Consider the following 224977-nt stretch of genomic DNA (forward strand, 5'->3'; position numbering starts at 1 on the left):
CATGCGGTGACGACTGACACATCCGAAGGCTGGGATGCCGTTGCGAAGACGTTCATGGCGGTTCGTTCGGAGGTCGGTGCGAACATCGTTCGCCGCTGGGCGATGGACGCCTTCCCGCCATCGACGGCGATCCTCGACCTGGGTTGCGGCTCCGGAATGCCGATCGCGCGGGCGTTGGTCGACGAGGGCTTTTCGGTATGGGGGATCGATGCGTCATCCTCACTCCTTGCCGCCTATCGCGCCCATTTTCCCGAAATGCCCGCCCTTTGCGAGCCGGTGCAGGGCAGCGAGCTATTCGGGCGACGCTTTGCCGGCGTCGTGGCGATCGGCTTGATCTTCCTGTTGGCGGAGCCCGATCAAGGCAGGCTGCTGGAGAAGGTGGCGAAGGTGCTGGAACCGGGTGGACGCTTCCTGTTCAGTGCCCCGCATCAGCGATGCGAATGGCGCGACAGCCTGACCGGGCGCGTTTCCCGTTCGCTGGGGGCGTCGGCCTATGCGGAACGGTTGCAGGCGTGCGGGCTGCTTCTGGCCGATCGCCTGATCGATGAAGGACAGAATCATTATTACGACGCGGTGAAACCCGGCTGACCTTGGAAGTCGGAAGGGCAACCATGAGGCGGCCGCCGGGTTTTCCCGGTTTCCCTCTCCGTCCATCTCCCCTATGTGGCAGCCATCATGTCCGAATCCCGTTCCGTTGATCCGGTGACGCCCGTCACCGCCGAGCCCCCCGGTGCGCCCATCGGCTTTGTCGAGTTCGTTCTGCTGATCGCCGCGCTGATGGCGCTGACCGCGTTGGGAATCGATTCGATGCTGCCCGCGCTGCCTGCCATCGGGGAAGCGCTGGGGGCGTCGCCTGCTGCGCGGCCGTTCGTCGTCACGGCGTTTCTGATCGGTTTCGGCGTAGCGCAGCTGGTGCATGGGCCGCTGGCCGATCGCTATGGACGGCGGCGGGTGCTGATCGTCGCGCTCGTCATCTACATCATCGCCAACGGGGCGTCGGCGGTCGCGGGCAGCTTTACCCTGTTGCTGGTTGCGCGGGTCTGTGCGGGGGCGGCGATCGCGGCGACACGGGTGGCGACGGTGGCGCTGGTCCGCGACTGCTATCACGGGCGCGCCATGGCGCAGGTCATGTCGATCGCCTTCATGGTGTTCATGATCGTGCCGATCCTGGCGCCTGCCTTCGGCGAGCTGGTGCTGCTGTTCGGCAATTGGCGGCTGATCTTCTGGACGATCGCGGGGCTCGCGACGCTGGTCCTGGCCTGGTTCTCGCTGCGCATGCCCGAGACGCTGGCGGCGGAGGCGCAACTGCCCATCTCCGCCTCGCGGATCGTCGGCGGCTGGCGCGAGACGCTCGGCGACCGGCTGTCGCTCGGCTATACGCTGGCGGCGACCGCCTTGATGGCGGCGCTCTATGGCTATCTCAATTCGGTGCAACCGATCATGGCGCAGACCTTCGGACGCGAAAAGCTGCTGGCGCTGATCTTCGCCACCACTTCGGTCACGATGGCGGCGGCGAACCTGCTCAATTCGCGGATCGTCATGCGGCTGGGCACGCGCCTCATCAGCCACAGCTCGGTCACGATCCTGATCGTCGTGTCGGCGATCCACCTTGCGATCGCGCATTTCGGCGGCGAGTCGCTGATCGTCTTCGCGGTGCTCCAGGCGATCACGATGGCGTGCTTCGGTCTGGCGACCTCCAATTTCTCGTCGATGGCGATGGAGAATATGGGGCGGATCGCCGGTACCGCATCGAGCGTCCAGGGCTTTACCAGCGTCACCATCGGCTCGGTGATCGGTGCCGGGATCGGCCAGGCCTATGACGGGACGACGCAGCCGCTGACCCTGGGCTTCCTGATCGCCGGATGCGCGGCCTTTGCCTTCGTCTTTGCGACCGAGCGCGGGCGGATGTTCCGCCCCGCCTGACGTCTGCCGATCGAGGCCGGGGGAACCGCCCGGCCCGCCCCCGTGTTCCCCCTCCACAGTTCAAGAGGAGGCAGTGATGGGCGGACATCAGGTTCCAAGCCAGGGACCCGGCGACGATGGCTGGGACGAAGAAGGCTATGACGAAAGCCAGCGCGCCGAAATCCTGGAGGTGACGCGCGACGGCCCCAGCGACGGCGTGCTGCTGACCGATATCGAACCCGATTTGGGCGACGACAGCGTCGAGGACGAGCCGATCGGCGAACTCGACATGGACTCCGAAGCGGTGGGGACCAGCGATGCCTCGGTCGACATGGATGCCGAGGATATCGACGAGGACGATCTCCAGGAAGATTTCGAGGACGACACGGTGGCCGACGGCGATATCGACGACGCCGACGACACCGCCCTGCGGCCATGAACGGCCTGCCGATCGCCCTGGCGGCGGGCGGGATCGTGTTGGTCGGTTGTTCGACCATGCCCGATCCGCGTGCCGCCTCGACCCTGCCGCCGATGGTCTCGACGACCTTCCAGTGCGAGAATGGCAGCAGCTTCTGGGTGCGCTTCGACAATCGCGACGACAGCGCGCTGGTGCGCTTCGGAGACGATCTGGAGATGCGGCTGGAGGGGCAGCGTGTCGCATCCGGCATCCACTATGCCGGTTTTGGTCACGACCTGCGCGGCAAGGGGGGTGAGGTTGTTTTGACACGCCCCACGGGTGATTCCGTACGTTGTACCGCCGCGAGGTAAGGACGGGGTACGGAAACGAGGCTGAAAAGTGGCGGAAATCCGCCATTGCCGCATTCCGCCCCCAATTGGTTCATCTTGATGACAGGAAGTGTGGCTCTGGCGCCACAGGTTCCGGCAAGGCGACCAAAAATCTCAAATCGTGTGCAACCCCTGCGCGTCTAGCCGGTTAAGCGGGCCTGGGCTGAGCGGTTCGATCCGCCGCCCCACATAGAATAAGAGAAGGGTATCTCACATGCGTAAGCTTTCCCTCGTCGCCGCTGCGGCGGCTGCGTTCGTTGCCGTGCCTGCCATGGCCCAGGACATGAACACCACCGACACGGCGGCGGCTCCGGCCCCGGCCGCTGACACCGCGACCGCTCCCGACGGCACCCGCGCCTTCGGTATCGAGCCGTACGTGGCGATCATGGGTGGTTGGGAGCAGTTCGACCGCCAGACCGTCGCTGGCATCCCCGCGCAGCCCAAGGGCTACAACCTGGACGGCGCGCTGGTCGAGGGCATCGTCGGCTTCAACGTTCCGCTGGGCCCGGTGTTCGTCGGTGCCGAGGGCGCGGTCGCCAAGGGCGTGTCGGGTGACATCGACTGGCAGTATGGCGCCTATGGCCGCGCGGGCTTCCGCGCCGGTGAGAGCGGCCTGTTCTACGGCAAGGTCGGCTATCGCTGGAACAACTTCCACAACTTCGCTCCGGGCGTCCAGGGCGACCTGAAGCGTGACTATCACGCGACCGTCTACGGCGTCGGCGCCGAAGTCGGCCCTAAGGACATCGGTCTGGGCGGCCTGACCGGCAATTCGGGTCTGCGTCTGCGTATGGAAGTCTCGACCTTCGACAACGCGCACTCCTTCCGTCCGATGGCGGGTGTTGTCGCACACTTCTGATCCCTTACGGATCCAGTTGGCGTAAAGGAGCGGGGTTCGGCAGCGATGCCGGACCCCGTTTTCTTATGGGGCTGCGCTTCCCATATCGGCCGCATGGTCGGACGGGTGAAGCGAAAGGCGGGGCTGGTGGCCGCCGCCGAGCGGGTTGAGCGGGCTGTGCCGCTGACGTGCGCGCTGTGCGCTCGGCCGCTGGGGGTGAAGGTGGAGTGGCACCACCCGGTCCCCAAGAGCGAAGGCGGGCGCGAGACGGTGCCGGTCCACCCGATTTGCCACCGGACGATCCATGCGACGTTGAGCAACGTAGAATTGGCGCGAGGCTATGCGGACTTTGCGGTGCTGCGCGCGCAGCCGGAGATCGCGCGGTTCCTGCGATGGATCGCGGGAAAGCCAGCGGACTTTCATGCGCCGACGCGGGCGGCGCGGTAGGTTGGGTTCGCGCGAAGCCGCGATGGCGCGAAGAAGGTTGGTTCGCGCGGAGGCGCGCGGGGCGCAGAAAACAAGGGCAGAAGACGATCCATCCCTATCTCCGTTCAGCCTGAGCGTAGTCGAAGGCCACGGGATAACGTCCGCCACTTCAGCCGGTCTTTTGGTTTGTCCTGTGGTCAGGGGTATGGGGCGCTGATGTCCCTTGGCCTTCGACTACGCTCAGGCTGAACGGAGCGGGGGAGCGGGCGGCGTTCCCTGCCTTCTCTACGCCCTCCGCGCCTTCACGCGAACCAACCTTCTTCGCGCCCTCGCGTCATCGCGCGAAACAAAAAAGGGCGGGCCGAAGCCCGCCCTTTCCGAAGCTCACTCCGCCGCGACGCCTGCGGCCGAGAACATGTCGCCGGTCTCGCTCGCCTCTTCGTTGGCGGCCTTGCCGGTCTTGGCCTTCTGGCGCTTGTCGAACGAGTCCCACACATCGTTCCACTGGCCGCGCGTCGCCGCCTTGGAATATTCCGTCGCGCGCGTTTCGAAGAAATTGGCATGCTCGACGCCGTTCAGCAGCGGGGTCAGCCAGGGCAGGGGATGCTCGTCGATCATGTAGATCGGCTTCAGGCCCAGCTGGCCGAGACGCCAGTCGGCGATGTAGCGGATATACTTCTTGATCTCCTTGGGCTTCATCCCCTCGACCGGGCCCATTTCGAAGGCGAGGTCGATGAAATTGTCCTCCAGGCGGATCGTCGTCTGGCACACATCGGCAATGTCGTCCTTGACCGCCTTGGTCAGGCACTGGCGCTCCTGGCAGAAGGCGTGGAACATGCGGATGATGCCCTCGCAGTGCAGGCTCTCGTCGCGCACCGACCAGCTGACGATCTGGCCCATGCCCTTCATCTTGTTGAAGCGCGGGAAGTTCATCAGCATCGCGAACGACGCGAACAGCTGGACGCCCTCGGTGAAGCCGCCGAACATTGCCAGCGTGCGCGCGATGTCCTCGTCGCTGTCGACGCCGAAATTCTGCATGTAATCATGCTTGTCCTTCATCTCGGCATATTCGAGGAAGGCGCCGTACTCGCTCTCGGGCATGCCGATCGTGTCGAGCAGATGGCTGTAGGCGGCGATATGCACCGTCTCCATGTTGCTGAACGCGGTCAGCATCATCTTGATCTCGGTCGGCTTGAACACCCGGCCGTATTTCTCGTGATAGCAGTCCTGCACCTCGACGTCCGCCTGGGTGAAGAAGCGGAAAATCTGGGTCAGCAGGTTACGCTCGTGATCGGTCAGCTTCTGCGCCCAGTCGCGGCAGTCCTCGCCCAGCGGCACCTCTTCGGGCAGCCAGTGGAGCTGTTGCTGGCGCTTCCAGAACTCGAACGCCCAGGGGTATTCGAAGGGCTTATACTGCTTGGAGGCTTGGAGGAGAGGCATCGGGGTTACTCCGGATACAAATCAGATGAGGTGATAGGGTGAAGGCCGGTTCAGCCGCTGCTCGCCCAGGAGTGCAGAGCGGTGGCGAAACCGGCGAGAATGATCCCGCCCATGGCGAACATGGTGCCCGCGATCAGACGCGCATAGCGGCCCTGCTCCGACCGGGTTGTGCGGAGTTGCAGCAGCAGCGTTGCGCCGATGCCGGTTAAGATGGCCGCAACGGCGTACATGATCGTGGCCCCCGTCATGCGACCATTTCCGGCGTTGCGCGTTCCGAACCCGAACCCAACACAGGAGACGTAAAATGGTCGATGCCAGCCAGATCAAGGAACATGCGGAAGTCATCGGTGCGGACGGCGTCCATGTCGGCACCGTCGACCACGTCCAGGGCGACCGCATCAAGCTGACCAAGAACGACAGCCCCCAGACCCAGGACGGGCAGGGCGCCAAGCATCATTACCTGCCGATCGGCCTGGTCGCCGAGGTCGAGGGCGACAAGGTCCGCCTGTCGGCGACCGCACAGAACGCCGTCGACCAGTTCGAAGAGGCTGAGTGATGTCCCGGTCCCTCTCCCCTTGTGGGAGAGGGAGGGGCCCGCGACCGAAGGTCGTGGGAGGGTGAGGGGGCCGTCCATCACGGGCGGCCCTTTTGCTTATGCGCGATCCGCGCGCCGATCGCCGTCACGACGCCGTCGAGGTTGGTCATCACATCGGCATTGGCGAAGCGGATCACGTCATAGCCTTCGTGTTCAAGAAAGCGGGTGCGCGCGGCATCGCACTTCAGCTTCATTGCATGGTCGTCGCCGTCGACCTCGACGATCAACCGTGCAGCGTGTGAGCAGAAATCGGCGTGGTACGAGCCTATCGGAACCTGACGGCGAAACTTCATGTCCGGCAGGGCTTCGCGTAAGGCACGCCATAGCCGACGCTCTGATTCGCCAGCATTTTTCCGCAGTTCACGCGACCGGGTGACTGTTGTAGCGGGAAGCAACTGACGCTTGGTCAGGCCTTGGGCGTTGCCCCTCACCCTTCCCACGGCCTGCAGCCGCGGGCCCCTTCCCTCTCCCACAAGGGGAGAGGGAGGTTTAGGTGAGTAAGGGGCCATGGCTCTGCCTTCCCGCTGGGCAGCCGTTACCTCACTGGCACGCCAGGCATTCGTCGTAATCGGTCGTCTCACCGATCTCAAACTTCGGCGCGCTGATCGTGTTGTCCGCCTCGACGCCGCCCGACCCTGCGAACCCGGCGCGCTGCACCGACTTCGACCGCAGATAATAGAGCGACTTGATGCCCAGCTCCCAGGCGCGGAAGTGGAGCATCAGCAGATCCCACTTCTCGACGTCCGCCGGGATGAACAGGTTCAGCGACTGCGCCTGGTCGATATAAGGCGTCCGGTCCCCCGCCAATTCGAGCAGCCAGCGCTGGTCGATCTCAAACGAGGTCTTGAACGTGTCCTTCTCTTCCTGGCTGAGGAAGTCGAGATGCTGGACCGAGCCGCCATGTTCCAGGATCGAGTTCCAGACCGCATCCGAGTTCTTCGACTTCGCGATCAGGATCTTTTCGAGATAGGGGTTCTTGACCGAGAACGATCCCGACAGCGTCTTGTGAGTATAGATGTTCGCCGGGATCGGCTCGATGCAGGCGCTGGTGCCGCCGCAGATGATGCTGATCGACGCGGTCGGCGCGATCGCCATCTTGCAGCTGAAACGCTCCATCACACCGACGTCAGCGGCATCGGGGCACGGGCCCCGCTCGACCGCCAGCGTCATCGACGCCTGGTTCACCTGCGCGTTGATATGCTTGAACATCCGCAGGTTCCACGACTTGGCCATCGCGCCCTCGAAGGGAAGCCCTCGCGCCTGGAGGAAGCTGTGGAAGCCCATCACGCCGAGGCCGACCGACCGCTCGCGGCTGGCGGAATAGGCGGCACGCTCCATGCCCGGCTCGTGACGGTCGATATAGTCCTGCAGCACATTGTCGAGGAAGCGCATCACGTCCTCGATGAACTGCTTGTCGTCCTTCCACTCGTCCCAGGTTTCCAGATTCAGCGACGACAGGCAGCAGACCGCCGTACGGTCATTGCCCTTATGGTCGATGCCGGTCGGCAGGGTGATTTCCGAACACAGGTTCGAGGTCGATACCTTCAGCCCCAGCTCGCGGTGATGCTTGGGCATGTTCTTGTTCACATGGTCGGCAAAGACGATGTACGGCTCGCCGGTCGCCAGACGGGTCTCGACCAGCTTCTGGAACAGCGCGCGCGCATCGACGGTGCTGCGGACCTCGCCGGTCTTCGGGCTCTTGAGATGCCATTCGGCACCGTCGCGCACCGCCTCCATGAAGGCGTCGGGGATCAGCACCCCGTGATGGAGGTTCAGCGCCTTGCGGTTGAAGTCGCCGCTGGGCTTGCGGATTTCGAGGAACTCCTCGATCTCGGGGTGCGAGATGTCGAGATAGCAGGCGGCCGAACCGCGCCGCAGCGAACCCTGGCTGATCGCCAGCGTCAGCGAGTCCATCACGCGGACGAAGGGGATGATGCCGCTGGTCTTGCCGTTCAGGCCGACCGGCTCGCCGATGCCGCGCACCTGGCCCCAATAGGTGCCGATGCCGCCGCCGCGTGAGGCCAGCCACACATTCTCGTTCCAGGTGGTGACGATGCCGTCCAGGCTATCGGGCACCGAGTTCAGATAGCAGCTGATCGGCAGGCCGCGCCCCGTGCCGCCGTTCGACAGGACGGGCGTGGCGGGCATGAACCACAGCTTCGAGATATAGTCGTACAGCCGCTGCGCATGCTCGGCATTGTCGGCATAGGCCGACGCCACGCGCACGAACAGGTCCTGATAGCTTTCGCCGGGCAGGAGATAGCGGTCGTTCAGCGTTTCCTTGCCGAAATCGGTCAGCCGCGCGTCGCGGGCATGGTCGACCTCGACCGGATAGGGTTGCGGGTGCACCGACTTGGTGTCCGCCGGGGTCGGCGCGGGGGCGCTCGTCTGAGCCGTGTCCGCCGCCATCTTTTCGAGCATATCAGTCGTCATGTCGCTATCCCGGCTATCCCTGAAATCCATCACCGATGCCGCTCCTTTGTTCTTGTTCCGTTCGAGTCGGCATCCTGCCCTTGGCACCACGCGCCACACGCGTCGCGATCGGGACGAGGGGGAGTGGGAAATCCCCGATTCCGGGGCTCTCCGCGTATCCGATCATGCATGGGAGCATGACCTCGTCCTACCAGTGCTTGGGGGCGTCCCCGGCCTCTTCCACAATCCTTAGTGGAAAATCCCGAGCGGCACCGCAAGAGGGTAAAGCGTGGCGAGGGGGTTGGTTGCGACGAATGGCGGGCGCGTTCGGGCCGCCCAAAAGCCGCGACGCATGGATGTCTGCGGGGTTCGGGAAGCGCAAGTCCCTAAAAATATTTTTTGGTCGGTCGGATCAGCGCGGGGCAAGCAGGAACAGCGCGATCAGCCCCACAATCGCGACCACCATCTGTGGGGGGCGCAACCGCGCGAAATGGCCCGGCGCCCCGCCCCAGCTCGCCAGCCAGGGATCGGTCAGCGCGATCGAGGCATAGCCCAGAATCAGCAGGCCGAAGCCGGTCGAAGGCCCCGCGATCAAGGCCAGCAGACCCAGCGAGAAGCGCAGGGCCATGGTCGCCATCTGCGAAACATGGGTGCCGCCCGGCGTGAAGAAGCTCAGGCCGCGCGCGACCCCGGCCAGGAAGATGAGGATGGCCGCCCCCCATATCTGCCCGATCAGCAGCGCGAGCGGCATGCCCGTCCAGGCGGCCAGCGCCGCGATCGGCAGGACCAGCACCGGACCATAGCCGAAGATCAGGCTGAGCGCGGGAATCCGGGGCGACGCGCCTTCCGGCGTGGGGGCCGGAGTCGGAGTGGGGGAGGTCATGACGGCGCGAACGTCCGGCGCGGCGTTCCTATCCCGCCCCGATTCTGCGGGAGGCCGATCATGCCGATCGGCGCTGCACCTCTCCGGCATCCTGGCCATGGTCCAGCCAGGGATGATTCTCGGGCAGCGGGGTCGCAAAGGCCAGGCCGACCCGCCCTTCGCGCTCCCAGCGGATATAGCAGCGGATGGGGGTGTCGCCGCCGATACTGATGCCCACGGCGGCCCCGCCTATGACATAGGCGGGTGGCAGCCCCTCGATCATGACGCCCGCGGTCGACAGGTCGCGGATGCGCACGTCGATCGTCGCATTGTTCGACAGGATCTGGGCGGCGCGCAGGATTTTCACGCGCGGGGGACGAATGGATTTCAGGCCGACCGGCGTGGCATGGCCGTCATGCTCGCGCATCGATTGGGGCACGTCGGCCGCCTCCATCGGCTTGCCATAGACGAAGCCCTGGATATGGCTGCACCCCAGACTGCGGATCAGGTCGATCTCGTCCTGGATTTCGACGCCCTCGGCGGTGGTTTCCATGCCCAGCGTGTCGGCCATGGTCACGATCGCGCGGATGATCGCGGCATTGCGGCTGCCCGCATTGCCCGCACCGCGCACGAACGACTGGTCGATCTTGATCTTGTCGAACGGCGCGTGGCGCAGATAGCCGAGCGAGGAATAGCCGGTGCCGAAATCGTCGAGCGCCAGCCGGACGCCCAGCGCCTTCAGCGCGGCGAACTGGCGGTGCGACTCCTGATCGTCGTTCAGGAAGACGCTCTCGGTGATCTCCAGCTCCAGCCGAGCTGCCGCGAGGCCCGATTGCGCCAGCGCCTGCGCGACCAGCGAGGTCAGATGCGGCTTGGCGAACTGGATGGACGAGACGTTGACCGCGACGCGCACGTCCTGCGGCCAGCCCGCCGCCTCGATACAGGCGGTGCGCATCACCCATTCGCCGATCTGTTCGATCAGGCCGCAATCCTCGGCGACCGGAATGAATTGCGACGGCGGGATCGCGCCCTGGACAGGGTGGTTCCAGCGCAGCAGCGCCTCATAGCCGACGATCATCGCATCGCGCGTCGACACGATCGGCTGATAGACGAGGCGCAGCTGATCCTGCGCCAGGGCGAGGCGGAGGTCCTCCTCCATCCGCTTGCGGCTGCGCGCGCCCTCCAGCATCGCCTCAGCATAGAAACGATGGACGCCGCGCCCGTCGCCCTTGGCGGCGTACAGCCCGAGGTCGGCATTGCGGATCAGCGTGTGCGAATCCTCGCCGTCATGCGGCGCGATGGCGATGCCGATCGAACAGCCGATCGTCACCTCGTTGCCCTGAATGTCATAGGGCCGCGACAGCGCGGCGATGATCCGATCCGCCAGCATGGCCAGCCGGTCGCGTGCATCGATGCCGGGCAGCAGGATTTGGAACTCGTCGCCCCCGAGCCGCCCGACCAGGCCGATGTCGCCGACCACCCGCTCCAGCCGCCGGGCGACCTGTTGCAACAGCAGGTCGCCCGCCTGATGGCCGAGCGTGTCGTTGACCGCCTTGAATCGGTCGAGGTCCATCAGGAACAGGGCGTTGGGGCGCCAGGGATGGACCGACTGTTTCAGCGTCTTGTCGAGCGACAGCGTCATGCGCTGGCGATTGGCCAGCCCGGTCAGGCTGTCGAATAGCGCCAGGCGGGTGATCTCCGCCTCGGATCGACGCTTCTCGGTCAGGTCGGAGCCCGAGCCGATAAAGCCACGAAACCGGCCGACACTGTCCAGGATCGGCCGGCCCGAGATCGACCACCAGCGCTCGGGCGTCAGGTCATTCTCGCCCACCGCGCAGACGGTATAGTCGGAAAAGCTGGTGCGCGAGGCCATGTGGAAGGACAGGGTGCGCTCGGTGCCGGGCGCGGAGGGGTCCATCTGGAACAGCTCGGTCAGCAATTGCCCCCGGCTGTCGATTCCCGACGCGGCCAGCTCGTGCGCCACCTTTTCGGACAGATAGGTCAGCCGCCCATGCCGGTCGGTTTCCCAGAACCAGCCGGTGCCATGCTCCTCGAACTCGGCGATCATCTTCACCGCCTGCTGCCCCTGGCCGAAGGCGCGGGCGCGGGCGCGGGCACCGGCATAATCGATCCGGCCCACCACCCGGGCCTTGAGCACCAGGAAGAACAGCGGCGGGACGACCGCCGCCAGTATCGGCAGGACCGGCACGCCCCAGGCGAGCGCGGTGACGGGCGCCAGGAACGCAAAGCCGAAGGAATAGCCGAGCAGCGCGCCGCGCACCGCGTTCAGCATGTATGCGGTCGTCCACATCGTACAGGCCAGCGTCAGGGTCGCCGCCCATCCGCCATGGCCGTGATGCGCGTTCGCCACGATCAGCAGCATCGGCCCGGTGGCGAGCGCGACCAGCAGCCCCAGGCCGCTCAGCCATTGCTTCAGCCGGTAGAAGGGCCATTGCCCCGACACGCCGCGCCACAGCACCACTCCGAAAGCCAGCGTGGACCCGACCATCAGCCCCCCCGCCACGGCCTTGTCGACCAACCGGGGAGCAGGCGCGGCGAAGGCGTCGAGCGCCAATATGATCGCCACCGCCACGATATTCTGCAGGATGGCCAGCGGCCAGGTGCGGCACAGCGTCTTCAACCGTGTCAGATGCAGCGAAACCAGCAGCTCGTCATTGTCCTCGACCAGGCCCATCAGGGCCAGGAAGGACAGGTTGGAGGAGGAAGCGGACGACATGCGGGGTTACGGATTTCCAATATTGCCGGATGATCCTGCGCTAACTCCGGTTAAGATTGCTTGAAGTCGGTCGCATCCATTGCGTCGGTCGCGCCGCTTTCGCTAAGGACGGGGCATGACGACCCTGATCCGCGACACCGACCTGATCGAGAGCGTGGCCGACGCGCTCCAGTTCATCAGCTACTATCACCCGATGGATTATATCCGTGCGCTGGGTAAGGCCTATGAGGCCGAGAAGAGCCCGGCGGCCAAGGATGCCATCGCGCAGATCCTGACCAACAGCCGCATGTGCGCCGAGGGGCATCGCCCGATCTGCCAGGACACCGGCATCGTCACGGTCTTCGTGAAATGGGGCCAGGACTGCCGCCTGTCGGGCGACCGGTCGTTGCAGGAGGTCGTCGACGAGGGCGTGCGCCGAGCCTATCTCCATCCCGAGAACAAGCTGCGCGCCTCGATCCTGGCCGACCCCGCCTTCACCCGCCGCAACACCAAGGACAACACGCCCTCGGTCCTCCATGTCGAGATGGTGCCGGGCAACAAGGTGACGGTCGACGTCGCGGCCAAGGGCGGCGGGTCGGAGAACAAGTCGAAGTTCAAGATGATGAACCCGTCCGACTCGATCGTCGACTGGGTGCTGGAGATGGTGCCGCAAATGGGCGCAGGCTGGTGCCCGCCGGGCATGCTGGGCATCGGCATCGGCGGCACCGCCGAGAAGGCGGTCCTGCTCGCCAAGGAATCGCTGATGGGCGCGATCGACATGGGCCAGCTCAAGGAGCGCGGCCCCCGCAACGATATCGAGGCGCTGCGCATCGAGCTGTTCGACAAGGTCAACGCGCTGGGCATCGGTGCGCAGGGGCTGGGCGGCTTGTCCACCATCCTCGACGTCAAGATCCTCGACTGGCCGACCCATGCCGCGTCCAAGCCGGTGGCGATGATCCCCAACTGCGCCGCGACCCGCCATGCGCACTTCACGCTGGACGGCTCCGGCCCGGTCTATCTGGAGGCCCCCAAGCTTGAGGAATGGCCCAAGGTCGACTGGAAGCCCGACCTCCAGGCCGCTCGCCGTGTCGACCTGAACACGCTCACGCCGGAAGAGGTGAAGAGCTGGAAGCATGGCGACCGGCTGCTGCTCAACGGCAAGATGCTGACGGGCCGCGACGCCGCGCACAAGCGGATCAAGGACATGCTCGACCGCGGCGAGGAACTGCCGGTCGAGTTCAAGGGCCGCGTGATCTATTATGTCGGCCCCGTCGATCCGGTCGGCGAGGAAGTGGTCGGCCCCGCTGGCCCGACCACCGCGACGCGCATGGACAAGTTCACCCGCATGATGCTCGACCAGGGCCTGCTGGCGATGGTCGGCAAGGCCGAGCGCGGGCCCGCCGCCACCGACGCGATCCGCGAATACCAGTCCGCCTATCTGATGGCGGTCGGCGGCGCGGCCTATCTCGTCGCCCGCGCGATCAAGGGATCGAAGGTTGTCGGCTTCGAGGATCTGGGCATGGAGGCGATCTACGAGTTCGACGTGGAGAATTTCCCCGTCACCGTCGCGGTCGATTCCGAAGGCCAGAACGTCCACACGCTGGCCCCGCTGGTGTGGCGCGACAAGATCGCCAAGGAAGGGCTGCTGACCCCGGCGTGAAGCCGGGGCAGGGACCTCAAACTTCGTCCTCCCACCGCACCGTCCAGCTCGCATGGGCGGTGGGCAGGGCCGAAAAGATGGTCATCATCAGGAACCCGCTGGCCAGGACTGCCCGGGACAGCTGGGCCATGTCCCAGCCCGCCAGCGGCGCAAAAGCGACGAGCAGGCAGAGGCCGGCGGGAACCGTTACGGATACGGTCATATAGGTAAAGGCGATCGAGCGAGCCCGTGTCGCGCGATCCCATTCGTCGGTCGGCTCCATCGCGCCGAACGGCTTCAGGGGGCCCCACACCCTCATGACGTTGCCCAGGGACACCCCTGCGATCAGGCCCAGCCAGCCTAGGAAGGTCGGACCTCGCACCGCCAACACCAGTATATAGCCCGCGACGGCGAAGATCAGGGCAAATGTCGCGGGCCAGCGCAGCGGCCGCCGCTTTGGCTTGCCCTCAGCCAGCGCCGGGATGCCGGTCCAGCGGACCATGGCGTCCAGCCGCTCGAAAAAGCTCTGGTTCGTCACAGCGTGTCGTCCTCGGCATCGGGCATCGGGACCATGAACTCGGCAAAGGTCGGGGGTAGGCTGATGCCGATGACGAGCAGGGTCACCAGCCATCCCGTCCACTGCATGGGGCGGACGGGCACCGGCCAACCGAAGGCGGGCGCCGATACCATATAGCCGACGAGCAGCGCTATCAGACCGATATAGCTGCCAAAGGCGCGTGCGGTGGCGCGCAGCAGCGCGGCCTGCTCGAATTCGTCATACACGCTCAGGTCCTTGTCGGCAGCCCAGCTGTCTCTGGCAAAGGGCGAAAAGCCGATGAAGAAGCCGGGCAGGCACGACAGGAACAGGGGAGGATGGTCGTTTGCCCCGGACAACGCCGTTGCCGTGAGCGCGACGATGCTCCCCCCGGCCAGCCCCCAGCGGACCCAGTACCGACGCGGCCGTTCCTTGAAGCTGGCGGCATACCATTTGCGGAAATCATAGCCGTCGCGATAGCTGGTCATGCGGCGTCCTCCGGGTCGGGGAAGGGGATGGCGAATTCGGCGAACAGGGCGGTGCGCTCGAGCTCGTCATACTCGCCGCGCGACCAGCTTTTCTTTGCGAAGGACGCGCGGCCCGCTGGAAGATCCAAGGCCGCGGTCGCGACGAACCAGCCGATGGGCAGGCTGCCAGTGACCGCGACGAGTGGCCACCATATCCAGCGGCGGCTGTCATAACCCATCAGGCGTCTCCGTCCCGGCGCAGCGCGTCGGTCAGCGAGGGGAAGGGGGAGAGGGAGAAGACCAGCTCGACCGGCGCGTCGAAATAGGCGGCGATCTTCAGGCCGAGTTCGAGACTGGGCTTATAGTCGCCGCGTTCGAGATAACCGATCGTCTGCGGATTGATGCCCACCGCCTCCGCCAGTTCGCGACGCGACACGTTGCGGTCGTTGCGGAACAGGGCGATCCGGTTGTGCATATCGTCGAGGCTATACCGAATGTTGTGTTTACACAACGATTCGTTTTCGAGGAGCGAGGGCGTACAGCTACAGTCCTCCCCTGTGAGGGGAGGGGGACCATGCGCAGCATGGTGGAGGGAAGTGGCAGGTCAAACCCGCCCCGCGGGTTTGAGGATTGCTGGGGGCAATCCAGCCTGCCACTCGCTATCGAGAGGGCGACACCTCTCCGTCAGGGCTGTCGCCCTGTCACCTCCTTTTGCAGGGGAGGAATGGGGAGTATCTTCAATTCTTGTAGAGCGCATCCAGCCGCTCGCCATAGACCTCGCGCAGGACGTGGCGGCGGATCTTCAGCGACGGGGTCAGCTGCTGGTTCTCGATCGCGAAGGGTTCGTCGGCGATGATGAAGCGGCGGATGCGCTCGGTTACCGACAGGTCGCGGTTCACCCGGTCGATCGCGGCCGAAATCGCGCCCCGGAAATCCAGGTCATCGTCCAGTGCGGCGCGGTTGCAGCCGGTGCCCGACTTCGCACACCATTCGGCGGTCCATTCCGCGTCGGGCACGATCAGCGCGACCATATAGGGCCGCCGGTCGCCCGCGATCATCGCCTGGCCGATCTCGGGCTGCAGGGTCAGCATGCCCTCGACCTTCTGGGGGGCGACATTCTCGCCCTTGTCGTTGATGATGAGGTCCTTCTTGCGGTCGGTGATGCGCAGGCGGCCTGCCGCATCGATCTCGCCGATGTCGCCGGTGTGGAGCCAGCCGTCCTTCAGCACCCGCTCGGTTTCGGTCGGGTTGCGCCAATAGCCGTGCATGACCAACTCGCCGCGCACCAGGATCTCGCCATCCCCGGCGATGCGCACCTCGGTATTGTCGAGCGGCGGGCCGACCGTGTCCATACGCACGCCGGCCTTGGGCCGGTTGCAGGCGATGACCGGCGCCGCCTCGGTCTGGCCATAGCCTTGCAGGAGGGTGAGGCCGATCGAGTGGAAGAACAGGCCGATCTCGGGGTTGAGCGGCGCGCCGCCCGATACCATTGCCTTCAACCGGCCACCGAACTTCTTGGCGATCTTAGGCTTGAACAGCGTATTGACCGCCAGTTGCGCAGGCCGGTCGATCAGCCGCAAGCGGCCGTCATAGCTCTTCGCCCCAAGTGCCAGCGCCTGGTCGAGCAGCCGTGCGCCCAGCCCGCCCTTCTTCTCAATCGCCTTGGCGATGCGGGTGTGCAGCACCTCGAACAGGCGGGGCACGACGAACATGATCGTCGGGCGCACCTCCTCGATATTGGCGGCCAGCTTGTCGAGGCCCTCGGCATAATAGATCTGCCCGCCCAGCGAGATGGGGAAGTGCTGGCCCCCGGTATGCTCATAGGCGTGGGAGAGCGGGAGGAAGGACAGGAACACCTCGTCCTCCCAACCGAAATCCTCGGCGATCACCGCGCTGCACCCGGCGCAATTGTGCAGGATCGCGCCGTGATGCTGCATCACCCCGCGCGGCGCGCCGCCGGTGCCCGAGGTGTAGATGATGCAGGCCAGATCCTCGCGGGTGAAATCGGCCTGCGCGGCGACCACCACCGGATCGGCGGGATGCGCGGCGATCATCGCGTCATATTGGCGGCATTCGATCTGGCTCTGGCCCAGCTTCAGCGGCTCGATCCCGATCACCGTCTGGACATGGTTGGAGCGCAGCGCGGCGGGCATCAGCGTCGTCGCCAGCTTCTGGGTCGAGACGATGATCGCGCGCGCGCCAGAATTCTCGATGATGTGCGCATGGTCGCGTTCGGTATTGGTGGTGTAGGTCGGCACGGTGACGCCGCCCGCCGCCATGATGGCGAGGTCGGCGATGCACCATTCGGGGCGGTTCTCCGACACCAGCATCACCCGGTCGCCGCGTTGCAGGCCCGTCGCCTTCAGTCCGGCGGACAGGCTGGCGACCTGCTGCGCGGCCTGCGCCCAGCTGATCGAGCGCCAAGCCCCACCTCCCTTGCGCCAGAGGAACGGCGCGTCACCCTTCTCGCGAGCGCGCGTGAAGAACATGGTGACGAGATTGGGGAAATATTCGAGCGTACGCATGGTGCCTCTCCCACCGGCCCGTATCACGCTACGCAACGCATGATCGGGCTCTTTGTATTCTTATTCCGCCGGACGGTTCGGTTTGTCGCCGACCCGCTGGATCGCGGTCGTCCGGCCGGTCACGTCGATCGCCACGCCCTCGCTGCGCGGATCGGCGGCACCGACCCAGCGGCCGCCGACCTGCTCGATGGCGTTGGCCTTCAGCCCCATCGGCGCCACGACCACCGTCTCGCCCAGCGCCTGCAGGCCGGGGACGAGCGATTCCAGCGCGGTGCCCTGTTCGACCGTCGCGACCTTGTACGGCGCGAAGAGCAGGCCTTGCGCGATCGCGTCCTGCGCGCTCAGCTTCCAGTCGATGACGCCGATGATCGCCTTGGCGACCTGCGCGATGATGGTCGATCCGCCCGCAGCACCCACTGCCAGGCGCACCTTGCCGTCGGGGCCATAGACGATGGTCGGCGACATCGAACTGCGCGGACGCTTGCCGCCCTCGACCCGATTGGCGACCAGATTGCCGTCCTTGACCGGCACGATGTCGAAATCGGTCAGCTCGTTGTTCAGCATCGTCCCGTCGACCGACAGGCCCGATCCGAACGAGCCCTCGACGGTGGTCGTGACCTCGGCGACATTGCCCGCGCTGTCCACGGTGACGAGGTCGGTGGTGCCCGGCACCTCGCTGACCGGCGCGCGGACGCGCGGCGGTGCGCCCGGCGGCGTACCCGGCGAAACCGATGCCATGGTGCGGTCGGGCGAGATCAGCGCCGAACGGCTGGCGATATAGGCCGGGTCGAACAGCCCCTTGATCGGCACCCGGATATAATCGGGATCGCCCAGATACATGTCGCGGTCGGCATAGGCGAGGCGCGAGGCCTCGGCGAACAGATGCCAGGCGACCGGCGAATCCTTGCCCAGCCTGGCCATGTCGAAGCGTTCGAGCAGCTTCAGGATCGACAGCATCGTCGATCCGCCGCCCGAGGACGGCCCCATGCTGCAAATCCGGTAGCCGCGATAGGTGGCGCAGAGCGGCGGGCGTGGCTTGGCGGCGTAGCTGGCGAGGTCGCCGGTCGTCATCTTCGACGGATTGCGCTGGGCGGTGTTGACGGTCGTCACCAGCTTCTGCGCCTGAGGGCCGACATAGAAAGTATCGGGGCCGAGCTTGGCGATCCGCTCGAGGAGGGCGGCCTGTTCGGGATTGCGGATGACGCTGCCGAGCGGGAGCACCTGTCCATCGGGGCCGGTCAGCCGGGCGCGGGTGGCGGCGTCGACATGGCCGCCATAACGAGTCAGCGCGGTCTGGAGGCGCGGGGTCAGCTTGAATCCGTCGCGTGCCAGCCGGATCGCGGGCTGGAACAGCCGCGCCCAGGGCAGCTTGCCGCCTTGGCGGTGGGCCAGCGCCATGCCGCGCAGCGCGCCGGGCACGCCGACGCTGCGCCCGCCGGGCACGGCATCGGCATGGCTGAGCGGGCGGCCGTCGGGGCCGTAGAACCAGTCGGGGGTGGCGGCCATCGGCGCGGTTTCGCGCGCGTCGATAGTGTTGGTACCGCGCGCGTCATGGCGCACCCAATAGCTGCCGCCGCCGATGCCCGAACTTTGCGGCTCGACCACGTTCAGCGCCAGCATGGTCGCGATGGCGGCATCGGTCGCGCTGCCCCCTGCGCGCAGAATTTCCACCCCGGCGGCGGCGGCGCGCGGATCGGCGGCGCTGACCATCCCGGTGGCGGGAGCCTTGGCGGTGGGCTGGCGCGCTTCGACGGGCGCGGCGAGCGGCAGCGCGAGCGCCGCGACGGACAAGAGCCAGTGCTTCATGGCCGCGACCCTAGCGGCAAGCCTCGCCCCACGCCAAGCCGTAACGTCAGGCGCCGACGGCCTCCGCCACGCTCGCGAACCCGTCCCGCGCGAGCAGCGCGTCGAGATCGGCGAGGATGCGGGCGGCGAGGCCCGGTCCTTCGTAGACCAGCGCCGAATAGAGCTGGACCAAGCTGGCCCCGGCCCGGATGCGGGCATAGGCCTCTGTGCCGGAGTCGATCCCACCCGCCGCGATCAGCGTCATCGCGGCTCCGGTGGCCTTGCGGAAATCGGCGAGCCGCGCGCGGGCGAGGGGAGCCAGCGGACGGCCCGACAGTCCGCCGGTCTCGGCCGCGTTGGCGCTCGTCACGTTCGGCCGGGTGATGGTGGTGTTGCCGATGATGATCGCGTCCAGCCGGTTGTCGATCGCGGCGCGCGCGATCTCGTCGATCTGGGCGGGGTCGAGGTCGGGCGCGACCTTCAGGAACAGCGGCACACGGCCCGCCGCCTCGCGCGACGCGGCCAGCAACTCGGCCAGGGCTGCTCCATGTTGCAGGTCGCGCAGGCCCGGCGTGTTGGGGCTGGAGATGTTGATCGTGACGTAATTGGCGATCGGGGCGGCTTGCGTAACGCCGTGGCGATAGTCGGCGATACGGTCGGCGGCGTCCTTGTTCGCGCCGACATTGATGCCCAGCACGCCCTTGCGCTTCGCGGCTTTCGCCCGCGCCAGTCCCGCGTCCAGCCCGCCATTGTTGAAGCCGTAGCGGTTGACCACGCCCTGATCCTCGACCAGCCGGAACAGGCGGGGCTTGGGGTTGCCGGGCTGGGGCTTGGGGGTCAGGGTGCCAATCTCGACCATGCCGAAGCCCAGGCCGAAAAAGCCGTCGATCGCCTCGCCATTCTTGTCGACCCCTGCCGCCAGCCCCAGCGGATTGGCGAAGTCGATCCCCGCGACCCGCGTCGCCAGCCGGGGATAACGCGCCGGATCGGCTCCCAGCGGGGCCCCTAGCGCGCCCCAGCGCGACAGCATCGCGACCGTCAGACCATGGGCGCGTTCGGCATCGAGGGCGAAGAGGAGCGGGTGATAAAAGGCCATGTCGGCCCGGTTAGCGGATTGCGGGGGGAGGGGGAAGCAGGGCTCTATCTTCTCCCCTCCCGTTGTCATTGCTCCCCCTCCCGCAGGCGGGAGGGGGTCGGGGGGAGGGCAGGGTGTCTCACCGAGACTGTCGCCCTTGGTCTTTCCCTCCCCCATCCCCTCCCGCCTGCGGGAGGGGAGCGGCAAGACCGGCGCGCATGAGCGATCTTGAGGAACGCTATTACCCAACATGGGTTGGTGGGGATCCACAGGGAGAGCCCCGATGAAGACCCCCGTCGCATTCACCCACCAGGTCGAAGACGTGAAGCCCCAAGAGGGTGAAACCGTCGACCAGATGAAGCAGTCGTTCGAGCATATCCTCGACACCACGTCCAAGGATTATGGTCACGGCGTCCGCGCCGTCCATGCCAAGGCGCATGGCATCATCCGAGGCAAGCTGAAGGTCCACGACAACCTCCCGCCCGAACTGGCGCAGGGGCTCTTCGCCAAGCCGGGCGAATATGATGCGGTGGCGCGTATCTCGACCAATCCGGGCGACATCTTGGACGATGCCATCGGCCTGCCGCGCGGTCTCGCGCTGAAGGTCATCGGGGTCGAGGGCGAGCGGCTGCCGGGTTCGGAGGGCGATGCGACGCAGGACTTCGTCATGGCCAACGCCCCGGTCTTCACCGCGCCGACCGCCGACGCCTTTGCCAAGAATCTGAAGATGCTGGCCTCCACCACCGACAAGTTCGAGGGCGGCAAGAAACTGCTCTCCGGCATCCTGCGCGGGATTGAGGCGACGCTGGAGACGGTCGGGGTGCAGAGCGCGACGCTCCAGACGCTGGGCGGGGCCAAGCAGGTGCACCCGCTGGGCGAGACCTATTACAGCCAGACGCCGTTCCGCTACGGCGACCATATCGCCAAGTTCGGCCTGTTCCCGGTCAGCCCGGCGCTGACCCAGCTGACCGGCGATACGGTCAACACGCACGATCGCCCCGACGCGCTTCGCGAGGTGGTGTGCGAGGTGATGATCGAGCAGGGCGGCACTTGGGAGCTGCGCGTTCAGCTCAACCGCGATCTGGAGTCCATGCCGATCGAGGATGCGACCGCCGAATGGAGCGAGGAGGACAGCCCCTATATCACCGTCGCGACCTTCACCGCCGAACCGCAGATCAGCTGGCAGGACGGGCAGACCAATGCGATCGACGATGCGCTGTCCTACAGCATCTGGCACGGCTTGGCCGCGCATCAGCCGCTGGGCAATATCAACCGGGCGCGCAAGGACACCTATCGTTTCTCGGCCGACTATCGCGGCCGGGTGAATGGCTGCCCGATGCACGAACCACGCGCCATGGCCGAGTTGCCGTGACGCGGCAGCAGCGGCTAGGACGGGCGGCATGATCCGTCTGTTTCATGTCAGCGACGTGCATTTCGGTGCCGAGGACCCCGCCGCGCTCGCCTGGTTCGCCGAGCGGGTCGCGGCGGAAAAGCCCCATGCGGTCATCATGACCGGCGACCTGACCATGCGCGCGACCAAGCGTGAATTCCAGGCGGGCGGCGCATGGCTGCAATCGCTGGGCGTTCCGGTGACGGTCGAGGTCGGCAACCACGACATCCCCTATTATTGGGACCCGTTCCGGCGGCTGTTCGCGCCGTACCAGCGCTATGCCGCGATCGAGCGGATGATCGAAAAGCCGCTCGACCTGCCCGGCGTGACCGTCGTGCCGCTCAAGACCACGGCGCGTGCGCAGTGGCGCTGGAACTGGTCCAAGGGGCGGGTGAGTTCCGGTTCGCTCCGCCGCGCGCTGGCGCTGATCGAGGAGGCGCCGAAGGACCACCTGATCCTGGTCGCGGCCCACCACCCGTTGATCGAGGGGCCGACCAAGGGCACCGCCAAGACCCGCAACGGCGACGCCGCCCTGACCCAATTGGCGGCGGCGGGGGCGCATGCGGTGCTGTCGGGCCATGTTCACGACCCGTTCGACGTGCCGATCGATCGCGATGGCCGGATCATCCGCATGATTGGGGCGGGCACCCTGTCCAAGCGGACGCGCAAGACGCCGCCCGCGTTCAACGAGCTTCGGGTGGAGGGCAAGGGATTCGAGACGCTGGTCCGCAGCTTCGGCGAAACCGCCCCGCATGTGATTACCGAGGATATGCGGGCGGGGTAGTGGCAGGTGTGGGGCGTGGCCTTCGACTACGCTCAGGCTGAACGGAGTTCTGGCATTTTCGGCTTCATCACCAACAGCCGTTCAGCCTGAGCGAATTCGAAGGCTACACTCAGGCTCCTGGATCACCCCCGCATCACATGCGGCCGCGCGGCCACCTGATCGTACATCCGCCCAGGCTGATCGAGCCAGATCGGTGACAGCTTACTCGAATCGACCCGTTCCAGCCCGACCGCATAGGCGCAGCGGGCGACGCCCCAGTCGGTATGCGCGGCGGCGGCCAGGATCGGCACGAACATCGGGCGGCCCGCCGCATCGATCACATGGATCGCCTCTCGCGGGAGGGCGGTGACGCCGCGCACGGTGCGGCTCTCGCCCGGCGCCAGCGCGAAGGCCGGGACGATCGGGCGGCCCTGCGGCTGATGGGCCAGTTCGATCAGCTGCGTATCCAGCCCCGCATGGGCGCTGAGTAGCCGCAGGTCGACCGCGACCCGGCCGATCGGCGTCGCGCCGCTATTGTGGACCGTGACCTCGGCCTCGATCGTCGCGGTCAGCATGTTGAGGCCGACGCGCAGCGGCCTTGCCTCGACCGCCAGGAAGCTGGGCTCGGGCGGCATAGCCAGCGCCGGGGCTGGTGGCGGGGCGGCCTGGGCGCGGGGTGCCGCATCGGGAACCGGCGCAGGCGGGGGCGGCGGCTCGACGGGGTCGGCGGCGGCACGCGGGGTGGGGGCCGGGAGCGCCGGAACCTTGCGGCTGCGGCGACCCAGCCAGATGCCGATGGCCAGCGCAGCAAGGCCGGTGCCGATCAGCAACGGCCAGAAGGGCAGGCCGCGTTCCGTCTCGCCCTGTTCGGGGGCGGCCGTGCCCGGTGCGGCGATGGCAGGCGCCTGATTGTTGGCGATGGTCACGCCGTCCACGCCGGGCGCGGTGTCGCTGCCCGCCTCTGCGGTACGGTCGGGCAGGCGGGTGGCGGGCGGCTCCGGCGAGGGCGCCGGTGCGGGCGTCTCGACCGGGGTCGGGCTGGGCGTCGGGGTCGGCGTGGGCCGTGGGGCCGGGCGGGGCGTCGGCGTGGCGCGTGGTGTCGGGGTCGCCGCTGGCGTGGCCTGGGCGGCGGACTGGCCGGGCAGCACGATGCGTGGCGGCGGCGGGGTCGGCACCGTGGTCGGGTTGGTCTGAGGAGTCGAGAGGCGCGGGCTCAGGCTGAAGCTCTCCAATCCGCCGGTGCCCGGGCGCGCAGCGTCATTGTCCTGCGACGTGCTCTGGAACGGGACGGCAGCGGCGGGCAGCGGGGCAAGCACCGGCACCAGCGTCAGGGCAAGAAGGCGCGCGGCGCGGCGCGGCCCGGACGATGTCATGAAATGCATTCCTCGTGGTAACTACAATCTTCAACCGCCGTCCGGGTCGAGGACCCGGCCGCATCAGCCGTGCCCGCTGGGCCCGGCCGATGCAACCCCATATAGTAAGCCGATATGCGGCCAATATGTGGCAGGCGGCTTGCTGGCGGGAACTTTGGACCCGCCCGCGCGTGGCGCCGGTTTGACACCGACGGGCGCCGCGCCTATATCGCGATCACTCACCACGATCTTCGGGAAATGACGCGCCTTCGCGCAGCGTGTCGGTCGAATGGAGGATCGCTGGTTCAACGGACGCCGGATGCCGCCGCAGAGACTTGCGCGCGGCCTTTCGGCGTCTGTCGTTGCGTCTGGTCCGGAGGCATCCGGGCAGTGATTTACGGCTGACGAGGCAGACAGACCCATGGCAACCAAGGCGATCGACAGCGGCTCCGCCCCGCGCAAGGGCGATGGCGGCACCGCCAAGCGGCGTATCCGCAAGGTGTTCGGCGACATCCACGAAGTGGTGCAGATGCCGAACCTGATCGAGGTTCAGCGCGAAAGCTACGAACAGTTCCTGCGTTCGGACAAGTCCACGGGCCATGTCTCGGGGCTGGAAAAGACGCTGCGCAGCGTGTTCCCGATCCAGGATTTCGCCGGCACCGCCTATCTCGACTTCGACGATTACGTCCTCGAGGATCCGAAGTTCGACGTCGAGGAATGCCGCCAGCGGGGCATCACCTATGCCGCGCCGATGCGCGTCACGCTGCGCCTGACCGCGTTCGAGGTCGATCCCGATACCGAAGCCAAGTCGGTCATCGATATCAAGGAGCAGGACGTCTACATGGGCGACATGCCCCTGATGACGGAGAACGGCACCTTCTTCATCAACGGCACCGAGCGCGTCATCGTCAGCCAGATGCACCGTTCGCCGGGTGTGCTGTTCGACCATGACCGCGGCAAGACCCACGCCTCGGGCAAGTATCTGTTCGCCGCGCGCGTGATCCCGTATCGCGGCTCGTGGCTGGACTTCGAGTTCGACGCCAAGGACATCGTCAACGTCCGTATCGACCGTAAGCGCAAGCTGCCGGTGACGGCGCTGCTCTATGCGCTGGGCATGAACTCGGAAGAGATCCTCAACTATTTCTACAACCGCCTGACCTTCGTTCGTGGCGACGGCGGCTGGAAGATCCCGTTCCAGGCCGAGAACTGGCGCGGTGCCAAGCCGATGTTCGACATCGTCGATGCGAACTCGGGCGAGGTCGTGTTCCCGGCGGGCCAGAAGATTTCGCCCCGCGCGGCGAACAAGGCGGCCAAGGACGGCCTGTCGCAGCTGCTGATCCCGACCGAGGAAATTTTCGGTCGCTACTCGGCCTATGACCTCATCAACGAGCAGACCGGCGAAATCTACGTCGAAGCCGGTGACGAGATCAGCGCCGAGAACCTCGAAGCGCTGGACAAGGCGGGCGTCGACACGATCGAGCTGCTCGACATCGACCATGTCGCCACGGGTCCGTGGATCCGCAACACGCTGAAGGCCGACAAGGCCGAAGAGCGTGAGCAGGCGCTGTCGGACATCTACCGCGTGATGCGCCCTGGCGAGCCGCCGACGCTGGAAACGGCCGAAGCGCTGTTCGCGGGTCTGTTCTTCGATCCCGATCGCTACGACCTGTCGGCCGTGGGTCGCGTCAAGCTGAACATGCGCCTCGACCTCGACTGCCCGGATACGGTGACGACGCTGCGCACCGAGGACATTCTGGCGGTCGTCAAGACCCTGGTCGACCTGAAGGACGGCAAGGGCGAGATCGACGACATCGACAATCTCGGCAACCGCCGCGTGCGTTCGGTGGGCGAGTTGCTGGAGAACCAGTATCGCGTCGGCCTGCTGCGCATGGAGCGTGCGGTCAAGGAGCGTATGTCGTCGGTCGACGTGTCGACCGTCATGCCGAACGACCTCATCAACGCCAAGCCTGCGGTTGCCGCGGTGCGTGAGTTCTTCGGTTCGTCGCAGCTGTCGCAGTTCATGGACCAGACCAACCCGCTGTCCGAAGTGACGCACAAGCGTCGCGTCTCGGCGCTCGGGCCGGGCGGTCTGACGCGTGAGCGCGCGGGCTTCGAAGTCCGCGACGTTCACCCGACGCACTATGGCCGTATCTGCCCGATCGAAACGCCGGAAGGCCCGAACATCGGCCTCATCAACTCGCTGTCGACCTTCGCTCGCGTCAACAAGTATGGCTTCATCGAGACGCCGTACCGCAAGGTGATCGACGGCCGCGTCACCGACGAGGTCGTGTACCTGTCGGCAATGGAGGAGCAGAAGCACACCGTCGCCCAGGCTTCGGCCGCGACGGATGCGAACAACCGCTTCACCGAGGATCTGGTCTCGGCGCGTCAGGCGGGTGAATTCCTGATGGCGCTGCCCGATCAGATCACGTTGATGGACGTGTCGCCGAAGCAGCTCGTCTCGGTCGCCGCGTCGCTTATTCCGTTCCTGGAAAACGACGACGCCAACCGCGCGCTCATGGGCTCGAACATGCAGCGTCAGGCCGTGCCGCTGGTGAAGGCGGAAGCGCCCTTCGTCGGCACCGGCATGGAAGAGACCGTGGCCCGCGACTCGGGCGCGGCGATCGCGGCGAAGCGTGCGGGTATCGTCGACCAGGTCGATGCGGCGCGTATCGTGGTTCGCGCGACCGGTGAGGTCGATGCGGGCAAGTCGGGCGTCGACATCTACACGCTGATGAAGTTCCAGCGTTCGAACCAGTCGACCTGCATCAACCAGCGTCCGCTGGTGAAGGTGGGCGATGTCGTGAAGGCGGGCGACGTGATCGCCGACGGCCCCTCGACCGAGTTCGGCGAGCTGGCGCTGGGCCGCAACGCGCTCGTCGCGTTCATGCCCTGGAACGGCTATAACTATGAGGACTCGATCCTCATCTCCGAGCGGATCGTGAAGGACGACGTGTTCACGTCGATCCATATCGACGAGTTCGAAGTCATGGCGCGCGACACCAAGCTCGGGCCGGAAGACATCACCCGCGACATCCCGAACGTCGGCGAGGAAGCGCTGCGCAACCTCGACGAGGCGGGCATCGTCTATGTCGGGGCCGAGGTGGAGCCGGGCGACATCCTGGTCGGCAAGATCACGCCGAAGGGCGAGTCGCCGATGACGCCGGAAGAAAAGCTCCTCCGCGCCATCTTCGGTGAAAAGGCCAGCGACGTGCGCGACACCTCGCTGCGCCTGCCGCCGGGCGTGGCCGGTACGATCGTCGACGTGCGCGTCTTCAATCGTCACGGCATCGACAAGGACGAGCGCGCGATGGCGATCGAGCGCGAGGAGATCGAGCGTCTGAAGAAGGACGCCGACGACGAGCGTACGATCCTCAACCGGGCGACCTGGAGCCGCCTGCGCGAGATGCTGCTCGACCAGACCGCCACCGCCGCGCCCAAGGGCGTGAAGAAGGGCATCGTCATCGACGCCGAGGTGCTGGAATCGGTCGATCGTCACGAATGGTGGAAGTTCGCTGTTGCTGACGACGCGCGCCAGAGCGATCTGGAAGCGGTCAAGGCGCAGTATGACGAAGCCGCCAAGCGGATCACGGACAAGTTCCATGACCGTCGCGACAAGCTGGAGCGTGGCGACGAGCTGCCGCCGGGCGTGCTGAAGATGGTCAAGGTCTTCGTGGCGGTGAAGCGCAAGCTGCAGCCGGGCGACAAGATGGCCGGCCGTCACGGCAACAAGGGCGTCATCAGCCGCATCCTGCCGCAGGAGGATATGCCCTTCCTCGCGGACGGTACGCCGGTCGATCTGGTGCTGAACCCGCTGGGCGTGCCGTCGCGTATGAACGTCGGTCAGATCTTCGAGACCCATCTGGGCTGGGCGGCGCGCAACCTGGGTATGCAGGTCGCGGCGCAGCTCGAGGATTGGCGTGAAGCCAACCCCGACGCCAAGCCGGGTGCGGTGCCGGAAGCGGTCAAGGCGCGGCTCGTGGAAATCTACGGCGATCACTATGCCGAAGACATCCAGAACCGCGACGACGAGGAAGTGGCCGAGCTGGTCCAGAACATCCGCACCGGCGTGCCGATGGGGACCCCGGTGTTCGACGGCGCGCGCGAGAGCGACGTGTCGGAGATGCTGGAGCTGGCAGGCCTTCATACCTCGGGCCAGTCGGACCTGTTCGACGGGCGCACCGGCGATCAGTTCGACCGTAAGGTGACCGTGGGCATCATCTACATGCTGAAGCTGCACCACCTGGTCGACGACAAGATCCACGCGCGTTCGATCGGGCCGTACAGCCTCGTCACCCAGCAGCCGCTGGGCGGTAAGGCGCAGTTCGGTGGCCAGCGCTTCGGGGAAATGGAAGTGTGGGCGCTGCAGGCTTATGGCGCGGCGTACACGCTCCAGGAAATGCTGACGGTGAAGTCGGACGACGTGGTCGGCCGCACCAAGGTCTACGAAGCGATCGTCAAGGGCGACGATACCTTCGAGGCGGGCATCCCGGAGAGCTTCAACGTGCTGGTCAAGGAAATGCGCTCGCTGGGTCTCAACGTCGACCTCAAGTCGATGGAAGACGCCCAGGACGACGGTCTGGCCGAGGCGGCGGAGTAAAGAACAGAAGCCGGTGTGACGGAATAGGTAGACGTACCACCTCAGTGGTCCCCGAAAGGGGTGCGGGTTCGATCCCCAGCCACCGGCAACTGCTCAGAACTTCGCCCGATGAATTTTCCCTCCCTGTGAGGAAAGCAAAATGAACGAACTGACCAACTTCGCCAATCCGGTGGCCAAGCCGGAAACCTTCGACCAGATTCAGATCGGCATCGCGTCGCCCGACAAGATCCGTTCCTGGTCGTTCGGCGAGATCAAGAAGCCCGAGACGATCAACTACCGCACGTTCAAGCCGGAACGTGACGGCCTGTTCTGCGCGCGCATCTTCGGCCCGATCAAGGATTACGAATGCTTGTGCGGCAAGTACAAGCGTATGAAGTACAAGGGCATCGTCTGCGAAAAGTGCGGTGTCGAAGTCACGGTGTCGAAGGTCCGCCGCGAGCGGATGGGCCATATCGAGCTGGCCGCGCCGGTCGCGCACATCTGGTTCCTGAAGTCGCTGCCGTCGCGCATCGGCCTGCTGCTCGACATGCAGCTCAAGCAGCTCGAGCGCGTGCTGTACTTCGAAGCCTATATCGTCATCGAGCCGGGCCTGACCCCGCTGGAGAAGTATCAGCTTCTCACCGAGGACGAACTGCTCGACGCGCAGGATGAATATGGCGAGGACGCCTTCTCGGCCGGCATCGGCGCCGAGGCGGTTCGCATCATGCTCGAGAATCTCGACCTGGAAGGCGAGAAGGTCGCGTTGCTCGAAGAGCTGGCGACGACCAAGTCGGAGCTGAAGCCCAAGAAGATCATCAAGCGCCTGAAGGTCGTCGAGAGCTTCCTGGAATCGGGCAACCGGCCCGAGTGGATGATCCTGGAAGTCATTCCGGTCATCCCGCCCGAGCTGCGCCCGCTGGTGCCGCTGGACGGCGGTCGTTTCGCGACCTCGGACCTGAACGACCTGTATCGCCGCGTCATCAACCGCAACAACCGCCTGAAGCGCCTGATGGAGCTGCGTGCGCCGGACATCATCGTCCGCAACGAAAAGCGCATGTTGCAGGAAGCGGTCGACGCGCTGTTCGATAACGGCCGTCGCGGCCGCACGATCACGGGCGCCAACAAGCGTCCGCTCAAGTCACTATCCGACATGCTGAAGGGCAAGCAGGGCCGCTTCCGTCAGAACCTGCTCGGCAAGCGCGTCGACTATTCGGGCCGTTCGGTCATCGTGACCGGCCCGGAGCTGAAGCTGCACCAGTGCGGCCTGCCGAAGAAGATGGCGCTCGAGCTGTTCAAGCCGTTCATCTACGCCCGTCTGGACGCCAAGGGTCTGTCGATGACCCTGAAGCAGGCCAAGAAGTGGGTCGAGAAGGAGCGCAAGGAAGTCTGGGACATCCTGGACGAGGTGATCCGCGAGCACCCGGTCATGCTGAACCGCGCGCCGACGCTTCACCGTCTGGGCATCCAGGCGTTCGAGCCGGTGCTGATCGAGGGCAAGGCGATCCAGCTTCACCCGCTGGTCTGCTCGGCGTTCAACGCCGACTTCGACGGCGACCAGATGGCCGTGCACGTTCCGCTGTCGCTCGAAGCGCAGCTGGAAGCGCGCGTCCTGATGATGTCGACCAACAACATCCTGTCGCCCGCCAACGGCAAGCCGATCATCGTGCCGTCGCAGGACATGGTGCTGGGCCTGTATTACCTCTCGCTCGAGAAGCAGAAGGAACCGGGCGAGGGCATGATGCTGGCGGACATGGAGGAGGTCCATCAGGCCCTCTTCGCCGGTGCCGTCACGCTCCACACCAAGATCATCAGCCGCGTTCCGCAGACCGATGAGCAGGGCAACCAGTATCTCAAGCGCTATGAGACCACGCCGGGTCGCATGCTGCTGGGCGAGTGCCTGCCGAAGAGCCACAAGGTGCCCTTCGACATCGTCAACCGCGTCCTGACCAAGAAGGACGTCGGCGAGGTGATCGACGAGGTGTATCGTCACACCGGCCAGAAGGAGACCGTGCTGTTCGCCGACGCGATCATGGCGCTGGGCTTCCGTCACGCGTTCCGCGCCGGCATCTCGTTCGGCAAGGACGACATGATCATCGCGCCGGACAAGGATCGTCTGGTCGACGAGACGCGCGAGCAGGTGAAGGACTTCGAGCAGCAGTATCAGGACGGCCTGATCACGCAGCAGGAGAAGTACAACAAGGTGATCGACGCCTGGAGCCGTTGCGGCGACCAGGTCGCGAACTCGATGATGAACGAGATCAAGGCGGTCCGTCATTACGAGGACGGCCCGATGGAAGGCCGTGAGAAGCCGATCAACTCGATCTACATGATGGCCCACTCGGGCGCGCGTGGTAGCCCCGCGCAGATCAAGCAGCTGGCGGGTATGCGCGGCCTGATGGCCAAGCCGTCGGGCGAGATCATCGAGACGCCGATCATCTCGAACTTCAAGGAAGGTCTGACCGTTCTTGAATACTTCAACTCGACCCACGGCGCGCGTAAGGGCCTGGCCGACACGGCACTGAAGACGGCGAACTCGGGTTACCTGACCCGCCGTCTGGTCGACGTCAGCCAGGACTGCGTCATCATCGAAGAGGATTGCGGCACGACCCGCGCCCTCGAGATGAAGGCGATCGTGCAGGGCGGTTCGACCATCGCCTCGCTCGGCGAGCGTATCCTGGGCCGCACCACGGCCGAGGACATCGTCAACGCCAAGACCGGCGAAGTCATCATCGCATCGGGCGTCCTGCTCGACGAGCCGATGGTGGCGAAGATCGAGGCGGCGAACACCCAGTCGGTCAAGATCCGCAGCCCGCTGGTCTGCGAATCGAAGGTCGGTGTCTGCGGCAAATGCTATGGCCGTGACCTCGCCCGCGGTACGCCGGTGAACATCGGCGAAGCGGTCGGCGTCATCGCGGCGCAGTCGATCGGTGAGCCGGGTACGCAGCTGACCATGCGTACCTTCCACATTGGTGGTGCGGCGCAGCTGAACGAGCAGTCGAACCTGGAAGCGGCGGCCGACGGTACGGTCGAGTTCCGCGACCTGCGCCTGATTACCGATCAGCGTGGCCGTCGCGTGGTTCTCAGCCGTTCGGGTGAGATCGCGATCGTCGACATGGACGGCCGCGAGCTCTCGGTCGACCGTATCCCCTATGGTGCGTACGTTCTGTTCGACGATGGTCACATCGTGTCGAAGGGCGACCGCATGGCCGAGTGGGACCCGTTCACCATGCCGGTGATTACGGAAAACCCCGGTACGGTGAAGTTCCAGGACCTCATCGAGGGCAAGACCCTGACCGAGCAGGTCGACGAAGCCACGGGTATCGCCCAGCGCGTCGTCACCGAATATCGCGCCTCGACCAAGTCGAAGGAGGATCTGCGTCCGCGCATGACCCTGCTCGACGACAATTCGGGCGAGGCCGGTCGCTACATGCTGGCGCCGGGTGCGACGCTTTCGGTCGAGGACGGGGCGCAGGTGCAGGGCGGTGACGTTCTGGCGCGTGTCGCCCGTGAATCGGCCAAGACCCGCGACATCACCGGCGGTCTGCCGCGCGTCGCCGAGCTGTTCGAGGCCCGCGTACCGAAGGACTCGGCGATCATCGCCAAGGTCTCGGGCCGTGTCGTATTTGGCAAGGATTACAAGGCGAAGCGCAAGATCGGCATCCAGCCCGAGGATGGCGGTGAGGTCGTCGAGTATCTGGTGCCGAAGTCGAAGGTGATCGACGTTCAGGAAGGCGACTACGTCAAGCGTGGCGACAACCTGATCGGCGGTTCGCCCGATCCGCACGACATTCTGGAAACGATGGGCGTGGAGCCGCTGGCCGAATATCTGGTCAGCGAAATCCAGGAAGTCTATCGACTCCAGGGCGTGAAGATCAACGACAAGCACATCGAAACGATCGTTCGTCAGATGCTGCAGAAGGTCGAGATCACCGACGGCGGCGACACCACGCTGCTGAAGGGCGAGCAGGTCGATCGCGAGGAAATGGACGCGATCAACGACAAGCTCGACGCGAACCAGGCACGTGCGCAGGGCAAGCCCGTCCTGCTCGGCATCACCAAGGCGAGCTTGCAGACCCGCAGCTTCATCTCGGCGGCGTCGTTCCAGGAGACCACCCGCGTCCTCACCGAGGCGGCGGTCCAGGGCAAGCAGGACACGCTGATGGGCCTGAAGGAGAATGTCATCGTCGGCCGCCTGATCCCGGCGGGCACCGGCGCGGGCATGAACCGCCTGCGCGTGGCGGCCTCCAGCCGCGACGCCGCGCTCCGTGCGCAGCAGCGCAAGCTGGCCGAAGCGATCGTCGCGCCGGTCAGCGCCGCCGAAGAGCGGGCCGCCGAACAGGCGCGTTCGGCGCGTGACGCGGGCGGCACCGGCAACGATCCGCTGGCCGAGGTCGCACCCTCGGGCCACGGCACGGACGCCGATGCCGGTGAGTATCTGAACGACTGATCCGTCTAACGGATCGGAAGCAAAAGGGCCGCCGTCCGGGCAACCGGGCGGCGGCTTTTTAACGGCCCTTCGTGGCCACGCTTGATGCAAGGCAAGGCCGTCGTTTCCGGCCATAATTTGTAACAGGAAAAACGACGGTTTTGCGCCGAATGGAGGGCGCGCAAGGCCGGTCGCAGGAACCGAACCGCCCTCCCAACCATATACAGATATTGGAGAAGATCCCGGAAATGCGCGGGTTATTGGCGCATCTTCGGGGCCCTGGAGACCTGAAATGACGTCGCCTGAGATTGACGAAGACTATTTCTACCAACGTGCCGAAACCGAACTCGAACTGGCCCAAAAGGCGACCCACCCTGCCGCGGTGCGAGCGCATTACATCATCGCCAACCACTATCTCGACCGCGTGTACAGCCAGCCGGAAAACGGCGCGGTGATCGAGGCGGCGGAGTAAACCACCATCCTGATAGGAGGGGCGGCTCCCGCGACGCGGCGGCCCCCTCCGCTACAATAGCGCTCCCGGTGACATCGCTATGTCCGGTCACCGACATGCCGCGCCCCTAGACCGTGATGACATTGCGTTGAACCAAGGAGAGTCCCTCCCCTTCAGGGGAGGGGTTGGGGTGGGGCCTCGCCACGGGCAGTACGCTTACGGAGGCGCCCCACCCCCGGCCCCTCCCCTGAAGGGGAGGGGTGAGTTCATCTCATATCATCTTGCTCTAAAAAGTGCGTCTCACAAATTCGCGAACGACCTCCGCGTCTCATGCGGCGTCTTGCCGGGTCTGGTCATCGGAAATGGCAGCAGCGCGCGCGATCGACCGACAAGCACCATGCGATAATCTTCGGGCGCAAGTTTCTGTAGTAAGGTGATAATGATTTCGCTGTCCGGATGCGCAACTGCCCGGTGCTCGACAGTCCTTCTGCCCCGGCCTAGGGCGCGGTCATGGAACGCCCCCATACCCGCTCGACGGCTTTTTCGGTTCGCTCCCCGCGGAGTTGGGCCTCTATCGCGTTGTTCGTGCTTACCTGGGGGATCGCCATGGCGATCTTCTTTCGCGTGCCGATCGCCAGCGGCTTCGATCTGGGCTTTGGCGAGCGCGGCGATGCGCTGATCGAGATGACGATCCTCGAACATTGGCGCAACGTCTGGTCGGGGGTGTCGTCGTGGAACAGGGGGTTCTACTTCCATCCCTATGGCGGGACGCTGGGCTATAATGACGGCTATTTCCTCTATGGCATCGTCTACAGCCTGTGGCGGCTGATCGCCGATCCCTTTCATGCCGACACGCTGAATATCCTGACCTTCAAGACGATCGGCTTCGTCGCGGCCTATGCGCTGGTGGCGCGAAGTCTGTCCTGGGGGCGGGGCGCGGCGCTGCTGGTCGCGCTCCTCTGGACGATCGCCAGCAACATCCATCTGCAAGCCGTCCATGCACAGTTGCAAAGCGTCGCGCTGTTGCCCGTCGCGATGATGCTCGCGATCGGCTGCGTCCGTGCAGAAGGGAAGGGGCGGCACGGTGCGGCAAGGGTGCGGGCGGTGGGGCTCGCCGCGCTGATGGCGGCGTGGCTGATGACCTCTTATTACATGGCCTGGTTCACGATCTTTTCGGCCTGCCTGTTCCTGTTATGCTGGGGCGTGATGACCGGGCAGGCGCGACCGGCCGTCGCCTTCGGATTGGTTCGCCGTCATGCCGGGACGATCGCGATCGGCTTTGCGGCCTTTGCCGTGCTGATCCTGCCTTTCCTGATCGTCTATCTCCCCAAGATGCGCGAGACGGGGGGCGAGGGGCTGGAGGACATGCTCGGCTATCTTGTCACGCCGGTCATCGACATGGTGAATGTGGGCCCGGGCAATTATGTCTGGGGCTGGCTGTTCGTGCCGCTCCACGCGCTGGTCCATCATTGGCTGCCGGGTGATCCCGACCTGCCGCGCCGGGTGCTTGGGGGCGAACATGAGGTGGGTTTCCCGCTGGTGATGGCTGCGCTGCTCCTGGTCGCGGCGTGGCGGATCGTCGTGCGGCGGCGGGCGAGCGAAGGGGAGGCGCCGGTGACGCTCCGCGCCTTCACGCTGGCCATGATGATCGCCTGGCTGCTGACGCTGCAATTCTGGTATGCCTCGCCCTGGCTGCTGGTGTTCGAACTGGTGCCGGGCGCCAAGGGACTGCGCACCGTCTCGCGCTATCAGCTATGGCTGACCCTGCCATTCCTGCTCATCCTCGTCGCAGGCTGGCGGGCGCAGGCGGCGCGCCTGTGGGGGAAACGGCCAGGCTGGTTGGTGGCGATCATCGCATTGCTGGTCGCCGAGAATCTGAGCGCCGAGACGCCCGCCCAGCTCAGCCGCGCCGAGCAACGCGCTGCCCTGTCCGCCATCCCCCGGCCGCCGCGCGACTGCCATGTCTTTTATGTTACCGCATCGCGGGTGACCGAGCCGCTCTACATCAGCGCGGAACTGCACAAGCTTTATCCCCACAATGTCGACGGCATGTTCCTGGCCGAGCTGTGGCGGGTGCCGACGATCAACGGCTTCTCGACGTTCAACCCGCCCGACTGGAATTTCGGCGACCCGCGGGCGGCGAGCTATGACGCGCGGGTGCGGGGCTATGTCCGGCGGCATGGGCTCCACGGTGTTTGCGGGCTCGACATGCGGCGGGCGCAGCCTTGGAGTCGGTTGTAACGAAGGCCTATCGTAGGATGGGCCCAAGATCGACGAGCGTCACGTCGCGCATCTGGTTCAGATAAGCTTCGTAATAGGGTTTGTGCGACGCGCCGACGATCGCGATCATCCGCGTGCCGGGCGCACGACCCAGGACCTCGCGGATATTGGCCACCATGCGCAGGTTGCGGGTTTCCCAATAGGCGACGTAACGCCGCCCATAGCCCTGTGGCGACGGCTCGGCGAGCGCGGCGCCCCAATCGGAGCGATAAGCCAGGTCGGCGGCTTTCGGCGCGTTCAGGGCGCGATAGAGGGTCAGCAGCCCATCGGGCCGGGCAAGCCCGGCATAAAGTCGCTCGCCCTCGGCCTTACGCGCCTTGGTGGCGGGGTTGTCCCAGGCACGCGCGATCGCCTCGCCATACGCCTTGTCATCGATCTTCGCGCCGACGAAGGACTGGTCGTCGACGCTCCAGACCCGCTCCAGTCCCGACCGCGCGGCGAGTTGCGCGGCGACCAGTTCCGTTTCGTTTTTCATCGTGAGTCGGGCCTGCAGATCCTTCACCAGCGCCGGCGTCAGCCCGTCCTCCGCGCGTCGCTCATCGGCGGGCAGGCGGAACCACTGGACCATCGCCGAGGCCGGTTCCCCGGCGGCAAGGAAGAGTAGCGCCAGGCGGCGGCGCTGGGCGGGTGTCGGCGCGGCGGGCCAGGCGGCGAGCAGCTCTTCGGCCCTGGCATTGGCGGCAACGACGTCGAGCCCCGCTGCCTGTCCGGCGGCGCTCGGATCGAAGCAATAGACTTCGACTTCCTCGGCATGACGTTCGCGCTGGTGGCGCATGGCATCGCATTGCAGCCCGGCGATGCTCTCGCTGGCCACCGCAGTCGGCTTCCAGCGGATCAGGCGTTCGAGCAGTGGTTCGATCATTTCAGGCCGGAAGCTGGCGGGGAGGCTCGACAGGTGTGGCGAGCCCAGTACGAGCACCTCGTTCGGGCGTCCGGCAGGCCGGTCGGTCAGCGCGTCTGGGTGAAAAACAGGGCGATAGCGCTGGGCCTCGGCCATGCCCGCCAACCCTGCCATGGCCGCCAAAAAGACAAAGCTGATTCGTCGCATCGGTTGCCCCCCATATCTCCTGACACAGCCGCCATGCAGTCCGATCAGCGGCTGTATTGTTTGTATAGTACGGTGTGGTGATAGCCGGGGTCAATGGCATGGCGGATCCACGTCCGACCCCAAAAGAAAAGGGCGACCCCCGCGAAGGGGCCGCCCTTGACTTTAGCTCGCCAAGCGAACGGGTGCGGGGGTTGCCCCCGCAGTCCGATTACTTGAGCTCGACGGTCGCGCCGGCTTCTTCGAGCTGCTTCTTGATCTTCTCGGCCTCGTCCTTGGCAATGCCTTCCTTGACGGGCTTCGGAGCGCCTTCGACCAGCGCCTTGGCTTCGGTCAGGCCCAGGCCGGTGATCGCGCGGACTTCCTTGATGACGTTGATCTTCTTGCCACCGTCGCCGGTGAGGATCACGTCGAATTCGGTCTTCTCTTCAGCGGCCGGAGCAGCAGCGCCGCCAGCAGCAGGAGCCGCGGCAACAGCAGCGGCGGCCGAGACGCCCCACTTCTCTTCGAGCATCTTCGAGAGCTCGGCGGCTTCGAGGACGGTCAGCTCGCTCAGCTGGTCAACCAGCGCGTTCAGGTCTGCCATGTTCTTATCTCCAATACGGGCCGGATGAAGTGGCCCGAGTGTGTCAGTTCAATCGTGTTCGCCCGAAGATCAGGCGGCTTCCTTGTCCTTGTCGGCATAAGCCGCGAGGACGCGGGCGATCTGCGCCGCGGGAGCCTGGGTGATGGTGGCCAGCTTCGTGGCGGGCGCCACGATGAGACCGACCAGCTTCGCCCGGAGCTCGTCCAGCGAGGGCAGAGTCGCCAGCGCCTGCACGCCTGCGACATCAAGGACGTTCGCACCCATCGATCCGCCGACGATCTCGAACTTGTCGGTCGTCTTGGCGAAGTCCACGGCCACCTTGGCGGCGGCCACGGGATCGATCGAGCTGGCAATGCCGACGGGACCCGTCAGCATGTCAGCGACACCGGCATAGTCGGTGCCCTGGGCTGCGATCTTGGCAAGCCGGTTCTTCGAGACCTTGTAGGTCGCGCCGGCTTCCCGCATCTTCGTGCGCAGGGCCGTCGACTGGGCGACGGTCATGCCGTGGTTGCGGGTGATGACCACCACGCCAACCTCGTTGAAGTTGCGGTTCAGTTCGGCGACGGCCTGGCTCTTTTGATCGCGATCCATGCCATTCTCCATGGTTGGAACGACCGCGAACGGCCATCCCGGTTGCTTGACCGGGGGGTGAAACCACCCCTCGGGGTGTCCAGCGATGGGGAATGGGCAACCGACGCGTATGGAAACGCGGGGCAGACCGGGCGGGACCAGCGAGGGGCACGACCGGCAAAATCCTTTTCCCCGTCTCGGCAGGAGATTAAGCCAGGGCATATTCCCCGGCACCTGCTGTCTTGGACGGAATCCGAACGGGCAAGCCCATCCGGATGCGGGGGTGCCGTTAAGCCAGGTGCGTTGCGGAGTCAAGCCGCATGGCGAGATGGCGATGATGTCATGATATGGTCATCCCAAAGTCACCGACATGACGCCGAAATGAAGCCTGCGTGACTTGCGGGCGCGGCAAAGGGCGCGGTGAGGCCGCGTTCGATCCCAGCGGCGCCGGGGGATTTTCCATGTCGGATATCAATAGCATGGTCGCCTATGACGATGGCGACGTCGATACCAACCGTTCCGCCAACACGCACATGAGCGAGTTGATCGCCACCCGCCTGTCGCGCCGCCAGACGCTGCGCCACGGGGTATCGGCGATGACCACCGCGCTGTTCGGCGGCGCGCTGCTGGCCGGTTGCGACGACGAGAATCCGCAGGCGGTCACCGCGACGGCGGCGGGCAGCACCGCCAGCGTCGCGGCGGGGCGTCCCGTCACGCTGACCGGCACGGTGGGCAGCGGGCAGGTGGCCAATGTGAACTGGAGCCAGACGGCGGGTCCGTCGGTCACGCTGACGGGCGCCAACCAGCTGGTCGCTTCGTTCCGCGCGCCCGCCGTGGCGACCGCGACGCAGTTGGGCTTCAACTTGGAGATCACCAGCCGCGACGGCCTGGTCACCAACAACAGCGTGACCGTCACCGTCACGCCGATCACGCTCGACTTCACCGCTGTGCCGCATAGCCTGGCCGACATCGTAACGGTCCCGGCGGGTTACAGCGTCAGCGTGCTCTATCGCCTGGGCGATCCGATCGCGGCGGGCGTGCCCGCTTATGCGAACAACGGCACCGACACCAACTTCGCGCAGCGTGCGGGCGACCATCATGACGGCATGAGCTATTTCGGCCTCGCCGCGTCGGGCACCAACCCGGACCCGAACAACAGCACGCGCGGCCTGCTGGTTCTCAACCACGAGAATATCAGCGAGCAATATCTCCATGTAAACGGCCAGACGCCCGCCCCGCGCCCCGAAAGCGAGGCGATCAAGGAGATCGAGTGCCACGGCGTCTCGGTGGTCGAGGTGACTCGGACCAATGGCGTGTGGAGCTATGTGCAAGGCTCGGCGCTGAACCGCCGCATCACGCCGAACACACCCATGGCGTTCAGCGGCCCGGTCAAGGGCAGTGCCTGGCTGAAGACCGCCTATTCGACCGACGGCACCGCCGGTCGGGGTACGATCAACAACTGCGCCAACGGCACGATGGCGTGGAACACCTATCTGACCAACGAAGAGAATTGGGCGGGCTATTTCCGCCGTGCCTCGGGCGACGCGGCGGTGCGGACGGCGACGACGCCGAAACAGAATGTCTCGCTCGCCCGCTATGGCATCGGCGAAGGGCGTGGCGGCAATTACAACTGGACCACGGTGACGCCGTCCAACCCGTCGAGCACCGTCTTCCGTCGCTGGAACGCGACCGCTACCGCCGCGCTGGCCGCCGACGGGACGGCGGACTTCCGCAACGAGCCGTTCCAGTTCGGCTGGGTGGTCGAGATCGATCCGTTCAATCCCGCCTCCACGCCGCGCAAGCGCACCGCGCTGGGCCGCATGAACCATGAAGGCTGCCAGAGCGGCCGGATGATCGCGGGGGTTCGTCCGGCCTTCTACATGGGCGACGACGCGCAGAACGAATATATCTACAAATTCGTGTCGGCGACCCCGTGGAGCGCCTCGGACGCCAATGCCTCGGATCGTCTGGCAGTGGGCGACAAGTATCTGGACACCGGCACCCTCTATGTCGCCAGATTCAACGCGGACGGCACCGGCCAGTGGCTGCCTTTGGTGTTCGGGCAGAACGGGCTGACCGCGTCGAACAGCATCTATCCGTTTGCCGACCAGGCCGATGTGCTCATCAACACCCGTCTGGCGGGCGATGCGCTGGGCGCGACGAAGATGGACCGGCCCGAATGGACCGCGGTCAATCCGGCGACCGGCGAGATGTATTGCACGCTGACCAACAACGCCTCGCGCAAGCCGGTCGCGTCGGGCAGCAACACCGCCGTCGATGCCGCCAACCCGCGCGCCTATGTCGATCCGCCGTCGACCTCGGTCGGCAACCGCAACGGCCATATCATCCGCATCCGCGAGGCGAACGACACGACCGAGGCGACCAGCTTCACCTGGGACGTCTATGCCTTCGGAGCGGGCGCGGACCTCGACCCGACCAACGTGAACCTGTCTGGTCTGGATGCGACGAACGATTTCTCGTCGCCCGACGGCCTCTGGTTCAGCCTGCCGAGCAATGTCGCGGGCCAGGCGACGCCGGTCATGTGGATCCAGACCGATGACGGCGCTTTCACCGACGTCACGAACTGCATGATGCTGGCCGCGATCCCCGGCCGGGTCGGCGATGGTGGCACCCGTTCGGTGACCAGCAGCGCGGGCGGCGCTTCGGCCACCGTCACCACCCGCATCGGCAAGGCGCCGGGCGTCACGCTGAAGCGCTTCCTGGTGGGGCCGAAACAGTGCGAGATCACCGGCATCCACTCGACGCCGGACGGCACCTCGGTCTTCGTCAATATCCAGCATCCGGGCGAGGGGGCGACCACGCCGTCGGCCCCGACCAGCAACTGGCCCGACAGCCAGTCGGGCAATGCGGCGGCGACCGTGCGTCCGCGCTCGGCCACCATCGTCATCACCAAGAATGACGGCGGCGTGGTCGCGATCTAAACCGCTCGCCGCATCGGGCACGCCGGGGGGCGGGAAGGTGATTGCCTTCCCGCCCCCTTTGGCGTTCAAGAGCCGCCGAAGAGGAGGGGCGGCATGACGACGACACGGCGCGAGGTGATGGCGGGCGCGATCGCGGCCACGGGGCTGGGCATCGCGGGCGAACCGCTATTCGCGCGGGCACCGGCGGATCGGCTGATCGCGGGCACCTATGTCAATGAGGGCGGCAAGGGGCTGTACCCGGTCGTCGACGGACGGGTGGGCGCGCCGATGACGGGAATCGTCAACGCTTCCTATGGCGTCGGGGGCGGGCCGAACGGCACTTATTATCTGCTCCGCGAACAGGCCGAGGGGCGGGTGACCGGCTATGGCCCCGAATGGCGGCCACGGGGCGGGGCGTCGACCGGCGGCGCGGATCCGTGCCATGTCGCGATCGACCGCGCCTCTGCCTGCCTGGCGGTGGCCAATTATTCCAGCGGCTCGGTCGCTTTCTACCGGCTCGACCGGCGGACGGGCGCGCCGGGTGAGCCGCAGCTCTTCCAGCATCGCGGCACCGGCCCCAATACCGAGCGCCAGGCCGGGGCGCATGCGCATTGGGTGGGGTTCAGCCCCGACCGGCGCTGGCTGCATTCGGTCGATCTGGGGGCGGATGCGATCTTTTCCTATCGCTTCGATCCGGTGGCGCGCACGCTCTCCGACCAACGGGTTGCGTGGCAGGCCCCGGCGGGCGCCGGGCCGCGTCACATGGTCCGCCACCCGACCCTGGCGCGTGCCTATCTCGCCTGCGAGTTGCAGCCCCGGCTGTTCGTGCTCGACGCGCTGCCCGATGGTCGTTTCCGTGACGTGGGCGAGCATGCGCTGCTGCCCGAGGGGACGAAGGGGCCGTCCTATGCCGCGCATATCGCGATCGATCGGGCAGGGCGGACGCTCTATGTCTCCAATCGCGGGGCGAACAGCATCACCGTCTTCGCCCTCGACGCCAAGGGCGAGCCGCGCGTGGTGCAGCATGTCCCGACCGGCGGCGACTGGCCGCGCTTCTTCCTGCTGCGCGAGGAGCGCGGCGAGATGCTGGTGGCGAACGAGCGTTCGGGCACGGTCAACGCCTTCCGTATCGGCAAGGACGGCCGCCTGACCGCGACCGGGAGAAACATCGCGATCCCCGGCATAGTATTTTTGGCCGAGGTCTAAGGCGCGCCGACCGCCGCCAAACCGCACGCCCCTCCCCCAACCTCCCCCTGCCGGGAGGAGGGGCTTACACATTCCAACCTCGAAGGCGGCTATGCGCTTCTTCCAACCCCTGCTTGCCGGAGCCACTTTGTCTGGCCGTCTGCTCGCCTGTGTCGGGGCGGTCATCGGGATCGCGCTGACGATCATCGTGTGCGGCGGGCTGCCCATATTCGGGCCGGACCTGCCGATCATCGTCGCACCGCTGGGGGCCTCGGCCGTGCTGGTTTTCGCTGTGCCCGCCAGTCCGCTCGCCCAGCCCTGGTCGGTGGTCGGCGGCAATGTCCTGTCGACGCTGGTCGGAGTGGCGATGTTCCAGGCCATCCCCTCGCTGCCGCTGGCGGCGGGGTGCGCGGTCGGCGGGGCGATCCTGGTCATGTCGCTGACACGCTGCCTGCATCCGCCGGGCGGCGCGGCGGCGCTGACCGCCGTCATCGGCAGCCAGGGAATCCATGCGGCGGGCTTTTCCTTCGCCTTCGCGCCGGTCGCGATCAACTCGATCGCGCTGGTGGCGCTGGGCATGTTCTTCCACCGCGCGACGGGGCGCAGCTATCCGCACGAACCCGCGCTGGCACCGCCGGTGAGCGACGCCTCGCGCATCCGGGCCGAGGATGTAGATGCCGCACTCGAGGACATGCACGAGAGCTTCGACATCGCGCGCGAGGATCTGGACATGCTGCTCGCCCATGCGGAGCGCCATGCACGGGCGAGGGCGGCGCCGGTTCGGGCGAAGCGCTTCTTGAGGGGCGGTTAAGGACCGACCCTCCGTTCGCGCTGAGCGAATTCGAAGCGCACGGGCGAACCGGGCGGCTTGGCGAATGTTGGCCTGTGGCCTTCGACTTCGCTCAGGCTGAACGGAGGGTGGAATCAGGGCCCGTCCGTTCACGCTGAGCGAAGTCGAAGCGCACGGGCGAACCTTGGCCACGCGACAAAAAAAGCCCGCCCCCCACGAAGAGGGACGGGCCTTTCCATCACACCGTCAATCCGATCAGCGATACTTGCCGCTGAACGACACGCCGATGATGCGCGGTTCGTTGAACACGGCCGCCATATAGTTTTCAATCACGCCCTTCAGGTTCTTCTCGTTCGTGATGTTGCGGGCGAAGACCGACAGGCTCCAGTCGTCGTTCGGTGCGGAATAGCCGATGCTCAGGCCGCCCTCGAAATTGCCGTTCGAGGTGAACTCCTTGGTCCGGTACAGGACGAAGTTGGTATAGCCCTGCAGGTTCCAGTCGGTCGAGATGAACGCCTTGCCGCCATCGGCCAGCGGCATGTCGTACTTGGCCGCCAGGTTGACGTTATATTCCGGCGCGTTGGGCAGCGGGTTGCCGTTGATCGGCACGAAGAACGCGTTCGCCCCGAAGATGCGCCGCGTCGTCACCGGGCCGTTCAGCACGGTGCAGACCATCACGCCGTTCAGGCCGCAGGTCTGGACCTGCACGTTACGGTCGCGGATTTCCGAGTGCAGCAGGCTGACGCCCGCCGACAGCGCCAGGTTGCGCACCGGCAACCACTGTGCATCGGCTTCCAGGCCATAGGCGACCGCCTTGTCGGCATTGAGCAGCACGCCGTTGCCGTCCGAATCGTTGCCGTTCAGCTGGATGTTCTTCACCCGGTACGCAAAGGCCGCCGCGTTCAGGCGCAGGGTGTTGTCGAACAGCTTCGACTTGAAGCCGGTCTCGAACGACAGGTTCGTTTCCGAGCCCGCGGTCGAGAAGTCCGAGTTGAACACCGCCGAGCGACCCTGGATCGTCGGCCCGCGGAAGCCCTGGGCTGCGCGGACATAGACGTTGACGTTCGGGTTCACCTCATAGAGCGCTGACAGGTCCCAGCTGGGCTGGGTATCCGACAGGCGCACGTCGCGGCGGCCGCGATAGGTGGAGACACCAGTCGCGCTGTCGGCGGTGCGCAGCAGCTGGGTACGCTTGGTATCCTCGCTGATCCGGCCCCCGGCGGTCAGGGTCAGGCGGTCGGTCGCGCGGTAGCTGACCTGACCGAACACGCCCCAGGACGTATTCACGTCGTGCAGGCGCACCCAGTTGTTCGGGTTGGCGCCGATCAGATAGGCACGCTGATAGAAGTCGGTGATGTCGCGGCTGTCGAAATAGATGCCGCCCAGCTGCCACTTGAAGGCATTGTTGCCGGTCGAGGCCAGGCGGACTTCCTGCGTCCACTGGTCGAGACCCCGGATCTGACCCTGGCTCAGGCCATAGCCATTGGGCACACCGTTGACCGGGAAGTTGGTCGCGGCCCCGCCATCGGTGTCGCCCCGGCTGAAGCCGGCCGTGGTTTCATAGGCGGTGATCGAGGTCAGCTCGGCGGGCCCCAAGTCCCAGGCGGCGCGCAGCGAGGTGCCTTGCGTGTCATAGGACTGTGGGTTGTCGCGGCCTTCGTCATAGGCGACGCGGTCGCGCGGCTCGGCCGACACGTCGCGCGAACCCTTCTTGAGCGCGCCGCGATGGAACAGCGTCGAGGTGCCGTCATACCAGCGGGCATGGCCCGACAGGTTGAACGACAGTGTGTCGGTCGGCGTCAGCAGCAGCTGAAGGCGCACGTCACGCTCGGTGAAGCCGCCCATGGCGTCCTTCTTCGGGGTCAGCGTGCCATCGGCGCTGGGGCCCGAATAGGTATTGTCGACCCAATTGTCGCGATGCTGGACCAGCGCCGACAGGCGGAAGGCCAGCACGTCGCGGATCAGCGGGCCGCCGACACCGGCGTCCATGCTGATCGTGTTGTAGCTGCCGATCGAGGCGGTGGCGCGGCTCTGGAAGGTCTGGGTCGGCTTGATCGTGTCGAACTTGATGATGCCTGCGGTCGTGTTGCGACCGAACAGGGACCCTTGCGGCCCGCGCAGCACTTCGACCTGATCGACGTCGAAGATCGGGTTCGACTTCAGTACGACATGTTCCAGGACGACATCGTCCTGGATGATCGAGACGGGCTGCGACGCGCCCAGATAGAAGTCGATATTGCCGAGGCCGCGAATGTAGAAGCGCGGGAAGATGCGGCCGGTGGTCGTCTCGGCGTACAGGCCAGGTACGCGGCCCGACAGCGCCAGAATGTCCTCACCGCCCTGCTGGAAGGTGCGCAGGTTCGACCCGCTGACCACGCCGACCGACACCGGCACGCGGTTCAGGCTTTCCGAACGGCGCTCGGCGGTGACGACGACGTCGCCCAGGCCCTGCTGCTCGTCCGTCGCGGCGGTGCCCTGCGCCGCGCCCTGGTCGGCGGCTTGCGCCATGGCCGGTACGGTCGCCAGCGTTCCCCACGCAGCGCCCAGCAGCGCCGCGGTCTTGATAACCGATTTCATATATTCCCCACGCTCCGGCGGGCGGTTCACGCCGCCCGACTGATTCAATTCTCCCGGTAAGGCGGGCCGTTAGAGGCGCATTATGGCGCTCGCGTGACAGAGGTGATGCGCCAAAACCACAATCCGGAATGAAATCGATATGGTTGTCGGGTCCTGGCGATCGGCGGCATCGAGGGCCCCTGCGTCAACGCTCGCATGGCCTTCGGTGGTGGCGTGTGTCACATCGTTGTAACCCAGTTTTGCTTGACGTGATGCCTGCGTCTGGTCAGGGGGGCGACATTCGTGCCATCCTCGGTTCATGACCTTTTCACGGTCCGGCGTTTCGCCGTGGCCCGATCGGCCATGGCCTGAAGACGTACACGTTATCGGATCACTATCGGGGTTTACCGACTGATGTTCGCCTGGTTCCAACGCCTCCTGCCGAAGACGGGAAATTTCTTCGAGCTGTTCGAGGCGCAAGCCGCCACCATCCTTGCGGGGGCCGAAGCCACCGTCCGCATTTTCGACGCGCAGGGCCGCACCGCCGACGAGATCGCCGTCGTCGCCGCGCGGGAGCATGACGCCGACGAGATCACGCGCCAGGTCCTGACCTCGGTTCGCTCGACCTTTCTGACGCCGTTCGATCGCGCCGCGATCACCTCGCTGATCGGCTCGATGGACGACACTATCGACGAGATGCACGCGGCGGCCACCGCGATCGGCCTGTACCGGCTGACCAACTTCGCGCCGGAAATGCGCGAAATGGCGGCGGTCGCGGTCGACGCGGCCAAGCTGACCGTCGAGGCGATGCCGCTGATGCGCGACGTCGCGCGCAATGGCGACCGCCTCCACGCGCTGACCGAGGAGCTGGTCCGGCTGGAAGGCCGCGCAGATGAGATGCATGCGGCGGGCCTGAAGCGCACGCTGGACGAATGCGGCGAGCGCGACACGCTGCGCTTCGTCATCGAAAAGGAAGTGTACAAGCATCTGGAGCGCATCCTCGACGCGTTCGAGGATGTCGCCGACGAGATCGACGGCATCGTCATCGACCACGCCTGAGGCGAGGGACATGCACGAACTCGCCTTTCCGCTGCTGGCCGGCCTGATCCTGGTCGCGCTGGCGTTCGATTATCTCAACGGCCTGCACGATGCGGCCAATTCGATCGCGACCGTGGTGGCGACGCGCCTTCTGTCGCCGGTCGCGGCGGTAGTGTTCGCGGCGTTCTTCAACTTCGCGGCTTATTTCCTGACCGTCGCCTTCCCCAGCCTGCACAAGGTGGCGGAGACGGTCGGCAAGGGCCTGATCGCGCAGGACGTGGTGACGCCCGCCGTCATCTTCGGCGCGCTGGGCGGGGCGATGGCGTGGAACGTCATCACCTGGCTGCGCGGCATTCCTTCCTCCTCCAGCCATGCACTGGTCGGCGGGCTGGTCGGCGCAGGGGTCGCCCATGCGGGCATGGGCGCGGTCCAGTGGGCGGGCCTGAACAAGACGCTGCTCGCCATCGTCCTGTCGCCGCTGCTCGGCATGATGCTGGCGATGCTGGTCATGCTGCTGAGCAGCTGGGCGCTGCGCCGCTCGACGGCGGGCGGGGCGGAGCGCAGCTTTCGTGCCCTGCATCTCGTCTCGTCGGCGGCCTATTCGCTTAGCCACGGCTTGAACGATGCGCAGAAGACGATGGGGATCATCACCGTCCTTCTCTATTCGACCGGCCGCCTGACCGGCCCGTTCGAGGTGCCGCACTGGGTCGCCATCTCGTGCTACGTCGCCATGGCGCTGGGCACGATGACCGGCGGCTGGAAGATCATCGAGACGATGGGCAGCCGCATCACCAAGCTGTCGCAGCACCAGGGGTTCAGCGCCTCGACCGCCGGGTCCATCGTGATCTTCTGCGCTTCGGCGCTGGGTATTCCGGTGTCGACCACTCACACCATCACCGGCTCGATCATCGGCGCGGGCGTCGCGCGGCGCGCCTCGGCGGTGCGCTGGGGGGTGGCGGGCAATGTGGTGATCGCCTGGATCATCACCATCCCGGCCTCTGCCGTGATGGGGGCGGGCTTCTACCTGCTGACCCGGTTGTTCTGATTGGGGGGAGGGCTGAGGCTCTCCCCTTTTTTATTCCTCCCCTGGAAGGGGAGGTGGCATGCCGAAGGCATGACGGAGGGGTGTCCCGCTTTGCGAGGGCAGCCCGATCTCGTCGCCGGTGACACCCCTCCACCAGCTTCGCTGGTCCCCCTCCCCTTACAGGGGAGGAACAGATTTGCCTTCGGCCTTCGACTTCGCTCAGGCTGAACGGAGGTGGGGATGAGCGATTGAGCCCATCCCCCCTCAAGCCTCACGACCCCGTAACCGGCCCCCCGGCGGCCTGAAACAGCGCGACCGTGTCGGTCATCCGCGCCGCCTTGGCCTGGATCAGCTGCGAGCGGGCCTGCGCGTCCGTGGCGGTGGCGTTGAGCAGTTGCAGCGTCCCCACGTCACCCAGCGCCAGCTGCCGCCGCGCGAAGGTCAGCGCCTGGCCTGCCGCGTTACTCGCCCGCTGCGCCGCATCCAGCGCCTGGGCGTCGGTCGACAGGCCGGTCAGCGAGTCCGCCACATTGCCGAACGCCTGGAGCACCGCCTGACGATATTGCGCCTTGGCCCCCTCCAGCGCGGCCTCCGCCGCCTTTTGCTGGTGGCGCAGTGCGTTCGCATGGAACAGCGGCTGGGTGATGCCGCCGAGCAGCGCCCAGAAGGGATTGCCGCTCTTGAACATGTCGCCGAAGTTCTGCGCGGAGCCACCGGCATTGGCCGATAGCTGAATGCTGGGCAGCCGTGCCGCGATGGCGGCACCGACATCGGCACCTGCCCCTTGCAACTGGGCGGCGGCGGCCAACACGTCGGGGCGGCGATGGACCAGCTCGGACGGCACGATCGCGGGCAGTTCCTTCGGCAGGGTCAGCTGCGCCAGTTCGGGAAGCGGCGGCAGCGCCGAGCCCGCCGGGCGGCCGATCAGCGTTGCGATGACGGTTCGCTGTGCGGCTTCGGCGCGGACCAGCGGGGGCAGGGCACCCTCGGCGGTGGCGAGCGCGGCCTGTTGCGTCGCCACGTCGGACGCGCCCACTGCGCCCAGCCGCTGCCGCTGTTGCAGCGCGGACAGGATGTCGCGGTTGACCTTCACGGCCGTCTGCGCGGCGGCGACCTGTTCGGCCAGGCTCGCCCGCTCGATCAGCGCGGTGACGAGGTTTGCCGCCACCGTCATCCGCGCGGCATCCAGCTGATGCCGCTGCACCTCGGCGCGTGCGGCGGCGGAGCGGACCTGCGCCCGGTTCCCGCCGAACGCATCGACGTCATAGGAGACGCTGACCTGCGCGGTGTGGAGCGTATAGAGCTGCTGGTTCTGATCGGCGACCGCCGGGGACAGTGCATTGGACACGCGGGTCCGCTGCACATTGTAGTTCAGCCCGCCCTGCGGAAACAGCAACGTGCCGCGCGTGGCGCGTGCCTGCTCCTGCGCCTGCCGCAGCGATGCCTCCGCCACCGCGACATCGTTGTTGTGGGCCAGCGCCTCGGCGACCAGCGCGTCGAGCTGGGCATTGCCGAAGGCGTGCCACCATTCCGGCGCGATCGTGGCCGATACCGTCTGCGCCGGGCCGCTGGTCGGTGCGATCACCGGGGCAGGGGCGAGCGGCGGCAGGCTGGCATGCGCGTCCAGATCATGCGGGCCCACGGCGCAGGCCGAAACGCACGCCAGAAGCGGCAGGGTCAGGAAACGCTTCATGCCGGAACCCCGGATCCAGGAGTGGTGGTATCGTCCTGGTCATCGACCATCGGATCATGCTTCTTCTTGCGCTGCGCCAGCGGCAGGCGGGTCGAATAGCGGCTGATGAGCACCGGCAGGACCAAGAGGATCAGTACCGGGGCCAGCGTCATGCCGCCGACCACGACCAGCGCGAGAGGCTTCTGCACCTGGCTGCCGATCCCGTGCGACAGCGCGGCGGGCAGCAGGCCGATCGCGGCGACCAGACAGGTCATGACCACCGGGCGCAGGCTGTTCTTGACGGTGGTGGCCAGCGCATTCTCGCGCGGGGCGCCCTCGTCGATCGCGTTGTTGAAGGTGGTGACGACCAGGATGCCGTCCATCACCGCGATGCCGAACAGCGCCACGAAGCCGATCGCCGCCGAGATGCTGAACGCCGTGCCCGTCAGCGCCAGCGCCAGCACGCCGCCCACGATCGCCATCGGGATCGCGGAGAAGGCGAGCAGGCTGTCGCGCATCGAGCCGAAATTGGCATAGAGCAGCAGCAGGATGAGCACGAGGCTGATCGGCACCACGATCTCCAGTCGGGCGATCGCGTTCTTCAGGTTGTCCAGCTCGCCCGCCCATTCCAGGTGATAGCCCGGCGGCAGGTGCACATTCTGGTTGATCCGCGCGCGCGCTTCCTCGACCGCCCCGCCCAGATCGCGGCCACGCACCGAGAATTTGATCGGCACATAGCGCTCCTGATGCTCGCGATAGATGAACGAGGCGCCGGTGGTCAGGCGGACGTTCGCCACCTCGGACAGCGGCACCTGGATCGTCCCGTTGCCGTCGGGCGACGGCGCGCCGATGGTGATGTTGCGCACCGACTCGAGCGAGTCGCGCTGCTTGGGCTGCAACCGCACGATGATCGGGAAGTGGCGATCGGTGCCCGGTTCATACAGGTCGGCCGTCGACTGGCCACCGATGGCGGCCGCCACCGTCTGGTTGATGTCGTCGGGCGTCAGGCCATAGCGCGCGGCCTTGGCGCGATCGACGTCGATCCGCACGGTCGGCTGGCCCAGAATCTCGAACACGCCTAGATCCTCGATGCCCTTCACCTTGGCCATCTGCGCCTTAATCTGGTTGGCGAGCTTTTCGAGCGTGACGAGGTCGGGGCCGAACAGCTTGATCGAATTGGCGCCCTTCACGCCCGAGGCGGCTTCCTCGACGTTATCCTCGATGATCTGCGAGAAGGAGAAGTCGACGCCGGGATATTTCTTGGCGAGGCGGGTCGACAGTTCATCGATCAGCTTCTCCTTGGTCATGCCCGACGGCCAGGTGTCGAACGGCTTCAGCGGCACGAAGAACTCGACGTTGAAGAAGCCGGTCGCATCGGTACCATCGTCAGGGCGGCCATGGGCGGACAGGACCGCCGTGGTCTCCGGATAGGACGCGATGATCTTGCGCACCTCGTTGGTCACCTTCTCGCCCGCCTCCAGGCTGATCGAGGAGGGGAGGGTGGCGCGGATGTACATATTGCCTTCTTCGAGGTGCGGCAGGAACTCGATGCCCAGCGAGCGCACGCCGACCACGGCCAGCACCATCATCAGCGCCGCGCCGCCGATCGTCACCACCTTGTTGCGCAGCGCGAAGGACGCGGCGGGTTCATAGACGCGGCGCAGCTTGCCGACGATGAAGGTCTCGGTCTCGGCCAGCTTGTCCGGCAGCAGCAGCGTCGAGAGCACCGGCGCGACGGTGAAGGTCGCGAGCAGGCCGCCGCTGATCGCATAGGCATAGGTCTTGGCCATCGGGCCGAAGATGTGCCCCTCGACGCCGGTCAGGGTGAACAGCGGCAGGAAGCTGGCGATGATGATCGCAGCGGCGAAGAAGATGCCGCGGCTGACCTCCGACGAGGCGCCCAGCACCGCGCCGAAGCGGCTGGCCATGGTGTAATGGCCCTTGCCGCTTTCCACGGCGGCGGAGCGTTCGACCATGTGGCGGAAGATATTCTCCACCATGATGACGCAGGCATCGACCACGAGGCCGAAGTCGAGCGCGCCGACCGACAACAGGTTCGCACTCTCGCCCTGCAACACCAGGATCAGGATGGCGAAAGCCAGCGCGAAGGGGATGGTCGCCGCCACGATGATCGCCGAGCGCAGATTGCCGAGGAACAGCCATTGCAGCGCGAAGATCAGGAGGATGCCGACCACCATGTTTTCCATGACGGTGTGGATGGTCAGATTGATCAGGTCGGAGCGGTCGTAGATGCGTTCCAGATGGACGCCGGGGGGCAGCACGCCGCTGTCGTTGATGTTCGCGACCTCGGCCTGCACGGCCTTGATCGTCGGCATCGACTGGGCGCCGCGCTGCATCAGGACGATGCCCTGCACGATGTCGTCGTCGTTATTGTACCCGGCGATGCCCATGCGCGGCGCGTTGCCGACCTTGACGGTCGCCACGTCCTTGATGAGCACGGGCGCGCCGCCCGCCTGGCCGACCAGCACGTTCTGGATCGCGTCGGGCGACTGGATCAGGCCGATGCCGCGCACGATCGCGGCCTGTTCGCCGAAGTTGATCGTCTGGCCGCCGACATTGCCGTCGCTCTTGGACAGCGCCGCCAGCACCTGCGCGACGGTGACGCCGTGCGCGTTCAGGCGGTTCTGGTCGATCACCACGTCATAGGCGCGCAGCTTGCCGCCCCAGCCGGTCACGTCGATGACGCCCGGAATTCGCTTGAACCGGCGCTGGAGTACCCAGTCCTGCAGCGTCTTCAGGTCCATCACCGAATAGCCCTTGGGCGCGACGATGCGGTAGCGATAGATTTCACCCACCGGCGAGGTCGGCGACAGCGTCGGCTGCGCGCCACCGGCCAGCGGCGGCAGTTGCGACAGGCGGTTGATGACCTGCTGGCGCGCCTGTTCGTTGGTATAGTCGTAGGTGAACTGGATCTTGATGTCCGACAGGCCGAACAGGCTGATCGCGCGGATCGCGGTCAGATGCGGGATGCCCGCCATCTGGACCTCGATCGGGATGGTGACGTTGCGCTCCATCTCCTCGGCCGACAGGCCCTGGGTCTGGGTGATGACCTCGACCATCGGCGGGACCGGGTCGGGATAGGCTTCGATGTTGAGGTTGATGAAGCCGATGACGCCAGCGACGATCATCGCGAAGAACAGGCCGACGATCAGCAGTCGCTGACGCAGCGCGAAGTCGACGATGCGGTTCATTATTCGCCGATCCCCGCTTCGTTGACGAACAGCGCGCCCGAGGTGACGATCTTCTCGCCCGGCTTCAGTCCGGCGGTGATGGTGACCAGGCCATTGGCGGAGTCGCCGGTCGTCACGTCGCGCGCGACCAGCAGGCCGTCGGGACGCATGATCCAGACGCGCGCATTGTCGCCTTCATGGATGACGGCGGCGGCGGGGACGCGGATCGCCTCGCCCGCGTTCAGATGCTTGATCGCGAAGCTGGCGAACATCTGCGGCTTGAGCAGCTTGTCCGGGTTGGGGATCGACGCGCGAACCGGCAGGCGGTGGGTTTCGGGATCGAGCGCGGCGCCGACCAGATCGATGGTCGCGTGGAAGACGCGGCCCGGCACGGCGGGCGTCGTCACCTCGACCGGATCGCCGACGCGGACATTCTCGGCATCGCTCTCGGCCACCTGCGCGACCAGCCAGACGCGCGAGGGGTCGGTGATGGTCATCACCGGCTTGTCGCCGCCCTGCGAAACGTACTGGCCCGGCGCGACATCGCGCGACGCGACAACGCCGCTGATCGGCGCGACCAGCGTCGTGATGTCGTGGATGCCCGAACCCTGACCGGAATTTTCCAGCCGGTTGATCTCGCCCTGCGACTTGCCGAGCACGGCCAGCTTGTCGCGCGCGGCGCCCAGCGCGGCGGCGGCGGTGCGCGCGGTCGCCTGCGCGGCGGCGAGGTCGGCCTTGGCCTGCTGGTAATCCTTCAGCGCGCCGCCAGCGGTCTCATAGATCTGCTGCTGGCGGTCGGCGTTGCGCTGTGCCGCGACCAGTTGCGCCTGCGCGTTCTGGTATGCCGCGCGCGCCGAGAACAAGCCGGATCGGGCATCGACAAAATCGCTGGTCTTGATGAGCAGCAGCGGCTGGCCCTGGCGCACCACCTGGCCGGCATCGGCCAGCACGCGTACCACCTGCCCGGCATAGGGCATCAGCACCGGGGTCGAGCGCGTACCGTCGGCGGTGATCGCACCCGTCGCCATCGTCTGCGCGCCCGACGCGCCCAACCCGACGCGCATGGTCGGCATCGCGTCCAGCTGATCCTTGGACAGGCGCAACGTGCCCGGCGGAGGCGGCGGGGGCGGCGTTTCCTCCTTGTGCGTCAGCTTGCCGATGACCGTGAACAGCACCAGCGCGCCGATCACGACGGCGGCGGCGATGCCGACCCAGCGCCATTGCTGCGCGGAGGAGAGGCTGCGGGTTTCGGGTAGCGTTGCGTCGGCGGGATTGACGTGCATCGGTGTCTTTCGGCGCAAGAAGGCGGATATTGCCACGGCCGATAGGGGCAAATCCCTGACGCACCCCTTACGGGTTCCTTACGAGACGTTCATCATCGCGCGCGGCGGACCCGCCCCAAATCCCATCGAAAATGCGCGAACGACCGTATTTCAAGACTTTGTTGGATGGCTTGCCGATATGAACGCCCTGTCACCCGGCAGGAACAAAAGTCTCGGTTCGTCGTTAAAAACCAACGGCTCGACACAAGGGAGGGAATAAGATGGCCAGTCACATGCCGCCGCCACGGATTTCCGACATGCCGCGTGAACAGCGCTTGGATGCGCTTTATCGCCGCGCTGCCGAGGATCGTGCCCGGTACATGGCGATGCGTAAACGCAAACCCGGCCTGTTCGACCGGCTGCTCCACCTGTTCTGACAGGATTGCCCGCTGCGTGCCCAGAGCGTCAGCGCGCCGCCCGTCGTGCGCGCCGCCGCGGAATGGATCGCGGGCGAAGCCGTTTTTCGCGCCGCATATCGCTGTTTCCGATGGCGATCATGACGATGACGAGTGAAGACAGCGCCGATACCGTCAACCAGATTTCCACCAGCGCACCCGCCATGCCGCTCCCCCTGTTTTGAACCGCGCCAACGCGCTGGGCGCCGATCCGATCCCCGGCCGCCCGCCAATATCGCTTGGTCGCGTCTCGCCCGCCGGGATATAGCGTCCGGCCATGATCCGATCCGACCGTCGATCCTGGCCGCTGGCCATCTGGCTGGCCCTGCTTTGCGGTTATGTCGATGCGGTCGGATTCCAGCAGCTCGGTGGCTATTTCGTTTCGTTCATGAGCGGCAACGGCACGATGCTGGCGGTTCGGCTGGCCGCGCCGAAAGAGGCCGTTTCAGGCGCCGTTACGGTGCTGGCGATATTGCTGGGCCTGTTCGTCGCGGGCGTGATGGCGGGCACGCTGATCCGGCTGGCGCTGCCCCGGTTCGGGCAGGTGGCGGTGCTGCTGCTGGTCGCGCTGTTGCTGGGCGGGGTTGCCCTGCTCGGCGGATGGGCCGCGCCTGCCATGGTGCTGGCGATGGGCGCCGCCAATGCCACGTTCGAGCGCGACGGCGAGGTGAGCATCGGTGTCACCTATATGACCGGCACGCTGGTCAAGATCGGCCAGCATCTGGCGCACACCGTCGCGGGGCGCGAGCGCTGGGCGTGGTTGCCCTATCTGTTGCTCTGGGCCGGGTTTCTGGTCGGTGCGGGGCTGGGCGCGCTGGCCTTTCCGCTTTGGGGGCTGGAGTCGTTATTCCTGGCCGTGGCGGGCGTGCTGGGCGCGGCGGTCGCGGCATGGCGGCTTCGCCCGACGGCCTGACGCAAGCGGAAGCAGCCTCGCCGCCTTTTTGGCGGACCCGGCTTGGATTTCACGGCCGAGCAATATAATTACAAGCCGGAGAGTCGGGCATCAGACCCGGAACAGGAGAGTTTATGCGCGTGATCGACCATCTGGTTGCCGGTGGACAGACCGCAACCGACACCGCTTCGGCCCGGCCCGAAGAGCGCTGGGGCGATATCTTCGACCCCAATAGCGGCCAGGTTCAGGCCCGGGTGATGCTGGGCGACGCCGCGCTGCTGGAACGTGCCGTCGCCGCCGCGCAAGCCGCGCAGCCCGGCTGGGCCGCGACCAATCCGCAGCGCCGGGCGCGCGTGATGTTCCGGTTCAAGGAACTGGTCGAGCAGAATATGGACGCGCTGGCGCATCTGCTCTCCTCCGAACATGGCAAGGTGATCGCGGACGCGCGAGGAGACATCCAGCGCGGGCTGGAGGTGATCGAGTTCGCCTGCGGCATCCCCCACGTGCTGAAGGGCGAATATACGCAAGGGGCAGGGCCGGGCATCGACGTCTATTCGATGCGCATGCCGCTGGGCATAGGCGCGGGGATCACCCCGTTCAACTTCCCCGCGATGATCCCGATGTGGATGTTCGGCGTCGCCATCGCCTGCGGCAACGCCTTCATCCTGAAGCCGTCCGAGCGCGATCCGTCGGTTCCCGTCCGCCTCGCCGAACTGATGCGCGAAGCGGGCGCCCCCGAGGGCATTTTGCAGGTCGTCCACGGCGACAAGGCGATGGTCGACGCGATCCTCGACCATCCGGCGATCAGCGCGGTCAGCTTCGTCGGCTCGTCCGACATCGCGCATTACGTCTATCGACGCGGCGTCGAGGCGGGAAAGCGGGTCCAGGCGATGGGCGGTGCGAAGAACCACGGTATCGTCATGCCCGACGCCGACCTCGACCAGGTGGTCGCCGACCTGTCGGGCGCAGCCTTCGGCTCGGCGGGCGAGCGCTGCATGGCGCTGCCCGTCGTCGTGCCGGTCGGCGACAAGACGGCGGATGCCTTGCGCGAAAAGCTGATCCCGGCGATCGATGCGCTGCGGGTCGGCGTGTCCACGGACGCGCAGGCACATTACGGCCCGGTCGTGAACGCGGCGCACAAGAAGCGCGTGGAGGACTGGATTCAGACCGGTGTCGATGAGGGGGCCGAGCTGGTCGTCGACGGGCGCGGCTTCCAGTTGCAGGGCTATGAGGAAGGCTTCTTCATAGGCCCGTCGCTGTTCGACCGGGTGACGCCTGCGATGCAGAGCTATAAGGAGGAAATCTTCGGCCCCGTCCTCCAGATCGTCCGCGCCCCCGATTTCGAGACGGCGGTGCGCCTGCCGAGCGAGCACCAATATGGCAACGGCGTTGCGATCTTCACCCGCAACGGCCATGCGGCGCGGGAGTTCGCGGCGCGCGTCGAGGTGGGGATGGTCGGCATCAACGTGCCGATCCCGGTGCCGGTGGCGTATCACAGCTTTGGCGGCTGGAAGCGTTCGGCCTTTGGTGACGTGAACCAGCATGGCATGGAGGGCGTCCGCTTCTGGACCAAGGTGAAGACGGTGACGCAGCGCTGGCCGGATGGCTCCGCCACGGGCGAGAATGCCTTTGTAATTCCTACCATGGCCTAAAAGCACGCCCCTCCCGCAGGCGAGTTTCAGGTCGGTCATGCCCCCGGCATGACCTAAACGATGCGGGGCATCGTTTACCTGAAACTGGGATGGGGGAGGGCAGGCCAGAAGCGACGGTCTCTGTGAGACTCCCTGCCCTCCCCAAACCCCTCCCGCCTGCGGGAGGGGCTTAACAGGACTAGACCGACCGATGACCCAATTCGACCTCACCGACGAGCAGCGCGAGATCCAGGAGCTGGCGCGCCGTTTCACCGCCGACCGCATCACGCCCTTCGCGGCGGAGTGGGACGAGAAGCACATCTTCCCGCGCGACACGATCAAAGAGGCGGCCGAACTCGGTTTCGCCGCCATCTATGTGTCCGAAGAGTCCGGCGGCATCGCGCTCGGGCGGCTGGAGGCGGCGCTCATCATGGAGGCGATGGCCTATGGCTGTCCCTCGACCTCAGCCTTCATCTCGATCCACAACATGGCGTCGTGGATGATCGATCGCTTCGGCGATACGGATGTGAAGAGCCGTTACCTCCCCGACCTCGTCACGATGGAGCGCATGGCGAGCTATTGCCTGACCGAGCCGGGATCGGGCTCCGACGCCGCCGCGCTCAAGACGCGCGCGGTCCTCGACGGCGACCATTATGTCGTGTCGGGATCGAAGCAGTTCATCTCGGGCGGCGGCGAGAATGAGGTCTATGTCACCATGGTCCGCACTGGTGAGGAGGGGCCCAAGGGCATTTCCTGCCTGGTGATCGACAAGGACACGCCCGGCGTCTCCTTCGGCGCGAACGAGCGCAAGCTGGGCTGGCATTCGCAGCCGACCCGGCAGGTGATGTTCGATCAGGTTCGCGTGCCGGTCGCCAACCGGCTGGGCGCGGAGGGCGAGGGGTTCCGCATCGCGATGATGGGGCTCGACGGCGGACGGCTGAACATCGGCGCCTGCTCGCTGGGCGGGGCGCAACGCTGCCTCGACGAGTCCGTCGCGTACGTGAAGGACCGGCGCCAGTTCGGCAAGGCGATCGCCGAGTTCCAGAACACGCAGTTCACCCTCGCCGACATGGCGACCGAGCTGGAGGCAGCGCGCGCGCTGCTCTACCTCGCCGCTGCCAAGGTGACTGACAATGCGCCCGACAAGACCCGCTTCGCCGCCATGGCCAAGCGGCTGGCGACCGACACCGGATCGTCGGTGGTCGACCGCGCGCTCCAGCTGCATGGCGGCTATGGCTATCTGATGGACTATCCGATCGAGCGCTTCTGGCGCGACCTGCGCGTCCATTCGATCCTGGAGGGCACGAACCAGGTGATGCGGATGATCGTCGGGCGGGATTTGCTGAAGGATTAATCAACACAGGGGCACCACCCCGGCGAAGGCCGGGGTCCAGTTGCCGCTCACTTGATGGCGCGCCATGAATGGCGTCCCATCTGGACCCCGGCCTCCGCCGGGGTGAAAGAAGAAGGTAGGATCGCCGAATGACCCAAGACCTGATCGTCACCCGCGAAGGCCCGGTCGGGCGGTTGCGGCTCAACCGGCCCAAGGCGATCCATGCTTTGACCCGCGACATGTGCGAGGGCGTGCTCGCCGCGCTGGAGGACTGGCGCGGCGACCTGTCGGTTGAGGCGGTCATCATTGACCATGCCGAGGGACGCGGATTCTGCGCGGGCGGCGACATCCGGTTGCTGGCCGAGAGTGGCGCGGGCGATGGCGAGGCGGCGCGGGGCTTCTTCCATGCCGAATACCGGATGAACCACCGGCTGTTCACCTATGCCAAGCCGATCGTCGCGGTCATGGACGGCATCACCATGGGCGGCGGCGTCGGCATTTCCGCGCCCGCCCGCTTCCGCATCGCGACCGAGAATACCCGCTTCGCCATGCCGGAGACGGGCATCGGCCTGTTCCCCGATGTCGGCGGCGGCTGGTATCTCTCGCGCCTGCCCGGCCGCATGGGCGAGTTCCTTGCGCTGACCGGCCACCGGCTCGATGGGGCTGAGGCCTATGCTTTGGGCCTGGCCACCCATTATCTGCCATCGTCCGCGCTGGACGAGGCGAAGGCCGCGATCATCGCCGCCCCGCAGGAGATCGCCGCGACGCTCGACCGGCTGTCGACGCCCGCGCCCAAAGCGAAGATTATGGCGCATGCCGCCGAAATCGACCGGCTGTTCGCCGCCGACACGCTGGAAGAGATCATCGCCGCGCTGGAGGCGGATGGCGGCGAATGGGCGGCGCAGCAGCTCGCCGTGTTGCGCACCAAATCACCGCAGGCTTGCAAGGTCTCGCTGCGCCTGCTCCGCGAAGGCAGGCGGACCACCGACTTCGCCGACGAGATGCGCCGCGAGTACGGCATCGCCTCCCATGTGGTCCAGCGCCCCGATTTCATCGAGGGCGTCCGCGCGCTGATCGTCGACAAGGACAATACGCCGCGCTGGAATCCGCCCGAGCCGGAGGGCGTGACCGATACGATGATCGACCATATCTTCGCGCCGCTGCCCGAGGGGCAGGCCTGGACCCCCGACGACCGTTGAGAAGGACGCCCGCATGACCGATTACAACACCCTGATCGTCGAGCGCCGCGAGGCGGTGACGCTCGTCACGCTCAACCGGCCCCAGGCGCTCAACGCGCTGAATGCCGAGCTGCTGGCCGAACTGCTGGACGTGATGCGCGCCTATGACGCCGATCCGGAACAGCGCTGCGCCGTCATCACCGGCAGCCCCAAGGCGTTCGCGGCAGGCGCCGACATCAAGGAGATGCAGGAGATGGACTTCGCCGCCATGTATGGCGGCAACCATTTCACCGGCTGGGACGCGTTCACCCGCACGCGCAAACCCATCATTGCGGCGGTCGCGGGCTATGCGCTGGGCGGCGGATGCGAGCTGGCGATGATGTGCGACTTCATCCTCGCCGCCGACACCGCCAAGTTCGGCCAGCCCGAGATCAAGCTGGGCGTGACGCCGGGCATGGGCGGCTCGCAGCGTCTGGCCCATGCGGTCGGCAAGGCCAAGGCGATGGAGATGTGCCTGACCGGCCGGATGATGGACGCCGAGGAAGCCGAGCGATCGGGCCTCGTCGCGCGCATCATACCCGGCGCCGATCTGATTGAGGAGGCGCTCAAGACCGCCGCGACCATCGCAGGCATGGCCCCGATCGCGGTCAAGGCCAACAAGGAAATGGTCAACGCCGCCTTCGACATGGGGCTGGCGCAGGGCGTGCAGTTCGAGCGGCGCCTGTTCCACGGCCTGTTCGGCTCGGCCGACCAGAAGGAAGGCATGGCCGCGTTCGTCGAGAAGCGCAGCCCCAACTGGACCAACCGCTGATGAGACCCACGCCCCTCCCGCAGGCGGGAGGGGATGGGGGAGGGTAGGGATTCTCACCGAGATTATCGCCTGTGGCCTTTCCCTCCCCCGGCCCCTCCCGCCTGCGGGAGGGGAGCAGAAGAAAAAATAGCAAGTTAGGAGAGAGCATCATGGCACGGATCGCCTTTATCGGCCTGGGCAATATGGGCGGCGGCATGGCCGCGAACCTCGCGAAGGCGGGGCATGACGTCCGCGCCTTCGACCTGTCGGCAGACGCGCTGGCGGCGGCGAAGGCGGCCGGGTGCCTGCCCGTCGACAGCGCCGTCGCGGCGATGGACGGGGTGGAGGCGGTGGTGACCATGTTGCCCGCCGGAACCCATGTCGAGCGCGTCTATGCCGATGCGGTATTCGCCGCCGCGCCGCCGTCCGCGATCCTGATCGACTGCTCGACCATCGACGTCGCCACCGCGCGCCGTGTGGCCGAAGCCGCGCAGGCCAAGGGCATGATGGCGGTCGACGCCCCCGTCTCGGGCGGGATCGCCGCGGCCAAGGCGGGGACGCTGACCTTCATGGTCGGCGGTACGCAGGAAGCGTTCGACCGGGCCGAGCCTTTCCTGTCCGCCATGGGCCAGGCGGTGATCCATGCCGGCGGCAATGGCGCGGGCCAGGCGGCCAAGATCTGCAACAACATGCTGCTCGGTGCGACGATGATCGCGACCTGCGAGGCGTTCGCGCTGGCCGAGAAGCTGGGGCTGGAGGCGCAGACCTTCTACGACATCGCCTCGGTCTCGTCTGGGCAGAGCTGGTCGATGACCAAATATTGCCCCGTGCCCGGCGTCGGGCCGGAGACGCCCGCCGACCACGACTATCAGGGCGGCTTCGCGGCGGCGCTGATGCTCAAGGACCTGAAGCTGGCGATGCAGGCCGCGCATGATGCGGGCGCGACCACCCCGATGGGGGAGCGGGCGGCGGACCTCTATGCGGCGTTCGTCGGCGAAGGCCAGCCGCCGGTGGACTTTTCCGGGATCATCCGCACCCTGCGATGAACTCCATTCCCACCCTCCGTTCCGCCTGAGCGCAGTCGAAGGCCAAGGGATGCTCGATCCACCAAGGATCGCTTGTCGACGGCGCATGACGTGGCCTTGACCCCGTTCAGGCGAAAGGTGGCCGGGGGCAAAGAGGGGGAAGCGGTGAAAAACCCGTCGCGCCTTTTCCCCCTGACCAATGCGGCCTAAAGCCCACCGGGTGATCGAAATACCCGCCCCGCTCCGCCTGCGCGTCGACCGCGATGCGCTTGTGTCCAACTGGCAGGCGCTCGACCGGCTGAGCGGCGCGGCGGCGTGCGGCGCGGCGGTCAAGGCGAACGGCTATGGCCTGGGCGCGACCCTGGTCGCCGGGACGCTGGCCCGCGCGGGATGCCGCGATTTCTTCGTCGCCAACTGGGCCGAGGCGCAGGCGCTGGCGCCGCTCGGGCTGACGGTGTCCGTCCTGCACGGCCTGCGCGTCGAGGACCTGCCCGCCGCCAAGGCCGGTTTCGCCCGCCCGGTGCTGAGCACGCCCGAACAGATCGCGCGCTGGCGGGACAGCGGGGGCGGCCGTTGCGACGTTATGGTCGACACCGGCATGAATCGGCTGGGCGTATCGGTGCAGGCGGTGCGGGACGGCCTGCTCGACGGACTGGCGATCGAGACACTCATCAGCCACCTCGCCTGCGCCGACGAGGATGTCGGGATGAACGCGCGTCAGCGAGCGGCCTTTGCCAGCCTGACCGGCCGTACGGCGGCGCGGCGGATGAGCCTCGCCAATTCGGCCGGGATCGGGCTGGGCGCGGATTATCATTTCGACCTGACCCGACCGGGCCTGGCCCTCTATGGCGGTATACCGCGTCGCGACATGGCGGGACACCTCCGCCAGGTCGCCATTCCCGAGGCGCAGATCCTCCAGCGCCGCCAAGTGCCCGCAGGCGAGACGGTCGGCTACAACGCCACCTGGACCGCGCCCGCCGATACCGAGGTGGCGATCCTGAACCTGGGCTATGCCGACGGCTATCGCCGCGCGCTTTCGGGTTTGGGCGCGGCGGTGGCGGATGGGGTGCGATTGCCGGTGCTGGGTCGCGTATCGATGGACCTGATCGCCGTCGATGTCACCGCCCGTCCCGACCTGGCCGAGGGCGACTGGCTGGCCATGGACTATGACCTCGCGGCTGCCTCCGCCGCATCAGGCGTGTCGCAATATGAACTGTTGACCGGCCTCGCTCAGCGCTTCGCGCGGGACTGATCCCGCTGGCTCGGAACATCACGTCCAACGCCATTTCAAAGGACAAAAAAAGGGCCGCCTCTGATCGAGGCGGCCCCACAGTCGGGCTATTTTAATCCGCGATCAGAAGCGGGCCTCGACGCCTGCATACAGGAAGCGGCCGATGTTCGGATAGATTGCGTCGCTGCCGGTGCCGGTCAAATCGTACGGCGGCAGCTGGTTGGTGATGTTGTCGACGCCGAAATACAGGCGGAACTTGTCCGTCGCGTTCACCCCGATGCGCGCGTCGTGATACACGATCGGGCTGTAATAGACGAATGGGCGGGCATCCGGGTTGAGCGCCGGACGACCCTGCGAGGCGAAGAATGTCTCGTAGGACAGGCTCGAGACGATCTGCTTGCCGACGTAACGCGCGGTGTAGCCGAAATCGATCAGCCCGACCTTGCCGTTGATGTTGAAACGTGCCTGCCAGTTGGGATCGCCCAGCGTGCTGTTCAGACGGTCGTAACGATCCGGCTCCGCGATGTAGGCGTAGTTCAGACGGTTGATGACATAGCTGGCCGTGAAGCTGGCATTGAGCGAAGCGTTCTCGCTGAACCGCTTTGCATATTGCACGTCGAAGTCGATGCCGTTTGTCTTCAGGGCCGCGAAGTTGAACGGCTGGTTGATGAAGCTGATGCCGTTGCCAGCGCGATCGAACTGGAACTGCGACTGGTCGATGGTGCGGCCGTTCTGGCCCAGGAACGTGTAGTTCTGGACGGGGTCGGCCGACTGGCGACGGAAGACCGCAGCGCAGAACGGGTTGTTGATGCCGTTGGTGTCGTCATAGCAACGGTTGACGATCTGCTGGCCGGTCAGGCCCGAGATCACGTTCTTCACCCGCACGTTGTAGTAATCGACCTTGATGGTCAGGCCACGCACCTGTTGCGGCTGATACATCAGGCCCAGCGTGAAGCTGTTGCCGACTTCTGGGGTCAGACCGATATTGCCCTGGTTGACGCCCGGGATGTTCGAGGGTGACTGGTTGGTCCATGGCCGCACCAGCTGCGCGCCGGTCGTCGGATCAGTGAAGGTGATGGTCGTCGGGATACCGGCCGCGGCGCAGTTGCGGGCGCGGTTCGGGTTGGACGTGATATTGTTGCCGGCATTGGTGCCGCCGGGCTGGTCGCAGGGATCGGCGATGGTGGCGAAGGTCTGCGACTGCGAGGCATACAGGTTGCTCAGGTTCGGTGCGCGAACCGAACGCGACAGGCTGGCGCGGAAGCGCAGGTCGCTGACCGGGGCCCAGATGACGCCCGCATTCCATGCCCAGACGGAGCCGGTGCTGCCGCCATAGTCGGACAGGCGGCCCGCACCCTCAACGCTCAGTTCCTTGATGAACGGAATGTTGGCAAGCAGCGGCAGACGAAGTTCGCCATAAGCTTCCTTGATGTTGACCGCAGGCGGATCGAAGGTCGCCGCCGGGTTCAGGAAGGTCGCACCCGACGCGGTGACCGGATCCTGGCCCGAGAAGGCGTCTTCACGACGATATTCGCCGCCCAGCACGAAGTAGATCGGGCCGCCCGGCAAGTTGAAGAACGAACGGGTATTGCCCGAGATGAACGCGGTCGCATTGATCTCTTCGGCCCACTGGTTCCGGGTCGAGGTATAGGTGATGTAGTTGGTAGCCCGCGGATCCGCCGCGTTCTGGCCGAACAGGTTCAACGGTACGCAGTTGGGATCGGCGGTGGCGGGATTGGCGTTGACCGCACAGATCACCCGCTGTCCGCGCGAGTTCAGCACGAAGTTCGTGCCGGTATAGCCAGCCGGTGCCACCACCGCATTGACCGCCCGCGCATAGTTGGCGAGCAGGACGTTACCGCCCGTGCGGTAGAAATTCTCGGTGCGGCCGTAATTGCCCGCGACTTCATAATACAGGTCGCCCGACGGCACGATGTCGCCGCGAACGCCGATCACGCCGCGATAGGTCTTACGGTCATGGAATTCGGCGCGCGTACCGAGGTCGTTGTTGAAGCGGTTGAGCTGGAACGACGTCGCGGTCGGCCCCAGGATGGTGGTCAGCGTCGAGCGCGCATCGTTCGTCAGGAACGGATTGTTGACACTGAACACGTTGGTCAGCGTGCCGCCGGTGAAGCTGGGCTGGGTCGACTGCTGCGTTGCCTTGATCTTGGCGAAGCTGAATTCAACGAACGGCTTGAACGCGGGCGAAATGTCGCCGTTGAGCAGGATGTTCGCCAGGAAGCGGTCGAGGCCCGGCATCAGCATGGCGCCTTCGACGCCGCTGGCACCCCCACCGAAGAGCACGCCGCCGCCGATCGCGCGGTTGTCGACCAGACCCGTCGTGCTCGGCGAGTCCTTCAGCAGCGAACCGTTGGGCTGGAAGATATAGGTATACGCGATCGGGCTGCCGGTCGGCGAGTTCTGACCGGTGCAAACCGCCGCACGCTGCGCCGCATTGGCGGCGGTCGCCGTGGCCGGGCAGGTCGTGATGACCGAGCCGCCGATCGAGCGGTTGCTGAACACGCTACCGCGCGGCACGAACACGGTGTTTGGAATACCGTCGAAGTTGCGGTTCGGCGCGGTCGTGATCTGCGACGTGATGAAGCCCGGAGTGCCGCCATACGCACCCAGATAGTCACGCTGGTCGTAGAAGACCGGGTTGCTCTTGGAATATTCGGCCGAGACGGTCAGGTTGAACCGGCCCTCCGCGAAGTTCGCGCCGGTAACGCCGCTGACCAGATAGGTGCCGCGATCGCCATAGCTGGTGACGCCGCTCTGCGCGCGCAGGCGGGTGCCCTCGAAATCGCGCTTCAGCTTGAAGTTGACGACGCCCGCAATGGCGTCCGAGCCATAGACCGCAGACTGACCGCCGGTGACGATCTCGATACCATCAACCAAATCGAACGGGATGGTGTTGACGTCCGGGGTGTAGTTGCCCGGGACGGCGGTGACGATGCGGCGACCGTTGACCAGCGTCAGCGTGCGCGCCGTACCCAAGCCGCGAAGGTCGAGCAAGTTGATGCCCGCCGTACCGATCGAGCCGGTCGAGTTCGCCTGGGTGAAGGTGTTACGCAGCTGCGGCAGCTGGCTGACCGCATCGCCCAGCGCAATGTCGCCCCGCGTGCCGAGCAGTTCGGCGGCGTTGATCGATTCAACCGGGATTGCCGCATCGAACTTGTTGGTCAGACGGATACGCGAGCCGGTGACGACGACATCGCCGTCGCCGCTACGGTTGCCCGGCTGTGCAGCCTGGGACGTTGTGTCAGCATCCTCTTCCTGAACTGCCGGTGCTGTGGTCGACGTGGCGGTCTGCGGGTTGGTCTGCGCGAAGGTCGTGGTCGGCAGGAGGACCAGGGTGCTGGCCAGAGCGGAGGCTCCCAGCAGGGTACGCATATTCATTCTTTACCCCCAATATGACGGATCATTCACGTCCGTTAATCGCAGGGAAAGAAATTTCAGGTGGGAAAACAAGCGCTCGTCGCAGCGTGTTTAAAAATTACGTCACCATAGTTGCAGGGATGTGACAGGTTCGACACATCCCTGCAATGTAACCGTTAATCGCGAAATTTTCGAAAAGTGGCGTGTTTATCGCTCAACACACGTTTAGCGCTCGACGCACATGGCGATGCCCATGCCGCCGCCGATGCACAGCGTGGCGAGACCCTTCTTCGCGTCGCGCTTCTGCATCTCGTAGATCAGAGTCGTCAGGACGCGCGCGCCGCTGGCGCCGATCGGGTGGCCCAGCGCGATCGCGCCGCCGTTGACGTTGACCTTTTCGGGGTCGAGGCCCAGTTCCTTGCCGACCGACAGCGCCTGTGCGGCAAAGGCCTCGTTGGCCTCGATCAGGTCGAGGTCGCCGATGGTCCAGCCCGCCTTTTCCAGCGCGCGCTTGGTGGCGGGGACGGGGCCGATGCCCATCACCGACGGGTCGACGCCCGCCGAGGCCCAGCTCTTGATCGTGGCGAGCACGGGGGCGCCGCGCTTTTCGGCTTCCTCGCGGCTCATCAACACGATGGCGGCGGCGCCGTCGTTCAAGCCTGAAGCGTTGGCGGCAGTCACCGTGCCGTCCTTCTTGAAGGCGGGGCGGACGCCCGAGACACTTTCGATGGTGGCCCCGGCGCGGATATATTCGTCGTCGGCGACGACCGTCTCGCCCTTGCGGGTCTTGATGGTGACGGGCGCGATCTCGTCCTTGAAGCGGCCCTCGCCGCGCGCCTTTTCGGCCAGGTTCTGCGAGCGGACGGCGAACTGGTCCTGCTCGTCGCGGGTGACCTGATATTGCTCGGCCAGGTTCTCGGCGGTGATGCCCATGTGATAACCGGCAAAGGCGTCGGTCAGGCCGTCATGCACCATGGTGTCGACCATGGTCAGCGGACCCATCTTGGTGCCGCCGCGCATCGTCTGGGCATGGGGCGAGAGCGACATGGACTCCTGGCCGCCCGCGACGACGATGGTCGCGTCGCCATTGGCGATCGCCTGCATGCCCAGCGCCACCGCGCGCAGGCCCGATCCGCAGACCTGGTTGACGCCGTAGGCAGGCACTTCCTTGGGAATGCCCGCGGCCATCGACGCCTGGCGCGCCGGGTTCTGGCCTTGCGCGGCGGTCAGCACCTGGCCGAGGATGACCTCGGACACGTCCTCGCCCTTGATGCCCGCCTGTTCGAGCGCGGCGGTGATCGCCACCCGGCCCAGCTCGTGCGCGGGCGTGGCGGCGAAAGCGCCCAGGAAGCTGCCCACGGGGGTGCGCTTGGCGGCGGTAATGACGATCTCGGTCATGAAGGCTCCTTTAAGGTAGGATCTATCTAGGTGTTGGGAGGGCGGTGATCCAGTCGGCGAGCGGCTGCCAGAGCTGTTGCTCCGCACGGCCGCCGACGACCATGCCGACATGGCCGGTCCCGCCGCTGCGCCGGTCGGACAGGCCGATGGCGGTGGCGGCGGGGACGATCCGGTCGGCGGTGGCGACGAACTCGACGCTAGGGGCGTCGCATTGCGATGGTGTGACGGTGGCGCCGCCGACGCGCCACTGTCCCTGGCCGGGGCGATCCTGGGCGATCAGCTCTTCGAACAGCTCGCGGCCGAAGGCATGGGGCAGGGGAGCGCCCTGGTTGGCCCAGTCCTCCAATCGGATGAAGCGGTGCGCGGCCTCGCTGCGCGGATCGAGTTCGGCAAAGGCCGCATATTTGGCGATCGTCCGCGCCGGATCGAGCCGCCAGAAGCCCGCCTGCAACGCCTCCATGGGGACGAGGCCCAGCGCTTCGGAAGTCGGCTTGATTGCGGCCCATTGCGCGGCCATTGCGGCCCGGGCTTCGTCGCCATAGCCGGTGAAGTGCCACGGCGCGGCGATCGCGGCCAGCCCGGCGACCTTGCTGCGCGCTGCCGCCGCCATGGCGAGCGTGCCGCCCAGGCAGTATCCGACCAGCACCGGCGGCTGTGGAAAGCTGGAGATCAGGGGGAGCAGGAAACGCTCGACATGCCCCGCCATGTCGATGTCGCGGTCCTTCACCCCCGGCGTACCCCAGTCGATCAGCCAGGGATGGAAACCCCGCCCCCGTAGCCAGCGGATCAGCGAGCGGTCGCGCGAAATATCGAGGATCGAAGGCGGATTGATGAGCGAGGGAATGAACAGCACCGGCCGACCTTCTCCGCCGCCGTCGCGCAGACGCACCCGGCCGCGCCGCCGCCGGACGGGCAGGGCACGCATCGGACGCTCGCGCTTCGCCTCCTGAAAGCGGCGGAGGCCGGTCAGCGCCGCTTGCGCCAGTTCGGGATTTTCCGCAGCCTCGCTGCGCAACATCGCCAGGAACAGCGGCAACGGACGCGGACCATGTTGCGATGCGAAATCCAAGGCGTTAGGCTGCGGCAAAACCATGAAAGGCGGGGGTCCATGAAGAAGCAGGCATCGGACGGCGTCGTGATCGTCAAGAAATACGCGAACCGGCGGCTCTACAACACCGAAACCTCCTCCTACATCACGCTCGATCATCTGGCGGGCATGATTCGCGCGGGCCGCGACTTCAAGGTGGTCGACGCCAAGACCGACGAGGACATCACTCATAATGTCCTGACCCAGATCATCATGGAAGAGGAAAGCCGGGGCGAGACGATGCTGCCGGTGAATTTCCTGCGCCAGCTGATCTCGATGTATGGCGATTCGATGCAGGCGGTGGTGCCGGGCTATCTGGAGGCGTCGATGGACAGCTTCCGCCGCAATCAGGAACAGTTCAAGTCGGCGGTCGAGGGTGCGTTCGCCAACACGCCCTTTGCCGACATGGCCAAGCGCAACCTGGCGATGTTCGAGGCCGCGACGCAAGGGTTCCAGGCCGCCGCCCCGGCGCCGGCACCCACCCCCGCGCCGACGGCCACGGCCGCGAGCAAGGATGCCGAAATGGCCGCGCTGAAGGCCGAACTCGCGGCGCTGAAGGACAAAATCGAGAAGTTGGGGGAGTAATCCTTCTCCTCCGTTCAGCCTGAGCGAAGTCGAAGGCCACGCTGAGACGGTAAACGCGAGGCCTTCTCTATTCCTCCCCTGCAAGGGGAGGGGGACCAGCGAAGCTGGTGGAGGGGTGTCACCGCCTGCGACGACGGTCCTTCACCTCAACTCGGGACACCCCTCCGTCAGGGCTGCGCCCTGCCACCTCCCCTGCAAGGGGAGGAATAGGTACGCCCAGCCGCAATGGCCGCGCGTGGCCTTCGACTTGCTCAGGCTGAACGGCGGCGGGGAGTGATCTCCTCCATTGAACCCGCGCACCGCTGCATCCATATCGCCGCGCATGAGCGGTAACGAACACGCCATGCCGACCTGGCATGGCACGACGATTTGCTCGGTGCGCCGTGGCGGCCGAGTGGTGGTGGCCGGGGACGGTCAGGTTTCGATGGGCCAGACGGTCATGAAGCCCAATGCGCGGAAAGTCCGGCGTCTGGGCGACGGCTCCGTCATCGGCGGCTTTGCGGGCGCGACGGCGGATGCCTTTACCCTGTTCGAGCGGCTGGAGGCCAAGCTGGAGCGGCATAACGGCCAGCTGCTGCGCGCGGCGGTCGAGCTGGCCAAGGACTGGCGAACCGACAAGTTCCTGCGCAATCTGGAGGCGATGATGATCGTCGCCGACAAGGACGTGACGCTGATCCTGACCGGAAACGGCGACGTGCTGGAGCCCGAGAACGGCATCTGCGCGATCGGCTCGGGCGGCAATTACGCCCTCGCGGCGGCACGCGCGCTTGTCGACTATGAACAGGATGCCGAGACGATCGCGCGCAAGGCGATGGCGATCGCCGCCGATGTCTGTGTCTACACCAATGACCGCGTCACGCTCGAAGCCATCGACGGCGCGCAGTAAGTCAGGGCTCCCATGAACGACCAGTTGACCCCCAAGGCGATCGTCGCCGCACTCGACGCGCATATCATCGGCCAGGCCGATGCCAAGCGCGCCGTCGCCGTCGCGATGCGCAACCGCTGGCGTCGCCAGCGCCTCGGCGCGGACCTGCGCGACGAGGTGACGCCCAAGAACATCTTGATGATCGGCCCCACCGGCTGCGGCAAGACCGAGATCAGCCGCCGTCTGGCCAAGCTGGCCGACGCGCCCTTCGTGAAGGTCGAGGCGACCAAGTTCACCGAGGTCGGCTATGTCGGCCGCGACGTCGAGCAGATCGCCCGCGATTTGGTCGAAGAGGCGATCCGGCTGGAGAAGGAACGCCGCCGCGTTGCGGTGAAGGACAAGGCCGAAGAGGCGGCGATGAACCGCCTGCTCGACGCGCTGGTCGGCAAGGACTCCAGCCAAGCGACGCGCGAGGCCTTTCGTCAGCGCTTCCGCGACGGCCATCTCGACCAGACCGAGATCGAGATCGAACTGGAGCAGGCCCAGGGCACGCCGTTCGAAATCCCCGGTGCCGCGCCGCAGATGATTAATCTGTCCGAGATGATGGGCAAGGCGTTCGGCGGCGGCCAGCCGCTCAAGCGTCGCAAGCTGACCGTCTCCGCCGCTTGGACCAAGCTGGTCGAGGAAGAAGCCGACAAGCGGCTCGACCAGGACGAGGTCAGCCGCGCCGCGCTCGCCGATGCCGAGGCGAACGGGATCGTCTTCCTCGACGAGATCGACAAGATCGCGGTCAGCGACGTACGCGGCGGCTCGGTCAGCCGCGAGGGCGTGCAGCGCGACCTGTTGCCGCTGATCGAGGGGACGACGGTCGCGACCAAATATGGTCCGATGAAGACGGACCATATCCTGTTCATCGCGTCCGGCGCGTTCCATGTCGCCAAGCCGTCCGACCTGTTGCCCGAGCTGCAGGGGCGCCTGCCGATCCGGGTCGAGCTGAAGGCACTGACCGAAAGCGATTTCGTCGCGATCCTGTCGGACACCAAGGCGTCACTGCCCGCGCAATACAAGGCGCTGATCGGCACCGAGGGTGTCGAGATCACCTTTACCGAGGACGGCATCGCCGCCATCGCGCGCATCGCCGCCGAAGTGAACGGCCAGGTCGAGAATATCGGCGCGCGGCGGCTCCAGACGGTAATGGAGAAGCTGCTCGAGGAGGTCAGCTTCGAAGCGGAGGATCGCCAAGGTTCGACCCTGACCGTGGATGGCGCTTATGTCGACAAGCAACTGTCGGCGGTGGCGCGGAATACGGATTTGAGTCGGTTCGTTTTGTGATCGGGGTGGGGGCTCGGTGAGACACCGGGGACCTTCCCCATCCCCTCCCGCCTGCGGGAGGGGCGTGCCCAGTGCGAAACGCAGGGACAGAAGCGAAACCGTCGATCTTGCCGCTCCCCTCCCGCAAGCGAGTTTCAGGTCGGTCATGCCCCCGGCATGACCTAAACGATGCGGGGCATCGTCTACCTAAAACTGGGATGGGGGAGGGCGGGAGTTCCAGGCTGTCAGCCCTATTTCTTCACCCGATCATACGGCACGAACCCGTCGAAGAAACACCACGCGCCGGGGATCGACATCCCCTGCTGCAGCACCCGGAACCGATCGTTGCGACACACCTGCGAGCCCCAGCGGTCGATCAGCAGCGTGTTGAACGGCTGAATCCCTGCGCACTGGCCGCGCACCTTGGCACGCCAGAGGCGGGGGCCGGCCCGGACGATAATCATATCCTTATCGGCGATGACCGGCCCCGACATGGTCGTGCTGGTGTCGACGCATTGTGCCGGTGGCCCCGCGACGCGTCCGGCAAAGGGGTCGGACCTGGCCGCCGACAGGGTCAGGGCCAAGCCCAGAGCGGCGGCGATCGTGATCCTGCTACGCATCAGCCTTGCTTCCGATAGGGGATGAACTCGCCGAAGCCGCAGCTGCCGGTAAAGAAGCCGGAGGTGCGGTCGACCGTCTGGGCGATGTCGCCCGAACAGAGCTGGCCCGTGGTGGTGCGGGTCACGAAGATGTTGTTGCCCGACCCGCCGACATCGCTGCATCCGCCCGCCGTGTGGCTGACATATTTCAGGCGCGGCGACACGGTGTAGACCAGGGTGGGGCCATAGGATCGCACCTGCTGGGTCCGATACTGGCTGATGCACTGGGTCGGCGTGCCCGGCGTCAGGCCGCGCAACGCCTTGTCGAGGTCGGCGCGCTCGGTCTGGGCGCGCTGTTCGACCTGCGCCCTTTCTGCCGGGGTCAGCGTACAGCCGCCCAACGCGGCCATGGGGATCAGAACAGATAAAAACGTCACGATACGCATCATTCCGTCTCCGTCAAAATACCCCTGTAGCGATCGTTCAACCCTTGAACGCGTCCTTGGCTGCACGATGCCGGGCCAATTCCTCGGCATCGACCGAGCGGAGGAACGGGTTGGTCGCCCGCTCCAGCGCGATGGTCGTCGGGATGGTCGGCTCGCCCTGTTCGCGCATCGCCACGACATCGGCCAGGCGTTCGGCGACGGCGGCATTGTCCGGCTCGGCGGCGGCGGCGAAGCGCGCGTTGGACAGGGTATATTCGTGCCCGCAATAGACGCGGGTGTCGCCGGGAAGCCCCGCGAACCGGCGCATATTGGCATGCATCTGCGCCGCCGTCCCCTCAAACAGCCGCCCGCATCCCATGGCGAACAGCGTGTCGCCGGTGAAGATCGTCGCGCGGTCGGGGATATGAAAGGCGATATGCCCCGCCGTATGGCCGGGTACCGACCAGATGGTCGCGATAGCATCGCCGACCGCGATCGTGTCGCCCTCGGCCAGCAGCGTGTCGAGTCCGTCGATCTTGGCCGCCTCCGCCGCCGGACCCGCAATGCGCGCACCTTGCGCCTTCAGCGCGGCGGCGCCGCCGACATGATCGGGATGCCAATGGGTCAGCCAGACCTGATCGATCGTCCAGCCGCGCGCGGCCGCCGCCGCCGCGACGGGCGCCGCCTCGCCAGGGTCGAGCGCGACGGTCTGGCCCGCATCGTGGATCAGCCAGGCATAATTGTCGGAAAGGACGGGGACTCGGACGATTTCCATGGGAAGCCTCTTACCAGCTTCCGACATTGGGCATCGAGACCCAGGGTTCGGCGGGCGGCAGCGCACCGTCCTGCAACAGTTCGATCGAGATGCCGTCCGGCGTCTTGACGAAGGCCATGTGCCCGTCGCGCGGCGGGCGGTTGATCGTGATCCCGGCGTCCATCAGCCGCTGGCACGTCTCGTAGATATCGTCGACGCGGTAGGCGAGGTGGCCGAAATTGCGGCCGCCGGTATAGATTTCCGGGTCCCAATTGTGCGTCAGCTCGACCTCGGCCCGGCCTTCGTCGCCGGGTGCCGCCAGGAAGATCAGCGAGAAGCGGCCGCGCTCATTGTCCACGCGCCGGACTTCCTTCAGGCCCAGCAGCGCGAAAAAGCGGATGCTGGCGTCCAGGTCGCTGACTCGGATCATGGTATGGAGATAGCGCATCGGTGGTTCTGCCTGTTCAACGGGGCCGCTGGTGCGGTGGGGGCCATCCTATCCCTAACGGGAACGCACGACCTTTACGTGCGATAAGGGATTAACGGGACGGAAATTGCGAGAGCGCCTTGGCGGCCTCGGCGCGGATCGGGCTGTCGGGCGGGGAAAGGCGGGCGGCCTCGCTCCACGCCTTGCGCGCGCCCGCTTCGTCGCCCGCCACGGCGGCGATGTTGCCGGCCTCCAGCTGGACGCTGGCATCATCGGCGGAGCGGGCCAGCGCCTGGGCGATGTCCTTCTGCGCGCGGGGCAGGTCCTTCATCCGCCGTGCCAGCGTCGCCGACAGCAGCCAGGCGAGCGGATCGGCAGGCGCGTTGGTCAATGCGGCGTCCAGGTCGACCCGCGCGGCGACCATCTGTCCGCCAGCGACCGAGGCGCGCGCCCGGTCGAGCTGCGCCTCACCCAGCGCAAAGCCGCTCAGCTCGCCTGCCGCCAGTGCGGCATCCAGCGCGGCGCGGGCATGGGTGGCGTCGCCGGCGGCCAGAAAGGCATTGCCCGCCTGCGCCCAATAATTGGCGGCGCGCACGTCATGCGCGGTCTCGGCGGCGCGGGCGGCCTGTTCGAAGGCGCTGGCGGCGGCGCTCCAGCTCCGCTCGGTCGCAAAGGCCAGCCCCAGGCATTGCTGCGCAAAATAGTCGCCGCCCGCCAGTCGCCACTTGCCCGCCTCGTTCTTGGCGGCCGCGGGATCGCGCTCGGCCAACGTCACGCAGCGCTGATAGCGTGCCTCGCGCGGGTCAATGGGCAGCGGTGGCGTCTTGGCGGGGGCGGACTGGACGGCGGCGGCGAGCGCCATGGAGAACAGGATCATAGGCGGTGCAACACGTCCTCGACGGCCCGGATCAGCAACGCGATATCGGCATCGCGCGACAGCCGGTGGTCCCCGTCCTTGATCAAAACAGTCTGCACATCGGCTGAACGAAAAAGCTGCGCCAGATGGGGCGTCCGCTGCCAGGGCACGTCGGGGTCCGCCATGCCCTGCAGCAGCCGCACCGGCCCGTCGAAGGCTATGGGTCCGAAGGTCAGCCGGTTGGCCTCGCCCGACGACCAGAAGCGGCGCGTATAGACGGTGGGGGCGGGGCCGTACGGATTGGCCCGCTCCAGCCGCCCGGACTGGAGGATCGTCATCTTCTCCCCTTCGGAAAAGCCCCAGTCGGTGAAGTCCGGCGCGGGCGCGATGCCGACCAGCGCCCGTACCTGATCCGGCCGCGCGGCGGCGGCCAGCAGCATCAGCCAGCCGCCCATCGACGATCCGACTAGCACCGCCGGTCCCCCCACCGCATCGTCGAGCATCGCGACAACATCGTCGCGCCAGTCGGCCAGCGCCTGATCCTCGAACGCGCCCTCCGACTCGCCGCAGCCGCCATAGTCGAAGCGCAGGAAGGCGCGGCCGTTGGCCTTGGCCCATTCCTCCAGCGCCAGCGCCTTCGACCCCTGCATGTCCGAGGCATAGCCGGGCAGGAAGACGATCGCGGGGCCGGTCCCCGGCGTCCAGTGATAGGCGAGCTTGGGGCGGGGCGCGCGGGTGTCGGTCATGCCACCGGATTTAGGGGGCGGGGCAGGAATTGAAAACCCGCCGCCTCTTTCTCCCCCACCTCCGTTCAGCCTGAGCGAAGTCGAAGGTCACGCCATGGCATCGCCAAGCAACCCCGTGGACAGGTTATCCCTTAGCCTTCGACTTCGCTCAGGCTGAACGGAGGTGGGGCAAGAATGCGGCAACGGACGTCTACACTATTCCTCCCCTCGCAGGGGAGGTGGCAGGGCGAAGCCCTGACGGAGGGGTATCCCGCTCTCGACAGGGCCCCCCTCAGATCACATACTCAACACTCTTCATCTGCGCCTGTGCGGCCTGCTTCTTGCGCCGCTTGGCGACCATCTCGGCGTGCAGCTTGGCCACCGTGTCGCTGCCCGTCGTGGTGCACAGCCCCGGCACCACCGCATGGACGATCGCGCCCAGGCCGCCCAGGATCATGATCCCCCCGAACCGCGCCGCGACTCCGAAATGCTCGACATAGCTTTCGCCGACACTCTCGGGATGCTCGGTAAACAGGCGGCGGAACATGGCGGGCATTCTCCTATGGCCGTTTTGCCGATCCTATCATGCCGCTGGGAATTGGCCAATCAGGCTTTGGAGGGGCTGACGAAGATGTCCTCGATCGCGCAATCGAACAGCTCGGCGATCTTGAAGGCGAGGGGGAGCGACGGATCGTAGCGCCCCGTCTCGATCGCGTTGACGCTCTGGCGGCTGACCTCCAGCTGCTGGGCCAGGTCCTGCTGGCTCCAGCCACGCTCGGCACGCAGGGCGCGCAGGTGGTTGTTCACGCCCGCGCCCGGCGTTCGAGGATGGCGTTGACGCATCCGCCGACGCCAAGGCCCGCGAACCAGATGGTGGCGGCATAATAGCCCTGGGCATGGGGCGCGAGGTGAAAGCCCTCCAGAAAGCCCCAGGCGGTCGTGATCGAAAGGGTTAGGCCGGTTGCAACGAGCGACTGGCGAACCAGCAGCATCCTCACATACTCGTCGCGCATTTCGAGCAGCAGTCGGCCTATGATGACGAACACCCCCATGATCGGCAACGCGGGGAGGATCGCGACGAAATATGCGAGCAGGCCAGAGGGCGGCGCATAGCGGAACCACATATTCGCGCCGACCAGCGCGACGCCATACAGCGCCATCGTCGCGATCAGGCGGCGGGTATAGCGCTTCATTTCGGGTGGGACAGCCATGACGAACCTCCTTCGGGTGTGAGGGAGGCTTTACATGGAAAGTCTACTTTACGTCAAGCGTCCTTTACGTGGCCGCCAGTTGCGCCACCATATCCTGCGCCAACAGGCTGAGCGTGTCGTCACGCGCGCCCATCACGACGATGCGGTCGCCCGTCCGCGCCTCCGCCACCAGCGCCGCCGTCGCCTCGGCGCGGTCGGCGATGTGGCGGGCGTCGACGCCGCGCGCGCGCAAATCGGCGACGATGTCGGCGCTCGTCACGTCGCGCGCGACGGTGCCGCCGAAATAGGCCGGGTCGGGCAGTGCCAGCACGTCGCCGGGCTGCATCCGCGCGGCGATGCTGTCGACCAGTTCGGTTCGCATCACCTTCAGCGGGCCGTAGCCGTGCGGCTGGAACAGGATCAGCAAGCGTCCGGCGAAGGCGTGGAGCGTGTCGAGCGTCGCGGCGATCTTGTCCGGGTTGTGGCCGAAATCGTCGATGACGGTGACGCCGTTCGCCTCGCCGACCTTCTCGAACCGGCGCTTCAGGCCGCTGAAGCGCTCGACCGCGCGGATCGCGTCGACCAGTGGCACGCCTGCCGCGACGCTGGCACCGATCGCGGCCAGCGCGTTGGAGACATTGTGGCGGCCCGGCACCGACAGACGAACGTGATAGCCAGCGCCCCCCGTAATCAGGTCGAAGGAAATCGCGAAGGGCTCGGGCTTCAGCGCCTCGGCAACCAGATCGGCCGCGCCCTCCACCGCAAAGGTGGTGAGGTTGGGGATGTCCGCCAGCAGCGCCGCCGTCTCGGCATCGCCCGCATTGGCGACGACGTGCCGCGCACGGGCGGCAAACCCGCCGAACAGGTCGCGCAATTCCTCCAGCGACTTGTGGTCCAAGCTGACATTATTGAGCACCGCGATCGCCGGGTTATAGAGCGCGATCGAGCCGTCGCTTTCGTCCACCTCGCTGACAAACGCGTCGCCACCGCCCACCAGCGCGCTGGCAAAGGGGCTGTCGGGCGAGACGAAGTCCTTCATCACCGCGCCGTTCATCGCGGTCGGATCACGCCCCGTTTCATGCAGGATGAAGGCGATCATGCCGGTGACGGTCGACTTGCCGCTGGTCCCCGCCACGCCGATCGGCAGTGCGCTCTCGTTGAACAGGCTGGCGAGCATCTGCGCACGGGTCGCGCGGGTGCAGCCCAGCCGGTTGGCGGCGACGATATCGGGCACCGTCTCCTCGACCGCGGCGGAGGCGATGACGAGCTGGTCGGCCGAGGTCACGCCCGACCCATCCTGCGGGAACAGCGCGATCCCGGCGGCGCGCAGGGCGTCGAACTTGGCGGCGATGCGTCCCTGGTCCAGCCCCCGGTCGGAACCGGCGACGGTCCAGCCCCGCGCGCGCAGGATCATCGCCAGCGGCATCATGCCCGATCCGCCGATACCCACCAGAAAACAGGAATTGCCGTTGGTCATGGGCCCACGCTATCGGCGAGTTGGCGGCACAGGGCAATGCCCGGCCGACCCGCCAGCCAGGGGGATACGCCAGAATGAAGATCGGAATCCTCGCCCCCGCCAGCATCGGCAACCCCGCCGCCGAAGCCCCGGTCAGCGCCTTCGCCGCCATCGCCTATCCGGATGTCGACCTGATCTTCCATCCGCAATGCTATGAGCAGGACGGGCATTTCGCAGGCTCCGACGAACGCCGCGCCTCGGCCTTTCTGGAATTCGCCAACGATCCCGGCATCGACGCCATCTGGTTCCTGCGCGGCGGCTATGGCTCGAACCGCATATTGTCGCGGGTCATGCCGAACCTGAACGCGGCGGCGGGGCACAAGACCTATATCGGCTATTCCGATCTCGGCTTCGTGCTGGCCGCGCTCTATGCCCGGCGGATCGGGCGGCCGGTGCACGGGCCGATGGCGAGCGACATTCGCCGCCAGCATGGCGACGTGACCGTGGCGCGCGCGCTCGGCTGGCTGGCGAGCGGCGACCGTCAGGGGCTGGAGCCCGGCCTCGACGGGCGCCCGGCGGCGGCGTTCAACCTGTCGATCCTGGCCGCGCTGATCGGCACGCCCTGGCTCCCCGACCTGACCGACCATGTCCTGATCGTCGAGGAGGTGTCCGAGCATCTCTATGCCGTCGACCGGATGCTGTTCACCATGGCCAACGCCACCCAGCTGAAGGGCGTCGCGGGCGTCCGGCTGGGTGCGGTCAGCAATGTCCAGCCCAACGAACCCGAATGGGGCGAGACGCTGGAATATATGATTCAGCGCTGGTGTGCCGAGATGGGCGTGCCCTATCTGGGGCGGGCGCGCATCGGGCACACGCAGGACAATCATCTGGTGCCGTTCGGGATCGTGTGAGCAAAGGGAGGGGAGTAATGAGGGGACTGGTTTTCCGAGTGCTGGTCGGGATGGCCGCGTCTGCTGGCGCGCAAACGCCATCGCGGCCGCAGATCATGGTGTCAGGCACCGGCGTTGTTCAAACGCTGCCCGACCGTGTTGAGGTCGGCTTCACGATTGTGGGCGAAGGCAAGACATCCGATCAGGCCGCCGCCAAGGTGCGCGACCTTGCCAAAGACATCGGCTCGGGTGTGTCGGGCTATCTCGGCGGGAAATTGCAATGGCACGCGTCGCAATTTTCCATCCGTCCGGTGCGACCCGCCAAGTGCCAGAAGGATGAGTCCGATATGGTCGTCCCCACACCGCCGGTCGGCTCCTGCGCGATTCAGGGCTATGCCGCGACCATGCCTGTCTCGATCGAGACATCGGAAATCGACAAGGCCGGGACGATGGTAAGTCTGATCGGTCGGCTAGGTGGTCAGGATATCAATGTGGGGGCGTTTGGGCTCCGTGATCCCGCCGCCGCGCGTCGCAAAGCGATGCAGGCCGCGCTGGTCAATGCGCGTGATCAGGCCCGATTGATCGCCGAAGGCTCGGGCGCGAAACTAGGTGCGCTGCTGCGCGTCCAGGATGCCGATTATGTGGGCGACGACAGGGCTACCGCTTGGGACCGAAACAGCGCGAGTATGGCCCCGCCCGCCATGGTTGTGACGCCTCCGCCAATAGCCGTTACGCTGACTCCTGAGCCGGTCGAGACGTCGGTTCGGCTGATGGTGGCCTACGCCATCGACCAGTAAGTCGTATGACGGCCTGGGGTTTTACGTAGGAGGCTGATATCCGCCGCCATCGGTTCTGGGCAGAAGGGCCGTAACACAAGGCGTTAACCATTGCCCCCTACATCCGCGCCGATGGAAATGCGCAAGATCTGCCCCGGATGCCGCGACGGTATCGATTTCGACATCCCGTTCGCGATGGCATTCCAGCCGATCGTGGACACGGCGACCGGCCGCCCCTTCGCCTATGAGGCGCTGGTCCGGGGCATCGATGGCGAGGGTGCGTATAGCGTGTTGTCGCAGGTGACCGAGGCCAACCGCTATTCCTTCGACCAGGCGTGCAGGGTCAAGGCGATCGAAACCGCGATGGCCGCCGGGATCATGGCGGGCGACGCCAAGCTGTCGATCAACTTCCTGCCCAACGCCGTCTATTCGCCTATGGCCTGCATCCAGCTTACCCTGCGCACCGCACGGGCCGAGGGGTTGCCGATCGACCGGCTGATCTTCGAGTTCACCGAGAACGAACAGATGGGCTCGCCCGAGCATGTCGCAACCATCATCGACAACTACAAGCAGATCGGCTTTTCGGTCGCGATCGACGATTTCGGCGCAGGCCATTCGGGGCTGGACCGCTTCGTTCGCTTCGCCCCCGACGAGGTCAAGTTGGACATGGAATTGGTCCGCGACATCGACACCGATCCCAGGCGGCGCGCCATCGTGCGCGCCATGGTCGGCATGTGCGCCGAACTCGACACGCTGCTGATCGCCGAGGGGATCGAGACGGCGGCCGAGGCCGCGACGCTGAACGATCTGGGCGTCCGTTATCATCAGGGTTACTGGTACGCGCGCCCCGCGCTGGGGGTGTTGCCGGAGATCCGGGCATACGCCTGACCGCCACCCCATATACCTGCCGGGGATTCTTCCCTATAGAGCCCCTCGCGCCGGGCCATGCTGGCGTATTACCCGTAATTATCGAAGAGAGTATCCATGTCCGCGATGTTCCGTATCACGCTGCCCGACGGTTCCGTCCGTGAGGTCGCGCCCGGAACTACCCCCGCGGACATTGCCGCCGCGATCGGGCCGGGGCTGGCCAAGGCGGCGATCGCCGCGCGCGTCGATGGCGAGCTGCGCGACATCATGCGGCCGTTCGAGGGCGACTCCGCCCTCGCCCTGGTGACCGCCAAGGACGAGGCCGACGCGCTCGAACTCGCGCGCCACGATTATGCGCATGTGCTGGCCGAGGCGGTGCAGGCACTGTTCCCCGGCACGCAGATCACCTTCGGCCCCGCCACCGATGACGGTTTCTATTACGACTTCGCGCCCAAGGACCGGCCGTTCACCGAGGAGGACCTGCCCGCGATTGAAGCCGAGATGCGCAAGATCATCGCGAAGGACGAGCCGCTGATCCGCGAGGTCTGGACCCGCGAGCAGCTGATCGAGCGCTGGAAGGCGCAGGGCGAGAGCTTCAAGGCCGAATGGGCTGCCGAGCTGCCCGATACCGAGGAACTGACCGTGTACCGCGCGGGCAAGGGCGAGGACGCCTGGCTCGACATGTGCCGCGGCCCGCACCTCGCCTCGACCGGCAAGCTCGATCCCAACGCCTTCAAGCTGACCCGCGTGTCGGGCGCGTACTGGCGCGGTGACCAGAAGAACGCGATGCTCAGCCGCATCTACGGCACCGGCTGGCTCAACAAGAAGCAGCTGGCCGAGCATCTGACGCGTCTGGAGGAAGCCGCCAAGCGCGACCATCGCAAGCTGGGCAACGAGATGGACCTGTTCCACCTCCAGCAGGAGGCGCATGGCTCGGTCTTCTGGCATCCCAAGGGCTATCGCATCTGGCGCGAGCTGGAGGCCTATATGCGCCGCGCGATCGACGCGGGCGGTTACCGCGAGGTGAAGACCCCGCAGGTGATGGACGCGCGCCAGTGGGAACAGTCGGGCCATTGGGGCAAATATCGCGAGAATATGTTCGTGATCCCCGACGAGGTGCCCAATGTCGAGGACGAAGGCCCGCTGGTGTCGGACGATGCGCAGTGGATGGCGCTGAAGCCGATGAACTGCCCGGCGCACGTCCTGATCTTCCGCCAAGGGATCAAGTCGTATCGCGACCTGCCGCTGCGTTTCTATGAGAATGGCTGCTGCCACCGCAACGAACCGCATGGCGCGCTGCACGGCCTGATGCGCGTGCGCCAGTTCACCCAGGACGACGCGCATATCTTCTGTCGCGAGGACCAAATCGTCGAGGAGGTTCGCGCCTTTTGCGAGCTGGCGGATCGGATCTACAAGGATTTCGGCTTCACCTATTCGATCAAGCTGGCGCTGCGCCCCGAAAAGCGCTTCGGCACCGAAGAGATGTGGGACATGGCCGAAACCGAGCTGCGCGACGCAGTCGTGCGCGCGGGGCTGGCGACCGAGCAATATGGCTGGGAAGAGCTGCCGGGCGAGGGGGCTTTCTATGCGCCCAAGCTGGAATGGCACCTGACCGACGCGATCGGCCGCACCTGGCAGGTCGGCACCATTCAGTCCGACCGCGTCCTGCCCGAACGACTCGACGCGTCGTACATCGGCGAGGATGGCGAGCGGCACCGCCCGATCATGCTCCACCGTGCGATCTTCGGTTCCTATGAGCGGTTCATCGGCATCCTGATCGAACATTATGCGGGCCGCTTCCCCGTCTGGCTGGCACCCGTACAGGCGGTGGTCGCGACGATCGTGTCGGATGCGGACGGTTACGCGGAAGAGGCGGCGGCCAAGCTGGCGGCCGCGGGTATCCGGGTCGAGACCGATCTGCGCAACGAAAAGATCAACTACAAGGTGCGCGAGCACTCGGTCGCCAAGGTCCCCGTGCTGCTGGTCGTCGGCAAGCGCGAGGCCGAGGAAGGCAAGGTCGCCGTCCGCCGTCTGGGCAGCCAGGCGCAGGAGATCATGACGCTGGACGAGGCGATCGCGATGCTGCGCGAGGAAGCGACTCCGCCCGATCTGCGCGGTTGAATCAGCGGCAGATAGAGGAAAGGGCGGGGCGTTTGTCTCGCCCTTTCAAATTCGGGCCCGATCGCTTATATTAGACTTGTAATTGCCACAGGAGAAATACCCATACGTCCTCCCATGATGCGCCGTCCGATGCAGGCGCCGCCGATGAACGGTCCTCGGTTCAACGAGTGGATTCAAAGCCCCAAGGTTCGCGTGATCGACCATGAGGGCGAGAACCTTGGCGTGATGTACACGCGCGAGGCGATGGCGCAGGCCCAGGAGCTGGGACTCGACCTGGTCGAGGTGTCGCCCAACGCCGATCCGCCCGTCGCCAAGTTCCTCGACGTCGGCAAGTATAAGTACGAGGCGCAGAAGAAGGCGAACCTCGCCCGCAAGTCGCAGAAGACGCAGGAGATCAAGGAGATCAAGATGCGTCCGAACATCGACGACCATGATTACGACACCAAGATGAAGAAGGTGGTCGAATTCATCGGCGAGGGCGACAAGGTGAAGGTCACCATGCGCTTCCGCGGCCGCGAGCTGAGCCACGGCCAGCTCGGCATGAACGTGCTCCAGCGCGTCGCCGAGCAGGTGGCCGAGGTCGCCAAGGTCGAAGCCTATCCGCGCATGGAAGGCCGCCAGATGCTGATGGTGCTGGCGCCCAAGTGATGCACGGCGACTCGGGGGCGTGAGCCCGCCGGGTAGTGCGATGTCTGCAAAACCCCCGGTGGCCCGATGGGCCGCCGGGGGTTTTTGTTTTTGGTTCGTGCGGAGGTGTTTGGGATGTTGTCCGGCGGCGCAACCCGACTGCACGGTTTCCCCAATCTCCGTTCAGCCTGAGCGAAGTCGAAGGCCAAGGGAATCCGGCCGGCCCCACCCTGTCATCGGGACGTGGGCATTGCCGGGACGTGCACTTCGACTTCGCTCAGTGCGAACGGGGGTTGGGAAGCTTTGCCTGCTCCAAAACCATTCCTCCCCTGCAAGGGGAGGGGGACCAGCGAAGCTGGTGGAGGGGTGTCCCCCATCGCGTGGTCGGATTACCTCTCCAGCCGGGACACCCCTCCGTCTGGCCTGCGGCCAGCTACCTCCCCTTCCAGAGGAGGAAAGCATGATGCCTGCTAGAGCATGATGACGTTGCGTTGAGCTAAGGCAAGCCCCTCCCCTTTAGGGGAGGGGTTGGGGTGGGGCCTCGCCACGGGCTGCACGCTTGCGGAGGCGCCCCACCCCCGGCCCCTCCCCTGAAGGGGAGGGGTGAGTTCATCTCATGTCATCATGCTTTAAGCGCGACCTATGTGTCCTCTGCGCGAACCGCCGTTCGCACTGAGCGAAGTCGAAGTGCATGGGATGTCCTTGCGACTGCGCTCCGGGGGCGTGGCCTTCGACTTCGAGCAGACTTACGCCGCAATCTCCATCGCTTCCCCCGCCGCAGCCCCCAGCAACCTTTTCTCCAGCGTCTTCAGCCGCCCGCCATTGGTGATCTGGTCCCCGGTCAGATCGGTCAGGTAGAACACGTCGACCGCGCGCTCGCCATAGGTTGCGACATGCGCCGAATGGATCGTCACCTTCGACTGGAACAGCGCATGCGCCAGCTGGTTGAGCAGCGCCGGGCGGTCGCGGGCATGGACTTCGACCACAGTGAAGCGGTTGGACGCGCGGTTGTCGATCAGGACGTTGGGCGCGATGGGGAAGGCATCGGCGCGGGGGCGGACATTGGGCTTGGCGACCAGCCGGTCGGCCAGCTTGCTGCGATTGGCGAGCGCATCCTCGATCGCGCGGCTCAGGCGGGACAGCTGGCCGGGATCGTCGAAGGGCCGCCCCAGCGGGTCCTGGACCAGGAAATTGTCGATCGCCATGCCGTCGCGCGTCGTGTGGATGCGCGCATCGATGATGTTGCCGCCCGCGACATGGATCGCGCCCGCGATGCGGTAGAACAGCCCCGGATGGTCGGCGGCGTAGATCGACACCAATGTCGCGCCGCGCTCGCCGTAAACCTGCGCGTCGATCGACAGCTGGGCATCGCCCGCCGCCGCCATCTGGCGCGCATTATGGGCGAGGACATCCTCGGGCTCGGCGATCCAATAGGCCTCGGGCAGGCGGCGGACATGCGCGGCGACCTGCGCCTCCGGCCAGCCGAGCATTTCGCCCAGCCGCGCCTGCTTAGCGGCGATGCGTTCGGTTCGGCCGCGCTGCTTGTGACCCAGGCGCAGCACCTCCTCGGCGGCGTCGTAGAGATCGGCGAGCAACTGGCGCTTCCACCCGTTCCACGTCCCCGGACCCACCGCGCGAATGTCGACGATGGTCAGCAGCAGAAGCAGGCGAAGCCGCTCCGGGCTCTGCACCGTGTCGCAGAAATCGAGAATCGTCTTGAAGTCCGACAGGTCGCGCTTGAACGCGGTGGCGGACATCAGCAGGTGCCAGCGGACCAGCCAGGCGACCGTTTCGGTCTCGGCATCGCTCAGGCCCAGGCGGGGGCAGAGCCGTTCGGCCACCTCCGCACCCAGGATCGAATGGTCGCCGCCGCGCCCCTTGGCGATGTCGTGCAGCAGCACTGCGACATAGAGGACGCGCCGCGACACGATCTGGTCGATGATCGCCGAGGCGACCGGATGCTCCTCGACCAGCTCCTGCCGCTCGATACGCGCGAGCAGGCCCAGCGCGCGGATGGTATGCTCGTCGACCGTATAGTGATGGTACATGTCGAACTGCATCTGTGCGACGACACGGCCGAAATCGGGCACGAAGCGGCCGAAGACGCCCGCCTCGTTCATCCAGCGCAGGACGAGCTCGGGATCGTGGCGGCTGGTCAGCACGTCGAGGAACAGGGCGTTGGCGCGCGGATCATTGCGGATGTCGTCGGCCAGCTTGGCATCGCGCGACGCCGCGCGCATCGCCAGCGGATGCACCTCCAGCTCGTAACGGTCGGCGAGCTGGAAGATCTCGATCAGGCGTACCGGGTCTTCCTGAAAGAAGTCGTCGCGGGGCAAGGCGAGCCGACCGCGATCCAGCACGAAGCCGTTCAACCGGCGCGGGCGGCGGCGGATGGTGGGAAGGCCGAAGCGATGCCCGCGCGCCGCGAATCGCTCGTCCAGATGCGCCAGGAACGCGCCGGTCAGCGCGCCGACGGTCTTCACCTGCAGGAAATAGAGCTGCATGAACCGCTCGACCTTGGCCTTGCCCGGCCGGTCGGAGAAGCGCATCCGCTCGGCGATCTGGCGCTGCACGTCGAAGGTCAGCCGATCCTCGGCGCGGCCCGTGATGGTGTGCAGGTGACAGCGTACCGCCCAGAGGAAATTGTCGGCACGGTGGAACTGGCGATATTCCTCGCGGGTGAACAGGCCCCGGTCGATCAGGTCGGCGGCGCGGTCGACGTCATAGACATATTTGCCGATCCAGAAGAGCGCGTGAAGGTCGCGCAGCCCGCCCTTGCCCTCCTTCACATTGGGTTCGACGACATAGCGGGTGTCGCCCATCTTGCGATGGCGCAGGTCGCGCTCGGCCAGTTTGTCGGCGATGAACTGGCGGTGGGTATCGGTCTGGATCTCCGCCTTGAAACGGCGCGACGCCTCGTCATACAGCGCCTGGTCGCCGCACAGGAAGCGCCCCTCCAGCAGGGCGGTACGCACCGTCACGTCGCCCCTGGCCTGGCGGATCATTTCATCGACCGAGCGGCTGGAATGACCGACCTTCAACCCCAGGTCCCAGATCGAATACAGCATCGATTCGATGACCTGCTCGGCATGGGGCGTCTGTTTGAACGGCGTGAGGAAGCCGATGTCGACGTCCGAATAGGGCGCCATCTCGCCCCGGCCGTATCCCCCGACCGCGATCAGGGTCAGCCGCTCGCCCGCCGTGGGGTTGCTCAACGGGTAGAGCGTGTCGGTGGTGAAGTCGAACAGCACCTTCAGCACCTGATCGGTCAGATAGGCCTGCGCCGCCGCCGCCTCCAGCCCGCGCGAAGGGTGGAGGGACAGCCGCCGCGCCACTTCCCGCCGCCCGGCGTCGAGCGCGGCGCGCAAGACCGGCGTGACGAGCGTGCGGCCCTCCGGCCCGGTGATCCCCAGCGCCGCGACCTGTTCGGCAAGCGCCCGGCGGTCGACGATGGCGCGGCGGTTGGGGAGGGATTCGAAACGGCTGTGCATGGGGCCACCATAGGGGGTGCAGGTGAACAAATGGAGAGGGGGGTTAGATTTGTGAGCGTAATGCCCCTCCACCACCCGGCTCTGCCGGGCGGTCCCCCTCCCCAAGCAGAACTTGGGGAGGAATGACGTTCTCTCTAATCCTCCCCAAGCTGTGCTTGGGGAGGGGGACCATGCGCAGCATGGTGGAGGGGCTTGGTCCCGCCCTTTCCACCAGCCAAGATTCCCATGCTTGGGCCCGTCGCCCGACCATGATACCGACCCCGCATGGCCGACCATCACGACATCCCCGCCCTGATCGCCGACATGGGGCAGCGCGCCCGCAGCGCCGCCGCCACGCTGGCGCAGATGCCGACCGAGGCCAAGGCGAAAGCCCTGCGCGCCGCCGCCGAGGCGATCCGCGCGGCGACCCCGGCGGTGCTGGAGGCCAATGCGCGCGACGTGGCGGCGGGCGCGGCGAACGGCCTGTCCCCGGCGATGCTCGACCGGCTGAAGCTGGACGAGGCCCGGATCGCGGGCATCGTTGCGGGTGTCGAGGCGGTGGCGGCGCTGCCCGATCCGGTCGGCGAGCGGATCGACGAGCGGACCCGGCCCAATGGCCTGAACCTCTCGCGCGTCCGCGTGCCGGTGGGGGTGATCGGCATCGTCTATGAAAGCCGCCCCAACGTCACCGTCGACGCCGCCGCGCTATGCGCGATGGCGGGCAATGCCGCGATCCTGCGTGGGGGCACGGAGGCGGTGCATAGCAACCGCGCGCTGCACGCCGCCTTCGTCCGGGGCTGGACGGTGGCGGGCGGCCCCGGCGATGCGGTGCAGCTGGTGCCGACGACCGACCGTGCGGCGGTGGGAGCGATGCTGGCGGCGGACGGGCTGATCGACCTGCTGATCCCGCGCGGCGGCAAGAGCCTGGTCGCGCGCGTGCAGGCCGAGGCGAAGGTGCCCGTCCTCGCGCATCTCGACGGCATCAATCACGTCTATGTCGATGGGTCGGCGGATACCGCCATGGCGGCCCGGATCGTGCGCGACGCCAAGATGCGCCGCACCGGCATTTGCGGGGCGATGGAGACACTGTTGATCGACCGTGCCTATTGCCGCCCGGCCGAACTGGTCGCTGCGTTGATCGACGCAGGGTGCGCGGTGCGCGGCGACGCCGACATCCGCGAGATCGTACCCGGACTTGAAGCGGCCACGTCCGAGGACTGGGACACCGAATATCTCGATGCCATCGCCAGCGTCGCCGTGGTCGACGGGGTGGATGGCGCGATGGCGCATATCGCCGCGCATGGATCGCACCATACCGATGCGATCGTTGCCGAGGACGCCGCCGTCGCCGAGCGTTTCCTGGCACAGGTCGACAGCGCGATCGTGCTGTGGAACGCCTCCACCCAGTTTGCGGATGGCGGCGAGTTCGGGCTGGGCGCGGAGATCGGCATCGCCACCGGGCGACTGCACGCGCGGGGGCCGGTCGCGCTGGAAGGGCTGACGACGTACAAGTGGATCGGGCGCGGCACGGGCCAAATCCGAGGATGAGGATCGGGCTGCTCGGCGGGTCTTTCAATCCCGCCCACCGGGGGCATCGCCGCATCACGCTGGACGCGATCCGGGCGCTGGATCTGGACGAGGTGTGGTGGCTGGTTTCGCCCGGCAATCCGCTAAAGGACGGCGCCACTGACATGGCGCCCTTCGCCGCGCGCTTCGCCTCGGCGCAGAGAATGGCCCGGCGTGCACCGATCCGGGCGAGTGCGATCGAGCGGGAATTGCATACCCGCTACACGCTCGACACGGTGCGAAAAGTCCAGCGCCGCTACCCCGGCCATCAGTTCATCTGGCTGATGGGCGAGGACAATCTGGAGCAATTTCATCGCTGGCGCAGGTGGCGTGATATTGCGCGCGCGATCCCGATTGCGGTTATCGGCCGTCCGGGGTACAATGCCGCCGCCCACGCGACACCCGCGCTGGGCTGGTTCAGGCGTTTCCAGAGGCGTCCGGGCCAGGCGAAGAACTGGACGATGTGGAGTTTGCCGGCCTTCGTGCTGTTGCGCTTCCGCCCCGACCCGACTTCCGCCACGGGCCTTCGGGCCCGCGATCCGGACTGGTTTCGGCACATGGGCCGAAACGTCCCCTGAACAGGAGCTCACTTGGCCACTTCCCCGCAATCGCCGCGTCCGTCCGATCCCGCCGAGGTGGAGGCGCTGCATCGCCTGATCCTCGCGTCGCTGGATGACGACCAGGCGGTGGAGACTATCTCGATCCCGCTCGCGGGCAAATCGTCGATTGCCGATTTCATGGTGATCGCCAGCGGTCGCTCGACCCGGCAGGTCGCCTCGATGGCGATGAAACTCGCCGAGAAGATCAAGGCCGAGTTCGGCCGTTCGGTTCGGATCGAGGGTCTGCCGACCGCCGACTGGGTGTTGATCGACGCGAACGACGTCATCGTCCACCTGTTCCGGCCAGAGGTTCGCAGCTTCTACAATCTGGAACGCATGTGGGCGTTCGGCGACGCACCGACCCCACCCGCGAGTCCCGTCGACCGCAGCCTCTGACGCCGGCAAGGTCCGCCCGTGCTGCTGCATATCGTCGCGCGCGGGCGGATCGGCCGTTCGCCCGAGGCCGAGCTGGTCGACCGCTACATCAAGCGGATCGGCTGGCCGACCAAGGTCACCGAGCTCCCCGACACCGGCGGCAAGGTCCCGCCGCTGGAGGGGCAGGTGCGCCTCGTCCTGATGGACGAGAAGGGCGAGAACCTGTCCTCGATGGATTTCGCGCGTCGGCTGGAGCGCTGGCGCGATGACGGCGTGCGCGAGTGCCGCTTCATGATCGGCGCGGCGGACGGGTTCGAGGATACCGATCGGGCGCGCGCCGACCTGCTCATCTCCTATGGCCGGGCGACCTGGCCGCACATGATGGCGCGCGCGATGCTGGCCGAACAGCTGTTCCGCGCGACCAGTATCCTCGCCAACCACCCCTATCACCGCGAAGGCTGACCGCGTGGTGTTGCGTCACGGGGCGCGGCGGCATGGCGTGTTGGCGCTGGCGGCCCTGGCGCTGCTGGGCGCGACCGACATCGCCGCCGATCAGCGACGTCTGGCCGATGCCCGTGCGGGGGCGGCGGCCGCGCAGGCGCGCGCCCAGGCGCTGGAGCAGCAGGCAGGCGCCGAGCGCAACGCCGCCGCCATTGCCCAGGCGAAAGAACGCGCCATGGCCGCCCGCGTCGCGGCGGCGGAGGCCGAGGTGACGGCGGCCCGCGCCCGCGTCGATCTGGTCGCCGGGCTGCTGGAGCGGCAACAGGCGAAGCTGGCCAGGGCGCAGGCGCCGCTCGCGCATCTGCTGGCCGCGATGCAGAGCATGGCCGCGCGTCCCCCCGTGGCGGCGGTGGCGCAACCCGGCTCGGTCGCCGATCTGGCGCATGTCCGCGCGGTCTTCGCCACCGTCGCCCCCGTCATCGCCCAGCGTTCGGCGACCGTCCGCGCCGAACTGGCCGCCACCCGCCGCGTCCGGGCGCAGGTGACGGTGGCGGCGCGCGCGCTCGCGACGACCACCACCAAGCTGGAGGGCGAACGTCAGGCGCTTGCCAGGCTGGAGGCCAGCCATCGCGGCCGGGCCGAGGCGCTGGGGCAGGTGGCGATCGACGAATCTAACCGCGCGCTGGCGCTGGGCGAGGCGGCGCGCGACATCGTCGACCGCATGGCCGAACGGGGGGAAGCGCGGGCGACCGCGGGCGAGCTCCTGACGCTGCCCGGCCCCGTCTCGCGCCCGCTTGGGGCGGGCGTCATGGGACCGGCCATCGCACCGGGCACCTATCGCCTGCCGGTGCAGGGCAAGGTGGCGGGGGGCTTCGGCGAGATTTCGGATTCGGGCGTGCGGGCGCGCGGCATCACCCTGTCGACGGTACCCTATGCCCCCGTCGTGGCGCCGGCGGGCGGCGAGGTCCGCTATGCGGGGGCGTTCCGCGGCTATGGCGGGATCGTCATCGTCAACCACGGCGCGGGCTGGACCAGCCTGGTGACGGGCCTCGGCGGCATCGCGGTCAAGCCCGGCCAGCGGGTGGCGGCGGGCGCAGTCTTGGGCCGTGCGGGGCAGGGGCGCGGCGGTGTAGAGCCGCGCGTCACGGTGGAGTTGCGCCGCGACGGGCGGCCAATGGATATCGCCGCGATTTTGGGGTGAGGGGGGCTTTCGCCTTATCCCCTTCCCGCAAAAGATTTCGCGAGGCCAGATGACAAGAGGCTCTCAGGGCGTAAGCATTGGGCGCGGATATAGCGGAGCTACATAATGCCGGGACGAACTTCAGCCTATTGCTTGATGGCTATCCTGGCCACCCTCACGGCCATGCCGGTTCCCGCTCAAAAGCGACCGAGCACCCCGGTGCTCCCATCGGGACGTGGCGTGGCTTCGATCGATCCCGAAGCACAGAACAAGTGGATCGATATGGAGGGCGATGACGATGGCCTCGTCATCATCCCGATCGTGCTGAACGGTCACCGGCTTATGGCTGTGCTCGACACCGGGGCCCCGGAGACAACGCTGGACGCGAGTTGGGCAACGCGCCACGGCATGAAATATCAGTCCTATGGTCACGTTACTGCGATGGCAGGCAAGTCGGTGCAGACCGGGATCGCCCCCGTGGAAACCTTGCAGATAGGGGGCTTCCATCAGGTCGGGGGCGCGATCGAGATCGCCGATTTGGAGCCGCTGTCATCCGCATTACACACACCGATCGATGCCGCGATCGGTGCGGATTTTCTGGCGTCGTATGCCGTTACGATGGACTTTGACCACCGTCGCGTCCGCTTTCAGTCGAGCGGATCGCCTCGCCCATCGGGCAGCGTCATGCCGGTGGAACCGCGCGGCAAAGGTGAAGGCTTTTCCACGAGGATTCAGATCGGCAAGCGCATGCTGTCGCCCGTCATGATCGATACGGGAGACGACTCCAGCCTGGCGATCACCAAGACTGCTTGGGACAGGTCAGATGGGCCTCTTCACATGACGGACATCGCCTCAGTTGGATTGAGCGGTGATATTCTCCTGTCGGATATCGGCCGCGTCGACGGTGTCCAGTTTGGCGGGCAGGTGCTCGACAAAGTGCCGGTGATGTTCGAGCCCGCTCCATTGGTTCCCGGCGATGAAGCGCGGCTAGGGATGAAGTTGCTGGATCGTTTCAACGTCTTCTTGGATCTGGGACGCAGAGCGATGGTGCTGTCGCCCCGTGCGACCGCCCCGACGCCAGACCCCGTGACGATGTCAGGCATTCAGGGCTCGTGGTCGGATGCCGGGATGCAGATCGTCCATGTGATGAAAGGTTCACCCGCCGAGGCGCTCGGCCTGCGTCCCGGAGAGCGCATCTGCGCGATCGATGGGACGAGGGTCACGGAAAATGCACCAGCGTCGTTGAAACAATGGAGCTGGGGGCCGGTTGGCAAAACAGTCCTGCTAACGATGTGTGATGGTCGCGCGATCCCGATAACGTTGAAGGAGTTCTACTGACATCACGCCTTCGCCAAGCGCGTACGCGGGACAATCAGCGTAGGCGAATGAGGCGCGGCTTCCCGGCTTGCCAGTGTTTTGGGAGCGCCGCATCGTAAGCCATCGCCGTAAACCCTCTCCCATCGTGGTTCCCACTCAGCCCCCGTTCAGCACGGTTGCGCTTTGATTGCGTCCGGCTTCCCGCTACACAGGCGGTTCGCTTATCTGGTCCAGGACCCTCGATGCCCAGCCCGTTCTCAAGACTCTTGCTGCCGAAACGTCCGCTTCTGACTGCTACTGCCCTTGTCGGCGCGCTGGCCATGGTGCCGATCACGACCTCCGCGATGGCGGCGGTGGACAGCTCGACCGTGCGGCAGTTCGATCGGTTCCTCGACGTCTATAACCGGATCAAGGCCGATTATGTCGACAAGGTCGATGACGACACGCTCATCAAGGGTGCGATCCAGGGGATGCTGGCGGCGCTCGACCCGCATAGCAGCTATGTCGACGCGCTCGACTTCGACAATCTGAAGATCCAGACCGAGGGCAATTATGGCGGCCTGGGCCTGACCGTCTCGATGGAGGACGGCGCGATCAAGGTCATCGCGCCGCAGGAGGATACGCCTGCGGGCCGCGCGGGTGTGAAGTCGGGCGATTACATCACCCATATCGACGGCAAGCTGATCTACGGCCAGTCGCTGGACGAGGCGATCGGCCAGATGCGCGGCAAGCCCGGCACCAAGATCAAGCTGACCATCGTCCGCCCCGGCCGCGACAAGCCGATCGAGCTGACCCTGACCCGCGAGGTCATCGTCCAGCGCCCGGTGAAGTGGGAGGTGCGCGGCGATGTCGGCTATATCAACATCAACACCTTCTCCGAGAATACCGGCGCCGACACGCGCGCGGCGATCATGGCGATCGACAAGGCGCTGGGCCACCGGCCGCTGGGGTACGTGGTCGACCTGCGCGACAATGGCGGCGGCCTGCTGACCCAGGCGATTGCCGTGTCGGACGCTTTCCTCGACCATGGCGAGATCGTGTCGCAGCGCGGCCGCGAGAAATCGGATATCGAGCGCTATTACGCCAAGCCCGGCGACGACGCGCATGGCCTGCCGGTGATCGTGCTGACCAACTCGGGCACCGCCTCGGCATCGGAGATCGTCGCGGGGGCGCTCCAGGATCATCACCGCGCGCTCATCATGGGCGAGCGCAGCTTCGGCAAGGGCTCGGTCCAGACGCTGCTGCCGCTGGGGCCGGAGACGGCGCTGCGCCTGACCACCGCGCGCTACTACACCCCGTCTGGCCGGTCGGTGCAGGAGGGCGGGATCGAGCCCGACATCAAGGTGCCCGAAATCTCCGATCCCGATTACAAGACGCGCCCCGTCTTCCGCGAGGCCGATCTGCGCCGCCACCTCATCAACGAGGTGAAGGCCGATAACGCGATCCTGGAAGAGGATACCAAGACCGATCCGCGCTTCGCGATGACGCCCGAGCAGCTGAAGAAGCAGGGGATCGAGGACTTCCAGCTCTATTATGCGCTGAAGACCATCGCGCGCCTGGGCGGTCCGGCCCAGATCGCCGCCGCCACCAAGCCGCCGGTGAAGTGACCATGGCCGTCACGCGCACCCGCAACGAATGCCTGGCGAACTGGATCGCCTTTGGCCTGCCCGCCGCCCTGCTGGCCGGGGCGTGGGGCAGCCAGCTCTTCGGCGGCCTATATCCCTGCGAGATATGCCATTGGCAGCGCTGGCCGCATTATGCCGCGCTGGTGCCCGCGCTGATCGCCTTCTTCGTGCTCCAGCGCAGCATCCGGGGATCGCTTGTCATCCTTGCGGCGTTGTTGATCGCGGTGTCGGGAGCGATCGGTGTCGCCCATGCCGGGGTCGAATATGGCTGGTGGCAGGGCTTTACCGCGTGCACCTCGACGGTGAATTTTACGGGCGGGAGCGCCGCCGACCGGCTGAACGCGATTTTGAAGGCGCCGGTCATCCGTTGCGATGTGGCGCAATGGACCCTGGGCGGAATTTCGCTGGCCGGGTTCAATGCGATCTTCTCGCTGGGCGGTGCGGTGGTGATCCTGCTGTTGATGAGGAAGGCGCGATGAGCCAGCTTCGCTGGATGCCGGGCGACCGGCGCGAACCGATGAAGGCGATGGTCCGAGTGGATCAGGCCGGGGAATATGGCGCGACCCGCATTTATGCCGGGCAGCTGGCGGTGCTGGGCGATCGGCATCCCTTTTCGCGCGCGATCCACCACATGGCCCAGCAGGAAGAGCGTCACCGCGCCTTTTTCGACCGGATGATCGCCGAGCGGCGCGTGCGCCCGACGCTGTTCCAGCCCTTCTGGGACAAGGCCGGTTTCGCGCTGGGCGCGATCACGGCGGCGATCGGGCCGAAGGCGGCGATGGCCTGCACCGCAGCGGTGGAAACCGAGATCGACAAGCATTACCAGGAACAGCGCGACCAGTTGGGCGACAGCGACCCCGAATTGTCGGAGGCTATCGCCGATTTCCAGGCCGAGGAGTTGGAGCATCGTGACCATGCGTTGGGCGCGGGTGCGGAGGAAGCGATCGCCTATCCGGTGATGTACGGATTGATCCGGGCAGGCTGCAAGGTCGCGATCGCCGCGGCCAAGCGCATCTGAACGGCACGAGCGGGAGAGAGAGGATGATAAACCGCCCCTGGGCCGCCGTCGCATTGGCGGCCTTCGCGATGACTGCGCCTGCGGCTGCGCAGCAGGTCGCCGCCCCCGGCGCGATTCCGCCCAAAAAGATCGAAGCGCCGGGCGAGGTCTCGCGCAACGCGCCCGTCAACGGCGTGCTGACGCTGTTCGGCAACGAACGCTGCCCAACCGACAATCAGGGCAATGAGATCGTCGTCTGCGTCCGGCGCGGCGCGGAGGAGCAGTTCCGGGTTCCCAAGGAACTGCGCGATCTTCAGGTCACGCCCGAGAATGAAAGCTGGGCCGCGCGCGCGACCGGCACGTTGAACGAAGGCACCGGCGTCAACAGCATCGGCAGCTGCTCGGCGGTGGGCGCGGGCGGTGCGACGGGGTGCTTCGCGCAACGCGTGCGCGAGAACCGCGCCGCCAATGCCCAGCGCCAGCGCGACGAGGAACCGCGCAATCCTTGATCCTTGTGACCGAACGCTGGCCCGCCGGGGTGGCGCGGGATTCGTTCGATGGTGCTGGGCGCGTCTATAGCATGATGCCATGAGATGAACTCACCCCTCCCCTTCAGGGGAGGGGCCGGGGGTGGGGCGCCTCCGCAAGCGTGCAGCCCGTGGCGAGGCCCCACCCCAACCCCTCCCCTGAAGGGGAGGGGCTCTCCTTGGTTCAATGCAACGTCATCACGGTCTAAGGTGATCGCCGTGGAGGGGGGCTTGGCCGGAGGTTTTGCCCGTGGCCTTCGACTTTGCTCAGGCTGAACGGTGTAGGGGGCATTTGGCGGGCAGATCGCGAGGACGGGGCCGCCCTCCGCACCTCGTCGCCCATCTCATCTCCCTCCTGCCGAACAAAGGGAGGCGATAAGCCTCCCTCCGCCTACTACGCCGCCACCGCCTGCACGCGCGGAACCTGGGCAATCCGTTCCAGCGCCATCGCGCGGGCGGCTTCGTCGGGGGTGATGCCGTTCCGGTCGGCCAGCGTCAGGGCATCAGTCATCGTCCGCCCGACCGCCAGGACCCGCCGCCGGACCTCCGCGCCGCGCCAGCCCAGATATTCGCCCGCGACATTGATGATCCCGCCCGCATTGACCAGGAAGTCGGGGGCATAGAGGATGTCGCGTTCGGCCAGTCGCTCGGCCATGTCCTCGCTGGCCAGCTGGTTGTTGGCCGCGCCGCACACCACGCTGGCGCGCAGCTGGGCGACCGTCTCGGCGTCCAGCACCCCGCCCAATGCGCATGGGGCCAGCACGTCGACACGGGCAGACAGCAGCGCCCGGCTGCTCATCACCATCGCGCCGAAACGATCGGCGGCGCGCGCGGCGACCTCGCTGCGCGGTTCCGCGACGATCAGCCTGGCGCCCTGTTCGTGGAGCAGCTCGCACAGCGCGTAACCGACATGGCCCAGCCCCTGTACGCCCACCGTCACGTCGGACAGTTCCGCGCCCAGCCGCTGGCGAACCGCGACCCGCATCGCCTGCACCACGCCCAGCGCGGTCCAGGGTGAGGGATCGCCGCCGGGCTTCTGGCCCGACACGGGCAGCCCCGCGACATGGCGGGTGCGAGTCGCGACCACCGCCATGTCCGTCACGCTGGTCCCGACATCCTCTGCGGTGACATAGCGGCCCTTCAATTCGGCGACCTGACGGCCAAAGGCGCGGAACAGCGCGGCGCGGTCGAACGACCCCTGGGGCAGGCGAATGACGGCCTTGCCGCCGCCAAAGGGCAGGTCGGCCAGCGCGTTCTTGAGCGCCATGCCCTCGGCCAGCCGCAGCGCATCGACCGTCGCGGCGCGATCGTCGGCATAGTGCCACAACCGGCACCCGCCCGCCGCCGGACCCAGCGCGGTCGAATGGAGTACGATGACACCGTTCGCGCCGCTGTCCTTGTCATGGAACGTCACCACCTCTTCGGGGGCAGGCTCTGGTGGTCTTGGGCTTGGCGAAGCATCGGTCGTGTCCCTGAAATTCTGTCTGACGCAGACATAGCCCGGTACGAGAGGCGAAACTGATCCCATTCAGGTGGTGAAGAGTGATTCTTGGGTTAAGATGACCGCTATATCGCTATTTCGGGAATAAAATGTCGCAAGAGCTGGACATCTGGGAACGTCGCATCCTCGCATTGCTGCAGGAAGATGCCAGCCTGTCCACGGCCGCCATCGCGGAGGCCGTGGGGCTGTCGGCCTCGCCCTGCTGGCGGCGGATCGACCGGCTGGAGCGGGAGGGCATCATCAAGCGCCGGGTCGCGCTGGTCGACCGGGCCAAGGTGGGGTTGAAGGCGCAGATTTTCGCGCAGGTGAAGCTGAACGCGCATGGCCGCGCCAATCTGGACGAGTTCACCGCCGCGATCCGCGAGGTTCCCGAGGTGATGGAATGCCACGTCCTGATGGGCTCGGTCGACTTCATGCTGCGCATCGTCGCGGCCGATATCGAATCCTATGAACGGCTGTTCTTCGAACGGCTGTCGAACCTGCCGGGGGTGCAGGAAATCAACTCCACCGTGGCGCTGTCGGAAATCAAGTCGACCACCTCGCTGCCGATTAGAGCATGATGACATGAGATTAACCCACCCCTCCCCTTCAGGGGAGGGGCCGGGGGTGGGGCGCCTCCGCAAGCGTGCAGCCCGTGGCGAGGCCCCACCCCAACCCCTCCCCTGAAGGGGAGGGGCTCGCCTTGGTTCAACGCAACGTCATCATGGTCTAGGGCCTAGCCAATTCCTCCCCTGTAAGGGGAGGAATTTGGTCGTCGCGCGCTTGTCGCTTGCGATGCGGGCGAGTAGCGCCAACGCCACGAACCAGGGGGATCCGATGACGAAGCGGCAGGGCTTGGGCGGCATTCGGGCGGGGCTGTTCCTGCTGGTCTGGTTATCCTGCGCGTGGTTCGGATCGTGGGAGTTCAATCCCAACAACGCGACCCGCCTGTTCGCCGCGATCCGCCTGGTCGAGAACGGCACCGCGACCATCGATCCGTTAGCGCCGCTGACCATCGACAAGGCGCAGTTCGGCGCGCATGCGTATCTGGACAAGGCGCCGGGCATGACGCTGATGGCGCTGCCCGCCGTGGTGCTGACGGACTTCGTCACCGGCGACCGGGCCGAGCATCATGTCCTGTCCTCGGTCGATCCGGGGTTCGTCGACTATCTCAAGCTGCGAACGCGGGTGGCCGCCGCCACCGGATCGGCGCTGCTGACCGCGATCGCCGCCGTGCTGCTGTTCGATCTGGCGCTGGGGCTGACGGGGAGCGCGGGGGCGGCGTTGTTCGCAGCGCTGGGCTATGCGCTGGGCACGCCGATCTGGGGCTATTCCACCACGCTGCTCGGTCATGCGAGCGTCGCGGCGCTGTTCGTCATCGCGTTGGCGGCGGTGGCGCGGGGAGGCGGGCGATGGCTGGCGGTTGCGGGATTGGCGCTCGGCGGGGCGGTGGTGATCGAGTATCAGGCGGTACTGGCCGGAGCGGCCATCGGGCTCTGGGCGCTCTGGCGACATCGTGTCGATCCGAAGGCGCTGGTGCCGTTCCTGGCGGGCGGGCTGGTGGGCCTGTCACCGCTGTTCGCCTATAATCTCTTCGCCTTCGGGACGCCGTTCCGCATCGGCTATTCGGGCGTGGTCGGGTTCGAGGGGATGAACCAGGGGTTGTTCGGCCTGACCATGCCCGGATCGCGGTGCTGCGCGAAATTCTGGTCGGGCCGATGCGCGGGATCGTCTGGGTCGCGCCGGTGCTGGTGCTGGCGCCGATCGGGCTCTGGAGCCTGGCGGAGAACAGGACGACGCGCGAGCTGGCGCTGACCGCCGCCGGGGTGGTTACCGTCGCGCTGCTGGTCAACGCGGCCTATGTCTATTGGGACGGCGGAAACGCCACCGGGCCGCGTCACGCCATGCCGATGGCGGGGGTGCTGGCGCTGGGGCTGGCGCCGGTCTGGGCTATGGCGCGGGCGCTGTGGCAGAGGGCGGCGCTGGCGCTGCTCTTGGCGGCATCGATCGCGATCAATCTGACCATCGCCTCGGCCGAGATCTTCGCGCCGCCGACCTTCCGCTGGGCCTGGTGGCAGGCGGTGATGCAGCAGCGCTTCCTGGTCGGCGACCTGCGCACCATCCCCTCCGACTGGTGGGGATGGACGACATGGAACGGCCTGTACCTCTGGGCGGCGGTGGCGATCCCGCTCGCTGTGTGGCTGGTTCAGCGTGCCGCGCGCTTTAACCCGCGCACCCGGTGCCAGATATAAAGGCCGATCAGCACGACCAGCACGACCCCGATCGCCAGATCGGCGCGGTGAAAGAACGCCTTCACGCGGGGATCGGAATCCCACTTCTCGCCCAGCTCGCGCCCGACAATGGCCAGCACCAGGCAGAAGGGCCAGCTGCCAAGGAAGGTATAGAGGTGGAAGGGGACGAGCTTCATCCGCGCCACCCCGGCCGGAAAGGCGATGAAGGTGCGGATGACCGGCAGCAACCGCCCGATCAGCACCGCGATCGAGCCATAGCGCGCGAAGAAACGATCGGCGGCGTCCAGCTCGCCGGGGCCGATCAGCAGATATTTGCCCCAGCGCTCGGCGACCGGCCGCCCGCCGCGCTTGCCGATCTCATAGGCGACGATCGAGCCCAAATTGCATCCCAGCGCCCCCGCTGTCGCGGCGAGGTAGAGATTGAATTGCCCGGTCGACACCAGATAGCCCGCGAACGGCATGATGATCTCGGAAGGCAGCGGAATGCACGCGCTCTCGATCGCCATCAACAGCATGATGCCCAGATAGCCGCCGGTGGAAATGACCCAGATGGCGAAGCTCGCCAGCGCGGAAAGAATATGCTCGACCATGGGACCAGCGACTTGCGCGATCGGGGGCGGGGGTCAATCGGAACCGGACGGCCGCCACAGCCTGCTTCGGGACAGCGGGCGGGGACTTGCCGGGGCATTTTCTCCTGCGATAGACGGGGTGCATGATGGTTCAGGCCCTGTTTGCGTTGTGGCTGGCGGCCGCGCCGCTTCCCGCCGCACCGCTTCCCACTGCCTCGGATGCCGAGGTCGATCCCGCGACGATCAATGTCGTCGATGCGATCGACTGTCGGCTGAATACCGACACCTATGGGGCGCTGACCATGGCGCTGGACGAAGAGGCGAAGCGGCGCGGCTGGCGGCCGGTCGAGGGCAAGAATGCCTTCCTGCAGGAATATGAACTGCCCCAACCGATCCGCGTCGGTGAGGGCTGGACCACGCGCCGCATCGCCTTCAGCGCCAATGCACTGCTCGCGATCCTGGACATTGCCGATCCGAAGACGGTGGCCGACCGTATCGGTGTCACCAACACCATGCCCGACCTGTCGGGACAGGGTGTCGCGGCCAAGTTTCTGGGCCAGCATGTCGTCAGCGACGAGACCGTCCTGCCCAAGGGCGAGGAAAAATTCGGCACGCGCAGCATCATCGCGCGCTCCGTGTCGACCGTCACCAGCCATCCGGGCAAGACGCTCTATGGCTGTTCCTATGCCACCGACGTGATCGGCCGGGACGGCAAGCCGATCTGATCGCGGGACGGGCGCAGGCAGCACCGGGAACCGGGAGGTGGGCCTGCCGGTTGGACGGCCCATGACGATGCTGACCCTGAATGACGGCCGCAGCCTGCCCCGACTGGGGCTGGGCACCTATCAAGTCCCGGATTCGCAGGTGGCCGCCGTGGTCCGGCGCGGGCTCGACACGGGATACCGGCTGGTCGACACCGCCGCCATCTATGGCAATGAGCGCGGTGTAGGCGATGGTCTTCGCGACGCGGATGTCTTCCTGACCACCAAGCTGTGGAACGACCGCCACCGCGATGCCGAAGCGGCGCTGGACGAGAGCCTGGCGCTGCTGGGTGTCGAGGCGGTGGACCTGTATCTCATCCACTGGCCGGTCCCGGCCGAGGACGCCTATGTCGAGGCATGGCAGAGCCTGATCGCGCTGCGCGAGGCGGGCAAGGCGAAGTCGATCGGCGTGTCCAACTTCCTGCCCGAGCATCTCGACCGGATCATCGAGGCGACCGGCGTGGTGCCCGCCGTCAACCAGATCGAACTCCATCCCCGATTCCAGCAGCGCGAGGCGCGCGCGTATCACGAGGCCAAGGGCATCGTGACCCAGAGCTGGAGCCCGCTGGGGCAGGGCGGCGAATTGCTGAAGACGCCGGAGATCGTCGCGATCGCCGACAAGCACGGCCGCTCGGCGGCGCAGGCGGTGCTGGCCTGGCATCTGGCGCATGGCCTGTCGGTCATCCCCAAGGCGGCGGATGCGGCGCATTCAGCGGACAATTTCGCTGCGACCGAACTGACACTGGATCATGACGACATGGCCGTCATCGACGCGCTGGATGAAGCGGACGGGCGGATCGGGCCTGATCCCAGGACGATGTGACGAAGGCCGCTAGTGGCTGATATCTTTCGCCTTCTGACAAGCGCGATGTCGTGAAAGGACGAATGGTCCTATTATGCGCTCCAATCAGTCCATTAGAGCAAGATGACATGAGATGAACTCACCCCCCTGTCTGATGCGACGGTGGTATGAAGATGTTGCGGAAGGGAGCCCGTCCCCCCGAGGGTCTGGAGCCCGATAGGGAGCAAGGGTCCCTTCCGCGTTGGTCACAACCCTGAACAGTTGCTTGGGACTGCTGATCCCGCACGACATGGACAGGAGCCTATACCATGCCACAAGCCGTTATCGGCTGCGACCTTTCGCGTGCCGTCATCGACATCTGCGAGCTGCCATCGGGCCGGATCGGGCGGATCGCCAATACACCGGATGCCATCGCCGTCTGGCTCGACACGCTCGACCACGACATCCGCCTTGTCTTCGAGGCGACCAGTGGTTGCGACGGTGACCTGATCGCCGCGCTGGCGACACGCGGCCATCCCTCGCGCGTCAATCCGCGTCAGGCCCGCGAGTTCGCCAGAGCCACCGGCACGCTGGCCAAGACTGACCGCGTCGATGCCCGCGTGCTCGCGCAGATGGCGCAGCGCTGAACCTGCCCGCTACCATCCCGCTCAGCCCTGCCCGTTCACGCCTGGCCGATTTCCTGCGTCGCCGCAGACAGTTGGTCGACATGCGCAAAGCCGAAAAGCTGCATCGCCACAGCGCAGGCCAACCCGAAATCGCACAAGCCATCGAAGCCATGATCGACCTGCTCAGCCAGCAGATCGCCCAGCTCGACCGCCAGATCGCAGGCTTCATCGCCCAGGATCGGGCCCTGTCCGAACAGGCCCAGCTGCTGACGGCTGTTCCCGGCATCGGGCCCACCGTCCTGGCAACCCTGCTCGGTGAACTTCCCGAACTCGGCACGCTGTGCCGTCGAAAGATCGCCTCGCTCGCCGGCCTCGCTCCCCACGCCCGCGAAAGTGGCACATGGCGCGGCGCCAGGCGCATTTGGGGCGGGCGGCGCAAGGTCCGCGAAGCCCTCTACATCGCCGCCCTCAATGCCTCACGGCGCATCCCCGTCCTCACCGCTATGCGCGACAGGATGCGAGCCAAAGGCAAGGCGCCAAAGACCATCCTTATCGCCGTCGCACGCCAACTCCTCGTCATCCTCAACGCCATGATCCGAAAGCGACAGCCTATCGCTCTCTCATGAGCATCACAGTTGCCCCCTTCAGGGGAGGGGCCGGGGGAGGGGCGTTTCCGCAAACGTGCGGTCTGTGGCGAGGCCCCACCCCAACCCCTCCCCTGAAGGGGAGGGGCTTACATTGGTTCAAGGCAATGTCATCACCGTCTAGCGTCGATATATGCCGATTGCGCTCGATCTTTGATTGGAAAACCTAGCGGATGTTAGGATTCCAGAATGCGTGCGCGTGGAACCGCGCCGGGCTCATGGGTTCGGTGCCGTGCTGGTGGCAGCCGTCGATCATACCCGTCACGTCGGCCTCCTGGGCAGGCGTCAGGTCTCGACGAAAGGCGATCGCGCAGGTCCGTTCCGGGATGGCGACTTGATAATCGGGGCCAAGTACATCGTCGAACAGGTTCGGCACCAATAGTCGGGACGGCCCCAGCGCATCCTGATGCAGCATGATCTTGACGAACGGACATCCATGCTCGTCATCCTTCACGCCAGATGCGGGTTGGCGCATGGTCAAACGCGTTAGATTGCCAAGGGCGACCGCCTGCCAGTCTATACCCGCATCGTCCCACGCCTTTGCTTCTTCAAAAGTAACATAAAAGAATTGGTTGCCCTCAACGCAGTCCGCCCACGCCATGGCAAAGGGTAGCGTGCCGATGCGGACGATCGGGCCCGGCCATGCCATGTCGAGACATTCCAGCGGCAGGACGACGGGCATGACACGGACCAGATCAGGGGCTTCCGGCCTGGTCAGCAAGCCTGTTTCGTCCAGCTTCTCCGGAGAATGGGTATGGGCCTTTCGACGGAGTCGGCGGAGTAGTCGAGACAGCATCGCCACGACATATCGGGGGGACTAAAGGACGACAACAGTCAGGACGGCAACGCCTCCGCCGCCAGTTTCAGATCCTCGACGAACCGCGCATATTCGACCTCTTTCGCCGCCGGGTCGGGCAGGCGCAGCAGATAGCTCGGATGGACGGTGATGAAGGCGGTGCCGCCATCGGGCAGGGTCAGCGCCTTGCCCCGTTCACGGCCGATCGTCATGACCTTGCCGAACAGGGAACGTGCCGCCGTTGCGCCCAGGGCCACCGTCACCTGGGGTTGGATCAGCAGGCGTTCCTGCTCGACCCACCATCGGCACGCCTGAATCTCCCCGGCATTGGGCGAGCTGTGGATACGGCGCTTGCCGCGCGGTTCGAATTTGAAATGCTTGACGGCGTTGGTGACGTACGCGGTGGCGCGATCGATCCCCGCTTCCGCCACGGCGCGGTCGAAGACCTGACCGGCGGGGCCGACAAAGGGATGGCCCGCCAGATCCTCCTGGTCGCCGGGCTGTTCGCCGACGAACATCAGGGCGGCATCGACCGGCCCCTCGCCGAACACGGTCTGGGTCGCCGGCGCATGGAGCGGGCAGCGGGTGCAGGTTATCGCCTCGTCGCGCAGCGCGGCCCAGGCCGCCTGCGCATTGCCGCCGCGCCCGGTTCGCACATCCGTCTTGGCGGTGTCGATCATGCCCGTCTCCCGCGCTTGCGCGCCTGCGATCAATTCCGAGACCAACGCCGTTTCCGGCATGTTTTTCCAGTATTTGCGCGGCATCTCCTTCAGCATCGCGCCGATCTTCACGCGGGCGGGATTGAAGATGCTGGCATAATAGGTCTTCCACACCGCCTCGGTCGGATCGCCCTCGGGCGCGTCCGTCTTGGTCGCGCCGGGACCTTCGGTGAGTGTCTTTCCGTCCCAGTGGAGCGAGACCTCGGGCGTCAGGATCGACCAGCGCATCGTGGTAAAGCGATTGACGAAGAAGGCGGCATTGGCCCGCACGATGTGATGCTCGGGCTCGAACCAGGCGACATAGCGTGGGCCGTCGTCATCCTCAGTCTCGCGGAAGCGTAAAAAGGCGCGCATCTTGTGGATGTCGCGCCGCACCGCCTTGGCCAGCCGGTCCAGGCGGCGGATCAGCGGATCGGCCTGATCCTCGATCAGCCGGGGCTGGCGGCGCAATCGGTCGAGCGCGGTGTGGAGCAGCGCGAACCGCTCGGGATCGTTGGACAGGATGACACTGCGCGCGAGGTCGATGAAGGCGCGGGACACGGCGAAGCGGGGCACGCTGGTCGCCGGGGTGTCATCGGCGATCGCGCCGAACAGATCGGCGGACTGCTCGCCGACCTGCCACACGACCTGGTCGGGCGGTACGCTGTCAGCGACCAATCCGCGCGCGGCGTCGCGCCACGCGTCGAAGTCGTCGGGGGCGGGAAGGGTTATGATGCGCATGGCGTCTCAATCCTCCCCGGCACGGGGAGGGGGACCATGCGAAGCATGGTGGAGGGGGCGTACGGCCAGATAGGACCTGCGCGGAAGCCCCCCTCCGTCAGACCTTCGGCCTGCCACCTCCCCGTGCCGGGGAGGATCAGATATGTTCCGATCAATCGCGCTCGTCGCCGCCGGGCGGGTTGGCCTTGGCGTCCTTCGCTTCGATCGGTTTGCGCTCTTCATAGATGTCGGCGAGCTTCTGCTCGGTTGCGTCGTCGAGTTCCTTCTCGGCGGCGGGGAACATCTCTTCCTCTTCCTCGTCGATATGATGCTCGTAGCGATGGCGCATGTGGAAGAATTTGGATTCCCACTCGTCCGACGCGAAGTCGAGGTCCATCATCTCGCCGAGCAGATCGTCGATCTCCTTATGCTCGGACACCGAGTGGCGCGCATCGTCGCGCAGTTCGGGTTCGCCCAGCATGGTGGCATAGAGCGACTCTTCCTCGGCGGCGGCGTGGCTCTGGACCTCGATCCGGAACGCCTCGAACAGCTTCTTGCGCTTGGCACCGTCGCCCTTCAGTTCGGCGAGTTCCTTCAGCATCTCGCGCTGCTTGTCGTGATCGCGCTTCAGATCGGCATAGATGTCGGCGGTGGCCATGATCGTCTCCTTCGCGATGTCCAACGGCGCAAGATGACGGCCGTTTCACCCGCGAATCACTCTCATCCAAAGAGTTCGAGCTGCTCAGTCTTCGGCTTGACCAGCGGCCTCAGGTCCGCCCGCTCGGCCAGCGCCACCGGGCGCCAGTCCTCGGCGATCAGGAAGGGGCGCAGCTTGGCGATCGAGACGGTCAGCCGTCCGACATCCTCCAGTCGCAGCTTGCGCCATTTGCGCGTGGCGATGATCCGGTCGACGGCCTTCACGCCCAGCCCGGGCACGCGCAACAGCATCTCGCGCGGCGCGCGGTTCACATCGACCGGGAAGTTCTGGCGGAATTTCAGCGCCCAGGCGAGCTTGGGATCGATGTCGAGCGGCAGCATCCCCGTCGCCTCGTCCGCCGCCGCCGCGACCTCGTTCGGCTGATAGTCGTAGAAGCGCATCAGCCAGTCGGACTGGTACAGCCGATGCTCGCGCATCAGCGGCGGGCGTTGCAGCGGCAGCACGGCGGAGGCGTCAGGGATCGGGCTGAACGCCGAATAATAGACGCGGCGCAAGCGGAAGCGGTCGTACAAGGTCGCCGCCCGCCCCACGATATCGCGGTCGGTCGCCGCATCCGCCCCGACGATCATCTGGGTCGACTGGCCCGCAGGCGCAAAGCCGGGAGCGGACTTGTATTTCTTGGCCGCGTCGGTTCGGTCCTCGATCGCGGTCTTCACATCGGCCATCGCGCCTTCGATCCGGCCCGCATCCTTTTCGGGGGCAAGGCGACGGAGCCCGCCGACCGTGGGCAGCTCGACATTGATCGACACACGATCGGCATGGACACCCGCCAGGCGCACCAGTTCGGGATCGGCATCGGGAATGGTCTTCAGATGGATATAGCCGCGAAAGCCATGATCCTCGCGCAGGGACCGCGCGACCTCGACGATCTGCTCCATCGTGTAGTTGGAGGACTTGATGATGCCCGAGGAGAGGAACAGTCCCTCGATATAATTGCGCCGGTAGAAGGCCAGGGTCAGGTTCACCACCTCCTGCGCGGTGAAGCGCGCGCGGCGGACGTTCGACGATTTGCGGTTGATGCAATAATGGCAGTCGAAGATGCAGCTGTTCGTCAGCAAAATCTTCAGCAGCGAGATACAGCGGCCATCGGGCGCATAGGCGTGACAGATGCCCATGCCCTCGGTCGAGCCGATCCCCTTCCCGTCACGGCTGTTGCGTTTCGACGTGCCCGACGACGCGCAGGAGGCGTCATATTTGGCGGCATCCGCCAGGATCGCCAGCTTCTCACGGGTGTCGAGTTGCGCCATCTGTTCGATATATGTTCGCATCGATGGCGGGGCAAGCGGAACTCCGCCAGTCATCGGCCGTACAGCCCGTCTGATCCAGATTGACGACATCGAGGGGAGACGGATGATGCGCAAGATGATGTTCGCACTGGCTTTAGTCGGAGGCACGGCCCCCGCCATGGCTCAGGCGGCCGAGACCAAAGCCAAGACCGCCGACTATGAATTTAGCTATGCCTATCCGGCGGCCGCAGCCCGGATCGCGGGTCTCAAGGCGTGGCTCGACGCCGATCGTTCGCGCATCCAGGCGAAGGCGGCTCGCGACAGGGCCGCCGGTCGTCGCGACGCGAAGCAATCGGGCTTTCCTTATAACCGCTATTCCTTCGACAAGACGTGGAAGGTCGTGACCGACACACCGCGTTTCCTGAGCCTGTCGGCGGACAGCTATAGTTTCACCGGCGGCGCGCATGGCTCGCCCGCCTCCCATGGCTTGGTCTGGGACAAGTCGGCGGGGCGGCGGCTGGACCCCAAGGCGGTGTTCACGTCGCTGCCCGCGCTTCAGTCGGCGATCCGCACCGACTATTGCGCCAGGCTCAAGGCCGAGCAGGTGAAGCGCAATCAGGGCGATCTGTCGTCGATGAACGCCTGCCCGCCGGTCAAGGATCTGACCGTGCTGCTCGGGTCTACCAACGGGCGTGCGATCGACCGGATCGGGCTGATCGCCGATCCTTATGTCGCGGGTTCTTATGCTGAAGGGGCGTATGAGGTGACGCTGCCGGTGACGCGGGCGGTTTTGGGAGTGGTGAAACCGGAATATCGTCGGGCGTTTGCCGTGCGGCGATAAGAAAGTTCGACCGAAACTATTGGCGCCCGGGCCCCGCTCTTTCCTATAATCCTCGCATAACATCAGGCGCTAGGAGGGCCTTCGATGGCGGACGCGAAGAATTGCTGGATGGGCCAGTGCCATTGCGGCGCGGTTCGTTTTGAGGTGAGTCTCAGCGACGGTTTCAACACGGTACGCCGCTGTAACTGTTCCTATTGCCGGATGCGTGGCGCGGTGGCTGTTTCTGCCGAGATGGGAGGCGTGACGATTGTTCAGGGACAGGACCAGCTGACAAGTTACCGTTTCAACACCGGGAAGGCCGAGCACTTCTTCTGCTCGGTATGTGGCATCTATACGCACCACCAGCGGCGCTCCAACCAAAACCAGTATGGCGTGAACGTCGCCTGTCTAGACGGCGTGTCGCCGTTCGATTTTACGGAGGTGCCCGTTCATGACGGAGTCCATCACCCCAGCGATACCCTTAAACCGGCAAGGCGTGTTGGCGTACTTCGGTTCATTTCAGAGGGGCATCAGAACGCTGATCAACCCTGACGCCGCCCGCGCCCTTTGGTCATCGGGTCGGGCTTTTTCGGCGGCACCCAGCCTTCGGGGCGTTCGGGGCGAGACTGGCTGGTGCCCAGGCCCATCGCGCCGGGGCGCTGGCGGGCCAGGCCGCTGGTGTCGACGTCCGAATCCTCAGCACCGCCGCGCAGCAGGTTGATCCGGTCGCGTAAGGCCCGCGCCTCCTCGAAGTCGAGGCGTTCGGCGGCCGCTTCCATCTGGCGACGCAGTTCTTCGAGGGTGGGGGCGGTCATGCCCCGATCAACGCCTCAGGCCGCGATGCGTGCCGCCTCGGTCTCGGCGATCCAGCCGCCGCCCAGCACCCGGTCACCGTCATAGAGTACCGCCGCCTGGCCCGGCGACACGCCATATTCGGGCGCCTCGAAGACCAGCCGGTCACCGACCATGCGGGCGGGCACCGGCTTGGCCATGGAGCGGACCTTGGCGAAGAGCGGCCCGTCGAGCGGACCCAGCACGTTCATGGCTGTCAGCCGCGCCGCCTCCACCGCCAGCGCGACGCGCGGGCCGACGACGACGCGCTTGGTGTCGGGTTCCAGCCGGACGACATAGAGCGGTTCGGGGCTGCCGCCGATCTCCAGCCCGCGCCGCTGGCCGACCGTATAGTGGATCAGCCCGCGATGCTCGCCGAGCTTGGCACCAGATAGATCGACGATATCGCCGCGCGTATCCGCTTCCGGACGCAATTTTTTGACGAGGCCTGCATAGTCGCCATCGGGGACGAAGCAGATATCCTGGCTGTCCGGCTTGGTCGCGACGCCCAGGCCCAGTTCGGCGGCGATCTCACGCACTCGCGACTTCGGGAGAGCGCCGAGCGGGAAGCGCAGGAAGTCCAACTGCTCCTGCGTGGTGGCGAACAGGAAATAGCTCTGGTCGCGTGCGGGATCGGCGCCGCGATGCAGCTCCGCGCCGTTCACGCCTTCGACCCTGCGTACATAATGGCCGGTCGCCAGACAGTCCGCGCCCAGGTCGCGGGCCAGCTTCAGCAGGTCGGTGAATTTGGGGCCCATGTTGCACTGGACGCAGGGGATCGGCGTGCGCCCGGCCAGATATTCGTCGGCGAAGCGATCGACCACCTGGGTGCGGAAACTGTCTTCATGGTCAAAGACATAGTGGGCGATGCCCAGGCGATCGCACACCGCGCGCGCGTCGCGGATGTCGCGCCCCGCGCAGCAGGCGCCCGCGCGGCCCACCGCCTCGCCATGGTCGTAGAGTTGCAGGGTGACGCCGATCGTCTCGGCCCCCGTGGCATGGGCGAGCGCGGCCACCACCGAGCTGTCGACGCCGCCCGACATCGCGACCACGATCCGCTTGGCCCGGGGGGAGCCCCCAAGCTGAAAATCCACCATCTGCTCCATGCGCGATCCCATACGCCTTTCGCGCGCGTCATGCAAAAAACTGGAATCTTCCTGTTTCGGCAGGGCCGTGATGGGTCGAGCCCGGTAAAAAAGGTGGAATGCTTTCGGGCCTTTACCCGGCTTTCATATCCCGTCGATAAAAGGGGCGCTCACCCACCGGGATTGGACCGCGCTTTTGGATCTGAGTTTCAACCGTTTCGATCGGGATACCGAACTGACGGTGCTGCCGCCGGACCTGGCCGTGCTGATGGTCGGTGCGACCGCGCGACAGGCGGCCAGCCCAACCGCGGCGGTTCAGGCGGGTTTCGCCCGCGTCTCGCCCGATCCGATGCTGTTCGCCCCGCTGGACGGTGCATTCAACGGCCCCATGGCCAAGGCGCTGATGGGGTGGAGCAGGAATGAATGATCCGTTAACCTTTCGATTTTAGGCGATGTTCAAGGGCACATGGTAGAGCGGCCCTACAGACGACATGGGGTAGGGAGCCCCGACGAGGTTTGATGATGATCGAGAACCAGAAGATCCGCCCTGCCAAGGTAATCGGGCCGCTCGGCGAACCGCTGACGCTCGAAACCCTGCCGCCGCCCAGCACGACGCGCTGGGTCGTCCGTCGCAAGGCGGAGGTGGTGGCGGCCGTCAATGGCGGCCTGCTCTCGGTCGACGAGGTGTGCGACCGCTATGGCCTGACCGTCGAGGAATTCGCCGGGTGGCAGCGGGCGATCGACCGCTCGGGCATGCCGGGCCTGCGCGTTACCCGCATTCAGCATTACCGCTCGCTCTACGAACGCCAGCAGAAATACTGATCCCCGGATGGGCGCCGAATAAAAACGATCGCATTGTTGACATCCTGAAAACGCTTCGTCGAATTGCCGGTACGGGCACGGAACAATAGCCACATTCGCACGTCTTTTCCCCGTGTCCCGCTCGCGGGCCCAACGGAGGGAAAGACAATGGGTATTATCCTGTGGCTTATCGTCGGTGGTGTCATTGGCTGGCTGGCCAGCATCATCATGCGTACCGATGCCCAGCAGGGCATCTTCCTGAACATCGTCGTCGGTGTCGTCGGCGCATTCATCGGCGGCCTGATCTTCGCAGGCGGTTCGATCAACAATGCCGGTCTGACGCTGACCTCGTTCCTCGTTTCGCTGCTGGGCGCCGTCGTCCTGCTGGCGATCGTGAACCTGGTTCGTCGCGGTCGGGTGCGTTAAACAACGCACTTGCTCGTTGAGCGAGAAAGGGCCGCTCGGGAAACCGGGCGGCCCTTTTCGTGTGTCGGGTATGGCGGAGCCGCAGCGTTGCTGCGGCAAGGGACGCCCCCATGCCGTATCAGCGATGGGGGCGTCGTCGCTCAGTTCAGCAAAAAGCGAACCGAGACATTGACGGTCACGTCGCGCTCGCCCGGTGCGATACTGGTCTTTTCCATCGCGTCCGAACGCATGGCCGAGGCGCGGAACATGATCGGCGGCTGGGGGCCACCGGCGTCCGCGCCATTCTCGGAGATCGACACGATCCGCGCGACGCGTAGGCCCGCCGCCTTGGCATAGAGTTCGGCGCGGGCGCGGGCGCGCTGAATCGCGTCGGTTCGTGCTTCGTCCAGCGCGGCGTCGGGCTTGTCGATCGACAGATTGGGGCCATCGATCTGGTTCGCTCCCTGCGCGACCAGCGCGTCGAGCACGCTGCCCGACTTGGCGACATCGCGGAACCGGACGCTGATCGTATTGGTCGCCTGATAGCCGGTGATGGCGGGCGGGACATTGTCGCCATAACGGTATTGCGGCTGGAGCTGCACCGTCGCGGTCTGGATATCGCGATCGGCGATCCCGGCGCGCTTCACGGCGGCGAGCACCCGCGCCATGCGCTGGGCATTGTCCGACAGCGCGGCGGCGGCGGTCGCGCCCTGGCTGACCACACCCGCGCGAATCGTCGCCACGTCGGGCACGCGCGTCGTGCGTCCCTCGGCCGAAACGTCCAGTATCGCCCCGGCGGCAGGGATCAGCGGCTCGACCGTGGCGGCGCCGGTCTGGGCAAGGGCCGTCACGGGCGCGAGCGCGACGGGGGCCAAGGCGGCCATCAACAGTATCTTGTTCATCGACATCTCCCTTTGTGATGATGGATCAAGGCTTTGACGCCTTCCGGCAAAACAGGTGATGAACGCATTGCGCCGACCTTGGAGCCGCCGCAATTCCGGCTTAACAAAAGACACTTGAGCGGTGTGCTATATTTCTATAACACAGCGGGGATATAGGCACTCGTCATGGCAAGATGCGCATGATGGATGCGGTTCGGGGATCGATGACGAACATGAATTACGAGACGGGGGCGATCGGTGGCAGCCAGCATCTGGGGCTGGAGGGGCCGGTGTCCGCACCGCGCAGGCGCTGGATCTGGATCGTTGCGGCGGTGATCGTGCTGGCGCTGGCGGGCTGGCTCCTGTTCGCGCCCAAGAAGCATGAGCCGGCGCAGGGAGCAGGCGCGGGGTCGCAGGTGCCCAACATCACCGTCGTCGTGCCCGGCCAGCAGACGGTCAGCCGCGTGATCTCCGCCACCGGCACGCTGGCCGCGCGCCGCGAGATGCCGGTCGGCGTCGCGGGGGAGGGGGGCATGATTACCCGCGTCCTGGTCGAGCCGGGCCAGTGGGTCCGCGCCGGGCAGGTGCTGGCCACCGTCGACCGCTCGGTCCAGACCCAGACCGCGTCGGCGCTCGATGCGCAGGTCGCGGTCGCCCGGTCTGACCAGCAGATCGCGCAGGCCGAACTCGACCGCGCCCAGCAGCTGGTCGATCGCGGCTTCATCTCCAAGGCCGATCTCCAGCGCCGCACCGCGACGCGCGATGCCGCCGCCGCCCGCGTCCGCGCGGCCCAGGCGTCCTACAAGGAAGCGCAGGCGCGCAACGGCCGCCTCGACATCCGTGCGCCTGCCGAGGGCCTGATCCTGACCCGCGCCGCCGAGCCGGGCCAGATCGTCAGCTCGGGTTCGGGCGTGTTGTTCCGTATGGCGATGGGCGGCCAGATGGAGCTGCGCGCGCAGCTGGCCGAGTCGGACCTGGTCGGCCTGACCGTCGGCGCGCCCGCGACCGTGACCCCGGTCGGCGGCGACAAGAGCTTCAAGGGCGAGGTATGGCAGGTGTCGCCCGTGATCGATCCTCAGACGCGCCAGGGTATTGCGCGCATCGCCCTGTCCTACGACCCGGCATTGCGTCCCGGCGGTTTCGCCGCGGCGACGATCCGCGGCGGCGCGGGACGTGCGCCGATCCTGCCGGACTCCGCGATCCAGAGCGATGACAAGGGCAGCTTCGTCTATATCGTCGGCGCCGACGACAAGGTGGCGCGTCGCGACGTGAAGATCGGTCAGGTGTCGGACGACGGCGTGACCATCGCCTCGGGCCTGAATGGGACGGAACGGGTGGTGCGGTCGGCCGGTGGCTTCCTGGCGGCCGGGCAGCTGGTCCATCCCATCCTTGCAGGCCAGGAGGCCAAGTAAGATGAGTTTCCGCAACATCTCTGCCTGGGCGATCCGGAACCCCGTTCCGCCGATCGTCCTGTTCGTCGCGCTGACGCTGGCGGGGATCGTCAGCTTCATGCGGATGGACGTCAACAACGACCCCGATATCGATTTCCCGATCGTCGTGGTCGTCGTGAACCAGCCGGGTGCGGCGCCGACCGAACTGGAGACCCAGGTCACCCAGCGGGTCGAGGCGGCGTTGCGGAACTTGCAGGGCGTCGACCAGATCACCTCGACCGTGACCGAGGGTCAGTCGCAGACGCTGGTCCAGCTCGACATCGGCACGCCGATCGACCGCGCGGTCAGCGATGCGCGCGATGCGATCACCCAGATCCGCTCGATGTTGCCCGACGGCATCCTCGAGCCGCAGGTGATCCGCGTCGATTCGACCGACAACGACCTCGCCAGCTATTCGGCGGTGGCGTCCAACATGACGCCCGAACAGCTCAGCTGGTATATCGACAATAACGTCACCAAGGAATTGCTGGGCGTCCCCGGCCTGTCCAAGGTCATCCGCAACGGCGGCGTGACGCGGGAGATCCGCGTCATCCTCGATCCGCTGAAGCTCCAGGCGCAAGGGCTGACCGCCAGCGAGGTCAACGCGCAGCTGCGCCTGACCAATCTGAACGCCGCCGGTGGCCGCGCCGAGATCGCAGGCACCGAACAGGCGGTTCGCGTGCTGGGCAATGCACGCAACGCCTATGACCTGGGCCAGACCCAGATCAACGTGCGTGGCGGCCGCACCGTGCGCCTCGCCGATATCGCCACCGTGCGCGACCTTTACGCCGAACAGCGTTCGCAGGCGGCGGTCGACGGGCGACAGGTCATCAGCTTCGACTTCCAGCGGGCCAAGGGCGCCTCGGACGTCAGCGTCTTCAACGGCGCCGTCCAGAAGCTGAAGGATTTGGAAAAGCGCAACCCGGAGGTGAAGTTCGTCCTCCGCTCGAACAGCGTGAAGTACACCGAGGCGCAATATGAAAGCGCCATCCATGCGATGATCGAAGGCGCAGTGCTGGCCGTCATCGTCGTCTTCATCTTCCTGCGCGACTGGCGTGCGACGGTGATCTCGGCACTGGCCATCCCGCTGTCGGCGATTCCGGCCTTCTGGTTCATGGACCTGCTGGGCTTCACGCTGAACCAGATGACGCTGCTTGCGCTCAGCCTGGTGGCGGGCGTGCTGGTCGACGATGCGATCGTGGAGATCGAGAATATCGTCCGGCACATGCGCATGGGCAAATCCGCCTATCAGGCGTCGATCGACGCGGCGGACGAAATCGGTCTCGCCGTGCTGGCGACCACCATGGCGATCGTCGCGGTGTTCCTGCCGGTCGCGCTGATGCCGGGCGTTCCGGGGCAGTATTTCAAGAATTTCGGCCTGACCGTCGTCGTCTCGGTGCTGATGAGCTTGGCCGTCGCGCGTCTCATCACGCCGATGATCGCGGCCTATTTCCTGAAGTCCGCCGGCCATGCCAGCCATGGCGAGGGCAAGCTGATGGACGCCTATATGGCGACGCTGCGCTGGTCGTTGCGCTATGACCGGCCGACCGACGGCGTGCGGCGCGGGATCGTCCGGCGCTTCTTCGGGCGGTTCCGCGACCACCGCCTGTGGGTGATCGGTATCGGCGTGGGCGCCTTCATGCTGACCATCGCGATGTTCGCGATCATCCCCAAGACGTTCCAGCCGCCGCAGGACAATGACCGGGCGGTCGCCAAGATCGAAATGGTGCCCGGCACGACGCTGGCCCAGACCGATCTGGTGGTGAAGCGGGTCGCGGCGTTCCTCAGCAAGCAGCCGGACGTCGAGTCCGTCTATGCGCGCACCGGGGTCGGCAATGGCCGTGTCGTCGCGACGCTGAAGGAGGATCGCTCGATGAAGAGCACCGACTTCGAACGGTCGCTGGCGCCCGAACTGGCGGCGATTCCCGATGCGCGCGTGTCGTTCCAGTCGCAATTCGGCTGGGGATCGAGCGGGCGCGACCTGACCATCACGTTGGGTGGTGACGATCCCGCCGTGTTGCGCGACACCGCCAATAAGATCGTCGAGCAGATGGGCACGTTGCCCGGCCTGGTCGCGCCGCGCATCGTCGGCAATCTCGACCGGCCGGAAATCATCATCCGTCCGCGCCTCGACCTCGCGGCCAATCTGGGCGTGACGACGCAGGCGCTGTCCAGCGCGATCCGCATCGCGACGCTGGGCGACATCGACCAGAATTCGGCCCGCTTCTCGCTGTCCGATCGCCAGGTGCCGATCCGCGTCGCGCTGGACCAGAATGCGCGCGCCCGCCTGTCGACGATCCAGAACCTGCCGGTGCAGACCCAGACCGGCGGCTCGGTGCCCCTGAGCGTCGTCGCCGATATCGGGCTGGGCGCGGGGCCGACGCAGATCGACCGCGTGAACCAGCGGCGTCAGGTGACGGTCGGTGCCGACCTCGCCAAAGGCGTCATCAGCGGCGACGCGATGAAGAAGGTCCATGACCTGCCGATCATGAAGAACCTGCCCATGGGGGTCAGCGAAATGGTGCTGGGCCAGGCCAAGATGCAGGCGGAGATGATGAAGAACTTCTTCACCGCCATCATCTCTGCGGTGTTCCTGGTCTTCGCGGTGCTGGTGCTGCTCTATCGCCGCTTCCTGCCGCCCTTCGTTAACATGGCCTCGCTGTTGCTCGCGCCGCTGGGCGGATTGCTGGCGCTGTATTTCAGTGGCAATCCGCTCTCGCTGCCGGTCTATATCGGCCTGCTGATGCTGCTCGGCATCGTCGCGAAGAACTCGATCCTGCTGATCGACTTCGCGCTGGAGGAGATCGCCAAGGGCGTGCCGATCCGCGAGGCGGTGCTGGACGCCGGGCACAAGCGCGCCCAGCCGATCGTGATGACCACGGTCGCGATGGTGGCGGGCATGATCCCCACCGCGCTGTCGCTGGGCGGCGACGGATCGTGGCGCAGCCCGATGGGCGTGACGGTGATCGGCGGGCTTGCCCTGTCGACGGTCCTGACCCTGTTGATCGTGCCTGCCGCGTTCAGCCTGTCGGTCGGGGTCGAACGCTGGATCGGGCCGCGCCTGGGCCGACGGCTGCTGACGTACAAGCCCGGCGACGAACTGGGCAGCGGCCCGGTGATCGAAGGGCCAGCGGGCGGTCCCGCACTGCCGCCCGCGACCGGCAAGCTGGGCTACGATCCGGCGGAGTGAGTCATCCTCCCCGGCACGGGGAGGGGGACCGCCGCGAAGCGGTGGTGGAGGGGGAGCGCCACAGAGGGCCCCCTATGTGGAAGCCCCCCTCCGTCAGGCCTGTCGGCCTGCCACCTCCCCTTGTAGGGGAGGATCATCCGCCCTCTTTCGTTACGCTCGGGAAAGATTCCGCTTGAACAAAGCCGCCGCTCGCGAATTGTCGTAGGTGATGGAACTCGCAATGCGATCGGGGGGTAGCCAGACCGTTCCACCCGCCCTGCGGAAGATGCGGGTCGTGGCAACGGGGCTGCTGGTCGGTATGGCGGCGCTGTATCTGGTGTCGCGGGGGCTGCAGCCCGTGCATCCCGCCTGGGGCTATGTCCGCGCCTTTGCCGAGGCGGCGATGGTCGGCGGACTGGCCGACTGGTTCGCGGTTACCGCGCTGTTCCGCCATCCGCTTGGCCTGCCCATCCCGCACACCGCGATCGTGCCGCGCAACAAGGACCGGATCGGCGATACGCTCGCCAATTTTCTGCGCACCAATTTCCTGATCCCGCGCGTCGTCGCGCGGCGCATGGTCCGACTGGACGTGGCGGGCGCGGCCGGGCGTTGGCTGGCGCAACCGCCGCAAGAGGGCGGGCGTATCCGCCGCGGTGCCTCACGCCTGTTCGCCGAGATGCTGACCGCCTTCGACCCGCAGCGCCTAGGCGGCATGGTGAAGGCCGGGATCGGGTCGCGCCTGCGCGCCACCGAGGTCGCGCCGATCCTGGGCCAGTTGCTGAAGGCTAGCATCGCCGAGGGGCGTCACCTGCCGCTGCTCGACTCCGTGCTCCGCTGGGCGGCGTCTGCGCTGGACGCCAATGAAGCGATCGTCCGCGCGATGGTCCATGAGCGGGCCGGGGCGATCCTTCGCTGGACCGGGCTGGACGAGACGCTGGCGGACAAGCTGATCGACGGGCTGCACAAGCTGCTCCACGATGTCGCCGAGGATCGCGAGCATCCGCTGCGCCAGAAGATCGAAGAGGGGCTCGATCGCCTCGCCTGGGACCTGCAATATGATCCCGACACCCGCGCCAGGGTGGAGGCGATGAAGGCCGATCTGATCGCCAATCCGGCGATGCAGCGCTGGCTGGACGGCCTGTGGGAGCAGGCGCGCGAGGCGCTGCTGCGCATGGCGCGCGATCCGCAGGCGGTGACGGCCGGGCGCCTGGGCGATGCGATGCGGCAACTGGGCCAGACGCTGCAGGACAATCCGCGGCTGGCGGCGACGATCAACCGCTTCGTCCGCCGCGCGACGGTGGGCATCGCCGCCGATTATGGCGACGGCATCGTCCGGCTGGTGTCGGAGACGGTGCGTGGCTGGGATGCTGATACCGTCACCTCGCGTCTGGAAAATGCGGTGGGCCGCGACCTGCAATATATCCGCATCAACGGGACGTTGGTGGGCGGCAGCGTCGGCCTGATCCTGCATCTGCTGGATCGCCTGCTATGAAAACGTCACCTAGTCGTGTAATTAACGCCGCCAGTCGATTCGTCGTGGGAACGAAGCGCCTTGTCGACGCACCCGCTTTCCCGCAAAGAGGCAGTTGATGAACGCCAAGGCCGATTATCAACATGACCCGGCCGACGGAGGAGCCCTGCGCTTCACCGGCAGCCTGTCGCTGGCCACCTTGGGCAATCTGCCCGATCGGCTGGAACGCGAGGATGCGGCGGTTCGCCGGATCGACCTGTCGCAGGTCGACCGGATCGACACGGTCGGCGCCTGGCTGATCCACCGTTTCGCCGCACGCAACGACGCCGTGATCGACGGTCTGGACGACGACCAGCGCCACCTGTTCGCCAAGGTGACCGAGGCGGATCAGCCGGTCGCGATGCGCCCCAAGCCGGTCAGCCCCTTCGCGCGCGTGGCGGGCGAGGTCGGCGATGCGGTGGTCGCCGCCTTCCAGACGCTGTACGGCCTGCTCGGCTTCATGGGCGCGACCGTGCTCGCCGGACTGGCGGTGATCCGCCATCCGCGCCGCTTTCGCTTCAACGCGGTGGTGCATGAGTTCGAGACGGTCGGTGTCTCGGCACTGGCCATCGTCGGCCTGATGAGCTTCCTGATCGGCATCGTCATCGCGCAACAGGGCGCGGTGCAGCTGCGCCAGTTCGGTGCCGAGGTGTTCACGATCAACCTGGTCGGCCGGCTGACCCTGCGCGAACTGGGCGTGCTGATGACCGCGATCATGGTCGCGGGTCGCTCGGGATCGGCCTTCGCGGCGCAGCTCGGCACGATGAAGCTGACCGAAGAGATCGACGCGATGCGTGTCATCGGCGTCTCGCCGATGGAGGCGCTGGTCGTGCCGCGTACCATCGCGGCGATCACGCTGATGCCGCTCCTGGGCTTCTATTCCTCGCTGATCGCGATGATCGGCGGCTGTTTCCTCGCGGCGGTGTCGCTGGGCATCCCGCCCGTCACCTTCATCGCGCGCATCCGCGAAGTGGTGCCGATCACTGACCTCTATGTCGGCCTCATCAAGGCGCCCGTATTCGGCGCGATCATCGCGATCGCGGGCTGTTTCCAGGGGATGCAGGTCAAGTCGGATGCCGAGCAGGTCGGCCTGCGCACCACGGCGGCGGTGGTGCAGGCGATCTTCTTGGTGATCGTGCTCGACGCCTTTTTCGCGGTCTTCTTCACCTGGATCGGATGGGATTGATGGCCGGGCAGGACGAACATCTCATCCAGGTCCGGGGGCTGCGCAACAGCTTCGGGGAGCAGGTCATCCATGACGGGCTCGACCTGGACGTGCGCAAGGGCGAGATCCTGGGCGTCGTCGGCGGGTCGGGCACCGGCAAGTCGGTCCTGATGCGCACGATCATCGGCCTGCAGACCCCCGATGCGGGCGAGATCACCGTGTTCGGTGAGCCGACCATCGGGCGCGAGGCGACCGAGGCGGTCGATGTCCGCAAGCGCTGGGGCGTGCTGTTCCAGGGCGGCGCGCTGTTCTCGACGCTGACAGTCGCGGAGAATGTCGCGGTGCCGTTGCGCGAATTCTACCGCGATCTGCCGCAGGCGCTGATGGACGAGATCGCGTCCTACAAGGTCGTGATGACCGGCCTTCCCGCCGATGCCGGGCCGAAATATCCGGCCGAGCTGTCGGGCGGCATGAAGAAGCGGGCAGGGCTGGCGCGTGCGCTGGCGCTCGACCCCGAACTCCTCTTCCTCGATGAGCCGACCGCAGGTCTCGACCCGATCGGCGCGGCCGCGTTCGACCAGCTGATCGCCTCGCTCCAGAAGACGCTGGGGCTCACCGTGTTCCTCATCACCCATGATCTGGATACGCTCTACGCGATCTGCGACCGGGTGGCGGTGCTGGCCGACAAGAAGGTGATCGCGGTCGGTACGATCGACGAGCTGATCGCGCTCGACCATCCGTGGATCGAGGAATATTTCAAGGGGCCGCGCGGCCGTGCCGCCGTCGCCGCCAAGGACGAGGTGGCGGATATCCGCCCTCGTTCGGCGGACGCGGACGCCGCGCGCCACCCCACCGAAGTCGACGCCCATGCCACGGGACAGCGGTCCCAGGGCAATGCGGCCGATGCCCATGCGAGAGGCGAAGCAGGGACACGCTGATGGAAACCCGTTCGAACCACGTCCTTGTCGGCTCTGTCGTGCTGATCCTGCTCGCAGTGCTGGCGATCTTCACCGTCTGGATCGCCCGTCTGGGCGGCACGTCGGAGAAGGAATATGACATCTTCTTCCGCCAGTCGGTGGACGGCCTGGCCAAGGGCTCGGCGGTCACTTACTCGGGTGTGCCCTCGGGGCAGGTGAAGGAAATCGCGCTGTGGCGCCCCGATCCGCAATTCGTGCGGGTGCGCGTGGCGGTCAACGAGCAGACGCCGATCCTGCAGGGAACGACCGCGTCGATCTCGGCCAGCTTCACCGGCACCAGCACCATCTCGCTGGACGGCGCCCGCAAGGGCGCGCCGCCGATCACCTGCCCGCAGCCGGACAACAAGACGGTCTGCCCGTATGGTGTGCCGGTCATCCCGACCAAGCAGGGCGGCATCGGCGCGATCCTGAACTCCGCGCCGCAGCTGCTCGAGCGGCTGTCGACGCTGACCGAGCGACTGACCGGGCTTTTGTCGGATCGCAACCAGGCGTCGATCGCCGGGATTTTGGACAATACCAACCGCCTGACCGATGCGCTCGCCGATCGCGGGCCGGAGATCGCCGCAACGCTGGCTCAGACGCGCGTGGCGATCCAGCAGGCGGGTGACGCGGCGCAGTCGATCGGCCAGCTGGCGGCGACCACCAACGGCATTCTTGCCGAGGACGTGAAGCCGACCATGGTCAATCTGAACAAGGCGATCGCCTCGGCGCAGAAGAGTGCGGACACGCTGAACTCGGCGATCGGCGACGCGCGGCCGGGCCTCCAGACCTTCTCGAAGCAGACCGTGCCCGAGGTGGATCGTCTGGTGAAGGATCTGCGCGTGATGACCCAGTCGCTGTCGGCGGTCGCCGAAAAGGTCGACCAGCAGGGCGCAGGGTCGCTGATCGGGCAGCAGAAGCTGCCGGACTATAAGGGCAAGTGAGGATGCCGATGAGGACCGTCATGAAGACTCCGCTGATCGTGATGCTCGCATCGCTTCCACTCGCCGGGTGCATCAGCTTCGGCGCCAAGCCGCCGCCCTCGCTGTTGACGCTCCGGGCGCAGTCCGCGCCCCCCGTGGGTCAGACGCAGGACTCCGGGCCGGGCCGGTCGATCACCATCCAGGTGCCGTCCTCGCCGCAGGAACTGGCGACGGCGCGCGTGCCGGTGCAGGAGAATCCGACCAGCATCGCCTATGTGAAGGACGCGCAATGGGCCGAGCCGCCCGCCCGGCTGTTCGCGCGGCTGATGGCCGACACGCTGACCGCGCGGGTCGGCCGTGTCGTCCTGTCCTCGCGGGACTCGATCGGTGATCCCGGCGCCCGGCTGGGCGGCGAGCTGCGCCAGTTCGGCATGGACGCGACCCGGCGTGAGGCGGTGGTGATGTATGATGCTACGCTGCAACGCGACGGCCAGAATATGATCGAGAAGCGCCGCTTCGAGGCGCGCGTGCCGATCGGCAAGATCGACGCGACGAGCGTCGGCCCGGCGCTGAACCAGGCGGCGAATCAGGTTGCGCAGCAGGTGTCCGACTGGGTGGGGCGGTAAGAGCTGATCCTCCCCTGCAAGGGGAGGGGGACCATGCGAAGCATGGTGGAGGGGGATCGCCCCTAGGGGTGACTTTTATTGAAGCCCCCCTCCGTCAGGGCTTGCGCCCTGCCACCTCCCCGCATCGGGGGAGGATTTTTGATTGAAGTGGAACTTTCGCTCCTTTGAAACGTGCGTCGTCAAATGACGGAAATATGCCGCATCCGTCATACTTTGCGACAGAAATACACTGGACGGGGCCGTAACGGCACGGCACCTTCCTGCTCCATGAAGCCTCGCGCCCGCGTCCTTCTTCTGGCCCCGGCGGCCCTGTCCGCCTGTACGGTCGGTCCCGATTATCGTCCAGCCGCTCCGCAAGCGCTGGGGGTGCCCGACGTCTGGTCGGTGCCCGCCGCCAATGCGCAGGCGCAGGACCTGAGCCATTGGTGGCGGTCGTTTGACGATCCGCTGCTCGCCGAACTGGTCGAGCAGGCGGTGGTCGCCAACACCGATGTGGTCCAGGCGATCGCGCGGTTGCGCCAGGCGCGCGAAAGCCTGGTGCAGAGCCGCGCCTCGCTGCTGCCCAATGTCTCCGGCTCGACCGGCTATCAACGCAACGAGAATCTGCGCGGCGGCGGACGCAGCTTCACGCTGCCCGACGGCACGGTGGTCGACACCGGCGGCGGCGGGAGCAACAGCTTCACCGTCGGGCTTTCGGCCAGCTATCAAGTCGGCCTGTTCGGCGAGGTCCGCCGGACGGTCGAGGCGACCCGCGCGACCTATGAGGGCGCCGGGTTCAGCTATGCCGCCACGCTGCTGACCGTTGAGAGCGAATTGGCGCGCAATTATATGCTCGCGCGGGCCTATCAGGCGCAGCTGGCCAATGCGCGGGCCAGCCTTTCGCTACAGGACGACAATCTGGAGATTGCCGGTTTCCGGGTGCAGGCGGGGCTCGTTTCCTCGCTCGATGCCGAACAGGCGCGGGGCCAGCGGGCGCAGACCGCGGCGACCATCCCCTCGATCGAGCAGCAATATAACGCCGCCGTCTCGCGGCTGGGCGTGCTGACCGGGCAAGCCCCCGGTGCGGTCAAGACGCGGCTGGCGGCGGTCAGGCCGATCCCGACCGGCCCCGCCGTCATCGGCACCGGCATTCCCGCCGATATCCTGCGCCGCCGCCCCGATGTCCGCGCGGCCGAGCGCAATCTGGCCGCCGCTACCGCGCGGATCGGGGTGGCCCAGGCCGCGCTCTATCCCGCGCTCGCCATCTCCGGGAACATCAACACGGCGGCGACCAGCATCGGGTCGCTGGGCGATGCGATCACCGGCAGCCTGTTCGCCGGGCTGACCCAGGCGATCTTCAACGGCGGGCGGCTGCGCAGCCAAGTGCGTAACGCCCGGGCGCTCGCCGACCAGTCCTACGCCGCCTATCAGGGCACCGTCCTCCTCGCATTGGAGGATGTGGAAAACGCGATCGTCGCGCTCAACACGGCCCGCGCGCGCGAGCGGCAATTCGCCATCCAGCTCGACGCCGCGCGCAACTCGGCGATTTTGGCGCGCAGCCAGTATCGCTCGGGCCTCACCGACTTCACCACCCTGTCGCAACAGGAGGCGGCGTTCCTGAACGCACAGAACGGGCTGGTTCAGGCCCGCTCCGACGCCGCGACCGCGCAGGTCGCGCTGTTCGCCGCGCTGGGCGGCGGCTGGGACGACACGACCACCCCCGAAGCGCCGCCGCGCCTCGCCACAACCCCGGACAACCGCTGATGGCCGACCAGACTCTCGACGATTTCCTGGGCGTGAAGCCGCAGCCGCGCTGGCGCAAATGGGTGCAGTGGGGCGTGGTGATCGTCGGCGTCGTCCTGCTGGCGCTGCTGTTGAAGAGCTGCTTCGGCGGATCGAAGGAGGCGGGCTATGCGACCGCGCCGGTCACGCGCGGCAACCTGACCGTCACCGTCTCGGCGACTGGCAAGCTGGCCCCGACCAACCAGGTGACGGTGGGCTCTCAGCTGTCGGGCCTCGTCACCAAGGTCGTGGTCGATGTGAACGACCGGGTGAAGGCGGGCGAGGCGCTGGCGCTGATCGATCCCGAACAGATCGACGATCAGATCCGCGCGGCGCAGGCGACGCTGGCCGCCAATGTCGCGCAGGTGGCGCAGGCGCGCGCGACCGTCTCGGAATCGCAGGCGCAGCTTGCACGGCTGGAACAGGTCTATAAGCTGTCGAACGGCCGCGTGCCCTCCGCCACCGAACTCCAGGCGGGGCGTGCCGATGCCCAGCGTGCGGTCGCCGCGCTTCGCGTGGCGGAGGCCAATGTGACGGCCGCCCGCGCGCAGCTCGCCCAGTCGCAGACCCAGCGCCAGCGTGCGATCATCCGCTCGCCGGTGTCGGGTGTGGTGCTGGCGCGGCAGGTCGATCCGGGCCAGACGGTCGCGGCGTCGTTCAACACGCCGACCCTGTTCGTCATCGCCGAAGACCTGACCAAGATGAAGCTGGAGGTGGCGATCGACGAGGCCGATGTCGGCGAGGTGAAGGTCGGGCAAAAGGCCGATTTCACCGTCGACGCCTTTCCGGGGCGGACTTTCCCGGCGACGATCACCCGTGTCGATCTGGGATCGAACCTGACGGTGAGCGCGGCGACCTCGTCCGCGTCATCGACCAGCAGCGCCGCGTCGACCACGGGGCAGGTGGTCAGCTATGCCGCCGATCTGACGGTGGCGAATCCCGACCTGCAACTGCGCCCCGGCATGACCGCGACCGCCGATATCGTGACGTCGGACAAGAAGAACGTCCTGCTGATCCCCAACGCCGCGCTGCGCTTCAAGCCGTCGGACGGCGCGCAAGCGGGCGGCGGTGGCATCGCCGGATCGCTGACCTTCCGTCCGCGCCGCGACCGGGCCGCGCGCACCGCGACCGTTCAGCGCGGCGCGACGCAGACCGTCTATGTCCGTGGGCAAGACGGCAAGCCGCAGCCGATCCAGATCGTCACCGGCGACACCAACGGATCGATGACCGAAGTGCTGTCGGGCGGCCTGAAGCCCGATATGCAGGTCATCACCGGCCAACTGTCGGGCGGCGAGACTTCGGCTCCGCGTAGTGGCGGCCAGCGGCGTCAGGGCGGCGGCCAGCAGGGCGGGGGTGGCGGTGGCCGCTGACGCCGCGCTCATCCAGCTTCGCGGCGTCACCAAGACCTATGGCAGTGGCGCGACCCAGTTCCAGGCGCTGAAGGGCGTCGACCTGGACATCGCGGCGGGCGATTTCGTCGCGGTGATGGGGCCTTCGGGGTCGGGCAAGTCGACCACGATGAACATATTGGGCTGTCTCGACGTGCCGAGCGGCGGCAATTTCCTGTTCCGCGGCCATCCTGTCGAGACGCTCGACCGGGACCAGCGCGCGATGCTGCGGCGGCGCTATCTGGGCTTCGTGTTCCAGGGCTTCAACCTGTTGTCGCGCACGACCGCGCTGGAGAATGTCGAGCTGCCCCTGCTCTATCGCGGCGAGGACAAACGGACGCGGCGCGAGCTGGGCATGGCGGCGTTGGAGAAGGTCGGCCTCGACAAATGGTGGGACCATACCCCCGCCGAACTGTCGGGCGGGCAGCAGCAACGCGTGGCGATCGCCCGCGCCATCGTCACCAGCCCCGACGTCCTTCTGGCCGACGAGCCGACCGGCAATCTCGATTCCGAACGCTCGGTGGAGATCATGGAACTGCTGACCGGGCTCAACCGGGACAGCGGCATCACCGTGCTGATGGTCACGCATGAGCCCGACATGGCGGCGTTCGCGCGCACCGTGATCCATTTCAAGGACGGGCTGGTCGACCGGATCGAGGCGCAGCACCGGCCGGGCGAAATACCGCAGATGGATGGGCACTGATGTTCGGCACCACGCTCCTCCTCGCGATCCGCTCAATCCGGCGGCACATGCTGCGCTCGTTCCTGACGACGCTGGGCATCATCATCGGCGTCGGCGCGGTCGTGACCATGGTGACGCTGGGCAAGGCGACGACGGCGGCCGTGCAGCAGTCGATTTCGTCGCTGGGCACCAACATCCTCCAGGTCCGCCCCGGTCAGGGCTTCGGCCGCGGCGGCGGCGGCCCGCGTCCGCCCGACTTCAAGCCCGAGGATGTCGACGCGATCGCCGACCAGATCGCGGGCGTTACGGCGGTGGCACCCCAGGCACAGACGACCGCGACCGCCATCTATGAAGGCGCCAACTGGTCGACGACCGTCACCGGCACCACGCTCGCCTATTTCACCGTCCAGCCCTGGCCGCTGGCCTCCGGGCGATACTGGACCGGGGCGGAGCAGGCGGCGGGCAAGGCGGTGTGCGTCATCGGCAATACCGTGCGCCAGAACCTGTTCCGCAATACCGAGGCGGTCGGCAAGCGCTTCCGCATCGGGGCGATCAGCTGCGACGTGATCGGCGTGCTGACGACGCGCGGGCAGGGGGGCTTTGGCGACCAGGACGACGTCGTGCTGATGCCGATCAAGGCGGTGCAGCGCCGCTTCACGGGCAGCCGCGACATCCGCCTGATGCTGGTCGGCGTCGACCAGGCCTATTCGACCAGCGCGGTCCAATCGGCGCTCACCGACCTCCTGCGCGAACGGCGCAACATCACCGGCGGCAAGGACGATGACTTCAACATCTTCGACACCAAGCAGATCAGCGATACGCTGACCAGCACGACGACCATGCTGACCCGCATCGTCGCGGCGGTGGCGGCGATCAGCCTGGTGGTCGGCGGCATCGGCATCATGAACATCATGCTTGTGTCCGTGACCGAACGGACGCGCGAGATCGGCATCCGCTTGGCGATCGGCGCGGTCGCGCGCGAGGTGCTGATGCAGTTCCTGGTCGAGGCGGTGGTGCTGTCCTGCCTGGGCGGGATCATCGGGCTGATCCTGGCGCAGGCGATCATCGCCCTTCTCGTGCCCCTGATGCAGGTGCCATGGACCTTCGACCCGCAGATCAACGTGATCGCCTTTGCGATCTCGGCGGTGATCGGCGTGGTCTTCGGCTATTTTCCCGCACGGCGGGCGGCGGCCCTCAATCCGATTGACGCGCTACGGCACGAGTGATCGTCCGCTCGGGCGCATGGACGAGCTGGCGCAGGCGTTCCAGATCCTCGGGCGTATCGATGTCGATCAACTCGGCGGGCGCGGTGACGACATGGCGCCCGCCCGCCACCAGCTTGCGGCCGCCCTCGTCGCCTTCCAGCTTGAGCAGCGCCTCGAACTGGCCGGCACCGAACACGCCCGGCGGGGTGGGGTGTTCGCCGTTGCTCGACACCACGATCGAATCCGGCCCGTCAAAAGCGTCGAACAGGCGATAGATGTGCGCCGCGGTGACACGCGGCATATCGGCCAGCGCGATCAGGATCGCCTGGGGCGACGCCTTCATCGCCTCGCGCACGCCAAGATGCAGCGAGTGGGACATGCCCTGACCGATATCGTCATTATGGATGACCCGGTAACCGCGTGAGCCGAAGTCGAGCTGGCACCCGTCGGTCACCACGATTCGGTCGGCGAAGGGAATGCTTTCCAGCGCGGTGGTGACGTGGAACCCGACCGGCTTGCCGAGAAATTCGGCCTCCAGCTTGTTTCCGGTCCCGAAGCGGCTCGACTGTCCGGCGGCCAGCAGGACCAGGGCCACATCCTTAGGGTCGATCATGAAAGGCTCCTATCATCGCCGCCGCGATCGACAGCGCGATCTCGGAGGGGCCGATCGCACCGATATCGAGGCCGACAGGGCCATCGATCCGGTCGATCGCCTGGGGAGAAACGCCCATCGTGGCCAGACGCTCCCGCCGCGCGGCATGGCTGCGCCGACTGCCCAGCGCGCCGACATAAGCGGTATCGCTGGCGAGCGCGGCTACCAGTGCGGGATCGTCGATCTTGGTGTCATGGCTCAGCGTCACAACGGCGGTCGCCGGACCTGGCGTATAGGCCGCCACCGCCTCGTCGGGCCAGCGATCGTCCAGCGTGACGCCGGGGAAGCGTTCCTCGGTCAGGAAACGCGCGCGCGGGTCGATGACGACGGTCGCGATGCCCAAGGTCTGTGCCAGTTGCGCCAGGCTCTGCGCGATCTGCACCGCGCCGACGATCAGCAGGCGGCGCGGCGGGTCGTAGCGGTTGGCGAAGACCTCGCCGGTCTCGACGGGGCGCAGGTCCGAGCGGCCGGTGGTCAGGTCGGTGGTGACGGTCAGCGCACAGCCTTGTTCGCGGGCTTCGGCGATGCGGTCGAACAGCTCGGGGTCGAAACCCTCCGCCGATACCGGCTGCACCATGACCGCGATCTCGCCGCCACAGGGCAGTCCGACTTCCCATGCCGAGGCGTCCGCCACGCCGTAGCGCTTTACCTGAAAGGGAGCACCCGCGATGACCTCGGCGGCCGTGTGGAGGATGTCGTTCTCGACACAGCCGCCCGACACCGATCCCTCGAACCGGCCATCGGCATGAACCAGCATGTGGCTGCCGCGCGGGCGTGGTGCCGACCCCCAGGTCGACACCACCGTCGCAATCGCCATGGGCTCGCCGCGCCATGTCCGGGCCGCGGCGAGGATACTGTCATGGTCGCTCATCAAAGCGCCGGGAGATGGTCGAGCAGCTTGTCGAGCGTCACCGGCATCTCGCGCACCCGCACGCCGGTGGCGTTGTAGATGGCGTTGACCACGGCGGGCGCCGCGCCGGAAATGCCCAGCTCGCCGATCCCCTTGGCATGGATCGGGTTGGCATGGATGTCGCGCTCGTCGAGGAAGTGGACTTCCAGCTGGGGCACGTCGGCGTTCACCGGCACATGATATTCGGCCAGGTCGTGGTTGACCAGCTTGCCGGTGCGCGGATCGTGGATCAGATCCTCGGTCAGCGCGGTGCCGATACCGAAGGTCATGCCGCCCAGGCACTGCGAGCGCGCCGTCTTGGCGTTGAGCACGCGCCCGGCCGCGAACACGCCCAGCATCCGCCGCACGCGTACCTCGCCGGTGACGACATTGACGCCGACTTCGGCGAAATGCGCGCCATAGCCCGCCTGGTTATACTGTTTTTCCTGCGCGCCGGGCTTGATCTCCCCGATGGCGGACAGGCTCTTCTCGCCGACCAGTTCGCCGATCGGCACCGAGCGGTTGTCGCCGATCGCCATGCCGTCCTTCAGCGTCAGCGAGTCGGCATCGACGCCCATCGCCTTGGCGAGTTTTTCGCGCACGCGTTCCGCGGCCAGATAGACCGCCGAACCAGCCGAGCCCGCGCCCCAGGAGCCGCCCGACCCGGCGGCGGGGGGATCGTTGGTATCGCCCAGCGCCATCGTCACCCGCTCGACCGGCAGGCCCAGGATCTCGGCGGCGATCTGCGCCATGATCGTGTAGCTGCCCGTGCCGATATCGGTCATCGCGGACGAGACGGTGGCGGTGCCGTCGGGATGCAGCTCGACCTTGGCCGAGGACTGCTGGAGCATGTTGGAGCGCGTCGCTGAAGCGACGCCCATGCCGATCAGCCAGTCGCCCTCGCGCCGCTGGCCCGCCGCCTGGCGCTGGTCCCAGCCGAACTGCCTGGCGCCTTCCTCCAGCGCGCGGGTCAGTTGCCGCGACGAATAGGGGACCTTCAACTCGGGGTCCTGCTCGGGTTCGTTGATCTTGCGCAATTCGATCGGATCGATGCCGACCGCCTCGGCAAGCTCGTCCATCGCGCATTCCAGGCCGACCATGCCGACCGCCTCGCCCGGCGCACGCATCGAGCCCGACAGGGTCCAGTTCAGCCGGACGACGTCGTGATTGATCCGCCGGTTCTCACCGCCATAAAGGAAGTGCGTGCCGATCCCGACGGGCTCGAAGAAATCCTCGTCGGGCAGGTTGGAGGTGATCGCCTCATGGCCCAGCGCCACGATCTTGCCGCCCGCCTCGGCACCCAGCCGCATCCGCTGTTCGGTGTTGGAGCGGCGGACGGTGGCGTCGAACACCTGCTGGCGCAGCATCACCGCCTTGACCGGGCGGCCCAGCTGCTTGGCGGCGATGGCGGCGGCCACGCTCTCGGGCGCGATGCCCAGCTTCGAGCCGAACCCGCCACCGATATAGCGCGCAATGATCCGAACCTTGGACTGGGAGATACCCAGCGCCTTGGCGAGCTGCTGCGCGTCCGAGGTCGGCATCTGGTATGCGCCGTACAGCGTCAGCGCGCCGTCTTCCCAAACCGCGATGGAGGCATGGGGCTCCATCGCCGCCGAGTTCTGGCTGGGGGTGGTGTAGGTCACGTCGACCTTCACCGCCGCGCCGTCGAACGCCTTGTCGAAATCGCCCTGGTCGTAATGGCCCTTGATTAGACCGTCCGGGGCGGGCTCGGCCTTGTCCTTGTTGGCCTCATAGTCGAACGCACCGTCATCGAGCGGTTCGTAATCGACCTTAAGCTGCTTGGCCGCGTCACGCGCGACCTCGAAGCTCTCGGCGACGACGATCGCAATGATCTCGCCGAAATAGTCGACCGTCCGCACGCCCTGCGTCGGCGCACTCGTCTCGCCGCCCTGCTGCGAATTGCGGATGAAGGTGTCGTAATCCGTAATGACGTCGATGACGCCGGGGATCGCCTTGACCGCATCGGCATCGATCGCCTTGATCTTGGCGTGACCCTTGGTCGCACCGACCAGCACGCCGTGCGCAATATTCTCGATGGCGTATTCGGCGGCGTAGGTCGCGGTGCCCGTCACCTTTTTCGGGCCGTCGACGCGGTCGAGCGGTTTGGAAATCACCCCCTGCGCGCCCGTATCGAGCAGGCTGTCGGGATGCGGCTGATTCATGGTCAGCGAATGTGTGTCGTCCTTGCCGAATCCGAACATGGGATCAGCCCTCCTGCGTCAGTTCACGGAGCGTCGCGATCAACGTGCGGCGCGTCAGCGGAATCTTGAAATCGTTCGAGCCATGGCCCCTGGCATCCGCCAGCAGCGCATCGGCCGCGGCGTTGAAGGCGGCGTCGGTCGGTTCCTGCCCGACCAGCGCGGCCTCCACCGCCTCGTTCCGCCACGGCATCGGGCCGAGGCCCCCGAAGGCGAGCCGCGCCGAGCTGATCCGGCCACCCTTTACCGCGACGATCCCGGCGACCGAGACCAGCGCGAAGGCATAGGACGCGCGGTCGCGCACCTTGCGATAGGTCTGGCGGCCCGCAGGCGCGGGGGGCAGCTCGACATGGGTGATAAGCTCACCTGGCTCCAGCACATTCTCGATCTCGGGCGTCGACCCCGGCAAGCGATAGAAGTCGCCGATCGCGATGCGGCGGCGGTCGCCGTCCGGCTTCTGCGTGACGATCACCGCCTCCAGCGCGCGCATGGCGACCGCCATGTCGCTGGGATGGGTGGCGATGCACTGGTCCGAGGTGCCGAGGACCGCGAGGATGCGGTTCTCTCCACCGATCGCCGAACAGCCGCTGCCCGGCTCACGCTTGTTGCAGGGGGTGGCGGGGTCATAGAAATAATAGCAGCGCGTCCGCTGGAGCAGATTGCCGCCAGTCGATGCCTTGTTGCGCAACTGCCCCGAGGCCCCGGCCAGCAATGCGCGCGACAGCACCGGATAGCGCTCGATCACGCGCGGGTCGGCGGCCAGGTCGCTGTTGGGCACCAGCGCGCCGATGGTCAGGCCGCCATCCTCGCGCTCCTCGATCTCGGTCAGCGGCAGGCGGCTGATGTCGATCAGCGTCTCGGGCGTCTCGACCTGCAATTTCATCAGGTCGAGCAGGTTGGTGCCCCCGGCGATGAAGCGCGCGCCGGGTACGGCTCCGTCTTTCGTGGCGGTCGCGACCGAGTCGGCGCGGGCATAGTCGAACAGTTTCATGCCGCGACCTCCCGGCCCACATCCTCATTGGGATTGCGGTCGCCCAGACCGGCCACGTCGCGGATCGCATCGACGATATTGGGATAGGCGGCGCAGCGACACAGATTGCCGCTCATCCGCTCGGAGATTTCCTCGACCGTCAGCTCGGCCGCGCCCAGGTCCTCGGTGACATGGCTGGGCCAGCCCTTCTTGACCTCGTCCATCATGCCGACCGCCGAGCAGATCTGGCCTGGCGTGCAATAGCCGCACTGGAAGCCGTCATGGCGAACGAAGGCGTCCTGAAGCGGATGGAGATTGCCCGGCTGGCCCAGCCCCTCGATCGTGGTGATCTCGTCATCCTGATGCATCACCGCCAGCGTCAGGCAGCTGTTCACCCGGCGGCCGTTGACCAGCATCGTGCACGCCCCGCACTGGCCGTGGTCGCATCCCTTCTTGGAGCCGGTCAGCCCCAGATGCTCGCGACACAGGTCGAGCAGCGACGTTCGGACATCGACTTCGATGTCATGCGATTGACCATTGATTGTGAAATGCATGGGCGCATCCCCTTTGGGATTAGAATTGGATGAAACAACGCCATGATTTCCGCACGTTTCCCGTTGCGAACCACTCTCATTGCCGCCGTGCTGATCTTCGGGCAGTCTGAGGCCATGTCCGCCGACCTCGCCAAGCCGCTATCGTCGCCCATCGTCATCGCGCACCGCGGGGCGAGCGGGCAGCGTCCCGAACACACGCTGGCCGCCTATGACCTGGCGATCCGCGAGGGCGCGGACGTGATCGAGCCCGATCTGGTGCCGACAAAGGACGGCCACCTCGTCGCCCGGCACGAGAACGAGATTTCGGGCACCACCGATGTCGCCGCGCACCCCGAATTCGCCGATCGCAAGAGGACGAAGACGATCGACGGCCAGACCGAAACCGGCTGGTTCACCGAGGATTTCACTCTGGCCGAGCTGAAGACGCTTCGTGCCCGTGAACGCCTGCCGCAGCTGCGCTCGACCGCCTATGACGGCCAGTTCCAGATCCCGACGCTGGAAGAGATCATCGCACTGGCCAAGCAACGGTCGAAGGAACTGGGGCGGACCATCGCCATCTATCCCGAAACCAAGCACCCGACCTATTTCGCGTCGATCGGCATGGGGACCGATGCCCCGCTGGTCGCGGCGCTTAACAAGGCCGGGTGGAAGACGGCGGATGCGCCGGTGTTCATCCAGTCGTTCGAGGTGAACAACCTCAAGCACATCAAAACGATGACCGGCATCCGCCTGATCCAGCTGGTCGCGGGCGAGGGTGGCCCCGCCGACGATGCCGCGCCGAGCTATGCCGCGATGATGACGCCGGAAGGATTGAAGCAGGTCGCGACCTATGCCTGGGGGATCGGGCCGGACAAGGCGATGTTGTGGAAGGGCGATGCGCCCACGACGCTGGTCGCGGATGCGCACGGCTCGGGCCTGCGTGTCCATCCCTGGACGTATCGGGCGGAAAATGTCTTCGTGCGGCCCGCCTTTCGTCGGGGCGAGGATCCCAAGGCGCATGGCGATGTCGCGGGGGAAATTCGCGCCGCGCTGGGCCAGGGCATCGACGGTTTCTTCACCGATTTCCCGCAAATCGGGGTAGACACGCGCAACGCCTATTTGCGCACCCGCTGAAAGACCCCGTGACCATGCGTAACCTTGTCCTGAAACTCGCCGTCCTGACCCTGCCGCTGGCGACCGGAGGCTGCGTCAAGACGGTGGCCAGCGTGGTGAAGGCGCCGTTCCAGGCGGCGGGGCAGGTGGTCGACTGGACGACGACCAGCCAGGACGAGGCGGATCGCAATTACGGCCGCAAGATGCGCAAGCAAGAGGCCAAGGAAGGCCGTGCTCGCCGCGACTATGAGAAGCAGTGCCGCAAGCACCCCGACCAATGCCGGCAGAACCCGCAGGGCCAGCCCAGCCAACAGGGCTATGACGGCTATCGCGCCGGCTACTGACCCCGGCTAGCGCCCCCCCGGCTATCGACCGCTGGCGGGCGGCGGCCATCCCGCGAGGATGGTCGCCACCGCCGCCAGCACCTGCGGCCGGTTCTGCACCCATAGATGGCTGGAGCGGACCTCGACCGCCGGGGTCGTGTCGTCGCGGCAGATCGTGCCTGCGACCAGCCCGTCGCTCCGGCTCCAGATCGCGGCGGAGGGGCAGGGCAGAGGACCGGCGATCGCCGCCGAGCGGGCGATCACGGCCGGATCATCCACCCGCTCGCCGGTCAGCCGCTCGAACGCCCGCCAGACATTGGTCGCGCGCGGCGAGCCCGCATAAGGCGAGGCGACGGTGATGACCCCTGCAACGATATCGGGGCGGGCCTGCGCCACCATGCGCGCCATGATGCCGCCCAGGCTGATGCCGATCAGCGTCACCGAGCCTCGGGATGCGCGTGCTTCGACGCGGGCGATCAGTCGCCCGGCATCCGGCCCGACGCTGCGGATACCCAGGTTGCGCCCCAGTCCCCAGTCGTGCACGCGGTAGCCCTTGGCCGTCAGATATCGGCGCAAAAGGATTGTCGCACGGTCGGTATTGACCAGGCCGGGCAGCACCATGACCGTTCGTCCGTCTCCCTTCGGCGCGGCGGCGAGCACGTCGCGGTGCCGCCACCAGGTCGCACCCATCCAGAGCGCGCGCGGCAGCTCGGCGGCCCAGAGCGCTTTCGAGGGCGGCGGGATCACAGCCACCACGTCACCGTCCATGGAAAGGGCGTCCACCACCCCATCCGCACCCCCGCCGCCGCCAGTGCATCGCCGGTCCAGCTGTTGCAGGTGTGCGTGGCGCTGTACCGTCCATTCGCTTCGTAGAAGGCGTCATACACGTCATAGCCCGGATCATGCCGCCCGCCCCGCCGCCAGCTCGCCTGGATGAACGCGACGAGCTTGTGATAGGCCTGCGGCGACAGGCGGATCATGCGGATATCGCCGCCATTGGCGCGGGGTAGCGGCAGGTGGTCGACATGGATCAGCGTCCGGTCGCTGCCCAGCGCGGCGTGCAGGATCGTGCCCGGCTTCACGTCGCGCCAGTGCGGCGTTTCGCGAAAGAAGCCCGCCTCGCCCCAGCCGATGGCGAGGAAGGGAAAGCCCGCATAGCGCGGATCGCGCAGGTCCTGCCCCGGCGCCCAGTCGCGCCAGTCCATCCCCGCCGCCTGTTTGGGCACGATGATCGCGGTGTGGACCGCGCTCGACTCGACGAAGAGGGTGACGGCATCCGCACCCGCGGCCGGTGCGGGTATGGTCGTCCGGGGAATCGCACCCAGCGCCAGCCCCAGGCCGAAATAGCCGAACAGGATCAGGCCGATCGCGACCGCAGCCCCCCTTGCAACGTGCCCCAGCCGTCGCCACGATATGGTTTCATTTGTCACCATCATCATGATAGGCTCCGCGAATGGCACAGGATACCCATGTTCTCGCCGCCCCGCCCGAAGGCGCCGGAGCCGACTGGACCATCCCGCAGGGGTGGGAGCATTACACGGCGGAAGAGCACGCAACCTGGGATACGCTGTTCGCCCGCCAGTCCAAGCTGCTGCCCGGTCGCGCGTCGGAGGCGTATCTGCGTGGGCTGGACGTGCTCAAGCTGTCGCGACCGGGCATTCCCGATTTCGAGGAACTGTCCGAACGGCTGATGAAGCTGACCGGCTGGCAGGTGGTGGCGGTGCCGGGACTGGTGCCCGACGACGTGTTCTTCGACCACATGGCCAATCGCCGCTTCGTCGCAGGCAATTTCATCCGGCGGCCCGACCAGCTCGATTATCTTCAGGAACCGGACGTGTTTCACGACGTGTTCGGCCATGTGCCGATGCTCGCCGATCCGGTCTTCGCCGACTATCTCGCCGCCTATGGGCGCGGCGGGCAGCGGGCGCTGGGCATGGATGCGCTGAAATATCTCGGGCGGCTCTACTGGTACACGGTCGAGTTCGGGCTGGTGCGCGAAGGCGGTGACCTGCGAATCTACGGCGCGGGGATCGTGTCGAGCTATTCGGAAAGCCGTTTCGCGCTGGAGGACCCGAGCCCCAACCGGATCGGCTTCGACCTCGCGCGTGTGATGCGGACCGAATACCGGATCGACGATTTCCAGCAGAATTACTTCGTGATCCCGAGCTACGAGGCGTTGCTCAAGACCACGCTGGAGACGGACTTCGCGCCGCTTTACGAGGAGATCAAGGCGTTGCCGGATATTCCCGTAGCGGAGATCGTGGAAGGGGATGACGTGCTGACGCGGGGCACGCAGGAATATGCGCAGGGGAAACGGGGATAGGGTTTCCCTTGGGCTTCGAATTCGCTCAGCCTCAACGGCGTTCGGGGACAAGGCTCCGTTCAGCCTGAGCGAAGTCGAAGGCCACGCCTCAACCCCGCCCCGAACCCTCGAACCGGAACCTTATCCCGCACCCCCGGTTCGCCCATCATGCATGACGAACCCAACAGAGCGGTGAAATACCCGCTGCTCGCCCAGCCCCATGTCCAGCTCTACGGCACGGTGGACGAGGTGATGTATGCCGGTTTCAAGGACCAGCTTGCCGCAGCCCCGACCGAGGGGCCGCTGGTCGTGTCGATCACCACTTTGGGCGGCGACCCGGAAATGGCGCGGGCCATGGGCGACTCGATCCGTCTGCTGCGCGACTATACCGGGCGGGAGACGCTGTTCCTGGGCAAGGTCGCGGTCTATTCGGCGGGGGCGACTTTCATGTCGGCCTTTCCGGTCGAGACGCGCTTCCTGACGCGTGGCACCCGCCTGATGCTGCATGAGCGGCAGATGTCGGGTTCGATCGACCTGACCGGCCCGCTGACCAGCCTGCCCGCGATCCTGAAGGCCAAGCTGCACGAGATCGAGCAGTCGGTCCTGATCCAGGAGGAGGGCTTCCGCGCCATCGTCAACGGTTCGCAGGTATCGTTCGAGACCTTACGCGAAAAGGCGACGAGCAACTGGTATATCGACGCCGAGGAAGCGCGCGACCTGGGTCTGGTCCTTGATGTGATCTGAGCCAGCGCCTAAATCGCGCGAAGACATTTGCGACAACCGGCCCTGTCATGTATCGGCTCTGCTAATCCTTTGCCGGTCCCGGGACCGGCCCATCCAGCGGGTTTGTGACCATGGCCGAATTTGCCCTGCCGAAGAACAGCGTCATCAAGAAGGGCGAAACGCATCAGGCGACCAGCGGCGGCCGCCTGAAAAAGTTCAAGGTCTATCGCTACGACCCCGATTCGGGTCAGAACCCGCGCTATGATACGTTCGAGGTCGACTTGGACGAGTGCGGCCCGATGGTGCTCGATGCGCTCATCAAGATGAAGGCCGAGCAGGACAGCTCGCTGACCTTCCGCCGTTCGTGCCGCGAGGGTATTTGCGGGTCGTGTGCGATGAACATCGACGGCCGCAACGGCCTGGCCTGCACCACCGCGATCGAGGATGTGAAGGGCACCGTCCAGATCACCCCGCTGCCGCACATGGACGTGGTCAAGGACCTGGTCCCCGACTTCACGCACTTCTATGCGCAGTACGCGTCGATCAAGCCGTGGCTGCAGACCGTGTCGCCCGCCCCCTCGGGCAAGGAGCGGCTCCAGTCCCCGGACGACCGCGCCAAGCTCGACGGCCTGTACGAGTGCATCCTGTGCGCCTGCTGCTCGACTTCGTGCCCCAGCTATTGGTGGAACAGCGACAAGTTCCTGGGGCCAGCGATCCTGCTCCAGGCGTACCGCTGGCTGGCCGACAGCCGCGACGAGATGACCGGCGAGCGTCTCGACGAGCTGGAGGATCCCTTCCGCCTGTACCGTTGCCACACGATCATGAACTGCGCGAATGTCTGCCCCAAGGGTCTGAACCCGGCCAAGGCGATCGCGGAAATCAAGAAGATGGAAGCCGAGCGGGTCATCTGATCCCTCCGTCATTGCGAGGAGCGCAGCGACGCGGCAATCCAATGACGGATCGCACGACGCTTTGGATTGCTTCGCTTCGCTCGCAATGACGGCGGAGGTGTAGAAGGGGGTCGGAAACGGCCCCCTTTTTTTGTTTCGGCCCTGGTTCCCAAGCGACCTTCACCCTTCCGGCGCTAACGCGCCTCCCTCCCTCTCCCGATGGGAGAGGGAAGGGGCCCGCCCGCGTTAGCGGGTGGGAAGGGTGAGGGTGGAGAGGGGTTGACGCGCGGCAGGTCAGGGCAGACATCGCCGCTACATGCCCGACATCCTCAACGCCTATCGCCGCCTGATCGAGGCCGACGAACTCCGCCCCGATCCCGAACAGGCCGCCGCCGCCGCCCGGCTCGAGCAACTCGCGACCGAACTGGAAACCCCGCGCAAGACCGGGCTTTTCGCCCGGCTGACCGGGAAGGGCGCGCCCGCCCCCAAGGGCGTCTATCTCTGGGGCGATGTCGGGCGCGGCAAGTCGATGCTGATGGACCTGTTTTTCGATCACGTCGCGGTCGAGGCCAAGCGCCGCGTCCACTTCGCCGAGTTCATGCTGGAGGTCCACGCCCGCATCGCCACCGAGCGCGCCAAGCAGGCGGGCGACCCGATCGCCCCGGTCGCCGCCGCACTGGCCGGGGAAGTGCGGCTGCTGGCGTTCGATGAGATGATGGTGACCAACAGTCCCGACGCGATGATCCTGTCGCGACTGTTCACCGCGCTGATCGAGGCGGGGGTGACGATCGTCACCACCTCCAACCGGCCGCCCAAGGACCTCTACAAGAACGGGCTCAACCGCGAGCATTTCCTGCCCTTCATCGCGCTGATCGAGGACCGGCTGGACGTGCTGGCGCTCAATGGCCCGACCGATTACCGCCGCGATCGGCTGGGGCGGTTGGACACCTGGCTGGTCCCCAATGGACCGAAGGCGACGATGACGCTGTCGGCGGCGTTCTTCCGCCTGACCGACTATCCGGTCGAGGATGCCGCGCATGTACCCTCGGAGGATTTGAAGGTCGGCGGTCGCGTGCTGCATGTCCCCAAGGCGCTGAAGGGCGTCGCGGTCTTCTCGTTCAAACGGCTGTGCGGCGAGGCGCGCGGGGCGGCGGACTATCTGGCGGTGGCGCGGCGTTTCCACACCGTCATCCTGGTCGGCATCCCCAAGCTGGGGCCCGAGAATCGCAACGAGGCGGCGCGCTTCGTCCAGCTCATCGATGCGCTCTATGAACACAAGGTCAAGCTGCTCGCCGCAGCCGACGCCCAGCCCGCCTTACTCTACGAAACCGGCGATGGTCGGTTCGAGTTCGAGCGTACGATCAGCCGGTTGGAAGAGATGCGTTCCGACGAGTATCTGGCCCAGGGCCATGGTTCGCTGGAGGCTTAATCGCACCTTAATGCACTTGCGAACTATTATCGTTTAAAATCTTAAACTCTGTGGAATAACGGTTGCCCCGACGCTGCAATAGGCGTAGGCCGCGTGACCAATCACGTACGTCCACTACGGAGTAGGATTGGAATGGCTCGCAAGAAGATCGCGCTGATCGGCGCCGGTAACATCGGCGGTACGCTGGCGCACCTCGCCGCGCTCAAGGGGCTGGGCGATATCGTCCTGTTCGACGTCGTCGAGGGCGTGCCCCAGGGCAAGGCGCTCGACCTGTCGCAGTGCGGCCCGGTCGAGGGCTTCGACGCGAATATCAAGGGCTCCAACGACTACGCCGACATTGCGGGCGCGGACGTCATCATCGTCACCGCCGGTGTCGCGCGCAAGCCCGGCATGAGCCGCGACGACCTGCTCGGCATCAACCTGAAGGTGATGAAGGCGGTCGGTGAGGGCATCCGCGACAACGCCCCCGACGCCTTCGTGATCTGCATCACCAACCCGCTCGACGCGATGGTCTGGGCGCTGCGCGAATTCTCCGGGCTCCCGGCGAACAAGGTCGTCGGCATGGCGGGCGTGCTCGACTCGGCGCGCTTCTCGCACTTCCTCGCCGAGGAGTTCGGCGTGTCGGTGAAGGACGTGAACACCTTCGTGCTCGGCGGCCACGGCGACACCATGGTCCCGGTCCTGGAATATTCGACCGTCAGCGGCATCCCGGTCAGCGACCTGATCGAGATGGGCTTCTCGACCAAGGAAAAGGTCGACGAGATCATCAAGCGCACCCGCGGCGGTGGCGGCGAGATCGTCGCGCTGCTGAAGACCGGCTCGGCTTACTATGCCCCCGCCACCAGCGGCATCGCGATGGCCGAGGCGTATCTCTACGACCAGAAGCGCATCCTGCCGGCCGCGGCGCATCTGTCGGGTGAGTATGGCATCGACAACCTCTATGTCGGCGTGCCCGTCGTGATCGGCGCTGGCGGCGTCGAGAAGGTCGTCGAGGTCAAGCTGTCGGACGAGGCGAAGGCCAACCTTCAGGTCTCGGTCGATGCGGTCAAGGAACTGCTCGTGGCCTGCAAGGGCATCGACGAGAGCCTGGCGTAATTTGGTCGCGGCTCTCCCATGTGCTCCCGCGAAGGCGGGAGCCCAGTACTGTGTCCCCGCCTTCGCGGGGACACATGGAGTGGTAGGATGACCAAAGTCGGCTACGTCTACATCATGGCGAGCCGATTGAATGGAACGATCTATATCGGTGTCACAAGCGATCTGGCGAAGCGGGCCTATCAACACCGCAACGCCCTGATCGACGGGTTTACCAGGAAATATGGTTGCAGGTTTTTGGTCTGGTATGAGGCTCATGACGAACTGGACAGTGCGCGGCTTCGCGAACGCCAGCTCAAGAAGTGGAACCGGGACTGGAAGCTGCGGCTGATCGAAGAGAAGAATCCGGATTGGCTCGACCTGTACGAGTCATTGTTTTGAGCGATCGTGCTCCCGCGCAGGCGGGAGCCCAGGACTGGGTCCCCGCCTTCGCGGGGAAACAAGGGAATTGGGAGCTAAGATGAGCATCCTCGTCAACAAGAACACCAAGGTCATCACCCAGGGCATGACGGGTGAAACCGGCACGTTCCATACCCAGCAGGCGCTGGCGTACGGCACGCAGATGGTCGGCGGCGTGACGCCGGGCAAGGGCGGCACCGAGCATATCGGCCTGCCGGTCTTCAACACCGTCGCCGAAGCCAAGTCGAAGACCGGCGCCGACGCGTCGGTCATCTATGTGCCGCCGCCCTTCGCGGCCGACTCGATCCTGGAAGCGATCGACGCGGAGATTCCGCTGATCGTCGCCATCACCGAAGGCATCCCGGTCCTCGACATGGTCAAGGTGAAGCGCGCCCTGTCGGGTTCGAAGTCGCGCCTGATCGGTCCGAACTGCCCGGGCGTGCTGACGCCGGGCGAGTGCAAGATCGGCATCATGCCGGGTTCGATCTTCAAGAAGGGCTCGGTCGGCGTCGTGTCTCGCTCGGGCACGCTGACCTATGAGGCGGTGTTCCAGACCTCGAACGCGGGCCTGGGTCAGACGACCGCGGTCGGCATCGGCGGCGACCCCGTCAACGGCACCAACTTCATCGACGTACTCGAGCTGTTCCTGGCCGACGACGAGACGAAGTCGATCATCATGATCGGCGAGATCGGCGGCGACGCGGAAGAGCAGGCGGCGCAGTTCCTGATCGACGAGGCGAAGCGTGGCCGTTCGAAGCCGATGGCGGGCTTCATCGCGGGCCGCACCGCGCCTCCGGGCCGTCGCATGGGTCACGCCGGTGCGATCGTGTCGGGTGGCAAGGGCGATGCGGAAAGCAAGATCGCGGCGATGGAAGCGGCCGGGATCAAGGTTGCGGCCAGCCCGTCGGAACTCGGCTCGACGCTGCTGTCGGTGCTGAACAAGTAAGGCGTATCGCGTCACCCCGGCACACCCGCCGGGGTCCGTGGCGGCAGGCGGGCCGCTCGCGGCTGCGGACCCCAGGCGGATGTGCCGGGGTGGCGATCATGAAGAAGTCGGGCGGTCGAGGAAGCGTCTCATGGGCTACGAAGGCCAGGATTTCAGCGACATCGCGGCGGGCGTCAGCCCCGCCTTCATCGAAGCGCTCTATGCCAAGTATCAGGCCGACCCGTCGTCGGTCGACGCGGGCTGGCGCGGCTTTTTCGACGGTCTGGAGCAGGGCGTCGGGGCCCCCAGCTGGCAGAACAAGCGCTGGCCGCTGACCTCGACCGACGACCTGACGGCGGGCCTCGACCCGACCCAGATGGAACCGGCCCCCAAGCCTGCGAAGGGTGGCAAGCCTGCCCCGGCGGCCGCTGCGGCCGCAGCCCCCTCGACCGCCGACATCGTCAAGGCGGCGGGTGACGCGATCCGCGCGCAGATGCTGATCCGCACCTATCGCGTGCGCGGCCATCTTGCGGCGAACCTCGACCCGCTGGGCCTGTCGGGCCTGCGCGAGCTTCCGGAAGACCTGAAGACCGAATATCACGGCTTCACCGACGCCGATATCGACCGCAAGGTCTATCTGGGCGGCACGATGGGCTTCGAATGGGCGACCGTTCGCGAGCTGGTCGACACGCTGCGCAAGAATTACTGCGGCAATGTCGGCCTGGAATATATGCACATCGCGGATGTGGAGGAGCGCCGCTTCCTCCAGGACCGGATGGAAGGCCAGGATAAGGCGATCGAGTTCACGACCGATGGCAAGAAGGCCATCCTGAACAAGGTCATCGAGGCCGAGCAGTGGGAAAAATTCCTCGGCAAGAAATATGTCGGTACCAAGCGCTTCGGCCTGGACGGCGGCGAGTCGATGATCCCCGCGCTCGAGTCGGTCATCAAGTACGGCGGCCAGATGGGCGTGCGCGAGATCGTGTTCGGCATGGCGCATCGCGGCCGTCTGAACGTGCTGGCCAATGTGATGGCCAAGCCGCTGCGCGTCATCTTCCACGAATTCGCCGGTGGCTCGGCCAACCCTGATGACATCGGCGGTTCGGGCGACGTGAAGTATCACCTGGGCACCTCGACCGACCGCGAGTTCGACGGCCACAAGGTCCACATGTCGCTGGTCGCCAACCCCTCGCACCTCGAGGCGGTGAACCCGGTCGTGCTGGGCAAGACCCGCGCGATCCAGACGATCGCGGGCGATCTGGAGGACCACTCGGCCTCGGTGCCGGTGCTGATCCATGGCGACGCGGCCTTTGCGGGGCAGGGCATCGTGTGGGAGTGTCTCGGCTTCTCCGGCATCCGTGGGTATAACACCGGCGGCTGCGTCCACTTCATCATCAACAACCAGGTGGGCTTCACCACCTCGCCGCAGTTCGCGCGCTCCTCGCCCTATCCGTCGGATGTGGCGAAGGGCGTTCAGGCGCCGGTCTTCCACGTCAATGGCGACGATCCCGAGGCGGTGACCTTCGCCACCAAGATGGCGATCGAGTTCCGCCAGAAATTCCACCGCGACATCGTGATCGACATGTGGTGCTATCGCCGCTTCGGCCACAATGAGGGCGACGAGCCGGGCTTCACCCAGCCGCTGATGTACAACAAGATCCGCTCGCACCCCGGCGTTGCCGAGACCTATGCGAAGCGTCTCGTGTCCGAGGGCGTGGTCGATCAGGCCTGGGTCGACGAGAATATCAAGCAGTACACCACCCGCTGCGAAGGCGAGTTCGAGGCGGGCGCCAGCTACAAGCCCAACAAGGCCGACTGGTTCGCCGGTCGCTGGTCGGGCCTGTCGGCGCCGAAGGAGACCGATCAGGGTCGCCGCAACGTGGAGACCGGCCTCGACAAGAAGCTGTTCGACGCGATCGGCCGCACGCTGACCACAATTCCCGAGGGGCTTCAGGTCCACAAGACGCTGAACCGCGTACTCGACGCCAAGCGCCAGATGTTCGCCACCGGCGCGAATTTCGACTGGGCGACCGGCGAGGCGCTGGCTTTCGGCTCGCTGCTGTCGGAAGGCTATGGCGTGCGTCTGTCGGGCCAGGATTCGGGGCGCGGCACCTTCTCGCAGCGTCACGCCGTCTGGGTCGACCAGACCGACGAGCACAAGTACGTGCCGCTGAAGACCGTCGAGCATGGCAGCTTCGAGGTGCTGGACAGCCCATTGTCCGAATATGGCGTGCTCGGCTTCGAGTATGGCTATGCGCTGGCCGATCCGAAGACTTTGGTCATGTGGGAGGCGCAGTTCGGCGACTTCGTCAACGGCGCGCAGATCATGATCGACCAGTTCATCACCAGCGGCGAGTCCAAGTGGCTGCGTGCCAACGGCCTCGTGATGCTGCTGCCGCATGGTTATGAAGGCCAGGGTCCGGAGCACTCGTCGGCACGTCCCGAGCGCTTCCTCCAGTCGTGCGCCAACGACAATATCCAGGTTGCGAACTGCACCACCCCGGCCAACTATTTCCACCTGTTGCGCCGCCAGATGCACCGCAATTTCCGCAAGCCGCTGGTCGTCTTCACGCCCAAGTCGCTGCTGCGTCACAAGCTCGCGGTGTCGAAGGCCGAGGACTTCCAGGGCGACAGCCACTTCCGCCGCCTGTTGTCGGACACCAACGGTGCCGCCGACGAAGCGACGACGCGGCTGGTCCTGTGCACCGGCAAGGTCGCCTACGACCTGATCGAGGCACGCGATGCGGCGGGCGACACGGGTACGCAGATCGTGCGCGTCGAGCAGCTCTATCCGTTCCCGAGCGATGCGCTCGCCAAGCGGATCGGGCGCATGCCGAACCTGCAGGACGTGGTCTGGGCGCAGGAAGAGCCGAAGAACAACGGTTACTGGTTCTTCGTCGAACCGCTGATCGAGGAAGCGCTGGCCGAGGCCGGTGCGAGCGTGAAGCGGGCGCGTTATGCGGGTCGTGCGGCGGCGGCATCGCCCGCCACCGGCCTGATGAAGCGCCACACCGCCGAGCAGGGTGCGCTGGTCGCCGATGCGCTGGGCCACAATGTCCGCGACGAAATCCGCCGGACGCGCGCCGAGGGCAGCAACACGACCGCCAAGCCGACGACGCAGGCGGCGGACTGAACTTTACCGAGTTCCCCGGTTCGTGACCGAGCCGGGGAGGGATGAAATCTGGCGCGGGCGTTTTGCCCGCCGGCGTAAGAGCCCCGGTCGATGGACCGGGCGGAGGAAATGGAAATGGCGACTGAAGTTCTGGTCCCGGTACTGGGCGAATCGATCTCCGAAGCGACGCTGGGCGAATGGCTGAAGCAGCCGGGTGACGCGGTGGCCGTCGACGAGCCGATCGCGAGCCTGGAGACCGACAAGGTCTCGGTCGAAGTGCCCTCGCCGGTGGCGGGTGTCATGGGCGACCATGCCGTGAAGGTCGGCGACACGGTGCAGGTCGGCGCGCTGCTGGCGACCGTCGATGCCGGTGGCTCGGCCCCGGCCAAGACCGAAGCGGCTGCGCCTGCCGCGACCGCGGCTCCGGCGGCTGCTCCGGCCCCCGCCGCTGCGCCTGCCGCCGCTGACGAGTCGAGCGACTCGCCCGCCGCGCTCTCGCCGTCGGTGCGCCGTGCGGTCCTCGAGCACGGCCTCGACCCCGCGACGATCAAGGGCACCGGCAAGGACGGCCGCATCACGAAGGAAGACGTCGCCGCCGCCGCCGCCAACAAGTCGAGCGCCCCGGCGCCTGCCGCTGCCGCTCCGGCCGCTGCCCCCGCCGGTTCGGCGCGCAAGGAAGAGCGCGTGAAGATGACGCGCCTGCGTCAGACGATCGCCAAGCGCCTGAAGGAAGCGCAGAACACTGCCGCGATGCTGACGACGTTCAACGACGTCGACATGACCGCGGTGATCGAGGCGCGCGCCAAGTATAAGGACCTGTTCGAGAAGAAGCACGGCGTCCGCCTGGGCTTCATGGGCTTCTTCGTGAAGGCCGCGACGATGGCGCTGAAGGACATCCCTTCGGTCAACGCCTCGATCGAGGGCGATGAGATCGTCTATCACGACTATGCCGATATCTCGGTCGCCGTCTCGGCCCCGAACGGCCTGGTCGTGCCGGTCATCCGCGATGCACAGGACCTGACGGTCGCGGGTATCGAAAAGACGATCGGCGACTTCGGCAAGCGCGCCAAGGACGGCACGCTGAAGATGGACGAGATGAAGGGCGGTACCTTCACCATCTCGAACGGCGGCGTGTTCGGCTCGCTGATGTCGACCCCGATCATCAACCCGCCGCAGTCGGCGGTGCTGGGCCTCCACCGTATCGAGGAGCGTCCGGTCGTCGTCGACGGCCAGATCGTCATCCGCCCGATGATGTATCTGGCGCTGTCCTATGACCATCGCATCATCGACGGCCGCGAGGCGGTGACCTTCCTCGTCGCGCTGAAGAACGCGATCCAGGATCCGACGCGCATCCTGATCGACCTCTGATCGCTTTGTGATCTATACGGGCCCTCGAACGGTCGAGGGTCCGTCCTTGCTGTGACAGGCGGGTGCGCCCGCAGGCTGGACCCCGAGAGCCGGGGAACGGGAGAGACAAATGGCTGAGTATGACTATGACGTCCTGGTGATCGGCGCTGGCCCCGGCGGCTATGTCGCGGCGATCCGCGCGGCGCAGCTGGGCCTGAAGACGGCGTGTGCGGAAGCGCGCGAGACGCTGGGCGGCACCTGCCTCAATGTCGGCTGCATCCCGTCCAAGGCGCTGCTCCACGCGTCCGAATTGTTCGAGGAAGCATCGCACGGTGCCCTCGCCAAGTTCGGCGTCGAGATCGAGGGTGCCAAGCTCAACCTCGACCAGATGCACGCCGAAAAGGCCAAGGCGGTCGGCGAGCTGACCGGCGGCATCGAGTACCTCTTCAAGAAGAACAAGGTCACCTGGCTGAAGGGCAAGGCCGCGTTCGAGGATTCGAGCACGGTCAAGGTCGGCGACCAGACCGTCACCGCGCGCGACATCGTGATCGCGACCGGCTCGGTCGTGACCCCGCTGCCGGGTGTCGAGATCGACCAGAAGGTCGTCGTCGACTCGACCGGCGCGCTGGCGCTGCCCAAGGTGCCGGAACATCTCGTCGTCATCGGCGGCGGCGTGATCGGGCTGGAGCTGGGCTCGGTCTGGCGTCGTCTGGGTGCCAAGGTCACGGTCGTCGAATATCTCGACCAGATCCTGCCGGGCTTCGACGGCGAGGTCCGCAAGGAATCGGCCAAGCTGTTCAAGAAGCAGGGCATGGAGCTAAAGACCTCGACGAAGGTGACCGGCGTCACCGTCGAGGGCGACCGCGCGACCGTCTCGGTCGAACCGGCGGCTGGCGGTGCGGCGGAGACGCTGTCGGCCGACGCCGTGCTGGTCGCGATCGGCCGCAAGCCCAACACCGACGGGCTGAACCTGGAAGCGGCGGGCGTGAAGCTGAACGGCCGTGGCCAGGTCGAGATCGACCATGACTTCGCGACCAATGTCGACGGCGTCTGGGCGATCGGCGACGTGGCACCGGGCCTGATGCTCGCGCACAAGGCCGAGGACGAAGGCGTCGCGGTGGCCGAGAACATCGCAGGGCAAACCGGCATCGTGAACCACGATGTCATCCCTAGCGTGGTCTACACCATGCCCGAAATCGCCGGTGTCGGCCTGTCGGAAGAAGCGGCCAAGGAGCGTGGCGAGGTCAAGGTCGGCAAGTTCCCCTTCATGGCGAACAGCCGCGCCAAGACCAACCGCGACACCGACGGCTTCGTCAAGGTCATCGCTGACGCCAAGACCGACCGTGTGCTGGGCGTGTGGATCATCTCGTCGCTCGCGGGCACGATGATCGCCCAGGCCGCGCAGGCGATGGAATTCGGCGCGACGTCGGAAGACATCGCCTATACCTGCCACGCGCACCCCACCCATGCCGAGGCGCTCAAGGAAGCCGCCATGGCGGTGCAGGGCAAGCCGATCCACATCTGATCGGGCTTTACCGGATGACGGAAGGGGCGGGCATCGCGAGATGCTCGCCCTTTTTGTTATGGGAAAAAATCCTTCCCGGCACGGGGAGGGGGGCCGCCGCGAAGCGGTGGTGGAGGAGGCGGGCTGCAAAGACGGTCCTGCGGCGAAGCCCCCCTCCGTCAGGGCTGCGCCCTGCCACCTCCCCGTGCCGGGGAGGATCAGGGTTTCAGCACCATCCGCACGGACGGGACTTCGCCGCCAACGGCCAAACAGCGCCGAATGACGCGGCCCGTCTCGATAAAGCCCAGCTTGGTGAGCACCCGGCCAGACGCGGGATTGTCCTCGAAATAACCCGAAGTCAGATGGGCGAGACCAAGCCGTTCGAACCCGAAGTCGACGATCGCCTGCGCCGCCTCGGTCGCTATTCCCCGCCCCCAATGGGCCGAGGACAGCCAATAGCCGAGTTCCGCCGTCTCCTCCTCCGGGGTCAGGCCGACTGCGCCGATCAGCCGGTCCTCGCCGCGCAGCGTGATCGCCCATACCCATTCGGTGGGTACGACCCGCTCGAGAAAGAAGCGCGCATCATCAGGCCCGTAAGGGTGCGGTACGCGGGCCAGACGGCGTGCGACGTCCCAGTCCCCGACGATGGAGATGATCGCCGCCCCATCACGCTCGGCCGGACGCCGCAGCGACAGGCGGGCGGTGGCAAGGTCGGGTCGGCTATCGAGATAGGGGAACATGATCTTGCCCGCTAAACGTTCATGGCATCGGCGCCCGATACAAAAAGGGCGGCCAACGCTTTCGCGCCGCCGCCCTTCCTGTCCTGGACCCGGCGCTTACGCCTCGCTGCGGTCGCCGTAATTGGCCAGCTCGTCGCCCATGATGCGGGTGACGTGGAGCACGTTGGTCGAACCCGGCGTGCGGAAGGGGACGCCCGCCATCAGCACGACCTGGTTGCCCGCTTCGGCGATGCCGTGGCGCAGTGCCATGCGCTTGGACTTGGCGACCATCTCCTCGAAGGACTCCACGTCGCGAGTATGGACCGCGTGCGTGCCCCAGAGCAGGCCCAGGCGGCGTGCCGTCTCCAGCTGCGGCGTCAGGACCAGCAGTGGCACCGAAGGCCGCTCGCGCGCCACGCGGCGCGCGGTCGAGCCGCTGGTGGTGAAACAGATGATCGCCTTGGCCGACACCGTATTGGTGATCCGCGCCGCCGCCTCGGCCAGCGCGTCGGCGGTGGTCGGGTCGGGGGTCATGGCGGTGAAATGGACGCGTTCGCCGTGCCCGGGATCATTTTCCACCGACACGCCGATCGCGTTCATCATCGCGACCGATTCGACCGGCCAGGCACCCGCCGCCGACTCGGCCGACAGCATGATCGCGTCGGCGCCGTCATAGATGGCGGTCGCCACGTCCGACACCTCGGCGCGGGTGGGCGAGGGGCTCTGGATCATCGACTCGAGCATCTGGGTCGCGACCACCACCGGGCGGCCCATGCGACGCGACACCTCGACGATGCGCTTCTGGAGCGGCGGCACCGCCTGGGGCGGCAGTTCGACGCCCAGGTCGCCGCGCGCGACCATCACGCCGTCGCATTGCTCGACGATTTCCTCCAGCCGGTCGATCGCCTGCGGCTTCTCGATCTTGGCGAGGAGCGCGGCACGCCCCTTGATGAGGCCGCGCGCCTCCATCAGATCCTCGGGGCGCTGGACGAAGGACAGGGCGATCCAGTCGACGCCCTGCTCCACCGCGAAGGCCAGGTCCGACCGATCCTTCTCGGTCAGCGCGGCCATGGGCAGCACGACGTCGGGGACGTTCAGCCCCTTGTTGTTGGACAGCGCGCCGCCGACCTCGACCAAGGTCGTGATCTTCTCGTCATCATGGAAGGCTACGCGCAGCACCAGCTTGCCGTCGTCGAGCAGCAGGCGCGCACCCGGCTCGATCGCAGCGAAGATTTCCTTGTGCGGCAGCTCGACGCGCGTGGCGTCGCCCGGCGTCGGATCGCGGTCGAGGATGAAGGTGCTGCCGGTTTCCAGCATGACCTTGCCGTCGGCGAACTTGCCGACGCGCAGCTTCGGGCCCTGAAGATCGGCCAAAATCGTGGTCGGGCGTCCGAAGCGTTCCTCCAGCGAGCGGATGGCCTGGATCAGCGGCACCTTCGACTGCTGGTCGCCATGGCTCATATTGATTCGGAACGCGTCGGCGCCAGCCTGAAACAGGGTGGCGATCGTCTCGGGATCGCTGCTGGCCGGGCCGAGCGTGGCGAGGACGCGGACTTTGCGCGAACGCGGTGGGAGGGCCTTGGTCATGTTCACATCCTGCTTCTTTGCGGCCAGTGTCCTAAAGCCTAATGCGTTACGATCAACCTAGGAGCGACGAATATGACCGATACGCTGGATGCGTTGAATGCAATCGATGACGCGGCGGCGGCGGCGGCCTTTCGTCGGCTGGTGCTGCATTTGCGCCATCGCACCGATGCGCAGAATGTCGACCTGATGGGGCTGGCGGGCTTTTGCCGCAATTGCCTGTCCGACTGGGTGGGCGAGGCGGCGGGCGTCGACAAGGCGACCGCGCGTGAGGCGATCTACGGAATGCCGTACGACCAGTGGAAGGCCGAGCATCAGGCCGAGGCGACGCCGGAACAGCTGGCGCGCATGGCCGAGAGTGTGAAGAAGAACCGTTAACGCCCGCTTGAGCCCGGCCTCGGAACCGCCTAGACCGCCAGCGATCCCGACATCCGCGCCGGACCGACCTTGCCTCAGGCGGGGCCGTGTCGTTGGCGGCGGGTTCATGGGGCAGACCGGATTTCACAAGGGTTAAGACAATGGCGGACGAGAATTTCGACAGCAGCGGCAATGTGACGGCCGACGAGCTGCGCCTGCTGATCGAGCGGGCCGAGCGGCTGGAAGAAGAGAAGAAGGGCATTTCGGACGACATCAAGGACGTCTTCGCCGAAGCCAAGGCGCGTGGGTATGACCCCAAGGCGATCAAGAAGATCATGGCCATTCGCAAGAAGAAGCGCGAGGAATATCAGGAAGAGGAAGCCATCCTCGAAGTGTATATGAAGGCGCTGGGCATGATCTGATCCCGGTTTCGGGTTCGGAATGCGAAGGGCGGCGGGGCTTCGGGCTCCGTCGCCCTTTTTTGTTGGTGGCGAGCGGTGGGCCGTGGCCTTCGACTTTGCTCAGGCTGAACGGAGTGAATGGCTGTGGCCCATAATCCCAACCCCCGTTCAGCCTGAGCGAAGTCGAAGGCTCGAGCATGATGACATGAGATGAACTCACCCCTCCCCTTCAGGGGAGGGGGCGGGGGTGGGGCGCCTCCGCAAGCATGCTGCCCCTGGCGAGGCCCCACCCCAACCCCTCCCCTTCAGGGGAGGGGCTCTCCTTGGTTCAACGCAACGTCATCACGGTCTAAACGAAACCCTCACCCCATCTCCGCCGCCTGGGTCGTCCAACCCAACCGGGGAATCGTGATCGAGCGCTTCCCCGTCAGGTCGGTGCGGCACACGAACAGATCGCGGCTCTCGATATAGGCGATCAGGCGCTTCACCCGGCCCAGCGAGCTGGTCCCGTACGTCTCGGCGATCTTGGTATCGGGCGGGCAGGGCAGCCCCTCGCGCGCGGCCCGCGCCACCAGCAGGAACGCCCCCAGCATGTCGTCGGGCAGCATCGCGGCCAGCGCCAGCGCCTCCTGCCAGTCGGGATCGTTCACATCGAAAATCCCCGCCCGCGCGCAGGATAGCCGCCGGGCAAAGCCGTTCAGGTCGAGCGGCGGCCGGGCCAGCCCCGCCATCCGGCACCGCACCTGGAAATCCTGGAACAGGACCGAGGCGGGGCGGAAGGTCGATTCGGGATCCTCGACGATCGCGCGGAGCACCTGTTCATAGATGGCCTCGACCTCGCCCTCATCCATCTCCGGCGCGGGCGGCGCGGCGGTGGTGGGTAGCGGCGGGCGGCCGAGATCGGCCATCAGCTCCTCGGCGGGCACTCGGCGCGGGCGCGGGTCGAAGGTCATGGGCAGGGTCGGCGCTTCCTCGACCGGCGCGAAGAGCAGTTCCTGCAAGTCCGGCGGCGGCGCGTCGGGCAGGGGGGTCAGCTTGGGGCTGCCCGAGCGGGCCGAGGTCTCGACCGCCCCGATCTTCACCGTGATCGGCCGCCGCGACACCGCAGGCCCCAGCGCCAGGAAGGTGCCGCGCGCCAGATCACGGATCGAATCGGCCTGCCGCCGCTCCATGCCCAGCAGATCGGCGGCGCGCGCCATGTCGATGTCGAGGAAGGTGCGGCCCATCAGGAAGTTGGACGCCTCCGCCGCGACATTCTTGGCGAGCTTGGCGAGTCGCTGGGTCGCGATCACGCCCGCCAGCCCGCGCTTGCGGCCGCGACACATCAGGTTGGTCATCGCCGACAACGAGGCGCGGCGAACCTCCTCGGTCACTTCGCCGCCGGTGGTGGGCGCGAACAGCTGGGCTTCGTCCACCACGACGAGCGCGGGATACCAATGCTCGCGCGGCGCGTCGAACAGCGCGTTGAGGAAGGTCGCGGCGCAGCGCATCTGCCCCTCGATCTCCAGCCCTTCCAGGCTCAGCACCACCGAGGCGCGGTGTTCGCGAATCCGGCTGGCGAACCGCCCGACCTCACGCTCGGCATAGTCGCCCGCCTCGATCACGACATGACCGTACGCCTTGGACAGGGTGACGAAATCGCCCTCGGGGTCGATGACCACCTGTTGCACCTGGCCCGCCGATTTCTCCAGCAGGCGGCGCAGCAGATGCGACTTTCCCGACCCCGAATTGCCCTGCACCAGCAGGCGGGTCGCCAGCAGTTCCTCAAGATCGATCGGCACCGACGAGCCGCGCTCATCGGTTCCCATATCCACGCGTACCGTCATGACTCTGGCGTTTGGCCGATCAACGCCCCAAGGAGCAAGGCATTTGATTCCTTGAACGGAGCCCCGCACCCATGGCCCTGTCGAACGCCGCCGAAATCGCCCGCCGCACGCTGGGTAAGCCCGCGCATGAACTGGACGAGGAAGAAGCCCAGGTCATCGCCGATATTGAGTCGGGCCAGCTCAGCGCGCGCGATGCCGCCGATATCGCGGACGAAACATCGACCTGGGGCGAGAGGCTGGCCGACCGGGTGGCGGCGGTCGGGGGAAGCTGGGGCTTCATCATCACCTTTTCGGTGATCCTGCTGGGCTGGATGCTGCTCAATTCGGACGTACTCAGCCATTTCGGCATGGCGTTCGATCCATACCCCTATATCTTTTTGAATCTCATGCTCTCGACGCTGGCGGCGATCCAGGCGCCGGTCATCATGATGAGCCAGAACCGGCAATCGGCGAAGGACCGGCTGGCCGCCAGCCTCGACTATCGCACCAATTTGCGCGCCGAGATCGACATATTGCGGCTGCACCACAAGCTGGACAATGCCGTCACCGAACGGCTCGACAGCCTGGAGGCGAAGATCGACGGGTTGGCAAAGGCCCTTGGGCAGTCGTAAGGAGCCCGATCATCTCAAGAGGCACCGATGGCAGGCCACAGCAAATTCAAGAACATCATGCACCGCAAGGGCGCGCAGGATAAGAAGCGCTCGGCAGCATTTTCCAAGCTCTCGCGCGAAATCACCGTCGCGGCGAAGATGGGCACGCCCGACCCGGACATGAACCCGCGTCTGCGCGCCGCCGTCAACGCGGCCAAGGCGGCCTCGATGCCCAAGGACAATATCGCCCGCGCGATCGACAAGGCATCGCGCGGCGACGGTGAGAATTACGAGGAAATCCGCTATGAGGGCTTCGGCCCCGGCGGCGTCAGCCTCATCATCGAGGCGCTGACCGACAATCGCAACCGCACCGCGACGAACGTGCGCACCGCGGTGTCGAAGAATGGCGGCAACCTCGGCACCGCCGGTTCGGTCAGCCACGGCTTCGACCGGATGGGCCTCATCAACTATCCCGCAAGCGCCGGTGACGCCGAAAAGGTGTTCGAGGCGGCGCTGGAAGCCGGGGCCGAGGACGTGACCTCCACCGAGGACGGCCACGAAATCTGGACCGCGCAGGCCGACCTGCACGAAGTCGCCAAGGCGCTGGAGCCCGTGCTGGGCGAGGCGGAAGGCGCCAAGCTCGCCTGGCGGCCGCAGACCATGGTGTCGGTCGACGAAGCGGCGGCGGCGACGCTGTTCAAGCTGATCGACACGCTGGACGATGACGACGACGTCCAGACCGTCTGGGGCAATTACGAAGTCTCCGACGAAGTGATGGAAAAGCTCGGTTAAACCCCATTCCTCCCCAAGCCCGGCTTGGGGAGGGGGACCGCGCGGCAAGGCCGCGTGGTGGAGGGGCAGGCAACGTCAAAACCCTTCCGAAAGCGCGCAATGACCCTACCCCCCGCGATCATCCTCGGCCTTGACCCCGGTCTCGGCACCACCGGCTGGGGGGTGATCGCGGTGGAGGGCAACCGGCTGCGCCATGTCGCCAACGGCCAGATCAAGACCGAGCCGTCCATGGTGCTGCCGCGCCGCCTCGCGAATTTGCACGCCGCGCTCTACGACGTGATCCGCCAGCAACAGCCCGACGGCGCGGCGGTCGAGGAGGTGCTGGGCAACAGCAACGCGCAGTCCACGCTGAAGCTGGGTCAGGCGCGGGGCGTCGTCCTGCTCTCGGCGGCGCAGGCCGGGCTGATCGTCGGCGAATATCATCCCAGCATCGTGAAGAAGGCGACCGTCGGCACCGGCGGGGCGGACAAGAAGCAGGTGCAGGCGATGGTCGGGCATTTGCTGCCCGGGGTGAAGCTGACCGGGCCGGACGCGGCGGATGCGCTGGCGGTGGCGATAACTCATGCGCATCACTTGGCGAGTGCAAGGGCGATGCAGCGGCGGGTGGGGGCGGTTTAGGGCGGCGGTCTGGCTTGTGGCTGGCCCTCCCCCATCCCCTCCCGCTTGCGGGAGGGGCGTGCCAAGGTTTCGGTGCAGGAATCTCTCGAAGCAGCGCTTGCGGACAGCCAAGTAGCACGCCCCTCCCGCAGGCGAGTTTCAGGTCGGTCATGCCCCTCGGCATGACCTAAACGATGCGGGGCATCGTTTACCTGAAACTGGGATGGGGGAGGGCTCGCCACAAGCAAGGCCGCCAACGATAACCCCCGTGACGTCCACCCCCTTTTGTTCTAACCCATCCACATGATCGCGCATCTCAAGGGACGTTTGGACTCCACCGGCATCGACCATGCGGTGATCGATGTGGGCGGCGTCGGCTATCTGGTCGGCGCGTCGGCGCGCACCTTGTCGTCCATCGGCCCGGTGGGCGAGGCGGCGATGCTGCATACCGAGATGCTGGTATCCGAGGATTCGATCCGGCTGGTCGGTTTCGCCAGCGCCGACGAGCGCGACTGGTTCCGGTTGCTAACCGGCGTGCAGGGCGTGGGCTCGCGCGTGGCGCTGGCCATCCTGTCGGCGCTGGAGCCCGCCGACCTGATGCGGGCGATCGCCAGCGGCGACAAGGCGATGGTCGCCCGCGCGAACGGCGTCGGTCCCAAGCTCGCCCAGCGGATCGTGATGGAGTTGAAGGACAAGGTCGGCGGCATCGTCCTGGCCCCCGGATCGGGCGGCGGTGTGGCGGCGTCGGCGGGGGCGGGCGCGGATGCGGTGTCGGCGCTGCTCAACCTGGGCTTCCGCCCGGCCGAGGCCAATGCGGCGGTCGCGGCGGCGGAAGAGGAGTTGGGCGCGGGCGCGACGCTGGATGCGCTGGTGCGGTTGGCGCTGCGGAAGGCGGCGAAGTAAGGGGCGTGGGCTTCGACTTCGCTCAGCCTGAACGGATGTTTTGGGCCAGGACCGAGTACAGCAGCCGTTCGGGCTGCGCGAAGTCGAAGCTAAAGGGACCCCGCTAGCCCAGCAGCCCCGGCGGAACCTCCCCGGCGAAATGCGCCTCCAGGTTCGCCACCACCATATCCGCCATCGCCGCGCGCGCCTCGCGCGTCGCGCTCCCCTGATGCGGGGCGAGCACGACATGGTTCATCCGGCGCAGCGCGAAGGGCACGTCGGGCTCCTCGGCGAACACGTCCAGCCCCGCGCCCGCGATGCCGTGCGACTCCAGCGCGGCGACCAGCGCGTCCTCATCGACCAGGCTGCCGCGCGCGATATTGACCAGCACTCCCTCGGGGCCCAGCCGTTCGAGTACCCCGGCATCGACCACCCCGCGCGTCCCCGCACCACCGGGGGCGGCGAGGAACAGCACGTCGCTCTCCGCCGCCAGCATCGCCAGATCGGGGACGAAGCGCCACGGCACCGATTTTTCCGACCGCGCGGTATAGGCGATCTCGCCGCCGAACGGCGCGGCGCGGGCGGCGATCGCCTGTCCGATCCGGCCCAGTCCGAAAATCCCGATCCGCCGCCCGCTCGCCCGGCGGCCGAGCGGCACCGTCCAGTTGCCCATGCGCAGCGCCCGGTCGTTGGCGGCGATCCGCCGATCGACCGCCAGCCAAAGTGCGATGGCCTGGTCCGCGACATCCTCGGTCAGGATGTCGGGCGTGATTGCGATGCGGATACTGCGCGCGGCGACTGCGGCGCGGTCGATCCCGTCATGGCCGACGCCGTGCACCGCGATGATCTCCAGCTCGGGCAGCCGGTTGAGCAGCGCGGCATCGACCGTCATCATGCCACCGCCGACGATCGCGCGGGTGGTCGGCGGCGGCGTGTCGCGGTGGAGCGTGAAGCGCTCGGCAAGCGCGATGTCCAGCGCGGGCGGAACGGCGGTGGCGAGGAAGAGATCGTGCGGCATGGGGCCCAGCATAGGCCGATTTCCCGCGCGAGTCCGCTACCCGCATCAAGTCCTTGCGACGCCAGGGCTGGCGTGCCGCCCGGTCGCTGTTATGTTCGCGCAATGTTCGCCTGCCGTCTCGACAGCCATGCCCCCCAGCCGCTAGGGCTGGGTGCGTGACCGACCAAGACCGCCTGTTATCCGCCAGCCGCCGTCCCGAGGATGTCGACGCCGCGCTTCGCCCCAAGAGCCTGGACGAGTTCGTCGGCCAGCAGGCGGCGCGCGACAATCTGCGTGTGTTTATCCAGGCGGCGCGCGGGCGCGGCGATGCGCTCGACCATGTGCTGTTCTTCGGCCCGCCGGGCCTGGGCAAGACGACGCTGGCGCAGATCATTGCGCGCGAGATGGGGGTGGGCTTTCGCGCGACCTCCGGCCCGGTCATCGCCAAGTCTGGCGATCTCGCCGCGCTGCTGACCAATTTGGAGGACGGCGATGTCCTGTTCATCGACGAAATCCACCGCCTGCAACCGGCGGTCGAGGAAGTGCTCTACCCGGCGATGGAGGACCGCGTCCTTGACCTGATGATCGGCGAGGGACCGTCGGCGCGCAGCGTGCGGATCGACCTGCCGCGCTTCACGTTGGTGGGTGCGACGACGCGGCAGGGGTTGCTGACCACGCCGTTGCGTGATCGCTTCGGCATTCCGGTCCGCCTGCAATTCTACACGGTCGAGGAACTGACCCGCGTCGTCACCCGCGCCGCGCGGCTGCTCGACCTGCCCATCGCGGAGGACGGTGCGGTCGAGGTCGCGCGGCGTTCGCGGGGTACGCCGCGTATCGCCGGGCGGTTGCTGCGCCGCGTCCGCGACTTCGCCAGCGTGGCGGGGCATGAGATCGTCCACGCCGCCGCCGCCGACCAGGCGCTCAACCGGCTGGAGGTCGATGCGCTGGGGCTGGACGCGATGGACCGGCGCTACCTGACGATGATCGCCGACGTCTATCGCGGTGGCCCGGTGGGGGTGGAAACCCTGGCCGCCGGGCTGTCCGAGCCGCGCGATACGATCGAGGAGGTGATCGAGCCCTTCCTGATCCAGCTGGGCCTGCTTGCCCGCACCGCGCGCGGGCGTATCCTCAATCCGGGCGGATGGAAGCATCTGGGGCTGAACCCGCCGATCGGGTCGCAAGACGGGCTGTTCGACGGCTGAAGGGTGGGCGTCACACATCGCCCACTTTGCATCTCACGTCCGTTCAGCCTGAGCGAAGTCGAAGGCCAAGCGGACCCGGCAGCCCAATAGATCGGTCCATCACCCACCGGAAATTCCGTGGCCTTCGACTTCGCTCAGGCTGAACGGAGGTCTGGGTCGGAGGCGCCTCCAAAATGGACCCCCGCCGGTCGGAAGACCGATAGGGGCCAGGTGGGTGTCTCTTTCTGCTGCGTTCGGCCCGGCATCTCCGCACGGCGGCGATCGCTTCCCCGCAACTCCATGATTCGCCACGCGAAAGCGCGAGAGACATGGGATTGAGGATGATCGAACCGCCCGGAGAGGCAAGGCCGAGCCGGGGTAACGAACCCCCCTGGCTTCGGTTGCGAAGAACCGGCGATCATTTTTCCGCACGGCATTGCGCATAGTATTACCCCGATAATACACTTGAACCCGGCGGCCATCCCCTCCACACTAGAGACGCGTATTTGGAGAGTTTGAACGATGGCCACGACCGCCGATACCGTGACCCAGGAAAAGGGGCTGACGCTGACGCCGCCCGATCCCGTGCCGACGGTGGCGCCCGCCCAGGCCGCCGGGCTGGTCCCGGTCGACGACAAGACGCGCAGCCAGCTGGAGCAGAAGGTCGACGGCTTCGTCGCCGAGCTGATCGCGCAGGACGTCAACAGCCCCGAATTCGGCCGCCGCGTCGATGCGATCACCGCCATGGGGCAGAAGGAAATCCGCGAGGCGGCCAGCCAGTCGAACCGCTTTCTCGATCGCCCGGTCAAGGCGATGGACGGCGAGACGGGGGTGGGCAAGGACCTGACCGAACTGCGCCGCGTCGTCGAGAGCCTCGATCCCGGCCGTCAGGGCAATCTCTCCGCCCCGCGCAAGCTGCTCGGCATCCTGCCCTTTGGCAACAAGATGCGCGACTATTTCGACGGCTATCGCTCGTCGCAGACGCATATCGCGGCGATCCTGAAGAGCCTGTCCTCGGGCCGCGACGAGCTGCTGATGGACAATGCCGCGATCGATACCGAGCGCGCGAACCTTTGGTCGGCGATGGGGCGGCTGGAGCAGATGATCCATCTGTCCAAGACGATGGACGCCAAGCTGGAGGATACGGCCAATGAGCTGGATCACAGTGATCCCGCCAAGGCCAAGGCGATCCGCGAGACCGCGCTCTTCTACACTCGCCAGCGGACCCAGGACCTGCTGACCCAGATGGCGGTGACGGTGCAGGGCTATCTGGCACTCGATCTGGTCAAGAAGAACAATGTCGAGCTGGTGAAGGGCGTCGACCGCGCCTCGACCACCACCGTCTCGGCGCTGCGCACTGCGGTCACCGTGGCGCAGGCGCTGGCGAACCAGAAGCTGGTGCTCGACCAGATCACCGCGCTCAACACCACGACCGCCAACATCATCGACTCGACCGGCAAGCTGCTGCGCAGCCAGACCGCGCAGATTCACGAGCAGGCGGCGGCCTCGACCATTCCGCTGGAGACGCTGCAACGTGCCTTCCAGAATATCTATGACACGATGGACGCGATCGACAGCTTCAAGATGAAGGCGCTCGATTCGATGAAGACCACGGTCAACACGCTGGGCAACGAGGTCGAGAAGTCGAAGGGCTATATCGCCCGGGCCGAGGGCGCGCAGAATCCGCAGCTGACCAGCGGGTCGGCCGCATCGTCGTTCAAGCTGGAGGCGCTGTAAGCCCGTGACCACCCCCCGCTCGAGTGAGGTCGATGCCCAGATCGAGCGTGCGCGCGAAACCATGGCGCGCATCTCGCAGGATTATCGGGGTCAGGCCCAACAGACCGTCAAGCGGGTGCGGCGACGCGCGCGGTCGGCGATGCAGCGGGTGATCCTGATCGCCATCGCCAATGCGGTCATCCTGATTGCGGCGATGGTGACGGGGCTGATCCTGCCCGGCGGGATCGGCATTTTTGGCGCGCTGGCAGCGATGATGCTGATGCTGGCCGCAACGCTGGCCATCGCGCTTGCCCCCGCCGCCCGCGCGCCGAGCCCGGCCAAGCTGGCGCAGGTCGATATCAAGGCGCTGCCCGCCCAGACCGAACGCTGGCTGGAGGCGCAGCGGCCCCTGCTGCCCGCGCCCGCCGTGCAACTGGTAGACCGGATCGGGCGGCGGCTCGACACGCTGTCGCCGCAATTGGCCGCCGTCGACAACGATACCGCTGAGGCGATGGAGGTCCGCCGCCTGATCGGCGAGCAGCTTCCCGCTTTCCTGCGCGATTACGAACGCGTGCCCGAGCCGCTTCGCCGGGTCGAGCGCAACGGACGGACGCCGGACGCACAGCTGGTCGACGGTCTCAGGCTGATCGAACAGGAGATCGGCGACATGACCCAGCGGCTGGCCCAGGCCGATCTTGACAGCCTGTCGACCCGCGGGCGATTTCTGGAAATGAAATATCGCGAGGAAAGGGCGGAGTAGGTCGCACCGCTCGCCAACATTGCCATTTCGGGGCACGCTGTCTTTCTACGACCACCCGGGCGAAGGCCGGGGTCCAGTTGCTTTGCGATTGATGGCGTGGGCACGCCCTAACGGCAAAATCCTTCCCGACTGGACCCCGGCCTTCGCCGGGGTGGAGCGGGAATTAAGTCTTTAACCCCCACACATGAAAAGAGGCTACCGGGACGTCGTCGCGACGGCCCCGGCAACCCCTAAACATGGTCAGCGGCCGGAGAGCTCCAGCCCGGGAGACCATGCGGGCCTCAAGACATCAGGCGCGACCGTTGATTGGAGGAAAATACCCCCCGAACCGCGCCCATCGATGTCAGAGACCGGCCCCCCGAACGAACTGAACCGACCCCCTTGCTGAACCATGAGACATCGGATCACCTCCTTTCGCTAGTTAAAGCCAATGCGCCCTTTGACAGTGCGCATGGTCAATGTGCGTAGGCGAAAGCCAATAAACAAGACTTGTAATGCAGCGATGTTTGGCCGAGCATCCTGCGCCCGCCAAATCGCGGGACTCAGCCCCGGCAATCTTCGATCACGCGTCCGATCTCCGCATAGGCGGGGATAACCAGCGGCACTTGTCCGCCCTGCTCGATGGTGAATCGTCCCCGGCTGAACGCCATGGCGTCGAGCAGCGAATCGCCGACTGGCAGCGACAGTTCTGCGCCGCCCGCCACCGCACGGGCGGCCAGGCTGCGCGTGGTGCTGGACGTACGGATCGTGACCGTGCCCGGAACCGAGGCGGGGCGGCCAAGACGGACCTGGCGGGTGCGGGGGTCGCAGGCGAGGGTCAGGCGGGTGACGCCGCTGGTGCCGAAGACCGCGATCGAGCCCTGCGGGTTGCGCTGATACCGCCAGTCTCCTGCCGTCAGCGGCCAGTCGCGCCAGTCATTTCCCAGCACCAGGCGCGGCGCAGTCGGGGCGGGGCGGGGGGCCTGGCGCACCGGGGCTGCGGTTTCGGGGCGCGGAGCAGCGGGAATACAGCCCGACAGGGCGGCGGCCCCGGCAAGCGGGGCGAGGGAAGCAAGGGACAGGCGACGCATCGACGCCAGCCTATGCGGGAGGGGTCATGGATGCTCAACCCCGCGCTGCGACGGAACGTGCCGATGGGGCGGGCATCGGAACCGATATCGGAACCCGGCCCCGCTCCGGCGGTTCATTCGGCTAAACGGAGGTTAATATGGCCGAACACGACACGCCCACCCTGATCCTGGTCCAGTCCACCGTCTCGGGTACGCTGAAGCTCGAAAGTCGCGACGGCGATGCGATCGGCAGCGTCTATGCCTTCATGGTCCACAAGCGTTCGGGCCGCGCGACCCATGCCGTGCTGGCGCTGGGCGGGTTCCTGGGCATGGGCAAGAGCTTCTACCCGGTGCCGTTCAGCCTGCTCCAGTTCGATCCGGTGGGCGACCAGTATGTCATCACCGTCGACCGCCGCCTGCTGGAGGGCGGGCCGAGCTGGTCCAACAATGCGCCGGTGTTCGACCAGGCTTATGCGGATCGCGTCGCGGGTTATTATGGGGTGGGGACGGAGAATCTGGATCTGGGGTAAGGTTTTCCGCGGTAGCCTTTGGGGCGTTCCCTCCCCCATCCCCTCCCGCTTGCGGGAGGGGCGTGCCCGTGGAAGCGGTAGGAAATCCTCAGACGTAGGGCTTTGACGCTCACCAAGTCACGCACCCCTCCCGCAGGCGGGAGGGGATGGGGGAGGGCAAAGGCCAAACAGCCCGAACCCCTTAATTCGCCTTCCGCCCACTCGCAAACTTCTTGCTCTTCCCGAACCGCGTCTTGCGCGTCCCCGGCTTGCCCTCGTTGGAGCGGCCCATGATCGGAGCCTTCTGCTCATGGACGGGCAGACCGAGTTCCTCATTCTCCAACTGCCGGATCTCGTCGCGCAACCGGCCCGCTTCCTCGAATTCGAGGTCGGCGGCGGCCTTGCGCATCTTCTTCTCGAGTTCCTCGATGTAAGCGCGCAGATTGTGGCCGACCATGTGCGGACGGTCCTCGTCGATCGGCACCGTCACCTGATCTCCGCTCGCCACATGCGCGATGATGTCGCCGATCTGGCGGCGGATCGTCTGCGGGGTGATGCCGTATTCGGTGTTGTACGCCATCTGCTTCTCGCGACGCCGCGACGTTTCCAGCATGGCGCGCTCCATCGATCCGGTGATCCGGTCGGCATAGAGGATCACGCGACCATCGACGTTGCGAGCCGCACGCCCGATCGTCTGAATGAGCGAGGTCTCGGAGCGCAGGAAGCCTTCCTTGTCCGCATCCAAGATCGCGACCAGCCCGCATTCGGGAATGTCCAATCCCTCGCGCAGCAGGTTGATGCCGATCAGCACGTCATAGACGCCTAAGCGAAGGTCGCGGATCAGCTCGATACGCTCCAGCGTCTCGACGTCGGAGTGCATGTAGCGGACCTTGATCCCCGCCTCGTGCATATATTCGGTCAGATCCTCCGCCATCCGCTTGGTCAGTGTGGTGACCAGGGTGCGATAGCCGAGTTCGGTCGTCTTCCTCGCCTCGATGATGAGGTCCTGAACCTGTTCCTCGACCGGCTTGATCTCGACGGGCGGGTCGATCAGGCCGGTGGGGCGGATGACCTGCTCGACGAAGACGCCGCCGGTCTGCTCCATTTCCCAATTGCCGGGCGTGGCCGAGACGCTGACCGTCTGCGGCCGCATCGCATCCCACTCGTTGAAGCGCAGCGGCCGGTTGTCGATCGCCGAGGGCAGGCGGAAGCCATATTCGGCCAGCGTGATCTTGCGCCGATGGTCGCCGCGCGACATGCCGTTGATCTGGCCGATGGTGACATGGCTCTCGTCGACGAACAGCACCGCGTTTTCGGGCAGATATTCGAACAGCGTGGGCGGCGGCTCGCCGGGCAGGCGGCCGGTCAGGAAGCGGCTGTAATTCTCGATACCGTTGCAGCTGCCGGTGGCGGCGATCATCTCCAGGTCGAAGTTCGTCCGCTGCTCCAGCCGCTGGCGTTCCAGCAGCTTGCCCTCGATCTCCAATTCCTTCAGCCGCTCGGTCAGCTCGAATTTGATCGCCTCGACCGCCTGCTTCATCGTCGGGCCGGGCGTCACATAGTGGCTGTTGGCGTAAATGCGCACCGAGTTGAGGCTGGCGACCTTCTTGCCGGTCAGCGGGTCGAACTCGACGATCTCCTCGATCTCGTCGCCGAAGAAGGACACGCGCCAGGCCGAATCCTCATAGTGCGAAGGGAAGATCTCCAGATTGTCGCCGCGCACCCGGAAATTGCCGCGCATGAAGGCGGCGTCGTTGCGCTTATACTGGAGCGCGACGAGCTTGCGGATGATCTCGCGCTGGTCGACGCTCTGGCCCTTTTTCAGGTCGAAGATCATCGCCGAATAGGTTTCGACCGAGCCGATACCGTAAAGGCACGACACCGACGCGACGATGATGACGTCATCGCGCTCCAACAGCGCCCGCGTCGCCGAGTGGCGCATCCGGTCGATCGACTCGTTGATCGAGCTTTCCTTCTCGATATAGGTGTCCGACCGAGGAACATAGGCCTCTGGCTGATAATAGTCGTAATAGCTGACGAAATATTCGACCGCGTTGTTGGGGAAGAAGTTCTTGAATTCCCCATAGAGCTGCGCCGCCAGGATCTTGTTGGGCGCAAGGATCAGCGCGGGACGCTGTAGTTCCTCGATGACCTTGGCCATGGTGAAGGTCTTGCCCGATCCGGTGACGCCCAGCAGCACCTGATCCTTGTCGCCCGCGCGGGCAGCCGCCGTCAGCTCCTTGATCGCTGCGGGCTGGTCGCCGCTGGCGGTGTATTCGGTCACCAGCTCGAACCTTTTGCCCCCCTCGGCCTTTTCGGGGCGCGACGGGCGGTGGGGGATGAAGCTGACCCCGGTTTCGGGCTCGTCGAGGGTGGTGCGGATCTGGATCGCCATGGAGGTGAATATGGGTCCGGTTGCACTTTTGTTCCAGTGGCCGCGATGTTGGGGCGTGATGGGGGTTGGGCGTGGGCTTCGACTTCGCTCAGCCTGAACGGGTTGTTGTATCCAGCCCCATTCCTCACCTCCGTTCAGCCTGAGCGCAGTCGAAGGCTACGCCCTCCCTCTATCGCAATGCCCGAACCTGCGGCGTGTCGAGGCAAGTCCGCATCGCCGCATCGCTGGTCCGTACCGCGCCCGCAGCCTGAAAAGGCGCGACCTCCACCGGCTCACCCAACCGAACCGGCGCAAACCGCCCCGGCGCGCCCGAACACCGCATCGCGGCACTCAGCAGCTTGGGTGGCGTGTCATAACCCTCGTAGGACAGCCGGAACGTGCCCCAATGGATGGGGATCGCCGTGGACGCCCCCAACCGCTCGAAAATCTGCACGGCTTGCGGCGGGCCGACATGGCTGCCCGCCGCCATCTGGCCCGGCATGAAGCGGAACGCCCCGATCGGCAGCAGCGCGAGCCGCACCGGCCCCAGCTTGGCCGCTTCCTCGGGCCAGCGCCCGTCACCCATGCCGGTATCGCCCGCGAAGAAGATATTGCCGCCGGGTAAGCGCACCACGAAGCTGGACCATAGCGCGCGGTTGCGGTCGGCGAACCAGCGGCTGCCCCAATGGTGGTTTCGCGTGACGGCGACGGAGACGCCGGGCCGGATCACCCTCTCCCGGCCCCAATCCAGCGCGGTGGCGGGTACGCCGACCTGGCCGATCACGCTGTCATTGCCCAGGCTGGTGACGATCAGCGGCCGGTCGCGCGCCCACAGCTTTTTGAGCGTCGCCTGATCGAGATGGTCGTAATGATTGTGGCTGATGAGGATCAGGTCGATCCGGGGCAGATCGTCCAGTGCCACGCCAGGCCGTGCCACCCGCTTCGGGCCGAAACCGAACGGCCCCGCCCGTTCGGCATAGATGGGGTCGGTCAGGATGTTCAGCCCCTGAGTCTGGACCAGCACGGTCGCATGGCCGATCCAGGTGGCGACCATGCGCTGTCCGTCGACGCGGGCTACGGGCTTGGAGGGCTGGACCGCGACCGTCTCGGGCCAGACGGGGCGGCCGTCATCGCCGGTCAGTTGCCGCCACAGGAAACCGCCGCGTCCGCCGCGGGTCGGCATCCGCAAGGTGTCGGCATCGCCATCGGGGTTGAAGAAGCGCGCGCCATCATAATGGCCGCTCTCCGGCCCCTCATAGTAGATCCGGTCGAGATAATGCGGCACGATCGTCGCGGTCAGGCCCAGCACGATCAGGATCAGCGCCAGCGCCTTGGCGATCCGGCGGACGATCGTCATGAGAGAGCCCGGTTTGAAAAGCGCATCGCAAAGCTCCTGACGGTCAGTATCGACCGCGCGCGATGCGGGCCTGCCAGAGCATAAGAAGCGGCACGACGCCCAGTTCCATCACCAGCCCCAGCTGGTGTCCGGTGGATGGCGCGCCGACCGTCATCGAGGACAGCAGCCGCGCCAGCCCGCCCGCCGCCACCAGCAGGCCGAGCAGGCGGAACCGTGCGCCCTTGCGCTCGATACCGGGCACGCAGGTCGTGAAGGCGAGGCCGAGGGCAAAGAAGATGCCGGAGACGTATCGGAACTGGCTGTCCAGATCGGCCGGGACCACCGGCGCATGGCCCAGCCAGCCGGGGCCGCGCACGATGCTGATCCCGCCGATGGCGAGCGGCACGAGGCAGGCGATGGCGACGACCAGCTGCAAGGCGCGGCGCTCGGTGGGCGTGGCGCTCAATCCAGGATTTCCTTGCGGACATGGATGGCGCGCAGCGAGATGCGCACCTCGATCATGAAGGCGATGAGGCACATCGTCAGCAGGCAGACCGACAGGATGAAGGCCAGCGCGATCCAGGTGCCAATATGGAATTTGCCGATATTGGCGATGAACAGCACCGCGATGACGATGCACGCCATCACCGCGCTCGACACCGCCAGGAACAAGGCGGCGTTGATGATCGACATGCGCCGGTCGAGCAGCCGCAATTCCCATTTGTGGCGCACCAGCTCGGGCCCGTCATCGACCTTGTGGATCATCATCTCCAGCCCGCGCGCCCGGTCGATCACCCGTGCCAGCCGCCCCGCGAGCACGTTCAGCAACTGACCGATCGCGGCCAGCAGGAAGACGGGGGCCAGCGACAGCTGGATGGTCTGGGCGATGGTGGCGACGGCGGGCAGGGTGGGCATCGTCGGAAATGGTGGCGCGTCACGCCGGGCGGGGCAAGGGGTAAGTGGCGTATGAACATTCCTCCCCTGCAAGGGGAGGTGGCAGGCCGAAGGCCTGACGGAGGGGGGGGCACGGGTTGAGAGGAAGAAGGCTCCTCGCGGGCGGTGACACCCCTCCACCATCCTGCGGATGGTCCCCCTCCCCTTGCAGGGGAGGAAAAGAATTGCCTTCACACCGGAGCGGCGTCGGCGCCTGCGCCGTAATGGTGCCAGGTAAAGATCGCGAGCGCGCTGCGGTGCGGGCGGAACGCCTCGGCCAGTTCGCGGACCAGCTTTTCCGACGGGCGCGAGTCATGACCCAGGATGCGCCCCATCTCGATCTGCACGGCCAGGTCGCCCGCGGGCCAGATGTCGGTGCGGCCTTCCGCGAACAATAGATAGACCTCGGCTGACCAGCGGCCGATGCCCTTGACCGCGACCAGCCTGGCGATCGCTTCCTCGTCATCCTGCGGTAGATCGGCCAGGTTCAGGCGGCCGCTGGTCACTTCCTCGGCCAGGCTGCGCAGATAGCCCGCCTTTTGCCGAGAGATGCCAGCGCCGCGCAGTTGCTCGTCGGTGACGCCGCTCAGCCGCGTCGGATCGCTCGCATCGCCGAGCAGGTCGTTCAGCCGCCGCCAATGCGCATCGGCCGACGCGACCGAGACCTGCTGCCCCAATATGGTGCGGACCAAAGTCGCGTAACCGCGCGCCCGGATGCGCGGCGCGGGATAGCCGATCCGATCGAGGGCGGCGGCGATGGCGGGCTCGACGGCGGCGAGCGCATCCATGCTTTCGCGAATCTGTTCGGCGCTCAGCCCCATGATGCTTGATCCGCGCGTTCAGGCCCGGCAGAGGCGCTTTCAATATCAGGGCCGACAAGGAGAATGGACATGCCCAAGCTTATCGTCGTGACCCGCGACGGGGAAGAACGCGAAATCGACGGCGAGGCCGGTCTGTCGGTGATGGAAGTCATCCGCGATGCCGGTGTCGACGAATTGCTAGCGCTGTGCGGCGGCTGCTGTTCCTGCGCGACCTGCCATGTGCATGTCGATCCGGCCTTTGCCGACACGCTGCCCGCGATCGGCCCGGACGAGGACGACCTGCTTGATTCAACCAGCGACCGGGATGCGACTTCGCGCCTGTCGTGCCAGCTGCCTTTCGGCGCGGCACAGGACGGGATGCGGGTGCGGATCGCGGCGGAAGACTGACGGGGCATCGCGTCGGAACGTCGGAGGCGGGGTTATGGCCCCGCCTCTTTTTTTGCGCGCGGAGGCGCAGAGATGGCGTCCTGTTCGGCGGCGTTCCGGCTATCCAGGAGATTGTGTTCGCGCGGAGACGCGGAGATGGTGTGTCTGGCCGTACGGCCTCTCCATCCTCTCGGGCCGCCACAAAGTCTACCGATCGTGATGGCAGCCTTCGTTCGCCCCGCGCCGGACATCTCCGCGCCTCCGCGTCTCCGCGCGAACCTTCATCCCGTGGTCTTCGACTTCGCTCAGGCTGAACGGAGGTTGGGGGAAGCGGCGTGTTTGACCGATCCACCATTCCCCACAGCCGTTCACGCTGAGCGAAGTCGAAGCGCACGCCCCGCCCTTCGTCACGCGCCAAAAAGGCGGCAGGGACTACCCCCGCCGCCCGCAAATCACCGCGCCGCCACCGCGTACAGCGCGATCGCTGCTGCGTTGGAGACGTTCAGGCTTTCCACCTTCGGGCTGATCGGCAGCTTGGCGAGTTCGTCGCAATGCGCCTCGGTATTCTGGCGCATGCCTTCGCCTTCGGCGCCCAGCACGATGCAGATGCGCTGCGTGCCCATCGCCTGGGCCAGCGTCTGGTTCGCATGGCCGGTCAGGCCGATGCGCCAGAAGCCCGCTTCCGCGATCTCCTCCAGCGCGCGCGCCAGGTTCACCACGCGCACCCACGGCACCGTCTCCAGCGCACCGCTGGCCGAGCGCGCGACCGTGCCCGATTCGGGCGGCGCGTGCCGGTCCTGGGTCACGATGCCCACCGCGTCGAAGGCGGCGGCCGAGCGCAGGATCGCGCCGACATTGTGCGGATCGGTCACCTGATCCAGCACGACCAGCGGCCGCTGATTGTCCTGCACCTCATGCAGCAGGTCGCCCAGCCAGATATCTTCCAGCGGATCGACCTCGGCCACCAGGCCCTGATGCGGCGCGTCGGACGGAACCAGGCGGCCCAGATCGGCGGCATCAGCAAAGGTGACCGGCAGGATCGGCGGCAGATCGAGCGCGGCCAGCGCCTCGCGCGTGCCCCAGATCTTGCGCACCGTCCGGTTGGGATTGGCGAGCGCCGCCGTCACCGCATGCCGTCCCCAGAAGCGGGGGCGGTTGGATGAAGCCTGGCTGGGGCGATGTCCTCGGCGTGCCATCAGTCGTCGTTGTCCGTGAAGTCAAAGGGTTTGGTCGTCGCCGGTTGCGTCGGCACCGGCGGGCGCGGCAACGCCTTGTCCGCATTCGCCGCCGCGAGCAAGACCCCGGCGAGCACGACCGAGGCCTGGCGCATGTCGTCGCCCTTCAAATGGTCGAAGGTATCGGCCGAGCTGTGATGCGTGCGGCTGCCATAATCCAGCGGGTCCTGGATGAACTGATAGCCCTGCACCCCGACCGCCTGCATGAAGACATGGTCCGTGCCGCCGGTCGTCCGCTGCACGACATTGCCCGCGCCGAGCGAGGCATAGGGCGACAGCCATTCCTTCAGCATCGGCACCGCCGCCGGATTGTTCTCGGCGTAAATCCCGCGCAGCTTGCCCGAGCCATTGTCGATGTTGAAGTATGCCGCCAGGTCGCCGTAACCGGGCTTGGGCGTGATCGGCCAGCGGTTGGTCCAGCCATAATAGCGCTTCAGGCCCGATTGCGGGGCGTCATCGGGACGGCCGCGCGTCGCCAGATGCTGCTCGACATAGGCCATGGAGCCCAGGATGCCCTGCTCCTCGCCCGACCAGAGCGCGAAGCGGATGGTGCGCCTGGGCCGCTGGCCGGTGGCGGCCAGGATGCGCGCGGCCTCCATCACCATGGCGCTGCCCGCCGCATTGTCGGTCGCACCGTCGCCCGCCACCCAGCTGTCGAGATGCGCGCCCGCCATTACATAGCCCGCCTTGGGATCGGTGCCCGGAATCTCGGCGATGATGTTGTAGGCGTTCACGTCGCTGTCGTCGTAGCGGACGTCGCTCAGCACCTCGAGGGTCGGCGCGGGGCCGACCTTGGTCAGGCGGGCGAGGCGGCGATAATCCTCGGCGGCCAGCTCGATGCCGGGAACGGCGGGCGTCTCGCCGCGCCCGAACAGATAGCCCTCGCCGTGCACCAGCTTGCCGTCGCGGTAGCTCTGGGTGACGTATGCCACCGCGCCCTCGGCCTTCAGGAACGCGTCCAGCTTCTGCGCGAAGTCGAGCCGCTTCATCCGACGATCGGCGCTGTCCGGGTCATGCTCGGGCTGCACATAGACGTCGAGCTTGGAAATATCCTCGCCGGTCAGGCGGCGGAAGGGCGCAGTGCCGGGTTCGTCGCCGGTGCCGGGCATCGACACCATCACGATCTTGCCGCGCAACTGGCCGCGCCACTTGTCGAAATCCCGCTCGCGCTTCATCGGCGCGACGATGACGGGGGCGGTCACCGCGCCATTGGTGCCGGGCGTCCAGGCGATGGGGATGGCGGTCAGCTGCAACGGGCGGGGCGATACCATCCGCACGCTGGCCCGCTCGATCGACCAGCCGCGCCCGAAGGCAAAGCCTTCCTTGTGGACGTTCTTCAATCCCCATTTGGCGAACTGGTCTGCGGTCCAGGCCTCGGCGGTGCGCATCGCCGGGCTGTTGGTCATGCGCGGGCCGATCACATCGGTCAGATGCTCAGCGGTCTGCATCACCTGGCTGTGGTTCATCCCCTCGTCGATGAGGCGGGTCGCCACGGTTCGGTCCTGCGCGGGCAGGGCGGCAGGCAGCAGCGCAGCCGCCGCGACGGCGGCGAACAGCGATGGACGCATCATGATATTTCCCCCGATGTCTTCCTGAATGGGTCAAAGGCTATGTCCCGATTGCGCGACATGCAAGCTAACCGATCGGGCAGGATCGACGAAAATCGTACAAATCGGCGTTGACAGGTCGGCCGGGCTTCGGCATTGGGCGCGCCTCGCTCCGATGGAGTGACACCCCGGAAGGGTGGCCGAGTGGTTAAAGGCAGCAGACTGTAAATCTGCCCGCGTGAGCGTACACTGGTTCGAATCCAGTCCCTTCCACCATCCCCGCCAATCGGCTAGGGTCGATCAGCGGCGCTGGACCTGAGCGGGTATAGCACAATGGTAGTGCAGCAGCCTTCCAAGCTGAATACACGGGTTCGATTCCCGTTACCCGCTCCATCCATCGCAATATTCCGTCCGTGTGGTTGATATATTATTTCACCGCATAGTGCTTGACCCCCATGGCAAATCGCGCCACGCGACCCCTGTTTTACAGGCGAAAAAGGGTTGCTTCTCATGGCATCGGTCAATTTCGACATCCCCCATCAGCTGGGTCATGCCGAAGCGCGGCGCCGGATCGAGCAGGGCCTCCCCAAGCTGGAGGCGCATATCCCCGGCGGCGGCCAGGTTTCGTCGGAATGGCCCGCCGAAGACCGGCTGATCCTGACCATCATCGCCATGGGGCAGACGGTAAAGGCCGATATGGATATCTCCGACCAGGCCCTGCGCGGCAGCGTGACCATCCCGATGATGCTGTCGATGATGGCCGGGCCGATCGGCGATTTCGTCAAGACCAGCGCCGAAAAGATGCTGGCCAAGGCCTAATCGTCAATCGCGGCGGGGCAGGTGCCGGGTCGCCACACCGACGAGCACCGCCGTCGACAGCAGGATCGACGATACGAAACCGCCGATCGCGAGCAGTCCGTCACTCGTGACATGAACCTTGGCGCGGATGTCGAATACCCGCCCCGCGGATATGCGGAGCGTCGCTTTATGACGGCCGGGATGCTGGCGGTGCGAAGGCGAAGCCATAGCGTCCCAACGCCCCGATCACTGTCGGGTTCAGCGCCGGCGGGCGGTGATGCGCGACATGATGGCTAAAGATGCCGATGATTTCGGCAAAGGTAGAAAGATTTTTTGCCAATAAGAATAAATTATCACCTCCATGCTAAACATAGGTTAGCATGGGGATAATCGCTTGAACATAAACGAAAAATGTCGCGTCGGTGGAATGGTCGTGATGGCCGTTCTGGTGACGGGCGCGGCGCTGACCGGATTCGAGATCAACACGATTCGGATCGGAGGTCCGCTGGCGGCCTCCAACCAGCGGATCAGCGATCTCCAGGCCGATATATTGCCGCCGCCCGCCTATATCATCGAACCGTTTCTGGAGGCGACGCTGCTGGTCGAGCAGCCCGCGACGCTGACCAAGCGGCAGGCGACGTTGGGGCGGCTGGAAAAGGATTTCCGGGCCAGCATCGCCAAATGGAAGGCGTCCCAGCTTCAGGATGGGCTGAAGTCAATGCTGATCGACAAGGCCGCGCGCGAGGCCGACGGGTTCTGGACCGAACTCGACGACACCATGCTCCCGGCCCTGCGACGGGGTGACCGGGCGGCGGCGCAGGCCAGCTATGCCCGGCTGTCCACGCTCTACGCCGCGCATCGGCGGAATATCGACGCGCTGGTCGAGGCCGCAGGCCAGGCGCAGGCGCGCGTGACCCAAGAGAGCCTCGCCTCCTTGCACATGACCATCGCGATCCTCGTCGTGCTCGGCCTGGTCGTCGGGGGGCTGCTGGCGGGCGGCCTATTCTATCTGTTGCGCGGCGTCCTGCGTCCGATCGGCGCGACGGCCGATGCGATGCGGCGGATGGCGGGCGGCGACCTGGCCCTGACGCTCGACGGGCGCGAGCGTGCGGACGAGATCGGCACGATGGTCTCTGCGGTCGAGGTGTTCCGCGTCGCGGCGCAGGCGCAGGTGACCAATGTCGAAAAGCAGGAGGTCGTCGTGCGCGAACTGGCCGCCGCGCTTCACGAACTGGGGGAGGGCAATGTCGCCTACAGGGTCGGCGACAATCTGCCCGACGAATATCGTGGGCTGGCCCGCTCGTTCAACGACAGCATGGAAAGGCTGGCACGGACGCTTCAGCGCATCTCCCACTCGGCGGGCCAGGTGAGGAACGGGGCCGCCGAGGTCCGCGCCGCCTCCGACGACCTGTCGCAACGCACCGAGCAGCAGGCCGCGAGCCTGGAGGAAACCGCCGCGGCGATGGACGAGGTCACGGGCGGCGTGCGCGCGACCGCCAGCGGCGCCAACCGGGTTAACGCGATCGTCGTGTCGGCGCGCCAGGAAACCGAGGAGTCGGGCACGGTTGTCCGTCGCGCGGTCGAGGCGATGGGCGCGATCGAGCGATCCTCGAGCGAGATTTCCGAAATCATCTCGGTGATCGACGGCATCGCGTTCCAGACGAACCTGCTCGCGCTGAACGCGGGCGTCGAGGCCGCGCGGGCCGGGGATGCGGGCAAGGGCTTTGCCGTGGTCGCCTCCGAAGTGCGTGCGCTCGCCCAGCGCTCTGCCGATGCGGCGCGCGACGTGAAGGAGCGCATTCAGAGCTCGACCGCGCAGGTCGGGATCGGCGTCGGTCTGGTCAACGAAACCGGGCGTATGCTGGAGGCGATCGCCGCGCGCATTGCCGAGATCAGCGCACACGTGTCACAGATCGCATCCTCGGCCGAGCAGCAGGCGACGGGCCTGCAACAGGTCAACATCGCGGTCGCCGACATGGACGGTTCGACCCAGCAAAATGCGGCGATGGTGGAACAGGCCACTGCCGCCGCCCGTCATCTCGCGGCCGAAGCCGAGGTGCTGGCCAGCGAAGTCGCGCAGTTCCGGCTGGATACCGCCGATCTTCGGGGTGCGCGGTCCCACCTGGCCCTGGTCGCCTGAGGGGACGGCCAAGACGGTGCGGGGATACGAGAGGGACTGGCATCCCCGGCCAAGCGTCCTTAAGTCCTGACCCATGCTGACTCCCGAACAGGCCCGCGACCGGGCCGCCGACATCGTTGCCCGCGCCCGTGCCGCCGGAGCCGACGCCGCCGACGCGGTCTTTGCCGCCGACGCTTCGCTGGAGGTATCGGTACGCCTCGGCGCGCTGGAGGATGTCGGCCGCTCGGAAAGCGAAGAATTGGGCCTGCGCGTCTTCGTCGGGCAGCGTTCGGCCAGCGTCTCGACCTCGGACCTGTCGGGCGATGCGATGACCCTTGCGGTCGAGCGTGCCGTCGCCATGGCGCGCGAGGCGCCCGAGGATCGCTGGGCGGGCCTCGCCCCCGAGGAACGCCTGCTGCACGGCGCGCCGCCGATGCTCGACCTGGACGATGGCGGCGAAGTCGCGCCCGAGGCGTTGCGCGCCGCCGCGCTGGAGGCCGAGGAAGCCGCGCGCGCCGTCGCGGGCGTGACCAACTCGGAGGGGGCGGGCGCGTCGGCCTCGCGCGTCGTATCGGCGCTGGCGACCAGCCATGGCTTTGCGGCGGGCTATGCCGCGACCGGATACGGCCTGTCGGTCAGCGTGGTCGCGGGCGCGGGCGCCAACATGCAGCGCGACTATGCCCATCACGGCGCGCGCCTGCGCCGCCTGCTGGAAAGCCCGGCGGCGATCGGGACCCGTGCGGGCGAGCGGACGGTGGCCCGCCTCAACCCCGGTAAACTCGCCAGCGGCGCGATGCCGGTCGTCTATGACCCGCGCGTCGGATCGTCGCTGGTCGGGCATCTCGTCTCGGCGATCGCGGGTGCGGCGATCACGCGGCGGACCAGCTTCCTGCTCGACCGGCTGGGCGAACGGGTCATGGCGGCGGGCATTCGCATCGAGGACGATCCCCACCGCCCCCACGGCCTGCGCTCGCGCCCCTTTGACGGCGAAGGGCTGGCGGTGTCGCCGACCGCCATCGTCGAGGACGGGGTTCTGGAAACCTGGCTTCTCGATTCCGCCTCCGCCCGACAGCTCGGGCTGGAGCCGACCGGCCATGCCGCGCGCGGCACCGCCGGTGCGCCGGGCGTGTCGACCAGCAATCTGTTCATGGCGGCAGGCCGTGTGCCCGTCGAGACGCTGATCGCCGACATTGCCGACGGCGTGTATGTCACCGAACTGATCGGCAGCGGGGTGAACCCCGTCACCGGCGATTACAGCCGGGGCGCGGCGGGCTTTCGCATCCTGAACGGACGGATCGCCGAGCCGGTTGCGGAGTTCACCGTGGCAGGCAATCTGAAGGATATGTTCCTCGGCATGACCCCGGCCAATGATCTGGAATTCCGCTACGGCGTCAATGTGCCGACCCTGCGCATCGATGGAATGACGGTTGCCGGCAGCTAAGCTGATCCCACCGGATTTGATTTCGGCCGTCGTGGCGGCGGCGCGTGAGGCGGCGGCGATGGCGCTCGCCCGCTGGCGCACCGATTTCCGGCAATGGGAAAAGACGCCGGGCAGCCCGGTGTGCGAGGTCGATCTGGACGTCGACCGGATGCTCTATGCCCGGCTCCATGCGCTGATCCCCGATGCGGGCTGGCTATCGGAGGAGACGGCGGACAAGCCCGACCGGCTGGCCGCGCGCCGCGTCTGGGTGGTCGATCCCATCGATGGCACGCGCGATTATATCCGGGGGCGCGAGGGCTGGGCGGTGTCGGTCGCGCTGGTCGAGGACGGCGTGCCGGTGATCGGCGTGCTGGCCGCCCCCGCGCGCGGCGAATTGTGGCTGGCGCAGGCGGGCCACGGCGCGACCCGCAACGGCAGCGCGCTGAGCGCGGGCTATTGCCACCAGATGCCCGGCGCGCGCGTGCCCGTGGATGCGCTGCCCAAGGCCGACCGCGATCTGGTCGCGGTGTTCAAGCCCAATTCGATCGCGCTGCGCATCGCCATGGTCGCCGCCGACGAGGCCGATCTGGTCGCCACACTGCGCTGGGGCAATGAGTGGGACATCGCCGCCGCCGCACTGATCGCGTCCGAGGCGGGGGCAGGGGTCGCCGATGCGCTGGGCCAGCCGCTGCTCTTCAACAAGCCCGATCCGCGCGCCTTCGGCGTGCTGGTGACGGCGCGCGGGCTTCAGGCGCCGGCGGTCGAGCGGCTCGCGCCGCGCGCCCGCGAGGTCATCGTTCCCGTGACTGGGTGAGCATCTGCTCGACCCATTGGGGCACCAAATCGCTCGCCGGGCCGAGGCGGCTCTCGTCGAACCAGCCGCTCCCCTCCGACCGTTCGAGATTCAGCTCCAGCGTCGCCGCACCATAAGCGCTCGCCATCCGTACGAACCCGGCGGCGGGATAGACCGCGCCCGAGGTGCCGATCGACACGAACAGATCGGCCTGCGCCAAAGCTGCCTCAATTCGCTCCATCTGATACGGAATCTCGCCGAAGAACACGATGTCGGGCCGCAGGCGCGGCGCGACACAGGCGGGGCAGAGCGTGCCCGGCGGCAGGTCGTCCGACCAGTCGAACCGAGCCCCGCACGCCGCGCACAGGGCCTGCTTCAACGCGCCATGCATGTGGAGAAGCCGGGCGGCCCCCGCCCGCTCGTGCAGGTCATCGACATTCTGCGTGACGATCAGCAACTCGCCCGACCATTCCCGGTCCAGCCGCGCCAAAGCCTCATGCGCCGCATTGGGCGAGACGCGGGCAAGCGCCGCCCGCCGCAGGTCGTAGAAGCGGTGCACTAGGTCCGGGTCGGCGGCGAGCGCCTCGGGCGTGCAGACATCCTCCACCCGATGCCCCTCCCACAGCCCACCGGGGCCACGGAAGGTGGCGATGCCGGACTCGGCCGAGATGCCTGCGCCGGTGAGGATGACGATGTTGTGGATGGCGCGTATCCGCATCGGTTTCTCGCTTTGCTTCTTCCCAATCATTCTCGTGCTTCGCGTATCGCATCCAACTCTGCCATCCTTACAGGATCGTCTGCTGCAAGTACCTCTTCAAGATAGAAGCTGTACGGGATGTCGCGCACCACCTGTTGGGCTTCATCGCTATAATCGGCGGCAATGACCGCAAATGCGTCGACAAGCTGACGGAGAAATCCGCGATCCAGTTCTTCGAGTTGACCTGCAAGGCCCTCCATCATCTTCACCGCGATATCTGGATCGAGGTTATCGTCGTTAGTCAGGTCGAGGAACACGACATAATCGGCTATGATATGAGCGATCTGCATGGCTATCATAGTTTAATGACCTTTAATTGAATGTTGGGAGCATTCATCTTCTTGGGCAGCGTTGCCTGTACAGCCGCAACTTTCCCATTCCTGACGTCGTAAATTGCTTCGCCAATATTTCCGATCAATTCCGTGACTGGGTTCGGCTGACGAGGTTGGGGGTTGTGATGATTCAGGAGCAGGGATCTTGGTGTTGCCGAAACGGAGCTATCCAGCACGAACGATATAAATGTGGAAGTTTTCAGCACAGTGACCGATCAGATGCTACTCTTGGTACGATTTTTGGCATTAGGGCGGTAGATTTTCCTGAGTGCCTTTCATGGTACAGGCACGATCCCGAAGTAATCGCTGCCGCCGGCGTTGGTGAGACATGGTCCCAAGCTCCGGGCATCGGCCGCTCCTCCATCTTGATAGATAATCATGCAGTGTTGCCGGGCGGCGATGTAAGCATCGGGACGCTGACGGATCGCATCGAAAAAAGGGATGCCGCGCCCTTCACCCCGGACGGCAGCGTGTGCATTGCTGTCGGCATGATTGGCGAGGATGAGTGCGAAATCCTGCGACGGCGGGCATAGTGGATCACCACGCCGCTTTTGCCAGCAAAACAGATAGGCCCGATCGCGCATTTTTTGAGTAGAACGGGACCACGTCGCATTGGAGAGCCGCCAATCACTCGTGGGCCCGTAGGTGGATTGCTGCTGCTCGGAATGGAATTGTTCCGGTGTCGGGGACATTTCGCGTTTCCCACAAGCGATGAGTGGCAGGGGCAGCACTGCGATCATCAGTATCCTTGTCGCGCTATGCAACGTTGTTCGTCCCCGTCGCCAAACTGGGCAGTGGCCGCTCTTCATCACGGATCATCGGCTCGGCAGCGGGGTTGGCAATAAAAAATTATGCGATCCGCAATGCCAATGATCGCCGATCCTTTCCGCCGTGGCTAACCGTCGGTTTCCCTTCGCCCGGACCTGTGCCAAGGAACGCCGCATGACGATCTTCTCCCGCTTCGCCACCGGAACCCCCGCATGACCGCCATCGGTATCTACGGTAGCGCCGGGCGCATGGGCCGCGCCATCGCGGACCTGATCGAGGGCGAGGGTGCGACGCTGGCGGGCGGGTGCGACTCGCGCGACGATCCCGATGCGCTGGCCAAGTCGGCCGACGTGCTGGTCGACTTCTCGATCGCCGGCGCGCTCGACGTGCATCTGGCGGCGGCGCGGGCGGCGCGGACCCCCATCGTGATCGGCACCACCGGCCTTTCCCCGGCGCAGCACGCCGCGATCGACGCCGCCGCCGCCGACATCGCGGTGCTCCAGACCGGCAACACCTCGCTCGGCATCACCTTGCTCGCCAATCTGGTGCGCGAGGCGGCGGCGCGGCTGGGCAGCGACTGGGATATCGAGATCACCGAGATGCACCACCGGCACAAGGTCGATGCGCCTTCCGGCACCGCGCTGCTGCTGGGCGAGGCGGCGGCGGCCGGGCGGGGGCATCCGTTGTCCGAGCTGCGCGTTGACGGGCGCGCCGGGCTGGTCGGCGCGCGTACCGAGGGGACGATCGGCCTGGCGGCTTTGCGCGGTGGCTCGGTGATCGGCGACCATGAGGTGATCTTCGCGGGCGAGGGCGAGCGGGTGACGCTCGGCCATTTCGCGCAGGACCGCACGATCTTCGCGCGCGGCGCGGTGCGCGCGGCGCTTTGGCTCGCGGGGCAGGCGCCGGGGCGCTATCGCATGGGCGACGTGCTGGGTCTGTAACGCCCGTGAAGAAGGCCGATATCGTCGAATTCTACCACCGGCTGGCGGAGGCGAACCCGCACCCCGAGACCGAGCTGGAATATCGCAACCCCTATACGCTGGTCGTCGCCGTCGCGCTGTCGGCGCAAGCGACCGATGTGGGGGTGAACAAGGCGACGCGCGCCCTGTTCGCCGAGGTCGATACGCCGCAAAAGATGCTCGACCTGGGTGAGGAAGGGCTCAGAGCCCACATCAAGACGATCGGCCTGTTCAACACCAAGGCCAAGAACGTCATCGCGCTGTCGCAGATGCTGGTCGACGATCATGGCGGCGAGGTGCCCGAGGATCGCGCCGCGCTGGAGCGGTTGCCCGGTGTCGGTCGCAAGACCGCCAATGTCGTGCTCAACACCGCCTTCGGGCACGAGACCTTCGCGGTCGACACCCATATCTTCCGCGTCTGCAACCGCACCGGCCTGGCCAAGGGCAAGACGGTGCTGGCGGTCGAGCTGAAGCTGGACAAGGCGACGCCCGCGCCGTTCCGGCTGCATGCGCACCACTGGCTGATCCTGCACGGCCGTTATATCTGCAAGGCCAGGCGCCCCGAATGCTGGCGCTGCCCGGTCGAGGATCTTTGCGCCTATCGCCCCAAGACGCCTGCGCCCGCTGCCAAGGCCGGAAAAGCGGTGGCGGCATAAAAAGGGCTGGCGCAGGGTGGCGGGCGATGCTAACCGGCCAGCCTACGCACCCGTAGCTCAGCTGGATAGAGCGCTGCCCTCCGAAGGCAGAGGCCACAGGTTCGAATCCTGTCGGGTGCGCCAGCTCAAAATGTCGTGTGGCCCTTTTGGGCGTGCTGCCGTGGTAGCGAACCCGGTAGTGCCGACACGCGGTCATTGCTGAAAAATCGGTCATGATGGCAATTCGGCTCGACGCTGTCCTGACCGTGGCGATAGGGACGGGTGTATGACAACGCTTCGCCTGCTCGCGCTCGTACCTGTCCTGCTCACCGGCGCCTGTGCCCTGGAACGGGCGGGCCATCATGATGATGGCAATGTGCTGGTCCTGACGCAGGTCGGGCCCGAGCCGCTTGCGACGTGTATCGGGCAGAAGTTCGGCGTGGCGGCCAGCCCGACGGAGCGCGGCGGCTTCGTGATCGATGCTCCGGGCGAACCGCCGCTTCGACTGCTCGTTGCGCGCGACGATGTCCAGACGGTCGTATCCGCCCCGGCTGGTGTGGTCGTGCGGCAGGCGACGAGCGGCACGGTCATTCAATGCACGCTCGAACTTACACTCCCGGCCAAGCAGGGATGAGCCCATGGCGGCGGCCGAGACGCCGCCGTTATTCCCGAAGCGGCGTGGCGAGGGTGTGGCGTTGATGGCCAGGCGGCGCACCAAGGCTTTGGCAAAAGGTTGCCGGAAGGTGTTTTTACGATGATTATTTCCGCCCCCACCGACTATCGGGAGGCCGCGCGGCGTCGCCTGCCGCCCTTCCTGTTCCATTATATCGATGGCGGCGCGAATGCCGAGCATACGCTGCGCTGCAATGTCGACGATCTGGCCGGGATCGCGTTGCGCCAGCGGGTGCTGCGCAACGTCGCGGATCTCAGCCTGGAGACCGAGCTGTTCGGCACCCCGCTCGCCATGCCGGTGGTGCTGGCGCCGGTCGGGCTGACCGGCATGTATGCCAGGCGGGGCGAGGTGCAGGCGGCGCGGGCGGCGGCGACGGCGCGGGTGCCCTTTACGCTTTCGACCGTCTCGGTCTGCGCGATCCAGGAGGTGCAGGCGGCGTCCTCCGCGCCGATCTGGTTCCAGCTTTATGTGCTGAAGGACCGGGGCTTCATGCGCGATGCGTTGGAGCGGGCGCAGGCGGCGGGGGTGACGACCCTGGTCTTCACCGTCGACATGCCGGTGCCGGGTTCGCGCTATCGCGATGCGCATTCGGGCATGTCGGGGCCGAATGCGGCGTTCCGTCGGATGGTGCAGGCGGCGACGCATCCGCGCTGGGCCTGGGATGTGGGACTGCGCGGACGGCCGCATGACCTGGGCAATATCTCGGCCTATCGCGGCAAGCCGACCGCGCTGGAGGATTATATCGGGTGGCTGGGTGCGAACTTCGACCCCTCGATCGCGTGGCGCGACCTGGAGTGGATCCGCGATGTCTGGAAGGGCGCCATCGTCATCAAGGGTATCCTGGACCCCGAGGATGCGCGCGACGCGGTGCGCTTCGGCGCGAACGGGATCGTGGTGTCCAACCATGGCGGGCGACAGCTGGACGGCGTGTCCTCCACCGCCCGCGCGCTGCCCCGCATCGCCGATGCGGTGGCGGGCGAGCTGAAGCTGTTGGCGGATTCGGGCGTGCGCTCGGGGCTGGACGTGGTGCGGATGCTGGCGCTGGGTGCGGATGCGGTGATGCTGGGCCGCGCGTTCATCTATGCGCTGGCGGCGGACGGGGAGGCGGGTGTCGCCAATCTGCTCCGCCTGGTTGCCGCCGAGATGAGGGTGGCGATGACGCTGACCGGCGTGCGGTCGGTGGCGGAGATCGACCGCACGGCCTTGGCGGGCGGATGCTGATTTCGCCGCCGTCCCGGTCGGCGGGGCGCCGCCGCGATCAAAAGGCACGCGCGTGCGATATTAGCGCATGACACCGCCGCACTCCGTCTGTTAGCCCTATCCCCATGCCCGTTTCGGCCGCCGCATCCGCCCGCGAGATCCTCGTTCGTCTGCACGACGTCATGGCGTCGCGCACCCCCGCCCAAGCCAAGCTGAACCAGGTGGTCCAGATCATCGGCGAGGCGATCGGGAGCGAGGTCTGTTCGATCTACCTCCTGCGCGAAGGGGTGCTGGAGCTGTTCGCGACGCGCGGCCTGGCCGAGGAGGCGGTGCACGTCACCAAGCTGGCGCTGGGCGAGGGGCTGGTCGGCACGATCGCCGAGGATGTCGAGGTGCTGAACCTCGATGAGGCCGCCAGCCATCCCGACTTCGCCTATAAGCCCGAGACGGGCGAGGATCGTTTCCACAGCTTTGCGGGCGTGCCGATCATCCGGCGCGAGCGGGCGGTGGGCGTGCTGGCGGTGCAGCACAGCGAACCGCGCAAATATGCCGATGTCGAGATCGAGGCGCTGCAGACCGTCGCGATGGTCCTGTCCGAGCTGATCGCCAATGCCGGGCTGATCGACGCGGCGGGGGCGGCGGGCACGCGGCCGCAGATGACCGCGACGATCCGGCTGTCGGGCCAGAAACTGGTCGAGGGCATGGGCAGCGGCTTTGCCGTTTATCACCAGCCGCGAATCGTCGTCGAACATACGGTCGCCGAGGATATCGATGCCGAGCGCCGCCGGGTCTATGCCGCGTTCGACAAAATGCGCGAACAGATCGACCGCATGGCGCGCGAGGCCGAGTTCGGCGTCGCGGGCGAACATGTCGAGGTCATCGAGACCTACAAGATGTTCGCCTATGACGAGGGCTGGGCGCGCCGCATCAACGAGGCGATCGACAGCGGCCTGACCGCCGAGGCCGCAATCGAGCGGGTGCAGCAGCGCACGCGCCAGCGGATGCGCCAGATCGACGATCCGTTGCTCGCCGACCGGATGCACGACCTGGAGGACCTGTCCAACCGGCTGCTGCGCATCGTATCGGGCCAGATGGGCACGGCGGCGCAGCTGGGCCTGCGTCAGGACACGATCCTGATCGCGCGCAACCTGGGTCCGGCCGAGCTGCTGGAATATGACCGGCGGCGGCTGAAGGGCGTGATCCTGGAGGAAGGGTCGCTGACCGCGCATGTCATCATCGTCGCGCGCGCCATGGGCGTGCCGGTGCTGGGCCGGGTCAGCGATGTGCGCCGCCAGATCGCGGACGGCGACCAGTTGCTGCTCGATGTGTCGGAGGGCAGCGTGCTGGTCCGTCCGACCGCCGCGATGGAGGAGGCGTTCGACGCCAAGCTCGAACTTCGGCAGAAGCGGCGCGCGGCCTTTGCGGCGTTGCGCGACGTGCCGCCGGTGACCAAGGACGGCCACCGCGTCACCCTGATGGTCAATGCCGGGCTTCGCGACGACGCCGCCGCGCTCGACACGACGGGCGCGGACGGCATCGGCCTGTTCCGCACCGAGTTCCAGTTCCTGGTCTCCGCCACCCTGCCGCAGCGCGAGCGGCAGCAGCGGCTGTACCGCGACGTGATGGAGGCGGCGGGCGATCGTCCGGTCGTGTTCCGCACCATCGATATCGGCGGGGACAAGGCGCTGCCTTACCTGAACACCGATCCGGGGGACGAAGAGAACCCGGCCATGGGCTGGCGCGCGCTACGGCTGGCGCTGGAGCGCGACGGGCTGATGAAGGCGCAGGCGCGCGCGTTGATCGAGGCAGGGTCGGGGCGCACGCTCCACGTCATGTTCCCCATGGTGTCGGAGGCCTGGGAGTTCGACGAGGCCAAGGCGCTGTTCGAGGCGCAGCGGGCCTGGCTGGGCTCGCGGGGTCGTCGCCTGCCGCTCGATGTCCGCTATGGCGCGATGCTGGAGGTGCCTGCGCTCGCCGAACAGCTCGACCTGATCCTGCCCAATGTCGATTTCCTGTCGATCGGCACCAACGACCTGACCCAGTTCCTGTTCGCCGCCGATCGCGCCAATCCCAAGCTGGCCGAGCGGTACGACTGGCTCAGCCCGTCCATCCTGCGCTTCCTGCGCCGGGTGGTCGATCCGGCGCGCGCAGCGGGGGTGCCGGTCGGCGTGTGCGGCGAGATGGGCGGACGGCCTCTAGAGGCGATGGCGCTGATTGGTCTCGGCATCGACCGGCTGTCGATCACCCCGGCGGCGGTCGGCCCGGTCAAGGCAATGATCCGCTCGCTCGACCGAGACGCGATCACCGCCGAGATGGCACGGCTGCTCGCGCATCCGGTGCGTGACATGCGCGGGGCGCTTGGTGCCTGGGCTGCGACGAACGGTGTGGAATTGGCCTGATCCAGGTCAGGTGTTCGCGTTGACTTGATCCCAACCGTCTGAAAGAACGACCGCGATCATGGGGTGGGCCATGGTCGCTTCGGAGTTGAGAATGGACGAGGTCAATCCCGGCCACGATGCCGCACCAGCGGCACCTGCCCGCGCCGGTGACGTCCTGCGCATGGCGCGTGAGGCGCAGGGGCTATCGCTGGGCGATATCGGTGCGCGCACGCGCATCCCCAGTCGTCACCTCGCGGCGATCGAGGCATCCGATTATCAGAGCCTGCCGTCGGCCACCTATGCGGTCGGCTTCGCCAAGGCCTATGCCCGTGCGGTCGGCGCCGACGAGGTCGCGATCGCGCAGGCGGTGCGCGCCGATGTCGACAAGCTGGGCCGCCGCGTGAACGAATATGTCCCGCAGGACATCGTCGACCCGTCGCGGGTGCCGTCGCGCGGGCTGGCCATCGTCGGTCTTGGGATCGCGCTGGCCCTGCTGGTCATCGCCGGGCTGTGGTACGGCACCGACCTGTTCCGCCGCGACCGCACCGCGCAGGAAGTGCCCAGCGCGACGCCGCTGGCCAACAGCGCGGCGCCCGCTCCCACGCCTGCGCCCAGCCCGACGCCGGTGACGGCGGGCAAGGTCGTGCTGACCGCCAATGGCGATGTCTGGCTGCGTGTCTATGACGCCGACAATGTCACGCTGAAGATGGGCACGCTGAAGCCGGGCGAAAGCTATGAGGTGCCCGCCACCGCCAAGGGACCGTTGCTCAATGTCGGCCGCCCCGACAAGCTGACGGTGACGCTGGACGGCAAGCCGATCCCGCCGCTGGGTGACGGATCGCGCGCGATCAAGGACGTGCGGATCGACCCGCAGGCGATCGGCGCGCGGCTGTCGGGGGCTCCGGTGCCGGCCGCCACGCCCGCGCCCACCGTCCGCACCCCGCTGCGCGAGCGGCCCCAGCGTCGCACGACGACGGGCGCCAGCAGCGAGGCGGGCGGCAATGCCCCAACGCCTGCACCGTCGCCTTCGCCTGCCACCACGGCACCGGCGGATTTGTAAGAAGCGGAATCTTAAGGCTGGAGACAGCCGGGGCAGGGCAGGGTTGCCCTGTCCCTTTCATAACCAGCCCACCGGGGGGTGAGACCGATGCGTAACCTGTTGCTGGCCGGGGTCGCGGCCGTGATGATCCTGCCGACCGCCGCCACCGCCCAATCCAATGTCGAGGGCCGGGTCGGCAAGCTGGAAAGCGAAATGCGCGCCGTCCAGCGCAAGGTCTTCCCGAACGGCGCGGGCGGCTATGTCCAGCCCGAGATCACTGCGCCGCAGACCCAGACGCAGGCGCCGGGCGTGCCCGCCTCCAGCGCGCTGTCCGACCTGACCTCGCGCGTGACCTCGCTGGAAGAGCAGATGGCCGGGCTGACCGGCCAGATCGAGCAGAATGGCTATCGCACCCGCCAGCTTCAGGATCAGTTCGACGCCTATAAGCGCGCCACCGAGGCGCGGCTGAAGGCGCTGGAGTCCGGCCCCGCGCCGATCGCACCTGCGGGCCAGAGCGCGCCGCTCGACACGCCAGCGCCCGCCGCGACCGGATCGACACGTCCGACCAAGACCCCGGCGGCCCCCTCGGTCGTCACCGGTGACACCGCGACGGCGACTCCGGCGGCGGTCGACAAACCCTCGACCGGCGATCCGGCGGAAGACGCGTATCTCTATGGCTATCGCCTGTGGCAGGCCAAGCGCTATCCGGAAGCGGAGGCCGCGCTGAAGAAGATGGTCGCCGATTATCCCAAGAGCCGTCGCGCGAGCTTCGCGCAGAACCTCCTGGGGCGCAGCTATCTGGATTCCGGCAAGCCCAGCCTGGCGTCGATGGCCTTCTATGAGAATTACAAGAAATTTCCGGACGGCGAGCGCGCGCCCGACAGTCTGCTCTATCTCGGCCAGGCGCTGACCAAGCTCAACAAGCCCGCCGATGCCTGCAAGGTCTATGACGAACTCAGCGACGTCTATGGCGCCAAGCTGTCCGCGGCGATGAAGGGCCAGATCGCCAGCGGCCGCAGTGCGGCGAAGTGCCAGTAAATCCTGCTCATCCCCTTTGAGGGGAGGATGACACTGCCTTGAATCGACGCAAGCCCCTCCCCTTCAGGGGAGGGGTTGGGGTGGGGCCTTTCCACGAGCGCCGCGCCCGTTGATACGCCCCACCCCCCGGCCCCTCCCCTGAAGGGGAGGGGGGCTCCATCTCAGGCGATTCCACTCTAGCCGAGAAGCGAGCACAGCCACGAAACCCCTTGCACTGGTACGGCGGAAGGGCCAGAGGGCGCGCATCCCTGACCAGTTTTGAGAGCATCATGGCCACCGATGCCACGGCCGTCGATCAGATTGCGCGCTTCGCCGCCGATCTGACGCTTCTTCACGATCTCCATGCCGATGCGGCTCCCCTATTGCTGGCGGTATCCGGCGGGCCGGACAGCATGGCGATGTTGACGCTGGCGGTGGCTGCCTTTCCGGGGCGTGTTGCGGTGGCGACGGTCGACCATGGCCTTCGCGCCGAGGCCGCCGACGAAGTGCGGATGGTCGCAGATCATTGCGCGACGCTGGGCGTCCCGCATCACTGCCTGCGCCCCGACATTCCGATCGCCGGGGCAAGCATCCAGTCCCAGGCGCGCGAGGCACGATACGCGCTGCTCGCTGACCATGCCGGTGCGATCGGGGCGGCCGCGATCCTGACCGCGCATCATGCCGACGACCAGGCCGAGACCTTCCTGATGCGCGCGGCGCGGGGGGCGGGGCTGTCGGGCCTGTCAGGCGTGCGGGCCCGGACGGTGATCGCCGATATGGTCGTGCTGCGTCCGCTGCTCGACTGGCGTCGCGCCGAGCTGCGCCAGATCGTGCGCCGGGCCGAAGCACCGTTCGTCGACGATCCGGCCAATCACGATCCGCGCCATGACCGCACGCGCTTCCGCCAGTTGCTCGACGGGCATGAGTGGCTGGGCGTCGCGCAGCTGGCGCGGGCGGCGGCGCAGCTGGCCGAGGCGGATACCGATCTGCGCGCGACGGTCGACTGGCTGTGGCAGGAGCGGGCGCAGATCGATGGCGATAATGTCCGTATCCAGGCGGCCGACCTGCCGCGCGAACTGGGGCGGCGGCTGGCGCGCCGGGCGATCGGCACGGTGCGCGCCGCTGCCGGGATCGAAGCCCCCGCCTGGAGTGAGGGGAGCAATATCGAAAAACTGCTCGAATCGCTGGCACATGGCAGCCGCGCGACCCAGGCCGGGGTGATCGCCAGCGTCCGCTCCGGCGTCTGGCGTTTCCGCCCCGCCCCGCCGAGGAAGACAGGCTGATCCTCCCCGGTACGGGGAGGGGGACCATGCGAAGCATGGTGGAGGGGGAGCGCCACCAGCGACGCACTTTGAGGAAGCCCCCTTCCGTCAGACCTTCGGCCTGACACGTCCTCGTGCCGGGGAGGATTGCCTTAGCCGACGATCACAATGATCGGTCTTGTTCCATTGCCATTAACCTCGTCATGCCTATCTTGGACACCGAAAGGTATCCGGCACCGATGAACGACAACGACAAGCAGCAGAGCCCCGATCCCAATGGGGGCGGCAACCCCTGGATGAAGAGCCTGTTGATCTGGGTGGGCATCCTGATGGCGCTCGCCCTGTTCGTCAGCCTGTCGGGCGCAGGCTCGTCGGCGCAGAGCGGCAATCAGATCGAATATTCCACCTTCCTGGACAAGGTGGACGAGGGCACGGTGAAGACCGCGACGATCTCGCGCGATTCGATCACCGGCCAGCTGTCGTCGGGCGAGAAGTTCCGCACCACCCCGGTTCCCGATTCGCAGCTGATCCCGCGCCTGCGCGAAAAGGGCGTGACCTTCACGGCGAAGACCGAGGAAGGGCCGTCCATCTGGATGCTGATGCTCTATAATTCGCTGCCCTTCCTGCTGTTCATCGGCATAGCCTTCTTCGTGCTGCGCCAGATGCAGAAGGGCGGCGGGGCCAGCGGCGCGATGGGCTTCGGCAAGAGCCGCGCGCGCATGCTGACCCAGAAGGAAGGCAAGGTGACCTTCGACGATGTGGCCGGCATCGACGAAGCGCGCGAGGAGCTGCAGGAAATCGTCGAGTTTCTGAAGGACCCGTCGAAGTTCGCACGCCTCGGCGGCAAGATCCCGAAGGGCGCGCTGCTGGTCGGCTCGCCGGGTACGGGCAAGACGCTGCTCGCCCGCGCGATTGCGGGTGAGGCGGGCGTGCCCTTCTTCACCATTTCGGGTTCGGACTTCGTCGAAATGTTCGTCGGCGTCGGCGCATCCCGCGTGCGCGACATGTTCGAACAGGCCAAGAAGTCGGCCCCTTGCATCGTCTTCATCGACGAAATCGACGCGGTCGGCCGCCATCGCGGTGCAGGCCTGGGCAACGGCAATGACGAGCGCGAGCAGACGCTGAACCAGCTGCTGGTCGAGATGGATGGTTTCGAGGCCAATGAGGGCATCATCATCATCGCCGCGACCAACCGCCCCGACGTGCTCGACCCCGCGCTGCTGCGTCCCGGCCGCTTCGACCGTCAGGTCGTGGTGCCGCGCCCGGATATCGACGGCCGCGTGAAGATCCTCGAAGTCCATATGAAGAAGGTGCCGCTGGCTCCCGACGTCGACGCCCGCGTCATCGCGCGCGGCACGCCGGGCTTCTCGGGCGCGGATCTGGCGAACCTGGTCAACGAGGCCGCGCTGATGGCCGCGCGCAAGGGCAAGCGCCTGGTCGCCAGCGCCGAGTTCGAGGAAGCCAAGGACAAGGTCATGATGGGCGCGGAACGCCGCTCGATGGTCATGACCGAGGACGAGAAGCGCATGACCGCTTATCACGAGGCGGGCCATGCGATCATCGCGCTGCACGAACCGGCGTCGGATCCGATCCACAAGGCGACGATCATCCCGCGCGGCCGTGCGCTGGGCATGGTGATGCGCCTGCCGGAGCGCGACTCGTACAGCTATCACCGTGACAAGATGTACGCGAACCTGGCGGTCGCCATGGGCGGGCGCGTCGCCGAAGAGATCATCTTCGGCTATGACAAGGTGTCGAGCGGCGCGAGCGGCGATATCCAGTACGCCACGGGTCTGGCGCGCGACATGGTCACGAAGTGGGGCATGTCGGACAAGGTCGGCCCGGTCGAATATGCCCAGCCGGAGGGCGAGAGCTTCCTGGGCTATTCGTCCAGCCAGCCGGTGCGCATGTCCAACCAGACCGCACAGCTGATCGATGACGAGATCAAGTCGATCGTCGAGGGTGGCCTGCATCGTGCCAAGCACGTCCTGACCGAGCATGTCGACCAGCTCCACCTGCTGGCCGGGGCGCTGCTCGAATATGAGACGCTGTCGGGTGACGAGATCAAGAAGCTGATCGCGGGCGACGATATCGGCCGCGACGATCCCAAGCAAAAGACCACCCCGATCGCCAAGGCGGGGACGTCGATCCCCAAGACCCGTCGGGGCGCGGGACCGTTTGGGTCGCCCAGTCCGCTCGGAGCGTAATGGGTTCCAAAAGCCGACAGGAAAGGCCGTCCCTGCAAAGGGGCGGCCTTTTTGTTAAGGGGGGATCGGCGTGTCCGGGGTCGCCTTTCAAGGCCGGGGTTTGGCGTGACGTGTCTCGTCGGCTCGGCTTGCCCGATCAGTTCTAGACGGTGATGACGTTGCGTTGAACCAAGGAGAGCCCCTGCCCTGAAGGGGAGGGGTGAGTTAGTCTCATGTCATCATGCTCTAATTCGCAGCGCGTTCTTCCTTGATGGCAGCGGCGCACAGGCGACGATCGGCCCGGCTGAGCGGCTTGATATCCGACCGATGGCAACGATCCGCGGCCACCTCCGACGGGATCATGTCGAGCGGTTCGGGGGACGCATCGCGGCGGGCGATGACCCGTCCCAGCTTGTCCAGATAGACGCTCCAGTTCTTGTCGGTACCGTGCTGGCCGACCAGCGGCAGCGCCGCCTTGCGCATCGCCTCCGCACCGGCAAAATCGCTCAACTGGCGCAGCTGGTTGGCCGCCCGCGCGGTCAGCCAGAGTCGATCCGCGACACTGGTTTCGGCGGGCAGGGCGTGGACGCGCGCGACGAATTCCCGCGCGTAGCGCTGGCGTCGTGCCGCATTGGCGGGATCGTCGGGGCCATCATTGGCCCCCGGCGTCGTGGCCCATAAGGCCTGGTGCAACCACCCCAGTGCATCCCCTTCCGGCCGACCCAACCGCGTCGCAAGCCAGGAAGCGCGGTAATGCTGTCCTTCGCCATCCGCGACCAGCTTGGCATAGTCGGGCGAAGCGATCAGCGTCGCCAACGCCGCCTGTTCCGCATCGGAAAAATCATTGAACACCACCAGGTGATTGCCGGGGCATTCGGGCAGGGGGAAGGGGAAGGGCATATAGCTGAAGGGCCGCCCGTCGGGCCGCTCGCCATAAGTGGAATACATGGTCACCTGCCATGCGGAAAAGGCCTCCCCGCCGACCGGGCAGGTCATGGGCCTGCCGCTGCCGTGCAGCGGTGGGGGTGGGGGCGGTTCTGCGGGCGGAACCGTCTGCGCCTGTAACAAGGCCCATGCGAAGATTGTCATCATATCGTCAGCCCCCATCGGTTCGATGCAAGCTATCCCATGGCGTCGCATCCGACTATGTTCGTCGGCAGGGTCGTGACGAAGATATCCGGCACCATGCCGAACCCACGACCATCAGTGGAGGATGCCCGCATGACTGATATCCCCCCAACCGATTCGCTGCGCGACCGCGCCGTCCGGATCTATGATGCCTTCACCCACGAGCATCACGACCGCCGTACCCTGCTTCGCCAGATGACCGCGCTCGCCGGATCGGTCGCCGCCGCAGAGGCGCTGATCCTCGGCATATCCGCCAGCCCGGCTGCCGCGGCGTTGACCGACCCGCATGACGCCCGGCTGCGCATCGATCGCCATGAGGGAATGGAGGCCGGTGCCCGCTCGGCGGCGTATCTGGCTAGTCCCAAGGGCATGAAGAAGCGGCTCGGCACGGTGCTGGTCATCCACGAGAATCGGGGGCTGACCCCGCATATCGAGGATGTCGCGCGGCGCGTGGCGCTGGCGGGTTTCCACGCCATCGCCCCCGATCTGCTTGCTCCGCAAGGCGGCACGCCAGCCGATGAGGACCGCGCGCGCACGCTGATCGGGACGCTGGATTATGATCTGGCGCTCGCCCAGGCGCGGGCGATGATGGCCCATGCCGCCGCCGAAAAGGCGGGGACCGGCCGGGTCGGTGCGGTCGGTTTCTGCTGGGGCGGGGCGTTCGTCAATCGGCTGGCGGTGGCGGCGGGCCCGGCGCTTTCGGCGGGCGTGGCCTATTACGGGCCGGCGCCGAACCCCGGCGAGGCGGTCAGGGTCCGGTCGCCCCTGATGCTCCATTATGCGGGCAAGGATGCGCGGGTGAACGCAACCGGCGAGCCCTGGGTCGCGGCGCTGAAGGCGGCAGGGCGTTCGGTCGAGGCGTTCACCTATCCGGGCGTCGACCATGCCTTCAACAATGATAGCTCGGCCGAACGCTATAACGCGGCGGCGGCGACCCAGGCCTGGGCACGGACGATCGCTTTTCTGCACCGCCATCTCGACCGCGCCTGAGCCCATTTCCGCCATTGCCCACGGAGCCCCCGATGACCGCCGACCTGACGCTGTACACCAACCCCCAGTCGCGTGGTCGCATCGCGCGCTGGATGCTGGAGGAAACCGGGGCGACCTATGAAACGGTCGTGCTGGATTACGGGACGACGATGATCGCGCCCGGCTATCGCGCGATCAATCCGATGATGAAGGTACCGGCCATCGTGCATCTGGGGCAGGTGGTGACGGAGACGGCGGCGATCTGTGCCTATCTGGCCGAAGTTTTTCCCGATGCCGAGCTGGCACCGCTTCCGCAGGAGCAGGCGCGTTATTATCGCTGGCTGTTCTTCGCGGCGGGGCCGTTGGAGGCGGCGATCACCAACCGGGCGCTGGGCGTGACCCCGACGACCGAACAACAGCGTATGGCGGGCTATGGCGATTTCGACCGGGCCGTGGGCGTGATCGACGCGGCAGTGGCGGAGCATCCCTATATCGCGGGAGAGCGCTTTACGGCGGCGGACGTCTATCTGGGATCGCAGCTGATGTGGTTCACCCAGTTCGGGCTGATTCCCAAGACCGACGCGATCATGGCCTATATCGGTCGCCTCCGGGATCGCCCGGCGCATCGACGCGCCACTGCGCTGGACGACGGGAAGGGCGACGAGGTGGCCTGAAGGATCATGCCGTCGGGGCCTCTCCGGCACGCTGGTGCGCGGCGCGCAATATCTCCAGTCCGGCGGCGATGTGATTGCCCGCCAGCGGCTGGTTCAGCGCATCGGCGCCGTCCATCGCGGCCTGCGCATAGGCGATCACCTGTTCGAAGGTCACACGCTGCTCACTCATACCAGTTCCACTCATCTCACTTGCCTTTATCGCGCTGCCTTAACGACTTGGCTGGAAGGCTCTGTTAAATCGCGATAACTTTACACGCGATATACAAATCATTGCAAAACGGTCATGTTCGCCCCCCGGTGAGACACCGGGGGGGCGTGCCCGGCGTCAGCGCATCAGGACCAGTTCTTCCGACATGGTCGGGTGCAGCGCGACGGTGGCGTCGAACTGCGCCTTGGTCAGCCCCGCCTTCACCGCGATCGCGGCGGCCTGGAGGATTTCGGGCACATCGGGGCCGATCATGTGCAGCCCGACGACGCGGCCGGTGTCGCCGTCGCACACCATCTTGTAGAGCGCGCGCTCCTCGCGGCCTGCCAGCACATTCTTCATCGGGCGAAAGTCGGAGGTATAGACCTGCACCGATCCCAGCGTCTGGCGCGCCTGCGCCTCGGTCATGCCGACGCCCGCCATCGGCGGATGGCTGAACACGGCGGCGGGGATGCAGTCGTAATCGACGCGGGTCGGCTTGGCGCCGAACACCGTGTCGGCAAAGGCCTGTCCCTCGCGGATCGCGACGGGGGTCAACTGGACCCGGTTGGTCACGTCGCCGACCGCATAGATGCTGGGGCAGGTCGAGCGATTCTCGTCGTCCACCTTGACCGCGCCGTGATCGTCCAGCTCGACGCCCGCCGTCTCCAGCCCCAGGCCGTGGGTGTTGGGCAGGCGGCCGGTCGCGAACATCACCAGGTCGACGATCATCGGCTCGTGATTGGACATGGACACCTTCAGGCAGCCATCGTCCATCTTCTCGATCCCCTCGAACGTCGCGTCGAAGCGGAACTCGATCCCCTTCATCATCGAAATCTGGAGCAGCCGGTCGCGGATCGTCAGGTCGTATCCGCGAAGGATGTCCTTGCTGCGGTTGATGAGGGTAACGTGCGCGCCGAACTGGTGGAACACGCCCGCAAACTCGTTGGCGATATAGCCCGCGCCCGCGATCAGGACACGCTTGGGAATTGAATCGAGATGGAACGCCTCGTTCGAGGTGATGCCATGCTCATGGCCGGGGCAGGAGGGGACGGCCGGATGCGCGCCGACCGCGATCAGGATCTTGTCGGCGGTCTTCTCGGTCCCATCGGCCAGGCGGATGCTGTGCGGGCCGGTGACGACGGCGCGCTGGCCAATGATCTCGACATTGTGGCTCTCCAGCGTCTTCTTATAGGCGCCGTTCAGCCGGTCGACCTCCGACAAGACATTGTCGCGCAGGGTCGTCCATGAGAATTCGCACTCGCTCGGCACCTGCCAGCCGAAGCGGCGCGCGTCCTTCAGGTCCTCGGCGAAATGCGCGCCGTAGACGAGCAGCTTCTTCGGCACGCAGCCGCGGATGACGCACGTGCCGCCGACCCGGTACTCCTCGGCCACCGCCACGCGCGCGCCATGCGCCGCCGCGACCCGCGACGCGCGCGTACCGCCAGAGCCCGCCCCGATGACGAACAGGTCATAGTCATAGTCAGCCATGGGAACGGTTTCTCCGGGGGATTGGGGCGGCAGACCCGCCTAAAAGCACAACGGGGGACACCGAGCCAAGTTCAGTGTCCCCCTGACAGTGATCGATATTTCAAATCCTCCCCGGCACGGGGAGGTGGCGGCGCGAAGCGCTGACGGAGGGGGGCTTCCGCAAAGGTCGTTCCTCGCGGCACGCCCCCTCCACCAGCTTCGCTGGTCCCCTCCCCGCGAGCGGGGAGGATCGGGTCAGCCAAAAGCCCGCTTGATCAGGTCCTCGGTCGAGGGGTCGAACTCCTGGCCGCCCTGGTCCGCCGCCTTGGCCATTTCCTTGCCCAGCTCGACGCCGAACTGGTCGAAGCTGTTGATGCCCAGCAGCACGCCGTTCACGAACACGCGGTGCTCGTAGAAGGCGATCAGCGCGCCCAGCGTGCGCGGGTCGAGCGTGTCGAGCAGGATGGTCGAGGACGGACGATCGCCCGAATAGCTGCGCGCGGGGTCGTCGGTTTTCTTCCCCTTCATCAGCGCCGCTCCTTGCGCGAACGCGTTGAGCAGCAGCTGGCGGTGATGGTCGTCGCTCAGCACGTCGCCCGGCTCGATCACCGCGATGAACTCGACGGGGACGAGGTGCGTGCCCTGGTGGAGCAGCTGGAACACCGCATGCTGCGCGTCGGTTCCGACGCCGCCCCAGGTGATCGCGGCGGTCGGGCGGCCGACTGGCTGGCCGTCGACGGTCACGCCCTTGCCGTTCGACTCCATCTCCAGCTGCTGGAGATAGGAGGGGAGAAGGCGCAGACGCTCGTCATAGGCGAAGGGCGCGCGCGTTTCGGCATGGCGGACTTGGGTGTAGTACAGGTCGGCAAAGGCGGCGAGCGCAGGCGCGTTCTGCGCCAGATCGGTCAGGCGGAAATGGCGGTCCATCTCGGCCGCGCCCTCCAGCAGTTCCTCGAACGCGTCCCAGCCCAGGCCCAGCGCGGCGGGGAAGCCGATGGTCGACCAGAGCGAATAGCGGCCGCCGACCGACTCGGCGAAGGGCAGGATGCGGGTTTCGTCCACGCCCCATTCGACGGCCTTTTCGGGATTGGCGGTCAGCGCGATGACGCGGCCATAGGGGTCCTCGACACCGCTCTCGGTCATCCACTGGAGCGCCGAGGTGGCGTTCAGCATCGTCTCGGTCGTGGTGAAGGTCTTCGACGCGACGACCAGCAACGTGGCGGCGGGGTCGAAGCGCTTGAACACCTCCTCCAGCGCGACGCCGTCGACGTTGGACACGATCGCCACGTCATAGCGGTCGCTGTCGCGGCCCAGCGCGTCGACCAGCAGGTCTGGGCCGAGCGCCGAACCACCGATGCCGATGTGCAGGACATGGCGGATCGGCCCGAGCGCCTCCGCCTCGATCGCGTCGATCAGCGCGCGCATCCGGGCGTGCGACTGGCGCGCCACGGCGACGCTTTCGGCCTTGCCCTCGCCACGCTCGGCGGTGTGCTCGACCGCGCGGCCCTCGGTGACGTTGACGACTTCGCCGCCGAACAGCGCATCGCGCTTGGCGGCCAGCCCCTTAGCCTTGGCGAGATCGGCGAAGGCGGCGACGGCTTCGCGCGTCAGATGCGTCTTCGACCAGTCGAAATGGATGCCCGCCACATCCAGGCTGAGCGACGCCAGCCGGTTGGGATCATTCGCGAAAAGATCGAGAAGCGGGGTCTGCGGGAGCGATTCGATCGTCGACCAGTCGGCAGCCATGATGCCTGTTCCTTCCTTGCGCGTGCCCGGGTGGGGCTTCCTCCACGGCGTTAGCCAAAGCGGGCGCGCAAAGCCAAGCCTTAGATTGGTATGGTGGGGGGCCGAGAGGGCGGAATGTATAGGAGGTAGGGGTATCGAAACTGGCTTTGGTCTCTAATCGCGGGGCTGGAAGGCGAGGGCGTCAAAAAGCCGTTCAATACGGCTCCGACCCGGGGACGCGGGCATGTATTTAAATAAGCGACACTCTGTAACGAGTGCCTCTAGGTCTGCTGACCTTGGGGATAGCGCATTATAAGCAATTGCAACCAACTCCACATTGGTTAGCTGTGATCTAAGTAATCTTGCGTATGCATTCTTTTCATCATTATTTAATATATTGTCGGAGCTGACTTTTTTCAAAATTGTGTATATCAAGCGAAAGTACGGGGAAAATGTTTTTTCCGTAGAGTGCTTCATAGTGGAGTCATAGATTCGCGAAAAATCTTCGCGAGATGCGGCGTTTAGGCTGCCGACTTCCGCTTTTACATTACTCATCAATTCTGTTAAGAAATAAGTTAACGCATCTACGCCAATTTTTCTCTGGCTTAGTAGTATTTTTCTATTCTCTGTTGGAGCAAGCTTTATATATTCTGCCGAGTGTCGAAATGATAGTTCGTTTCTTACCTCGCGAAGAAGTTTAAGGAGTTCGAAAAAAGTAGACTCAAATCTCTGTTTGTGATTTTCCTTGATCTGTGTTTCCAAAGATTTTTGCTGCTCCTTCAGAGATTCCTGCTGAAGGATTAGCGTCCTAATTATAAATAAGGCGCCGGCCAACGATACGAAACCGTTAAAGGCGCCGAATGTGTCACCCCACGCCCCAGCCTTGCTAATGTCGTTAACATGGTTACCTGCAAAGAATTGCGCTATCTGCACGCTATAATCTGCGTAGAATCCCCACATAAAAAATAGAGCGGCAATAAGGGCAAGGCAAAATTTAAAATTCATATAATGTTCCGCGTTAACTGCAGAAATAAGTTGTCTTATAATATCGCCAAGGTGGTGGCGCAATTTGTGTTGTCAGCGATGCTTCGCCGCCACCGGATCGCGGACCACGCCGACATCGGCGAAGCGCTTCGGTTCGGCCGGATGGGCGGCGGGTTCGGCGAGTTCGCGCTGCCAGTAACCCACGTCGATCCAGCGGCCATGCTTGTGGCCGACCTCGCGGAAGACGCCCGCGCGGCGGAAGCCGACCGCTTCGTGCAGCTTGATTGAGCCGTCATTGGGCAGCGCGATCACGCCCATCGCCTGGGTGAAGCCTTGCGCGGTCAGCGTGTCGACCAGCGCCTCGTAGAGCAGCCGCCCGATGCCCGAGCGCTGCGACACGTCGGCGACATAGATGGTCGTCTCCACCACCCAGCGATAGGCCTCGCGCTCGCGGAAGCGCGCGGCATAGGCATAGCCGATCACGGCGTCTTCACGGCCCTCTTCGTCGGCCAGCGTCGCGACGATCCAGGGATAGAGGCCGCCCGCCCCCTCCATCCGCGCGCGCATCGTGTCGGCGTCGGGGGCCTGGGTCTCGAAGGAGACGACGCCCGCCAGGACGTGCGGCGCATAGATGGCGGCGATGGCGGCGGCGTCATCGGGGCGGGCGGCGCGGATGGCGATCATGGGGGCAGCGTCTCCTGAAACGATGGGTCTGGGTAGCGCGGGGATGCGCGGTTCGGAAGGGGCGGCTTCCCAGAGCCTGTTTCGGCGCGCCACAATCCCGACCCTCCGTTCGCACTGAGCGAAGTCGAAGTGCACGCTCCGCGCTTTGCGGCGAGGGAATCCCTTGGCCTTCGACTTCGCTCAGGCTGAACGGATGTGGGGGATTAGGCGGGCGGGGCTAGATCAGAGCCCCAACCGCGCGATCAGCAGGTCGAGCAGGCGCTCGTCGCTGGCCGTGCCCACCGGACCCAGCGCGCCGCATTCCAGGCACTTCGCCTGGACCGATCCACCCCGCGCCAGCCGCGCGACATCGCCCAGCGCGCGGGCCGCGACCGCACGCCGCTCGGCCGCCGCGATGGCGAAGACGTCGCCGCCCTGCTGGCTGTCATCGTCGCTGTCGAACCCTTCGGCCAGCAGCGCCGCGAAGCCCGGCTTCTTCTCCAGATATTCCGGATAGACCTTGGCCGGGTCCAGCTTGGCGCGGCGCGCGGCCTCGGCAATGGCGTCGGACAGGTTGCCGAAGCGGTCGACCAGCCCGATCTGGCGCGCGGTGCCGCCGTCCCAGACGCGTCCTTGCGCGATGGTGTCGACCTTTTCGGGCGTCATGTGGCGCGACTCGGCGACGCGGGTCAGGAACTGGCGATAGCCATTCTCGATCCCCGCCTGCAGGATGGTGTCGAGCATCGGCGTCGTGCCGCCCAGCACGTCGGGCTGGCCGGTCAGCGGCGTGGTCTTCACGCCGTCGGTGGTCACGCCGATCTTGGCGAGCGTATTCTCGAAGGTCGGGATGATGCCGAAGATACCGATCGATCCGGTGATCGTGCCCGGCTCGGCAAAGATCAGGTCAGCCGGGGTCGAGACCCAGTAACCGCCCGACGCAGCCAAGCCACCCATCGACACGATGACGGGCAGCTTCTGCCGCTTGGCCTCTAGGATCGCCTGGCGAATCTGCTCGGACGCCAGCACCGAGCCGCCCGGCGAATCGACGCGGACGACCAGCGCCTTCAAATTCTTCTTGGCCAGCCCGTCGAGCAGCGCCTTGGATATGGTTTCGCCCGCGGCGGTGCCGGGTCCGGCCTCGCCGTCGACGATATTGCCCGCGATGGTCAGCACGCCGATTGCATCGCCCTTGGTCGGCAGCGGGTTGGCCTTGACCCAGGAGGCGTAGGAGATGGTGCGGAAGCTACCGGCGGGCTTGTTCGCCTCGGCCCCGGCAAGCTCGGCCACGCGCTTGCCGAAGGCGAGCTTGTCGCCCAGCTTGTCGACCAGCCCGGCCTTCAGATTGGCGTCGGCGATGCTGCCGTTCGCGGCCAGCACGGCGCGGTCGGGCTGGGTCAGGAAGGCGTCGATCTGAGCCTTGGGCCGCGCCTTGGCGACCGACTCGCGCCACTGCGCGAACAGCGTGCCGTACAGCGCCTGCGATGCGGCGCGCGCATCGGGGCTCTGGTCGCTGCGAATGTAGGGCTCGACAAAGGATTTGAACTTGCCGACGCGGTAGACATGGGTGGTGACGCCCAGCTTGTCGATCAGGCCCTTGTAGTAAAGCTGATTGCCGCCCGGCCCGGTGAACAGCGTGCCGCCCAGCGGGTTGACCCAGATCTCGCTGGCATTCGCGGCCAGGCGATAGGCGCCGTCGGTATAGGCGGTGGCATAGGCCAGTACCGGCTTGCCCCCTTTACGGAAGCGCTGGATCGCGTCACCCACTTCCTGAAGGGTCGCGGGATAGGCGCCGCCGAACGCGTCCAGGTCGAGGACCAGCACCTTGACCCGGCCGTCATCCTTGGCGGCATCGATCGCGCGCACCAGATCGCGCAGGCGATATTCGTGCGGCACGCTGCGCCCCGACAGCATGGCGAGCGGCGCGACCGTTTCGGGTTGCTCGACGATCGGGCCGTCCAGCTTCAGCAGGAGCGCGCCGTCGGTGATCGCCTTGGTCCCCGGCCGGGCGTTGAGCGCGGCGAAGATCAGGCCGAAGAACAGCAGCATCGCCGCCAGCACCAGGAAATCCTTGATGCCGACCAGCAGGCGCCACGCGCCCCGGACCAGCCGCCAGCCGCTGCGTCGGCCGGGCTTGCGCCCCGGTCGGCTGAAATCCTGGTCGAGCGGAGAGGCGGGCGGAAGCGCGTCGGCGCGGGCGTCGGTCATTCCCTATCGCTAGCCCAGCGGCGAATGCTCGGCAATGGTCCGTGTTACGCAGCCAATACGCGGCCCATGCGGCCCCGATTTTGTTCCCGCCAGCGCCACGCTTCGTCGAAATTTTTTGCGGGCGGGCGTTGACGGGCTGAATGGCCGTTCACATATCCGAGGCGTTGGCACTCGCATGGCTCGAGTGCCAGAAAAGTGTAACACGCCAGATTAAAGGGACATGGCAATGAACTTTCGTCCGTTGCACGACCGCGTTCTCGTCCGTCGCGTCGAGGCCGAGGAAAAGACGGCCGGCGGGATCATCATCCCCGACACCGCCAAGGAAAAGCCCCAGGAGGGCGAGGTCGTCGCCGCCGGTTCGGGCGCGAAGGCCGAAGACGGCAAGGTCACGCCGCTCGACGTGAAGGCGGGCGACCGCATCCTGTTCGGCAAGTGGTCGGGCACCGAGGTCAAGGTGAACGGTGAAGACCTGCTCATCATGAAGGAATCGGACATCTTGGGGATCATCGGCTGAGCCGATGAGCACCAACCCCGGCGAAGGCCGGGGCCCAGATCAAAAGATTCCTGATCCCCATTATCCCAATCTGAAAGGGTAGCCACCATGGCAGCCAAGGAAGTCAAGTTTTCGCGCGACGCGCGTGAGCGCATCATGAAGGGCGTCGACATCCTCGCCGATGCCGTCAAGGTAACGCTGGGGCCGAAGGGTCGCAACGTCGTGATCGACAAGTCGTTCGGTGCCCCGCGCATCACCAAGGACGGCGTTTCGGTCGCCAAGGAAATCGAACTCAAGGACAAGTTCGAGAACATGGGCGCGCAGATGGTGCGCGAAGTGGCGTCGAAGACCAACGACATCGCCGGTGACGGCACCACCACCGCGACCGTCCTCGCTCAGGCGATCGTCCGCGAGGGCATGAAGTCGGTCGCGGCCGGCATGAACCCGATGGACCTGAAGCGCGGCATCGACATCGCCGTCGCCAAGGTGACCGAGGACATCAAGTCGCGCTCGAAGCCCGTCTCGGGCAGCCAGGAAGTGGCGCAGGTCGGCATCATCTCGGCCAATGGCGACCGTGAAGTCGGCGAGAAGATCGCCGAAGCCATGGAAAAGGTCGGCAAGGAAGGCGTCATCACCGTCGAGGAGGCCAAGGGCCTCGAATTCGAACTCGACGTCGTCGAGGGCATGCAGTTCGACCGTGGTTACCTGTCGCCCTACTTCATCACCAACCCGGAAAAGATGACGGTCGAACTGAACGACCCGTACATCCTGATCCACGAGAAGAAGCTGTCGAACCTGCAGGCGATGCTCCCGATCCTGGAAGCCGTCGTCCAGTCGGGCCGCCCGCTGCTCATCATCGCCGAGGATATCGAGGGTGAGGCTCTGGCCACGCTCGTCGTCAACAAGCTGCGCGGCGGCCTGAAGGTCGCAGCGGTCAAGGCGCCGGGCTTCGGCGATCGTCGCAAGGCGATGCTGGAAGACATCGCCATCCTGACCGCGGGCGAGCTGATCTCGGAAGACCTGGGCATCAAGCTCGAGTCCGTCACCGTCGGCATGCTGGGCACCGCCAAGCGCGTCACGATCGACAAGGACAACACCACCATCGTCGATGGTGCGGGTGATGCCGACGCGATCAAGGGCCGCACCGAGGCGATCCGTGCGCAGATCGAGAACACCACCAGCGATTACGACCGCGAGAAGCTCCAGGAGCGTCTGGCCAAGCTCGCTGGCGGCGTGGCCGTCATCAAGGTCGGCGGTGCGACCGAGGTCGAGGTGAAGGAGCGCAAGGACCGCGTCGACGACGCGCTGCACGCGACCCGCGCGGCCGTCGAAGAGGGCATCGTCCCCGGCGGCGGTACGGCGCTGCTGTACGCGACCAAGGCGCTGGACGGCGTCAAGGGCGTTAACGACGACCAGACCCGCGGCATCGACATCGTCCGCAAGTCGCTGACCGCGCTGGTTCGCCAGATCGCTCAGAACGCCGGTCATGACGGTGCGGTCGTGTCGGGCAAGCTGCTCGACCAGAACGACACCTCGTTCGGCTTCAACGCGTCGACCGACACCTATGAGAACCTGGTCGCCGCCGGCGTCATCGACCCGACCAAGGTCGTGCGCACCGCGCTCCAGAACGCGGCGTCGGTCGCGGGCCTGCTCATCACCACGGAAGCCACCGTGGCCGAGCTGCCCGAAGACAAGCCCGCCATGCCCGCCGGTGGCGGCATGGGCGGCATGGGCGGCATGGACTTCTAAGTCGGATCGGCGACCGGCGGGGGCGACCTCGCCGGGAACCGGATCGGCTTGGGCCATTGCGGCACAGCCAAAGAAAGGCCCGGGGAGCGATCCCCGGGCCTTTTTTGCGTCTGCGTTATGTCCGAACTTTTGATCGGCAGGCCAAGGCCGCGCGTGGTTCAAACGGCAGGGCGTGCACTTCGACTTCGCTCAGCGCGAACGGAGGTGGGGTGTGTGGCGGCACGGCTTGAGGCAGGGGTGTCTGCTCTGCCCGCGTGCCGGAGATGGCCCATCTTCCAACCTCCGTTCAGCCTGAGAGCAATCGAAGGCCACGGAACCCGCCCGGCGAGAGGGCGGGGCGTGCGCTTCGACTTCGCTCAGCGTTAACGGAGGTGGGGTGTGTGGCAGGGCACGGCTTGAGGCAGGAGTGTCTGCGCTGCCTGCGTGGCGGAGATGGCTCGTCCTCCCCACCTCCGTTAAGCCTGAGCGTAGTCGAAGGCCACGGGACTCGCCCGGCGAGAGAGTGGGGCGTGCACTTCGACTTCGCTCAGTGCGAACGGCGTGTGGGGGGCAGGGAGTCAAAAGGAAGGCCCCGCACTCTGAAGGCCCCGTACCCCGGCGAAGGCCGGGGTCCAGTTCGATGCGTCCGGAGGAGCATTGGGCATCGCATGGGATCCCCGCCCACACGATTCGCCTAGGCCTCCCCCGCATTGCTTGGCGCGCCACCATGGGAGGCGCGACTAAGCCTCGGCCTTCGCCGAGGTCATGGGCAGAAAGATCGTGATCCTAACAAAAAAGGCGGCCGGACCTTCGCCCGACCGCCTTTCCCGCAACCCGAAAACGCTGCCGCTTATGCGCCCGCGTTCTTCAGCGCCGCCTGCACGTCCGACCAGCTGACCGCACCCTTGAGCGGCTTGCCGTTCAGGATGAAGGTCGGGGTGCCGGTCACCGTGCCGTCCGCGCCGCGATCCTGGGTCTGCTTGGTCAGGCGGTCGATCTGGGTCATGTCGCTCAGGCACTGGCGCGCCTTGGCTTCGGGGATGCCACGCTGCTTGACGAAGTTGATGAGGTCCATCTGATCGGCCAGCGCCTTGATGACGTCGACCGGCTTGGCGTTCTGCAGCGCCTTCTGCTGCTCGGGGCTCATCGCCTGGAGCTTGTCGTTGAAGCCCTGCTGCGACTGGTACATCTGTTCCAGCACCGGGAAGAAGGTCGCTTCGCCAGCGCAGATGCCGAGCAGCGCCGGGGGAAGGTCGGGCGCGCCGTGGATCAGGAATTCGCGGAATTCCCAGCTGACCTTGCCCGACTTGACGTAATTGTTCGTCAGCGGCTCATAGCCCTCGCGCGCGAACGCGCCGCAGGCCGGGCACAGGCGCGAGCCATATTCGACCAGCTTGATGGGCGCGTTGGGGTTGCCCATCACATAACCCTCGGCGGTCTTGCTGACGACCTGGGTCCAGTCCTTGCCCGCAGGTGCCGCGACCGCGGGCAGCGGCGAGGCGGCGGGGGCGCTGCTGTTGGCGTCGCCATTGCCGCCACCGCAGGCGGCCAGCGCGAGCGGAAGGGCGAGGAGGAGGAGACGAGACTTCATCGACATATTCTCCGAAGGGAAAAGAAGGATTTAGCGGGCGCCGCTTGCGCGCAACAGCGGCTGCAGCTTGTCCCAGGTGAACACGCCCATCGCCTGCTTGCCGTTGATGAAGAAGCCGGGCGTGCCCTCGATCGAATTGGGCGCAGCGGTCGTCATCGCGACGATCCGGTCGGTGGCGGCGCGATCCGACAGGCAGGCGGTGATCTGCGCATCGCTCAAGCCGGCGCTCTTGCCGATCGCGGTCAGCCCCGATCCGTCCGCCTCGGCGCGCATCTGCGCGGCGGGGGGATAGGTGCCGATCCGCTGGGCGTTGGCCTGGTCGAACTCCATACCGCGCTTCAGCCAGTCGCGCTGCTGTGCGAAGATCGTCTCGGTCAGGCGGGCGAACTTGGCCGCCCCGCCGCACCGCGCGATCAGCGCGGCGGCGAGGTCCAGCCGGTCGCGGATGAAATGGCGAATCTCGATGCTGGTCGAGCCCGAGCGGACCATCTGTCCTTTCAGGACGGGCGCCGATTCGGTGGTGAAGACGGCGCAATGCGGACAGGTATAGCTGACATATTCGACCAGCTTCACCCGCGCCGCCGGATTGCCGATGACATAGGCCCCGGCGGGCGTCTGGGTGACGTGGGTGGTCCAGTCCATCTTGGCTCGCGCCTGGGCGGCATCGGCCGGGACAGCGGACAGCGAAAGGCCGAGCGCGGCCAGCGACAGGAAAAGACGCATCACGACACCTTGGGAAGGCCGCGCGTCGCAGCGACGCCCGCGGCAAGCGACTCGAGCACGGCGCGAAGCTCCGGATCGGCGATCTGGCGCAGGCCGTCGCCCATTTCCGGCGGCACCGGCTGCGGCTTGGGCGGAGCTGCGCGGCGCGGTGCCGCCATGGGCAGCTCGCCCTGCCGGATCTGGAGCCGGGCGACGGCCGGATACCCGAAGAAGCGGTTCACCCGCTCGATGATCTCGGGCGCGATATGCTGCATCATCGGCGCGTGGGCACCGCGTACGACCAGGGTCAGCACGCCGTTCTGCTTCTCGCCCTGCGGAAAGCGGATCGATTCGGGCGCACTGGCGGTCGACAGGCGGGGCCCTACGATATCGGGCCAGCGGCTGACGATCGCACTCTGGACGAAACCGAAGCGGCGAAAGGCCGCGCCGCCGATGGCGGGCAGCAGTTCGGACACCGCGCGGGGGCGGTTGGAACGGGGGGGCGGCTCCTGGGGGGCGCGGACGCGCTTGCTCATATCCGTCCCCATGCCATAGCGGGCGGGTGGACGCCAAGCATTCATCATCGCCCGATACGCCCGCCGCCCGGCTGCTCGCCTGGTATGACCGCCACGCCCGCGACCTGCCCTGGCGCGCCAGACCGGGGGAGACGCCCGATCCGTATCGGGTCTGGCTGTCCGAGGTCATGCTGCAACAGACCACGGTGGCGGCGGTGGCTCCCCGCTTCACCGCCTGGGTGGCGCGCTGGCCCGATGTCGTGAGTCTCGCCGCCGCGCCGGATGAGGACATCATGGCCGCCTGGGCAGGGCTGGGCTATTATGCCCGCGCGCGCAATCTGGTGAAGGCCGCGCGAGCGGTGGTCGCCGAGCATGGCGGACGCTTTCCCGAGACCGAGGCGGGTTTGCGCGCGCTGCCGGGGCTGGGCGCTTATACGGCGGCGGCGGTGGCGGCGATCGCGTTCGGCGAGCGGGCGGTCGTGGTCGACGCCAATGTCGAGCGGGTCGTCGCGCGGCTGTTCGCCATCACGACCCCGCTGCCCGCCGCGCGGCCCGAGATCCGCGAGGCCACCGACCGGATTACCCCCGACGCCCGCGCGGGCGATTTCGCGCAAGGAATGATGGATCTGGGCTCGTCCATCTGCACGGTGAAGAAACCGCAATGCCTGCTCTGCCCGATCGCGGAGGATTGCCGCGCGCGGGCCGAGGGGATCGCCGAGACGCTGCCCGCCAAGGCGCCGAAGAAAAAACGACCCTATCGTCATGGCACCGTCTTCTGGATCGAGGACAAGGGCCGGGTCTGGCTGGTCCGCCGCCCGGACAAGGGAATGCTGGGCGGTATGCGCGCACTGCCGACCGGGCCCTGGGCCGATGAGCGGCCGGGGCTGGCCGAGGCGCCGGGGAAGGGGCCTTGGGTCATGCTGAACGAGACGGTGGTGCACGGCTTCACCCATTTCGAGCTCGAACTTGCGCTGGCCAGCAGCGAGGGCGAGCCAACCGATCCGGCGGCGGGCGAATGGTGGCCGATCGCCGACTTGGGAACCGCCGGGCTTCCTACGCTGTTCGCGCGGGCAGCCGAGCGTTTGAAAAGGAACGAGGATTGATGATGCGTCGCGTGATGATGACGGGCGGGGCGGTGCTGGCCCTGCTGAGCACACCCGCCCTTGCGCAAGTGGCGCAGACCAAGCCCATGGCACAGCGGAACGCGGCGCTGCCTGCCACCCAGGCGCTCTTCGACGGTTATGTGAAGTCCGGCAAGATGCCCGGCATCGTCGCTGCCATCGGGCTGCAAGGGCGGCCGCCGATGTTCGTCGCCGCCGGGCGGACGGGGATCGAGCCGAATGCGCACGCCGTCACGCCCGACAGCCTGTGGCGCGTCTATTCGATGACCAAGCCGATCACCGCCATGGCCGCGATGGTCCTGATCGAGGAGGGCAAGCTGACGCTCGACCAGCCGCTGTCCGATATCTATCCGGCCTATAAGACCATGCGGGTGCTGACCAATCCGCAGGCCTCGCTCGACAGCCGCCCGGCCACCAACCCGATCACCATCCGCGAACTCATGACCCACACGGCGGGGCTGGGATACAGCTTCACCGCCAAGGGGCCGCTGCTCAAGGAATATGAACGGCTGGGGCTGGTGCCTTTCGCCGCCAATGCGCAGGTCGAGGCCAAGGTCCGCCCGACCCGCCCCGCCACCCTCCAGCAATTCGCCGAGCGCGCCGCCACCGCGCCGCTGATCGCCGAGCCGGGCACGCGGTGGAGCTATTCGATGGGCCTCGACGTGCTGGCGGCGGTGGTCGAGAAAGTGTCGGGCATGCCGTTCGAGCGGTTCGTCCAGACCCGTCTCTTCACGCCGCTGAAGATGAACAGCAGCTATTGGCAGGTGCCTGCATCGGCAGCGAACCGGCTGGTCAGCAATTATACTTTCCTTGGCGACCAGATGGTGCCGGTGGACCCGGCGGCGACCTCGGTCTTTCGCTTGGCCCCCAGCTTTCCCTATGGCGGCGCGGGGCTGGTCATGTCGGCGCGCGATTATGACCGCTTCCTCCAGATGCTTCAGAATGAGGGGCAGGTCGATGGGGTCCGGGTGATGAAGCCCGAGACGGTGCGGCTGGCCATGTCCAACCTGCTGCCCGCCGGTGTCACCTATGGTTCGGTGACGGGCGCGAGCGGCGGCAGCGGGGGCGAAGTGCCGACGGGTTATGGCGCGGGCGGATCGGTGACGCTGGCCGATACGCCGGGCGGGCCGGGCAAGGGCACCTATGGCTGGGGCGGGGCGGCGGGCACCATCGCCTATGTCGATCCGACCCGGCATGTGCGGGGTACGGTGATGGTCAATTATTTCCCCGCCGACCGCTATCCGTTGCGCAGCGATCTGGCGAAAGCGCTTTACAGGGATTTGGGACGGATGGCGAAGTGACGACCCTGGGTTTTACCGGCGGGCGGCTGGATCGTGCCGACCCGCTGCGCCACGATCCGGCGGGTTTCGCGGCAGCGCTGGCAGACCCGGCGGCGCGGCTGTTGATTCTGAACGACTATCAGCCGGAGATGACGGACGGGCGATTGGGCTGGACCGCGATCGAGCCGGGTGCGCTACCGGCGGACCATGTCCTGCTCGGCCTTGAGGGCGGTGTACCGCATTTCGCACGTCTGACCGGCGAACCGGCGGTGGGGCGCTCGGTCGAGATGATCGCGGCGCTTCATGCGTTGGAGACGGGTGAGGCGGCGACCTATGCGGCGGCGCGCTCGGTGCTCGACTGGCATGCGCGGCACGGCTTTTGCGCAAAGTGCGGCGCGGCGACCGAGCCGTTCCGGGCGGGCTGGGGGCGGCGCTGCCCGGCTTGCGCAACCGAGCATTTCCCGCGCGTCGATCCGGTGGTCATCATGATCGCCGAGCATCAGGGGCGTGCGCTGCTCGGCCGCCAGCCCGCCTTTCCGCCGGGGCGCTATTCGGCGCTGGCCGGATTTCTGGAGCCGGGCGAATCGATCGAGGAAGCGGTCGCGCGCGAGCTGTTCGAGGAAGCGGGCGTGCGGGTGCGCAATGTCCGCTACATCGCCAGCCAGCCCTGGCCCTTTCCGTCGTCACTGATGATCGCCTGCGTGGCGGAGGCGGTGGACGACCGGCTGACCATCGACACGACCGAGCTGGAGGACGCGATCTGGGTGACGCGCGCGGAGGTACGCGCGGCGCTGGCGGGGGACGGATCGCGCTTCGGTGTGCCGCCATCCTATGCGATCGCGCATACGTTGCTGGAGGCGTGGGCAAAATAAATCCTCCCCGTTTGCGGGGAGGTGGCAGGCCGAAGGCCTGACGGAGGGGGCGTGCCCCAAAGGGCGTCCCCTGTGGAAGCCCCCCTCCACCACCGCTTCGCGGTGGTCCCCCTCCCCGTACCGGGGAGGAGTTATCCCCGCTGCCGCGCCTGGGCGTAGGTCCCCAGCATCCGCACCCATTTGCTGTGGAAGCCCAATTCCTCGATCGCCCGGTCGAACGCCGCTTCGCCCGGCCGCCCGACCACGTCGCAATAGAATTCCGTCGCGGCAAAGCTGCCGCCGCGCTGATAGCTTTCCAGCTTGGTCATGTTGACGCCGTTGGTCGCAAAGCCGCCCATCGCCTTGTAGAGCGCGGCGGGGATGTTCTTCACCTCGAAGATCAGGCTGGTCATCCACGGGCCGTCCCCTACCGGCGGCTGTCCGCCCCGCGCCAGCACGACGAAGCGGGTCATATTGCTGTCGGCGTCCGAAATATCCTCGGCCAGCAGGTTCAGGCCATAGAGTTCGGCGGCGCGCGGCGGGGCGAGGGCGGCGACGCGCGGGTCGGCCATCTCCGCCACCCGCGCCGCCGCACCCGCCGTATCGGCATAGGCGATGGGGCGGATGCCATGGGCGCGCAGCCAGTGGCGGCACTGGCCCAGCGCCTGCGGATGGCTCATCGCCTCGACCAGCCCGTCGCGCCCGCCCGTGGCCATCAGCGCGTGGCGGATCGACAGGAAATGCTCGCCCGTGATGACCAGCCCGGATTCGGGCAGCAGGAAATGGATGTCGGCGACGCGCCCGTGCAGCGAATTTTCGATGGGAATGATCGCGCGGTCGGCCTTGCCGGTCTTCACCGCGTCCAGCGCGTCGGCGAAATCGAAGCACGGCAGCGGCAGGCCGTCCGGGAACACCTCGGTTGCGGCGACATGGCTGTTGGCGCCCGGCGCCCCCTGAAAGGCGACGGCGCGGGCTGGCTCGGCCAGGGCGGCGGCGGTCATGCCCGCGACGATGGGACGGGCGGGGGCGGCGTAATTCTCCATGGCGCTGCGGCGTAGAGCCCCCATGCCGCACGATCAAGGGAAGCAGAACTTGCCGTTCGCGAAAGCCGCACCTAAGGTTCGCGTTCAGGAGAGATATTGGCGGGGCAGCGAAACGCGATGGACCTAAAGACCAATACGATCGCGGGATGGGTGCTGGGCGCGGCAGGCGCGGCATTGGGCCTTTCGATCGTCGGAGGAATGATCTTCCACGAAGAACGCCCCGAGAAAATGGGCTATGCGATCGAGGGCGTGGAGGCGGAAGGCGCGGGCGGCGGTGCCGCCGAGGTGCCGATCGCCTCGCTGTTGCCTACCGCGGACGCGGCCAAGGGCGCCGAAGTCTTCAAGAAATGCGCCGCGTGCCATACCATCAACCAGGGTGGCGCGAACGGCATCGGCCCCAATCTTTATGCCACGATGGGCGAGGCGATCGCGCAAGGGAAAGCGGGCTTCGCCTTCTCCGACGCGCTGAAGGCGGTCGGCGGCAAGTGGGACTGGGACAAGATGAACGCGTGGCTGACCTCCCCGCGCAAATTCGCCCCCGGCACCAAGATGACCTTTGCCGGGCTTTCCAATCCGCAGGACCGCGCGAACGTGATCCTGTATCTCAACCAGCAGGGATCGAACCTGCCGCTTCCGGCCGCCCCCGCCGCCAATGCGGAACCGGCGAAGGGCGATGCGCCTGCCAATGGCGCGGACGCGGCGGTCAAGAAGGTCGAGGAGGATCCGCGCGCCGACACCGGATCGATCGCCAATACCGGCACGCCCGCCAAGGGCGCGCCCTCGGTCGATCCGCAGGCCGCCGTGGAGGGTGCCAAGGCACCGCGCTGATCGGCGTGTTGGCGGGTCTGACCCTCGACCTGCCGATCCTGCAGGCACCAATGGCGGGCGTTTCGACGCCCGCCATGGCAGCGGCGGTGAACGCGGCGGGTGGCCTGGGCGCGATCGCGCTCGGGGCCAGCGACCCGTCCGCTGCGGCGCGCATGATCGCCGAGACGCGGGAGCGAACCGACGGGCCGTTCAACGTCAATCTCTTCGTCCACGCGCCGCCCAAGCCCGATCCGGCGCGCGAGGCGGCGTGGTGCGCGGCGCTTCGCCCCGCCTTCGCGGCGTTCGATGCCGAGCCGCCGCGCGAGCTGCGTGCCATCTATCCCAGTTTCGCACAGGACGATGCGATGTTGGCGCTCCTGGTTGCGGCAAAACCGGCGGTCGTCAGCTTTCACTTCGGCCTGCCCGACGCCGCGCGTATCGCGGCGCTGAAAATGGCGGGATGCCTGTTGCTCGCGAGCGTGACCTCGCTGGCCGAGGCGCAGGCCGCCGAGCGCGTCGGGATCGATGCGCTGGTGGCGCAAGGCTATGAGGCGGGCGGCCATCGCGGGGTGTTCGATCCAGATGCGGCGGACGATCGGCTGGGGACCCTGGCGTTGACCCGGTTGCTGGTTTTGCGAACGCGGTTGCCCGTGATCGCGGCGGGCGGGATCATGGACGGGACAGGCGTGTCGGCGGCGCTGGCGTTGGGCGCGGTGGCGGCGCAGCTGGGAACGGCCTTCATCGCCTGTCCCGAAAGCGCGGCGGATGAGTCCTACCGCGCGGCGCTGATGGGCGAGGGGGCCGCGCATACGGTGATGACGCGTGCGATTTCGGGACGTCCGGCGCGGTGCCTGTCCAATCGGTTCACCGCGCTGGGCGAGACCCTGACGGAGGCGGTGCCGGAATACCCGATCGCCTATGATGCGGGAAAGGCGCTGAACGCCGTTGCCAAGGCGCGGGGCGATGGCGGTTATGGCGCGCAATGGGCGGGGCAGGGGGCGCCGCTGGTGCGCGTCATGCCTGCTGCCGCGCTCGTGCGCACGATAGCGGCAGAGATGCGAGGATAGGTTGGGGCGTGGCCTTCGACTTCGCTCAGGCTGAACGGAGGTTTTGCGCAGTCCCCTGACCCCGTTCCGCCTGAGCGAAGTCGAAGGCCAAGGGATGCGTTCGCCAAAACACTCCGCTAAACCCCCGGAATGACCACCAAGCCTCCCATCGGTCGCGATACGCGGCTGTGCATGTCGCTGTCGGCCCGGCCCGGCAATTTCGGATCGCGCTTCCACAACCGCCTCTACGAGCTGACCGGGCTGGACTATGTCTACAAGTCGTTCAGCACCACCGACCTGGAGGCGGCGGTGGGCGGTATCCGGGCGCTGAACATTCGCGGGTGCGCCATTTCGATGCCGTTCAAGGAAGCGGTGATCCCGCTGCTTGACGGGCTGGCCGGATCGGCGGCGGCGATCGACAGCGTGAACACCATCGTCAACGATGACGGGCGACTGACCGGCTACAATACCGACTATGCCGCCGTGGTCGAACTGGTCGCCGATATCGACCCCTCGACACCGTTCGTGCTGCGCGGATCGGGGGGCATGGCCAAGGCGGTGGCGGCGGCCCTGCGTGATTCGGGTTTCATGAATGGCACCATCGTCGCGCGCAACGAACCGCTGGGGCGCCAACTGGCGGGGCTTTACGGCTTTGGCTGGTCATCGGAGCTGGACGAGGGCGCGCCGCTGCTCATCAACGTCACGCCGATCGGCATGACCGGGGGCAATGAGGACCAGCTCGCTTTCCCCGAGGCGATGATTGCCCAGTCGGACATCGCCTTCGACGTGGTGCAATATCCGCCCGAGACCCGATTCCTGGCCACGGCGCGCGGGCTGGGCAAGCGGGTCATCACCGGCACCCAGGTGGCGACGATCCAGGCGTTGGAGCAATTCGTCCTCTACACCGGCGTCCGCCCGACGCCGGAGCAGGTGCGCGACGCGGCGGATTACGCCTATCGCATGGGGTGATCTTCCCCGGAACGGGGAGGGGGACCATCCGAAAGATGGCGGAGGGGGCGTGCGGCGAAGTACGACCTGCCTGGAAGCCCCCCTCCGTCAGGGCTTCGCCCTGCCACCTCCCCGTGACGGGGAGGATGTCAAAGGCCGGCCATCGCCATCAGCACGTCCCATTCGGCCTCGCCCACCGGCGACACCGACAGCCGCGACTGGCGTAGGATCGGCAGGGCGGCGAGCTTCGCCTCCGCCTTCATCGCCGCCAGCGTGATGGGGCGGGGCAGCGGGCGGTCAGGCGCGATCTCCACCGAGACCCAGCGTCCGTCATCGCCATCGGGTCTGGCGGCGCGGGTGATCGTCGCGATCCCCACCGCCGCCTTGGCCTTGCCGCTATGATAAAAGAGCGCCGAGTCGCCCGGCGTCATGCCGCGCAGATGCCCGGCGGCGGCGGCGTTGCGCACGCCGTCCCATTCGGTTCGCCCGTCGCGCACCAGATCGTCCCAGCCATAGCTGTCCGGCTCCGACTTCAGCAGCCAACAGGCCATGTCCGTGCCCTCCTCCTGAACCGCGCCTAAACGCCACATTCCGTGTCCATTCAGCCCCATAGTGCCAAGGAACGCAACACGGACGCCATGTGCGCGTTTTGCGATCAGCGGACCGGGCGTATCAGTATCGGAGGTTCGGTATGAACGGAGTTTGGAAGAAGCTGGGATTGGGCCTGGCCTTGGGGGCCACTGCGCTGACGGCGGCGGCTCCGGCCGAGGCACAGCGTTGGGGCCGTGGCTGGGGCGGCGGCTATGGCGGCTATTATCATCGCGACCGGGGCGGCGACGCCGTGGCGGGCGCGTTGATCGGTGGCATTCTTGGGCTGGGCGTGGGCGCTGCCATCGCGAGCAGCAACCAGCCACGCTATGTCGATCGCGGCTATTATTACAACCGCGGTTATGACCCCTATTATGCGCCGCCACCCCCGCCGCCGGTGGTGACCTATGAGTATCGCAGCTATGCGCCGCGCTGCTATCAGGACTGGCGTTGGGACCCCTATTGGGGCCGCAGCGTGCCGGTACGGGTCTGTAACTGACCGGACGAGCGGCGTCGGGAGCAATCCCGGCGCCGTTTTTCTTGTGACGGCTGCTTGGCAGCGCCCCCGAGTCGGCGTTAAGGCCAGCGCCATGACCGATACCGTTCCCGATCGCCTGTCCACCAACCCGGACAGCCCCTATTTCGACCAGGACCTCCTCTCGCGTGGGGTCGGCATCCGCTTCAAGGGCAATGAGCGCCGCGATGTCGAGGAATATTGCATTTCCGAAGGCTGGATTCGCGTCGCGCTGGGCAAGAAGGTCGACCGCCATGGCCGCCCGCTGACCCTGAAGCTGAACGGCGAGGTCGAGGCGTGGATCGAGAATCCCGCCGATGGCGCCGAAGAGGGGTCGGAAGAAACCGAAGCCTGATTACCGGGCGTTCCCCGGCGAAGGCCGGGGTCCAGTTGCTGTGCACTATCGAGGGTTGGGGTGCGATTGCCTCCCACGCCCTGAATGGCGCGCCGCTGGCTTGGCAGAAACTGGGCCCCGGCCTCCGCCGGGGAACAGGCCTTCTTTATCCGCGCCTGCTCCCCAACCCCCGTTCAGGCTGAGCGAAGTCGAAGCTCACGGGAACCCCTTACCACATTTCAACTTCGGCGCGACGCGAACGGATGGCACGGCTTACGCCGCCTCCATCGCCTCGCCCGCTTCCATCCAGCGCGTTTCCGCCTCGGCCAGCTTGTCGACCACCTCGGCGCGGCGCTTGTTCAGCTCGCCCATCGACAGTTTCGCGTGGCGCGGTTCGGCGGCGGCCGGATCGTTCATCGCCTTGTCCAGCGCATCGCGCTCGCGGGTCAGCTTGGCCATTTCGTCCTCGATGCCGCGCAGCGTCTTCTTCATCGCGTTGAAGCGCTCGCGCTGCTCGGCCGAGGCCTTTTTGCTCGCCGCCCGATCCGCCTTGGACGCGGCGTCGCCCTGGCCCGCATCGCCCTTCAGGACGAAGGCGATGTAATCGTCGAGCGACCCGTCGAACTCCTTCGCGGTGCCATTGTCGACCAGCACCAGCCGATCCGCCGTCATCTCCAGCATGTGGCGATCATGGCTGACCAGCACGACCGTGCCCTTGTACATGTTGAGCGCCTGGACCAGCGCCTCACGCGCATCGACGTCCAGATGGTTGGTGGGCTCGTCGAGGATCAGCATGTGCGGCGCGTCGCGGGTGATGAGCGCCAGTGCCAGGCGCGCGCGTTCGCCGCCCGACAGCTTGCCGACCTTGGTCGTCGCCTTGTCGCCCGAAAAGCCGAACCGGCCGAGCTGCGCGCGCACCGCCGCCGGGGTCGCGCCGCGCATGATGCGCGTCATGTGTTCGAGCGGCGTGTCGTCGGTGTCGAGTTCCTCGACCTGATACTGGGTGAAATAACCCACCCGCATCTTGCCGGAGGAGTTCATGTCGCCTTCCATCGGCGTCAGCTGCGCGGCGAGCAGGCGGGCGAGCGTCGTCTTGCCGTTGCCGTTGCGGCCCAGCAGCGCGATCCGGTCGTCCGGGTCGATGCGCAGGTTCAGCCGCTTCAGGATCGGCGTCTCGGCATAACCCACGCTCGCCAGGTCCAGCGTGATGAGCGGCGGGCGCAGCTGGTCGGGATCGGGGAAGTCGAAGGACAGCGACGGATCGTTCGCCATCTCGGCGATCGGCTGCATCTTGGACAGCATCTTGGCGCGGCTCTGCGCCTGCTTGGCGGTCGAGGCGCGGGCCGAGTTGCGCGCGATATAGTCCTGCAACTTGGCGCGCTGCGCGTCCTGATTCGCCTTGGCGGCCGCCAGCTGCGCCATGCGTTCGGCGCGCTGGCGTTCGAACGAATCATAGCCGCCCGGATAGAGCGTCACCTTGCCGCCCTGCAGGTGCAGGATATGGTCGACGACGTTGTTCAGGAAGTCGCGCTCGTGGCTGACCAGCAGGATCGTCGCGCGGTAGGATTTGAGGAAATCCTCTAGCCACATCACCGCTTCGAGGTCGAGGTGGTTCGACGGTTCGTCGAGCAGCAGCACGTCGGGCGCGGAGAAGAGCAACGCCGCCAGCGCCACGCGCATCTTCCAGCCGCCCGAATAGCTGGACAGCGGCCGGGCCTGCATCGCTTCATCGAAGCCCAGGCCTTGCAGGATGCTGGAGGCACGCGCGGGCGCGGTATAGGCGTCGATCGCGATCAGGCGCTCATAGATATCGCCCAGCTTTTCGGGGTCGCTCTCGGTCTCGCTGCGCTCCATGAGTTCGGCGCGCTCGATATCGGCGGCGAGCACCGTCTCGAACGGGGTGGCGGTGCCGTCGGGCGCTTCCTGCGCGATATAGCCGAGCTTGGCGCCCTTGGGCATCTCGCACGCGCCGTCATCGGCCTCCAACTGGCCAGCGATCACGCGGACGAGCGTGGACTTGCCCGCGCCGTTGCGGCCGATCAGGCCGACCCGGCTGCCGGGGGGGAGTGCGGCGGATGCACCGTCGAGGATCGTGCGGCCGCCCAGGCGCACGGTGATGCCATTCAGATTGAGCATGGCGCGCGCCTAGCAAATTCCGGCGCGAAAGGGGAGGGGGGCGTTTATCCTCCCCGGCACGGGGAGGGGGACCATGCGCAGCATGGTGGAGGGGGGCTCCACAAGGGGATGCCTTATGAGGAAGCCCCCCCCTCCGTCAGCGCGTGCGCGCTGCCACCTCCCCGTACCGGGGAGGATTTGGGATCAGCGCGCCGCGATCGCGGTCGCGCCAGCGGGCGGCCAGTTCTGGGCACCGCACTTCTTGGTGACCCACTCGGCGCGCTTGTTCCAGCACAGCGCATCCAGGCGCGGCATGGTGGCGGCGATATGCTGTTCGCGGCCGATATAGCGGGGGAAGCGCTGTTCGCCGTAAGGGATCAGGCTGTTGCGCAACTCGCGCATCCGGTCGACCGCCAGCTCGCCCAGATGGCCGCGCGGGGTGAACACCGCCTGGTGCAGGATCGACGCCGCCGTGGTGCAGAAACCCAGCTGCCCCGACACCGACGAGAAGCTGGCATAGGTGCGCGTGCCATATTGATCGAGCGCATCCTGCCCGGCCTTCACTGTCTTGCTCTGTCGCTTGAAATAGGCGCCCAGCGTGTCGAACGCGCCCTTCAGCTCGGCCTCGTGATCCTTCAGAGTCGCGTTATAGTTAGCGACGGTCGAGAGCATCGGTTCGAACTGGCATTGCAGCGCGGCGACGTTCAGCGCGGCGCGCATGTTCCACAACAGGCCTGCGCGCAATTCCGCCGGAGTCGCGCCGGGCAGCGGCTGGCCGATACCGGGTTCGTCGCCCTGGACGGGTTTTCCCTGGAAATTATAGGGCTGCAGGAAGAACTGAGCCGATGCAGGCGCCGCGGCGCCCATCCCCCAAAACGCCACGCCAGCAACCAGCGCGGTACGCACCACTTTCATTGTGTTCCGATCCTTCCCCCGTAGGGCCTTCGAGCGTCCCGAAACATAACGCTTTTCGGGTTTTTTCCCAAACGGAATTACGCCCGTGCGGCAATCGTTCATGCCGGGCCGGTCGTTACGGAAACATAGCGAAATCCGGGGTTTGCGCGGCCCAGGGGGGCATTGCGCTGGCTTGGGTCCAGCCCATGAAAAAGGGGCCGCCCGGTCGCCCGGACGGCCCCCTTCGTTGGGATGACCCCAACGATGATTACATCGCGTTGGTCGCGTTGGTCATCATCGTGTCGTTGGCCATCATCATGTCGTTCGACATGGTGGTGTCGTTGGCCATCATGCCACCGTTCATGGTGCCGTCGACGGCGGTCATGTTGTCGGTGGCGGTGTCCATGCCTTCCGAAGCGTTCATTTCGGTGGTCATGTTCGCGTCGGTGGTGTTCTCGGTCTTCGAGCCGCAAGCCGAAACCGCGAGCGCCGCGCCGGCGATGATCGAGCCCGTCAGGACCTTGGAGATGATTGCACGCATTGGAAGCTCCCTTGATATTATGGATTTGGAACGGCTTGCTGGCCCTATTACCCAAATCGGGGTGGACATTAATCGGATACCGCCTGGGCCTCAAGCCTCGTTTTGTCTGTCCGATGCGAGGGTCTTGAGGAAAGCCGGAAAGCTGAACGCAAGCGCCTCGTCAAAGGTTTCCAACGACTTGACGCCGTTCAACGCAAAAAGGCTGGTTACGGGGAATTCGGGCAAACCGCAGGGCACGATTCCGCCGAAATGCGAAAGATTGGGCGCGACGTTGATCGCAAAGCCGTGCAGCGTGACCCAGCGACGCACGCGCACGCCGATCGCGCCGACCTTGGCCTCCGCGCCGCCGTCCCGCGTCCAGATGCCGACGCGCCCCTCGGCCCGGAAAGCGTTGACCCCCAGCCGACCCAGCGCCGCGATCAGCCAATCCTCCAGCGTGTGGACGAAATGCCGCACGTCGCGCCCGCGCTTGCCCAGGTCGAGGATCAGATAGCCGGTGCGCTGGCCGGGGCCGTGATAGGTATATTTGCCGCCGCGCCCGGTCTGGAACACGGGGAAGCGCGGATCGACCAGCTCGACCGGATCGGCGCTGGTCCCGGCGGTATAGACGGGCGGATGTTCGAGGAGCCAGACGAGCTCGCGCGCCTCGCCCGCTGCGACGGCGGCGGCCCGCGCCTCCATTTCGGCGAGCGACTGGTCATAGGGGGTCAGGCCCGGGCTGATCCGCCATTCGATATCGGGCATGTCGAGGAAATGGGTCACGATGCGATGTAATTGCGCCCGGCCGGACGCCGATGCAAGCGGCGCTGACGGCAACCGGCCCCGATGGCTTTGCATTCGCCAATCGGCTAGGCACACGCGGACAGGCGGACGGGGTGGGCCGCCAAGGGAGGTAGCATGACCGTCAGGATCGGAACGGTGTGGGACAGCACGCAACAGGTGCTGGCGGGCAGGGCCGGGATGATGGTCCCCTTCGCCGCCATCGGCTTCGTCCTGCCCGGCGCCTTGCAGCTCGTGCTGGCGCCGCCGGTGCCCGGCCAGCCGCAGGTCGGGGTGGCGGCGTTCGCGGTGATGGTCGTGTCGGTGCTGCTCGGCATCTGGGCGCAGCTGGCGATCATGGCGCTGGCGACCCATCCGGCGACCACCAGCGGGGAGGCATCGCGCGCGGGCTTTCGCCGGATGTGGCCGGTTCTGGGCGTCGCGCTGGCGATCGGTTTCGTCTTCGCGCTGGTCGCGCTGGTGATGATCGTCGCGCTGGGGCTTTCCCACTATAATTTCGCCGCGGCCTTGGCGGCCAATGGCGATCCGTCCAAGATGCCGTCGATGAGCGGGGGCCTGGCCCTGTTCCTGCTGCTATACGGTCTGATCGTGCTGGTGGGATCGCTGTGGCTCGTGGCCCGGTTGATGCTGGTGTACGCCGTGGTCCTCAACGAGCGGCGCGGGTTGGGCGCGATCCGTCGCTCGTTGGCGCTGACGCGGGGGCTGACCTGGCGATTGATCGGCGTGTTCCTGCTGTTCGGGGTCGTCACGCTGGTCGCCACGCTGGCGGTGCAGAGCGTCACCGGCGCGGTGTTCCGCCTGATGCTGGGCGCCGATCAGGCGATGACGGCCGTCCGGCTGGCGGCGTTGCTGGGATCGGTGGTCAGTGCGGGGTTCATGACGCTGGCCTACGTCTTCATCGCGCGGCTCTATGTCGCGACGGCGGGCGAGCAGGCGCATCGCGAAGAGGTCGGTTCGCCGTCGCTGTGATGGGATTGGATGTCGTCGCCACGTTGCGGGACGCCTGGGGGCTGTTCCGACGCGATCGTTCGCTGCTGATCCGGCTGGCGGCGCCCTTCCTGTTTTGGCCCGCGCTGGCGCTGGGGCTGCTGGTGCCGGCGCCGCCGCTGCCCGAGACGGATGGCGGCGACGCGACCGCGCGGGCCATGGCCTGGATCGATTCGGTCAGTGCCTGGGCCGGGCAGTATGGCGGCTGGTATTTCGCCAGCTATGCGGTTGGTATGATCGGCACGGCGGCGATCCTGGCCGCGCAGCTCAGCGGGCCGGTGACGGTCGGCGAAGCGCTTGGCCGCGCGCTGCGAATGGCGCCGCGTTTCCTGCTGGCGATGATTCTGGTGGCACTGCCGGTCGGGGCGGGGATGCTGCTGTACATTCTGCCCGGCCTATATGTCTCCGGTCGGCTTCTGCTCGTCGGGCCGGTGTTGTTCGCCGAGCGGCGGATGCCCGCCATGGCCGCGCTCGCCCGGTCGGTCGGGCTGACGCGCGGGGCCGGTCTGTCGATGGCGGCGCTGGCGTCCTGCACCATGCTGGGCGGCATGATCGCGGCACAGCCCTTCCTCGCGCTGATCGACGTGGTGAAGGGGGATGGGCCGGGCAATCCGGTCGCGGTCGCGTTGCTCCAGGCGGGATCGGCGGCGGTCGCGATGGCGGCGGGGCTGGCCCAGGCACTGATCGCGGTGGCGGCTTATCGCCGTCTGGTCAACCGCGCGGGCTGAGCCGGGGAATTTGCGGCGCGGCGTCTTCGGGCAGGAGGCCCAGCGCGCGCGGATCGCGGAAGGTCTCGATCGCGCGTGACACCGCCACGAAGCCCTGTTTGCGATAGAAGTTCAGCGCGGAGGGGTGGTCCAGCGTGCAGGTGTGAACCCACACCCGCTCGACCTTCGTGGTCCAGGCGCGCATCAGCGCCTGCGCCATCAGCCAGCGACCATGGCCATGCCCCGCCAGTTCGGGGATCAGCCCGAAATAGCCGATCTCGCATTCCCCCGCCTTGCGATGGTCGAGTTCGAGCAGCCCGACCTCGATCCCCGCCCGATCGACCACGGCGAAGACCGAGACGGCGGGATCGTGGATGATCGCGGTCAGTGTTGCATCGTCCATGACCAGCCGCGAGAACCACAGCCAAGGGGCGCCCACCCGCGCGAAGAGCGTGCGATACTTGGCCGGATCGGGCTTGCCCCAGGCGACCAGTCGCAGCGGCGAGGCGGGCAGGGGGCGTGGCCGCGGCCGCTCGCGCATCTCCAGCGTGGTGACGATGGTGGCAAGTTCGGCGGGGTCGACGGGGATCAGCGCCACCGGCCTATTCCCAGGTCGCCAGCGGCGGCAGGCTCATCAGGATGGCGTCGATATTGCCGCCGGTCTTGAGCCCGAACAGCGTGCCGCGATCATAGACCAGGTTGAACTCGGCATAGCGGCCGCGCCACGCCAGCATCTGCGCGCGGTCGGCCTCGGTAGAGGGCAGGCCCATGCGCCGCCGGACGATGCGCGGAAAGACGTCCAGAAACGCCTCGCCGACATCGCGGGTAAAGGCGAAGTTGTCGTCGAAATCGCCCTCCAGATGGTCGTAGAAGATTCCGCCGACGCCGCGATGCACCTGGCGATGCGGGATGTAGAAATAGTCGTCGGCCCAGGCCTTGAACCGGGGATAATGCTCCGGGTCGTGCGCGTCGCAGGCCGCCTTCAACCGGGCGTGGAAATCGGCGGTGTCCTCCGCGATGGGCAGCGGCGGATTGAGGTCCGCGCCGCCACCGAACCAGCGCTTGGTGGTGGTCAGGAAGCGGGTGTTCATGTGCACGGCGGGCACATGCGGGTTCGCCATGTGCGCGACCAGGCTGATGCCGGTCGCCACGAAGCGCGGATCGTCGCCAGCGCCGTGGATGGTCTGGGCGAACGGCCCCTCGAAGGTGCCACCGACCGTGGACACGTTGACGCCGACCTTTTCGAAGACGCGGCCCTTCATCACCCCGCGCACGCCGCCGCCGCCGGGCTGGCCGCTGGGGTCGGTGCGGTCCCAGGCGGTGTAGTGGAAGGCGGCATCCGATCCCGCCTCACGTTCGATCGCCTCGAACTCGGCGCAGATCCGATCGCGCAAGGCCTCGAACCAGAGGCGGGCGGCGTCCTGCTCGGCGTCGAGCGCGATGTCGGGGGTTCGGCTGTTCATCGCTGCGCGTTCTGGGCGGGGGCGGGGGGCAGGGTCAACCGGCCATTTGGCCCCAGCCGGTCTGGCGGCGCGCTTCGGCCAGCAAAATGCCGCCAGTGATCGCGACGTTGAGCGAGCGGACCCCGGCGCGCATCGGCACGCGCACGCGGATATCGGCGGCATGGTGGACCGCCTCCGGCACGCCCGCCCCCTCGGAGCCGAGCAGGATCACGTCGTCGGGCCGGAACTCCATCTCGGGCAGCGGCACCGCGCCCAGTGTCGTCGCCAGCACCACCCGTCCGCGGTTCGCGGCGCGGAAGGCGTCCCAATCGGCATGGCGCACCACCTCCGCCATGGCGGCATAGTCCATGGCCGATCGGGCCAGGGCGCGGTCGGAATAGGGAAAGCCCATCGGCTCGATCAGGTCGACCGCGACGCCGAAACAGGTCGCGGTGCGGATCAGTGTGCCGACATTGCCCGCGATGTCGGGCTCATGCAGCGCCAGGCGCATCAGTGGCCGGGAAAGGACAGCAGCGAGTCGACTGCGATGTCCTCGGCCCGCAGCGCATCGGCGCCGCCCAGGTCGGGCAGGTCGACCAGGAACTGCGCCTGTTCGACCACGCCGCCCGCCTTGCGGATCAGCCGGACGGCGGCGCGTGCGGTGCCGCCGGTGGCGATCAGGTCGTCGACCAGCAGGACGCGGGCACCGGGGACCAGCGCATCCTCATGGATGGCGATGCGATCCTGTCCATACTCCAGCGCATAATCCTCGGCGATGGTGGCGCCCGGCAGCTTGCCGTCCTTGCGGATCAGCAGCACGCCTGCGTTGAGCGGCACGGCCAGCGCGGCGGCGAAGATGAAGCCGCGCGCTTCGATCCCGGCAACCAGATCGACCTGTCCTCGCGTCGCGGCGGCCATCCGCTCGATACTCTGCGCGAAACCCCTGGGGTCGAGCAGCAGGGTGGTGATGTCGCGGAACTGGATACCGGGCTTGGGAAAGTCCGGGATCGTGCGGATCAGGGCTTTCAGGTCGTCATTGGCGCTCATGAGGGGCGTAATGGGCCACCCGCGAACGGGGGTAAAGAGATGAGCACTCATTTCCACCCCCCGTTCAGCCTGAGCGAAGTCGAAGGCCAAGGGCATCCCTCTGCCAGGGGGGCGGCGGAGAGAGCAGGGCGTGGCCTTCGACTTCGCTCAGCCTGAACGGCGGTGGGGAAAGAGATTTTCCCCCCAATAAAACGGGCGGCTCCCTTTCGGAAACCGCCCCAGTTCTCTCACATCGGGCTTTCCCGATCTCAGTGTTTCACGTCGCGCCAGACATTCTGATACGCGCCCCATGCCAGGAAGCAGAAGATCAGGATGAAGACGAAGGCCCCGATCCCGGCCGCGTGACGCGATTCCAGCTTGGGCTCGGCGGTCCAGGTCAGGAAGGCCGCGACGTCCTTAGCCATCTGGTCGCGGGTCGCCAGCGTGCCGTCGGTATATTGCACCTGACCGTCCTGGTTCAGCGGCGGCGGCATCGCGATGTTCAGGTTCGCGAAATAGGGGTTGTAGTGCAGCCCGTTCGGTGTCTTGGCGTCGGGGAACTTGCGCAGCAACTCGGCCGGTTGCTGGCGATAGCCGTCGGGGCCGATCAGCGAATAGACATAATTGGTGCCGTCATGCCGCGCCTTGGTCATTAGCGACAGGTCGGGCGGCAGGGCGTTGTTGTTGGCCGCGCGCGCCGCGACTTCGTTGGCGAAGGGCGAGGGGAAGCGGTCGGCGGGCACGTTCTTGCGCGTCGTCGCCTCGCCCGTCTCCGGATTGATGCTCGGTTGTTCGATCACCCACTGGTTGGCGATCGCCTTCACCTCGGCCTCGTTATAGCCCAGCTCCTTCAGGTCGCGGAACGCGACGAGCCGCAGCGAGTGGCAGGCCGCGCAGACCTCCTTGTAGACCTGGAAACCGCGCTGTAGCTGACGGCGGTCGAAGCGGCCGAAAATGCCGTCCGATGCCAGATGCGCCTGCTTGGGGTGAAGGTGGAACTCTTCCTCGGCGGTGGGGACGGGCGGCTCGGAGACGAGCCCCGAGATGCTGCCCCACAATGCGATGGCGAGGACGAAGGTGAAGGCCGCCCCGACCAGGAATGCGATGCCACGAACCATGTTCTTTTATCCTCTCTCGGTTCGCGTCAGGCCGAGGCCGAAGGGGTGAGGGCCGACTTGGTGGGCGCCGTGCCGCCATGTTTGGACAACACCGCCTCGGTGATCGAGTTGGGCAGCGGCGCGGGGCGCTCCGTCCGGGCGATCCAGGGCAGGATCACTAGGAAATGGAGGAAATAATAGGCCGCCGTCAGCTGGCTGAGGATGATGAAGAAGGGCGTCGCGGGCGAGCCCCCGCACCAGCCGAGCAGCAGCACGTCGACGACCAGCACCCAGAAGGCGATCCGCGCCTTGGGCCGGAAATTGTTCGAGCGTACCGGCGAGCTGTCCAGCCAGGGGAGAAAGAACAGCAGCAGGATCGACCCGAACATCGCCAGCACGCCCCAGAGCTTGGCGGGCAGAATGAAGTCGGCGGTGAAGGCCCGCAGGATCGCGTAGAAGGGCCAGAAATACCATTCGGGCACGATGTGCGCGGGCGTCGAGAGCGGGTTGGCCGGGATGTAATTGTCCGGATGGCCCAGATAGTTGGGGAAGAAGAACAGCAGGCTGGCGAAGACCAGCAGGAAGACGCCCAGCCCCACCGCATCCTTGGCGGTGTAATAGGGGTGGAAGGGCACCGTATCCTGCTCGCCCTTCACGTCGACGCCGGTCGGGTTGTTCGAGCCGGGAATGTGCAGCGCCCAGATGTGCAGGATGATGACGCCCGCGATCACGAAGGGCAGCAGATAGTGGAGCGAGAAGAAGCGGTTGAGTGCGGCATTGTCCGGCGCGAACCCGCCCAGCAGCCAGATGCGGATGGTATCGCCAACCAGCGGGATCGCCGAAAAGAAGCCGGTGATGACCTGCGCGCCCCAGAAGCTCATCTGCCCCCAGGGAAGCACATAGCCCATGAAGGCGGTCGCCATCATGAGAAGGAAGATGACCACGCCCAGCAGCCACACCATCTCGCGCGGGGCCTTGTAGGATCCGTAATAGAGGCCGCGGAAGATGTGGGTGTAGACGACGATGAAGAACATCGACGCGCCGTTGGCGTGGGCATAGCGCAGGAACCAGCCTGCGTTCACGTCGCGCATGATGCTTTCGACCGAGTCGAACGCGACGCCCGCATTGGCGGCATAATGCATCGCCAGCACGACGCCGGTGATGATCTGGATGGCGAGCGCGGCGCCGGCCAGCACACCGAAATTCCAGAAATAATTCAGGTTGCGCGGCACCGGATAGCCAGCGCCGACCGCGTTGTAGACGAGGCGCGGCAGCGGCAGCTTCTCGTCCAGCCAGCGCATGACCGGCTGTTTCGGCTGATAATGTTTGGCCCAGGGAAAGCTCATGGTCCGGATCCCCCTTAAGCGGCCGCGCCGACCGTGACGGTCGTGTCGGTGTCGAATTTATAATCGGGCACGAAGAGGTTCTTCGGCGCCGGACCCTTTCGGATGCGCGCGGCGGTGTCATAGGCCGAGCCGTGGCAGGGGCAGAAATAGCCGCCATAAGGGCCCTTGTTCTCGCCCTCGCCCGCGCCCAGCGGCACGCAGCCCAGATGGGTGCACACGCCCAGCGTGATGAGCCAGTTCGTCTTGCCCGGCTTGGTCCGCTCGGCCAGCGTCTGCGGATCGCGCAGCTCGGACAGCGGCACGGCGTTGGCCTCGGCGATTTCCTTGGGCGTCAGGTTGCGGACGAACAGTGGCTGCTTGCGGAAGCTGGCCTTGATCGCCTGTCCGGGGGCGATCTTGGACAGGTCGATCTCGGTGGTGGACTGCGCCAGCACGTCGGCCGACGGGTTCATCTGGTTGATGAGCGGCAGGACGATCGCCAGTGCGCCGACACCCGCAAAGGAAGCGGCCGCGACGTTGATGAAGTCGCGGCGGCGGGGATCGTGAACCTCTTCCTCGAATGGCTTGGGTGACTCGCCGGGGGGTACGGTATTATCCGTCATCGCCATTCGTCCTGTCCCTCCACCTTTGCCCGCGTTCGTTACGCTATGTCGTCGACGGTCGTGCCGGATTGTCCCCGGTCATGCGCCGCCTGTTTCGACCCGTCCATGATGAACGGCACGTCAGGTTAGCCTTGCTTGATCGGTTTTGCCAATCCCCTTTGGGAACGACGGCCGACCATTCAGCGCGGGTGCAGGCAGACGGGCGCAGGAACAAGCGTTCGCACTGCGGGGTTGACCGCTGATCGACGCGGATGACGGACCCCTGCCGCACCCGCTCCGGCTGCACCAGGGGCAAGGAGACGATGATGACCCTGGGTAAAATGGGTTGGGCCACGGCGATCGCGGCCGGGTTGCTGGCGCTGGGCGGCTGCGCGGACGGTTATGGCTATAGCGGCGTGTCGGTCGGCGCGGGCTATGGCGGCGGATACGCGCCGGGCTATTATGGCGGTGGGTATGGCGGCTATGGCTACGCGCCGTCCTATTTCGGCTGGTATGACGACTTCTATTATCCCGGCACCGGCGTCTATGTTTACGATCGCTATCGCCGCCCGTACCGCTGGAACGACGGGCAGCGTGCCTATTGGCAGGGGCGGCGGGATGCGTGGCGCGGCGGCGCGATCCGCGACCAGTGGCGTGGATGGGGCCGGGGCGGATGGCGCGGGCCGGTGCCCGGCGCGGCGCCCAACCCCGGTGGCTGGCGCGGCAATCCCGGCGCGTGGCGTGGGCAACAGGGCGTTCGCCCGACCCCGTCGGCGCCGCGTCCCGGCGGCTGGCGTGGCGGCCGCCCGGGTGGACGCGGCGGGCGCGGCCCGCGTTAATCGGCCTTGGGGCGGGTCCGGATCATGACGGTGGGGCGCATCGTCATGACCGGCACGTCGTCCTGATTGAGCACGGTCCAGCGGCTGATAACGAACCCCATCTCCGGTCGGCTGGCGGATGCGCGCGTCTCCAGCACCTCCGCCTCGCAGTGGAGCGTGTCGCCGGGATAGACAGGCTTCGTCCAGCGCAGCTCGTCGACGCCGGGCGAGCCGATGCTCTGAAAGCCGGTGTCGCGGAAATGCTCGACGATCATCGCCATCGCCATCGAGGCGGTATGCCATCCGCTGGCCGACAGCCGCCCGAAATGGGTGGCGGCGGCGGCTTCGTCGGACAGGTGAAAGGGCTGGGGGTCATAGCGCTCGGCAAAGGCGATGACCTCGTCGCGCGTCACCCGATATTCGCCGAACCGCGTCACGTCGCCGACCGCGACATCCTCCAGCCAGATCATTCCCTTGTCTCCTCAGCGTCGAAACGCGCGGCGGAACGGCGCGTCGTTGCCGTCCAGTCCCTGACCCGCCGGCAGGCCGATCAGGTCGCGCAGTAGCGGTGCAACGTCGACATTGTCGAATGGTGCCAGCCGGACGCCTGGGCGGAAGGCCGGGCCGTTGGCGATGAACAGCGCGGTCATGGTCGGATCGGCATTGTCATAGCCGTGCATTCCCCCGGCAAAGGGCTTGTCCGGGGCCTTTGCCTCGATCATCCACCCGGCATCGGCCAGGCAAAAATAGGGGGCGATGCGCGGATTGCGGCCGTAATGGAAACGCGCCGGGATTTCGCCCTTGCGCCAGCACGTCATGTGCCCGTGCCGCCCGAGCAGGCGCGCCTCCAGGGCGGCCTCATGCCCCGGCCTGGCGGTGATCGAGGCAAAGGGGCCGTCGTCGCTCAGTTCGTAATCGGCCGGGTCCAGCAGCTGGTCGAGCGCGATCACCCGGTCGCTCGACGTGGCGGCCATGCCATGATCGGCGACGACCACCAGATTGGCGGGCTGATGCAACTCGGCGAGCCCCGCGACCAGCATTCCGATCGCCTGGTCGGCCTTGGCGATGGCGGTGTTGATCTCGGGATTGTCCGGGCCAACCTCGTGCCCGGCGATATCCACTTCGTCGATATAGAGGGTCAGGAAGCGCGGACGGGTGGCTGTCGGACGCCGGAGCCAGTCGAGGATGGCGTCGACCCGCTGCCGTTCGGACACGGCGGAATTATACGCCTGCCAGTCGTGCGGGCGGATGCCGCCGGTGACGGTGTGATGGCTGTCGTTTTGCTGGACGCCGCCCCAGGCGACGGTCGATCCGGGCCAGAACATGGTGGCGGTCGGGATGCCCGCCTTCTCGGCGGTGACCCAGAGCGGTTCGGCCGCATTCCACCAATAAGGCTGCTCCGACGCCATGGTGAAGCGCTCGCCCGGATGCGCCGGGTCGGTGAAGCTGTTGGCGACGATGCCGTGGCGGTCGGGCACCAGCCCGGTCACCAGCGTCCAGTGATTGGGGAACGTCTTGGACGGGAAGGACGGCCGCATCGGCGCGCTCACTCCGCCAGCGGCCAAGCGCGACAAGTTCGGGGTGATGCCGCGGTTCAGATAGTCGGCACGGAACCCGTCGATCGATACCAGGATCGTGACCGGCGCGCGTTCCTCGCGCATTGGGGTGACGGGCGTCGCGGCGCCGGTCACGGGCGGTGCGCTCGTCACCGGCGGCAGGGCGGGCGGGCTGTAGGGATAAGCGCAACCGCCGAGCAGGGCGAGCGCAATGGCAGCAAGGGGGAGTCGGATCACGGGAGAGGCTATCCTTTCGGACCAGCCCGATAGCGCCGCAATATGACACTGGCGAGGGGGCAGCCGCCGCGCCGATCCCTCAGTCGACCGGAAAGAACTGACGGATGGTCGGGTCCGCGTTGCGGAGGAGGAGGCGGAGCCGCTCGGTAGCGTCCTGCGGCCGATCGCCGGGCAGTCCGGCCATGGCCCATTCGCCGAATGCGGGGCCGTCGGTCATCCGGTCGTCGAGGATGCGGATGTCGGCATGGCGGGGGTCGCCCATGATACGCGACAGTGTTTCGTGCACGCTGTCCGCCGGACCTTCCAGCAGCTGGCGATACTCGCCGTCCCCGATCCACAAGATGCCCGAAACGCCGTCCATGCCATTGTTGCGGCGCGAACTGGCCAGAATGGCCTCTTGATCGGCGCGTTTGTCCTCGCCGACCGCGCGGCTGGTGTAGATGACACGGCGAAATGCACTAACATGGATCATGTTTGGGCGCCTAACGTGCGTCGCCGCGTCTGAAAAGCGTCAAATGTGCCGGTCGGGCGAACCCGACCGGCACAAAAGGGATCAGACGTTGAAGCGGAACAGCATCACGTCGCCGTCCTGAACGACATATTCCTTGCCTTCGGCGCGCAGCTTGCCCGCATCGCGCGCGCCCGCTTCGCCCTTGAACGCGATATAGTCGGGGAAGGCGATCGTCTCGGCGCGGATGAAGCCGCGTTCGAAATCGCTGTGGATCTCGCCCGCCGCATTGGGCGCCTTGGCGCCGCGATGGACGGTCCAGGCGCGCGCTTCCTTCGGCCCGACGGTGAAGAAGGTCAGCAGGTCGAGCAGCGCGTAACCGGCGCGGATCACGCGGGCCAGGCCGGTTTCCGACAGGCCCAGTTCCGACAGGAATTCACCGCGATCCTCGGCGGGCATGGTCGCGATCTCGGCCTCGATCGCCGCCGACACGACGACGGCCTGTGCGCCCTCTGCCGCCGCCTTTTCGAAGACGCGCGCCGAATGGGCG

The 224977-nt window shown here is 66.5% G+C and carries 214 protein-coding genes and 4 tRNA genes (1 of these 218 only partly in view); 123 read left to right on the plus strand and 95 right to left on the minus strand.

Features of this window, described 5'->3' with window-relative positions; all coding sequences use genetic code 11:
- Window positions 1-6: 6 nt before the first annotated feature.
- The 6 genes from AC1GI4_RS13335 to AC1GI4_RS13360 all read left to right on the plus strand — a co-directional run bounded on the left by AC1GI4_RS13335 (window position 7) and on the right by AC1GI4_RS13360 (window position 3970).
- A complete protein-coding gene (locus tag AC1GI4_RS13335) occupies window positions 7-588 on the plus strand; it encodes a class I SAM-dependent methyltransferase (protein WP_479629836.1) in 582 nt (193 codons plus the stop codon).
- An 87-nt stretch (window positions 589-675) separates the two neighbouring features.
- Window positions 676-1923 carry a multidrug effflux MFS transporter gene (locus AC1GI4_RS13340; RefSeq protein WP_479629837.1) on the plus strand — a complete coding sequence of 416 codons (1248 nt, stop codon included), beginning with the start codon at window positions 676-678 and terminating at the stop codon, window positions 1921-1923.
- A 76-nt stretch (window positions 1924-1999) separates the two neighbouring features.
- The gene (locus AC1GI4_RS13345) at window positions 2000-2341 is read left to right on the plus strand and encodes a DNA primase (protein WP_294270086.1); all 342 of its coding nucleotides are present in this window, start codon (window positions 2000-2002) and stop codon (window positions 2339-2341) included.
- Window positions 2338-2670 (plus strand): MliC family protein, encoded by a 333-nt coding sequence (locus AC1GI4_RS13350; protein WP_294270083.1) that lies wholly within the window; start codon window positions 2338-2340, stop codon window positions 2668-2670. The genes AC1GI4_RS13345 and AC1GI4_RS13350 overlap by 4 nt, the downstream gene beginning before the upstream one ends.
- A gap of 232 nt (window positions 2671-2902) precedes the next feature.
- Window positions 2903-3544 carry an opacity protein gene (locus AC1GI4_RS13355; RefSeq protein WP_294270080.1) on the plus strand — a complete coding sequence of 214 codons (642 nt, stop codon included), beginning with the start codon at window positions 2903-2905 and terminating at the stop codon, window positions 3542-3544.
- Window positions 3545-3637: 93 nt separating this feature from the next.
- Complete coding sequence (locus AC1GI4_RS13360; RefSeq protein ID WP_479629838.1) at window positions 3638-3970, plus strand: HNH endonuclease; 333 nt, start codon at window positions 3638-3640, stop codon at window positions 3968-3970.
- 363 nt (window positions 3971-4333) lie between these two features.
- Here the strand turns inward: AC1GI4_RS13360 and AC1GI4_RS13365 are convergent, their stop codons facing one another.
- Window positions 4334-5389, minus strand: coding sequence for a ribonucleotide-diphosphate reductase subunit beta (locus tag AC1GI4_RS13365; protein WP_294270077.1), 1056 nt, complete (start codon window positions 5387-5389; stop codon window positions 4334-4336).
- A gap of 50 nt (window positions 5390-5439) precedes the next feature.
- Window positions 5440-5619: a hypothetical protein gene (locus tag AC1GI4_RS13370; RefSeq protein WP_479629839.1), complete on the minus strand. Its 180-nt coding sequence runs from the start codon at window positions 5617-5619 to the stop codon at window positions 5440-5442.
- Window positions 5620-5693: 74 nt separating this feature from the next.
- On the opposite strand from AC1GI4_RS13370, the gene AC1GI4_RS13375 reads away from it, so the two are divergent.
- Window positions 5694-5945, plus strand: coding sequence for a DUF2171 domain-containing protein (locus AC1GI4_RS13375; RefSeq protein ID WP_433908910.1), 252 nt, complete (start codon window positions 5694-5696; stop codon window positions 5943-5945).
- Between the two features lie 77 nt (window positions 5946-6022).
- Here AC1GI4_RS13375 and AC1GI4_RS13380 read toward each other — a convergent pair whose 3' ends face one another.
- The 4 genes from AC1GI4_RS13380 to AC1GI4_RS13395 all read right to left on the minus strand — a co-directional run bounded on the left by AC1GI4_RS13380 (window position 6023) and on the right by AC1GI4_RS13395 (window position 11995).
- Entirely contained in the window at window positions 6023-6493 is a 471-nt protein-coding gene (locus tag AC1GI4_RS13380) for an endonuclease domain-containing protein (protein WP_294270070.1), read from the minus strand.
- Between the two features lie 31 nt (window positions 6494-6524).
- Window positions 6525-8447 (minus strand): ribonucleoside-diphosphate reductase subunit alpha, encoded by a 1923-nt coding sequence (locus tag AC1GI4_RS13385; protein ID WP_479630408.1) that lies wholly within the window; start codon window positions 8445-8447, stop codon window positions 6525-6527.
- A 361-nt stretch (window positions 8448-8808) separates the two neighbouring features.
- Window positions 8809-9279: a DUF3429 domain-containing protein gene (locus AC1GI4_RS13390; protein ID WP_294270067.1), complete on the minus strand. Its 471-nt coding sequence runs from the start codon at window positions 9277-9279 to the stop codon at window positions 8809-8811.
- A gap of 58 nt (window positions 9280-9337) precedes the next feature.
- On the minus strand, window positions 9338-11995 hold the full coding sequence (locus AC1GI4_RS13395) for a putative bifunctional diguanylate cyclase/phosphodiesterase (RefSeq protein WP_479629840.1): 2658 nt from the start codon (window positions 11993-11995) through the stop codon (window positions 9338-9340).
- Between the two features lie 115 nt (window positions 11996-12110).
- Between AC1GI4_RS13395 and AC1GI4_RS13400 the strand changes: the two genes are divergently transcribed.
- A complete protein-coding gene (locus AC1GI4_RS13400) occupies window positions 12111-13634 on the plus strand; it encodes a fumarate hydratase (protein WP_058746844.1) in 1524 nt (507 codons plus the stop codon).
- A gap of 16 nt (window positions 13635-13650) precedes the next feature.
- On the opposite strand, the gene AC1GI4_RS13405 is transcribed toward AC1GI4_RS13400, so the two are convergent.
- The 7 genes from AC1GI4_RS13405 to AC1GI4_RS13435 form a co-directional block, all read right to left on the minus strand.
- Window positions 13651-14151: a hypothetical protein gene (locus AC1GI4_RS13405; RefSeq protein WP_479629841.1), complete on the minus strand. Its 501-nt coding sequence runs from the start codon at window positions 14149-14151 to the stop codon at window positions 13651-13653.
- Window positions 14148-14636, minus strand: coding sequence for a hypothetical protein (locus AC1GI4_RS13410; protein WP_479629842.1), 489 nt, complete (start codon window positions 14634-14636; stop codon window positions 14148-14150). The genes AC1GI4_RS13405 and AC1GI4_RS13410 overlap by 4 nt, the downstream gene beginning before the upstream one ends.
- Window positions 14633-14854 carry a hypothetical protein gene (locus tag AC1GI4_RS13415; protein WP_479629843.1) on the minus strand — a complete coding sequence of 74 codons (222 nt, stop codon included), beginning with the start codon at window positions 14852-14854 and terminating at the stop codon, window positions 14633-14635. The genes AC1GI4_RS13410 and AC1GI4_RS13415 overlap by 4 nt, the downstream gene beginning before the upstream one ends.
- A complete protein-coding gene (locus tag AC1GI4_RS13420; protein WP_479629844.1) occupies window positions 14854-15090 on the minus strand; it encodes a helix-turn-helix transcriptional regulator in 237 nt (78 codons plus the stop codon). Before AC1GI4_RS13420 ends, AC1GI4_RS13415 begins: the two co-directional genes overlap by 1 nt.
- A 262-nt stretch (window positions 15091-15352) precedes the next feature.
- Window positions 15353-17140 carry an AMP-dependent synthetase/ligase gene (locus AC1GI4_RS13425; RefSeq protein WP_479629845.1) on the minus strand — a complete coding sequence of 596 codons (1788 nt, stop codon included), beginning with the start codon at window positions 17138-17140 and terminating at the stop codon, window positions 15353-15355.
- A 60-nt stretch (window positions 17141-17200) separates the two neighbouring features.
- Window positions 17201-18946: a gamma-glutamyltransferase gene (gene ggt, locus AC1GI4_RS13430; RefSeq protein ID WP_479629846.1), complete on the minus strand. Its 1746-nt coding sequence runs from the start codon at window positions 18944-18946 to the stop codon at window positions 17201-17203.
- Between the two features lie 46 nt (window positions 18947-18992).
- Complete coding sequence (locus AC1GI4_RS13435; protein ID WP_479629847.1) at window positions 18993-20021, minus strand: quinone-dependent dihydroorotate dehydrogenase; 1029 nt, start codon at window positions 20019-20021, stop codon at window positions 18993-18995.
- A gap of 262 nt (window positions 20022-20283) precedes the next feature.
- Between AC1GI4_RS13435 and AC1GI4_RS13440 the strand changes: the two genes are divergently transcribed.
- Entirely contained in the window at window positions 20284-21372 is a 1089-nt protein-coding gene (locus AC1GI4_RS13440; protein WP_433908903.1) for a catalase family protein, read from the plus strand.
- A gap of 28 nt (window positions 21373-21400) precedes the next feature.
- Window positions 21401-22174 (plus strand): metallophosphoesterase family protein, encoded by a 774-nt coding sequence (locus tag AC1GI4_RS13445; protein WP_294270046.1) that lies wholly within the window; start codon window positions 21401-21403, stop codon window positions 22172-22174.
- A gap of 122 nt (window positions 22175-22296) precedes the next feature.
- Here AC1GI4_RS13445 and AC1GI4_RS13450 read toward each other — a convergent pair whose 3' ends face one another.
- The gene (locus AC1GI4_RS13450) at window positions 22297-23526 is read right to left on the minus strand and encodes a hypothetical protein (protein WP_433908902.1); all 1230 of its coding nucleotides are present in this window, start codon (window positions 23524-23526) and stop codon (window positions 22297-22299) included.
- A gap of 400 nt (window positions 23527-23926) precedes the next feature.
- Here AC1GI4_RS13450 and rpoB point away from each other — a divergent pair, with 400 nt between their 5' ends.
- The 5 genes from rpoB to AC1GI4_RS13475 all read left to right on the plus strand — a co-directional run bounded on the left by rpoB (window position 23927) and on the right by AC1GI4_RS13475 (window position 35202).
- Window positions 23927-28105 (plus strand): DNA-directed RNA polymerase subunit beta, encoded by a 4179-nt coding sequence (rpoB, locus tag AC1GI4_RS13455; protein WP_479629848.1) that lies wholly within the window; start codon window positions 23927-23929, stop codon window positions 28103-28105.
- 9 nt (window positions 28106-28114) lie between these two features.
- Window positions 28115-28193, plus strand: a tRNA-OTHER gene (locus AC1GI4_RS13460).
- Between the two features lie 51 nt (window positions 28194-28244).
- Window positions 28245-32531, plus strand: coding sequence for a DNA-directed RNA polymerase subunit beta' (rpoC, locus tag AC1GI4_RS13465; RefSeq protein WP_433908900.1), 4287 nt, complete (start codon window positions 28245-28247; stop codon window positions 32529-32531).
- A gap of 271 nt (window positions 32532-32802) precedes the next feature.
- Window positions 32803-32982, plus strand: a complete 180-nt coding sequence (locus tag AC1GI4_RS13470) for a hypothetical protein (protein ID WP_294275436.1) — start codon at window positions 32803-32805, stop codon at window positions 32980-32982.
- A 585-nt stretch (window positions 32983-33567) separates the two neighbouring features.
- Complete coding sequence (locus AC1GI4_RS13475) at window positions 33568-35202, plus strand: hypothetical protein (RefSeq protein WP_479629849.1); 1635 nt, start codon at window positions 33568-33570, stop codon at window positions 35200-35202.
- A gap of 7 nt (window positions 35203-35209) precedes the next feature.
- Here the strand turns inward: AC1GI4_RS13475 and AC1GI4_RS13480 are convergent, their stop codons facing one another.
- The 3 genes from AC1GI4_RS13480 to rplJ form a co-directional block, all read right to left on the minus strand.
- Window positions 35210-36289: a DUF5694 domain-containing protein gene (locus AC1GI4_RS13480; RefSeq protein WP_433908899.1), complete on the minus strand. Its 1080-nt coding sequence runs from the start codon at window positions 36287-36289 to the stop codon at window positions 35210-35212.
- 208 nt (window positions 36290-36497) lie between these two features.
- Window positions 36498-36872 (minus strand): 50S ribosomal protein L7/L12, encoded by a 375-nt coding sequence (gene rplL / locus AC1GI4_RS13485; RefSeq protein WP_007403895.1) that lies wholly within the window; start codon window positions 36870-36872, stop codon window positions 36498-36500.
- 69 nt (window positions 36873-36941) lie between these two features.
- Window positions 36942-37463 carry a 50S ribosomal protein L10 gene (rplJ, locus tag AC1GI4_RS13490; protein WP_056437177.1) on the minus strand — a complete coding sequence of 174 codons (522 nt, stop codon included), beginning with the start codon at window positions 37461-37463 and terminating at the stop codon, window positions 36942-36944.
- 440 nt (window positions 37464-37903) lie between these two features.
- On the opposite strand from rplJ, the gene AC1GI4_RS13495 reads away from it, so the two are divergent.
- The 3 genes from AC1GI4_RS13495 (at window position 37904) to AC1GI4_RS13505 (ending at window position 42359) form a co-directional block, all read left to right on the plus strand.
- The gene (locus tag AC1GI4_RS13495) at window positions 37904-40384 is read left to right on the plus strand and encodes a PhoX family protein (RefSeq protein WP_479629850.1); all 2481 of its coding nucleotides are present in this window, start codon (window positions 37904-37906) and stop codon (window positions 40382-40384) included.
- A gap of 93 nt (window positions 40385-40477) precedes the next feature.
- The gene (locus tag AC1GI4_RS13500) at window positions 40478-41569 is read left to right on the plus strand and encodes a lactonase family protein (RefSeq protein WP_479629851.1); all 1092 of its coding nucleotides are present in this window, start codon (window positions 40478-40480) and stop codon (window positions 41567-41569) included.
- A gap of 91 nt (window positions 41570-41660) precedes the next feature.
- Window positions 41661-42359: an HPP family protein gene (locus tag AC1GI4_RS13505; RefSeq protein WP_479629852.1), complete on the plus strand. Its 699-nt coding sequence runs from the start codon at window positions 41661-41663 to the stop codon at window positions 42357-42359.
- A 234-nt stretch (window positions 42360-42593) separates the two neighbouring features.
- Here AC1GI4_RS13505 and AC1GI4_RS13510 read toward each other — a convergent pair whose 3' ends face one another.
- Window positions 42594-44915, minus strand: coding sequence for a TonB-dependent receptor (locus AC1GI4_RS13510; RefSeq protein WP_479629853.1), 2322 nt, complete (start codon window positions 44913-44915; stop codon window positions 42594-42596).
- Between the two features lie 393 nt (window positions 44916-45308).
- Between AC1GI4_RS13510 and AC1GI4_RS13515 the strand changes: the two genes are divergently transcribed.
- The gene (locus AC1GI4_RS13515) at window positions 45309-45953 is read left to right on the plus strand and encodes a DUF47 domain-containing protein (RefSeq protein ID WP_294269800.1); all 645 of its coding nucleotides are present in this window, start codon (window positions 45309-45311) and stop codon (window positions 45951-45953) included.
- A gap of 10 nt (window positions 45954-45963) precedes the next feature.
- Window positions 45964-46977 carry an inorganic phosphate transporter gene (locus AC1GI4_RS13520; RefSeq protein ID WP_294269797.1) on the plus strand — a complete coding sequence of 338 codons (1014 nt, stop codon included), beginning with the start codon at window positions 45964-45966 and terminating at the stop codon, window positions 46975-46977.
- Window positions 46978-47227: 250 nt separating this feature from the next.
- Here AC1GI4_RS13520 and AC1GI4_RS13525 read toward each other — a convergent pair whose 3' ends face one another.
- Genes AC1GI4_RS13525 through AC1GI4_RS13535 form a run of 3 tightly spaced genes read right to left on the minus strand, consistent with a single transcriptional unit; the run spans window position 47228 to window position 53102 of the window.
- Window positions 47228-48649, minus strand: coding sequence for an efflux transporter outer membrane subunit (locus AC1GI4_RS13525; protein ID WP_479629854.1), 1422 nt, complete (start codon window positions 48647-48649; stop codon window positions 47228-47230).
- Window positions 48646-51840, minus strand: coding sequence for an efflux RND transporter permease subunit (locus AC1GI4_RS13530; protein WP_479629855.1), 3195 nt, complete (start codon window positions 51838-51840; stop codon window positions 48646-48648). Before AC1GI4_RS13530 ends, AC1GI4_RS13525 begins: the two co-directional genes overlap by 4 nt.
- On the minus strand, window positions 51840-53102 hold the full coding sequence (locus AC1GI4_RS13535; protein WP_433908892.1) for an efflux RND transporter periplasmic adaptor subunit: 1263 nt from the start codon (window positions 53100-53102) through the stop codon (window positions 51840-51842). The genes AC1GI4_RS13530 and AC1GI4_RS13535 overlap by 1 nt, the downstream gene beginning before the upstream one ends.
- A gap of 260 nt (window positions 53103-53362) precedes the next feature.
- Here AC1GI4_RS13535 and AC1GI4_RS13540 point away from each other — a divergent pair, with 260 nt between their 5' ends.
- Window positions 53363-53518: a hypothetical protein gene (locus AC1GI4_RS13540; RefSeq protein ID WP_433908891.1), complete on the plus strand. Its 156-nt coding sequence runs from the start codon at window positions 53363-53365 to the stop codon at window positions 53516-53518.
- A gap of 28 nt (window positions 53519-53546) precedes the next feature.
- Here the strand turns inward: AC1GI4_RS13540 and AC1GI4_RS13545 are convergent, their stop codons facing one another.
- On the minus strand, window positions 53547-53702 hold the full coding sequence (locus AC1GI4_RS13545; protein WP_433908890.1) for a hypothetical protein: 156 nt from the start codon (window positions 53700-53702) through the stop codon (window positions 53547-53549).
- 111 nt (window positions 53703-53813) lie between these two features.
- Between AC1GI4_RS13545 and AC1GI4_RS13550 the strand changes: the two genes are divergently transcribed.
- The 7 genes from AC1GI4_RS13550 (at window position 53814) to alr (ending at window position 61637) form a co-directional block, all read left to right on the plus strand.
- Window positions 53814-54449: a YoaK family protein gene (locus AC1GI4_RS13550; protein WP_479629856.1), complete on the plus strand. Its 636-nt coding sequence runs from the start codon at window positions 53814-53816 to the stop codon at window positions 54447-54449.
- A 113-nt stretch (window positions 54450-54562) separates the two neighbouring features.
- Window positions 54563-56080, plus strand: coding sequence for a CoA-acylating methylmalonate-semialdehyde dehydrogenase (locus AC1GI4_RS13555; protein ID WP_479629857.1), 1518 nt, complete (start codon window positions 54563-54565; stop codon window positions 56078-56080).
- 190 nt (window positions 56081-56270) lie between these two features.
- Window positions 56271-57413, plus strand: coding sequence for an acyl-CoA dehydrogenase family protein (locus tag AC1GI4_RS13560; protein WP_479629858.1), 1143 nt, complete (start codon window positions 56271-56273; stop codon window positions 57411-57413).
- 128 nt (window positions 57414-57541) lie between these two features.
- Entirely contained in the window at window positions 57542-58591 is a 1050-nt protein-coding gene (locus AC1GI4_RS13565) for an enoyl-CoA hydratase/isomerase family protein (RefSeq protein WP_294269775.1), read from the plus strand.
- Between the two features lie 13 nt (window positions 58592-58604).
- The gene (locus AC1GI4_RS13570; RefSeq protein ID WP_479629859.1) at window positions 58605-59381 is read left to right on the plus strand and encodes an enoyl-CoA hydratase; all 777 of its coding nucleotides are present in this window, start codon (window positions 58605-58607) and stop codon (window positions 59379-59381) included.
- 101 nt (window positions 59382-59482) lie between these two features.
- Window positions 59483-60406 carry a 3-hydroxyisobutyrate dehydrogenase gene (gene mmsB, locus AC1GI4_RS13575; RefSeq protein ID WP_479630409.1) on the plus strand — a complete coding sequence of 308 codons (924 nt, stop codon included), beginning with the start codon at window positions 59483-59485 and terminating at the stop codon, window positions 60404-60406.
- Between the two features lie 208 nt (window positions 60407-60614).
- Window positions 60615-61637 carry an alanine racemase gene (gene alr / locus AC1GI4_RS13580; protein WP_479630410.1) on the plus strand — a complete coding sequence of 341 codons (1023 nt, stop codon included), beginning with the start codon at window positions 60615-60617 and terminating at the stop codon, window positions 61635-61637.
- A 102-nt stretch (window positions 61638-61739) separates the two neighbouring features.
- Here the strand turns inward: alr and AC1GI4_RS13585 are convergent, their stop codons facing one another.
- The 3 genes from AC1GI4_RS13585 to AC1GI4_RS13595 all read right to left on the minus strand — a co-directional run bounded on the left by AC1GI4_RS13585 (window position 61740) and on the right by AC1GI4_RS13595 (window position 67461).
- Complete coding sequence (locus AC1GI4_RS13585) at window positions 61740-65015, minus strand: TonB-dependent receptor domain-containing protein (protein WP_479629860.1); 3276 nt, start codon at window positions 65013-65015, stop codon at window positions 61740-61742.
- Between the two features lie 204 nt (window positions 65016-65219).
- Window positions 65220-66392: an acetyl-CoA C-acetyltransferase gene (locus AC1GI4_RS13590; RefSeq protein WP_479629861.1), complete on the minus strand. Its 1173-nt coding sequence runs from the start codon at window positions 66390-66392 to the stop codon at window positions 65220-65222.
- A gap of 22 nt (window positions 66393-66414) precedes the next feature.
- Entirely contained in the window at window positions 66415-67461 is a 1047-nt protein-coding gene (locus AC1GI4_RS13595) for an alpha/beta fold hydrolase (protein ID WP_479629862.1), read from the minus strand.
- Window positions 67462-67500: 39 nt separating this feature from the next.
- Here AC1GI4_RS13595 and phaR point away from each other — a divergent pair, with 39 nt between their 5' ends.
- The 3 genes from phaR (at window position 67501) to hslU (ending at window position 70261) form a co-directional block, all read left to right on the plus strand.
- On the plus strand, window positions 67501-68064 hold the full coding sequence (gene phaR / locus AC1GI4_RS13600; protein WP_433908879.1) for a polyhydroxyalkanoate synthesis repressor PhaR: 564 nt from the start codon (window positions 67501-67503) through the stop codon (window positions 68062-68064).
- Window positions 68065-68407: 343 nt separating this feature from the next.
- Window positions 68408-68950, plus strand: a complete 543-nt coding sequence (hslV, locus tag AC1GI4_RS13605; protein WP_058744342.1) for an ATP-dependent protease subunit HslV — start codon at window positions 68408-68410, stop codon at window positions 68948-68950.
- Window positions 68951-68962: 12 nt separating this feature from the next.
- A complete protein-coding gene (gene hslU, locus AC1GI4_RS13610) occupies window positions 68963-70261 on the plus strand; it encodes an ATP-dependent protease ATPase subunit HslU (RefSeq protein ID WP_479629863.1) in 1299 nt (432 codons plus the stop codon).
- A gap of 230 nt (window positions 70262-70491) precedes the next feature.
- Here hslU and AC1GI4_RS13615 read toward each other — a convergent pair whose 3' ends face one another.
- The 10 genes from AC1GI4_RS13615 to AC1GI4_RS13660 form a co-directional block, all read right to left on the minus strand.
- Window positions 70492-70860: a hypothetical protein gene (locus AC1GI4_RS13615; RefSeq protein ID WP_479629864.1), complete on the minus strand. Its 369-nt coding sequence runs from the start codon at window positions 70858-70860 to the stop codon at window positions 70492-70494.
- The gene (locus AC1GI4_RS13620; RefSeq protein ID WP_294269751.1) at window positions 70860-71285 is read right to left on the minus strand and encodes a hypothetical protein; all 426 of its coding nucleotides are present in this window, start codon (window positions 71283-71285) and stop codon (window positions 70860-70862) included. The genes AC1GI4_RS13615 and AC1GI4_RS13620 overlap by 1 nt, the downstream gene beginning before the upstream one ends.
- Before the next feature lie 37 nt (window positions 71286-71322).
- Complete coding sequence (gene gloB / locus AC1GI4_RS13625; protein WP_479629865.1) at window positions 71323-72039, minus strand: hydroxyacylglutathione hydrolase; 717 nt, start codon at window positions 72037-72039, stop codon at window positions 71323-71325.
- A gap of 10 nt (window positions 72040-72049) precedes the next feature.
- A complete protein-coding gene (locus AC1GI4_RS13630; RefSeq protein WP_294269746.1) occupies window positions 72050-72466 on the minus strand; it encodes a VOC family protein in 417 nt (138 codons plus the stop codon).
- Between the two features lie 91 nt (window positions 72467-72557).
- On the minus strand, window positions 72558-73322 hold the full coding sequence (locus AC1GI4_RS13635) for a tetratricopeptide repeat protein (RefSeq protein ID WP_479629866.1): 765 nt from the start codon (window positions 73320-73322) through the stop codon (window positions 72558-72560).
- Entirely contained in the window at window positions 73319-74047 is a 729-nt protein-coding gene (locus tag AC1GI4_RS13640) for an alpha/beta hydrolase (protein WP_479629867.1), read from the minus strand. Before AC1GI4_RS13640 ends, AC1GI4_RS13635 begins: the two co-directional genes overlap by 4 nt.
- A 271-nt stretch (window positions 74048-74318) precedes the next feature.
- Complete coding sequence (locus tag AC1GI4_RS13645) at window positions 74319-74573, minus strand: DUF6356 family protein (RefSeq protein WP_294271402.1); 255 nt, start codon at window positions 74571-74573, stop codon at window positions 74319-74321.
- A gap of 59 nt (window positions 74574-74632) precedes the next feature.
- Entirely contained in the window at window positions 74633-74833 is a 201-nt protein-coding gene (locus AC1GI4_RS13650) for a helix-turn-helix transcriptional regulator (protein WP_433908871.1), read from the minus strand.
- Window positions 74830-75237, minus strand: a complete 408-nt coding sequence (locus tag AC1GI4_RS13655; RefSeq protein WP_433908870.1) for a hypothetical protein — start codon at window positions 75235-75237, stop codon at window positions 74830-74832. The genes AC1GI4_RS13650 and AC1GI4_RS13655 overlap by 4 nt, the downstream gene beginning before the upstream one ends.
- Window positions 75238-75301: 64 nt before the next feature.
- The gene (locus AC1GI4_RS13660; protein ID WP_479629868.1) at window positions 75302-76693 is read right to left on the minus strand and encodes a UDP-N-acetylmuramate--L-alanine ligase; all 1392 of its coding nucleotides are present in this window, start codon (window positions 76691-76693) and stop codon (window positions 75302-75304) included.
- Window positions 76694-76767: 74 nt separating this feature from the next.
- Between AC1GI4_RS13660 and AC1GI4_RS13665 the strand changes: the two genes are divergently transcribed.
- The 5 genes from AC1GI4_RS13665 (at window position 76768) to infC (ending at window position 81974) form a co-directional block, all read left to right on the plus strand.
- Window positions 76768-77583, plus strand: a complete 816-nt coding sequence (locus AC1GI4_RS13665; protein ID WP_433908868.1) for an LD-carboxypeptidase — start codon at window positions 76768-76770, stop codon at window positions 77581-77583.
- Window positions 77584-77600: 17 nt separating this feature from the next.
- Complete coding sequence (locus AC1GI4_RS13670) at window positions 77601-78359, plus strand: SIMPL domain-containing protein (RefSeq protein WP_479629869.1); 759 nt, start codon at window positions 77601-77603, stop codon at window positions 78357-78359.
- 117 nt (window positions 78360-78476) lie between these two features.
- Window positions 78477-79226, plus strand: a complete 750-nt coding sequence (locus AC1GI4_RS13675) for an EAL domain-containing protein (RefSeq protein WP_433908866.1) — start codon at window positions 78477-78479, stop codon at window positions 79224-79226.
- A gap of 96 nt (window positions 79227-79322) precedes the next feature.
- Window positions 79323-81326 (plus strand): threonine--tRNA ligase, encoded by a 2004-nt coding sequence (gene thrS, locus AC1GI4_RS13680; RefSeq protein ID WP_479629870.1) that lies wholly within the window; start codon window positions 79323-79325, stop codon window positions 81324-81326.
- A gap of 114 nt (window positions 81327-81440) precedes the next feature.
- A complete protein-coding gene (infC, locus tag AC1GI4_RS13685; protein ID WP_037569087.1) occupies window positions 81441-81974 on the plus strand; it encodes a translation initiation factor IF-3 in 534 nt (177 codons plus the stop codon).
- Between the two features lie 725 nt (window positions 81975-82699).
- On the opposite strand, the gene AC1GI4_RS13690 is transcribed toward infC, so the two are convergent.
- Entirely contained in the window at window positions 82700-85444 is a 2745-nt protein-coding gene (locus tag AC1GI4_RS13690) for a [protein-PII] uridylyltransferase (protein WP_479629871.1), read from the minus strand.
- A gap of 264 nt (window positions 85445-85708) precedes the next feature.
- Here AC1GI4_RS13690 and AC1GI4_RS13695 point away from each other — a divergent pair, with 264 nt between their 5' ends.
- From AC1GI4_RS13695 to AC1GI4_RS13740, 10 genes are all read left to right on the plus strand, one after another.
- Window positions 85709-86971 carry a glutamate-5-semialdehyde dehydrogenase gene (locus AC1GI4_RS13695; RefSeq protein WP_479629872.1) on the plus strand — a complete coding sequence of 421 codons (1263 nt, stop codon included), beginning with the start codon at window positions 85709-85711 and terminating at the stop codon, window positions 86969-86971.
- Window positions 86968-87567, plus strand: coding sequence for a nicotinate-nucleotide adenylyltransferase (locus tag AC1GI4_RS13700; protein WP_433908862.1), 600 nt, complete (start codon window positions 86968-86970; stop codon window positions 87565-87567). Before AC1GI4_RS13695 ends, AC1GI4_RS13700 begins: the two co-directional genes overlap by 4 nt.
- Window positions 87568-87579: 12 nt before the next feature.
- Entirely contained in the window at window positions 87580-87984 is a 405-nt protein-coding gene (gene rsfS / locus AC1GI4_RS13705; RefSeq protein WP_433908861.1) for a ribosome silencing factor, read from the plus strand.
- Between the two features lie 18 nt (window positions 87985-88002).
- Window positions 88003-88425: a 23S rRNA (pseudouridine(1915)-N(3))-methyltransferase RlmH gene (locus tag AC1GI4_RS13710; RefSeq protein ID WP_479629873.1), complete on the plus strand. Its 423-nt coding sequence runs from the start codon at window positions 88003-88005 to the stop codon at window positions 88423-88425.
- 4 nt (window positions 88426-88429) lie between these two features.
- Window positions 88430-89605 (plus strand): murein hydrolase activator EnvC family protein, encoded by a 1176-nt coding sequence (locus tag AC1GI4_RS13715; protein WP_479629874.1) that lies wholly within the window; start codon window positions 88430-88432, stop codon window positions 89603-89605.
- Window positions 89606-89824: 219 nt separating this feature from the next.
- The gene (locus AC1GI4_RS13720) at window positions 89825-90922 is read left to right on the plus strand and encodes a retropepsin-like aspartic protease (RefSeq protein ID WP_479629875.1); all 1098 of its coding nucleotides are present in this window, start codon (window positions 89825-89827) and stop codon (window positions 90920-90922) included.
- Between the two features lie 221 nt (window positions 90923-91143).
- Entirely contained in the window at window positions 91144-92508 is a 1365-nt protein-coding gene (locus tag AC1GI4_RS13725) for a S41 family peptidase (RefSeq protein ID WP_479629876.1), read from the plus strand.
- Between the two features lie 2 nt (window positions 92509-92510).
- The gene (locus tag AC1GI4_RS13730; RefSeq protein WP_479629877.1) at window positions 92511-93005 is read left to right on the plus strand and encodes a disulfide bond formation protein B; all 495 of its coding nucleotides are present in this window, start codon (window positions 92511-92513) and stop codon (window positions 93003-93005) included.
- Window positions 93002-93544 carry a demethoxyubiquinone hydroxylase family protein gene (locus AC1GI4_RS13735; RefSeq protein ID WP_479629878.1) on the plus strand — a complete coding sequence of 181 codons (543 nt, stop codon included), beginning with the start codon at window positions 93002-93004 and terminating at the stop codon, window positions 93542-93544. The genes AC1GI4_RS13730 and AC1GI4_RS13735 overlap by 4 nt, the downstream gene beginning before the upstream one ends.
- Window positions 93545-93567: 23 nt before the next feature.
- Entirely contained in the window at window positions 93568-94032 is a 465-nt protein-coding gene (locus tag AC1GI4_RS13740) for a hypothetical protein (RefSeq protein WP_479629879.1), read from the plus strand.
- A gap of 412 nt (window positions 94033-94444) precedes the next feature.
- Here AC1GI4_RS13740 and AC1GI4_RS13745 read toward each other — a convergent pair whose 3' ends face one another.
- Complete coding sequence (locus AC1GI4_RS13745; protein ID WP_479629880.1) at window positions 94445-95464, minus strand: Glu/Leu/Phe/Val family dehydrogenase; 1020 nt, start codon at window positions 95462-95464, stop codon at window positions 94445-94447.
- A 176-nt stretch (window positions 95465-95640) separates the two neighbouring features.
- On the opposite strand from AC1GI4_RS13745, the gene AC1GI4_RS13750 reads away from it, so the two are divergent.
- From AC1GI4_RS13750 to AC1GI4_RS13760, 3 genes are all read left to right on the plus strand, one after another.
- Window positions 95641-96111, plus strand: a complete 471-nt coding sequence (locus tag AC1GI4_RS13750) for an Lrp/AsnC family transcriptional regulator (protein ID WP_433908851.1) — start codon at window positions 95641-95643, stop codon at window positions 96109-96111.
- A gap of 256 nt (window positions 96112-96367) precedes the next feature.
- Window positions 96368-97345 (plus strand): hypothetical protein, encoded by a 978-nt coding sequence (locus AC1GI4_RS13755; protein WP_479629881.1) that lies wholly within the window; start codon window positions 96368-96370, stop codon window positions 97343-97345.
- Window positions 97249-97782 carry a hypothetical protein gene (locus AC1GI4_RS13760; protein ID WP_479629882.1) on the plus strand — a complete coding sequence of 178 codons (534 nt, stop codon included), beginning with the start codon at window positions 97249-97251 and terminating at the stop codon, window positions 97780-97782. The genes AC1GI4_RS13755 and AC1GI4_RS13760 overlap by 97 nt, the downstream gene beginning before the upstream one ends.
- Here AC1GI4_RS13760 and AC1GI4_RS13765 read toward each other — a convergent pair.
- On the minus strand, window positions 97737-98372 hold the full coding sequence (locus tag AC1GI4_RS13765; protein WP_294275488.1) for a DedA family protein: 636 nt from the start codon (window positions 98370-98372) through the stop codon (window positions 97737-97739). The genes AC1GI4_RS13760 and AC1GI4_RS13765 overlap by 46 nt on opposite strands.
- Window positions 98373-98494: 122 nt before the next feature.
- Here AC1GI4_RS13765 and AC1GI4_RS13770 point away from each other — a divergent pair, with 122 nt between their 5' ends.
- The 4 genes from AC1GI4_RS13770 to AC1GI4_RS13785 all read left to right on the plus strand — a co-directional run bounded on the left by AC1GI4_RS13770 (window position 98495) and on the right by AC1GI4_RS13785 (window position 101145).
- Window positions 98495-99076: a hypothetical protein gene (locus tag AC1GI4_RS13770; RefSeq protein ID WP_479629883.1), complete on the plus strand. Its 582-nt coding sequence runs from the start codon at window positions 98495-98497 to the stop codon at window positions 99074-99076.
- A 61-nt stretch (window positions 99077-99137) separates the two neighbouring features.
- Entirely contained in the window at window positions 99138-99935 is a 798-nt protein-coding gene (locus tag AC1GI4_RS13775; RefSeq protein ID WP_479629884.1) for an aldo/keto reductase, read from the plus strand.
- Between the two features lie 287 nt (window positions 99936-100222).
- Window positions 100223-100540 (plus strand): IS110 family transposase, encoded by a 318-nt coding sequence (locus AC1GI4_RS13780; protein ID WP_479629885.1) that lies wholly within the window; start codon window positions 100223-100225, stop codon window positions 100538-100540.
- A gap of 80 nt (window positions 100541-100620) precedes the next feature.
- Entirely contained in the window at window positions 100621-101145 is a 525-nt protein-coding gene (locus tag AC1GI4_RS13785; protein WP_479629886.1) for a transposase, read from the plus strand.
- A gap of 184 nt (window positions 101146-101329) precedes the next feature.
- Here the strand turns inward: AC1GI4_RS13785 and AC1GI4_RS13790 are convergent, their stop codons facing one another.
- The 4 genes from AC1GI4_RS13790 to AC1GI4_RS13805 form a co-directional block, all read right to left on the minus strand.
- Entirely contained in the window at window positions 101330-101845 is a 516-nt protein-coding gene (locus AC1GI4_RS13790) for a hypothetical protein (RefSeq protein WP_479629888.1), read from the minus strand.
- Between the two features lie 152 nt (window positions 101846-101997).
- Window positions 101998-103398, minus strand: a complete 1401-nt coding sequence (locus AC1GI4_RS13795; RefSeq protein ID WP_479629889.1) for a UdgX family uracil-DNA binding protein — start codon at window positions 103396-103398, stop codon at window positions 101998-102000.
- A gap of 151 nt (window positions 103399-103549) precedes the next feature.
- Complete coding sequence (locus AC1GI4_RS13800) at window positions 103550-104035, minus strand: hemerythrin domain-containing protein (protein ID WP_332753448.1); 486 nt, start codon at window positions 104033-104035, stop codon at window positions 103550-103552.
- A gap of 62 nt (window positions 104036-104097) precedes the next feature.
- Window positions 104098-105342 (minus strand): putative DNA modification/repair radical SAM protein, encoded by a 1245-nt coding sequence (locus AC1GI4_RS13805; protein ID WP_294275876.1) that lies wholly within the window; start codon window positions 105340-105342, stop codon window positions 104098-104100.
- 115 nt (window positions 105343-105457) lie between these two features.
- Here AC1GI4_RS13805 and AC1GI4_RS13810 point away from each other — a divergent pair, with 115 nt between their 5' ends.
- Complete coding sequence (locus AC1GI4_RS13810; RefSeq protein WP_479629890.1) at window positions 105458-106162, plus strand: DUF4163 domain-containing protein; 705 nt, start codon at window positions 105458-105460, stop codon at window positions 106160-106162.
- Between the two features lie 84 nt (window positions 106163-106246).
- Window positions 106247-106693 (plus strand): GFA family protein, encoded by a 447-nt coding sequence (locus AC1GI4_RS13815; RefSeq protein ID WP_479629891.1) that lies wholly within the window; start codon window positions 106247-106249, stop codon window positions 106691-106693.
- Here AC1GI4_RS13815 and AC1GI4_RS13820 read toward each other — a convergent pair.
- Together AC1GI4_RS13820 and mnmA are read right to left on the minus strand one after the other, a co-directional pair.
- Window positions 106684-106956 carry a UvrB/UvrC motif-containing protein gene (locus tag AC1GI4_RS13820; protein WP_479629892.1) on the minus strand — a complete coding sequence of 91 codons (273 nt, stop codon included), beginning with the start codon at window positions 106954-106956 and terminating at the stop codon, window positions 106684-106686. The genes AC1GI4_RS13815 and AC1GI4_RS13820 overlap by 10 nt on opposite strands.
- Before the next feature lie 15 nt (window positions 106957-106971).
- Window positions 106972-108069, minus strand: a complete 1098-nt coding sequence (gene mnmA, locus AC1GI4_RS13825; protein ID WP_479630411.1) for a tRNA 2-thiouridine(34) synthase MnmA — start codon at window positions 108067-108069, stop codon at window positions 106972-106974.
- A 184-nt stretch (window positions 108070-108253) separates the two neighbouring features.
- Here mnmA and AC1GI4_RS13830 point away from each other — a divergent pair, with 184 nt between their 5' ends.
- The 3 genes from AC1GI4_RS13830 (at window position 108254) to AC1GI4_RS13840 (ending at window position 109284) form a co-directional block, all read left to right on the plus strand.
- Complete coding sequence (locus AC1GI4_RS13830; protein WP_479629893.1) at window positions 108254-108484, plus strand: hypothetical protein; 231 nt, start codon at window positions 108254-108256, stop codon at window positions 108482-108484.
- 95 nt (window positions 108485-108579) lie between these two features.
- Window positions 108580-108879 (plus strand): CtrA inhibitor SciP, encoded by a 300-nt coding sequence (gene sciP, locus AC1GI4_RS13835; RefSeq protein WP_037569132.1) that lies wholly within the window; start codon window positions 108580-108582, stop codon window positions 108877-108879.
- A 147-nt stretch (window positions 108880-109026) separates the two neighbouring features.
- Complete coding sequence (locus tag AC1GI4_RS13840; RefSeq protein ID WP_042483991.1) at window positions 109027-109284, plus strand: GlsB/YeaQ/YmgE family stress response membrane protein; 258 nt, start codon at window positions 109027-109029, stop codon at window positions 109282-109284.
- A gap of 140 nt (window positions 109285-109424) precedes the next feature.
- Here AC1GI4_RS13840 and AC1GI4_RS13845 read toward each other — a convergent pair whose 3' ends face one another.
- Window positions 109425-110165: an SIMPL domain-containing protein gene (locus tag AC1GI4_RS13845; RefSeq protein WP_294268492.1), complete on the minus strand. Its 741-nt coding sequence runs from the start codon at window positions 110163-110165 to the stop codon at window positions 109425-109427.
- Window positions 110166-110377: 212 nt separating this feature from the next.
- On the opposite strand from AC1GI4_RS13845, the gene AC1GI4_RS13850 reads away from it, so the two are divergent.
- The 11 genes from AC1GI4_RS13850 (at window position 110378) to AC1GI4_RS13900 (ending at window position 124980) form a co-directional block, all read left to right on the plus strand.
- Window positions 110378-111556, plus strand: coding sequence for an efflux RND transporter periplasmic adaptor subunit (locus tag AC1GI4_RS13850; RefSeq protein ID WP_294268499.1), 1179 nt, complete (start codon window positions 110378-110380; stop codon window positions 111554-111556).
- A gap of 1 nt (window position 111557) precedes the next feature.
- On the plus strand, window positions 111558-114764 hold the full coding sequence (locus AC1GI4_RS13855; protein WP_294268490.1) for an efflux RND transporter permease subunit: 3207 nt from the start codon (window positions 111558-111560) through the stop codon (window positions 114762-114764).
- A gap of 265 nt (window positions 114765-115029) precedes the next feature.
- Entirely contained in the window at window positions 115030-116235 is a 1206-nt protein-coding gene (locus AC1GI4_RS13860) for a DUF445 domain-containing protein (protein WP_479630412.1), read from the plus strand.
- A gap of 97 nt (window positions 116236-116332) precedes the next feature.
- On the plus strand, window positions 116333-117439 hold the full coding sequence (locus AC1GI4_RS13865; protein ID WP_294268488.1) for an ABC transporter permease: 1107 nt from the start codon (window positions 116333-116335) through the stop codon (window positions 117437-117439).
- A complete protein-coding gene (locus AC1GI4_RS13870) occupies window positions 117439-118356 on the plus strand; it encodes an ABC transporter ATP-binding protein (RefSeq protein ID WP_479630413.1) in 918 nt (305 codons plus the stop codon). Before AC1GI4_RS13865 ends, AC1GI4_RS13870 begins: the two co-directional genes overlap by 1 nt.
- Window positions 118356-119318: an MlaD family protein gene (locus AC1GI4_RS13875; RefSeq protein WP_294268486.1), complete on the plus strand. Its 963-nt coding sequence runs from the start codon at window positions 118356-118358 to the stop codon at window positions 119316-119318. Before AC1GI4_RS13870 ends, AC1GI4_RS13875 begins: the two co-directional genes overlap by 1 nt.
- A 20-nt stretch (window positions 119319-119338) precedes the next feature.
- Window positions 119339-119923 carry an ABC-type transport auxiliary lipoprotein family protein gene (locus AC1GI4_RS13880; protein WP_479629894.1) on the plus strand — a complete coding sequence of 195 codons (585 nt, stop codon included), beginning with the start codon at window positions 119339-119341 and terminating at the stop codon, window positions 119921-119923.
- Between the two features lie 267 nt (window positions 119924-120190).
- Window positions 120191-121666: an efflux transporter outer membrane subunit gene (locus AC1GI4_RS13885; RefSeq protein ID WP_479629895.1), complete on the plus strand. Its 1476-nt coding sequence runs from the start codon at window positions 120191-120193 to the stop codon at window positions 121664-121666.
- Window positions 121666-123054 carry an efflux RND transporter periplasmic adaptor subunit gene (locus tag AC1GI4_RS13890; RefSeq protein WP_479629896.1) on the plus strand — a complete coding sequence of 463 codons (1389 nt, stop codon included), beginning with the start codon at window positions 121666-121668 and terminating at the stop codon, window positions 123052-123054. The genes AC1GI4_RS13885 and AC1GI4_RS13890 overlap by 1 nt, the downstream gene beginning before the upstream one ends.
- Complete coding sequence (locus AC1GI4_RS13895; protein WP_294268478.1) at window positions 123044-123775, plus strand: ABC transporter ATP-binding protein; 732 nt, start codon at window positions 123044-123046, stop codon at window positions 123773-123775. Before AC1GI4_RS13890 ends, AC1GI4_RS13895 begins: the two co-directional genes overlap by 11 nt.
- Complete coding sequence (locus tag AC1GI4_RS13900) at window positions 123775-124980, plus strand: ABC transporter permease (protein WP_294268476.1); 1206 nt, start codon at window positions 123775-123777, stop codon at window positions 124978-124980. Before AC1GI4_RS13895 ends, AC1GI4_RS13900 begins: the two co-directional genes overlap by 1 nt.
- On the opposite strand, the gene AC1GI4_RS13905 is transcribed toward AC1GI4_RS13900, so the two are convergent.
- From AC1GI4_RS13905 to AC1GI4_RS13925, 5 genes are read right to left on the minus strand one after another with little or no spacing between them, the layout of a single operon-like run.
- Complete coding sequence (locus AC1GI4_RS13905) at window positions 124949-125572, minus strand: nucleotidyltransferase family protein (protein ID WP_294268474.1); 624 nt, start codon at window positions 125570-125572, stop codon at window positions 124949-124951. The two genes, AC1GI4_RS13900 and AC1GI4_RS13905, sit on opposite strands and share 32 nt — an antisense overlap.
- Window positions 125559-126482 carry an XdhC family protein gene (locus tag AC1GI4_RS13910; RefSeq protein ID WP_479629897.1) on the minus strand — a complete coding sequence of 308 codons (924 nt, stop codon included), beginning with the start codon at window positions 126480-126482 and terminating at the stop codon, window positions 125559-125561. Before AC1GI4_RS13910 ends, AC1GI4_RS13905 begins: the two co-directional genes overlap by 14 nt.
- The gene (locus AC1GI4_RS13915) at window positions 126482-128722 is read right to left on the minus strand and encodes a xanthine dehydrogenase family protein molybdopterin-binding subunit (RefSeq protein WP_479629899.1); all 2241 of its coding nucleotides are present in this window, start codon (window positions 128720-128722) and stop codon (window positions 126482-126484) included. Before AC1GI4_RS13915 ends, AC1GI4_RS13910 begins: the two co-directional genes overlap by 1 nt.
- A 4-nt stretch (window positions 128723-128726) precedes the next feature.
- Window positions 128727-129710 carry an FAD binding domain-containing protein gene (locus AC1GI4_RS13920; protein WP_479629900.1) on the minus strand — a complete coding sequence of 328 codons (984 nt, stop codon included), beginning with the start codon at window positions 129708-129710 and terminating at the stop codon, window positions 128727-128729.
- Window positions 129707-130243 (minus strand): 2Fe-2S iron-sulfur cluster-binding protein, encoded by a 537-nt coding sequence (locus AC1GI4_RS13925; RefSeq protein ID WP_479629901.1) that lies wholly within the window; start codon window positions 130241-130243, stop codon window positions 129707-129709. Before AC1GI4_RS13925 ends, AC1GI4_RS13920 begins: the two co-directional genes overlap by 4 nt.
- A gap of 114 nt (window positions 130244-130357) precedes the next feature.
- Between AC1GI4_RS13925 and AC1GI4_RS13930 the strand changes: the two genes are divergently transcribed.
- Both AC1GI4_RS13930 and AC1GI4_RS13935 read left to right on the plus strand, forming a co-directional pair.
- Window positions 130358-131356 (plus strand): glycerophosphodiester phosphodiesterase, encoded by a 999-nt coding sequence (locus AC1GI4_RS13930; protein ID WP_479630415.1) that lies wholly within the window; start codon window positions 130358-130360, stop codon window positions 131354-131356.
- A gap of 14 nt (window positions 131357-131370) precedes the next feature.
- The gene (locus AC1GI4_RS13935) at window positions 131371-131679 is read left to right on the plus strand and encodes a hypothetical protein (protein WP_479629902.1); all 309 of its coding nucleotides are present in this window, start codon (window positions 131371-131373) and stop codon (window positions 131677-131679) included.
- A gap of 21 nt (window positions 131680-131700) precedes the next feature.
- Here the strand turns inward: AC1GI4_RS13935 and AC1GI4_RS13940 are convergent, their stop codons facing one another.
- Together AC1GI4_RS13940 and AC1GI4_RS13945 are read right to left on the minus strand one after the other, a co-directional pair.
- On the minus strand, window positions 131701-132414 hold the full coding sequence (locus tag AC1GI4_RS13940; RefSeq protein WP_479629903.1) for an esterase/lipase family protein: 714 nt from the start codon (window positions 132412-132414) through the stop codon (window positions 131701-131703).
- Window positions 132402-133097 carry a TIGR02117 family protein gene (locus AC1GI4_RS13945; RefSeq protein ID WP_479629904.1) on the minus strand — a complete coding sequence of 232 codons (696 nt, stop codon included), beginning with the start codon at window positions 133095-133097 and terminating at the stop codon, window positions 132402-132404. The genes AC1GI4_RS13940 and AC1GI4_RS13945 overlap by 13 nt, the downstream gene beginning before the upstream one ends.
- Before the next feature lie 14 nt (window positions 133098-133111).
- On the opposite strand from AC1GI4_RS13945, the gene phhA reads away from it, so the two are divergent.
- The 10 genes from phhA to lpdA all read left to right on the plus strand — a co-directional run bounded on the left by phhA (window position 133112) and on the right by lpdA (window position 145402).
- Window positions 133112-133981, plus strand: a complete 870-nt coding sequence (gene phhA, locus AC1GI4_RS13950) for a phenylalanine 4-monooxygenase (protein WP_479629905.1) — start codon at window positions 133112-133114, stop codon at window positions 133979-133981.
- A 147-nt stretch (window positions 133982-134128) separates the two neighbouring features.
- On the plus strand, window positions 134129-134704 hold the full coding sequence (locus AC1GI4_RS13955; RefSeq protein WP_294268452.1) for an ATP-dependent Clp protease proteolytic subunit: 576 nt from the start codon (window positions 134129-134131) through the stop codon (window positions 134702-134704).
- A gap of 110 nt (window positions 134705-134814) precedes the next feature.
- Window positions 134815-135594, plus strand: coding sequence for a succinate dehydrogenase iron-sulfur subunit (locus tag AC1GI4_RS13960; RefSeq protein WP_183953080.1), 780 nt, complete (start codon window positions 134815-134817; stop codon window positions 135592-135594).
- A gap of 295 nt (window positions 135595-135889) precedes the next feature.
- Window positions 135890-137002 (plus strand): cell division protein ZapE, encoded by a 1113-nt coding sequence (gene zapE / locus AC1GI4_RS13965; protein ID WP_479629906.1) that lies wholly within the window; start codon window positions 135890-135892, stop codon window positions 137000-137002.
- Between the two features lie 132 nt (window positions 137003-137134).
- Complete coding sequence (gene mdh / locus AC1GI4_RS13970) at window positions 137135-138097, plus strand: malate dehydrogenase (protein ID WP_058715168.1); 963 nt, start codon at window positions 137135-137137, stop codon at window positions 138095-138097.
- Between the two features lie 87 nt (window positions 138098-138184).
- Window positions 138185-138475: a GIY-YIG nuclease family protein gene (locus AC1GI4_RS13975; protein WP_479629907.1), complete on the plus strand. Its 291-nt coding sequence runs from the start codon at window positions 138185-138187 to the stop codon at window positions 138473-138475.
- A 79-nt stretch (window positions 138476-138554) separates the two neighbouring features.
- Complete coding sequence (sucD, locus tag AC1GI4_RS13980) at window positions 138555-139439, plus strand: succinate--CoA ligase subunit alpha (protein WP_294268445.1); 885 nt, start codon at window positions 138555-138557, stop codon at window positions 139437-139439.
- Between the two features lie 130 nt (window positions 139440-139569).
- Window positions 139570-142551 (plus strand): 2-oxoglutarate dehydrogenase E1 component, encoded by a 2982-nt coding sequence (locus AC1GI4_RS13985; protein WP_479629908.1) that lies wholly within the window; start codon window positions 139570-139572, stop codon window positions 142549-142551.
- 114 nt (window positions 142552-142665) lie between these two features.
- On the plus strand, window positions 142666-143898 hold the full coding sequence (odhB, locus tag AC1GI4_RS13990; protein WP_479629909.1) for a 2-oxoglutarate dehydrogenase complex dihydrolipoyllysine-residue succinyltransferase: 1233 nt from the start codon (window positions 142666-142668) through the stop codon (window positions 143896-143898).
- Window positions 143899-144007: 109 nt separating this feature from the next.
- Window positions 144008-145402 carry a dihydrolipoyl dehydrogenase gene (gene lpdA / locus AC1GI4_RS13995; RefSeq protein WP_479629910.1) on the plus strand — a complete coding sequence of 465 codons (1395 nt, stop codon included), beginning with the start codon at window positions 144008-144010 and terminating at the stop codon, window positions 145400-145402.
- 197 nt (window positions 145403-145599) lie between these two features.
- On the opposite strand, the gene AC1GI4_RS14000 is transcribed toward lpdA, so the two are convergent.
- Window positions 145600-146121: a GNAT family N-acetyltransferase gene (locus AC1GI4_RS14000; RefSeq protein WP_479629911.1), complete on the minus strand. Its 522-nt coding sequence runs from the start codon at window positions 146119-146121 to the stop codon at window positions 145600-145602.
- A gap of 96 nt (window positions 146122-146217) precedes the next feature.
- A complete protein-coding gene (gene pyk / locus AC1GI4_RS14005) occupies window positions 146218-147687 on the minus strand; it encodes a pyruvate kinase (RefSeq protein WP_294270840.1) in 1470 nt (489 codons plus the stop codon).
- 72 nt (window positions 147688-147759) lie between these two features.
- Here pyk and AC1GI4_RS14010 point away from each other — a divergent pair, with 72 nt between their 5' ends.
- Window positions 147760-148062, plus strand: a complete 303-nt coding sequence (locus tag AC1GI4_RS14010; RefSeq protein WP_294270837.1) for a DUF1244 domain-containing protein — start codon at window positions 147760-147762, stop codon at window positions 148060-148062.
- Between the two features lie 140 nt (window positions 148063-148202).
- Window positions 148203-148463 (plus strand): DUF2312 domain-containing protein, encoded by a 261-nt coding sequence (locus AC1GI4_RS14015; RefSeq protein ID WP_037570224.1) that lies wholly within the window; start codon window positions 148203-148205, stop codon window positions 148461-148463.
- 341 nt (window positions 148464-148804) lie between these two features.
- On the opposite strand, the gene AC1GI4_RS14020 is transcribed toward AC1GI4_RS14015, so the two are convergent.
- Complete coding sequence (locus tag AC1GI4_RS14020; RefSeq protein WP_184104788.1) at window positions 148805-150268, minus strand: helicase HerA domain-containing protein; 1464 nt, start codon at window positions 150266-150268, stop codon at window positions 148805-148807.
- A 71-nt stretch (window positions 150269-150339) separates the two neighbouring features.
- Between AC1GI4_RS14020 and AC1GI4_RS14025 the strand changes: the two genes are divergently transcribed.
- From AC1GI4_RS14025 to ruvA, 4 genes are all read left to right on the plus strand, one after another.
- Window positions 150340-150879 (plus strand): DUF1003 domain-containing protein, encoded by a 540-nt coding sequence (locus tag AC1GI4_RS14025; RefSeq protein WP_479629912.1) that lies wholly within the window; start codon window positions 150340-150342, stop codon window positions 150877-150879.
- 27 nt (window positions 150880-150906) lie between these two features.
- A complete protein-coding gene (locus AC1GI4_RS14030; protein WP_433908814.1) occupies window positions 150907-151650 on the plus strand; it encodes a YebC/PmpR family DNA-binding transcriptional regulator in 744 nt (247 codons plus the stop codon).
- Between the two features lie 99 nt (window positions 151651-151749).
- Window positions 151750-152268, plus strand: coding sequence for a crossover junction endodeoxyribonuclease RuvC (ruvC, locus tag AC1GI4_RS14035; RefSeq protein ID WP_479629914.1), 519 nt, complete (start codon window positions 151750-151752; stop codon window positions 152266-152268).
- A 282-nt stretch (window positions 152269-152550) separates the two neighbouring features.
- Complete coding sequence (gene ruvA, locus AC1GI4_RS14040) at window positions 152551-153150, plus strand: Holliday junction branch migration protein RuvA (protein ID WP_294246647.1); 600 nt, start codon at window positions 152551-152553, stop codon at window positions 153148-153150.
- Between the two features lie 103 nt (window positions 153151-153253).
- Here the strand turns inward: ruvA and AC1GI4_RS14045 are convergent, their stop codons facing one another.
- A complete protein-coding gene (locus AC1GI4_RS14045) occupies window positions 153254-154159 on the minus strand; it encodes a 2-hydroxyacid dehydrogenase (RefSeq protein ID WP_479629915.1) in 906 nt (301 codons plus the stop codon).
- A gap of 143 nt (window positions 154160-154302) precedes the next feature.
- On the opposite strand from AC1GI4_RS14045, the gene ruvB reads away from it, so the two are divergent.
- The 3 genes from ruvB (at window position 154303) to AC1GI4_RS14060 (ending at window position 157783) form a co-directional block, all read left to right on the plus strand.
- Window positions 154303-155328, plus strand: a complete 1026-nt coding sequence (gene ruvB / locus AC1GI4_RS14050; RefSeq protein WP_294270815.1) for a Holliday junction branch migration DNA helicase RuvB — start codon at window positions 154303-154305, stop codon at window positions 155326-155328.
- A gap of 501 nt (window positions 155329-155829) precedes the next feature.
- A complete protein-coding gene (locus tag AC1GI4_RS14055; RefSeq protein ID WP_479629916.1) occupies window positions 155830-157044 on the plus strand; it encodes a toxic anion resistance protein in 1215 nt (404 codons plus the stop codon).
- A 4-nt stretch (window positions 157045-157048) separates the two neighbouring features.
- Window positions 157049-157783, plus strand: coding sequence for a hypothetical protein (locus tag AC1GI4_RS14060; RefSeq protein WP_479629917.1), 735 nt, complete (start codon window positions 157049-157051; stop codon window positions 157781-157783).
- A 542-nt stretch (window positions 157784-158325) separates the two neighbouring features.
- On the opposite strand, the gene AC1GI4_RS14065 is transcribed toward AC1GI4_RS14060, so the two are convergent.
- Window positions 158326-158853 carry a hypothetical protein gene (locus AC1GI4_RS14065; RefSeq protein WP_479629918.1) on the minus strand — a complete coding sequence of 176 codons (528 nt, stop codon included), beginning with the start codon at window positions 158851-158853 and terminating at the stop codon, window positions 158326-158328.
- Window positions 158854-158990: 137 nt separating this feature from the next.
- Between AC1GI4_RS14065 and AC1GI4_RS14070 the strand changes: the two genes are divergently transcribed.
- On the plus strand, window positions 158991-159362 hold the full coding sequence (locus AC1GI4_RS14070) for a PRC-barrel domain-containing protein (RefSeq protein WP_219020796.1): 372 nt from the start codon (window positions 158991-158993) through the stop codon (window positions 159360-159362).
- 181 nt (window positions 159363-159543) lie between these two features.
- Here the strand turns inward: AC1GI4_RS14070 and uvrB are convergent, their stop codons facing one another.
- From uvrB to AC1GI4_RS14095, 5 genes are all read right to left on the minus strand, one after another.
- Window positions 159544-161736 carry an excinuclease ABC subunit UvrB gene (gene uvrB / locus AC1GI4_RS14075; protein WP_479629919.1) on the minus strand — a complete coding sequence of 731 codons (2193 nt, stop codon included), beginning with the start codon at window positions 161734-161736 and terminating at the stop codon, window positions 159544-159546.
- Window positions 161737-161905: 169 nt separating this feature from the next.
- Window positions 161906-163072, minus strand: coding sequence for an MBL fold metallo-hydrolase (locus tag AC1GI4_RS14080; RefSeq protein ID WP_479629920.1), 1167 nt, complete (start codon window positions 163070-163072; stop codon window positions 161906-161908).
- A 43-nt stretch (window positions 163073-163115) separates the two neighbouring features.
- Window positions 163116-163517: a DUF4345 domain-containing protein gene (locus tag AC1GI4_RS14085; protein WP_479629921.1), complete on the minus strand. Its 402-nt coding sequence runs from the start codon at window positions 163515-163517 to the stop codon at window positions 163116-163118.
- Window positions 163514-163966, minus strand: a complete 453-nt coding sequence (locus AC1GI4_RS14090; protein ID WP_294275693.1) for a DUF2721 domain-containing protein — start codon at window positions 163964-163966, stop codon at window positions 163514-163516. Before AC1GI4_RS14090 ends, AC1GI4_RS14085 begins: the two co-directional genes overlap by 4 nt.
- A gap of 209 nt (window positions 163967-164175) precedes the next feature.
- Complete coding sequence (locus tag AC1GI4_RS14095) at window positions 164176-164805, minus strand: DNA-3-methyladenine glycosylase family protein (protein WP_479629922.1); 630 nt, start codon at window positions 164803-164805, stop codon at window positions 164176-164178.
- A gap of 69 nt (window positions 164806-164874) precedes the next feature.
- Here AC1GI4_RS14095 and AC1GI4_RS14100 point away from each other — a divergent pair, with 69 nt between their 5' ends.
- Entirely contained in the window at window positions 164875-165192 is a 318-nt protein-coding gene (locus AC1GI4_RS14100) for a 2Fe-2S iron-sulfur cluster-binding protein (RefSeq protein WP_061779351.1), read from the plus strand.
- 431 nt (window positions 165193-165623) lie between these two features.
- Here the strand turns inward: AC1GI4_RS14100 and rlmB are convergent, their stop codons facing one another.
- Both rlmB and AC1GI4_RS14110 read right to left on the minus strand, forming a co-directional pair.
- Window positions 165624-166367 carry a 23S rRNA (guanosine(2251)-2'-O)-methyltransferase RlmB gene (rlmB, locus tag AC1GI4_RS14105; RefSeq protein WP_479629923.1) on the minus strand — a complete coding sequence of 248 codons (744 nt, stop codon included), beginning with the start codon at window positions 166365-166367 and terminating at the stop codon, window positions 165624-165626.
- Window positions 166367-167974: a M20/M25/M40 family metallo-hydrolase gene (locus AC1GI4_RS14110; protein ID WP_479630416.1), complete on the minus strand. Its 1608-nt coding sequence runs from the start codon at window positions 167972-167974 to the stop codon at window positions 166367-166369. Before AC1GI4_RS14110 ends, rlmB begins: the two co-directional genes overlap by 1 nt.
- 169 nt (window positions 167975-168143) lie before the next feature.
- On the opposite strand from AC1GI4_RS14110, the gene AC1GI4_RS14115 reads away from it, so the two are divergent.
- From AC1GI4_RS14115 to AC1GI4_RS14125, 3 genes are all read left to right on the plus strand, one after another.
- Window positions 168144-168229 (plus strand) — tRNA-Tyr (locus AC1GI4_RS14115).
- Window positions 168230-168272: 43 nt separating this feature from the next.
- Window positions 168273-168346, plus strand: a tRNA-Gly gene (locus AC1GI4_RS14120).
- A gap of 117 nt (window positions 168347-168463) precedes the next feature.
- A complete protein-coding gene (locus AC1GI4_RS14125) occupies window positions 168464-168772 on the plus strand; it encodes a polyhydroxyalkanoic acid system family protein (RefSeq protein WP_294275684.1) in 309 nt (102 codons plus the stop codon).
- Between the two features lie 3 nt (window positions 168773-168775).
- Here the strand turns inward: AC1GI4_RS14125 and AC1GI4_RS14130 are convergent, their stop codons facing one another.
- Window positions 168776-168979, minus strand: coding sequence for a hypothetical protein (locus AC1GI4_RS14130; protein ID WP_433908804.1), 204 nt, complete (start codon window positions 168977-168979; stop codon window positions 168776-168778).
- Between the two features lie 208 nt (window positions 168980-169187).
- On the opposite strand from AC1GI4_RS14130, the gene AC1GI4_RS14135 reads away from it, so the two are divergent.
- The 3 genes from AC1GI4_RS14135 (at window position 169188) to AC1GI4_RS14145 (ending at window position 173104) form a co-directional block, all read left to right on the plus strand.
- On the plus strand, window positions 169188-170891 hold the full coding sequence (locus tag AC1GI4_RS14135; protein ID WP_479630417.1) for a methyl-accepting chemotaxis protein: 1704 nt from the start codon (window positions 169188-169190) through the stop codon (window positions 170889-170891).
- Between the two features lie 73 nt (window positions 170892-170964).
- Window positions 170965-172311, plus strand: coding sequence for a TldD/PmbA family protein (locus tag AC1GI4_RS14140; protein ID WP_479629924.1), 1347 nt, complete (start codon window positions 170965-170967; stop codon window positions 172309-172311).
- The gene (locus AC1GI4_RS14145; protein ID WP_479629925.1) at window positions 172298-173104 is read left to right on the plus strand and encodes a 3'(2'),5'-bisphosphate nucleotidase CysQ; all 807 of its coding nucleotides are present in this window, start codon (window positions 172298-172300) and stop codon (window positions 173102-173104) included. The genes AC1GI4_RS14140 and AC1GI4_RS14145 overlap by 14 nt, the downstream gene beginning before the upstream one ends.
- Here the strand turns inward: AC1GI4_RS14145 and AC1GI4_RS14150 are convergent.
- From AC1GI4_RS14150 to AC1GI4_RS14160, 3 genes are all read right to left on the minus strand, one after another.
- A complete protein-coding gene (locus tag AC1GI4_RS14150; protein WP_479630418.1) occupies window positions 173082-173795 on the minus strand; it encodes an NAD-dependent deacylase in 714 nt (237 codons plus the stop codon). The genes AC1GI4_RS14145 and AC1GI4_RS14150 overlap by 23 nt on opposite strands.
- A 32-nt stretch (window positions 173796-173827) precedes the next feature.
- On the minus strand, window positions 173828-174139 hold the full coding sequence (locus AC1GI4_RS14155) for a hypothetical protein (RefSeq protein WP_479629926.1): 312 nt from the start codon (window positions 174137-174139) through the stop codon (window positions 173828-173830).
- A 308-nt stretch (window positions 174140-174447) separates the two neighbouring features.
- Window positions 174448-174912 carry a hypothetical protein gene (locus AC1GI4_RS14160; protein WP_479629927.1) on the minus strand — a complete coding sequence of 155 codons (465 nt, stop codon included), beginning with the start codon at window positions 174910-174912 and terminating at the stop codon, window positions 174448-174450.
- A 240-nt stretch (window positions 174913-175152) separates the two neighbouring features.
- Here AC1GI4_RS14160 and dapB point away from each other — a divergent pair, with 240 nt between their 5' ends.
- From dapB to ftsH, 10 genes are all read left to right on the plus strand, one after another.
- Window positions 175153-175881, plus strand: coding sequence for a 4-hydroxy-tetrahydrodipicolinate reductase (gene dapB, locus AC1GI4_RS14165; protein WP_479629928.1), 729 nt, complete (start codon window positions 175153-175155; stop codon window positions 175879-175881).
- A gap of 5 nt (window positions 175882-175886) precedes the next feature.
- The gene (gene nth / locus AC1GI4_RS14170; protein WP_433908798.1) at window positions 175887-176555 is read left to right on the plus strand and encodes an endonuclease III; all 669 of its coding nucleotides are present in this window, start codon (window positions 175887-175889) and stop codon (window positions 176553-176555) included.
- A gap of 46 nt (window positions 176556-176601) precedes the next feature.
- Window positions 176602-176678: transfer RNA gene (locus AC1GI4_RS14175), tRNA-Arg, on the plus strand.
- Window positions 176679-176820: 142 nt separating this feature from the next.
- Entirely contained in the window at window positions 176821-177168 is a 348-nt protein-coding gene (locus AC1GI4_RS14180) for a hypothetical protein (RefSeq protein WP_479629929.1), read from the plus strand.
- Window positions 177169-177288: 120 nt separating this feature from the next.
- Window positions 177289-178428, plus strand: coding sequence for an FMN-dependent L-lactate dehydrogenase LldD (gene lldD / locus AC1GI4_RS14185; RefSeq protein WP_294272666.1), 1140 nt, complete (start codon window positions 177289-177291; stop codon window positions 178426-178428).
- Window positions 178429-178532: 104 nt separating this feature from the next.
- The gene (gene ptsP, locus AC1GI4_RS14190) at window positions 178533-180806 is read left to right on the plus strand and encodes a phosphoenolpyruvate--protein phosphotransferase (RefSeq protein WP_479629930.1); all 2274 of its coding nucleotides are present in this window, start codon (window positions 178533-178535) and stop codon (window positions 180804-180806) included.
- A 91-nt stretch (window positions 180807-180897) separates the two neighbouring features.
- Window positions 180898-181845 carry a helix-turn-helix domain-containing protein gene (locus tag AC1GI4_RS14195; RefSeq protein WP_479629931.1) on the plus strand — a complete coding sequence of 316 codons (948 nt, stop codon included), beginning with the start codon at window positions 180898-180900 and terminating at the stop codon, window positions 181843-181845.
- Window positions 181846-181932: 87 nt separating this feature from the next.
- Window positions 181933-182862: a tetratricopeptide repeat protein gene (locus AC1GI4_RS14200; protein WP_479629932.1), complete on the plus strand. Its 930-nt coding sequence runs from the start codon at window positions 181933-181935 to the stop codon at window positions 182860-182862.
- A gap of 269 nt (window positions 182863-183131) precedes the next feature.
- Entirely contained in the window at window positions 183132-184124 is a 993-nt protein-coding gene (tilS, locus tag AC1GI4_RS14205; protein ID WP_479629933.1) for a tRNA lysidine(34) synthetase TilS, read from the plus strand.
- 218 nt (window positions 184125-184342) lie between these two features.
- Window positions 184343-186310, plus strand: a complete 1968-nt coding sequence (ftsH, locus tag AC1GI4_RS14210) for an ATP-dependent zinc metalloprotease FtsH (protein WP_294271995.1) — start codon at window positions 184343-184345, stop codon at window positions 186308-186310.
- 225 nt (window positions 186311-186535) lie between these two features.
- Here the strand turns inward: ftsH and AC1GI4_RS14215 are convergent, their stop codons facing one another.
- The gene (locus AC1GI4_RS14215) at window positions 186536-187237 is read right to left on the minus strand and encodes a hypothetical protein (protein ID WP_479629934.1); all 702 of its coding nucleotides are present in this window, start codon (window positions 187235-187237) and stop codon (window positions 186536-186538) included.
- A gap of 273 nt (window positions 187238-187510) precedes the next feature.
- On the opposite strand from AC1GI4_RS14215, the gene AC1GI4_RS14220 reads away from it, so the two are divergent.
- Window positions 187511-188407, plus strand: coding sequence for a dienelactone hydrolase family protein (locus AC1GI4_RS14220; RefSeq protein WP_479629935.1), 897 nt, complete (start codon window positions 187511-187513; stop codon window positions 188405-188407).
- Window positions 188408-188439: 32 nt separating this feature from the next.
- A complete protein-coding gene (locus tag AC1GI4_RS14225) occupies window positions 188440-189060 on the plus strand; it encodes a glutathione S-transferase family protein (protein ID WP_479629936.1) in 621 nt (206 codons plus the stop codon).
- 4 nt (window positions 189061-189064) lie between these two features.
- Here the strand turns inward: AC1GI4_RS14225 and AC1GI4_RS14230 are convergent, their stop codons facing one another.
- The 6 genes from AC1GI4_RS14230 to sppA form a co-directional block, all read right to left on the minus strand.
- Entirely contained in the window at window positions 189065-189229 is a 165-nt protein-coding gene (locus AC1GI4_RS14230) for a hypothetical protein (RefSeq protein ID WP_433908752.1), read from the minus strand.
- Window positions 189230-189385: 156 nt separating this feature from the next.
- Window positions 189386-190735 (minus strand): glutathione-disulfide reductase, encoded by a 1350-nt coding sequence (gene gorA / locus AC1GI4_RS14235; RefSeq protein WP_479629937.1) that lies wholly within the window; start codon window positions 190733-190735, stop codon window positions 189386-189388.
- Window positions 190736-190969: 234 nt separating this feature from the next.
- The gene (gene pgi, locus AC1GI4_RS14240; protein ID WP_479629938.1) at window positions 190970-192460 is read right to left on the minus strand and encodes a glucose-6-phosphate isomerase; all 1491 of its coding nucleotides are present in this window, start codon (window positions 192458-192460) and stop codon (window positions 190970-190972) included.
- Between the two features lie 153 nt (window positions 192461-192613).
- On the minus strand, window positions 192614-193444 hold the full coding sequence (locus tag AC1GI4_RS14245; RefSeq protein WP_479629939.1) for a putative phage abortive infection protein: 831 nt from the start codon (window positions 193442-193444) through the stop codon (window positions 192614-192616).
- 72 nt (window positions 193445-193516) lie between these two features.
- Window positions 193517-194107, minus strand: a complete 591-nt coding sequence (locus AC1GI4_RS14250; protein ID WP_479629940.1) for an N-acetyltransferase family protein — start codon at window positions 194105-194107, stop codon at window positions 193517-193519.
- A gap of 222 nt (window positions 194108-194329) precedes the next feature.
- Window positions 194330-196291 carry a signal peptide peptidase SppA gene (gene sppA / locus AC1GI4_RS14255; protein ID WP_479629941.1) on the minus strand — a complete coding sequence of 654 codons (1962 nt, stop codon included), beginning with the start codon at window positions 196289-196291 and terminating at the stop codon, window positions 194330-194332.
- A 226-nt stretch (window positions 196292-196517) separates the two neighbouring features.
- On the opposite strand from sppA, the gene groES reads away from it, so the two are divergent.
- Window positions 196518-196805: a co-chaperone GroES gene (gene groES, locus AC1GI4_RS14260; RefSeq protein WP_042484184.1), complete on the plus strand. Its 288-nt coding sequence runs from the start codon at window positions 196518-196520 to the stop codon at window positions 196803-196805.
- An 87-nt stretch (window positions 196806-196892) separates the two neighbouring features.
- Window positions 196893-198533 carry a chaperonin GroEL gene (gene groL, locus AC1GI4_RS14265; RefSeq protein WP_433908746.1) on the plus strand — a complete coding sequence of 547 codons (1641 nt, stop codon included), beginning with the start codon at window positions 196893-196895 and terminating at the stop codon, window positions 198531-198533.
- An 829-nt stretch (window positions 198534-199362) separates the two neighbouring features.
- On the opposite strand, the gene AC1GI4_RS14270 is transcribed toward groL, so the two are convergent.
- The 3 genes from AC1GI4_RS14270 to AC1GI4_RS14280 are packed head-to-tail and all read right to left on the minus strand — an operon-like array spanning window position 199363 to window position 201341.
- The gene (locus AC1GI4_RS14270; RefSeq protein ID WP_294274343.1) at window positions 199363-200103 is read right to left on the minus strand and encodes a DsbA family protein; all 741 of its coding nucleotides are present in this window, start codon (window positions 200101-200103) and stop codon (window positions 199363-199365) included.
- 30 nt (window positions 200104-200133) lie between these two features.
- Window positions 200134-200826: a thioredoxin domain-containing protein gene (locus AC1GI4_RS14275; RefSeq protein ID WP_479630419.1), complete on the minus strand. Its 693-nt coding sequence runs from the start codon at window positions 200824-200826 to the stop codon at window positions 200134-200136.
- A complete protein-coding gene (locus AC1GI4_RS14280; protein WP_156361024.1) occupies window positions 200826-201341 on the minus strand; it encodes a DUF721 domain-containing protein in 516 nt (171 codons plus the stop codon). The genes AC1GI4_RS14275 and AC1GI4_RS14280 overlap by 1 nt, the downstream gene beginning before the upstream one ends.
- Window positions 201342-201367: 26 nt before the next feature.
- On the opposite strand from AC1GI4_RS14280, the gene mutY reads away from it, so the two are divergent.
- From mutY to nudC, 3 genes are read left to right on the plus strand one after another with little or no spacing between them, the layout of a single operon-like run.
- Window positions 201368-202423 (plus strand): A/G-specific adenine glycosylase, encoded by a 1056-nt coding sequence (gene mutY / locus AC1GI4_RS14285; protein ID WP_479629942.1) that lies wholly within the window; start codon window positions 201368-201370, stop codon window positions 202421-202423.
- A 2-nt stretch (window positions 202424-202425) separates the two neighbouring features.
- Window positions 202426-203742 (plus strand): serine hydrolase domain-containing protein, encoded by a 1317-nt coding sequence (locus AC1GI4_RS14290; RefSeq protein ID WP_479630420.1) that lies wholly within the window; start codon window positions 202426-202428, stop codon window positions 203740-203742.
- On the plus strand, window positions 203739-204593 hold the full coding sequence (nudC, locus tag AC1GI4_RS14295; protein ID WP_479629943.1) for an NAD(+) diphosphatase: 855 nt from the start codon (window positions 203739-203741) through the stop codon (window positions 204591-204593). Before AC1GI4_RS14290 ends, nudC begins: the two co-directional genes overlap by 4 nt.
- A gap of 131 nt (window positions 204594-204724) precedes the next feature.
- On the opposite strand, the gene AC1GI4_RS14300 is transcribed toward nudC, so the two are convergent.
- The gene (locus AC1GI4_RS14300; protein ID WP_479630422.1) at window positions 204725-205615 is read right to left on the minus strand and encodes a prephenate dehydratase; all 891 of its coding nucleotides are present in this window, start codon (window positions 205613-205615) and stop codon (window positions 204725-204727) included.
- Between the two features lie 117 nt (window positions 205616-205732).
- Between AC1GI4_RS14300 and AC1GI4_RS14305 the strand changes: the two genes are divergently transcribed.
- The 3 genes from AC1GI4_RS14305 (at window position 205733) to AC1GI4_RS14315 (ending at window position 208437) form a co-directional block, all read left to right on the plus strand.
- A complete protein-coding gene (locus tag AC1GI4_RS14305; protein ID WP_294274329.1) occupies window positions 205733-206443 on the plus strand; it encodes a c-type cytochrome in 711 nt (236 codons plus the stop codon).
- Window positions 206443-207489, plus strand: a complete 1047-nt coding sequence (locus AC1GI4_RS14310; protein WP_479630423.1) for an NAD(P)H-dependent flavin oxidoreductase — start codon at window positions 206443-206445, stop codon at window positions 207487-207489. The genes AC1GI4_RS14305 and AC1GI4_RS14310 overlap by 1 nt, the downstream gene beginning before the upstream one ends.
- 129 nt (window positions 207490-207618) lie before the next feature.
- A complete protein-coding gene (locus tag AC1GI4_RS14315) occupies window positions 207619-208437 on the plus strand; it encodes a shikimate 5-dehydrogenase (RefSeq protein ID WP_479629944.1) in 819 nt (272 codons plus the stop codon).
- Window positions 208438-208565: 128 nt separating this feature from the next.
- On the opposite strand, the gene AC1GI4_RS14320 is transcribed toward AC1GI4_RS14315, so the two are convergent.
- The gene (locus AC1GI4_RS14320) at window positions 208566-208967 is read right to left on the minus strand and encodes an EVE domain-containing protein (RefSeq protein WP_479629945.1); all 402 of its coding nucleotides are present in this window, start codon (window positions 208965-208967) and stop codon (window positions 208566-208568) included.
- Between the two features lie 140 nt (window positions 208968-209107).
- Between AC1GI4_RS14320 and AC1GI4_RS14325 the strand changes: the two genes are divergently transcribed.
- A complete protein-coding gene (locus tag AC1GI4_RS14325; RefSeq protein WP_294274323.1) occupies window positions 209108-209503 on the plus strand; it encodes a hypothetical protein in 396 nt (131 codons plus the stop codon).
- A 91-nt stretch (window positions 209504-209594) separates the two neighbouring features.
- Window positions 209595-209873: a DUF3297 family protein gene (locus tag AC1GI4_RS14330; RefSeq protein ID WP_042484212.1), complete on the plus strand. Its 279-nt coding sequence runs from the start codon at window positions 209595-209597 to the stop codon at window positions 209871-209873.
- 252 nt (window positions 209874-210125) lie between these two features.
- Here AC1GI4_RS14330 and AC1GI4_RS14335 read toward each other — a convergent pair whose 3' ends face one another.
- The 4 genes from AC1GI4_RS14335 to lipB all read right to left on the minus strand — a co-directional run bounded on the left by AC1GI4_RS14335 (window position 210126) and on the right by lipB (window position 214146).
- Entirely contained in the window at window positions 210126-211988 is a 1863-nt protein-coding gene (locus tag AC1GI4_RS14335; protein WP_183952356.1) for an ABC-F family ATP-binding cassette domain-containing protein, read from the minus strand.
- Window positions 211989-212171: 183 nt separating this feature from the next.
- On the minus strand, window positions 212172-212882 hold the full coding sequence (locus AC1GI4_RS14340; protein ID WP_479629946.1) for a hypothetical protein: 711 nt from the start codon (window positions 212880-212882) through the stop codon (window positions 212172-212174).
- Between the two features lie 247 nt (window positions 212883-213129).
- A complete protein-coding gene (locus tag AC1GI4_RS14345) occupies window positions 213130-213402 on the minus strand; it encodes a peptidylprolyl isomerase PrsA family protein (RefSeq protein WP_042484220.1) in 273 nt (90 codons plus the stop codon).
- 90 nt (window positions 213403-213492) lie between these two features.
- On the minus strand, window positions 213493-214146 hold the full coding sequence (gene lipB / locus AC1GI4_RS14350; RefSeq protein ID WP_479630424.1) for a lipoyl(octanoyl) transferase LipB: 654 nt from the start codon (window positions 214144-214146) through the stop codon (window positions 213493-213495).
- 153 nt (window positions 214147-214299) lie between these two features.
- Here lipB and AC1GI4_RS14355 point away from each other — a divergent pair, with 153 nt between their 5' ends.
- Window positions 214300-215151 carry a DUF7847 domain-containing protein gene (locus AC1GI4_RS14355; protein WP_294273444.1) on the plus strand — a complete coding sequence of 284 codons (852 nt, stop codon included), beginning with the start codon at window positions 214300-214302 and terminating at the stop codon, window positions 215149-215151.
- Entirely contained in the window at window positions 215148-215897 is a 750-nt protein-coding gene (locus tag AC1GI4_RS14360) for a hypothetical protein (RefSeq protein ID WP_479629947.1), read from the plus strand. Before AC1GI4_RS14355 ends, AC1GI4_RS14360 begins: the two co-directional genes overlap by 4 nt.
- On the opposite strand, the gene AC1GI4_RS14365 is transcribed toward AC1GI4_RS14360, so the two are convergent.
- The 7 genes from AC1GI4_RS14365 to petA all read right to left on the minus strand — a co-directional run bounded on the left by AC1GI4_RS14365 (window position 215881) and on the right by petA (window position 221395).
- Complete coding sequence (locus tag AC1GI4_RS14365; protein ID WP_479629949.1) at window positions 215881-216474, minus strand: GNAT family N-acetyltransferase; 594 nt, start codon at window positions 216472-216474, stop codon at window positions 215881-215883. The two genes, AC1GI4_RS14360 and AC1GI4_RS14365, sit on opposite strands and share 17 nt — an antisense overlap.
- 4 nt (window positions 216475-216478) lie before the next feature.
- On the minus strand, window positions 216479-217339 hold the full coding sequence (hemF, locus tag AC1GI4_RS14370) for an oxygen-dependent coproporphyrinogen oxidase (RefSeq protein WP_479629950.1): 861 nt from the start codon (window positions 217337-217339) through the stop codon (window positions 216479-216481).
- A gap of 34 nt (window positions 217340-217373) precedes the next feature.
- A complete protein-coding gene (locus AC1GI4_RS14375; protein ID WP_479629951.1) occupies window positions 217374-217829 on the minus strand; it encodes a tRNA (cytidine(34)-2'-O)-methyltransferase in 456 nt (151 codons plus the stop codon).
- Window positions 217829-218365, minus strand: coding sequence for an adenine phosphoribosyltransferase (locus tag AC1GI4_RS14380; RefSeq protein WP_479629952.1), 537 nt, complete (start codon window positions 218363-218365; stop codon window positions 217829-217831). The genes AC1GI4_RS14375 and AC1GI4_RS14380 overlap by 1 nt, the downstream gene beginning before the upstream one ends.
- A gap of 248 nt (window positions 218366-218613) precedes the next feature.
- A complete protein-coding gene (locus AC1GI4_RS14385) occupies window positions 218614-219462 on the minus strand; it encodes a cytochrome c1 (RefSeq protein ID WP_479629953.1) in 849 nt (282 codons plus the stop codon).
- Window positions 219463-219488: 26 nt separating this feature from the next.
- Window positions 219489-220787: a cytochrome b gene (locus AC1GI4_RS14390; RefSeq protein ID WP_479629954.1), complete on the minus strand. Its 1299-nt coding sequence runs from the start codon at window positions 220785-220787 to the stop codon at window positions 219489-219491.
- Window positions 220788-220801: 14 nt separating this feature from the next.
- Complete coding sequence (gene petA, locus AC1GI4_RS14395) at window positions 220802-221395, minus strand: ubiquinol-cytochrome c reductase iron-sulfur subunit (protein ID WP_294273422.1); 594 nt, start codon at window positions 221393-221395, stop codon at window positions 220802-220804.
- A 299-nt stretch (window positions 221396-221694) separates the two neighbouring features.
- Between petA and AC1GI4_RS14400 the strand changes: the two genes are divergently transcribed.
- A complete protein-coding gene (locus AC1GI4_RS14400; protein WP_479629955.1) occupies window positions 221695-222207 on the plus strand; it encodes a hypothetical protein in 513 nt (170 codons plus the stop codon).
- Here the strand turns inward: AC1GI4_RS14400 and AC1GI4_RS14405 are convergent.
- The 4 genes from AC1GI4_RS14405 to ychF all read right to left on the minus strand — a co-directional run.
- Window positions 222204-222656, minus strand: coding sequence for a MaoC family dehydratase (locus AC1GI4_RS14405; protein ID WP_433911290.1), 453 nt, complete (start codon window positions 222654-222656; stop codon window positions 222204-222206). The two genes, AC1GI4_RS14400 and AC1GI4_RS14405, sit on opposite strands and share 4 nt — an antisense overlap.
- A 12-nt stretch (window positions 222657-222668) precedes the next feature.
- Window positions 222669-223979, minus strand: a complete 1311-nt coding sequence (locus AC1GI4_RS14410; RefSeq protein ID WP_479629956.1) for an alkaline phosphatase family protein — start codon at window positions 223977-223979, stop codon at window positions 222669-222671.
- Window positions 223980-224058: 79 nt separating this feature from the next.
- Entirely contained in the window at window positions 224059-224451 is a 393-nt protein-coding gene (locus tag AC1GI4_RS14415; RefSeq protein ID WP_294273412.1) for a BLUF domain-containing protein, read from the minus strand.
- Window positions 224452-224532: 81 nt separating this feature from the next.
- Window positions 224533-224977: the final stretch of a redox-regulated ATPase YchF gene (gene ychF / locus AC1GI4_RS14420; protein WP_479629957.1), read on the minus strand. Its footprint extends 656 nt past the window's final position; only the last 445 of its 1101 coding nucleotides appear in the window; its start codon lies off the right edge, out of view — the gene reads right to left on this strand; the stop codon is at window positions 224533-224535.

It is taken from the genome of Sphingomonas sp. 77B (genome assembly GCF_056497825.1).

Bases quoted from the DNA above. Each gene is read 5' to 3' on its own strand.
- AC1GI4_RS13340 (WP_479629837.1), top strand. From the start codon at position 676: ATGTCCGAATCCCGTTCCGTTGATCCGGTGACGCCCGTCACCGCCGAG.
- AC1GI4_RS13345 (WP_294270086.1), top strand. From the start codon at position 2,000: ATGGGCGGACATCAGGTTCCAAGCCAGGGACCCGGCGACGATGGCTGG.
- AC1GI4_RS13350 (WP_294270083.1), top strand. From the start codon at position 2,338: ATGAACGGCCTGCCGATCGCCCTGGCGGCGGGCGGGATCGTGTTGGTC.
- AC1GI4_RS13355 (WP_294270080.1), top strand. From the start codon at position 2,903: ATGCGTAAGCTTTCCCTCGTCGCCGCTGCGGCGGCTGCGTTCGTTGCC.
- AC1GI4_RS13360 (WP_479629838.1), top strand. From the start codon at position 3,638: ATGGTCGGACGGGTGAAGCGAAAGGCGGGGCTGGTGGCCGCCGCCGAG.
- AC1GI4_RS13365 (WP_294270077.1), bottom strand. From the start codon at position 5,389: ATGCCTCTCCTCCAAGCCTCCAAGCAGTATAAGCCCTTCGAATACCCC.
- AC1GI4_RS13370 (WP_479629839.1), bottom strand. From the start codon at position 5,619: ATGTACGCCGTTGCGGCCATCTTAACCGGCATCGGCGCAACGCTGCTG.
- AC1GI4_RS13375 (WP_433908910.1), top strand. From the start codon at position 5,694: ATGGTCGATGCCAGCCAGATCAAGGAACATGCGGAAGTCATCGGTGCG.
- AC1GI4_RS13380 (WP_294270070.1), bottom strand. From the start codon at position 6,493: ATGGCCCCTTACTCACCTAAACCTCCCTCTCCCCTTGTGGGAGAGGGA.
- AC1GI4_RS13385 (WP_479630408.1), bottom strand. From the start codon at position 8,447: ATGGATTTCAGGGATAGCCGGGATAGCGACATGACGACTGATATGCTC.
- AC1GI4_RS13390 (WP_294270067.1), bottom strand. From the start codon at position 9,279: ATGACCTCCCCCACTCCGACTCCGGCCCCCACGCCGGAAGGCGCGTCG.
- AC1GI4_RS13395 (WP_479629840.1), bottom strand. From the start codon at position 11,995: ATGTCGTCCGCTTCCTCCTCCAACCTGTCCTTCCTGGCCCTGATGGGC.
- AC1GI4_RS13400 (WP_058746844.1), top strand. From the start codon at position 12,111: ATGACGACCCTGATCCGCGACACCGACCTGATCGAGAGCGTGGCCGAC.
- AC1GI4_RS13410 (WP_479629842.1), bottom strand. From the start codon at position 14,636: ATGACCAGCTATCGCGACGGCTATGATTTCCGCAAATGGTATGCCGCC.
- AC1GI4_RS13415 (WP_479629843.1), bottom strand. From the start codon at position 14,854: ATGGGTTATGACAGCCGCCGCTGGATATGGTGGCCACTCGTCGCGGTC.
- AC1GI4_RS13420 (WP_479629844.1), bottom strand. From the start codon at position 15,090: ATGCACAACCGGATCGCCCTGTTCCGCAACGACCGCAACGTGTCGCGT.
- AC1GI4_RS13425 (WP_479629845.1), bottom strand. From the start codon at position 17,140: ATGCGTACGCTCGAATATTTCCCCAATCTCGTCACCATGTTCTTCACG.
- ggt (WP_479629846.1), bottom strand. From the start codon at position 18,946: ATGAAGCACTGGCTCTTGTCCGTCGCGGCGCTCGCGCTGCCGCTCGCC.
- AC1GI4_RS13435 (WP_479629847.1), bottom strand. From the start codon at position 20,021: ATGGCCTTTTATCACCCGCTCCTCTTCGCCCTCGATGCCGAACGCGCC.
- AC1GI4_RS13440 (WP_433908903.1), top strand. From the start codon at position 20,284: ATGAAGACCCCCGTCGCATTCACCCACCAGGTCGAAGACGTGAAGCCC.
- AC1GI4_RS13445 (WP_294270046.1), top strand. From the start codon at position 21,401: ATGATCCGTCTGTTTCATGTCAGCGACGTGCATTTCGGTGCCGAGGAC.
- AC1GI4_RS13450 (WP_433908902.1), bottom strand. From the start codon at position 23,526: ATGACATCGTCCGGGCCGCGCCGCGCCGCGCGCCTTCTTGCCCTGACG.
- rpoB (WP_479629848.1), top strand. From the start codon at position 23,927: ATGGCAACCAAGGCGATCGACAGCGGCTCCGCCCCGCGCAAGGGCGAT.
- rpoC (WP_433908900.1), top strand. From the start codon at position 28,245: ATGAACGAACTGACCAACTTCGCCAATCCGGTGGCCAAGCCGGAAACC.
- AC1GI4_RS13470 (WP_294275436.1), top strand. From the start codon at position 32,803: ATGACGTCGCCTGAGATTGACGAAGACTATTTCTACCAACGTGCCGAA.
- AC1GI4_RS13475 (WP_479629849.1), top strand. From the start codon at position 33,568: ATGGCGATCTTCTTTCGCGTGCCGATCGCCAGCGGCTTCGATCTGGGC.
- AC1GI4_RS13480 (WP_433908899.1), bottom strand. From the start codon at position 36,289: ATGCGACGAATCAGCTTTGTCTTTTTGGCGGCCATGGCAGGGTTGGCG.
- rplL (WP_007403895.1), bottom strand. From the start codon at position 36,872: ATGGCAGACCTGAACGCGCTGGTTGACCAGCTGAGCGAGCTGACCGTC.
- rplJ (WP_056437177.1), bottom strand. From the start codon at position 37,463: ATGGATCGCGATCAAAAGAGCCAGGCCGTCGCCGAACTGAACCGCAAC.
- AC1GI4_RS13495 (WP_479629850.1), top strand. From the start codon at position 37,904: ATGTCGGATATCAATAGCATGGTCGCCTATGACGATGGCGACGTCGAT.
- AC1GI4_RS13500 (WP_479629851.1), top strand. From the start codon at position 40,478: ATGACGACGACACGGCGCGAGGTGATGGCGGGCGCGATCGCGGCCACG.
- AC1GI4_RS13505 (WP_479629852.1), top strand. From the start codon at position 41,661: ATGCGCTTCTTCCAACCCCTGCTTGCCGGAGCCACTTTGTCTGGCCGT.
- AC1GI4_RS13510 (WP_479629853.1), bottom strand. From the start codon at position 44,915: ATGAAATCGGTTATCAAGACCGCGGCGCTGCTGGGCGCTGCGTGGGGA.
- AC1GI4_RS13515 (WP_294269800.1), top strand. From the start codon at position 45,309: ATGTTCGCCTGGTTCCAACGCCTCCTGCCGAAGACGGGAAATTTCTTC.
- AC1GI4_RS13520 (WP_294269797.1), top strand. From the start codon at position 45,964: ATGCACGAACTCGCCTTTCCGCTGCTGGCCGGCCTGATCCTGGTCGCG.
- AC1GI4_RS13525 (WP_479629854.1), bottom strand. From the start codon at position 48,649: ATGAAGCGTTTCCTGACCCTGCCGCTTCTGGCGTGCGTTTCGGCCTGC.
- AC1GI4_RS13530 (WP_479629855.1), bottom strand. From the start codon at position 51,840: ATGAACCGCATCGTCGACTTCGCGCTGCGTCAGCGACTGCTGATCGTC.
- AC1GI4_RS13535 (WP_433908892.1), bottom strand. From the start codon at position 53,102: ATGCACGTCAATCCCGCCGACGCAACGCTACCCGAAACCCGCAGCCTC.
- AC1GI4_RS13540 (WP_433908891.1), top strand. From the start codon at position 53,363: ATGGCCAGTCACATGCCGCCGCCACGGATTTCCGACATGCCGCGTGAA.
- AC1GI4_RS13545 (WP_433908890.1), bottom strand. From the start codon at position 53,702: ATGGCGGGTGCGCTGGTGGAAATCTGGTTGACGGTATCGGCGCTGTCT.
- AC1GI4_RS13550 (WP_479629856.1), top strand. From the start codon at position 53,814: ATGATCCGATCCGACCGTCGATCCTGGCCGCTGGCCATCTGGCTGGCC.
- AC1GI4_RS13555 (WP_479629857.1), top strand. From the start codon at position 54,563: ATGCGCGTGATCGACCATCTGGTTGCCGGTGGACAGACCGCAACCGAC.
- AC1GI4_RS13560 (WP_479629858.1), top strand. From the start codon at position 56,271: ATGACCCAATTCGACCTCACCGACGAGCAGCGCGAGATCCAGGAGCTG.
- AC1GI4_RS13565 (WP_294269775.1), top strand. From the start codon at position 57,542: ATGACCCAAGACCTGATCGTCACCCGCGAAGGCCCGGTCGGGCGGTTG.
- AC1GI4_RS13570 (WP_479629859.1), top strand. From the start codon at position 58,605: ATGACCGATTACAACACCCTGATCGTCGAGCGCCGCGAGGCGGTGACG.
- AC1GI4_RS13585 (WP_479629860.1), bottom strand. From the start codon at position 65,015: ATGAATATGCGTACCCTGCTGGGAGCCTCCGCTCTGGCCAGCACCCTG.
- AC1GI4_RS13590 (WP_479629861.1), bottom strand. From the start codon at position 66,392: ATGACCGAGATCGTCATTACCGCCGCCAAGCGCACCCCCGTGGGCAGC.
- phaR (WP_433908879.1), top strand. From the start codon at position 67,501: ATGAAGAAGCAGGCATCGGACGGCGTCGTGATCGTCAAGAAATACGCG.
- hslV (WP_058744342.1), top strand. From the start codon at position 68,408: ATGCCGACCTGGCATGGCACGACGATTTGCTCGGTGCGCCGTGGCGGC.
- hslU (WP_479629863.1), top strand. From the start codon at position 68,963: ATGAACGACCAGTTGACCCCCAAGGCGATCGTCGCCGCACTCGACGCG.
- AC1GI4_RS13615 (WP_479629864.1), bottom strand. From the start codon at position 70,860: ATGCGTAGCAGGATCACGATCGCCGCCGCTCTGGGCTTGGCCCTGACC.
- AC1GI4_RS13620 (WP_294269751.1), bottom strand. From the start codon at position 71,285: ATGCGTATCGTGACGTTTTTATCTGTTCTGATCCCCATGGCCGCGTTG.
- gloB (WP_479629865.1), bottom strand. From the start codon at position 72,039: ATGGAAATCGTCCGAGTCCCCGTCCTTTCCGACAATTATGCCTGGCTG.
- AC1GI4_RS13630 (WP_294269746.1), bottom strand. From the start codon at position 72,466: ATGCGCTATCTCCATACCATGATCCGAGTCAGCGACCTGGACGCCAGC.
- AC1GI4_RS13635 (WP_479629866.1), bottom strand. From the start codon at position 73,322: ATGATCCTGTTCTCCATGGCGCTCGCCGCCGCCGTCCAGTCCGCCCCC.
- AC1GI4_RS13640 (WP_479629867.1), bottom strand. From the start codon at position 74,047: ATGACCGACACCCGCGCGCCCCGCCCCAAGCTCGCCTATCACTGGACG.
- AC1GI4_RS13645 (WP_294271402.1), bottom strand. From the start codon at position 74,573: ATGTTCCGCCGCCTGTTTACCGAGCATCCCGAGAGTGTCGGCGAAAGC.
- AC1GI4_RS13655 (WP_433908870.1), bottom strand. From the start codon at position 75,237: ATGGCTGTCCCACCCGAAATGAAGCGCTATACCCGCCGCCTGATCGCG.
- AC1GI4_RS13660 (WP_479629868.1), bottom strand. From the start codon at position 76,693: ATGACCAACGGCAATTCCTGTTTTCTGGTGGGTATCGGCGGATCGGGC.
- AC1GI4_RS13665 (WP_433908868.1), top strand. From the start codon at position 76,768: ATGAAGATCGGAATCCTCGCCCCCGCCAGCATCGGCAACCCCGCCGCC.
- AC1GI4_RS13670 (WP_479629869.1), top strand. From the start codon at position 77,601: ATGAGGGGACTGGTTTTCCGAGTGCTGGTCGGGATGGCCGCGTCTGCT.
- AC1GI4_RS13675 (WP_433908866.1), top strand. From the start codon at position 78,477: ATGCGCAAGATCTGCCCCGGATGCCGCGACGGTATCGATTTCGACATC.
- thrS (WP_479629870.1), top strand. From the start codon at position 79,323: ATGTCCGCGATGTTCCGTATCACGCTGCCCGACGGTTCCGTCCGTGAG.
- infC (WP_037569087.1), top strand. From the start codon at position 81,441: ATGATGCGCCGTCCGATGCAGGCGCCGCCGATGAACGGTCCTCGGTTC.
- AC1GI4_RS13690 (WP_479629871.1), bottom strand. From the start codon at position 85,444: ATGCACAGCCGTTTCGAATCCCTCCCCAACCGCCGCGCCATCGTCGAC.
- AC1GI4_RS13695 (WP_479629872.1), top strand. From the start codon at position 85,709: ATGGCCGACCATCACGACATCCCCGCCCTGATCGCCGACATGGGGCAG.
- AC1GI4_RS13700 (WP_433908862.1), top strand. From the start codon at position 86,968: ATGAGGATCGGGCTGCTCGGCGGGTCTTTCAATCCCGCCCACCGGGGG.
- AC1GI4_RS13725 (WP_479629876.1), top strand. From the start codon at position 91,144: ATGCCCAGCCCGTTCTCAAGACTCTTGCTGCCGAAACGTCCGCTTCTG.
- AC1GI4_RS13730 (WP_479629877.1), top strand. From the start codon at position 92,511: ATGGCCGTCACGCGCACCCGCAACGAATGCCTGGCGAACTGGATCGCC.
- AC1GI4_RS13735 (WP_479629878.1), top strand. From the start codon at position 93,002: ATGAGCCAGCTTCGCTGGATGCCGGGCGACCGGCGCGAACCGATGAAG.
- AC1GI4_RS13740 (WP_479629879.1), top strand. From the start codon at position 93,568: ATGATAAACCGCCCCTGGGCCGCCGTCGCATTGGCGGCCTTCGCGATG.
- AC1GI4_RS13750 (WP_433908851.1), top strand. From the start codon at position 95,641: ATGTCGCAAGAGCTGGACATCTGGGAACGTCGCATCCTCGCATTGCTG.
- AC1GI4_RS13755 (WP_479629881.1), top strand. From the start codon at position 96,368: ATGACGAAGCGGCAGGGCTTGGGCGGCATTCGGGCGGGGCTGTTCCTG.
- AC1GI4_RS13760 (WP_479629882.1), top strand. From the start codon at position 97,249: ATGCGCGGGATCGTCTGGGTCGCGCCGGTGCTGGTGCTGGCGCCGATC.
- AC1GI4_RS13765 (WP_294275488.1), bottom strand. From the start codon at position 98,372: ATGGTCGAGCATATTCTTTCCGCGCTGGCGAGCTTCGCCATCTGGGTC.
- AC1GI4_RS13770 (WP_479629883.1), top strand. From the start codon at position 98,495: ATGATGGTTCAGGCCCTGTTTGCGTTGTGGCTGGCGGCCGCGCCGCTT.
- AC1GI4_RS13775 (WP_479629884.1), top strand. From the start codon at position 99,138: ATGACGATGCTGACCCTGAATGACGGCCGCAGCCTGCCCCGACTGGGG.
- AC1GI4_RS13780 (WP_479629885.1), top strand. From the start codon at position 100,223: ATGCCACAAGCCGTTATCGGCTGCGACCTTTCGCGTGCCGTCATCGAC.
- AC1GI4_RS13785 (WP_479629886.1), top strand. From the start codon at position 100,621: ATGCGCAAAGCCGAAAAGCTGCATCGCCACAGCGCAGGCCAACCCGAA.
- AC1GI4_RS13790 (WP_479629888.1), bottom strand. From the start codon at position 101,845: ATGCCCGTCGTCCTGCCGCTGGAATGTCTCGACATGGCATGGCCGGGC.
- AC1GI4_RS13795 (WP_479629889.1), bottom strand. From the start codon at position 103,398: ATGCGCATCATAACCCTTCCCGCCCCCGACGACTTCGACGCGTGGCGC.
- AC1GI4_RS13800 (WP_332753448.1), bottom strand. From the start codon at position 104,035: ATGGCCACCGCCGACATCTATGCCGATCTGAAGCGCGATCACGACAAG.
- AC1GI4_RS13805 (WP_294275876.1), bottom strand. From the start codon at position 105,342: ATGGCGCAACTCGACACCCGTGAGAAGCTGGCGATCCTGGCGGATGCC.
- AC1GI4_RS13810 (WP_479629890.1), top strand. From the start codon at position 105,458: ATGATGTTCGCACTGGCTTTAGTCGGAGGCACGGCCCCCGCCATGGCT.
- AC1GI4_RS13815 (WP_479629891.1), top strand. From the start codon at position 106,247: ATGGCGGACGCGAAGAATTGCTGGATGGGCCAGTGCCATTGCGGCGCG.
- AC1GI4_RS13820 (WP_479629892.1), bottom strand. From the start codon at position 106,956: ATGACCGCCCCCACCCTCGAAGAACTGCGTCGCCAGATGGAAGCGGCC.
- mnmA (WP_479630411.1), bottom strand. From the start codon at position 108,069: ATGGTGGATTTTCAGCTTGGGGGCTCCCCCCGGGCCAAGCGGATCGTG.
- sciP (WP_037569132.1), top strand. From the start codon at position 108,580: ATGATCGAGAACCAGAAGATCCGCCCTGCCAAGGTAATCGGGCCGCTC.
- AC1GI4_RS13840 (WP_042483991.1), top strand. From the start codon at position 109,027: ATGGGTATTATCCTGTGGCTTATCGTCGGTGGTGTCATTGGCTGGCTG.
- AC1GI4_RS13845 (WP_294268492.1), bottom strand. From the start codon at position 110,165: ATGAACAAGATACTGTTGATGGCCGCCTTGGCCCCCGTCGCGCTCGCG.
- AC1GI4_RS13850 (WP_294268499.1), top strand. From the start codon at position 110,378: ATGAATTACGAGACGGGGGCGATCGGTGGCAGCCAGCATCTGGGGCTG.
- AC1GI4_RS13855 (WP_294268490.1), top strand. From the start codon at position 111,558: ATGAGTTTCCGCAACATCTCTGCCTGGGCGATCCGGAACCCCGTTCCG.
- AC1GI4_RS13860 (WP_479630412.1), top strand. From the start codon at position 115,030: ATGCGGGTCGTGGCAACGGGGCTGCTGGTCGGTATGGCGGCGCTGTAT.
- AC1GI4_RS13865 (WP_294268488.1), top strand. From the start codon at position 116,333: ATGAACGCCAAGGCCGATTATCAACATGACCCGGCCGACGGAGGAGCC.
- AC1GI4_RS13870 (WP_479630413.1), top strand. From the start codon at position 117,439: ATGGCCGGGCAGGACGAACATCTCATCCAGGTCCGGGGGCTGCGCAAC.
- AC1GI4_RS13875 (WP_294268486.1), top strand. From the start codon at position 118,356: ATGGAAACCCGTTCGAACCACGTCCTTGTCGGCTCTGTCGTGCTGATC.
- AC1GI4_RS13880 (WP_479629894.1), top strand. From the start codon at position 119,339: ATGAAGACTCCGCTGATCGTGATGCTCGCATCGCTTCCACTCGCCGGG.
- AC1GI4_RS13885 (WP_479629895.1), top strand. From the start codon at position 120,191: ATGAAGCCTCGCGCCCGCGTCCTTCTTCTGGCCCCGGCGGCCCTGTCC.
- AC1GI4_RS13890 (WP_479629896.1), top strand. From the start codon at position 121,666: ATGGCCGACCAGACTCTCGACGATTTCCTGGGCGTGAAGCCGCAGCCG.
- AC1GI4_RS13900 (WP_294268476.1), top strand. From the start codon at position 123,775: ATGTTCGGCACCACGCTCCTCCTCGCGATCCGCTCAATCCGGCGGCAC.
- AC1GI4_RS13905 (WP_294268474.1), bottom strand. From the start codon at position 125,572: ATGATCGACCCTAAGGATGTGGCCCTGGTCCTGCTGGCCGCCGGACAG.
- AC1GI4_RS13910 (WP_479629897.1), bottom strand. From the start codon at position 126,482: ATGAGCGACCATGACAGTATCCTCGCCGCGGCCCGGACATGGCGCGGC.
- AC1GI4_RS13915 (WP_479629899.1), bottom strand. From the start codon at position 128,722: ATGTTCGGATTCGGCAAGGACGACACACATTCGCTGACCATGAATCAG.
- AC1GI4_RS13920 (WP_479629900.1), bottom strand. From the start codon at position 129,710: ATGAAACTGTTCGACTATGCCCGCGCCGACTCGGTCGCGACCGCCACG.
- AC1GI4_RS13925 (WP_479629901.1), bottom strand. From the start codon at position 130,243: ATGCATTTCACAATCAATGGTCAATCGCATGACATCGAAGTCGATGTC.
- AC1GI4_RS13930 (WP_479630415.1), top strand. From the start codon at position 130,358: ATGTCCGCCGACCTCGCCAAGCCGCTATCGTCGCCCATCGTCATCGCG.
- AC1GI4_RS13935 (WP_479629902.1), top strand. From the start codon at position 131,371: ATGCGTAACCTTGTCCTGAAACTCGCCGTCCTGACCCTGCCGCTGGCG.
- AC1GI4_RS13945 (WP_479629904.1), bottom strand. From the start codon at position 133,097: ATGATGATGGTGACAAATGAAACCATATCGTGGCGACGGCTGGGGCAC.
- phhA (WP_479629905.1), top strand. From the start codon at position 133,112: ATGGCACAGGATACCCATGTTCTCGCCGCCCCGCCCGAAGGCGCCGGA.
- AC1GI4_RS13955 (WP_294268452.1), top strand. From the start codon at position 134,129: ATGCATGACGAACCCAACAGAGCGGTGAAATACCCGCTGCTCGCCCAG.
- AC1GI4_RS13960 (WP_183953080.1), top strand. From the start codon at position 134,815: ATGGCCGAATTTGCCCTGCCGAAGAACAGCGTCATCAAGAAGGGCGAA.
- zapE (WP_479629906.1), top strand. From the start codon at position 135,890: ATGCCCGACATCCTCAACGCCTATCGCCGCCTGATCGAGGCCGACGAA.
- mdh (WP_058715168.1), top strand. From the start codon at position 137,135: ATGGCTCGCAAGAAGATCGCGCTGATCGGCGCCGGTAACATCGGCGGT.
- AC1GI4_RS13975 (WP_479629907.1), top strand. From the start codon at position 138,185: ATGACCAAAGTCGGCTACGTCTACATCATGGCGAGCCGATTGAATGGA.
- sucD (WP_294268445.1), top strand. From the start codon at position 138,555: ATGAGCATCCTCGTCAACAAGAACACCAAGGTCATCACCCAGGGCATG.
- AC1GI4_RS13985 (WP_479629908.1), top strand. From the start codon at position 139,570: ATGGGCTACGAAGGCCAGGATTTCAGCGACATCGCGGCGGGCGTCAGC.
- odhB (WP_479629909.1), top strand. From the start codon at position 142,666: ATGGCGACTGAAGTTCTGGTCCCGGTACTGGGCGAATCGATCTCCGAA.
- lpdA (WP_479629910.1), top strand. From the start codon at position 144,008: ATGGCTGAGTATGACTATGACGTCCTGGTGATCGGCGCTGGCCCCGGC.
- AC1GI4_RS14000 (WP_479629911.1), bottom strand. From the start codon at position 146,121: ATGTTCCCCTATCTCGATAGCCGACCCGACCTTGCCACCGCCCGCCTG.
- pyk (WP_294270840.1), bottom strand. From the start codon at position 147,687: ATGACCAAGGCCCTCCCACCGCGTTCGCGCAAAGTCCGCGTCCTCGCC.
- AC1GI4_RS14010 (WP_294270837.1), top strand. From the start codon at position 147,760: ATGACCGATACGCTGGATGCGTTGAATGCAATCGATGACGCGGCGGCG.
- AC1GI4_RS14015 (WP_037570224.1), top strand. From the start codon at position 148,203: ATGGCGGACGAGAATTTCGACAGCAGCGGCAATGTGACGGCCGACGAG.
- AC1GI4_RS14020 (WP_184104788.1), bottom strand. From the start codon at position 150,268: ATGACGGTACGCGTGGATATGGGAACCGATGAGCGCGGCTCGTCGGTG.
- AC1GI4_RS14025 (WP_479629912.1), top strand. From the start codon at position 150,340: ATGGCCCTGTCGAACGCCGCCGAAATCGCCCGCCGCACGCTGGGTAAG.
- AC1GI4_RS14030 (WP_433908814.1), top strand. From the start codon at position 150,907: ATGGCAGGCCACAGCAAATTCAAGAACATCATGCACCGCAAGGGCGCG.
- ruvC (WP_479629914.1), top strand. From the start codon at position 151,750: ATGACCCTACCCCCCGCGATCATCCTCGGCCTTGACCCCGGTCTCGGC.
- ruvA (WP_294246647.1), top strand. From the start codon at position 152,551: ATGATCGCGCATCTCAAGGGACGTTTGGACTCCACCGGCATCGACCAT.
- AC1GI4_RS14045 (WP_479629915.1), bottom strand. From the start codon at position 154,159: ATGCTGGGCCCCATGCCGCACGATCTCTTCCTCGCCACCGCCGTTCCG.
- AC1GI4_RS14055 (WP_479629916.1), top strand. From the start codon at position 155,830: ATGGCCACGACCGCCGATACCGTGACCCAGGAAAAGGGGCTGACGCTG.
- AC1GI4_RS14065 (WP_479629918.1), bottom strand. From the start codon at position 158,853: ATGCGTCGCCTGTCCCTTGCTTCCCTCGCCCCGCTTGCCGGGGCCGCC.
- AC1GI4_RS14070 (WP_219020796.1), top strand. From the start codon at position 158,991: ATGGCCGAACACGACACGCCCACCCTGATCCTGGTCCAGTCCACCGTC.
- uvrB (WP_479629919.1), bottom strand. From the start codon at position 161,736: ATGGCGATCCAGATCCGCACCACCCTCGACGAGCCCGAAACCGGGGTC.
- AC1GI4_RS14080 (WP_479629920.1), bottom strand. From the start codon at position 163,072: ATGACGATCGTCCGCCGGATCGCCAAGGCGCTGGCGCTGATCCTGATC.
- AC1GI4_RS14090 (WP_294275693.1), bottom strand. From the start codon at position 163,966: ATGCCCACCCTGCCCGCCGTCGCCACCATCGCCCAGACCATCCAGCTG.
- AC1GI4_RS14095 (WP_479629922.1), bottom strand. From the start codon at position 164,805: ATGGGGCTGAGCGCCGAACAGATTCGCGAAAGCATGGATGCGCTCGCC.
- AC1GI4_RS14100 (WP_061779351.1), top strand. From the start codon at position 164,875: ATGCCCAAGCTTATCGTCGTGACCCGCGACGGGGAAGAACGCGAAATC.
- rlmB (WP_479629923.1), bottom strand. From the start codon at position 166,367: ATGGCACGCCGAGGACATCGCCCCAGCCAGGCTTCATCCAACCGCCCC.
- AC1GI4_RS14110 (WP_479630416.1), bottom strand. From the start codon at position 167,974: ATGCGTCCATCGCTGTTCGCCGCCGTCGCGGCGGCTGCGCTGCTGCCT.
- AC1GI4_RS14125 (WP_294275684.1), top strand. From the start codon at position 168,464: ATGGCATCGGTCAATTTCGACATCCCCCATCAGCTGGGTCATGCCGAA.
- AC1GI4_RS14130 (WP_433908804.1), bottom strand. From the start codon at position 168,979: ATGGCTTCGCCTTCGCACCGCCAGCATCCCGGCCGTCATAAAGCGACG.
- AC1GI4_RS14135 (WP_479630417.1), top strand. From the start codon at position 169,188: ATGGCCGTTCTGGTGACGGGCGCGGCGCTGACCGGATTCGAGATCAAC.
- AC1GI4_RS14140 (WP_479629924.1), top strand. From the start codon at position 170,965: ATGCTGACTCCCGAACAGGCCCGCGACCGGGCCGCCGACATCGTTGCC.
- AC1GI4_RS14155 (WP_479629926.1), bottom strand. From the start codon at position 174,139: ATGATAGCCATGCAGATCGCTCATATCATAGCCGATTATGTCGTGTTC.
- AC1GI4_RS14160 (WP_479629927.1), bottom strand. From the start codon at position 174,912: ATGATCGCAGTGCTGCCCCTGCCACTCATCGCTTGTGGGAAACGCGAA.
- dapB (WP_479629928.1), top strand. From the start codon at position 175,153: ATGACCGCCATCGGTATCTACGGTAGCGCCGGGCGCATGGGCCGCGCC.
- AC1GI4_RS14180 (WP_479629929.1), top strand. From the start codon at position 176,821: ATGACAACGCTTCGCCTGCTCGCGCTCGTACCTGTCCTGCTCACCGGC.
- lldD (WP_294272666.1), top strand. From the start codon at position 177,289: ATGATTATTTCCGCCCCCACCGACTATCGGGAGGCCGCGCGGCGTCGC.
- ptsP (WP_479629930.1), top strand. From the start codon at position 178,533: ATGCCCGTTTCGGCCGCCGCATCCGCCCGCGAGATCCTCGTTCGTCTG.
- AC1GI4_RS14195 (WP_479629931.1), top strand. From the start codon at position 180,898: ATGGACGAGGTCAATCCCGGCCACGATGCCGCACCAGCGGCACCTGCC.
- AC1GI4_RS14200 (WP_479629932.1), top strand. From the start codon at position 181,933: ATGCGTAACCTGTTGCTGGCCGGGGTCGCGGCCGTGATGATCCTGCCG.
- tilS (WP_479629933.1), top strand. From the start codon at position 183,132: ATGGCCACCGATGCCACGGCCGTCGATCAGATTGCGCGCTTCGCCGCC.
- ftsH (WP_294271995.1), top strand. From the start codon at position 184,343: ATGAACGACAACGACAAGCAGCAGAGCCCCGATCCCAATGGGGGCGGC.
- AC1GI4_RS14215 (WP_479629934.1), bottom strand. From the start codon at position 187,237: ATGTATTCCACTTATGGCGAGCGGCCCGACGGGCGGCCCTTCAGCTAT.
- AC1GI4_RS14220 (WP_479629935.1), top strand. From the start codon at position 187,511: ATGACTGATATCCCCCCAACCGATTCGCTGCGCGACCGCGCCGTCCGG.
- AC1GI4_RS14225 (WP_479629936.1), top strand. From the start codon at position 188,440: ATGACCGCCGACCTGACGCTGTACACCAACCCCCAGTCGCGTGGTCGC.
- AC1GI4_RS14230 (WP_433908752.1), bottom strand. From the start codon at position 189,229: ATGAGTGAGCAGCGTGTGACCTTCGAACAGGTGATCGCCTATGCGCAG.
- gorA (WP_479629937.1), bottom strand. From the start codon at position 190,735: ATGGCTGACTATGACTATGACCTGTTCGTCATCGGGGCGGGCTCTGGC.
- pgi (WP_479629938.1), bottom strand. From the start codon at position 192,460: ATGGCTGCCGACTGGTCGACGATCGAATCGCTCCCGCAGACCCCGCTT.
- AC1GI4_RS14245 (WP_479629939.1), bottom strand. From the start codon at position 193,444: ATGAATTTTAAATTTTGCCTTGCCCTTATTGCCGCTCTATTTTTTATG.
- AC1GI4_RS14250 (WP_479629940.1), bottom strand. From the start codon at position 194,107: ATGATCGCCATCCGCGCCGCCCGCCCCGATGACGCCGCCGCCATCGCC.
- sppA (WP_479629941.1), bottom strand. From the start codon at position 196,291: ATGACCGACGCCCGCGCCGACGCGCTTCCGCCCGCCTCTCCGCTCGAC.
- groES (WP_042484184.1), top strand. From the start codon at position 196,518: ATGAACTTTCGTCCGTTGCACGACCGCGTTCTCGTCCGTCGCGTCGAG.
- groL (WP_433908746.1), top strand. From the start codon at position 196,893: ATGGCAGCCAAGGAAGTCAAGTTTTCGCGCGACGCGCGTGAGCGCATC.
- AC1GI4_RS14270 (WP_294274343.1), bottom strand. From the start codon at position 200,103: ATGAAGTCTCGTCTCCTCCTCCTCGCCCTTCCGCTCGCGCTGGCCGCC.
- AC1GI4_RS14275 (WP_479630419.1), bottom strand. From the start codon at position 200,826: ATGCGTCTTTTCCTGTCGCTGGCCGCGCTCGGCCTTTCGCTGTCCGCT.
- AC1GI4_RS14280 (WP_156361024.1), bottom strand. From the start codon at position 201,341: ATGAGCAAGCGCGTCCGCGCCCCCCAGGAGCCGCCCCCCCGTTCCAAC.
- AC1GI4_RS14290 (WP_479630420.1), top strand. From the start codon at position 202,426: ATGCGTCGCGTGATGATGACGGGCGGGGCGGTGCTGGCCCTGCTGAGC.
- AC1GI4_RS14300 (WP_479630422.1), bottom strand. From the start codon at position 205,615: ATGGAGAATTACGCCGCCCCCGCCCGTCCCATCGTCGCGGGCATGACC.
- AC1GI4_RS14305 (WP_294274329.1), top strand. From the start codon at position 205,733: ATGGACCTAAAGACCAATACGATCGCGGGATGGGTGCTGGGCGCGGCA.
- AC1GI4_RS14315 (WP_479629944.1), top strand. From the start codon at position 207,619: ATGACCACCAAGCCTCCCATCGGTCGCGATACGCGGCTGTGCATGTCG.
- AC1GI4_RS14320 (WP_479629945.1), bottom strand. From the start codon at position 208,967: ATGGCCTGTTGGCTGCTGAAGTCGGAGCCGGACAGCTATGGCTGGGAC.
- AC1GI4_RS14325 (WP_294274323.1), top strand. From the start codon at position 209,108: ATGAACGGAGTTTGGAAGAAGCTGGGATTGGGCCTGGCCTTGGGGGCC.
- AC1GI4_RS14330 (WP_042484212.1), top strand. From the start codon at position 209,595: ATGACCGATACCGTTCCCGATCGCCTGTCCACCAACCCGGACAGCCCC.
- AC1GI4_RS14335 (WP_183952356.1), bottom strand. From the start codon at position 211,988: ATGCTCAATCTGAATGGCATCACCGTGCGCCTGGGCGGCCGCACGATC.
- AC1GI4_RS14340 (WP_479629946.1), bottom strand. From the start codon at position 212,882: ATGAAAGTGGTGCGTACCGCGCTGGTTGCTGGCGTGGCGTTTTGGGGG.
- AC1GI4_RS14345 (WP_042484220.1), bottom strand. From the start codon at position 213,402: ATGCGTGCAATCATCTCCAAGGTCCTGACGGGCTCGATCATCGCCGGC.
- lipB (WP_479630424.1), bottom strand. From the start codon at position 214,146: ATGCCCGATATCGAATGGCGGATCAGCCCGGGCCTGACCCCCTATGAC.
- AC1GI4_RS14355 (WP_294273444.1), top strand. From the start codon at position 214,300: ATGACCGTCAGGATCGGAACGGTGTGGGACAGCACGCAACAGGTGCTG.
- hemF (WP_479629950.1), bottom strand. From the start codon at position 217,339: ATGAACAGCCGAACCCCCGACATCGCGCTCGACGCCGAGCAGGACGCC.
- AC1GI4_RS14375 (WP_479629951.1), bottom strand. From the start codon at position 217,829: ATGCGCCTGGCGCTGCATGAGCCCGACATCGCGGGCAATGTCGGCACA.
- AC1GI4_RS14380 (WP_479629952.1), bottom strand. From the start codon at position 218,365: ATGAGCGCCAATGACGACCTGAAAGCCCTGATCCGCACGATCCCGGAC.
- AC1GI4_RS14385 (WP_479629953.1), bottom strand. From the start codon at position 219,462: ATGGTTCGTGGCATCGCATTCCTGGTCGGGGCGGCCTTCACCTTCGTC.
- AC1GI4_RS14390 (WP_479629954.1), bottom strand. From the start codon at position 220,787: ATGAGCTTTCCCTGGGCCAAACATTATCAGCCGAAACAGCCGGTCATG.
- petA (WP_294273422.1), bottom strand. From the start codon at position 221,395: ATGGCGATGACGGATAATACCGTACCCCCCGGCGAGTCACCCAAGCCA.
- AC1GI4_RS14400 (WP_479629955.1), top strand. From the start codon at position 221,695: ATGACCCTGGGTAAAATGGGTTGGGCCACGGCGATCGCGGCCGGGTTG.
- AC1GI4_RS14405 (WP_433911290.1), bottom strand. From the start codon at position 222,656: ATGATCTGGCTGGAGGATGTCGCGGTCGGCGACGTGACGCGGTTCGGC.
- AC1GI4_RS14415 (WP_294273412.1), bottom strand. From the start codon at position 224,451: ATGATCCATGTTAGTGCATTTCGCCGTGTCATCTACACCAGCCGCGCG.